Source organism: Bradyrhizobium sp. LM2.9 (genome assembly GCF_054056555.1).
In genome coordinates this window covers 5,973,962-6,200,034 of the sequence record NZ_JBSRYJ010000002.1, presented here as the reverse complement: position 1 = coordinate 6,200,034, position 226,073 = coordinate 5,973,962, and the positions used below count along the sequence as shown (strand labels likewise).

Annotated in this window: 196 protein-coding genes, 4 tRNA genes, 30 pseudogenes and 1 riboswitch (2 of these 231 running past the window's edge); of the genes and pseudogenes, 114 read left to right on the top strand and 116 right to left on the bottom strand. The window is 64.0% G+C overall.

Features of this window, described 5'->3' with window-relative positions:
* A pseudogene (gene leuB, locus ACVWW3_RS31930) lies at positions 1-183 on the bottom strand (3-isopropylmalate dehydrogenase) (it extends 932 nt beyond the left edge of the window).
* A gap of 156 nt (positions 184-339) precedes the next feature.
* On the opposite strand from leuB, the pseudogene ACVWW3_RS31925 reads away from it, so the two are divergent.
* Positions 340-1,579, top strand: a pseudogene (locus ACVWW3_RS31925) (YbfB/YjiJ family MFS transporter).
* A 10-nt stretch (positions 1,580-1,589) separates the two neighbouring features.
* Here ACVWW3_RS31925 and ACVWW3_RS31920 read toward each other — a convergent pair.
* The 4 genes from ACVWW3_RS31920 to ACVWW3_RS31905 form a co-directional block, all read right to left on the bottom strand.
* Entirely contained in the window at positions 1,590-2,372 is a 783-nt protein-coding gene (locus tag ACVWW3_RS31920) for a molybdopterin-dependent oxidoreductase (protein WP_247344544.1), read from the bottom strand.
* A 14-nt stretch (positions 2,373-2,386) separates the two neighbouring features.
* Positions 2,387-3,016 carry a cytochrome b/b6 domain-containing protein gene (locus tag ACVWW3_RS31915; protein ID WP_456652009.1) on the bottom strand — a complete coding sequence of 210 codons (630 nt, stop codon included), beginning with the start codon at positions 3,014-3,016 and terminating at the stop codon, positions 2,387-2,389.
* 183 nt (positions 3,017-3,199) lie between these two features.
* The gene (locus ACVWW3_RS31910; RefSeq protein WP_456652010.1) at positions 3,200-3,754 is read right to left on the bottom strand and encodes a fasciclin domain-containing protein; all 555 of its coding nucleotides are present in this window, start codon (positions 3,752-3,754) and stop codon (positions 3,200-3,202) included.
* A 312-nt stretch (positions 3,755-4,066) separates the two neighbouring features.
* Complete coding sequence (locus tag ACVWW3_RS31905; protein WP_247344554.1) at positions 4,067-4,828, bottom strand: SDR family oxidoreductase; 762 nt, start codon at positions 4,826-4,828, stop codon at positions 4,067-4,069.
* A 115-nt stretch (positions 4,829-4,943) separates the two neighbouring features.
* On the opposite strand from ACVWW3_RS31905, the pseudogene ACVWW3_RS31900 reads away from it, so the two are divergent.
* Positions 4,944-6,477: pseudogene (locus ACVWW3_RS31900) on the top strand (malonate--CoA ligase).
* 114 nt (positions 6,478-6,591) lie between these two features.
* Here ACVWW3_RS31900 and ACVWW3_RS31895 read toward each other — a convergent pair.
* On the bottom strand, positions 6,592-7,452 hold the full coding sequence (locus ACVWW3_RS31895; RefSeq protein ID WP_456652012.1) for a sulfite exporter TauE/SafE family protein: 861 nt from the start codon (positions 7,450-7,452) through the stop codon (positions 6,592-6,594).
* A 503-nt stretch (positions 7,453-7,955) separates the two neighbouring features.
* On the opposite strand from ACVWW3_RS31895, the gene sdhC reads away from it, so the two are divergent.
* The 10 genes from sdhC to ACVWW3_RS31845 all read left to right on the top strand — a co-directional run bounded on the left by sdhC (position 7,956) and on the right by ACVWW3_RS31845 (position 18,312).
* On the top strand, positions 7,956-8,354 hold the full coding sequence (gene sdhC / locus ACVWW3_RS31890) for a succinate dehydrogenase, cytochrome b556 subunit (protein WP_247344566.1): 399 nt from the start codon (positions 7,956-7,958) through the stop codon (positions 8,352-8,354).
* Positions 8,351-8,755 carry a succinate dehydrogenase, hydrophobic membrane anchor protein gene (gene sdhD / locus ACVWW3_RS31885; RefSeq protein ID WP_247344568.1) on the top strand — a complete coding sequence of 135 codons (405 nt, stop codon included), beginning with the start codon at positions 8,351-8,353 and terminating at the stop codon, positions 8,753-8,755. Before sdhC ends, sdhD begins: the two co-directional genes overlap by 4 nt.
* Before the next feature lie 3 nt (positions 8,756-8,758).
* Positions 8,759-10,594 carry a succinate dehydrogenase flavoprotein subunit gene (gene sdhA, locus ACVWW3_RS31880; RefSeq protein ID WP_247444126.1) on the top strand — a complete coding sequence of 612 codons (1,836 nt, stop codon included), beginning with the start codon at positions 8,759-8,761 and terminating at the stop codon, positions 10,592-10,594.
* 43 nt (positions 10,595-10,637) lie between these two features.
* Positions 10,638-11,420: a succinate dehydrogenase iron-sulfur subunit gene (locus ACVWW3_RS31875; RefSeq protein WP_247444127.1), complete on the top strand. Its 783-nt coding sequence runs from the start codon at positions 10,638-10,640 to the stop codon at positions 11,418-11,420.
* A 190-nt stretch (positions 11,421-11,610) separates the two neighbouring features.
* Positions 11,611-13,785 carry an ATP-binding protein gene (locus ACVWW3_RS31870; protein WP_456652013.1) on the top strand — a complete coding sequence of 725 codons (2,175 nt, stop codon included), beginning with the start codon at positions 11,611-11,613 and terminating at the stop codon, positions 13,783-13,785.
* Positions 13,786-13,955: 170 nt separating this feature from the next.
* Complete coding sequence (locus tag ACVWW3_RS31865) at positions 13,956-14,780, top strand: FkbM family methyltransferase (protein ID WP_456652014.1); 825 nt, start codon at positions 13,956-13,958, stop codon at positions 14,778-14,780.
* 21 nt (positions 14,781-14,801) lie between these two features.
* Complete coding sequence (locus ACVWW3_RS31860) at positions 14,802-15,188, top strand: VOC family protein (protein WP_247344580.1); 387 nt, start codon at positions 14,802-14,804, stop codon at positions 15,186-15,188.
* 71 nt (positions 15,189-15,259) lie between these two features.
* On the top strand, positions 15,260-15,757 hold the full coding sequence (locus ACVWW3_RS31855; protein ID WP_456652015.1) for a pyridoxamine 5'-phosphate oxidase family protein: 498 nt from the start codon (positions 15,260-15,262) through the stop codon (positions 15,755-15,757).
* Positions 15,757-15,999 (top strand): hypothetical protein, encoded by a 243-nt coding sequence (locus ACVWW3_RS31850; RefSeq protein ID WP_247344586.1) that lies wholly within the window; start codon positions 15,757-15,759, stop codon positions 15,997-15,999. Before ACVWW3_RS31855 ends, ACVWW3_RS31850 begins: the two co-directional genes overlap by 1 nt.
* Positions 16,000-16,185: 186 nt before the next feature.
* Positions 16,186-18,312, top strand: a complete 2,127-nt coding sequence (locus ACVWW3_RS31845) for an OmpA family protein (protein ID WP_456672257.1) — start codon at positions 16,186-16,188, stop codon at positions 18,310-18,312.
* 160 nt (positions 18,313-18,472) lie between these two features.
* Here ACVWW3_RS31845 and argG read toward each other — a convergent pair whose 3' ends face one another.
* The 6 genes from argG to ACVWW3_RS31815 all read right to left on the bottom strand — a co-directional run bounded on the left by argG (position 18,473) and on the right by ACVWW3_RS31815 (position 24,390).
* Positions 18,473-19,810: an argininosuccinate synthase gene (gene argG / locus ACVWW3_RS31840; RefSeq protein ID WP_456672256.1), complete on the bottom strand. Its 1,338-nt coding sequence runs from the start codon at positions 19,808-19,810 to the stop codon at positions 18,473-18,475.
* 93 nt (positions 19,811-19,903) lie between these two features.
* Positions 19,904-20,680 carry a phosphatase PAP2 family protein gene (locus tag ACVWW3_RS31835; RefSeq protein WP_456647564.1) on the bottom strand — a complete coding sequence of 259 codons (777 nt, stop codon included), beginning with the start codon at positions 20,678-20,680 and terminating at the stop codon, positions 19,904-19,906.
* Between the two features lie 58 nt (positions 20,681-20,738).
* Entirely contained in the window at positions 20,739-21,233 is a 495-nt protein-coding gene (locus ACVWW3_RS31830; protein ID WP_456647565.1) for a hypothetical protein, read from the bottom strand.
* A 159-nt stretch (positions 21,234-21,392) separates the two neighbouring features.
* Positions 21,393-22,586 (bottom strand): 23S rRNA (adenine(2503)-C(2))-methyltransferase RlmN, encoded by a 1,194-nt coding sequence (gene rlmN, locus ACVWW3_RS31825; RefSeq protein WP_456647566.1) that lies wholly within the window; start codon positions 22,584-22,586, stop codon positions 21,393-21,395.
* 184 nt (positions 22,587-22,770) lie between these two features.
* Positions 22,771-23,433: an invasion associated locus B family protein gene (locus ACVWW3_RS31820; protein WP_247444135.1), complete on the bottom strand. Its 663-nt coding sequence runs from the start codon at positions 23,431-23,433 to the stop codon at positions 22,771-22,773.
* A 117-nt stretch (positions 23,434-23,550) separates the two neighbouring features.
* Positions 23,551-24,390 carry an SDR family oxidoreductase gene (locus ACVWW3_RS31815; protein WP_247444137.1) on the bottom strand — a complete coding sequence of 280 codons (840 nt, stop codon included), beginning with the start codon at positions 24,388-24,390 and terminating at the stop codon, positions 23,551-23,553.
* A gap of 202 nt (positions 24,391-24,592) precedes the next feature.
* Here ACVWW3_RS31815 and ACVWW3_RS31810 point away from each other — a divergent pair, with 202 nt between their 5' ends.
* Positions 24,593-25,567 (top strand): NADPH:quinone oxidoreductase family protein, encoded by a 975-nt coding sequence (locus ACVWW3_RS31810; protein WP_456647567.1) that lies wholly within the window; start codon positions 24,593-24,595, stop codon positions 25,565-25,567.
* 46 nt (positions 25,568-25,613) lie between these two features.
* On the opposite strand, the gene ACVWW3_RS31805 is transcribed toward ACVWW3_RS31810, so the two are convergent.
* Positions 25,614-26,000 (bottom strand): YkvA family protein, encoded by a 387-nt coding sequence (locus ACVWW3_RS31805; RefSeq protein ID WP_456647568.1) that lies wholly within the window; start codon positions 25,998-26,000, stop codon positions 25,614-25,616.
* Positions 26,001-26,101: 101 nt separating this feature from the next.
* Complete coding sequence (locus ACVWW3_RS31800; RefSeq protein WP_456647569.1) at positions 26,102-26,404, bottom strand: 4a-hydroxytetrahydrobiopterin dehydratase; 303 nt, start codon at positions 26,402-26,404, stop codon at positions 26,102-26,104.
* 151 nt (positions 26,405-26,555) lie between these two features.
* On the opposite strand from ACVWW3_RS31800, the gene ACVWW3_RS31795 reads away from it, so the two are divergent.
* Entirely contained in the window at positions 26,556-28,001 is a 1,446-nt protein-coding gene (locus ACVWW3_RS31795) for a TAXI family TRAP transporter solute-binding subunit (protein ID WP_247444142.1), read from the top strand.
* Between the two features lie 89 nt (positions 28,002-28,090).
* Positions 28,091-29,633 (top strand): annotated as a pseudogene (locus ACVWW3_RS31790) (alkaline phosphatase D family protein).
* A 6-nt stretch (positions 29,634-29,639) separates the two neighbouring features.
* Here the strand turns inward: ACVWW3_RS31790 and ACVWW3_RS31785 are convergent.
* Complete coding sequence (locus ACVWW3_RS31785) at positions 29,640-30,038, bottom strand: response regulator (RefSeq protein ID WP_247444144.1); 399 nt, start codon at positions 30,036-30,038, stop codon at positions 29,640-29,642.
* Between the two features lie 161 nt (positions 30,039-30,199).
* On the opposite strand from ACVWW3_RS31785, the gene ACVWW3_RS31780 reads away from it, so the two are divergent.
* A complete protein-coding gene (locus tag ACVWW3_RS31780; RefSeq protein WP_247352415.1) occupies positions 30,200-30,985 on the top strand; it encodes a Crp/Fnr family transcriptional regulator in 786 nt (261 codons plus the stop codon).
* Between the two features lie 101 nt (positions 30,986-31,086).
* On the opposite strand, the gene ACVWW3_RS31775 is transcribed toward ACVWW3_RS31780, so the two are convergent.
* Positions 31,087-31,524 (bottom strand): SRPBCC family protein, encoded by a 438-nt coding sequence (locus ACVWW3_RS31775; protein WP_354048420.1) that lies wholly within the window; start codon positions 31,522-31,524, stop codon positions 31,087-31,089.
* Complete coding sequence (locus ACVWW3_RS31770) at positions 31,521-31,847, bottom strand: ArsR/SmtB family transcription factor (protein ID WP_354106559.1); 327 nt, start codon at positions 31,845-31,847, stop codon at positions 31,521-31,523. Before ACVWW3_RS31770 ends, ACVWW3_RS31775 begins: the two co-directional genes overlap by 4 nt.
* 498 nt (positions 31,848-32,345) lie before the next feature.
* Here ACVWW3_RS31770 and typA point away from each other — a divergent pair.
* Together typA and ACVWW3_RS31760 are read left to right on the top strand one after the other, a co-directional pair.
* Positions 32,346-34,173, top strand: a pseudogene (typA, locus tag ACVWW3_RS31765) (translational GTPase TypA).
* A gap of 127 nt (positions 34,174-34,300) precedes the next feature.
* On the top strand, positions 34,301-35,545 hold the full coding sequence (locus ACVWW3_RS31760) for a flavin monoamine oxidase family protein (protein ID WP_456649710.1): 1,245 nt from the start codon (positions 34,301-34,303) through the stop codon (positions 35,543-35,545).
* A 12-nt stretch (positions 35,546-35,557) separates the two neighbouring features.
* On the opposite strand, the gene ACVWW3_RS31755 is transcribed toward ACVWW3_RS31760, so the two are convergent.
* Entirely contained in the window at positions 35,558-35,965 is a 408-nt protein-coding gene (locus ACVWW3_RS31755; protein ID WP_247444148.1) for a thiol-disulfide oxidoreductase DCC family protein, read from the bottom strand.
* Between the two features lie 43 nt (positions 35,966-36,008).
* Positions 36,009-36,900 (bottom strand): annotated as a pseudogene (locus ACVWW3_RS31750) (alpha/beta hydrolase family protein).
* Between the two features lie 262 nt (positions 36,901-37,162).
* On the opposite strand from ACVWW3_RS31750, the pseudogene ACVWW3_RS31745 reads away from it, so the two are divergent.
* Both ACVWW3_RS31745 and ppa read left to right on the top strand, forming a co-directional pair.
* A pseudogene (locus ACVWW3_RS31745) lies at positions 37,163-37,673 on the top strand (N-acetyltransferase family protein).
* A gap of 177 nt (positions 37,674-37,850) precedes the next feature.
* A pseudogene (gene ppa, locus ACVWW3_RS31740) lies at positions 37,851-38,386 on the top strand (inorganic diphosphatase).
* Between the two features lie 52 nt (positions 38,387-38,438).
* Here the strand turns inward: ppa and ACVWW3_RS31735 are convergent.
* Genes ACVWW3_RS31735 through ACVWW3_RS31725 form a run of 3 tightly spaced genes read right to left on the bottom strand, consistent with a single transcriptional unit; the run spans position 38,439 to position 39,989 of the window.
* Positions 38,439-39,323 (bottom strand): bifunctional methylenetetrahydrofolate dehydrogenase/methenyltetrahydrofolate cyclohydrolase, encoded by an 885-nt coding sequence (locus ACVWW3_RS31735; RefSeq protein WP_456647571.1) that lies wholly within the window; start codon positions 39,321-39,323, stop codon positions 38,439-38,441.
* Between the two features lie 10 nt (positions 39,324-39,333).
* Positions 39,334-39,678 carry a DUF167 domain-containing protein gene (locus tag ACVWW3_RS31730; RefSeq protein ID WP_456647572.1) on the bottom strand — a complete coding sequence of 115 codons (345 nt, stop codon included), beginning with the start codon at positions 39,676-39,678 and terminating at the stop codon, positions 39,334-39,336.
* 20 nt (positions 39,679-39,698) lie between these two features.
* Positions 39,699-39,989, bottom strand: coding sequence for a YggT family protein (locus tag ACVWW3_RS31725; RefSeq protein ID WP_007598721.1), 291 nt, complete (start codon positions 39,987-39,989; stop codon positions 39,699-39,701).
* Positions 39,990-40,176: 187 nt separating this feature from the next.
* Here ACVWW3_RS31725 and ACVWW3_RS31720 point away from each other — a divergent pair.
* Positions 40,177-40,252: transfer RNA gene (locus ACVWW3_RS31720), tRNA-Ala, on the top strand.
* Positions 40,253-40,359: 107 nt separating this feature from the next.
* On the opposite strand, the pseudogene ACVWW3_RS31715 reads toward ACVWW3_RS31720, so the two are convergent.
* The 7 genes and pseudogenes from ACVWW3_RS31715 to ACVWW3_RS31685 form a co-directional block, all read right to left on the bottom strand.
* Positions 40,360-41,173 (bottom strand): annotated as a pseudogene (locus ACVWW3_RS31715) (enoyl-CoA hydratase).
* A gap of 109 nt (positions 41,174-41,282) precedes the next feature.
* Positions 41,283-42,077 carry a glutamine amidotransferase gene (locus ACVWW3_RS31710; RefSeq protein ID WP_456647573.1) on the bottom strand — a complete coding sequence of 265 codons (795 nt, stop codon included), beginning with the start codon at positions 42,075-42,077 and terminating at the stop codon, positions 41,283-41,285.
* Between the two features lie 126 nt (positions 42,078-42,203).
* Entirely contained in the window at positions 42,204-42,983 is a 780-nt protein-coding gene (locus ACVWW3_RS31705) for an SDR family NAD(P)-dependent oxidoreductase (RefSeq protein ID WP_456647574.1), read from the bottom strand.
* A 227-nt stretch (positions 42,984-43,210) separates the two neighbouring features.
* Complete coding sequence (locus tag ACVWW3_RS31700; protein WP_247352439.1) at positions 43,211-43,699, bottom strand: tellurite resistance TerB family protein; 489 nt, start codon at positions 43,697-43,699, stop codon at positions 43,211-43,213.
* 166 nt (positions 43,700-43,865) lie between these two features.
* Entirely contained in the window at positions 43,866-45,275 is a 1,410-nt protein-coding gene (locus tag ACVWW3_RS31695; protein WP_456647575.1) for a DUF5939 domain-containing protein, read from the bottom strand.
* 50 nt (positions 45,276-45,325) lie between these two features.
* A pseudogene (locus tag ACVWW3_RS31690) lies at positions 45,326-46,698 on the bottom strand (cytochrome P450).
* 34 nt (positions 46,699-46,732) lie between these two features.
* Positions 46,733-48,100, bottom strand: a complete 1,368-nt coding sequence (locus tag ACVWW3_RS31685) for a hydrolase (protein ID WP_456672255.1) — start codon at positions 48,098-48,100, stop codon at positions 46,733-46,735.
* Between the two features lie 137 nt (positions 48,101-48,237).
* Here ACVWW3_RS31685 and ACVWW3_RS31680 point away from each other — a divergent pair, with 137 nt between their 5' ends.
* A complete protein-coding gene (locus tag ACVWW3_RS31680; RefSeq protein ID WP_456647577.1) occupies positions 48,238-49,926 on the top strand; it encodes an MFS transporter in 1,689 nt (562 codons plus the stop codon).
* 25 nt (positions 49,927-49,951) lie between these two features.
* Here the strand turns inward: ACVWW3_RS31680 and ACVWW3_RS31675 are convergent, their stop codons facing one another.
* Entirely contained in the window at positions 49,952-50,167 is a 216-nt protein-coding gene (locus tag ACVWW3_RS31675; RefSeq protein WP_354106548.1) for a hypothetical protein, read from the bottom strand.
* A 181-nt stretch (positions 50,168-50,348) separates the two neighbouring features.
* Positions 50,349-50,660, bottom strand: coding sequence for a hypothetical protein (locus tag ACVWW3_RS31670; protein ID WP_456647578.1), 312 nt, complete (start codon positions 50,658-50,660; stop codon positions 50,349-50,351).
* Between the two features lie 252 nt (positions 50,661-50,912).
* Here ACVWW3_RS31670 and ACVWW3_RS31665 point away from each other — a divergent pair, with 252 nt between their 5' ends.
* Positions 50,913-51,956 (top strand): polysaccharide deacetylase family protein, encoded by a 1,044-nt coding sequence (locus ACVWW3_RS31665; protein WP_456647579.1) that lies wholly within the window; start codon positions 50,913-50,915, stop codon positions 51,954-51,956.
* Between the two features lie 77 nt (positions 51,957-52,033).
* Here ACVWW3_RS31665 and ACVWW3_RS31660 read toward each other — a convergent pair.
* Positions 52,034-52,409: pseudogene (locus tag ACVWW3_RS31660) on the bottom strand (hypothetical protein).
* Between the two features lie 75 nt (positions 52,410-52,484).
* Between ACVWW3_RS31660 and ACVWW3_RS31655 the strand changes: the two are divergent.
* Complete coding sequence (locus tag ACVWW3_RS31655; RefSeq protein ID WP_456649836.1) at positions 52,485-52,637, top strand: hypothetical protein; 153 nt, start codon at positions 52,485-52,487, stop codon at positions 52,635-52,637.
* Positions 52,638-52,693: 56 nt separating this feature from the next.
* Here the strand turns inward: ACVWW3_RS31655 and ACVWW3_RS31650 are convergent.
* The 4 genes from ACVWW3_RS31650 to ACVWW3_RS31635 form a co-directional block, all read right to left on the bottom strand.
* A tRNA-Thr gene (locus ACVWW3_RS31650) sits at positions 52,694-52,769 on the bottom strand.
* A gap of 99 nt (positions 52,770-52,868) precedes the next feature.
* The gene (locus tag ACVWW3_RS31645; protein ID WP_456647580.1) at positions 52,869-54,617 is read right to left on the bottom strand and encodes a heme biosynthesis HemY N-terminal domain-containing protein; all 1,749 of its coding nucleotides are present in this window, start codon (positions 54,615-54,617) and stop codon (positions 52,869-52,871) included.
* A 36-nt stretch (positions 54,618-54,653) separates the two neighbouring features.
* On the bottom strand, positions 54,654-55,922 hold the full coding sequence (locus ACVWW3_RS31640) for a COG4223 family protein (RefSeq protein WP_456647581.1): 1,269 nt from the start codon (positions 55,920-55,922) through the stop codon (positions 54,654-54,656).
* Positions 55,923-55,987: 65 nt separating this feature from the next.
* Positions 55,988-56,734 carry a uroporphyrinogen-III synthase gene (locus ACVWW3_RS31635; RefSeq protein WP_456647582.1) on the bottom strand — a complete coding sequence of 249 codons (747 nt, stop codon included), beginning with the start codon at positions 56,732-56,734 and terminating at the stop codon, positions 55,988-55,990.
* 158 nt (positions 56,735-56,892) lie between these two features.
* On the opposite strand from ACVWW3_RS31635, the gene tsaD reads away from it, so the two are divergent.
* The 3 genes from tsaD to ACVWW3_RS31620 all read left to right on the top strand — a co-directional run bounded on the left by tsaD (position 56,893) and on the right by ACVWW3_RS31620 (position 59,473).
* Positions 56,893-57,966, top strand: coding sequence for a tRNA (adenosine(37)-N6)-threonylcarbamoyltransferase complex transferase subunit TsaD (tsaD, locus tag ACVWW3_RS31630; RefSeq protein ID WP_456672254.1), 1,074 nt, complete (start codon positions 56,893-56,895; stop codon positions 57,964-57,966).
* Between the two features lie 3 nt (positions 57,967-57,969).
* The gene (locus ACVWW3_RS31625) at positions 57,970-58,950 is read left to right on the top strand and encodes an NAD(P)H-dependent glycerol-3-phosphate dehydrogenase (RefSeq protein ID WP_456647583.1); all 981 of its coding nucleotides are present in this window, start codon (positions 57,970-57,972) and stop codon (positions 58,948-58,950) included.
* 109 nt (positions 58,951-59,059) lie between these two features.
* The gene (locus tag ACVWW3_RS31620; protein WP_247444168.1) at positions 59,060-59,473 is read left to right on the top strand and encodes an EVE domain-containing protein; all 414 of its coding nucleotides are present in this window, start codon (positions 59,060-59,062) and stop codon (positions 59,471-59,473) included.
* A gap of 55 nt (positions 59,474-59,528) precedes the next feature.
* Here ACVWW3_RS31620 and ACVWW3_RS31615 read toward each other — a convergent pair whose 3' ends face one another.
* The gene (locus ACVWW3_RS31615; protein ID WP_456649711.1) at positions 59,529-60,623 is read right to left on the bottom strand and encodes an adenylate/guanylate cyclase domain-containing protein; all 1,095 of its coding nucleotides are present in this window, start codon (positions 60,621-60,623) and stop codon (positions 59,529-59,531) included.
* Between the two features lie 102 nt (positions 60,624-60,725).
* Here ACVWW3_RS31615 and ACVWW3_RS31610 point away from each other — a divergent pair, with 102 nt between their 5' ends.
* Positions 60,726-61,181 (top strand): SRPBCC family protein, encoded by a 456-nt coding sequence (locus tag ACVWW3_RS31610; RefSeq protein WP_456647584.1) that lies wholly within the window; start codon positions 60,726-60,728, stop codon positions 61,179-61,181.
* A gap of 13 nt (positions 61,182-61,194) precedes the next feature.
* Here ACVWW3_RS31610 and ACVWW3_RS31605 read toward each other — a convergent pair whose 3' ends face one another.
* Positions 61,195-62,364, bottom strand: a complete 1,170-nt coding sequence (locus tag ACVWW3_RS31605; RefSeq protein ID WP_456672253.1) for a DNA topoisomerase IB — start codon at positions 62,362-62,364, stop codon at positions 61,195-61,197.
* A 402-nt stretch (positions 62,365-62,766) separates the two neighbouring features.
* Between ACVWW3_RS31605 and acs the strand changes: the two genes are divergently transcribed.
* Both acs and ACVWW3_RS31595 read left to right on the top strand, forming a co-directional pair.
* Positions 62,767-64,713, top strand: a complete 1,947-nt coding sequence (acs, locus tag ACVWW3_RS31600) for an acetate--CoA ligase (protein WP_456647585.1) — start codon at positions 62,767-62,769, stop codon at positions 64,711-64,713.
* Positions 64,714-65,173: 460 nt separating this feature from the next.
* The gene (locus ACVWW3_RS31595; RefSeq protein ID WP_247352474.1) at positions 65,174-65,689 is read left to right on the top strand and encodes a L,D-transpeptidase; all 516 of its coding nucleotides are present in this window, start codon (positions 65,174-65,176) and stop codon (positions 65,687-65,689) included.
* 55 nt (positions 65,690-65,744) lie between these two features.
* Here ACVWW3_RS31595 and ACVWW3_RS31590 read toward each other — a convergent pair whose 3' ends face one another.
* Entirely contained in the window at positions 65,745-66,335 is a 591-nt protein-coding gene (locus ACVWW3_RS31590) for a thermonuclease family protein (protein WP_456647586.1), read from the bottom strand.
* A gap of 54 nt (positions 66,336-66,389) precedes the next feature.
* Positions 66,390-66,590 carry a DUF1674 domain-containing protein gene (locus tag ACVWW3_RS31585; RefSeq protein ID WP_456672252.1) on the bottom strand — a complete coding sequence of 67 codons (201 nt, stop codon included), beginning with the start codon at positions 66,588-66,590 and terminating at the stop codon, positions 66,390-66,392.
* 188 nt (positions 66,591-66,778) lie between these two features.
* Between ACVWW3_RS31585 and ACVWW3_RS31580 the strand changes: the two genes are divergently transcribed.
* The 3 genes from ACVWW3_RS31580 to purH all read left to right on the top strand — a co-directional run bounded on the left by ACVWW3_RS31580 (position 66,779) and on the right by purH (position 71,755).
* A complete protein-coding gene (locus ACVWW3_RS31580) occupies positions 66,779-68,125 on the top strand; it encodes an RsmB/NOP family class I SAM-dependent RNA methyltransferase (protein WP_456647587.1) in 1,347 nt (448 codons plus the stop codon).
* A gap of 155 nt (positions 68,126-68,280) precedes the next feature.
* On the top strand, positions 68,281-69,999 hold the full coding sequence (locus ACVWW3_RS31575) for a heparinase II/III family protein (protein WP_456647588.1): 1,719 nt from the start codon (positions 68,281-68,283) through the stop codon (positions 69,997-69,999).
* 59 nt (positions 70,000-70,058) lie between these two features.
* Positions 70,059-70,140: riboswitch (ZMP/ZTP riboswitch) on the top strand.
* A 22-nt stretch (positions 70,141-70,162) separates the two neighbouring features.
* Positions 70,163-71,755: a bifunctional phosphoribosylaminoimidazolecarboxamide formyltransferase/IMP cyclohydrolase gene (gene purH / locus ACVWW3_RS31570; protein WP_456647589.1), complete on the top strand. Its 1,593-nt coding sequence runs from the start codon at positions 70,163-70,165 to the stop codon at positions 71,753-71,755.
* 48 nt (positions 71,756-71,803) lie between these two features.
* Here the strand turns inward: purH and ACVWW3_RS31565 are convergent, their stop codons facing one another.
* Positions 71,804-73,186, bottom strand: coding sequence for an MFS transporter (locus ACVWW3_RS31565; RefSeq protein WP_456647590.1), 1,383 nt, complete (start codon positions 73,184-73,186; stop codon positions 71,804-71,806).
* A 100-nt stretch (positions 73,187-73,286) separates the two neighbouring features.
* On the opposite strand from ACVWW3_RS31565, the gene ggt reads away from it, so the two are divergent.
* The gene (gene ggt, locus ACVWW3_RS31560; RefSeq protein WP_456647591.1) at positions 73,287-75,038 is read left to right on the top strand and encodes a gamma-glutamyltransferase; all 1,752 of its coding nucleotides are present in this window, start codon (positions 73,287-73,289) and stop codon (positions 75,036-75,038) included.
* A 95-nt stretch (positions 75,039-75,133) separates the two neighbouring features.
* Positions 75,134-76,429 carry an MFS transporter gene (locus ACVWW3_RS31555; RefSeq protein ID WP_456647592.1) on the top strand — a complete coding sequence of 432 codons (1,296 nt, stop codon included), beginning with the start codon at positions 75,134-75,136 and terminating at the stop codon, positions 76,427-76,429.
* A 32-nt stretch (positions 76,430-76,461) separates the two neighbouring features.
* On the opposite strand, the gene ACVWW3_RS31550 is transcribed toward ACVWW3_RS31555, so the two are convergent.
* Complete coding sequence (locus tag ACVWW3_RS31550) at positions 76,462-77,127, bottom strand: glutathione S-transferase family protein (protein WP_456647593.1); 666 nt, start codon at positions 77,125-77,127, stop codon at positions 76,462-76,464.
* A 162-nt stretch (positions 77,128-77,289) separates the two neighbouring features.
* Here ACVWW3_RS31550 and ACVWW3_RS31545 point away from each other — a divergent pair, with 162 nt between their 5' ends.
* The 4 genes from ACVWW3_RS31545 to panE all read left to right on the top strand — a co-directional run bounded on the left by ACVWW3_RS31545 (position 77,290) and on the right by panE (position 81,064).
* Entirely contained in the window at positions 77,290-77,871 is a 582-nt protein-coding gene (locus tag ACVWW3_RS31545; RefSeq protein ID WP_247444182.1) for a DUF2239 family protein, read from the top strand.
* A 70-nt stretch (positions 77,872-77,941) separates the two neighbouring features.
* Positions 77,942-79,306, top strand: coding sequence for an MATE family efflux transporter (locus ACVWW3_RS31540; protein ID WP_456672251.1), 1,365 nt, complete (start codon positions 77,942-77,944; stop codon positions 79,304-79,306).
* 94 nt (positions 79,307-79,400) lie between these two features.
* Complete coding sequence (locus ACVWW3_RS31535) at positions 79,401-80,009, top strand: DsbA family protein (RefSeq protein ID WP_456647595.1); 609 nt, start codon at positions 79,401-79,403, stop codon at positions 80,007-80,009.
* 131 nt (positions 80,010-80,140) lie between these two features.
* Positions 80,141-81,064 (top strand): 2-dehydropantoate 2-reductase, encoded by a 924-nt coding sequence (panE, locus tag ACVWW3_RS31530; RefSeq protein ID WP_456649712.1) that lies wholly within the window; start codon positions 80,141-80,143, stop codon positions 81,062-81,064.
* A 12-nt stretch (positions 81,065-81,076) separates the two neighbouring features.
* Here the strand turns inward: panE and ACVWW3_RS31525 are convergent, their stop codons facing one another.
* From ACVWW3_RS31525 to ACVWW3_RS31515, 3 genes are all read right to left on the bottom strand, one after another.
* The gene (locus tag ACVWW3_RS31525; RefSeq protein WP_456647596.1) at positions 81,077-81,670 is read right to left on the bottom strand and encodes a c-type cytochrome; all 594 of its coding nucleotides are present in this window, start codon (positions 81,668-81,670) and stop codon (positions 81,077-81,079) included.
* A 199-nt stretch (positions 81,671-81,869) separates the two neighbouring features.
* On the bottom strand, positions 81,870-83,138 hold the full coding sequence (locus tag ACVWW3_RS31520) for a PQQ-dependent sugar dehydrogenase (protein WP_247352500.1): 1,269 nt from the start codon (positions 83,136-83,138) through the stop codon (positions 81,870-81,872).
* A 377-nt stretch (positions 83,139-83,515) separates the two neighbouring features.
* A complete protein-coding gene (locus ACVWW3_RS31515) occupies positions 83,516-84,502 on the bottom strand; it encodes an NAD-dependent epimerase/dehydratase family protein (RefSeq protein ID WP_456647597.1) in 987 nt (328 codons plus the stop codon).
* Positions 84,503-84,652: 150 nt separating this feature from the next.
* On the opposite strand from ACVWW3_RS31515, the gene ACVWW3_RS31510 reads away from it, so the two are divergent.
* A complete protein-coding gene (locus ACVWW3_RS31510) occupies positions 84,653-84,913 on the top strand; it encodes a hypothetical protein (protein WP_456649713.1) in 261 nt (86 codons plus the stop codon).
* Between the two features lie 318 nt (positions 84,914-85,231).
* Here the strand turns inward: ACVWW3_RS31510 and ACVWW3_RS31505 are convergent, their stop codons facing one another.
* Together ACVWW3_RS31505 and ACVWW3_RS31500 are read right to left on the bottom strand one after the other, a co-directional pair.
* The gene (locus ACVWW3_RS31505) at positions 85,232-85,690 is read right to left on the bottom strand and encodes a hypothetical protein (RefSeq protein ID WP_456647598.1); all 459 of its coding nucleotides are present in this window, start codon (positions 85,688-85,690) and stop codon (positions 85,232-85,234) included.
* Entirely contained in the window at positions 85,690-86,520 is an 831-nt protein-coding gene (locus ACVWW3_RS31500) for a hypothetical protein (protein ID WP_456647599.1), read from the bottom strand. The genes ACVWW3_RS31505 and ACVWW3_RS31500 overlap by 1 nt, the downstream gene beginning before the upstream one ends.
* A gap of 476 nt (positions 86,521-86,996) precedes the next feature.
* Between ACVWW3_RS31500 and ACVWW3_RS31495 the strand changes: the two genes are divergently transcribed.
* Entirely contained in the window at positions 86,997-88,223 is a 1,227-nt protein-coding gene (locus tag ACVWW3_RS31495) for a DUF3800 domain-containing protein (protein ID WP_456647600.1), read from the top strand.
* 168 nt (positions 88,224-88,391) lie between these two features.
* On the opposite strand, the gene ACVWW3_RS31490 is transcribed toward ACVWW3_RS31495, so the two are convergent.
* Positions 88,392-88,466: transfer RNA gene (locus tag ACVWW3_RS31490), tRNA-Gly, on the bottom strand.
* 273 nt (positions 88,467-88,739) lie between these two features.
* Here ACVWW3_RS31490 and trxA point away from each other — a divergent pair.
* Positions 88,740-89,663, top strand: a complete 924-nt coding sequence (trxA, locus tag ACVWW3_RS31485; protein ID WP_456647601.1) for a thioredoxin — start codon at positions 88,740-88,742, stop codon at positions 89,661-89,663.
* Positions 89,664-89,694: 31 nt separating this feature from the next.
* Positions 89,695-90,372, top strand: a complete 678-nt coding sequence (locus ACVWW3_RS31480; protein ID WP_247352505.1) for an LON peptidase substrate-binding domain-containing protein — start codon at positions 89,695-89,697, stop codon at positions 90,370-90,372.
* 12 nt (positions 90,373-90,384) lie between these two features.
* Here ACVWW3_RS31480 and ACVWW3_RS31475 read toward each other — a convergent pair whose 3' ends face one another.
* The 6 genes from ACVWW3_RS31475 to ACVWW3_RS31450 all read right to left on the bottom strand — a co-directional run bounded on the left by ACVWW3_RS31475 (position 90,385) and on the right by ACVWW3_RS31450 (position 96,212).
* On the bottom strand, positions 90,385-92,883 hold the full coding sequence (locus ACVWW3_RS31475; RefSeq protein WP_456647602.1) for an EAL domain-containing protein: 2,499 nt from the start codon (positions 92,881-92,883) through the stop codon (positions 90,385-90,387).
* 196 nt (positions 92,884-93,079) lie between these two features.
* Positions 93,080-93,673 (bottom strand): cytochrome b/b6 domain-containing protein, encoded by a 594-nt coding sequence (locus ACVWW3_RS31470; RefSeq protein ID WP_456647603.1) that lies wholly within the window; start codon positions 93,671-93,673, stop codon positions 93,080-93,082.
* 63 nt (positions 93,674-93,736) lie between these two features.
* On the bottom strand, positions 93,737-94,015 hold the full coding sequence (locus ACVWW3_RS31465) for a PepSY domain-containing protein (protein WP_247352511.1): 279 nt from the start codon (positions 94,013-94,015) through the stop codon (positions 93,737-93,739).
* Positions 94,016-94,191: 176 nt separating this feature from the next.
* On the bottom strand, positions 94,192-94,989 hold the full coding sequence (locus ACVWW3_RS31460; RefSeq protein ID WP_456647604.1) for an SDR family oxidoreductase: 798 nt from the start codon (positions 94,987-94,989) through the stop codon (positions 94,192-94,194).
* A gap of 25 nt (positions 94,990-95,014) precedes the next feature.
* Positions 95,015-95,818, bottom strand: coding sequence for a crotonase/enoyl-CoA hydratase family protein (locus tag ACVWW3_RS31455; protein ID WP_456647605.1), 804 nt, complete (start codon positions 95,816-95,818; stop codon positions 95,015-95,017).
* Positions 95,819-95,861: 43 nt separating this feature from the next.
* Complete coding sequence (locus tag ACVWW3_RS31450) at positions 95,862-96,212, bottom strand: hypothetical protein (RefSeq protein ID WP_247352517.1); 351 nt, start codon at positions 96,210-96,212, stop codon at positions 95,862-95,864.
* 109 nt (positions 96,213-96,321) lie between these two features.
* Here ACVWW3_RS31450 and ACVWW3_RS31445 point away from each other — a divergent pair, with 109 nt between their 5' ends.
* Positions 96,322-96,852 (top strand): TetR/AcrR family transcriptional regulator, encoded by a 531-nt coding sequence (locus ACVWW3_RS31445; RefSeq protein WP_456647606.1) that lies wholly within the window; start codon positions 96,322-96,324, stop codon positions 96,850-96,852.
* Positions 96,853-96,913: 61 nt separating this feature from the next.
* A complete protein-coding gene (locus tag ACVWW3_RS31440) occupies positions 96,914-97,111 on the top strand; it encodes a Trm112 family protein (RefSeq protein WP_027535355.1) in 198 nt (65 codons plus the stop codon).
* A 32-nt stretch (positions 97,112-97,143) separates the two neighbouring features.
* On the opposite strand, the gene ACVWW3_RS31435 is transcribed toward ACVWW3_RS31440, so the two are convergent.
* Positions 97,144-98,364: a ubiquinone biosynthesis hydroxylase gene (locus tag ACVWW3_RS31435; RefSeq protein WP_456647607.1), complete on the bottom strand. Its 1,221-nt coding sequence runs from the start codon at positions 98,362-98,364 to the stop codon at positions 97,144-97,146.
* A gap of 149 nt (positions 98,365-98,513) precedes the next feature.
* On the opposite strand from ACVWW3_RS31435, the gene tesB reads away from it, so the two are divergent.
* Positions 98,514-99,386, top strand: a complete 873-nt coding sequence (gene tesB, locus ACVWW3_RS31430) for an acyl-CoA thioesterase II (RefSeq protein WP_456647608.1) — start codon at positions 98,514-98,516, stop codon at positions 99,384-99,386.
* Between the two features lie 31 nt (positions 99,387-99,417).
* Here tesB and ACVWW3_RS31425 read toward each other — a convergent pair whose 3' ends face one another.
* Complete coding sequence (locus ACVWW3_RS31425) at positions 99,418-100,311, bottom strand: DUF4339 domain-containing protein (protein WP_456647609.1); 894 nt, start codon at positions 100,309-100,311, stop codon at positions 99,418-99,420.
* A 240-nt stretch (positions 100,312-100,551) separates the two neighbouring features.
* Between ACVWW3_RS31425 and ACVWW3_RS31420 the strand changes: the two genes are divergently transcribed.
* From ACVWW3_RS31420 to xth, 13 genes and pseudogenes are all read left to right on the top strand, one after another.
* Positions 100,552-100,890, top strand: coding sequence for a P-II family nitrogen regulator (locus tag ACVWW3_RS31420; protein ID WP_247352526.1), 339 nt, complete (start codon positions 100,552-100,554; stop codon positions 100,888-100,890).
* Positions 100,891-101,121: 231 nt separating this feature from the next.
* A pseudogene (locus tag ACVWW3_RS31415) lies at positions 101,122-102,424 on the top strand (ammonium transporter).
* Between the two features lie 43 nt (positions 102,425-102,467).
* Positions 102,468-102,782 carry an ArsR/SmtB family transcription factor gene (locus ACVWW3_RS31410; protein ID WP_211394987.1) on the top strand — a complete coding sequence of 105 codons (315 nt, stop codon included), beginning with the start codon at positions 102,468-102,470 and terminating at the stop codon, positions 102,780-102,782.
* Positions 102,779-103,135: an SRPBCC family protein gene (locus ACVWW3_RS31405; protein ID WP_456647610.1), complete on the top strand. Its 357-nt coding sequence runs from the start codon at positions 102,779-102,781 to the stop codon at positions 103,133-103,135. The genes ACVWW3_RS31410 and ACVWW3_RS31405 overlap by 4 nt, the downstream gene beginning before the upstream one ends.
* A 41-nt stretch (positions 103,136-103,176) precedes the next feature.
* A complete protein-coding gene (locus ACVWW3_RS31400; RefSeq protein ID WP_456647611.1) occupies positions 103,177-103,779 on the top strand; it encodes an ATP-dependent Clp protease proteolytic subunit in 603 nt (200 codons plus the stop codon).
* A gap of 432 nt (positions 103,780-104,211) precedes the next feature.
* Positions 104,212-104,550 (top strand): P-II family nitrogen regulator, encoded by a 339-nt coding sequence (locus tag ACVWW3_RS31395; protein ID WP_008142813.1) that lies wholly within the window; start codon positions 104,212-104,214, stop codon positions 104,548-104,550.
* Positions 104,551-104,587: 37 nt separating this feature from the next.
* Complete coding sequence (locus ACVWW3_RS31390; RefSeq protein WP_247352533.1) at positions 104,588-106,036, top strand: ammonium transporter; 1,449 nt, start codon at positions 104,588-104,590, stop codon at positions 106,034-106,036.
* A gap of 193 nt (positions 106,037-106,229) precedes the next feature.
* Positions 106,230-107,828, top strand: coding sequence for a caspase family protein (locus ACVWW3_RS31385; RefSeq protein ID WP_456647612.1), 1,599 nt, complete (start codon positions 106,230-106,232; stop codon positions 107,826-107,828).
* A gap of 118 nt (positions 107,829-107,946) precedes the next feature.
* Complete coding sequence (locus ACVWW3_RS31380) at positions 107,947-108,351, top strand: GFA family protein (RefSeq protein ID WP_456647613.1); 405 nt, start codon at positions 107,947-107,949, stop codon at positions 108,349-108,351.
* Positions 108,352-108,588: 237 nt separating this feature from the next.
* Entirely contained in the window at positions 108,589-109,803 is a 1,215-nt protein-coding gene (locus ACVWW3_RS31375) for an aminotransferase class I/II-fold pyridoxal phosphate-dependent enzyme (RefSeq protein WP_456672250.1), read from the top strand.
* Positions 109,804-109,812: 9 nt separating this feature from the next.
* Positions 109,813-112,290: a DNA translocase FtsK gene (locus tag ACVWW3_RS31370; protein WP_456672249.1), complete on the top strand. Its 2,478-nt coding sequence runs from the start codon at positions 109,813-109,815 to the stop codon at positions 112,288-112,290.
* A 152-nt stretch (positions 112,291-112,442) separates the two neighbouring features.
* Positions 112,443-113,198, top strand: a complete 756-nt coding sequence (locus ACVWW3_RS31365; RefSeq protein WP_247352892.1) for an outer membrane lipoprotein carrier protein LolA — start codon at positions 112,443-112,445, stop codon at positions 113,196-113,198.
* 131 nt (positions 113,199-113,329) lie between these two features.
* Positions 113,330-114,145: an exodeoxyribonuclease III gene (xth, locus tag ACVWW3_RS31360; RefSeq protein WP_456647615.1), complete on the top strand. Its 816-nt coding sequence runs from the start codon at positions 113,330-113,332 to the stop codon at positions 114,143-114,145.
* 54 nt (positions 114,146-114,199) lie between these two features.
* Here the strand turns inward: xth and ACVWW3_RS31355 are convergent, their stop codons facing one another.
* Positions 114,200-114,643, bottom strand: coding sequence for a cyclic nucleotide-binding domain-containing protein (locus ACVWW3_RS31355; protein WP_247447912.1), 444 nt, complete (start codon positions 114,641-114,643; stop codon positions 114,200-114,202).
* Positions 114,644-114,701: 58 nt separating this feature from the next.
* The gene (locus ACVWW3_RS31350; protein WP_007598630.1) at positions 114,702-115,388 is read right to left on the bottom strand and encodes a response regulator transcription factor; all 687 of its coding nucleotides are present in this window, start codon (positions 115,386-115,388) and stop codon (positions 114,702-114,704) included.
* 235 nt (positions 115,389-115,623) lie between these two features.
* Here ACVWW3_RS31350 and ACVWW3_RS31345 point away from each other — a divergent pair, with 235 nt between their 5' ends.
* Both ACVWW3_RS31345 and ACVWW3_RS31340 read left to right on the top strand, forming a co-directional pair.
* Positions 115,624-116,160, top strand: coding sequence for a L,D-transpeptidase family protein (locus ACVWW3_RS31345; protein WP_456649714.1), 537 nt, complete (start codon positions 115,624-115,626; stop codon positions 116,158-116,160).
* 6 nt (positions 116,161-116,166) lie between these two features.
* Positions 116,167-116,940 carry a 2-keto-4-pentenoate hydratase gene (locus ACVWW3_RS31340; protein WP_456647616.1) on the top strand — a complete coding sequence of 258 codons (774 nt, stop codon included), beginning with the start codon at positions 116,167-116,169 and terminating at the stop codon, positions 116,938-116,940.
* A 34-nt stretch (positions 116,941-116,974) separates the two neighbouring features.
* Here the strand turns inward: ACVWW3_RS31340 and ACVWW3_RS31335 are convergent.
* A pseudogene (locus tag ACVWW3_RS31335) lies at positions 116,975-117,666 on the bottom strand (YggS family pyridoxal phosphate-dependent enzyme).
* A 107-nt stretch (positions 117,667-117,773) separates the two neighbouring features.
* Between ACVWW3_RS31335 and ACVWW3_RS31330 the strand changes: the two are divergent.
* Positions 117,774-119,471 (top strand): sensor domain-containing diguanylate cyclase, encoded by a 1,698-nt coding sequence (locus ACVWW3_RS31330; RefSeq protein ID WP_456647618.1) that lies wholly within the window; start codon positions 117,774-117,776, stop codon positions 119,469-119,471.
* 3 nt (positions 119,472-119,474) lie between these two features.
* Here the strand turns inward: ACVWW3_RS31330 and ACVWW3_RS31325 are convergent.
* Positions 119,475-120,522 (bottom strand): annotated as a pseudogene (locus ACVWW3_RS31325) (diguanylate cyclase).
* A 192-nt stretch (positions 120,523-120,714) separates the two neighbouring features.
* On the opposite strand from ACVWW3_RS31325, the pseudogene leuS reads away from it, so the two are divergent.
* The 3 genes and pseudogenes from leuS to holA all read left to right on the top strand — a co-directional run bounded on the left by leuS (position 120,715) and on the right by holA (position 124,955).
* Positions 120,715-123,340: pseudogene (gene leuS / locus ACVWW3_RS31320) on the top strand (leucine--tRNA ligase).
* Positions 123,327-123,879: pseudogene (lptE, locus tag ACVWW3_RS31315) on the top strand (LPS assembly lipoprotein LptE). The pseudogenes leuS and lptE overlap by 14 nt, the downstream one beginning before the upstream one ends.
* 47 nt (positions 123,880-123,926) lie before the next feature.
* Positions 123,927-124,955: a DNA polymerase III subunit delta gene (gene holA, locus ACVWW3_RS31310; protein WP_456647621.1), complete on the top strand. Its 1,029-nt coding sequence runs from the start codon at positions 123,927-123,929 to the stop codon at positions 124,953-124,955.
* A gap of 272 nt (positions 124,956-125,227) precedes the next feature.
* On the opposite strand, the gene ACVWW3_RS31305 is transcribed toward holA, so the two are convergent.
* The 4 genes from ACVWW3_RS31305 to mnmG form a co-directional block, all read right to left on the bottom strand.
* Complete coding sequence (locus ACVWW3_RS31305) at positions 125,228-126,112, bottom strand: ParB/RepB/Spo0J family partition protein (protein WP_456647622.1); 885 nt, start codon at positions 126,110-126,112, stop codon at positions 125,228-125,230.
* A gap of 148 nt (positions 126,113-126,260) precedes the next feature.
* Positions 126,261-127,115 (bottom strand): ParA family protein, encoded by an 855-nt coding sequence (locus ACVWW3_RS31300; RefSeq protein WP_247448231.1) that lies wholly within the window; start codon positions 127,113-127,115, stop codon positions 126,261-126,263.
* 30 nt (positions 127,116-127,145) lie between these two features.
* Positions 127,146-127,829, bottom strand: a complete 684-nt coding sequence (gene rsmG / locus ACVWW3_RS31295) for a 16S rRNA (guanine(527)-N(7))-methyltransferase RsmG (protein ID WP_456649715.1) — start codon at positions 127,827-127,829, stop codon at positions 127,146-127,148.
* A 99-nt stretch (positions 127,830-127,928) separates the two neighbouring features.
* The gene (gene mnmG, locus ACVWW3_RS31290; RefSeq protein ID WP_456647623.1) at positions 127,929-129,809 is read right to left on the bottom strand and encodes a tRNA uridine-5-carboxymethylaminomethyl(34) synthesis enzyme MnmG; all 1,881 of its coding nucleotides are present in this window, start codon (positions 129,807-129,809) and stop codon (positions 127,929-127,931) included.
* A 65-nt stretch (positions 129,810-129,874) separates the two neighbouring features.
* On the opposite strand from mnmG, the gene ACVWW3_RS31285 reads away from it, so the two are divergent.
* Positions 129,875-130,048, top strand: coding sequence for a hypothetical protein (locus ACVWW3_RS31285; RefSeq protein WP_456647624.1), 174 nt, complete (start codon positions 129,875-129,877; stop codon positions 130,046-130,048).
* Between the two features lie 28 nt (positions 130,049-130,076).
* Here the strand turns inward: ACVWW3_RS31285 and mnmE are convergent, their stop codons facing one another.
* From mnmE to hemJ, 3 genes are all read right to left on the bottom strand, one after another.
* Complete coding sequence (gene mnmE / locus ACVWW3_RS31280) at positions 130,077-131,435, bottom strand: tRNA uridine-5-carboxymethylaminomethyl(34) synthesis GTPase MnmE (protein WP_456647625.1); 1,359 nt, start codon at positions 131,433-131,435, stop codon at positions 130,077-130,079.
* Positions 131,436-131,751: 316 nt separating this feature from the next.
* Positions 131,752-133,017, bottom strand: coding sequence for a transcription termination factor Rho (gene rho / locus ACVWW3_RS31275; protein ID WP_456647626.1), 1,266 nt, complete (start codon positions 133,015-133,017; stop codon positions 131,752-131,754).
* Positions 133,018-133,264: 247 nt separating this feature from the next.
* A complete protein-coding gene (hemJ, locus tag ACVWW3_RS31270) occupies positions 133,265-133,699 on the bottom strand; it encodes a protoporphyrinogen oxidase HemJ (protein ID WP_354106396.1) in 435 nt (144 codons plus the stop codon).
* Between the two features lie 456 nt (positions 133,700-134,155).
* On the opposite strand from hemJ, the gene ACVWW3_RS31265 reads away from it, so the two are divergent.
* The 4 genes from ACVWW3_RS31265 to dnaQ are packed head-to-tail and all read left to right on the top strand — an operon-like array spanning position 134,156 to position 136,985.
* Complete coding sequence (locus ACVWW3_RS31265; RefSeq protein WP_354106397.1) at positions 134,156-134,995, top strand: pyruvate, water dikinase regulatory protein; 840 nt, start codon at positions 134,156-134,158, stop codon at positions 134,993-134,995.
* 19 nt (positions 134,996-135,014) lie between these two features.
* Entirely contained in the window at positions 135,015-135,623 is a 609-nt protein-coding gene (locus tag ACVWW3_RS31260) for a Maf family protein (RefSeq protein WP_456647627.1), read from the top strand.
* A 23-nt stretch (positions 135,624-135,646) separates the two neighbouring features.
* Complete coding sequence (gene coaE, locus ACVWW3_RS31255; protein ID WP_247352576.1) at positions 135,647-136,240, top strand: dephospho-CoA kinase; 594 nt, start codon at positions 135,647-135,649, stop codon at positions 136,238-136,240.
* A gap of 28 nt (positions 136,241-136,268) precedes the next feature.
* Positions 136,269-136,985: a DNA polymerase III subunit epsilon gene (dnaQ, locus tag ACVWW3_RS31250; RefSeq protein ID WP_456647628.1), complete on the top strand. Its 717-nt coding sequence runs from the start codon at positions 136,269-136,271 to the stop codon at positions 136,983-136,985.
* Here dnaQ and secB read toward each other — a convergent pair.
* Positions 136,982-137,464 carry a protein-export chaperone SecB gene (secB, locus tag ACVWW3_RS31245; RefSeq protein WP_247352580.1) on the bottom strand — a complete coding sequence of 161 codons (483 nt, stop codon included), beginning with the start codon at positions 137,462-137,464 and terminating at the stop codon, positions 136,982-136,984. The two genes, dnaQ and secB, sit on opposite strands and share 4 nt — an antisense overlap.
* Before the next feature lie 419 nt (positions 137,465-137,883).
* On the opposite strand from secB, the gene ACVWW3_RS31240 reads away from it, so the two are divergent.
* The 3 genes from ACVWW3_RS31240 to ACVWW3_RS31230 are packed head-to-tail and all read left to right on the top strand — an operon-like array spanning position 137,884 to position 140,697.
* On the top strand, positions 137,884-138,579 hold the full coding sequence (locus ACVWW3_RS31240; protein WP_247352582.1) for a Tim44/TimA family putative adaptor protein: 696 nt from the start codon (positions 137,884-137,886) through the stop codon (positions 138,577-138,579).
* A complete protein-coding gene (mltA, locus tag ACVWW3_RS31235) occupies positions 138,557-140,110 on the top strand; it encodes a murein transglycosylase A (RefSeq protein ID WP_456647629.1) in 1,554 nt (517 codons plus the stop codon). Before ACVWW3_RS31240 ends, mltA begins: the two co-directional genes overlap by 23 nt.
* Positions 140,107-140,697 (top strand): Smr/MutS family protein, encoded by a 591-nt coding sequence (locus ACVWW3_RS31230; protein WP_456647630.1) that lies wholly within the window; start codon positions 140,107-140,109, stop codon positions 140,695-140,697. The genes mltA and ACVWW3_RS31230 overlap by 4 nt, the downstream gene beginning before the upstream one ends.
* Here ACVWW3_RS31230 and ACVWW3_RS31225 read toward each other — a convergent pair.
* From ACVWW3_RS31225 to hslV, 4 genes are all read right to left on the bottom strand, one after another.
* On the bottom strand, positions 140,694-141,818 hold the full coding sequence (locus ACVWW3_RS31225) for a hypothetical protein (protein WP_456647631.1): 1,125 nt from the start codon (positions 141,816-141,818) through the stop codon (positions 140,694-140,696). The two genes, ACVWW3_RS31230 and ACVWW3_RS31225, sit on opposite strands and share 4 nt — an antisense overlap.
* 29 nt (positions 141,819-141,847) lie before the next feature.
* On the bottom strand, positions 141,848-143,146 hold the full coding sequence (hslU, locus tag ACVWW3_RS31220; protein WP_456647632.1) for an ATP-dependent protease ATPase subunit HslU: 1,299 nt from the start codon (positions 143,144-143,146) through the stop codon (positions 141,848-141,850).
* Positions 143,147-143,197: 51 nt separating this feature from the next.
* Positions 143,198-143,815: a DUF2585 domain-containing protein gene (locus ACVWW3_RS31215; RefSeq protein WP_456647633.1), complete on the bottom strand. Its 618-nt coding sequence runs from the start codon at positions 143,813-143,815 to the stop codon at positions 143,198-143,200.
* Positions 143,816-143,924: 109 nt separating this feature from the next.
* Positions 143,925-144,485 (bottom strand): ATP-dependent protease subunit HslV, encoded by a 561-nt coding sequence (gene hslV / locus ACVWW3_RS31210; RefSeq protein ID WP_456647634.1) that lies wholly within the window; start codon positions 144,483-144,485, stop codon positions 143,925-143,927.
* 193 nt (positions 144,486-144,678) lie between these two features.
* Here hslV and hisB point away from each other — a divergent pair.
* The 7 genes and pseudogenes from hisB to coaA all read left to right on the top strand — a co-directional run bounded on the left by hisB (position 144,679) and on the right by coaA (position 149,445).
* Positions 144,679-145,274: pseudogene (gene hisB, locus ACVWW3_RS31205) on the top strand (imidazoleglycerol-phosphate dehydratase HisB).
* Between the two features lie 63 nt (positions 145,275-145,337).
* Positions 145,338-145,868 carry a DUF2628 domain-containing protein gene (locus ACVWW3_RS31200; protein ID WP_247448247.1) on the top strand — a complete coding sequence of 177 codons (531 nt, stop codon included), beginning with the start codon at positions 145,338-145,340 and terminating at the stop codon, positions 145,866-145,868.
* Positions 145,865-146,515: an imidazole glycerol phosphate synthase subunit HisH gene (hisH, locus tag ACVWW3_RS31195; protein WP_456647635.1), complete on the top strand. Its 651-nt coding sequence runs from the start codon at positions 145,865-145,867 to the stop codon at positions 146,513-146,515. The genes ACVWW3_RS31200 and hisH overlap by 4 nt, the downstream gene beginning before the upstream one ends.
* Entirely contained in the window at positions 146,503-147,249 is a 747-nt protein-coding gene (gene hisA / locus ACVWW3_RS31190; protein ID WP_456647636.1) for a 1-(5-phosphoribosyl)-5-[(5-phosphoribosylamino)methylideneamino]imidazole-4-carboxamide isomerase, read from the top strand. Before hisH ends, hisA begins: the two co-directional genes overlap by 13 nt.
* Before the next feature lie 10 nt (positions 147,250-147,259).
* Positions 147,260-148,036 (top strand): imidazole glycerol phosphate synthase subunit HisF, encoded by a 777-nt coding sequence (gene hisF / locus ACVWW3_RS31185; protein ID WP_247448248.1) that lies wholly within the window; start codon positions 147,260-147,262, stop codon positions 148,034-148,036.
* A 103-nt stretch (positions 148,037-148,139) separates the two neighbouring features.
* Complete coding sequence (locus ACVWW3_RS31180) at positions 148,140-148,466, top strand: phosphoribosyl-ATP diphosphatase (RefSeq protein ID WP_354106405.1); 327 nt, start codon at positions 148,140-148,142, stop codon at positions 148,464-148,466.
* A gap of 21 nt (positions 148,467-148,487) precedes the next feature.
* A pseudogene (gene coaA / locus ACVWW3_RS31175) lies at positions 148,488-149,445 on the top strand (type I pantothenate kinase).
* 403 nt (positions 149,446-149,848) lie between these two features.
* Here coaA and ACVWW3_RS31170 read toward each other — a convergent pair.
* From ACVWW3_RS31170 to ACVWW3_RS31155, 4 genes and pseudogenes are all read right to left on the bottom strand, one after another.
* Positions 149,849-150,571, bottom strand: coding sequence for a histidine phosphatase family protein (locus ACVWW3_RS31170; RefSeq protein ID WP_456672248.1), 723 nt, complete (start codon positions 150,569-150,571; stop codon positions 149,849-149,851).
* 103 nt (positions 150,572-150,674) lie between these two features.
* Positions 150,675-152,900 (bottom strand): ATP-binding protein, encoded by a 2,226-nt coding sequence (locus ACVWW3_RS31165; RefSeq protein WP_456647638.1) that lies wholly within the window; start codon positions 152,898-152,900, stop codon positions 150,675-150,677.
* A gap of 140 nt (positions 152,901-153,040) precedes the next feature.
* Positions 153,041-153,508, bottom strand: a complete 468-nt coding sequence (locus ACVWW3_RS31160) for a hypothetical protein (protein WP_456647639.1) — start codon at positions 153,506-153,508, stop codon at positions 153,041-153,043.
* 108 nt (positions 153,509-153,616) lie between these two features.
* A pseudogene (locus ACVWW3_RS31155) lies at positions 153,617-155,156 on the bottom strand (YifB family Mg chelatase-like AAA ATPase).
* 228 nt (positions 155,157-155,384) lie between these two features.
* Between ACVWW3_RS31155 and ACVWW3_RS31150 the strand changes: the two are divergent.
* From ACVWW3_RS31150 to ACVWW3_RS31140, 3 genes and pseudogenes are all read left to right on the top strand, one after another.
* Positions 155,385-155,630: a PilZ domain-containing protein gene (locus ACVWW3_RS31150; protein ID WP_247352615.1), complete on the top strand. Its 246-nt coding sequence runs from the start codon at positions 155,385-155,387 to the stop codon at positions 155,628-155,630.
* Positions 155,631-155,684: 54 nt separating this feature from the next.
* Positions 155,685-156,436 (top strand): annotated as a pseudogene (locus ACVWW3_RS31145) (IS5 family transposase).
* A 153-nt stretch (positions 156,437-156,589) separates the two neighbouring features.
* Positions 156,590-157,375 carry a tetratricopeptide repeat protein gene (locus ACVWW3_RS31140; RefSeq protein ID WP_456647640.1) on the top strand — a complete coding sequence of 262 codons (786 nt, stop codon included), beginning with the start codon at positions 156,590-156,592 and terminating at the stop codon, positions 157,373-157,375.
* Positions 157,376-157,450: 75 nt separating this feature from the next.
* Here the strand turns inward: ACVWW3_RS31140 and ACVWW3_RS31135 are convergent.
* From ACVWW3_RS31135 to rsmI, 7 genes and pseudogenes are all read right to left on the bottom strand, one after another.
* Positions 157,451-158,741 (bottom strand): annotated as a pseudogene (locus ACVWW3_RS31135) (AAA family ATPase).
* Entirely contained in the window at positions 158,738-159,472 is a 735-nt protein-coding gene (locus tag ACVWW3_RS31130) for a CpaD family pilus assembly protein (protein WP_456647642.1), read from the bottom strand. The pseudogene ACVWW3_RS31135 and the gene ACVWW3_RS31130 overlap by 4 nt, the downstream one beginning before the upstream one ends.
* Positions 159,473-159,528: 56 nt before the next feature.
* A complete protein-coding gene (locus ACVWW3_RS31125) occupies positions 159,529-161,046 on the bottom strand; it encodes a type II and III secretion system protein family protein (RefSeq protein ID WP_354048538.1) in 1,518 nt (505 codons plus the stop codon).
* A gap of 10 nt (positions 161,047-161,056) precedes the next feature.
* Positions 161,057-161,881: a Flp pilus assembly protein CpaB gene (cpaB, locus tag ACVWW3_RS31120; protein WP_354048493.1), complete on the bottom strand. Its 825-nt coding sequence runs from the start codon at positions 161,879-161,881 to the stop codon at positions 161,057-161,059.
* Between the two features lie 309 nt (positions 161,882-162,190).
* A complete protein-coding gene (gene gshB, locus ACVWW3_RS31115) occupies positions 162,191-163,135 on the bottom strand; it encodes a glutathione synthase (protein ID WP_354048494.1) in 945 nt (314 codons plus the stop codon).
* Positions 163,136-163,165: 30 nt separating this feature from the next.
* Positions 163,166-163,549 (bottom strand): annotated as a pseudogene (locus tag ACVWW3_RS31110) (YraN family protein); the annotation flags it as partial.
* On the bottom strand, positions 163,536-164,486 hold the full coding sequence (rsmI, locus tag ACVWW3_RS31105; RefSeq protein WP_456647643.1) for a 16S rRNA (cytidine(1402)-2'-O)-methyltransferase: 951 nt from the start codon (positions 164,484-164,486) through the stop codon (positions 163,536-163,538). The gene rsmI and the pseudogene ACVWW3_RS31110, both read right to left, overlap by 14 nt.
* Positions 164,487-164,824: 338 nt before the next feature.
* On the opposite strand from rsmI, the gene ACVWW3_RS31100 reads away from it, so the two are divergent.
* Positions 164,825-166,078: a penicillin-binding protein activator gene (locus ACVWW3_RS31100; RefSeq protein ID WP_456647644.1), complete on the top strand. Its 1,254-nt coding sequence runs from the start codon at positions 164,825-164,827 to the stop codon at positions 166,076-166,078.
* Between the two features lie 18 nt (positions 166,079-166,096).
* Here ACVWW3_RS31100 and hemW read toward each other — a convergent pair.
* The 3 genes and pseudogenes from hemW to rph form a co-directional block, all read right to left on the bottom strand.
* Positions 166,097-167,252 (bottom strand): annotated as a pseudogene (hemW, locus tag ACVWW3_RS31095) (radical SAM family heme chaperone HemW).
* Positions 167,239-167,874, bottom strand: a complete 636-nt coding sequence (gene rdgB / locus ACVWW3_RS31090; protein ID WP_456647646.1) for an RdgB/HAM1 family non-canonical purine NTP pyrophosphatase — start codon at positions 167,872-167,874, stop codon at positions 167,239-167,241. The pseudogene hemW and the gene rdgB overlap by 14 nt, the downstream one beginning before the upstream one ends.
* Before the next feature lie 11 nt (positions 167,875-167,885).
* Positions 167,886-168,599 carry a ribonuclease PH gene (gene rph / locus ACVWW3_RS31085; protein ID WP_354048504.1) on the bottom strand — a complete coding sequence of 238 codons (714 nt, stop codon included), beginning with the start codon at positions 168,597-168,599 and terminating at the stop codon, positions 167,886-167,888.
* 181 nt (positions 168,600-168,780) lie between these two features.
* Between rph and hrcA the strand changes: the two are divergent.
* Positions 168,781-169,870, top strand: a pseudogene (hrcA, locus tag ACVWW3_RS31080) (heat-inducible transcriptional repressor HrcA).
* 94 nt (positions 169,871-169,964) lie between these two features.
* A complete protein-coding gene (grpE, locus tag ACVWW3_RS31075) occupies positions 169,965-170,570 on the top strand; it encodes a nucleotide exchange factor GrpE (protein ID WP_247352638.1) in 606 nt (201 codons plus the stop codon).
* Between the two features lie 79 nt (positions 170,571-170,649).
* Here the strand turns inward: grpE and pncA are convergent, their stop codons facing one another.
* Together pncA and ACVWW3_RS31065 are read right to left on the bottom strand one after the other, a co-directional pair.
* Positions 170,650-171,372, bottom strand: coding sequence for a bifunctional nicotinamidase/pyrazinamidase (gene pncA, locus ACVWW3_RS31070; RefSeq protein WP_456647647.1), 723 nt, complete (start codon positions 171,370-171,372; stop codon positions 170,650-170,652).
* Between the two features lie 100 nt (positions 171,373-171,472).
* Positions 171,473-172,414 (bottom strand): hypothetical protein, encoded by a 942-nt coding sequence (locus ACVWW3_RS31065; protein ID WP_354048509.1) that lies wholly within the window; start codon positions 172,412-172,414, stop codon positions 171,473-171,475.
* Between the two features lie 394 nt (positions 172,415-172,808).
* Between ACVWW3_RS31065 and dnaK the strand changes: the two genes are divergently transcribed.
* The 8 genes from dnaK (at position 172,809) to ACVWW3_RS31025 (ending at position 180,376) form a co-directional block, all read left to right on the top strand.
* Entirely contained in the window at positions 172,809-174,710 is a 1,902-nt protein-coding gene (dnaK, locus tag ACVWW3_RS31060) for a molecular chaperone DnaK (protein WP_456647648.1), read from the top strand.
* 260 nt (positions 174,711-174,970) lie between these two features.
* A complete protein-coding gene (dnaJ, locus tag ACVWW3_RS31055) occupies positions 174,971-176,101 on the top strand; it encodes a molecular chaperone DnaJ (protein WP_456647649.1) in 1,131 nt (376 codons plus the stop codon).
* Between the two features lie 88 nt (positions 176,102-176,189).
* A complete protein-coding gene (locus tag ACVWW3_RS31050; protein ID WP_007598495.1) occupies positions 176,190-176,789 on the top strand; it encodes a class I SAM-dependent methyltransferase in 600 nt (199 codons plus the stop codon).
* 57 nt (positions 176,790-176,846) lie between these two features.
* On the top strand, positions 176,847-177,425 hold the full coding sequence (locus ACVWW3_RS31045) for an NADPH-dependent FMN reductase (protein ID WP_456647650.1): 579 nt from the start codon (positions 176,847-176,849) through the stop codon (positions 177,423-177,425).
* 6 nt (positions 177,426-177,431) lie between these two features.
* On the top strand, positions 177,432-178,145 hold the full coding sequence (pyrF, locus tag ACVWW3_RS31040) for an orotidine-5'-phosphate decarboxylase (protein WP_456647651.1): 714 nt from the start codon (positions 177,432-177,434) through the stop codon (positions 178,143-178,145).
* Positions 178,146-178,218: 73 nt separating this feature from the next.
* On the top strand, positions 178,219-178,530 hold the full coding sequence (locus ACVWW3_RS31035) for a DUF1330 domain-containing protein (protein ID WP_247352652.1): 312 nt from the start codon (positions 178,219-178,221) through the stop codon (positions 178,528-178,530).
* 319 nt (positions 178,531-178,849) lie between these two features.
* Entirely contained in the window at positions 178,850-179,665 is an 816-nt protein-coding gene (dapB, locus tag ACVWW3_RS31030; RefSeq protein WP_247352655.1) for a 4-hydroxy-tetrahydrodipicolinate reductase, read from the top strand.
* 87 nt (positions 179,666-179,752) lie between these two features.
* Positions 179,753-180,376, top strand: coding sequence for a 2,3-bisphosphoglycerate-dependent phosphoglycerate mutase (locus ACVWW3_RS31025; RefSeq protein WP_247448270.1), 624 nt, complete (start codon positions 179,753-179,755; stop codon positions 180,374-180,376).
* Between the two features lie 192 nt (positions 180,377-180,568).
* Here ACVWW3_RS31025 and ACVWW3_RS31020 read toward each other — a convergent pair whose 3' ends face one another.
* Both ACVWW3_RS31020 and ACVWW3_RS31015 read right to left on the bottom strand, forming a co-directional pair.
* The gene (locus ACVWW3_RS31020; RefSeq protein WP_247352659.1) at positions 180,569-181,465 is read right to left on the bottom strand and encodes a methylated-DNA--[protein]-cysteine S-methyltransferase; all 897 of its coding nucleotides are present in this window, start codon (positions 181,463-181,465) and stop codon (positions 180,569-180,571) included.
* Positions 181,466-181,521: 56 nt separating this feature from the next.
* The gene (locus ACVWW3_RS31015) at positions 181,522-182,055 is read right to left on the bottom strand and encodes a DUF2244 domain-containing protein (RefSeq protein ID WP_247352661.1); all 534 of its coding nucleotides are present in this window, start codon (positions 182,053-182,055) and stop codon (positions 181,522-181,524) included.
* 22 nt (positions 182,056-182,077) lie between these two features.
* Between ACVWW3_RS31015 and nth the strand changes: the two genes are divergently transcribed.
* Together nth and ACVWW3_RS31005 are read left to right on the top strand one after the other, a co-directional pair.
* Complete coding sequence (gene nth, locus ACVWW3_RS31010) at positions 182,078-182,830, top strand: endonuclease III (protein WP_456647652.1); 753 nt, start codon at positions 182,078-182,080, stop codon at positions 182,828-182,830.
* Between the two features lie 39 nt (positions 182,831-182,869).
* A pseudogene (locus ACVWW3_RS31005) lies at positions 182,870-183,211 on the top strand (HlyD family secretion protein); the annotation flags it as partial.
* Positions 183,212-183,520: 309 nt separating this feature from the next.
* On the opposite strand, the gene ACVWW3_RS31000 reads toward ACVWW3_RS31005, so the two are convergent.
* A complete protein-coding gene (locus tag ACVWW3_RS31000) occupies positions 183,521-184,261 on the bottom strand; it encodes a sulfate transporter family protein (protein ID WP_354106450.1) in 741 nt (246 codons plus the stop codon).
* A 277-nt stretch (positions 184,262-184,538) separates the two neighbouring features.
* Positions 184,539-184,859 carry a hypothetical protein gene (locus ACVWW3_RS30995; RefSeq protein WP_456647653.1) on the bottom strand — a complete coding sequence of 107 codons (321 nt, stop codon included), beginning with the start codon at positions 184,857-184,859 and terminating at the stop codon, positions 184,539-184,541.
* Between the two features lie 428 nt (positions 184,860-185,287).
* Between ACVWW3_RS30995 and ACVWW3_RS30990 the strand changes: the two genes are divergently transcribed.
* Entirely contained in the window at positions 185,288-186,931 is a 1,644-nt protein-coding gene (locus ACVWW3_RS30990; RefSeq protein WP_456647654.1) for a S53 family peptidase, read from the top strand.
* Between the two features lie 51 nt (positions 186,932-186,982).
* Here the strand turns inward: ACVWW3_RS30990 and ACVWW3_RS30985 are convergent, their stop codons facing one another.
* The 3 genes from ACVWW3_RS30985 to ACVWW3_RS30975 all read right to left on the bottom strand — a co-directional run bounded on the left by ACVWW3_RS30985 (position 186,983) and on the right by ACVWW3_RS30975 (position 190,532).
* The gene (locus ACVWW3_RS30985; RefSeq protein WP_456672247.1) at positions 186,983-187,447 is read right to left on the bottom strand and encodes a hypothetical protein; all 465 of its coding nucleotides are present in this window, start codon (positions 187,445-187,447) and stop codon (positions 186,983-186,985) included.
* 144 nt (positions 187,448-187,591) lie between these two features.
* Entirely contained in the window at positions 187,592-188,038 is a 447-nt protein-coding gene (gene nikR, locus ACVWW3_RS30980) for a nickel-responsive transcriptional regulator NikR (RefSeq protein WP_247352672.1), read from the bottom strand.
* Between the two features lie 52 nt (positions 188,039-188,090).
* Positions 188,091-190,532, bottom strand: a complete 2,442-nt coding sequence (locus tag ACVWW3_RS30975; protein ID WP_456647657.1) for a heavy metal translocating P-type ATPase — start codon at positions 190,530-190,532, stop codon at positions 188,091-188,093.
* Positions 190,533-190,582: 50 nt separating this feature from the next.
* Here ACVWW3_RS30975 and ACVWW3_RS30970 point away from each other — a divergent pair, with 50 nt between their 5' ends.
* Positions 190,583-190,858: a metal-sensitive transcriptional regulator gene (locus ACVWW3_RS30970; protein ID WP_007598521.1), complete on the top strand. Its 276-nt coding sequence runs from the start codon at positions 190,583-190,585 to the stop codon at positions 190,856-190,858.
* Between the two features lie 93 nt (positions 190,859-190,951).
* The gene (gene tnpC, locus ACVWW3_RS30965) at positions 190,952-192,406 is read left to right on the top strand and encodes an IS66 family transposase (protein WP_456647658.1); all 1,455 of its coding nucleotides are present in this window, start codon (positions 190,952-190,954) and stop codon (positions 192,404-192,406) included.
* 156 nt (positions 192,407-192,562) lie between these two features.
* On the opposite strand, the gene ACVWW3_RS30960 is transcribed toward tnpC, so the two are convergent.
* On the bottom strand, positions 192,563-193,537 hold the full coding sequence (locus ACVWW3_RS30960) for a YiiX/YebB-like N1pC/P60 family cysteine hydrolase (protein ID WP_456647659.1): 975 nt from the start codon (positions 193,535-193,537) through the stop codon (positions 192,563-192,565).
* A 192-nt stretch (positions 193,538-193,729) separates the two neighbouring features.
* Between ACVWW3_RS30960 and ACVWW3_RS30955 the strand changes: the two genes are divergently transcribed.
* Positions 193,730-195,127 carry a flavin monoamine oxidase family protein gene (locus tag ACVWW3_RS30955; RefSeq protein WP_456647660.1) on the top strand — a complete coding sequence of 466 codons (1,398 nt, stop codon included), beginning with the start codon at positions 193,730-193,732 and terminating at the stop codon, positions 195,125-195,127.
* Here ACVWW3_RS30955 and ACVWW3_RS30950 read toward each other — a convergent pair.
* The 4 genes and pseudogenes from ACVWW3_RS30950 to pheS all read right to left on the bottom strand — a co-directional run bounded on the left by ACVWW3_RS30950 (position 195,124) and on the right by pheS (position 199,990).
* A pseudogene (locus ACVWW3_RS30950) lies at positions 195,124-195,896 on the bottom strand (sulfite exporter TauE/SafE family protein). The gene ACVWW3_RS30955 and the pseudogene ACVWW3_RS30950 sit on opposite strands and share 4 nt — an antisense overlap.
* A 55-nt stretch (positions 195,897-195,951) precedes the next feature.
* Positions 195,952-198,360 carry a phenylalanine--tRNA ligase subunit beta gene (pheT, locus tag ACVWW3_RS30945; protein ID WP_456647661.1) on the bottom strand — a complete coding sequence of 803 codons (2,409 nt, stop codon included), beginning with the start codon at positions 198,358-198,360 and terminating at the stop codon, positions 195,952-195,954.
* Positions 198,357-198,827 carry an endonuclease domain-containing protein gene (locus tag ACVWW3_RS30940; protein WP_456647662.1) on the bottom strand — a complete coding sequence of 157 codons (471 nt, stop codon included), beginning with the start codon at positions 198,825-198,827 and terminating at the stop codon, positions 198,357-198,359. Before ACVWW3_RS30940 ends, pheT begins: the two co-directional genes overlap by 4 nt.
* A gap of 80 nt (positions 198,828-198,907) precedes the next feature.
* Positions 198,908-199,990 carry a phenylalanine--tRNA ligase subunit alpha gene (gene pheS / locus ACVWW3_RS30935; protein WP_456647663.1) on the bottom strand — a complete coding sequence of 361 codons (1,083 nt, stop codon included), beginning with the start codon at positions 199,988-199,990 and terminating at the stop codon, positions 198,908-198,910.
* 150 nt (positions 199,991-200,140) lie between these two features.
* On the opposite strand from pheS, the gene ACVWW3_RS30930 reads away from it, so the two are divergent.
* Positions 200,141-200,554: a hypothetical protein gene (locus ACVWW3_RS30930; protein ID WP_247443100.1), complete on the top strand. Its 414-nt coding sequence runs from the start codon at positions 200,141-200,143 to the stop codon at positions 200,552-200,554.
* 9 nt (positions 200,555-200,563) lie between these two features.
* On the opposite strand, the gene rplT is transcribed toward ACVWW3_RS30930, so the two are convergent.
* Both rplT and rpmI read right to left on the bottom strand, forming a co-directional pair.
* Positions 200,564-200,923: a 50S ribosomal protein L20 gene (rplT, locus tag ACVWW3_RS30925; protein WP_456647664.1), complete on the bottom strand. Its 360-nt coding sequence runs from the start codon at positions 200,921-200,923 to the stop codon at positions 200,564-200,566.
* 80 nt (positions 200,924-201,003) lie between these two features.
* Positions 201,004-201,205, bottom strand: a pseudogene (gene rpmI, locus ACVWW3_RS30920) (50S ribosomal protein L35).
* 275 nt (positions 201,206-201,480) lie between these two features.
* Here rpmI and ACVWW3_RS30915 point away from each other — a divergent pair.
* Positions 201,481-201,879 (top strand): hypothetical protein, encoded by a 399-nt coding sequence (locus ACVWW3_RS30915; RefSeq protein WP_456647665.1) that lies wholly within the window; start codon positions 201,481-201,483, stop codon positions 201,877-201,879.
* A gap of 122 nt (positions 201,880-202,001) precedes the next feature.
* On the opposite strand, the gene infC is transcribed toward ACVWW3_RS30915, so the two are convergent.
* Entirely contained in the window at positions 202,002-202,541 is a 540-nt protein-coding gene (gene infC, locus ACVWW3_RS30910) for a translation initiation factor IF-3 (RefSeq protein ID WP_085349942.1), read from the bottom strand.
* Positions 202,542-202,791: 250 nt separating this feature from the next.
* Here infC and ACVWW3_RS30905 point away from each other — a divergent pair, with 250 nt between their 5' ends.
* Both ACVWW3_RS30905 and ACVWW3_RS30900 read left to right on the top strand, forming a co-directional pair.
* Positions 202,792-203,616, top strand: a complete 825-nt coding sequence (locus ACVWW3_RS30905) for an alpha/beta hydrolase (protein WP_456647666.1) — start codon at positions 202,792-202,794, stop codon at positions 203,614-203,616.
* Positions 203,617-203,773: 157 nt separating this feature from the next.
* Entirely contained in the window at positions 203,774-204,241 is a 468-nt protein-coding gene (locus ACVWW3_RS30900) for a nuclear transport factor 2 family protein (protein WP_456647667.1), read from the top strand.
* 3 nt (positions 204,242-204,244) lie between these two features.
* Here the strand turns inward: ACVWW3_RS30900 and ACVWW3_RS30895 are convergent, their stop codons facing one another.
* From ACVWW3_RS30895 to ACVWW3_RS30885, 3 genes and pseudogenes are all read right to left on the bottom strand, one after another.
* Entirely contained in the window at positions 204,245-205,042 is a 798-nt protein-coding gene (locus ACVWW3_RS30895) for an acyl-CoA thioesterase domain-containing protein (RefSeq protein WP_456647668.1), read from the bottom strand.
* 156 nt (positions 205,043-205,198) lie between these two features.
* Positions 205,199-206,375: pseudogene (queG, locus tag ACVWW3_RS30890) on the bottom strand (tRNA epoxyqueuosine(34) reductase QueG).
* Positions 206,324-207,016, bottom strand: coding sequence for a glutathione S-transferase family protein (locus ACVWW3_RS30885; protein ID WP_354105924.1), 693 nt, complete (start codon positions 207,014-207,016; stop codon positions 206,324-206,326). The pseudogene queG and the gene ACVWW3_RS30885 overlap by 52 nt, the downstream one beginning before the upstream one ends.
* A 169-nt stretch (positions 207,017-207,185) precedes the next feature.
* On the opposite strand from ACVWW3_RS30885, the gene ACVWW3_RS30880 reads away from it, so the two are divergent.
* A complete protein-coding gene (locus ACVWW3_RS30880) occupies positions 207,186-207,992 on the top strand; it encodes an undecaprenyl-diphosphate phosphatase (RefSeq protein WP_247352703.1) in 807 nt (268 codons plus the stop codon).
* A 135-nt stretch (positions 207,993-208,127) separates the two neighbouring features.
* Here ACVWW3_RS30880 and ACVWW3_RS30875 read toward each other — a convergent pair.
* Positions 208,128-209,095, bottom strand: a pseudogene (locus tag ACVWW3_RS30875) (complex I NDUFA9 subunit family protein).
* A gap of 151 nt (positions 209,096-209,246) precedes the next feature.
* Here ACVWW3_RS30875 and ACVWW3_RS30870 point away from each other — a divergent pair.
* Positions 209,247-209,333 (top strand) — tRNA-Leu (locus tag ACVWW3_RS30870).
* Between the two features lie 1,212 nt (positions 209,334-210,545).
* On the opposite strand, the gene ACVWW3_RS30865 is transcribed toward ACVWW3_RS30870, so the two are convergent.
* A complete protein-coding gene (locus ACVWW3_RS30865; protein WP_456647672.1) occupies positions 210,546-211,727 on the bottom strand; it encodes a hypothetical protein in 1,182 nt (393 codons plus the stop codon).
* Positions 211,728-212,108: 381 nt separating this feature from the next.
* Positions 212,109-212,366: a type II toxin-antitoxin system ParD family antitoxin gene (locus ACVWW3_RS30860; RefSeq protein WP_456647673.1), complete on the bottom strand. Its 258-nt coding sequence runs from the start codon at positions 212,364-212,366 to the stop codon at positions 212,109-212,111.
* 239 nt (positions 212,367-212,605) lie between these two features.
* Here ACVWW3_RS30860 and ACVWW3_RS30855 point away from each other — a divergent pair, with 239 nt between their 5' ends.
* The 8 genes and pseudogenes from ACVWW3_RS30855 (at position 212,606) to ptsN (ending at position 220,808) form a co-directional block, all read left to right on the top strand.
* On the top strand, positions 212,606-214,096 hold the full coding sequence (locus tag ACVWW3_RS30855) for a hypothetical protein (protein ID WP_456647674.1): 1,491 nt from the start codon (positions 212,606-212,608) through the stop codon (positions 214,094-214,096).
* A gap of 193 nt (positions 214,097-214,289) precedes the next feature.
* Positions 214,290-214,904, top strand: coding sequence for a ribonuclease D (locus tag ACVWW3_RS30850; RefSeq protein ID WP_247352748.1), 615 nt, complete (start codon positions 214,290-214,292; stop codon positions 214,902-214,904).
* Between the two features lie 144 nt (positions 214,905-215,048).
* Positions 215,049-215,777, top strand: a complete 729-nt coding sequence (gene lptC / locus ACVWW3_RS30845) for an LPS export ABC transporter periplasmic protein LptC (RefSeq protein ID WP_456647675.1) — start codon at positions 215,049-215,051, stop codon at positions 215,775-215,777.
* Between the two features lie 5 nt (positions 215,778-215,782).
* Positions 215,783-216,494: pseudogene (locus ACVWW3_RS30840) on the top strand (LptA/OstA family protein).
* A gap of 234 nt (positions 216,495-216,728) precedes the next feature.
* Positions 216,729-217,739, top strand: coding sequence for an LPS export ABC transporter ATP-binding protein (lptB, locus tag ACVWW3_RS30835; RefSeq protein WP_456647677.1), 1,011 nt, complete (start codon positions 216,729-216,731; stop codon positions 217,737-217,739).
* 90 nt (positions 217,740-217,829) lie between these two features.
* Positions 217,830-219,443 carry an RNA polymerase factor sigma-54 gene (gene rpoN / locus ACVWW3_RS30830; RefSeq protein ID WP_456647678.1) on the top strand — a complete coding sequence of 538 codons (1,614 nt, stop codon included), beginning with the start codon at positions 217,830-217,832 and terminating at the stop codon, positions 219,441-219,443.
* A gap of 83 nt (positions 219,444-219,526) precedes the next feature.
* On the top strand, positions 219,527-220,126 hold the full coding sequence (gene hpf / locus ACVWW3_RS30825) for a ribosome hibernation-promoting factor, HPF/YfiA family (protein ID WP_247352758.1): 600 nt from the start codon (positions 219,527-219,529) through the stop codon (positions 220,124-220,126).
* Positions 220,127-220,346: 220 nt separating this feature from the next.
* Positions 220,347-220,808 (top strand): PTS IIA-like nitrogen regulatory protein PtsN, encoded by a 462-nt coding sequence (gene ptsN / locus ACVWW3_RS30820; protein ID WP_007598573.1) that lies wholly within the window; start codon positions 220,347-220,349, stop codon positions 220,806-220,808.
* 577 nt (positions 220,809-221,385) lie between these two features.
* On the opposite strand, the gene ACVWW3_RS30815 is transcribed toward ptsN, so the two are convergent.
* The 7 genes from ACVWW3_RS30815 to ugpA all read right to left on the bottom strand — a co-directional run.
* A complete protein-coding gene (locus ACVWW3_RS30815; protein ID WP_354048880.1) occupies positions 221,386-221,880 on the bottom strand; it encodes a type II toxin-antitoxin system VapC family toxin in 495 nt (164 codons plus the stop codon).
* The gene (locus tag ACVWW3_RS30810; protein ID WP_456647679.1) at positions 221,877-222,173 is read right to left on the bottom strand and encodes a type II toxin-antitoxin system Phd/YefM family antitoxin; all 297 of its coding nucleotides are present in this window, start codon (positions 222,171-222,173) and stop codon (positions 221,877-221,879) included. The genes ACVWW3_RS30815 and ACVWW3_RS30810 overlap by 4 nt, the downstream gene beginning before the upstream one ends.
* A 126-nt stretch (positions 222,174-222,299) precedes the next feature.
* Positions 222,300-222,572: a BQ00720 family protein gene (locus tag ACVWW3_RS30805; protein ID WP_007598581.1), complete on the bottom strand. Its 273-nt coding sequence runs from the start codon at positions 222,570-222,572 to the stop codon at positions 222,300-222,302.
* 51 nt (positions 222,573-222,623) lie between these two features.
* Entirely contained in the window at positions 222,624-223,049 is a 426-nt protein-coding gene (locus ACVWW3_RS30800; protein WP_456647680.1) for an Hsp20 family protein, read from the bottom strand.
* A gap of 305 nt (positions 223,050-223,354) precedes the next feature.
* Positions 223,355-224,434 carry a sn-glycerol-3-phosphate import ATP-binding protein UgpC gene (locus ACVWW3_RS30795; RefSeq protein WP_456647681.1) on the bottom strand — a complete coding sequence of 360 codons (1,080 nt, stop codon included), beginning with the start codon at positions 224,432-224,434 and terminating at the stop codon, positions 223,355-223,357.
* Between the two features lie 5 nt (positions 224,435-224,439).
* On the bottom strand, positions 224,440-225,288 hold the full coding sequence (ugpE, locus tag ACVWW3_RS30790; RefSeq protein WP_354048887.1) for a sn-glycerol-3-phosphate ABC transporter permease UgpE: 849 nt from the start codon (positions 225,286-225,288) through the stop codon (positions 224,440-224,442).
* A protein-coding gene (ugpA, locus tag ACVWW3_RS30785; RefSeq protein ID WP_247443150.1) for a sn-glycerol-3-phosphate ABC transporter permease UgpA crosses the window boundary here: on the bottom strand, positions 225,288-226,073 show its 3' portion. It continues 96 nt past the right edge of the window; the window shows 786 of its 882 coding nt (coding positions 97-882); its start codon lies off the right edge, out of view; it ends in the stop codon at positions 225,288-225,290. Before ugpA ends, ugpE begins: the two co-directional genes overlap by 1 nt.

Below are 226,073 nucleotides of genomic sequence, written 5' to 3'. Positions count from 1 at the left end.
CATGTCGCCTTCCGAGATCGACACCTTGTGCGCGTCATAGGCCGAACCGCCGACCAGGCCGGTGTCGGTCTCGAACTTGGCGATCCCGGCCGAATTGAGCCAGTCGACCAGCCGCTTCACCTCGCCCATCACTTCGGGGCCGATACCGTCGCCGGGGAGCAGCAGCAGCTTGTGGGTCGCCATGACGTTCTTCCTCCGTTTCGTCATGGCCCGGCACAAGGCCGGGCATGACGGCGCTCTTGAATTTCGGCCGGAGTGCTAGAGCGGCGTTGCGCGCTTGGCAAGACACCATTGCCGCCTCGCGGCTGTGCAAGGCAGGCAGGGCCTGCCACACTGCGCATGCCGGAGTACCCCTTGCCCGCCCAAGACTGTTTTGCTCAAGACCGCCGCCCTCCACCCGACGCCCATCCCGCGCGGCTGATCCTGACCCTGTCGCTGGCTGCGACGGTCGGGCTCGGCATCGGCCGCTTTGCCTATGCCCTGGTGCTGCCGGACATGCGGGAAGACCTCGGCTGGTCCTACTCGGCCGCCGGTTTCATGAACACCATCAACGCCGTCGGCTATCTCGCGGGCGCGCTTGTGGCGTCCCGGCTGATCCAGCGCGTCGGCTGGGCGGCCGCGATCCGCGGCGGAACCCTGGCCTGCGTCGCCGCGGACCGCCCTTGCGACTTGCGCGCTGACCGGGAATTTCGTTGCATTGAGCCTGGCGCGCCTCGTGCTCGGCTTCGGTGCCGCCGCCGGTTTCGTCGCCGGAGGCGCGCTGGCCGCTTCGATCGCGCAATCGCGCCCGCTGCGGGCCAATTTCCTCCTCAGCCTGTTCTATGCCGGGCCGGGCATCGGCATTCTCGCCTCGGGCCTGATCGCCCCGTTCACGCTGCAATATTTCGGGCCGGGCTCGTGGTGGATCGTGTGGTGGGCGCTGACGCTGCTGTCCGTCGTGATGACCGTGCCGCTGTTCCTGGTCCGCATCGAGAGCGGGGTGCGTTTCTCGCAAGGCGGTCACGCCGCCTTCGCGATTGTGCCCGTGCTGATCTATCTCGCCGGCTACTTCCTGTTCGGCGCGGGCTACATCGCCTACATGACCTTCATGATCGCCTATGTGCGCGACGGCGGCGGCGGCCCCGCGGCGCAGGCGGCGTTCTGGAGCCTGATCGGTCTCAGCGCCTTCGTCACGCCGTGGGCCTGGCGCGGCGTGCTCGCGCTCGATCGCGGCGGACTTGCCACCGCCATCATCCTCGGCACCAACGCGCTCGGCGCCGCCCTGCCGATGCTCGGGCATTCGCCGGCATGGCTCGCGGTCTCCGCCGTCGTGTTCGGCGTCGCCTTCTTCGCCGTGGTCGGCTCGACCACCGCCTTCGTGCGCTTCAACTACCCGCCCGAGGTGTGGCCGACCGCGATCGCGGCGATGACGATCTCGTTCGGCGTCGGCCAGACGCTCGGCCCGATCGTGGTCGGCGCGATCACGGATGCGCTGGGGAGCTTGAGTTACGCGCTGAATGTGTCGGCGGCGCTGCTGGCGTTGGGTGCGGTTGCGGCGCTGTGCCAGCGCAAGGTGGGGCCGAAGAGCTCGGTGCCGTAGGACAGCGTGACTAGCTCCCGCTGAACGAATTATACCCCTGGTCTTCCCAATAGCCGCCCTTGTAGTCGTTGGTGACTTCCATCGACACGACGTATTTCGGGTTCTTGAAGCCGAGCTTGGTCGGCACGCGGATCTTCATTGGAAACCCATAAGCGCGGGGCAAAATCTCGTTGGCGTATTTGAACGTCATCTGGCTCTGCGGATGCAGCGCGGTACGCATGTCGAGCGGAGAATTGTAGCCGTCCTTGTCGGCGCACTGGAACCAGACGTACTTTGCGCGCGTGTCGGCACCGATCAGCTTGAGGAAGTCGCGCAACGGCGTGCCGGTCCAGCTGCCGATCGCGCTCCAGCCCTCGACACAAATGTGACGGGTGATCTGCGTGACCTGCGGCAGCTTGTACAACTCCGGAAGCGTCCAGGACTTCTTGTTGTCGACGAGGCCGCGGACTTCGAGCTTCCAGTCGGCGCCGTCGACATCCGGCGCGTCGTCGAGATCGTAATAGGCGTTGAACGGAAACGGCTTGGTGATCGCGCTCTCGGGGAATGTCGGCGCCAGCGCGTCGGGATTGAAGATGAAATCCTGCACGGCGTCGTTGAATTTCGAAACCGTCTTGAGCATCTCCTCGGCGGAGGACGAGTCGATCACGTCGCAGCCGGTGAGCAGCGTCAGCGCCCCCAAGCTGGCGCCGCCCGCGATGAAGCGGCGACGGCTGACATCAGGCATCGTCTTGAGGGAGTCCTTGATCAGCAGCCGCTTGTCGACGCCGGGGATCAGGAATGAGCGTTTTGCCATGGTTCTTGCTCCGCTCAACGGCCGATGATCATCGCGCGCAGGCTCTTCGGCACCAACAGCGCGAGCACAACGTGAATGACGAGGAAGGCGCAGATCGCGGCCATGCAGAAGAAATGGATGTAGCGCGCGGTCGGATAGTCGCCGAACAGCATGACCAGCCAATGCAGTTGCACCGGCTTCCACATCGACAGACCCGACAGCACGATCAGCACGCCGACCACGATGATGCCGGCATAGAGCATGCGCTGGACGTAATTGTAGACGGTGAGATCGGCATGGCCGAGCTTGAAGGTCAGCGCCGCCCTGACATCATGAAGCACGCCGGACGGGGTGATCGGCAGCAGTTTCTTGCGGAAGCGGCCGGTGGCGAAACCGGTGACGAGATAGGCGAGGCCGTTGATCATCAACAGCCACATCGCCGCAAAATGCCAGAGCAGGCCGCCGGCGAGCCAGCCGCCGAGCGTGTAGTCGCGGGGAAAAGTGAAGCCGAACAGCGGCGAGGCGTTGTAGATCTGCCAACCCGACAGGATCATCAGAATCATGGCGAGGGCGTTGATCCAGTGCATGACCCGGACCCAGGCCGGCTGGATTACTTTGGCCGGGGCGGCGCTGACCTGCTCGTCGGTGACTGTGAGGCTCGACATGATGGTTCCGTCCTGAACATCGTCTGACAGCAATTATACGCCGATGCTTCCGCTTTCGTTACGCCCCGTCCGACATCGAATCGATACCGGCGAGCTATAGTGGTCACAATAAAGCGAGCCGGGTATCCCCGGCTCGCTTTTTCGTCGCATCCGGTTCGGGGGGGGAAGCCGGACCGCGCGGGGTTACGTCGCGGGCATCAGCACGGTATCGACCACATGGATCACGCCGTTGGACTGGTTGACGTTGCTGATCGTCACCATCGAGGTGCCGCCCTTGGCATCGACAATCCAGACCTTGCCGTCCTGCTTCTTCACCGTCAGTTCCTCGCCTTCGGCGGTCTTCATCTTCTTGCCGTCGGTGAGGTCGGAGGCCTCGAGCTTGCCGGGCACGACATGGTAGGTCAGGATCCTGGTCAGAGTCGGCTTGTTCTCAGGCTTGACCAGAGTGTCGACGGTGCCGGCCGGCAGCTTGCCGAAGGCGGCGTTGGTCGGCGCGAACACCGTGAACGGGCCCTTGCCTTCCAGCGTCGGCACCAGGCCGGCCGCCTTCACCGCCGCCACCAGCGTGGTGTGGTCCTTCGAGTTGACGGCGTTCTGGACGATGTTCTTGGACGGGAACATCGCGGCGCCGCCGACCATGACGGTCTTTTCCTCGGCGCGGGCGGGCGCGACGACGGTCGCGGTGATGGCCAGGGTGCTGAACGCGGCGGCAGCGAGATAGGCAATACGCTTCGACATGGAGAGTCTCCCGATTGGATGGTGACCGGCATTGGCCGGCGTTCGAGTTGGGCAACAATGGCGCTTGCGACAGTTTGACGTGAGGCAGTAGCGCCGTCGTTGGCTCAAACTACGGGAGGGTTTGCGATGGGGTTTCGAACAATAATTTATCGTGATGCGTGAAACTATGTGGGAGATGCTTCGTGGGGTGCATCAACCCGTCATTGCGAGGAGCAAAGCGACGAAGCAATCCAGACTGCTAGCGCGCACGCATTTCTGGATTGCTTCGCTTTGCCGCTTTGCTCGCAATGACGCGAGCGGCTCTACGTCCTGCTAATCCCTGTTGTGCGGCGTCTGGATAAACCCGCGATTATGCGTCGGGCTGATCAGCAGCTCGTTGATGCACACCCGCGCCGGCATGCTCGCGATGAACGCGATGGTGCGGCCCAGATCTTCGGATTGCAGCATCTTCGCCTGCTCGGCCTCGCTCGGCACCACCGGGCGCAGCTTCAGGATCGGGGTCGCCACCTCGCCCGGCATCAGGCAGCAGGCGCGCAGGCCGTTGACGCATTCGTCCATGTTGAAGGAATGGGTCAGCGCCAGCACGGCGTGTTTGGTGGTGGTGTAGGCCGGGCCCGGCATTTTCGAGACGTGGCGGCCGGCCCAGGACGAGACGTTGATGATGGCGCCGTCCTGCTGCTTGCGCATCGTCGGCAGCACCGCGCGCATGCAATAGAGCACGCCGTTGAGATTGACCTGGACCAGTTGGTCCCAGCCCTCCAGTTCCATGTCCTTCCAGCTCCGCTTGGGGACATTGATACCGGCATTGTTCACGAGCAGGTCGATCCGGCCGTGCTTCGCGACGATTTGATCGGCCGCCTTCTGGGCTTCGGAGGCGACCGACACGTCCAGAGCAATCGCCTCGGCCGCCCCGCCGTCCCCGGCGATCTTCGCAACCACGGTATCCAGGGCGTCCTTGCGGCGGCCCGAGACCACGACGATCCAGCCGTCGGCCGCGAGCGCCTCGGCACCGGCTTCCCCGATCCCGCTGCCCCCGCCCGTGACCCAGGCCACGCGTTTCCCGTTTTTGGTCATGCAAACTGTCTCCGTTGCTTCATTGGGGCGGTTTTTGCTAATCCAGCCCTCGGTTTTGACCGGCCTTGTCTGACGAGCCTTGTCGTACAAGTTCCTGCGGTCGAGGAAATCTTGCATGAACCCAGCTGCCAACGCCAACCTGTTTTCCCGCCTGTTCGACGGCCTGGACGATCCGAAGCGCCTTGCGATCGAGACGCATGACGGAGGGCGCATCAGCTATGGCGATCTGATCGCGCGGGCCGGTCAAATGGCGAATGTGCTGGTCGCGCGCGGCGTGAAGCCCGGCGATCGCGTTGCGGTGCAGGTCGAGAAATCCGTGGCCAACATCGTGCTGTACCTGGCCACGGTGCGGGCCGGCGCGGTCTATCTGCCGCTCAACTCCGCCTATACGCTGAACGAGCTCGACTACTTCATCGGCGATGCCGAGCCCTCGCTGGTGGTCTGCGATCCCTCCAAGGCGGAGGGCCTTGCCCCGATCGCCGCCAAGGTGAAGGCAAAAGTCGAGACGCTCGGGCCGAACGGCAAGGGCTCGCTGACAGAGGCCGCCGACAAGGCGAGCAGCGAATTCGCCACGGTGTCGCGTGCAAACGACGATCTCGCCGCGATCCTCTACACGTCGGGCACCACCGGCCGCTCCAAGGGCGCGATGCTGACCCACGACAATCTGGCATCGAACTCGCTCGCGCTCGTCGGCTACTGGGGCTTCACCGACAAGGACGTGCTGATCCACGCGCTGCCGATCTACCACACCCACGGCCTGTTCGTGGCCACCAACGTGACGCTGTTCGCGCGCGCGTCGATGATCTTCCTGCCAAAACTCGACCCGGGGATCTGATCATCAAGCTGATGGCGCGTGCCACGGTGCTGATGGGCGTGCCGACCTTCTATACCCGCCTGCTCCAGAACGCCGGGCTGTCGCGCGAAACCACACAACACATGCGGCTGTTCATCTCGGGCTCGGCGCCGTTGCTGGCCGAAACCCATCGCGAATGGTCGGCGCGCACGGGGCACGCGGTGCTCGAGCGCTACGGCATGACCGAGACCAACATGAATACGTCGAATCCCTATGACGGCGAGCGCGTGCCCGGCGCGGTCGGCTTTCCCCTCCCCGGCGTCTCCGTGCGCGTCACAGATCCCGAGACGGCCAAGGAACTGCCGCGTGAAGAAATCGGCATGATCGAGGTCAAGGGCCCGAACGTGTTCAAGGGCTATTGGCGCATGCCGGAGAAGACCAAGGCGGAATTCCGCGACGACGGCTTCTTCATCACCGGCGACCTCGGCAAGATCGACGCCAAGGGCTACGTCCACATCCTCGGCCGCGGCAAGGAGATCTCGTGATCTCCGGCGGCTTCAACGTCTACCCCAAGGAAATCGAGAGCGAGATCGACGCCATGCCCGGCGTGATCGAATCAGCCGTGATTGGCGTGCCCCATGCCGATTTCGGCGAGGGCGTCACGGCCGTGCTGGTCTGCAACAAGGGCGCCGATGTGAGCGAGGCGGCGGTGCTGAAGGCGCTCGACGGCCGGCTGGCAAAGTTCAAGATGCCCAAGCGCGTCTTTGTCGTCGACGAGCTGCCGCGCAACACCATGGGCAAGGTGCAGAAGAATATTTTGCGGGATACGTACAAGGATCTGTACGCGAAGAAGTGAGGGGGAGCTCTACTCTCTCGCCGTCATTGCGAGCGAAGCGAAGCAATCCAGACTGCCGCTGCAGAAAGATTCTGGATTGCTTCGCTGCGCTCGCAATGACGGAGTTTGTGGCGCCTACAGCCCACCCACAAGGCTCATCACAAACCGGCTGCCGACAATGAAGAGATAACACCCGAACGCCACCTCCAGCGTCCGCTTCGACATCGCATGCGCGGCACGCACGCCGAGCGGCGCGGTGACGAGGCTCATCGGCATCACCAGCACGGCGCCGATCAGGGAGACGTAGCCGAGCGCGAATGGGACTTGCAGGGCTGCAACGCCGGGATAGCTGGCCGCCGCCGGCCAGCCGGCGTAGATGTAGCCGAGCGCGCCGGGGATCGAGATCAGCACCGCGAGCGCCGACGATGTGGCCACTGCCTGATGGATCGGCCGGCCGTAGAACGTCATCAGCAGGTTCGAGAACAGGCCGCCGCCGATGCCCATCAACGTCGACAAAATGCCGACGCAGAAGCCGTAGATTCGCATCAGCGGACCCTTCGGCAAGTCATCTCCGAGCTTCCAGCTCTCGCGCGCGAAGATCAGCCGTACCGCGGCCGACCAGGCGACGGCGACGAACACGATCTTGAACAGCCGCTCGGGCGCGTAGCGCGCGACCACGCTGCCGGCGATGACGCCGATCACGATCGGTAGCCACCAGGCGCGAAGGATGGAGATGTCGACGGCGCCGCGCTGGTAGTGCGCCTGGAACGAACGGATCGAGGTCGGGATGATCACGGCCAGCGATGTGCCGATGCAGAGCGGCATACGCACTTCCAGCGGCACGCCGGCGATGCGGAAGCATTCATAAAACACCGGCACCAGAATCGCGCCGCCGCCGATGCCGAACACGCCGGCCAGAAATCCCGACAGCGCGCCCGTTGCGATCAGCAGCAGCGCGAGCTCGACGATCTCCTTGATATCAAGACCTGCAATCACCCTGACCTGCCCCCCGCGACTGGTCGCAACGTCTCCGGAGCATTCGCTCGGAAATGGCTGCGCGGAAAGCTGTAAGCGATCTGGTTCCCGCGGTCGACACATCGCACTTGCGGGCTGGGGTGGATTGCAGGGTGCGCATATCCGGGAAAGGGCCGCAGAAGCGGGAAGTGACGGGATGCAGACCGGGTCGGGGAGGTCGGCTGGCACACGCCATCGGAAGTTTGGACGGGATGGTCCGTTTAGAGGTGTTCCAACAGCGATTTCAATGACGATGGACGGGAGCACGAAGAAATGAATGAATATTTCCATGCTTGGTCCGTGGACCAGCGCTCTGGTATACCAGGCACCGGATTGGCCTTGTTTCATCAACGCCATAGCGCTGAACGCCGGTTCGATTGATGGCGAATTGGTGATTGCGCACGCCAAATCGACTCCGTAAATAGAGCCGACCTTCCGCGATCCCCGCGCGCCCATGCTGGGCCGCAATAAAGCAATCGAAGCCCATGACCGCACGGATCGAACGACCGCTTTCTCCCCACATGCAAGTCTACCGCTGGACGCTGACGATGGCCCTTTCCATCGTCCATCGCGCCACCGGCATCGCCCTTTACGCCGGGACGCTGCTACTGGTCTGGTGGCTGGTCGCCGCAGCCTCCGGCCACGCCGCCTACGCCACCGTCCAGGCGTTCACCGGCAGCATCATCGGCCGGCTGATCGTGTTCGGCTACACCTGGGCGTTGATGCACCATATGTTGAGCGGCCTCCGGCACCTGGTGTGGGATCTCGGTTACGGCTTCAAGGCCAATGAGCGCGAAGCGCTGACCTGGGGCGCGCTGATCGGCGGCATCGTGCTGACGGTGCTGATCTGGATCATCGCCTACGCGATCGGAGGTGTACGATGAGCGCAGCCGACACCCCGAAGCGCAGCATGCGCACCCCGCTCGGGCGCGTCCGCAATCTCGGCGCCGCACATTCCGGCACCTCCGATTTCTGGCGCCAGCGCATCACCGCCGTCGCGATGACCCTGCTGATGCTGCCGGTGATCGTCGTCGTCATGATGACACTCGGCAGCAACCAGGCCGGCGCCAAGGTGATCCTCGGCTCGCTGCCGATAGCGGTGATCATGCTGCTCTTCATCGTCGCCAGCGTCTGGCACATGAAGATCGGCATGCAGGTCGTGATCGAGGACTACATCCACAACGAGAAGCTGAAGCTCATCTCGGTCATGCTCAACAATTTCTTCTCGATCGCCGTGGCGCTCGCCTCGACCTACGCGATCGTGAAACTTTCCTCCGGAGTGTAACCCATGGCCACAGGAACGAATGGCAAGGGCAACGGCGCTCCCGCCACCAACGGAAAAGCCTATCCGATCGAAGACCACACCTATGACGTCGTCGTGGTCGGCGCCGGCGGCGCGGGCTTGCGCGCCGTGGTCGGCTGCGGCGAAGCCGGCCTCCGCACGGCCTGCATCACCAAAGTGTTTCCGACCCGCTCGCATACGGTCGCGGCGCAAGGCGGCATCTCGGCTTCGCTCGGCAACATGCACAAGGACGACTGGCGCTGGCACATGTACGACACCGTGAAGGGGTCGGACTGGCTGGGCGACCAGGACGCGATCGAATACATGGTGCGCAACGCGCCCGAGGCGGTCTACGAGCTCGAGCACTGGGGCGTGCCGTTCTCGCGCACCGAAGACGGCAAGATCTACCAGCGCCCGTTCGGCGGCATGACCTTGGACTACGGCAAAGGCCAGGCGCAGCGCACCTGCGCCGCCGCCGACCGCACCGGTCACGCCATGCTGCACACGATGTACGGCCAGTCGCTGCGTCACGCGGCCGAGTTCTTCATCGAGTTCTTCGCCATCGACCTGATCATGGACGACCAGGGCACCTGCCGCGGCGTCGTCGCGATCAAGCTCGAGGACGGCACGCTGCACCGCTTCCGGGCACAGACGGTGATTCTCGCGACCGGCGGCTATGGCCGCGCCTATGCCTCCTGCACCTCGGCGCACACCTGCACCGGCGACGGCGGCGGCATGGTGCTGCGCGCCGGCCTGCCGATGCAGGACATGGAATTCGTGCAGTTCCACCCGACCGGCATCTACGGCTCGGGCTGTCTCGTGACCGAAGGCGCGCGCGGCGAAGGCGGCTATCTCGTCAACTCCGAAGGCGAGCGTTTCATGGAGCGTTATGCGCCGTCGGCGAAGGACCTCGCCTCACGCGACGTCGTCTCGCGCGCGATGACCATCGAGATTCGCGAAGGCCGCGGCGTCGGCAAGAAGAAGGACCACATCTTTCTTCATCTCGACCACCTCGATCCCGCGGTGCTCGCCGAGCGCCTGCCGGGCATCTCCGAATCGGCAAAGATCTTCGCCAATGTCGACGTGACGCGCGAGCCGATCCCGATCGTGCCGACCGTGCACTACAACATGGGCGGCATCCCCACCAATTATCACGGCGAAGTGCTGACCAAGAAGGACGGCGACGACAACGCCATCATCCCCGGTCTGATGGCGATCGGCGAAGCGGCCTGCGTCTCCGTGCACGGCGCCAACCGCCTCGGCTCGAACTCACTGATCGACCTGGTCGTGTTTGGCCGCGCCGCCGCGCTGCGGCTGGCCGAAAAGCTCACGCCCAACGCCAAGCAGCCCGAACTGCCGGCGAATTCGGCCGATCTCGCGCTCGGTCGCCTCGACCATTACCGCTACGCCTCCGGTGGTACGCCGACCGCAAAACTGCGCGAAGGCATGCAGCATGTGATGCAGAACAATTGCGCAGTGTTCCGCACCGGCGACATCCTGAGCGAAGGTCAGAATCTGATCGAGAAGGTCCACAGCGGCATCACCGACATCGCCGTGTCCGACCGCTCGCTGGTGTGGAATTCCGACCTGATCGAGACGCTCGAATTCGACAATCTGATCTCGCAGGCGGTGGTGACGATGAACTCGGCCGCCAACCGCACCGAGAGCCGTGGCGCGCATGCTCGCGAGGACTTTTCCGACCGCGACGACAAGAACTGGATGAAGCACACGCTGGCCTGGCTGGAAGACTCCGGCAAGGTCAAGATCGAGTACCGCCCGGTTCACGACTACACCATGACCAACGACGTCCAGTACATCCCGCCCAAAGCTCGCGTTTACTAAGCGGCGCGCGTGTATTGATCGAACAGCGAAGGCCTTAATCGAAATGGTTGAATTCGCACTTCCGAAGAACTCGAAAATCACCGGCGGCAAGTCCTGGCCGAAGCCCGCGGGCGCGACCGAAACGCGCGAATTCCGCGTCTATCGCTGGAATCCGGACGACGGCAAAAATCCGAGCGTCGACACTTATTACGTCGACACCCATGATTGCGGTCCGATGGTGCTGGATGGCCTGATCTGGATCAAGAACCATATCGACCCGTCGCTGACCTTCCGCCGCTCCTGCCGCGAAGGCGTCTGCGGCTCCTGCGCGATGAACATCGACGGCCAGAACACGCTGGCCTGCACCCGCTCGATGCACGACGTGAAGGACGGCGCGGTGAAGATCAATCCGCTGCCGCACCAGCCGGTGGTGAAGGACCTGGTCCCCGACCTCACCAATTTCTACGCGCAATATGCGTCGATCGAGCCGTGGCTGAAGACGACCTCGCCGACGCCGCAGAAGGAATGGAAGCAAAGCCACGAGGACCGCGAGAAGCTCGACGGCCTCTACGAGTGCATCCTCTGCGCCTGCTGCTCGACCTCCTGCCCGAGCTATTGGTGGAACAGCGAGCGCTATCTCGGTCCCGCCGCGCTGCTCCAGGCCAACCGCTGGGTGTCCGATTCACGGGATGAGGCCACCGGCGAGCGCCTCGACGATCTCGAGGATCCGTTCCGCCTCTACCGCTGCCACACCATCATGAACTGCGCCAAGGCATGCCCGAAGGGCCTCAACCCGGCGGAAGCCATCGCCGAGCTCAAGCTCAAGCTGGTCGAGCGCCAGATCTAGGCGTCATTCATGCTGCGATGCCCGGCTGAAACGGCCGGGGCATTCTATGGCGGGCGCCTGTTGGAGTAGATTTCTCCTCCGCTCCCCGAGCGAGCGCACCGGCGGATTGCAACCTACGGTTACCGCCACAAGCCGCTTCCTTCCCGGCGTAAAATTCAAGTAAGCTCTCCGGTGTGGGACCGGAGCGACCGTGCAGGGCGCGCAACGCAATTCGCTGAGACTGTTGCAGTGGATGATGGGCGCATCCCTGGCGCTCCCGATTGCGTTGTTCGCGATCGCATCCTCGATCTCCTACACCTCGACACACGACATCGCCGACCGCGAGATCGAGCGCACCCTCGATGTCGCACATGAGCACGCACTCAAGGTGTTCGAGACGATCGACCGCAGCCTCGCCGAGCTCAACGAGGTGGTGCGCGGCCTGCCCGACGACGTCATCCGCTCGCGCGAACCGGCCCTGCACCGCCGCCTGAAGCAGCTGACCTTATCGCTGCCGCAGCTCAAATCGGCCTGGATCTTCGATGCGGACGGAAAGTCGCTGGTCAACAGCCTTGCCTCGCCGCCGCCGGAGCAGAGCTTTGCGGACCGCGACTATTTCTATGCCCATGTCGACCAGACCATCGGCACATTCATCGGCGCCTCGCTGACGCCGCGCGCGCCCTATCAGGGTGCTCGCTTCTTCGGGGTCAGCCGCCGCCGTGACTCCGACGACGGCAGTTTCATCGGCGTGATCCAGGCCTCCGTCCTGCCCGAATATTTCGAGAGCTTCTATGCCAGGATCGGCTCCGATCCCGGCAGCTTCTTCGCGATGGGACGCACCGACGGGGTGGTGCTGGCGCATCTTCCGCGGCTCGACCGCGACCTTCGGCTCGATCCCAACGGACCGGTCGGCCGGAACATCGCAGCTCAGCCCGAGCACGGCCTCATCACCGTCGCATGGGCTTCGGACGGAATCGAGCGCCGCATCGGTTACCGGCGCGTCGCCGAATATCCGATCTATGTCAGCGCGGGGCTCGAGACCTCGGCCATCCGCGCGCGCTGGTTCGCCACCATGGGCCAGCATCTGGTGTTCGGCGTTCCCGCCACCGCGCTGCTGTTCCTGCTGCTGGCGCTGGCGATCCGGCGCACCCAGCATCTCCAGGCCGAGGCCGCAGCGCGACGTGAAGCCGAGGAAGCACTCAAGCACAGCCAGCGCCTGGAGGCGCTCGGGCAGCTCACCGGGGGCGTCGCGCACGATTTCAACAACCTCCTGACCGTGATCCGCGCCTCCGTCGACCTGTTGAACCGGCCGCAACTGAGCGAGGAGCGGCGCCAGCGCTACATCACCGCCATCGCGGACGCGGTCGCACGCGCGGCCAAACTGACATCGCAGCTGCTCGCGTTTGCGCGGCGCCAGACCTTGAAGCCTGAGGTGTTCGACGTCGGCGCGCGGATGCAGTCGCTGCACGACATGCTCGCGACGCTGCTCGGACCCGCGATCGAAATCGCGATGCGGCTGCCGGCCGAGCCCTGCCTCGTCAATGCCGATGCAAGCCAGTTCGAGACGGCGTTGATCAACATGGCGACCAATGCGCGCGATGCCATGCACGGCAAGGGCAGGATCGTTTTCAACGTCGAGACCGTGACGACGATTGCGGAGACGCGGGCTCCCGTCTCGGGCGGCCATCACCGTACAGCCACCCATGATCTTCCGGGTCATCTGGGCTTCGTCAGCATTGCCGTCAGCGACACCGGCATCGGCATTCCGGCTGCGCGGCTCGAGCGCATCTTCGAGCCGTTCTTCACCACCAAGCAGGTCGGCCACGGCACCGGTCTCGGACTGTCGCAGGTGTTCGGCTTCGCCCGGCAGTCCGGCGGCGAGGTGACGGTCACCAGCGAGGTGGGCCAAGGCAGCACCTTCTCGCTCTATCTGCCGCGCGTGGCGCCGCACCTGCTGCCGCAGCGGCAGGCACCGAACACGGCCCCGGCAGTGGCCGGCAGCGCCATGTCGGTGCTGCTGGTCGAGGACAATATCGAGCTCGCCAATTTCGCCGCCGACGGCCTCACCGAACTCGGCTACAGCATCACGCTGGTCGACAATGCAACCGATGCACTCGCCGAGCTGGTCATGGACGCCGATCGCTTCGATGTCGTTTTCTCGGACATCGTGATGTCGGGCATGACCGGGCTCGATCTCGCGCAGGCGATCCGCGACCGCGGCATCGGCGTGCCGGTCGTGCTGACGACCGGCTACAGCGAGGCACTGTCCCAGGACGGCAATTTCGATTTCGAGCTCGTGCAAAAGCCCTACGCAATCGATCAGCTGTCGCGCATCCTGCATCGGGTCGCCCGGCTCCGCCGGGTGCGTGGCGGCGCTGCCGAATGATCCGGCACATGGAACCAGGACAAGATGATGAAGATGGTCAAGAAGGCGGCGTGAGGCGTAGCTCGGACGGTGCGCAGCGCAATCCGGGAAAGCCCGTACAGACGTCTTCCGCCGTTGGAGTCCCCGGCAAAACCGGCTATGCATGCGCCGCTTGCAACGAGGACTCCGACTTGACGACCGACAATGCCCCTTCGTCCGCGCCATTCGGCGCGTTTGCGCCGAATCCGGCGCAGGCCGCGATCATCGGCCTCGCACAACGCTCGGGGCTGAAGCGCGGCGCATTCCGGCCCTGGATGTCGCGGCTGGTCAATTTGCTGCGCGGTGGTCCGGTCGACGTGACGTATCAGGGCGCCTCGTTCCGGTTCCATCACCAGGGCAGCGCGACCGAGCGCGGTGCGCTGTTCAATCCCGGCTACAATCTCGACGAGCTCGACTTCCTGCGCCAGCACACCCCAGCGGGCGGCGTGTTCGTCGACGTCGGCGCCAATGTCGGCACTTTTGCGCTGGTGATGGCGCAGCAGGTCGGGCCATCAGGGAAAGTGGTCGCAATCGAACCGCATCCGATGACGTTTGGGCGGCTCTCATTCAACCAGGCCGCATCGAAAGCGACGCAGGTGCGCCTGGTGCAGGCTGCCGCAGGCGACAGCGACGGCGAGCTCATGATCGAGAGCGGCGGCGGCAATCTCGGCGCCACCCACGTCGTCACCGGCACCGCCAGCGCGGAGGCCATCAAGGTCCCGTCGCTGCGGCTGACGCGCATTCTCGACGAGGCAGACGTCACGAAGGTGGACGCGTTGAAGATCGACGTCGAAGGCTTCGAGGACCGCGTGCTGATCGGCTTCTTCCGCGACGCGCCGCAATCGCTATGGCCGCGCGCGGTGGTGATCGAGCATCTGTCACAAAAGGAATGGCAGCAGGACTGTATTGCCGACATGGTCGCGCGCGGCTTTGCCGTTGCGCGCAAGACGCGGAGCAATACGTTCCTGTCGCGCTGACGACAAACGACGGAGGTTGCGATGATCGACCATATGGGCTTTCCGGTCTCCGACTATGAGCGCGCCAAGGCGTTCTACGCCAAAGCGCTGGCGCCGCTCGGCTACAGCCTGATCATGGAGGTCACGCAGGAGCAGACCGGCCACGATCCGGCCGCCGGCTTCGGCGCCGACGGCAAGCCGGATTTCTGGATCGGCGGCGAGGGCGCGCTGAACAAGCCGGTGCATGTCGCGATCACGGCCAAGGACCGCTCCGCGGTGGACGCGTTCTACAAGGCGGCCTTGGCCGCCGGCGGCCGCGACAATGGACCACCCGGCATTCGGGCGCATTATCATCCGGACTATTACGGCGCGTTCGTGCTCGATCCCGACGGACACAACATCGAGGCGGTTTGCCACGCGCCGGAATAGATAAGTTCCGTCTTTCGGCCGGAACCTCGTTCCGCGCCCGCCGTTGTCGTCTCTTGCAACAGGAGCACGATATGGCCAACGACAATGCCCGCGACGTCGACCGCGATTTGAACCGCGCCTGGGATCTGATGAAGACGATCGGATTCGCGATGCTGGTGACGCGCGACGGCGACAAGCTCCGGGCGCGGCCGATGAGCGCCTATCTCGATCGCAACGCGAACACGATTTATTTCCTCAGCGACGCGCGGTGTCACAACGACGAGGAGATCGCGCGTCACCCGTCCATCAACCTGTCGTTCGCGGATGCCGGGAGCCAGAAGTACGTTTCACTGACAGGCACCGCAATCGTCTCCAACGACCGTGCGAAGATCAAGGAGCTGTTCTCGACGCCGGCCAAGGCGTGGTGGGACTCTGCCGAAGATCCGAACATCCGCGTGCTCAAGGTCACGCCTGATGATGCCGAGTTCTGGGACTCGCCCGGCACCGTGATCTCTTATGTGAAGATGGCGGCTGCGGCGGTGACAAACACGCGGCCCGATATCGGCGATAACCGCAAGGTCTCGATGTAATGCCGATCGAGCCGCCCGAGATTCCGCCGTCGACACCCGGCACGCCCGCCGAGCCGCCGCCGGGGATTCCGCCCGGTAATCCGCAGCCCGAAATCGCGCCGCCGGTGCGCGAGCCCGGCTCGCCAGCGCCGCCCGACGAATTGCCGGGCCGCATGCCTGAAGAGATTCCATCGCGCGGACCGAACGGCCCGCTCACACCGAATCCCGCGAAGGACGCAAGTCCGCCGCGGGATCGCGTTTGAGACCGAGCATCAGGTCTGAGGCAATTGCAACCTGCGTCTGAATGCGCAATGAACGTCACTATAGTGAGGTGATTTGCGTACAGAAATAAATCGGCCCACGACCGCTTTGTCCGCCACAATCCGGCCTAACGCGTAGCTGTTCATCCCAACACGTCGTCAAAGAACCTTCCGGGGAAGTTCACCATCATGACTAATCTTCGTTTCGTGCTGCTTGCCACCACGGCTCTGACCGCGATGCAATTGGCAAACTCGGCATCGCATGCGCAAAGCGCAGCGCCGCTCGTGGTCGCGCAGGCGCAGCCACAGGAAACCGGCCCTGACGGAAAACCGAAGCAGCCGCCGAAGGGACCACCAGCGGCCGCGCCGCCGGCGGCGCCCGCGCGCCCGGCCGCACCGCCGCCCGCAGCTGCACCGCCCCATCCGCCCGCGGCGCCTCCGCCGGCCGCCGCACCGCCGCGCCCAGCAGCGCCGCCACCGCCACCTGCGGCCCGTCCGACGCCCCCACCGCCGCCTGCCGCGCCGAAGCCGCCTTCGCCGCCGCCGGCTGCGGCTCCGCAACAGCATGCGCCGCCTCCAGCACCGCCCGCGGCGCGCCCGGCTCCCACGCCGCCGCCCGCCGCGGCTCCGCAGCAGCACGCGCCCACGCCACCGCCGCCTTCGGCTCGTCCGACGCCGCCTCCCGCAGCGGGCCCTTCGGGACGGCCCGCGCCTGCTCCCACGGCGACGCCTGCTCCGGCACCTGCCGCTCCCACAGCGCGCCCGGCGACGCCTAATGCCCCAACCGCCACGCCCGCTCCGACAGCAACCCCTGCGCCGACTGCAACCCCGGCTCCGCGCAGCACGCCGGGCACGCCGCCGACCGGCCGCCCCGGTGCACCGCCCCCTGGCGGACGTCCGGGCGCGCCTCCGGCCGCAGGGTCACCTGCTCCAGGCGCTACACCCGCACCGACCGCCACGCCGGCACCCGGTGGCGCTCCGACGCCGCCGCCGACCGGACGTCCGGGCTCGGCTCCCGCACCCGGCGCTACCCCGGCCCCGACAGCGACGCCCGCCCCAGGCGGCGCCGTAACGCCCCCACTCGGTCGTCAGGGTGGAACCCCTCCTGCTGGCGCGCCCGCTGCGGGAGCTCCGCCGACCCAGCCGCAGGCAGGTGTCCCACCCCGGCCGACGCCTCCCCCCGGGGCCGCAGCGCCGAGCACCGTCCCCGGCTCGGCGGCCGCAACCCCACCGCCCAACAGGGCGCAATACGCTCCGCCGACGGTTGCGCCGGCCTTCCGCGCCGCGCCCACGACGACCACACCCCTGCCTCCACCGCCGCGTCCGCCACAGCGTGATCTGACGCCGATCGCGATCGGTGCAGGTGTCGTCGCCGGTGCTGTGATCGGCGCCACCATCGCCGACTACCGCAACCAGCGACGCGAATCCGTCGAAGGCGGCCGCACCGTTTACACCGAGCCGGACCGCATCATCGTTCGAGATCCGGGTGGGCAGACATACGTCCGCGGCAACGATCTCTATCGCTTCCGCTATGGCGCCCGCGACATCCGCACCGACACTGTCGGCGGCGATAACCGCACCGTGGTGATCCGTCCCGACGGCAGCGAGATCATCACCGTGGTGGGTCAGGACGGTCGATTGCTGCGTCGAATCCGCAGGGACCCAGCCGGGCGCGAGATCATCATCATCGACAACAGCTATCGCGATCCGCGGTCGGTCGGCGGCTTCTACGTCGACGCGCCGCCTCCGGTGGTCAACATTCCCTACGATCGCTACATCGTCGACGCCGAGGAGGCGTCGCCGGACGTGATCTACCAGACCATGGTGGCACCGCCGGTGCAGCGGATCGATCGCCGCTACACGCTCGACGAGATCCGCTACAGCCCCAATGTTCGCATGCAAATGCCGAGCATCGACGTCAACACGATCAACTTCGAGACAGGATCGTGGACCATCCCACCGGACCAGGCGGAGAAGCTGCAAGCGATCGCCGACGGTCTCAACCGCGCTATCCAGGCCAACCCGCGCGTGGTCTTCCTGATCGAAGGTCACACCGACGCGGTCGGCAACGACGTCGACAATCTGTCATTGTCGGACCGCCGTGCGCAATCCGCGGCCGAATTGCTGACCCAGCAATTCAGTGTGCCGGCTGAGAACCTGACGTCGCAGGGCTACGGCGAGCAGTACCTGAAGGAGCAGACGCAAGAGCCGAGCGCGATCAACCGGCGCGTCACCGTCCGCAACATCACGCCATTGCTCAACGGCGGCCAGGCCTCACTGCCGCCGCCCCCGCCAGGCACTGCGCCGCCGCGCTGAGGCGACACACAAATGCAAAATGGACGGGAGCGATCCCGGCCATTTTTATTTTGTTATTGCGAGCGAAGCGACGAAGCAATCCAGACTATCGCTGCGGAAAGATCCTGGATTGCTTCGCTTCGCTCGCAATGACGAATGAGGCAACAGTCCCCTATTCCGGCTAACCCTTGTCGTTCTCCAGCCGGAAGATCTGCGAGCCTTCGCTGCCCGAGAGCAGACCAGTGTCGCTGTAAAGCTTCAGCTTGGCGCGGGTATCGTTGATGTCGAGGTTACGCATGGTGAGCTGACCGATGCGGTCGGCCGGTGTAAACGCCGCGTCCTCCACCTTCTCCATGCTGAGCCGCTCCGGCGCATAGGTGAGGTTGGGGCTCTCGGTATTGAGGATCGAGTAGTCGTTGCCGCGACGCAGCTCGAGCGCCACCTCGCCGGTGACGGCGCGCGCGACCCAGCGCTGCGCGGTCTCGCGCAGCATCAGGGCCTGCGAATCGAACCAGCGACCCTGATAGAGCAGGCGGCCGAGACGCATGCCGCTGATGCGATATTGTTCGATGGTGTCCTCGTTGTGGATACCGGTGACGAGGCGCTCATAGGCGATGTGCAGCAGCGCCATGCCCGGCGCTTCATAGATGCCGCGGCTCTTGGCTTCGATGATGCGGTTCTCGATCTGGTCGCTCATGCCGAGGCCGTGGCGGCCGCCGATCGCGTTGGCTTCGAGGAACAGCGCGACGGGATCGCTGAAGGTCTGGCCGTTCAGCGCAACCGGCTGACCTTCCTCGAAACGCACCACGACCTTCTCGGCCTTGACGCTGCAGTCGTCGCGCCAGAACGGCACGCCCATGATCGGGTTGACGATCTTGATGCCGCTGTCGAGGCTTTCGAGATCCTTGGCCTCATGCGTGGCGCCGAGCAGATTGCTGTCGGTCGAGTACGCCTTCTCGGCGCTCATCTTGTAGGCAAAGCCCTGCGCCGTCATGAAGGCCGACATCTCGGCGCGGCCGCCGAGCTCGTCGATGAACTGCTGGTCGAGCCAGGGCTTGTAGATGCGCAGGCCCGGATTGGTCAGAAGGCCGTAGCGGTAGAAGCGCTCGATGTCGTTGCCCTTGAAGGTCGAGCCGTCGCCCCAGATGTTGACGCCGTCTTCCTTCATCGCCGCGACCAGCATCGTGCCGGTGACGGCGCGGCCGAGCGGCGTGGTGTTGAAATAGGTGATGCCGCCGGTCGAGATGTGGAAGGCGCCGGACTGGATCGCGGCGATGCCTTCGTGGACGAGCTGCGTGCGGCAATCGACCAGCACCGCTTTCTCGGCGCCGAACTCCATCGCCTTGCGCGGAATCTCGTTGTAGTCGGCTTCATCCGGCTGGCCGAGATTGGCGGTATAGGCGTAGCAGCGCGCGCCCTTCTGCTTCATCCAGAGCAGCGCCGCGCTGGTGTCGAGGCCGCCCGAAAAAGCGATACCGACTTTCTCACCCTTGGGCAGGCTTTTCAGGATCGTGGTCATGGGGCTTCCAATCGGTCTCGAAGGGCTGATGTCGTTTCACGGGTTGACCGCGCGATTATCAAATTTCGCGGGTCTCGGCACCCATTTAATGGCTCAAACTGAGGGCTCGGCGCCCGTCTTGCGGCCGAACAGGCGCTGACGAAGCCTGTAGGCGGGCCAGTTCAGCCGGGTCAGGGTGGCATCGACCGCCGCGTCCGAGAACCGGGTCCGCGGCCAGCGGTAGATCAGCGCGAAGGCAAACCAGATCACGACGAAGGTCACGAGGCCGGCGATCGAGACATCGGTGAAGAAGTGGCCGCCGAAGGCCATCCGCAGCCCGCTGGTCACGAGGCCGAACACCACCGCTCCGGCATAAGCGAGCGGCCGCCACGCCGGCGGCGCCAGTGCTGCCGGCGCCAGCGTCCAGAACGCGGTCGCGCCCTCGCCCGAGAAGAACGAGCAGTTGCGCGCGCAGCCGCCGCGCGGATCCCACCACGGCACGAATTGCTGGTCGCCGGCAAACTGCGTCACCACCACCGGGCGCGGCCGACCCCAATAGGTCTTGAAGGTGAGATTGGTCAGGATGCCGGCCGACAGGATGATCGTGACCAGCAGGAAGACGATCGCGCGCCCCGATACCATCAGCGGGCGGTCGGGACGGACCATCTTGACCACAAGCGCGATCAACGGAGGCAGCACGAACGCCCAGGAGACCCACATCGCGGCATCGCGCGCGAAGCCGGCCCAGCCGTTCAGCTTGAGCGGAAACGTCTTGGTGTCAGGGTCGAAAAACAGCGCGGCGAGCTTGAGATCGAGCTCGGGATAGAGGCCGAAAACGACGCCGATCACGAGCCACAGCGCCAGGGCGATGAAGAGTCCGGTCCGGTTCATGGCGCGCGGTTTAGCGGAGTGGGGCGGGGATGGAAACCCCGGGGGGAAGCCAGGAAAGTCACCGCGAATCCGGCCTTGAATTCGCCGGCAGCGGCGGAGGCGGCGTGCGCGGGGGCGGCGGATTACGCCAGGCACCGGCGTTGCGGCCGGCGATCAGCCAATAGACGATTCCGGCGACAATACCGGCACCGGTCATGATCTCCAGATGCCGCCGCACCACGCCCTCGAACTGCAACGTATCGGGGTGAAAGGGGATCAGACCGAGATAGCAGGCGAGCCCGACGATGCCACCGCCGGCGGCGTAGGCAAGCGCGCTGCGGATGTAGAGCGCTTCGGTGATCGCGACGATCACCGCCGCCGGCACCAGCGCAAAGCCCGAGACGAAGATGAAGCCGAAGCCGAGCAGGATGTCGATCGCGCCCTGATCGACGGGGCCGGCGCCAAGATCGGCAAATTCCGGAAACAGCAGCGCGACGACGACGATCATCCCGCCGACGAAACAGGCGGCGAGGAAGCCGATGAAAATGACGATGAGGCGGCCGATCAGGGACATGACGCCAAATCCACCGTCATTGCGAGGAGCCCGCGACAAAATTGCGAAGCAATTTTGCGCTGGTGCGACGAAGCAATCCAGACTGCTTCCGCGGTGACATTCTGGATTGCTTCGCTTCGCTCGCAATGACGAGGAGGCGAGAGCGCGAGCATGATCAGGTCAATCCGTCATCGCCATGGCGCGCAGCGTCTGGCGTTCGCGCACCGAGAGCTTTTCAGTTTCCGACTTGAGCTGGCCGCAAGCGGCGAGAATATCGCGGCCGCGCGGAGTGCGCACCGGCGAGGAATAGCCGGCGTTGAAGATGTATTCGGAGAATTTTTCGATCTGGTCCCAATCCGAACATTCATAGGCCGTGCCGGGCCAGGGATTGAACGGGATCAGATTGATCTTGGCGTGAACGCCCTTGAGCAATTTCACCAGCAGCTTCGCATCGTCGAGCGAATCGTTGACGCCCTTGAGCATCACATATTCGAAGGTGATGCGGCGCGCGTTGGACGCGCCGGGATAATCGCGGCAGGCTTGCAGCAGCTCGGCGATCGGATATTTGCGATTGAGCGGCACGAGCTCGTTGCGCAGCTCGTCACGCACCGCATGCAGCGAGATCGCGAGCATCACGCCGATCTCGTCACCGGCACGCACGATGTTCGGCACCACGCCCGAGGTCGACAGCGTGATGCGGCGGCGGGAGATGCCGATGCCTTCATTGTCGCCGACGATGAGCAGCGCATCGCGCACCGCCTCGAAATTGTAGAGCGGCTCGCCCATGCCCATCATCACGATGTTGGTGACACGACGCGTGCCGTCCTCGCGATCGGCCCAGTCATTCAGACGATCCCGCGCGACCATCACCTGTCCCACGATCTCGCCGGCGGTGAGATTGCGCACCAGCCGCTGCGTGCCGGTGTGGCAGAAGGAACAATTCAGCGTGCAGCCGACCTGGGAGGACACACACAGCGTGCCGCGATCGGTCTCGGGGATGTAGACGCACTCGACTTCATGCGCCCGCTCGACATTGTCGCCGCTCGGCAGCCGAAGCAGCCATTTGCGGGTGCCGTCGTTGGAGACCTGCTCCGCCACGACTTCGGGCCGGTCGACGGTAAAGCGCGCAGCGAGATCGGTCCGAATGCCCTTCGAGATCGACGTCATATCGTCGAAGCTCCGGGCGCCGCGGAAATAGAGCCAATGCCACAGCTGCTGCACGCGCATCTTGCGCTGCGCGGGCGCGACGCCGATCTCGCCGAGGCAATCGGCGAGCTCGGCGCGCGACAGACCGACGAGCGAAGGCTTCGCCGGCGGCACATAGGTTTCGAGCGGAGTCTTCTCCACCAGTGTTGCGTTGTGCGGCTCGGTCATCGGTTGCCTGAGATTGCTGCTGTCTCGTCATGGCCGGGCTTGTCCCGGGCATCCACGTTCTTTATCCGCCCGTAGCCAGCGCGTGGATGGCCGGGACAAGCCCGGCCATGACGGCTGTACCTTGGGAATAGCCCCTATATAGCAACCGGAACTGCCGATTGCGACCGTGATACCGGCCGCAGCCTTAACGCCTGCAATCCTGCGAAATCCGGTCAAGCGCCTGCGCAAGGCCCTTCAGCGAGAAGGTGTCGGTTGTCTCGGTTCCCTTGGCTGAGACGCCCTTGACCACGAGATCGGCGGATTTGCGCATGGCCTCGACCATCCGCTCTTCCTCGGCCGCGTTCTTGATCCAGAGACCGTCGCCCTGCGAGTACATGGCGAAAGCGCCGCCGCCGACTTCGACCGAGGATTCGGAGCCCGGCTTCAGCGCGTAGCCGATCATGACCGAGACTTCGTTGTTGACCTTCTCCGCCGGGCGGGTGGAGACGAAGGCATAGGCTGGATCGCGCGGCCGATTCGGCGGGTTGGTCTTCGACGACGACGGCTTGGCCAGCGCGAAGCAGACCTTTTTGCCGTTGGGCGCGGCCGAATAGGCGCCCCAGGTGCCGAACTGGCCGATCAGGGTTGGCTCGGCGCCGCCCGCAACCGCCGCGGGAGCGGCCATCGGCTTGCTCTCGGGCTTTGCAGCCGTCTTTCCGGTCGTATGGGCCGCCGGCGCAGCCGATTTCGGCGCGGCCTCCTTCGGTGCAGTTTTGGGCGCCGGTTGCGCCGTCTGCGCCCGCGCGGAATTGGTGATTCCACCGGCTGCCACGCCAGTCATTAGAGCTAAAATCAGCACCCGCCACATGCTGGAGTGGTTCCCTCAATATTGTGACTGGAAGATGGCCCGGCCGCGCGTTGTCCCCGCGGCAGGGATAGCCGGAAAAGTCCAATTTGGGAAGGCAGTTAGGGAAGGTTGCGGTGACTAGGCCCTGGATCGCGCCGCACGCTGCTCTGTCCATTGCGCATCGGTCCAGCGCAACAAATCCTCGGCGCCGGAGCTGCGCAAATGCGCGCCACCGTCGATCACCACCATCTCGCCGTTGATGTAGCCGGCACGATCGGAGACCAGAAAGCTGGCGAGGTCGGCAAGCTCGCTGTGCTCGCCGGCGCGCCCCATCGGGTTGCGCGCGGCCCACCCTTCGTCGCGGCCCTCGGGACGAAGCTGCCCTGAGGCACCAGCGGTCGGGAACGGTCCCGGCGCGATCGCGACGGTGCGAATGCCCTTCGGGCCCCACTCGACCGCAAGACTCTTGGTCATCGCCAGCACCGCCGACTTCGCCATCGCCGACGGCACGGTGAAGGCGCGGCCGGTGATAGTCGAGGTCGAGAGGATCGAGAGCACGACGCCGCCATGCTTGCCCTCGATCCAGCGCTTGCCGGCGGCAAGCGTGCAATACATCGCGCCATGCAGCGTCGGCGCGAGGATCGCATCCGCTGCACGGAACGACAGATGCTCACTCTGCGCGATGAAGGTCGCAGCGGCATTGTTGACGAGAATATCGAGCGGCGCCTCGCGCCAGATGGCGTCCATCATGCTCTCGACGGCGGCGCCGTCGCGGATATCGCAGGCCACGATGGTGATCTTGCCGCCGGTCTCTTCGCGCATCTCGCTCGCCGTCGCTTCCAGCCGATCGAGCTTGCGACCGCAGATCACGAGCTCCGCACCGAGCGCAAGGAAGCGGCGCCCCATCGCCGCGCCGAGACCCGAGCCACCACCGGTGACGAGGATGCGCTTGTCCCTAAGCAGGCTCGTTTCAAACATCGTTTGAATCCTTGTTATTTCGTCGTTGCGAGCGAAGGCAAGCCATCCAGAAACCGTACCGCGGAAATAGCCTGGATTGCTCGCAATGACTGGAGGATAGGCCGGCGCGCAGTTTCTACAAAGAAACCGGATTGTCGCCCGTGCCTAAATCCGGCAGAAACGGGCAAACTATAATTCCACTCGAAACGCCCAAGGTGCCGCCATGAAAGCCATCCTCTGCTCGCAATATTGCCAGCCCGACGATCTCGTTCTGGCCGACGTGCCGGATCCGGTGGCAGGTCCCGGCGAAGCCGTGATCGCGATCAAGGCGGCGGCGCTGAACTTCTTCGACATCCTGATGATCCAGGGCAAGTACCAGATCAAGCCGCCGTTCCCGTTCTCGCCGGCCGCCGAAGTCGCGGGCGTGATCGAGAGCGTCGGTCCCGGCGTGACCGACGTGAAGGTCGGCGACCGCGTCGTGGCCTCCTGCGGCCACAACGGCGCGCGCGAAAAGATCGCGCTGCCGGCGGCATCGATCGTGAAGATTCCCGACAATCTCGACTATGACCGCGCGGCTGGCATCATCATCACCTACGGCACCGCGCTGCATGCGCTGGAAGATCGCGCGAGCCCGAAGCCGGGCGAGACGCTCGCGGTGCTGGGCGCCGCCGGGGGCACGGGCCTTGCCGCCTGCGAGCTCGGCAAGCTGATGGGCCTGAAGGTGATCGCCTGCGCCTCGTCGGACGAGAAGCTCGAATTCGCGAAAGCGCATGGCGCCGAGCTGACGCTGAACTACGGCAAGGAAGATTTGAAGGAGGGCCTGCGAAAACTCACCGGCGGCAAGGGCGTCGACATCATCTTCGATCCGGTTGGTGGCACCTATGCCGAACAGGCGCTGCGCTCGATCGCCTGGGAAGGCCGCTTCCTGGTGATCGGCTTCGCAGCCGGCGACATTCCGAAGATGCCACTGAACCTCGCACTGCTGAAGGGCTGCGACATCCGCGGTGTGTTCTGGGGCGCATGGACGCGCCTCAACCCGGAAAAGAACCGCGCCAATCTCGAGAAGCTCGTGAAGTGGACGGCGGAAGGAAAGATCTCCTCGCATGTCGACCGCGTCTTCCCGCTGGCACAGACCGCCGACGCGCTGAAGGTGCTCGCGGGACGTCAGGCCATGGGCAAGGTGATCTTGCATCCGTGAGAATGCGAGCGGCGGCAGCGCGAGGTCGTCGCTCGTGTGGCGAACGCTACGACACCGCTCCTAGACCGCCCTCCACCCCGCGCTTCAGTGCGGCGCGGGCGGCTTCGCGATGCTCGTTCGTGATGTGGCTGGCGACCATGCGGATCGCGGTGGCGAGCACGGCGGCGTCATCGGTGAAGCCGAGGATCGGCATCACGTCGGGAACGAAGTCGAACGGCAGGATGAAATAGGCGATCGCCCCGAGCAGCGACGCCTGGATATGGCGCGGCGTCTGCCGGTCGAAGGCGCAGTAATAGGCGGCGAGCAGATCCTCTGCGAAAGGCAGTTGCGCGGCGACACGCTTCAGCTTGCGCCAGAAACGGCGGCGCACGCTCTCGCGATCTTCCGCGAGCCGGTCGGCCGGCTCGAAACCAACGCTGTGCTCGGCAGCCATGGTCGACAAACTCCACTTCAGCCAAGGGCGGCGTCAGAGCGGCAGATCGCCGCATCGCGTGCTGATCACAAGATGGGGACGCGGCAGCGCCTCGCAAGATGTCAGCCTGGTGTCAGCCTGGCGATGGCGTTCATCGCCTTGGCAAGCTCGATGTCGAGCGCGGTGACGCCGCCGGCATCATGGGTCGCCAGCACCACCTCCACCGTCTTGTAGACGTTGCGCCATTCGGGGTGGTGGTCCATCTTTTCGGCGACCAGCGCGACGCGGGCCATAAAGCCGAACGCCTCGTTGAAATCCTTGAAGACAAAGGTCTTCCCGATCGCGTCGCGTCCTTGAACCACGGTCCAGCCAGGGAGTCCGCCCAGCGCCTGCCTGCGCGCCTCCGCCTCGAGCCGTTCTGCCATCGTCGCCTCCGTCCTTCAGGGGAACTTTACCCTAACACCGTGCTGGCGCCCCGGGTTCATACGGGATTTGTGCCGTCCGCTAACCATGACGGAGATGTAACCCGCCGGACAGGAAATTTGCTACACTTGCGGGTGTAAATCGCCGGCCAAGATGAAACTGAACCTCAAGCGACTGTTCGGGAGATCGATGACCGGGGGATTGGACCTGGCTGAAGCGCCCACCCCGCCTTCGCCGCGATCAGCGGCGCGGAAGACGGCGCTCGTATCTCTGGCACTCGTGCTTGCGATCGTGGGCGCGCTTGCCGGCGGCTATTATTTCGCGATGCGGCCGGTGACGCTGAAGATCGCGGTCGGTCCCGCCAACAGCGATGACCTCAAGGTCGTGCAGGCGCTGACGCAGGCCTTCACTCAGAACAAGAGTCAGGTGCGGCTTCGGCCGATCCAGACCGACGGCGCCACAGCCAGCGCCGAGGCGCTCGCGGAAAGCAAGGTTGATCTCGCCATCGTGCGCGGCGACGTCGACGTGCCGAAGAACGCGCAAGCGGTCGCGACCCTGCGCAAGAACGTCGTGGTGCTGTGGACCGTGCCCGGCAAGGGCAAGAAGAAGGGCGCGAAGATCACCAAGATCGCGCAGCTCGCCGGCCGTCGGGTCGGGGTGATCGGCCGCACCCAGGCTAACGTCAATCTGCTCAAGGTGATCCTCCAGCAATACGGCGTCGATCCTGCCAAGGTCGAGGTCATACAGTTCCCCGCCAACGAAGCCGCCGAGGCGATCAAGGCCCAGAAGGCCGATGCCTATCTCGCGGCCGGCCCTGTCAACAGCAAGATTACGTCGGACGCGATCGCCGCCACTGCCAGGGAAGGCGGCACGCCGGTCTTCCTCGCGATCGATTCCGCGGATGCGATCGCGCAGAACCATCCGGTTTATGAAGCCTCGGAGATTCCGGCCGGCACCTATGGCGGCTCACCCGTTCGCCCCGACGACGAGGTCAAGACGATCAGCTTTTCGCACCACATCGTGGCGCGCAAAGGCGTATCCGAAACCAACATCGCCGCGTTCACGCGCCAGCTTTTTGCCGTGCGCCAGCAACTGGTGACTGAATTCCCGCTGGCGGCGAAGATCGAAACGCCCGACACCGACAAGGATGCGGTGATCCCGGTGCATCCCGGCGCGGCCGCCTTCGTCGACGGCGAGGAAAAGACCTTCCTCGACAAATACAGCGATTACATCTGGTGGACCCTGATGGCGCTCTCGGCCATGGGCTCGATCGGCGCCTGGTTTGCGGGCTATTTGAAGAAGGACGAGCGCGACAACAACAACCATCAGCGTGAACGCCTGCTCGACATGATCGCGGCGGCACGCAAGAGCGAGACGACCGAAGACCTCGACCAGATGCAGACCGAGGCCGACGACATCCTGCGCAATACGCTGCGCTGCTTCGATCACGGCGCGGTCGAAGAAGCCGCGCTCACCGCCTTCAACATCGCGCTCGACCAGTTCCATGCGGCCGTCGCCGATCGTAAGGCTGTGCTGTTCAGCCTGCCGCAGAACCTGCAACGTGCGGGCGCGCAGTTCAGGGCCGCCGGCAGCGCGTAATCGCTGCGTCACATTGTCTCGATATAGCGTCGGACTTCACCGTAGCGGCCGCCTTGGGCGGTCGCGTCACGCGATATCGAGACCGTCCCATGAACATCAAATTTTCACGCCGCCGTTTCCTCACGACCAGTGCCGGCGCGCTTGGCGCGGTTGCAATGCCGCATCTTTCCCGCGCGGCCGACCGGCCGGCTGTGACCCATGGCGTGCAGTCTGGCGACGTCACCGTCGACGGTGGCGTGGTCTGGGCGCGCGCCGACCGTCCCTCGCAGATGCTGGTCGAGGTGGCGACGACGGAGTCGTTCAGGGATGCCCGCGCGCTGCCGCCGATCGCGGCGCTGCCCGAGAGCGACTTCACCGCAAAGATGCTGATCGAAAACCTGCCGGGCGGGCAGGACATCTTTTATCGCGTCCGCTTCCGCGACCTTTCGCACACCGCGGTGGAGAGCGAGCCGGTGACCGGCCGCTTCCGCACCGCGCCCGCCGACCGCCGCGACGTCAGCTTCGTCTGGGGCGGCGACGTCGCAGGACAAGGCTGGGGCATCAATCCCGACGACGGCGGCATGTTCACCTTCTCGGCGATGCGCAAGCACCGTCCGGATTTCTTTCTGCACTCCGGCGATACCATCTATGCCGACGGTCCTATCCAGTCCGACGGTAAAGCTCGCCGACGGCAAGATCTGGAAGAACGTTACGATCCCCGAGAAGGCCAAGGTCGCCGAGACGCTGGACGAGTACCGCGCCGCGCACAAATACAATTTCACCGACGACAACGTTCGCGCCTTCAACGCCGAAGTGCCGATCTTCGTGCAGTGGGACGACCATGAGGTGACCAACAATTGGTCGCTGTCGAAGGAGCTGCCAGCGACCTACAAGGAGCGCGACGTCACGCTGCTCGCGGCGCGCGCAGGCCGCGCCTTCCACGAGATGTATCCGATGCGCGAGAGCATCGTCGAGCCCGGCCGGGTCTATCGCCAGATCTCCTACGGCCCGCATCTCGAATTGTTTGTGCTCGACGAACGCGGCTATCGCGGCCCGAACGGCCCCAATCTCGAGACCGCTTACGGCCCGGCCAGCTACTTCCTCGGCCCGGACCAGATGGCCTGGCTCAAGCGCGGCCTCCTAAATTCGCGCGCGACCTGGAAGGTGATCGCCTCTGACATGCCGCTCAGCCTCGTCGTGTCAGACACGCCGAAGGGCGGCTCCGAGGCGTTTGCGCAGGGTGACGGCCCGGTGCGCGGCCGCGAATTCGAGATCGCCGACATCCTGCGCTTCATCAAGATGGCGCCGATCAAGAACACCGTGTGGCTGACCGCGGACGTGCACTACGCCGCCGCGCATTATTACGATCCGAACAAGGCGCAATTCCAGGAGTTCGATCCGTTCTGGGAATTCGTCTCGGGGCCGCTGCATGCGGGCACGTTCGGCCCGAACGAACTCGATAACACCTTTGGGCCGGAGGTGCGCTTCGTCAAGGCGCCGGGCAAGGACGACCAGAACCTGCCGCCGTCCGCCGGCATGCAATTCTTCGGTCACGTCAAGATCGAGGGCGGGTCCGGCCAGATGACGGTGACCTTGCGCGACCGCGCCGACGTCGCACTGTGGTCCACCACGCTTGATCCTAAGCCGGCTTGACCGGCTTCAGGCGCCACGCGACCGCAGCGCGATCTCCAGCGCCTCGCTCGAGCATGGCTTTTGCAGACGCGGCCGCTTGACGAAATCGGGCGCGATCCGTGCTTCGGCGTCGTAACCGGTGACAAAGACGAAGGGAATTTGCAGGGCCGCCAGCCGCTCGGCGACCGCAAAGCTCTTCTCGCGGCTCAGCTCGACGTCGAGCAGCGCAAAATCTGGAGCGCGCGCCGCGATCGCGGCCAGCGCCTGCGCCACCGATCCCACCGTGCGCACGCTCTTCACGCCAAATCCGAGCAGGCGATCCTCGAAGTCGATTGCGATGATCGGATCGTCCTCGACGATCAGCACATCGGCAGGACAATCTGAACCATCGGAAAGAGCGGGTGCCATCGCCACAACTTGGAGCATGAGGTTTCTCTGATCAGGACAGCCGCGTCACGACGCCTGCGCCCAGCGCGCCGGAGGGTTCCAGGAACGAAACCCACCACATCGCAGTTGTTAGGTCTGTCCACTTGTGCACACAGGACCTGGCCGGAACTCGCTAATGTGGAGGCGGATGGGAGTTTAAGATGGACGCGCGCACCAGCAACGCCACCGAGATCGACAGCCGGCCGACCAACAATCTGCTGCGGCGCTTGAGCCAGGCCGATTTCGCCCTGCTTGCACCACACGTCATGGTCGAAAACGCCACGGCGAATGAACTGCTCTACAACCCCGGCGACGACGTCCAAGTGGTCCATTTTCCATGCGGGCCGGCGCTTGCGACCTTTGTGGTTCCCAATGAGGACGGCCGCGATGTCGAGACCATTCTGGTCGGCCGCGAAGGCGCGGTCGGCGGCATCGTCAGCGAGGGCTATCTGCCGGCCTATACCCGGATCTGCGTGAAATTCGGCGGGCCGTTTGCGCGAATTCATGTCAGCAAGCTGGAGGCCGCCAAGCAGCGCTCGCCGTCGTTGCGCCATGTCTTCGCTCGCTACGCCGATTGCATGCTGGCGCAGATCTTCCAGTCCACCGCCTGCAACGCCATTCACTCGATCGAGCAGCGCACCGCCAAATGGATGCTGGCGGCGATGGAGCGGACCGGCGACGCGAGCAGCGTGCCGCTGACGCACGAACAACTCGCGACGCTGCTCGGCGTCGGCCGCAGCTACGCCAGCCGCGTGCTCCAGTCGTTCAAGGCGGAAGGCGTGCTCGACACACGGCGCGGATCGATCCTGGTCCGCAACCGCGAGGGCCTCCGCCTGCGCGCCTGCATGTGCAACGAGGCCGTGAAGATGCACTTCGAGGAGGTGCTGCGCGGGGTCTATCCGACCGAGGAGGGCGAACCTCAACTCGGCATGAGGTCCAAACGCTGATACGCACGCCGAAGCCTGGCTCAATAAGACCGCGAACCCATGCCAGAACTGTTGAGCGGAAAGAACTGAAATACGATCAGATAATACCCGCGAGCAGTTTGCTAAAAGTCGGATCCAACCTCTTCCATTTTGGCCAGCATGCCTGGCCAACCGCCGCCCATAGCGCGATAGCCGCCTTCGTCTTCCGGCCGGAAGCCAGATTGCTCCATCCGAACGGCTGTGCCGCCGCCGACTGCTGTCAATGTCCAGGTCACGATGGTTTTGAGGCCGCCTTTGGCCTGTTCGCCGGAGGCGTTCCAACTGTAGACCAGCCGCTCGTTCGGAACGATTTCCAGAACTTCGCAGTCCGTGACACCATTCCATCCGTACATGGGCTGAGCGCGAAAATTAAAATGGTGGCCGACGCGAAGCTCGAAGTCGTTCTTCATCAACCATCGGTCAATGAGAGCTGGCCGCGTCAGTACACGCCACACCTTGTCGGGTTGGTAAGGCAGCGTGCGCTCAACAATCAATGAGCGCAGGGCGACAGCTTCGGTCACTGATCCATCTCCCTCAGTAAATTTTCCATTTGATTGAAGCGCTCGCGCCAGAAACCTTCGTAGTGCCCAAGCCAATCCATAAGAGGCGCGAGACCATCGGGCTGGGCGCGATAGAACACCTGCCGACCATGACGCTCGTCAGTGACCAATCCGGCCGAGCGCAAGGCTTTGAGATGTTCCGATACCGAAGGCTGCGAGACGTGGGCGCCAGCGGTTAGGGCGCTCACGGTCAGGTCTCCCTCTCGCGAAAGCCGCTCGAACAGGCCCCGTCTGGTAGGATCGGACAAAACTCGAAAGAGCTCAGTCGCCTGTGTTTGGCTCATCATTATCCATAGGGCGCTGCCTATGGATTTGTCAAGCATACATCGGCGTATGCCTATGGATCGTGGTTCACGATGATTCCGGTCGCACCGCGCGGGCGGGCATCCCGGAACCCTGGACCTAACCGCCATCCGGTTGGCCCGAGTCGAGGTTCGCAATGTCGGAGAAGCTGCGGACTGGTCAAAGTCGCCTTTCACCAAGCAGCCGGTAACGTCCGGGCACGGCTGGCGATCGAAGAGTTCTCTCCCAGCCTGCCCCATAACCCCCGGGGATTCCCGGACAAAATTCAATCAACCAACAGCCAAAGAACACATTGTTTTTTGGCGGTTTCTGCATATATTGCGCCGCAACGCATAGGGTACCCGGTCGCAGAGACCGGGTTTCCTTTTTGGGCGGAAAGCGCCCCGTTTCCAGACTTTCAGCGTTGTTTCGAGAACAGGTCCCGGTCTGACCGGCGAGATCGCGCTTAACCCATTGTCCGACCGCAAAGAAGCTCACTCATGAACCTTCGCAACATCGCTATCATCGCCCACGTCGATCACGGCAAGACAACGCTCGTCGACCGTCTCCTCCAGCAGTCCGGTACCTACCGCGAGAACCAGAAGGTGACCGAGCGCGCCATGGACTCCAACGATCTGGAGCGCGAGCGCGGCATCACCATTCTGGCGAAGGCGGCCTCGGTGCAGTGGAAGGACACGCGCATCAACATCGTCGACACTCCCGGCCACGCCGATTTCGGCGGTGAGGTCGAGCGCATCCTCAACATGGTGGACGGCGCGCTGGTGCTGGTGGACGCCGCCGAAGGCCCGCTGCCGCAGACCAAGTTCGTGGTCTCCAAGGCGCTCAAGGTCGGTCTGAAGCCGATCGTCGTCATCAACAAGGTTGACCGTCCCGACGCGCGGGCGACCGAAGTCATCAACGAGGTGTTCGACCTGTTCGCGGCGCTCGACGCCAGCGAGGAACAGCTCGACTTCCCCATCCTCTACGGGTCGGCCAAGCAAGGCTGGATGGCCGAGAGTCCGGATGGGTCGCACGAAGCCGGCATGCAGCCGCTGTTCGACCTGATCGTGCGCCATGTCGCGCCGCCGACCGTCGAGGAAGGCCCGTTCCGCATGATCGGCACCATTCTCGAAGCCAACCCCTATCTCGGCCGCATCATCACCGGCCGCATCACCTCAGGCTCGATCAAGCCGAACCAGGCCGTGAAGGTGCTGGGCGCCGACGGCAAGATGATCGAGCAGGGCCGCATCACCAAGATCCTCGCCTTCCGCGGCATCGAGCGCACCCCGCTCGAAGAAGCCGATGGCAGGCGACATCGTCGCGATCGCCGGCCTGACCAAGGGCACTGTCGCCGACACCTTCTGCGATCCGTCGGTCGAGACCCCGCTCGTGGCGCAGCCGATCGACCCGCCGACCGTGTCGATGTCCTTCATCGTCAACAACTCGCCGCTCGCCGGCACCGAAGGCGACAAGGTGACCAGCCGCATGATCCGCGACCGCCTGCTGCGCGAGTCCGAAGGCAACGTCGCGCTGCGGGTCGTCGAAGCCTCCGACAAGGACGCGATGGAAGTCTCGGGCCGCGGCGAATTGCAGCTCGCGATCCTGATCGAGACCATGCGCCGCGAAGGCTTCGAGCTTTCGGTGTCGCGTCCGCGCGTCGTGCTGCAGAAGGACGAGGCCACCGGCGCCACCCTGGAGCCGATCGAGGAAGTCGTGATCGACGTCGACGAGGAGCATTCCGGCGTCGTCGTGCAGAAGATGAGCGAGCGCAAGTCCGAGCTGGTCGAGATGAAGCCGTCCGGCGGCAACCGCCTCCGGCTGGTGTTCTACGCGCCGACCCGCGGCCTGATCGGCTATCAGGGCGAACTGCTCACCGACACGCGCGGCACCGCGATCATGAACCGTCTGTTCCACGGCTACGCGCCCTACAAGGGCGAGATCCAGGGCCGCCGCAACGGCGTCCTGATCTCCAACGATCAGGGCGAAGCGGTGGCTTATGCCATGTTCAAGCTGGAAGATCGTGGTCCGATGATGATCGAGCCAGGCTGGAAGGTCTACAAGGGCATGATCGTCGGCGAGCATACCCGCGAGAACGACCTCGAGATCAACATTCTCAAGGGCAAGCAGCTCACCAACATCCGAACCACCTCGAAGGACGAAGCGGTGCGCCTGACGCCGCCGATCCGGATGACCCTGGAAAAGGCGCTGGCCTATATCGAGGACGACGAGCTGGTCGAGATCACGCCGAAGTCGATCCGTCTGCGCAAGCGGCACCTCGACGCCAACGAACGCAAGCGCGCGGAAAAGTCCAAGGAAGCGGTGGCGTAAGAGCCACTCAGACACACGACGAATGCATCAATGGCCGGGCTTGTCCCGGCCATTGACGTCTTCGATACTGGTGTCAATGACGTGGATGCCCGGGACGAGCCCGGGCATGACGATGAAATTGACCGCTATGTCCCTTCCCTCCTCAGTCGACGTCGCGATCATCGGCGCGGGCGCCGCCGGCCTCGGCGCGGCGCATGCGCTGGCAGGCTCAGGCCTTTCCGTGATCGTGCTGGAGGCGCGTAACAGGCTCGGCGGCCGCGCCTGGACCGTACAGGCCTCGCCCGAAGTCACCTTCGACGTCGGCTGCGGCTGGCTGCATTCGGCGGACAAGAACTCCTTCGTTCCGATCGCTCGGCAGCTCAATTTCGAACTCAATAACGACCTGCCGCCCTGGAGCGATCGCGCCTTTGGCGACGCGTTTCCGGAAATTCTGCGCCAGGATTTCGTGCGCGCGATCGATCAGTTCTACGATCGCGCCTCCGAGGCTGCGGAAGCAGGCGAGGATGCTCCCGCCTCCCGCTATCTCGAACCCGGCAACCGCTGGAATCCCATGATCGACGCGGTCTCGACCTATGTGAACGGGTGCGAGCTCGATCAGGTCTCGCTCCTGGACATGGAAGCCTATGAGGACACCTACTTCAATTGGCGCGTGCGGGCCGGATATGGGACCCTGATCGCGGCCTATGGCGCGCCTTGCCCGGTGGCGCTGAACTGCAACGTCACGCTGATCGATCATTCCGGCCAGCGCATCCGCATCGAAACTTCACAGGGCGCGCTGGCCACGGACAAGGTGATCGTCACCGTGCCGACCAACCTCATCGCCGACGAAGCAATCCGGTTCTCACCTGCCTTGCGCGCCAAGGTCGATGCCGCAGCCGGCCTGCCGCTCGGCGTCGACGACAAGGTGACGCTTGCGCTCGAGGACGCCGAAGCCTTCCCGAAAGAAGGTAATTTGCGCGGCGCCACCATGCGTACCGCCATGGGCACCTACCACATCCGCCCGTTCGGCCAGCCCTGCATCGAAGGCTTTTTCGGCGGCAGCTTTGCCCGCGAGCTGGAAGACGCCGGCGAAGGCGCTATCGCCGCGCAAAGCATCGACGAGATCGCGGGTTTTCTCGGCAACGACATCAGGCAAAAGCTGAAGCCGCTCTACGAGTCCCGCTGGGCCCACGATCCCTTCGCGAGAGGCTCATATTCGCACGCGCTGCCGGGCCACGCCGGCGACCGCGCCGTGCTGGCCGCGCCGGTAGACGGGCGGTTGTTCTTTGCGGGAGAAGCGACGTCGCCGAACTTCTTCACGACGGCGCACGGGGCGAGGGACTCAGGGGAGCGCGCGGCGCAGGAAGTGCTGGCGGCTTCAAACAAGCGGTAACAGCAAACTCCGTCATTCGATCACCCGTGCCCGTAAATCCGCGTCCGGCACAAAGCACGCGTCATACTTGCCGAAGATGCGATAGCGGTTGCGTGCGATGAGGCTGTACACAGCGTTTCGCAACGGCTTGGGCACGGCGAACAACGCGCGCGTCCAATTCCATCCCGGCAAGTTCGACAGCACCGTCAGCGCGGCGTCCGACTTCATGAAGACGTCGCCGCCATGGATAACAGCATTTGTATCCGGATCATCCGGATCGATGCCGAACGTGCGCGCGAGCCGGGCGCCATAGTCCGACTGGATCGGCGTGAAGCGAAACCGCTTCGCCGTGTCCCGCTGCGCGACGAACCGCACCCAGCGCGAACAGAAGATGCAGACGCCGTCGAACAGGATCACGTCGTCATCAGGCCATTTTGGCATCAGCGCTTATCCAGCGTCAGGAGCGCGACCAGGAAATACAGCGTCATGGCTTTTTGCCAGCCACCGGCTTCAGTGCGCGATCGAGTTCGGCACTCGCGGCTTTGACGCCGGCCTCGGTTTCGATCGTCCAGTGCCCCTCGCCGCTGGCGGCCGGCAGGGTGCGGAAATCGACCTTGCCGCCGCTGCCGCGAAATGCGTCGACCAACATTTTCGAGAATGCCGGTGCAAAATAGCTGTCATTGGTGGCAACGAGCCACGTGACGGGGATGCGCGCGGCCTTGCCGAATTCAGCCGCTGCCGCGAGAAGCGTCTGCGGCGCGCAGATCCGGTTCGGCTCGTCATTGGCATGGCCGCCGCGTCCCGGCGCAAAGGCGATGATGGCGGAGATCGCTTTCGGATCGGCATTCGCGAACGCCAACGCGCCCCAACCGCCGGCGGAATGGCCGATCACGATCGCGGCGTCCTCGCGGATAAAATCCTGCTTTCGCAAATCCTCCAGCGCGAGTGAGATTTCGTCGGCCGTTGCGCGGCCCGAGCGCGCATAGTCCGCCTCGTCACAGCCACCCTGGTCCTCGACATAGCGGCCGCCGGTCGCGCCATGGCCGAGCCTTTCCGGCACCAGCACGGCGAAGCCGCGCGCGATGAGGAATGCGGTGAGCGCGCGATATTCCGGCTGTGGCATTTGGCGCGCGCCGCAAGCCATTTTGCGTCGAGGCATGCGCGATCACCGCAAGCCGGAACGGGCCGGCACCTGGCGGGCGAAACAGCAGAGCATGCGCGGCGATGTCGGTATCCGGCGATGGCACGCGCCATTGCTGCCGGCGAAATGGATCACCCTCCGCTCCGGACGAGCCAAACGTGACCTGGGCGCACAGAGGCGGCGCAGTCAGCAGGGCCAGGAGAGGCAGAAGCACGAGGGTGTTGAGGAGCCGCATGAATTGCCGGAGGCGAGAACAGCGACCGTCACACTAATAGGAACGAATCAATATCGGCAGACTTTCTGCGTTGCCATTGCCGTTCATTCGTTGCCGCAAAGCAGTTTTGCACCGACGCACGGCACTCCGGTGCCATTCGAATCGGCGCCTTGTCTTTTTTCGGTACAACATGGTGAAAATACTGATGCAGAAAGTCCACAGGTTAACCCATAATTAACGATAGGTCTTGCCGTTGGCGCGGCGACTTGGTTTGATTGCGTCCATGAGCACAACCCTGATCGAGGTCCGGCCGGCCAAAGCCGCAGATGCAACCGCGGTGGCGTCCACCCATGACGAAGCCTGGCGCTCCGCCTATCAGGGCATCATTCCCGGCGCCGAGCTGGAAAAGCTGATCAACCGCCGCGGTCCGCAATGGTGGGACAGCGCGATCCGCAAGGGCAGCCGCGTCAGCGTGCTGGTGTTCGGCGACAAGATCGCGGGCTATGCCAATTACGGTCGCAACCGCGCCCGCAGCCTGCATTTCGACGGCGAGGTCTATGAGCTCTATCTGCGTCCCGAATTCCAAGGCCTGGGCTTCGGCCGCCGCCTGTTCACCGCGGCCCGCCGCGACCTGATGCAGAGCGGCCTGAAGAGCATGGTGGTGTGGGCACTCTCGGACAACGATCCGGCCACCGAGTTCTACCGTGCCTTGGGCGGCCGCATGGTGGCGCGCTCCTCGGAACGTTTCGGGCCGAAGTCGCTCGACAAGGTTTGCCTTCGCTTGGACCAATTGAGCTGCTGAAGTGCCGCCGGCAGCGCTTCCCTTCCGTCGATACCGCTGCCTCTTGAGCCGGTGATCGCTGGATTCATTATTTCATAAAAACGCGATGGATCAGCGGGGCAAGCCCGCGTATGACAGCGCCAAAATCGCTGCCGGGTGCGATTTAACCTCGGCAACAACGGAGCCTTGAATGCGTATCGATGCGGTCTCGATCGGGAAAAACGTACCACAGGACGTCAACGTCATCATCGAAGTCCCTGTGGGTGGTGAGCCGATCAAATACGAGATGGACAAGGAAGCCGGCACGCTGGTGGTCGACCGCTTCCTCTACACGCCGATGCGTTACCCCGGTAACTACGGCTTCATCCCGCACACGCTGTCCGATGACGGCGACCCCTGCGACGTCCTGATCATCAACACCCGCGCCATCATCCCCGGCGCGGTCATGAGCGTGCGCCCGGTCGGCGTGCTGTTCATGGAAGACGAAGCCGGGGCGGCGACGAGAAGATTTTGGCGGTGCCGTCCTCGAAGCTGACGCAGCGCTACGACAAGGTGAAGTCGTATTCCGACCTGCCGGACATTACGCTCCAGCAGATCCAGCACTTCTTCGAGCACTACAAGGATCTCGAACCCGGCAAGTGGGTGAAGATCCTGCGTTGGGGCGGCCCCGAGGATGCGCACAAGCTGATCCTCGAAGGCATTGATCGCGAGAAGAAGAAGGCCTGAGCTTTCGTGTCCCGGCGCAGTAGCGCATCGTTGCACGCGGCGCTGCGTCGAGTTACACCACCGGCTTCGGCAGACCCGCGATCGCGCAGGCGGCGCGCAGCGTATTCACCAGCAGGCACGCGACCGTCATCTGACCGACGCCGCCCGGCACCGGCGTAACGGCGCCAGCCACTGCGAGCGCTTCCTGGTAGGCAACATCGCCGACGAGACGCGTCTTGCCGTCGTCCTTCGGGATCCGGTTGATGCCGACGTCGATTACGGTCGCGCCCGGCTTCAGCCACTCGCCGCGCACCATCTCGGCCTTTCCGACCGCGGCGTAGACGAGGTCGGCGCGCTTCACGAGCCCGGGCAGGTCGCGCGAGCGCGAATGTGCGATGGTCACCGTGGCGTTCTCGTTCAGCAACAGCTGCACCAGTGGGCGGCCGACGAGGTTGGAGCGGCCGATGACGATGGCGTTCATGCCTTCGAGCGAGGCATGCACGCTCTTGGTCAAAATAATGCAGCCGAGTGGCGTGCAGGGCGACAGCGCCTCGAAACCGCCGGCGAGGCGGCCGGCATTGTTCGGATGCAGCCCATCGACATCCTTGGCGGGATCGATGGCATTGACGACGGTCTCGGTGTTGAGGCCCTTGGGCAGCGGCAGTTGCACCAGAATGCCGTGCACGGCGGGATCGCGGTTGAGTTTTGCGACCAGCGCCAGGAGATCTGCTTGCGAGACGTCGGCCGCCAGCTTGTGCTCGAACGACGCCATGCCGGCAGCCTGGGTCTGGGTGTGTTTCGAGCGGACATAGACCTCGCTCGCCGGATCGCTTCCGACCAGGACCACAGCAAGGCCCGGCACCAGATTGTGCTCGCGCTTGACGCGGGCGACCTCGTCCGCGACGCGCGCACGCAGTTCTGCGGCGATGACTTTTCCGTCGATGATCTTGGCGGTCATGCCTCTTTCCTCAGTCTGTCGATTTGGCTGATGCGAGCTGGCGCAGAGCTTCGCCGAGCCGCGCCGGATCGCCGTCGACCGCGATCTGCTTCAGCCGGGAGGTCGCTCCCGACAGGAGCTTTACGCTGGCCTTGGGCACGCCAAGCGATTTCGCCAGCAGCACCAGAACGGCCTTGTTAGCCTCGCCGCCATCTGCGATGGCGCGCACCCGCACCTTGAGCACGCTGCGGCCATCGGCCAGCTGCTCGATGCCGTCGATCTCGTCGCGGCCACCGCGCGGCGTCACCCGCAGCGCGATGCTGATTCCTGCGGCTCCGTAACGCCAAGGTTCCTTGACACCAAGGTTCTTTGGCAACCTGAGACGCTCCAGCCTGCTTAGATCACGTTCGGGTAGATGTAGTACAGGATCACCCGCTCGATGAACATGATGAGCAGGATCAGGATGATCGGCGAGATGTCGAGGCCGCCGAGGCTGGGCAGGAAATTGCGGATCGGCGCCAGGACCGGCTCCGTGATTCGATACAGGAACTCCGCCACGGCCGAAACGAATTGGTTGCGGGTGTTCACGACGTTGAAGGCGATCAGCCAGGACAGGATCGCGGACGCGATCAGCAGCCAGACGTAGAGGTCGAGCACGATGATGACGATGTCGAGAACGGCACGCATGGCTTTTGAAAACTCTGGCTTCTGTCGGGATTGACGCCTTTTGCTAGATATCGGTTCCCCCCGCCCCAAACAAGGGAAGTCGGTGCCGGGATGGCTAAAACCAGGTTACACGCGTCCTTGACTTGACCTTGGCGGGGACTTAAATGGCGCCCGGTTGTCGGCCGCATTGACCAGAGCGGCCAGCAAAGGGGCCATAGCTCAGCTGGGAGAGCGCGTCGTTCGCAATGACGAGGTCGGCGGTTCGATCCCGCCTGGCTCCACCAGCCTTCGCTCGCTTCGCGAGCTACCGCTAGGCAAGCCCTCGCGTAGCGAAGGCTGTCCCGCCATAGCCCGAAGGGCGGCGGCGGACCTCTCAAAAAAGATAATCCCCCTACTTCCCCGTAAACCTCGGCGGTCGCTTCTCCATAAAGCTCGCCACACCCTCCCTGAAATCGCTGCCGTTCAGCGCGACCATCATTTCCCGATTGGCCTCGATCGTCGCCTCCGCCAGCGTCTGGAACGGCACCTCGTAGAGCTGCCGCTTGATCACGGCCATCGCGCTCGGCGAGACGAAATCGGCGAGATCGCGTGCATAGGCATACGTCTCCTCGCGGAGTTTTTCCGGCGGGCAGAGCCGGTTCACCAAACCGATCCGCAATGCCTCGTCGCTGCCCACGCGCCTCGCCCGAGAGCAACATATCCATCGCGTTGGCATGACCGACGATGCGCGGCAGCATCCAGCTGATGCCATGCTCGGCAATCAGACCGCGCCGCGCGAAGGCGGTGGTGAACACGGTGTTGTCGGCGGCAAAGCGCAGGTCGCAATAGAGCGCGTGGACGAGGCCGATGCCGGCGGTCGCTCCGTTGAGCATGGCGATCACGGGCTTCCCGATCGACGGATAGAAGCCATAGCGCGTCTGCCAGTCGGGCCGCCGGTTCATGTCGAAGGGCGGCAGGTTCGACGCTCGCCTGACGTCATTGGGGTCAAGCCCCTTCAGCGCATCCATGTCGGCACCAGCGCAGAAGGCCCGGCCCGCGCCGGTGAGCACAATGACGCGGACATTTTCATCCGCGCTCGATGCTTCCATCGCATGGCGCACGTCGCGTTCCATGATGGGCGTCCACGCATTCATGCGGTCGGGGCGATTGAGCGTGATAGTCGCGACCTTGTCGCTGACCTCATAGAGAATGTGTTCATAGGCCATGGCGCTCTCCCTTTGTTTGCGGCGCAGTTTCACATGCGCTCGTTGGCGGCAAGCCTAGCATATAAAGGGATGAGACAAGGGCTTGCGCCAAGGACCTGAGAAGGCGCGATCACTCGGCGGCTTGCGCCAGCATCGGCCGGCGCGTCAGCCAGCCGTCGATGAAGTGATCGAGCCAGGCGCGTTCTGCGGCATCGTAGACGGCACGGTCCGCGAAATGGTGATGCCGCTGCCGCGCGCCGGGCGCGCTGAGGCCGTCATAGCCGCGCGTGGTCCAGCAATGCATCATCGCGTAGGTCACGTCAGGGTGAAACTGCACGCCGAACGCGTTGCCGACGCCAAACGCCTGCACCGGAAAATCATCGCCTTCCGCAAGCAATTCAGCGCCGACCGGCAACTCGAAGCCTTCGCGATGCCAATGATAGACCCGCGCCGGCCAATTCGGGCAGAGCCGGTGTCCCGCTTCTGTCGGGCGGATCGGGTAATAGCCGATCTGGGTCAGGGCATCCGCATGCGGCGCGACGCGGGCCCCTAACTGCTTCGCGAGCATTTGCGCGCCGAGGCAGATGCCAAGGAATGGCCGCTGTTCGCGGAGCGGAATTTCGATCCAGTCGATCTCGCGGCGAATGTAGTCGTCGGGATCATTGGCGCTCATCGGGCCGCCGAAGACCACGGCGCCGGCGTGCTGGTCGAGTGTCTCGGGCAGGGGATCGCCGAAGCGGGGACGACGGATGTCGAGGCGATGGCCGAGCGCGCGCAGCGCATTGCCGACGCGGCCCGGCGTCGAGGACTCTTGATGCAGGATCATCAGAACCGGCAACCGGGTTTCGGAGGCGGCGACGTTTGGCGTCCTTCTGGGGAAGGGCACCACTTCTGCGTCACCAAACCTGTTCGTCCGGAACGACATGGTCTCTGCGAGTGCTATCGGTTCAGACCGCCAGCATAACTAAGCGATCGTTAATTTCGTGTGAGTTTGCGCACACACGCCCGATATTGAAGCAAGCTCCGGGCCACGACGGACTCGGAGCTCCCTTTACTGCCTTTGCCTCTGGAACCGGCTGGTGGCGGACAGGATGAAGCCGCGCGGGAAGAAACGCAGCGCGAACGGCACAATCTTGATGCCCAGGCCGGGAAGCACTGCCCGTTTGTTGGCCATCAGGCCGCGATAGGCCTGCTGTGCAACGTCGGCGGCAGAAACATTGAGAAGGGCCGTGTCATGTCCCGACCCGACGCCGGCGCGCGCCTGGAATTCGGTGGGCACCGGCCCCGGGCAAAGTACGGTGACGCGAACGCCGTGCGGTGCAAGCTCCACCCGAAGGGCCTCGGTGAAGGAAATCACATAGGCCTTGGACGCGTAGTAGACGGCCATACCGGGGCCGGGCAGAAAACCGGCGACCGATCCGACATTGAGAAGACCACCCTTGTTCCTGATGAGCTGATCGGCAAAGCGCAGCGACAGATCCGTCAGCGCGCGGACATTGACATCCACGATGCCGAGCTGCTCGACGCGGTCGCGCTCGATTGCGTCACCGAATACGCCGAAGCCGGCATTGTTGACGAGATGATCGAGCTCGACGCCTTCGGCAGCGAGTGCGGCGGCGATCTTCTCGCCGGCATCCGCGTCCTCGAGATCGCAGACGATCACGATCGGCTTCTTGCCGCCCTTGGCCGCGAGCTCGTTCGCGAGTGCCTCCAGCCGGTCCGCCCGTCGCGCCGTCAGCGCAAGACGGTGTCCGTTCGCGGCGAACACACGCGCCAGCTCCGTGCCGATGCCCGCCGAGGCACCGGTGATCAACGTTACCCGCTCAGTCACGATCGAAGTCTCTTGAATTGAAGTTTTTTGGCCTGCAATGCTGGAACGAGAGCATAGGCCGTGCGCGACAGGCAAGCGGCACCCGCCGCATAGCCACTTGAGCGGGAAACGGGGAAGCAGGAAAACCATGGATTTACAGGGGAATCCGGAACCCAGGCAGCCCAGAGGCTACATTAAAGTTTCGTCATGTGGTCTGTACAACCGCCAATTCGCGGTGTTGGCACAGGTCACCCGCCGACCGCGTTGTCCTTGACCGGGCCGCCGGCGCGGTCTGCGACCGCGTGCTTCAGGTCGATCCGGTCGCGCTGGGAAATCCCGAGCAGGTCAGAGGCGCGCCAGACGACATTGTCCTCAAATTCAGTAACCTGGCCATCGGCATAGACCAGCTCCCACATCATCTGGACGATGCGCCTGCGGCCCTCTTCGTCGAGCGAGCGCATCATGACGCTGGTGAAGTGATAGAGGTCGACCGCCTCGCCCTCGACCTCCGTCGCATCCGCGATCAGACGATCGGCAGTGCCGCGATCGAGCCCGAAATGGCTTTCGATCAGGCTGTGCAACTTGCTCTGCTCGGCAGCCGTCGGCTGACCGTCGAGCGAGACCACATGAACCAGCAGCGCGGTCGCCGCCAGCCGGTAATCACCGTCACCGAATGCGCGGTCCTGGGCATGAGGAGCAACAATGTCGGCGATGAATTGGCGCAGGCCGTCGAGCATAAGGTCCTACCGAAATCGATGAAGCCGCGGGAGCGCGGCCGCTATCAGCCTTATATGAGTGGGAAACTCAACCGGCGCAACGTGCGTCAGTTACGCACGCTGATTACGTTTCGGCAATCTGTTCCACCTCCGTCATTGCAAGACTTTGGTGAGCGTGATCCGCCCCTCACGGTATCTCGTACACCACCATCTTGTCGGCGATGCCGCGCAGGGCCGCCTGTTTCTGGATCGGCTTGATCGCGCGCTGCTGGAGCAGCTCGGCAACCGCGGGCGCATCCAGCACGGGCCCCGTGATGTGAATCTCTTGTGCGGTCGACAGGCTCTGCACGCGGGCGGCGATGTTGACGGTCTGGCCGAAATAATCCTGCCGCTCGTTGAGCATCACCGCAAGGCATGGGCCTTCATGGATGCCGATCTTGACGATGAGGTCGCCGGTGCCGCGCTTCTTGTTGAGCTCGTCCATGGCTGCGCGCATCCGCAGGCCGGCGACGATCGCATGCTCGGGTCGGACGAAGGTCGCCATCACGGCGTCGCCGATGGTTTTCACCACCGCGCCTCTCTCCGAGGAGATGATCTCGAGCAGCGCATGGAAATGCGCGCGCACGAGATCGAAGGCGGCCAGATCGCCGACGCGCTCGTAGAGCGCGGTCGAGCCCTTCAAATCCGTGAACAGGAAGGTAAGCGAGGTGATCTGGAGCCGCTGGTCGAGACTGAGATTGTCCGCCTTGAACACATCGCGAAAGGTCTGGTTCGACAGCATCCGCTTGGCAGTCAGGAACGGCTTGCGCTTGCCGATGAGGTGATGGAGCGCCTCGGCCGCGATGAACACCGACGGCAGCACGCGCACGCCGGCCTGATTCTCCAGCGACAGCCGCAGCGGGCCCGGCCGCAGGGTCGTGGTTCCCGTCGGCGCCTGCACCTTGTTGTACATGATGGCGAACTGCTGACGGTCCTTGGTCGGCTCGCCCTGCACGTCGATGAAATGGGCTGCGTGCGTCACCGGCTCGAAGATGATGATGAAGTCGTTCGGCAGTTGCAGCGACATGGTCGCCTTCTCGCCGGACGAGAGCTCCATTGTATCCAAGGTCACCTCGTTGGCGAGCGTCGCGAACGATTCCTTGTTAAAGTCGACGCCCGAACTCCAGAACACCTGCTTGAAATACTCCCACACCGGAAGCGTATCAGGATCATGCGCCGCAATGCGCCGGACACGCGAGTTCACGGTGAAGGAGACCTCGACCTGATCGTCGACGGAGGTCTTGTAGCCGCAGGCGCAAAGCGCACAGTGATACTCATCCGGCTTGAGCGCCTTCAGGGTCGAATGCGCCCCCAGCACGCCGCCGCAGCCCGGGCACAGCACGTTCCAGCCGAGATCGAACAGGCCGAGCCGTGCCGAATGCAGGAACGCCGAGATCACGCGCTCTTCGTCGAGGCTGTGCTCCCTGGAGAAGTCGAGGACATTGACGCGGTTGAGCTCGTGATCCTCGCCGTCCTCGATGAGGCGCGTAATCGCGTCGACCACCTTCGCATCGGCGGTCTGCTTCAGAACGGAAAACTGGGCCTGGATATCGCTCATGGCGCAACTCTATCTGTGTTGGATCACTCCATCGGCGAGGCAAGCGCCTCTCACCGACGCGTAATGCGGAACAGGGGTGAACGGTCCGGCTGGGTCGTGACGACGCCGAGCGGGATCACGGGATTTGCGGTATCGGCAAGCTCGACACGGAACGCGCCGATCAGCCGGCCCAGCGCCAGCACGGATTCGGCTTGCGCGAACGGAGCGCCGATGCAGACGCGCGGCCCCGCGCCGAACGGCAAATAAGCGAAGCGGTCGGGCGCTTCTTTCGCCATGAAGCGCTTGGGAATGAACGCATTCGGCTGATCCCACAGCTTCTCGTGCCGGTGCAGCAGCCACGGCGCGATCATGATGATGTCGCCCTTGCCGATCTCGACGCCCGGCCGCGTTGTCGTTCTCGCGCGCAGCTCGGGCGATCAGGAAGGCCGGCGGGTAAAGCCGCATGGTCTCCTCGATCACCGCGCGGGTGAACTTCTGGCGATCGATGTCGGCCATGCTGTCGAGGTGCTCGCCACGGGTCTCGGAGGCGACCTCCTCCTGTGTGTCCGGATCGAGCGCGAGCAAATAGAGCGCCCAGAACAGTGCCGTCGCCGTGGTTTCGTGACCCGCGAGGATCATGGTCGCGACTTCGTCGACAAGTTGCTCGTCGGAAAAGCCCTTGCCGGTTTCAGGATCGCGCGCCTCGTCCATGAGGTCGAACAGGTCGCGCGGCGGCGCGCCGTCCTTCTTGCCCATCTCACGCCGCTCGGCGATCAGCATTGCGACGAACTCGGTCCAGCGCTTGCGGAAACGGGCGCGCGCAAAATCCATCGGGCTCGGCCAGGACAGCGGCAGCACCATGTCGAGCAAGTACGGCCGCCCGAGCCGTGCTCCGTACTCCATGACGAAGTTGCGCAAGGTCGGGCCGTGCCGGTCCATGCCGAACGAGAACATGGTGCGTCCGGCGATCTCCAGCGTCATGCGCTGCATGATCTCGCGCAGATCGACCGGCTCGCTCGTGCGTGCATCCAGCTTCACAATAGTCTCGTCGAGCACCGCCGTCATGGGCGGGACGAGGTTTGCCGTCGCGCGCGGCGTGAACGCCGGCGCGAGGGTGCGGCGCTGATGCGTCCACGCATGGCCCTCGGCAATCAGAAGACCTTCGCCGAGCACGGGACGCAGCATGCGGATGCCCGCCGGGGTGCGCGAATAATTCTCGTAATTGCTGAGCAGAACGTGCCGGATCGCATCCGGCTGGTTCAGGATAAAACTGTTGCGGAAGAAGAAGCGGCCCTGGATGACGTCTTCCTCATAAGCGCGCTGTCCCCAGGTCGCGATCATGTTCCGCTTGATCACCGCAAGCCGGCCGAGGAACGACATATCGTCCGGCGCACGCGGCGGGGGTCGGAGGGACGATGGGCCGACGCACGCTGGCGATATTCATGGCTCTCTCCCGCGGAGGTGACGCAGGCAAATAGCTAGTAAGTCAGCTCGGCAATCGCAATCCTGTTCTCGGAGGCAGGCCAGGCGCGTGCCACAATTCGTTCTTCGTTGAATTGAGCCACGATGTTACGCCCGACGTCGCCGGCCGGAAGGCGCAGTGTTGCTGTCGAATCCGTGGGCACACCCGATTTGATGTCGGCCGGGCCCTTGCCGTCGAGCAGCACCACGTCGCGCGGCAAGCCGAAGTAACCGCGCGGACGCGACAGGATGACGACAGCCGCGGCGTCCTTGTCCGCGGGCCCGAGCGGACGCGCGGCGCGCAGATGCACAATTTCTGACGAGCGGGGGAAGGGTGAGCGGTAGATGTGCGTTGTCGGCGCATCCGGCGATGTCAGGACGAACTCGAGCGACCAGGAAGGCTCGACCTGCGCCGCGCCCCAGCGGCCGTCGGCACCGGTCTTCGCGCTGTGCACGGCATTGCCCTTGCGCTCACCGGTTTCAGGATCGACGCGAAAGACATCGACGGTTCCGCCCGCCACCGGCCGATTGGTCGGCGCGCCGCCCGGCGTGCCCGTCACCAGTCCGCCCAGCTTCACGCTCTGCTCCGGCACGATCGCGATGCGCGCGGGCTCACGTCCCGCGATAAATTTGTAGATCTCGCGGAAGGCTCGAGGGTGAAACGCCACCTCGCGATGATCAAGCGCGCCGAGCACGAGATTGGTGGCCCCCTTCAACTCTGGACCTTCAACGGTGACGCCAGTTGGCGTGCCCGGCTTGCCGATGAAGCGGCCATCGGCCTGCGCGTATTTGTCCATGCCGTCGCTGCGCAATGTGAGAAAGGCAACACCCGGCGTCACCTCGCTCTCGCCATCGTTCAGGCCGCGCAGGAATGCGCCGCGGCCGTTGAACTCGCTGTTGAGCTGGTCGTCGGTCGCGAACACGCCGTGATTGGGCGTGCCGCACAGCACGGCATGGCTGACATCGCCGGCACCGCCGTTCTTGATCACGTTACGGATCGCATAGCCGCCGCGCGAGCTGCCGACCAGCGCCACGCGGGATGCGCCGGTCCGACGCTTCAATTCGGCGATGGCGGCGGCGAGTTCGCGGCGCTGGTCCTCGGTCGAGGAGCGGCCGGCTTGCTCGACCTTGTCGTCGCTTCGTGCATTGGGATCGGTGAAATTGATCGCCTGCATGCGGTCCCGCGCGATGCCGTTGGATTCCATCCGCCACATCGTGGTCATCCAGAGCGCGTCGTATTCGCCATTGCCATGGACGAACAGGATCGGCGGCACCTCGCTCGGCGCGGCGGGGGCGGTTTGGGCCAACGCGCCCGCCCGCAAGCTCGCAATTGCGAACGGCAGGCTGCCCGCACCTTGCAAGATCATCCGTCGCGACAGCTCCATGTGTTCCTCCCCGGCAAAACCATCTCTTTGCACCGCTTATACCGGCCTAACCACTGGACAGCGAAGGACTTTCGCGGGCATCACTGAACATACCGGAATCGCTGAAGCCACTTCTGCCAGACCTCCTGGAAGGGGATATGACCGAGCAGACGAACCGTCAGAGAATTCACGCCGACGGCATCACCGCGCCGCTGCGTTACACCGTGTTCCGGCGCATCTGGCTCGCCAGCCTGCTCTCCAATCTCGGCCTGCTGATCCAGGGCGTGGGCGCCGCCTGGGCAATGACGCAGATGGCGGCCTCGGCGGACAAGGTGGCGCTGGTGCAGACCGCGCTGATGCTGCCGATCATGCTGATCTCGATGCCGGCGGGCGCCATCGCCGACATGTATGACCGCCGTATCGTCACCCTGATCGCGCTCGTGATCGCGCTGACTGGCGCGACCGCGCTCACGATCCTGGCCGGGTTCAATCTCATCTCCCCGGAAACGCTGCTCGCTTTCTGCTTCGTGGTCGGCAGCGGCAACGCGCTGTTCGGTCCGGCCTGGCAGTCCTCGGTCAGCGAGCAGGTGCCGCCCGATGCACTACCTTCGGCCGTGGCGCTGAACGGCATCAGCTACAACATCGCGCGCAGCTTCGGCCCTGCGGTTGGCGGCGTCATCGTCGCCGCGCTCGGCTCGGTGGCGGCGTTTGCGTGTAACGCGATCCTCTATCTGCCGCTGCTGGTGGTGCTGCTGCTCTGGCGACGCAACAACGAGCCCTCGCGTCTTCCGCGGGAGAAGCTCAACCGCGCCATGGTGTCGGGCTTCCGCTACATCACCAATTCGCCGCCGATCAAGATCGTGCTGTTGCGCACGCTGGTGATGGGCCTGATTGGCGGCGCCATCATGGCGCTGATGCCGCTGGTCGCGCGCGACCTGCTGCACGGCGGCGCGCAGACCTACGGCATCATGCTGGGCGCCTTCGGCATGGGCGCAGTGATCGGAGCGCTCAACATCCACGAATTGCGCAAGCGCATGAGCGGCGAAGCCGCGATCCGCGCCTGCACCATCTCGATGGCGTTTGCGATGGCGGCGCTCGCGATCAGCACCGAGCCGGTGCTGACGGCGGCTGCGCTGGTGCTCGCAGGCGCAGTCTGGATGGCCGCCGTCGCGCTGTTCAATATCGGCGTGCAGCTCTCGGCGCCGCGCTGGGTCGCCGGCCGCTCGCTCGCGGCGTTCCAGGCCTCGATTTCCGGCGGCATCGCGATCGGTGCCTGGGGCTGGGGCCATCTCACCGACTATGCCGGTGTCGAGGTTGCGCTGCTGACGGCCGCCGGCCTGATGCTGATCTCGCCGGTGCTCGGGATCTGGCTCACGATGCCGCGCGTCGGTGCCCGCAACGAAGACGCCGATGTGCTGGCCGATCCGGAAGTCAAACTGTCGCTCACCGCGCGCAGCGGGCCGCTGGTGGTCGAGATCGAATACCGCGTCTCGCAAGAGAACGCGCGCGCTTTTCACAACGTGATGCAGGACGTGCAGCTCTCCAGGCAGCGCAACGGCGCCTATGGCTGGTCGATCGCGCGCGACATCGCCGATCCCGAATTGTGGACCGAGCGTTATCACTGTCCGACCTGGCTCGACTATCTGCGCCAGCGCAACCGCTCGACCCAGTCCGAACGCGCGCTGCATCAGGAGGCGATCGCCTTCCATATCGGGCCCGATCCGGTGCGGATCCGCCGCATGCTGGAGCGCCCGTTCGGCTCGGTGCGCTGGAAAGAAGACACGCCGGATCGCGCCGGCACAGAGGTGCTACCGGTGGTCGCGACCGCGGCGGGCAGCAGCACGTAGGTTTTTCGCAATCCGACTCCGCGTCCTACTGCCCGTGGTCCGTCAGCACCTTCTCGCAGCCTTTGCCGAGTCGGGTACGGTTCTGCTTCAAGCAAGCGAGCACGGCGCCATCGCCGTTGTTCATCACCGGACGGCAGAAGCGCGTGACGTCGCGTGCGCAGGCGTCGTGTCCGGGCTGCTGTTGCGCGGACGCGCCCGATGCGCACACAATCAAACAAACAATGAAAAGAAATCTGGTCATCGCGCAATGCCTCTTACCCGGAAGAACGTGCGGGCGAAGCTAGTGCGACGATCTCCTGGTCGCAACGGCTTTATTCGCAGACTGTATGCGCCGCCGCCTGGCTCCGGCTTGACGCCGGGGCACATCGCGAGGGGAGCTAACCGACGCAACGATCGTTATCGTTGCTGTTACTGACCGTCTCTTACTGACCGTCCTGGGCGTCAGCGACCTTGCGTGACGCGCCACCCTTGGCGAGATCCTTGTCCATCACCGCGCGGCAACCGACGCTCAGATCCGAACGATGCTTCATCATGCACGCCGTGATCTTCGGGATGTTGGGGATTTCCGACGAGCACAGGCGGAAGGCGTCTCCGGTGCACTGCTGCTGCGCTTCGGACGAGAAGGCGAAGCTCGAGCCGGTTGAGGCGATCGAGACGATTGCGGCAAAGCCCAGAGCCAGGCTGGTGTCGCGGATCTTGCTACTCAAGGACTTGGTGTTCAGCGAGTTGGTCATTTGAAGCTCCCACTGGCACCGCGGAAGCGGGCCCATTGTTGATGGGAACGACGATGCTCCAGCAAAACAGTTTCGACTGTGATGACGGTCACGGGCGGCCCCCGCTCTGTGACATCGGTCACTTTGGCGCACCCCGCTGAAATTCCTTCTGATCCGCTGTCGTGTTGGTGTCACGTTAACCGATCCTTCGCATTAATGGATCGGCGAGCGGGAAATTCCGCAGGTTTGGTTGCGTAATTGGAAAGAGTAGCGATGCGTAATGCGTTGGGCCTGATGCTGGCCAGTGTAGTTGCAGCGGTCGTGATTGCCGCCGGCGGTTGGTTTTATTATTCCTCGCGCGCCGATCAGGCCGCTCCCAAGACAATTGCAGCCCGTGCCGCCGATCAACTGCCGGCACCGGCAAAGCTCGCCGCCAGGGATGACGTCGAGACCACTGCTGCGATCGCCGGCAAGCCGGCGGTACCCGCTCCGGCGCCAGCCCCGGCCATGCCGGTGCAGCAGAAATCGACCTGCGCAAATCCGAATGCACTGGGCGTGTCCCGCGTGGTCGAGATCGACACCACCGGCGGTCCCGGCTTCGGCTTCGAAACCTTCAAGCAGTTCGACTTCCTCACCGACAAGGAGGTCGTGCTGACCTTCGACGACAGTCCCTGGCCGGTCAACACGCCCGCGGTGCTGAAGGCGCTTGCGGATGAATGCACCAAGGGCCTGTTCTTCTCGGTCGGCAAGCACGCGACCTACCATCCGGAAATCCTGCGCCAGGTGCTGGCCCAGGGCCACACGGTCGGCACACACACCTGGTCGCACCTCAATCTCAACAGCAAGAAGTTGACGGAGCAGCAGGCCAAGGACGAGATCGAGAAGGGGTTCAGCGCGGTGAAGCTCGCGCTCGGCACCAACCCTGCGCCGTTCTTCCGCTTCCCGCAGCTTCAGCATAATCCGGCAATGGTGAGCTATCTCGGCACCCGCAACGTCGCGATGTGGTCGACAGATCTCGATTCTTTTGACTTCAGGAAGGGCGCTACCCCCGAGAAGATCGTCGAGACGGTGATGACCAAGCTCGACAAGCTCGGCAAGGGCATCGTCCTGATGCACGACTTTCAGAAGCACACCGGCGAGGCACTGCCGACGCTGCTCGCACGGCTCAAGGCCGGCGGCTACAAAATCGTGCAGATCAAGGCGAAGACCACCTTCCAGACGCTGCCGGAGTACGACGAGGCGCTGCTGAAGGACCTGAAGGTACCGACCTCGAGCGCGCGTCCGATCGGAAACGTGGTGCAGACGGTTTCGCAGTAACGCGCCCGATCAGATCAAAAACTCTTGCGTCATGGCCGGGCTAGTCCCGGCCATATGCTTTTGGGACCAAAGACACCTTACCAATAGATGCCGTGGCGATGCAGCTCGCCGATGATGCGACCTTCGGTCCAGCTGCGGTTGTGCTTCGGCTTGTCCGCCTTCGCGGTGGACTTCGCGGCGGGGTTGGGCCGTAGCGGGCGCTGAGGTCGTCGTGGTCGGCGCGGTCGCAGCAGGGGCCGTGAGCGAAATCGCGGGCGGGCGATCGAGATATTTCGGAGCTTCGGCGGCTGGCGCTGCTTCGCTCACCTGCGTCGGCGCGCTCGTTGTCGCCGTGGTTTGCGGAGCCGAAGCCTGTTCGTTGGTCGAGGCCAGTGACAAGCCGCGCGGGCCGCCGGCCTGGGCAGATGCGGAGGCCAGCACCATGGCGGCGGCCACCAGAATGATCTTGCGCATATGAATTCTCCCCGTGTTTGGCGTGAGCCGGACACTACGGGAGCCGATCGCGAGGTTATGTGATCACGATCACTCATGCTGGCCGGCAAACTCGGCATCAAGGAGGTCGACGACGGCATTTGGCTCGTCAGCTTCATGCACTATGATTTGGGATATTTCGACCTGGAGCAGAAAACCCTGCAACCCCTCGACAACCCGTTCGGCACGAGGTTGTCACCCATGTCTTAGGTACAACCTGTTACCGATGTCTCCGGGCTGGACACGGGCTGGACAAACTGAGGCGCTGGTGCCGCAAGAGGGATTCGAACCCCCGACCCCGTCATTACGAATGACGTGCTCTACCAACTGAGCTATTGCGGCGAACCCTGCCGGAACACGGCAATGCCGGTCCCGATACGCGCGCTCGTGATATCGGGCATGGCCCGAATTGGCAAGGTGGAGCCGGCTTCGAAATGCCGCTCACCCGCCCCAGCGGGACCAGAATCCGCGCCAGCCGCCGGCCTGGACCTTGGCCGTGCCGATTTGTTCGGTAAATTCATCGCTCGGACCCTCGTCGTCGATCCCGGGATCATCCGGGGCGCGGATGATCGGGATGACGGCGGGAATAGGCGCTGGTGCCGGCTTGCCGAGGTCGGCGCGGGCCCGGAACACCGGCGTTGCTACCGCTGGCGATGATTCGGCGATCTCAGGGGCCGGCTTAACCGGCTCGGCGGACGTGGCGACCGGCTCCTCGTTGGCGGCCTCTGTGGCTTCGGGAGGCGAATTGTCCTGTGCGGCAGGCACCGGATCCGGCGCCGTTACCGGCGGTTCCGCCGGGCTTTCGCTCGGGGGCGCCGTCACCCGCTTCGGCGGCGGTGCCGCCAGCATGGCTTCCTCGAAGGCCGAGGATTCGATCGTGTCGCCCTTGCCGGAAGGAAGACTCGCGACCGGCGTCTGCCACTGGAACGCGTCAAGGCGGCCGGTGACCGGGGAAACCGGACGCCAGCGCTCGCTGACATAGCCGTCCGCGGTCCAGGCCGGATCGTGGCGGGCGCGCACCGCGCGCAAGGTCCAGGCGCGGGCCCGGCCGCCGTCACCGTGCTCGGTGCGCTCGATCTCGGCCATCAGCAGCGCCACGCGCTGGGTCGGATCGTTGACGTAAGGCGCCAGCACGTCGCGCGCACGGGCAAACTCGGACGCATCGATCGCGGCGCGCGCGATCGCGAGCTGGCCCTCGACATAACCAGCCTTGTCGGCAGGAATCTTGGCCGCAAGCGTCTCGACCCGCTGCAGGCGCTGCCGTGCGGAATCGCCGAGCTTCACATGCGCATAGGCATCCGCGAGGTCGGGATGCGGATTGGCCAGCCAGGCGGCTTCCACCAGCTTCATGGCGCGGCGCACTTGATGCGCCTCGCTCTCGAATTTTGCGGCAAGCACTGCGGCCGGGACCAGGGTCGGCGCGAGCTTGATCGCCTCCATCACGCTCTCGCGCGCGACGTCGCGGTCCATCGTTTCCAATTCCAGCGCGCGTGCGGCGAGCAGCACGCCGCGCTGGCGGCGATAGGACTGCTTGTCGATCAGGCCCGCGGACAGATTCGAATCGAGGATCGCGAGCGCGCCGCTCCAGTCACCGCGCGCGCAGCGGAAGCCGAGCACCGCATGCGAGGCCCAGGTCGAGGACGGCGACAGCTTGATCGCTTCCTCGGCGATCATCACCGCGCCGACCGCATCGTCGGCGCGCTGCGCCTCGATGAACAGGCCGCGCAAGCCGAGCAGGCGCGTGTCCTCGCGCTCGGCCATGGCACGGAAGACGCGCTGGGCTTCGTCGCGATTGCCTTCGAGCTGCGCGGATTGCGCATGCAAGAGAAGTGCGAGCGGGTCGTTCGCGGCCAGCCGCCGCGCCGTGTCGGCGTGGCGACGAGCAAGCGCGGTGTCGCCATGGCCGATCGCGAGCAGGCCGTGGGTGATGGCGTGACGGCCGCGGGCGTGACGCTTCTCGTGACGACGGCGGCGCAGACGCCCCGGCGCGCGCCAGATCATCGTCAGGAGACTCCAGACGAGCACGACTGCCGCGGCAAAGAGGCCGAGCAAGAACACGAACCTGGGCAACGTCGTTGTGGCGCGGAAAGCGCCTGCGGTCAGGACGAGATCGCCGGGCTGGTCGGCGACCCAGGCCGCGCCGGCCGCCGCCAGCGCGATCAGGACAAGGAAGAGGACGATGCGAAGCATGACGATCCCTATACGCGCCGATTATTGCGCGAACCTTTATTGACCAGGCTTGACGAGATCCGCCATGGCATCGTCGGCGAGTTTGCGGGACGCCGCGAGCGCGGCGTCGCGGGCATCGGCCTTGTCGAGCCAAGCCTGCGCCGGTGCGCGGTCGGCCTCCGGCAGCGTCTTCACCTCGCGCCGAGCTTCCACGAAATCGTTGCGAAGCGCTGCGGCCGTCACCCTCGAGACGATAGCGCCGCGATCGCTGCCGATTCCGTCGGTACGTTCGATGCGAACGAGTTTTGACGCCCCCGCCTGAAGGCGCTCGACGATGCCTGCGCTGCTGGCCGGGGTTTCCGGCGGCGGCGACAGTTTTGGCACGATGTTGAGGAGCTCGCGGCTCAGCGCGACCGGCGTCGGAATACCGGACGATGCAAAGGTGTCGAGCGGCTTCAGCATATCGGGCTTTGCCGCAAGCGACCGCGCCGCGGCGAGCTGCGATTCGTAAGCGTCGCCGTGGCGAACGGCGACGTCGAGCAGGGCCGCCGCGACCACATGGCGCAGCGGCTTGTCGTCCATCGTCCTCGCATCGGCAATCTTCTCGCCCTGCTGCGCGAGCTCGGCACGTTCGGTCTTGGTGGCACGCTCGAGCTGCGCGAGGCGGTCGTTGAGAGCGGCAAGATCGGGCGCGGCAGGTGGCGGCGCCGATTTCGCGTCGTTCAGGGCGCCCGCGGTCTTGTCGGACTGCGCGCGCAGATTGGCGATGTCGCTGCGCAGGCCGGTTGCGGATTTCTCCAGCGCATCGATCCGCGCCAGCATGGCCGGATCGGCGGCAGGCTTGCCCGCCTTGGCTTCGACCGCGGCAACGCGCCCGCTCAGCGCATCGACCGTTGCGCCTGTCACTTGCGGAGCGGCCGGCGGCGCCTGCACGGCAGGCCAGCCCAGCATCCAGCCGACGGCGATCACAATTGCGGCTGCGACCGCGCCGGAGAACGGAGCGATAATCCAAGGTGAAATCGATGGCGATACGGACGCGGACGCAACGGAAGACCGCTCCTCGGCAGGTTCGGGCTGCGGCTCGGCATTAGCTTCGTCGAACTTGGCCTCTTCGGGCTTGACCTCTTCAGACTTGGCCTGAGACCTGGCCTGAGACTTGGCCTGCTCCTGCGCGGCCTGTTCGGTCGCCGCAGCCTGCGGCTGGCCCGCCACCTCCTGCGGCTGGGTGGAGACTTCGGTTGCCTCGAGGTCGATGGTGGGCGGGGTGCGCTTGGCACGGCTGGACTCGGGAGCCAATCCTGCGTCTTCAGGCTTGTCGTCGGCCATCGTGACGGTTCCTCACACTTACATGCCCTAAACGAACCCGATTGCGTCGGATTCGGCCCGACCTCTTACGCCAAACGGGTGCGCAAAGCACGCTCCAAGGAGTCAAATAAGGCATTTTCGTCCGGCGTCGCGGCCACCAGAACCTGCGAGGCACCGGCCTCGCGCAGTATGCCTGCGACCGTCTCGGACAGGCAGCATTGCGGGATCGCCAGAGCCGAGATTTCGACACCTTCACCCCGCGCGGCCTCCAGGAAAGCCCGCGCGCTGCGCCGGGAGTAATGCAGCACCGCCTCGATCCCATGGGCGGCAAAGCCCTCACAGACATCGCGCGGCAACAGCTTGACCGGGACCATGCGATAGGTCGTCTGCGTGACGATGCTAAATCCTTCGGCGCCCAGCTCATCACTGAGGTCGCGCGACAGATCCGCGCCCGCGAGATAAAGCAGCGTGCTCTTTTTCTTCAGCCGCTTGTTGCGCGCGCTCTGCATCACCTTGTCGCGCAAGGCCGCGGCATCGCCGCCGGCGACCACCACCTCGGCAAAGCCGGCATCGCGCGCCGCGGCGGCGGTGTGCTCGCCGACCGCAAACAGCGGCAGCTCCAGGAGGCCAAGGTCCGGCAATTGCGGTGCGACGGCACGGATCGCATTGGCCGACGTGACGATGACGGCGCTGTAGCCCGTCTCACTCTCGTCATGAAAGGCGACCGGCTCGAACTTGAGCACCGGCGCAAGCAGCACCACATGACCCCGCGCGCGCAGATTTTCCGCTGTCGCCACATTGTCAGGATGCGGCCGTGTGACAAGAATGGACATCGCTTGGTTCCAGGCACGTGGCGGTGACGCATTCACGAGGAGAGCTGCGCGTGGCGATTGCGCAAGCCGACCCCGGAATGCTACCGGACGTACCAGAACTCTGCTTTGCGGATGAGCGCAAGGGGTGAGAAGGGCGCAGATTGGATACCAATTCGCCAATGCTGGTACTGGGCATAGAAACCACCTGCGACGAGACCGCCGCGGCCGTGATCGAGCGCACGCCTGACGGCAGCGGCAAGATCCTGTCCAATATCGTGCGGTCGCAGGTCGAGGAGCATGCCCGTTTCGGCGGCGTCGTGCCGGAGATCGCCGCACGCGCCCATGTCGACCTGCTCGACGGCATCATCGACCGCGCCATGCACGAGGCCAGCATCGACTTCGCCCAGCTCAACGGTGTCGCGGCCGCCGCGGGCCCTGGATTGATCGGCGGCGTTATCGTCGGTCTCACCACCGCGAAGGCGATCGCGATGGTGCACGACACGCCGCTGGTGGCGGTGAACCACCTCGAAGCGCATGCGCTGACGCCGCGCCTCACCGATGCACTCGAATTTCCCTATTGCCTGTTTCTCGCCTCGGGCGGCCATACCCAGATCGTTGCGGTCACCGGCGTTGGCGAGTATGTGCGGCTCGGCACCACCGTGGACGACGCGATCGGCGAGGCCTTCGACAAGGTCGCGAAGATGCTGGGCCTGCCCTATCCGGGCGGCCCGCAGGTCGAACGCGCGGCAACAGGCGGCGATCCGGGGCGATTTGCGTTTCCGCGGCCGATGCAGGGACGCCCCGACGCCAATTTCTCGTTGTCGGGATTGAAGACGGCGGTGCGGAACGAAGCGAGCCGGCTGACTGAGATCACGCCGCAGGACGTCAGCGATCTCTGCGCGAGTTTTCAGGCTGCCGTGCTCGACGCCACCGCGGACCGGTTGAGCGTCGGTCTCAAATTTTTCCGCGAGCAGTTCGGCGCGCCGCGTGCGCTGGTGGCGGCCGGGGGTGTCGCCGCCAACCAGGCGATCCGCGGCGCTCTCCATGACGTTGCGAGGAAAGCCGGAACGCAACTGATCATGCCACCGCCCGCACTCTGCACCGACAACGGCGCGATGATCGCCTGGGCCGGCGCCGAACGTCTCGCGCTCGGCATGACCGACACGATGGAAGCGCAGCCCCGCGCGCGCTGGTCGCTCGATGCGAACGCGACGGCACCGGCCGGGTACGGCAAAACGCGGGCGGGATACTAAGCAATGACAGCGTTCCGATCCGTCGCGGTGATCGGTGCAGGCGCCTGGGGCACGGCGCTCGCGACTGTGGCGGCGCGAGCCGGACGAAACGTGACGCTCTGGGCTCGCAACCCCGAGCATGCGACGCGAATCGCATCGACCCGCGACAATCCGCGGCTGCCCGGCGTGCCGATCGCGCGGGAGATCATCGTCACGAGCGATCTCACCATGGCGGCGCGCGCGGACATGCTGCTGATCGCAACGCCGGCGCAGCATCTGCGCGGCGCGGTCAACATGCTGGCGGCGCACCTCGCAAAGCCGGTGCCGATCGTCGCCTGCGCCAAGGGCATCGAGCACGGCACGCACAAATTCATGACCGACGTGATCGCGGAGGCCGCGCCTCATGCGCAGCCGGCGATCCTGTCGGGCCCAAGCTTTGCCGACGACGTCGCGCGTGGCCTGCCGACTGCGGTAACGCTGGCGGCGGTGGAAGAAGCGCTGGCCAGCAGCCTCGTGCAGGCGCTGGGCTCGGCAACCTTCCGGCCCTATCACACAACGGATGTCCGCGGCGTCGAGATCGGCGGCGCGGCCAAGAACGTGCTGGCGATTGCCGCCGGCATCGTGGTCGGCCGCAAGCTCGGCGCCTCCGCGCTCGCCGCACTGACCACGCGCGGCTTCAGCGAGCTGGCACGGCTCGGCCGCGCCTGTGGCGCGCGCACGGAAACGCTCTCCGGCCTCTCCGGTCTCGGCGACCTGCTCCTGAGCTGTTCGACCGCGCAATCGCGCAATTTCGCTCTCGGGATCGCGCTCGGTCGCGGAGAGGCGGCGCCGGCGGGCAAGCTTGCGGAAGGTGCATTCACTGCGCCGGTGCTGGTCGAGCTCGCGGCCGCGCGGCACGTCGACATGCCGGTCTCCCAGGCAGTGGCTGCCATCCTGGATGGCCGGTTGACGATTGACGCCGCGATCGAAGGGCTGCTGACAAGGCCGTTCAAGGCCGAGGAATGACGGCGGCCTCTACCGCGTCGCAGGTTGCACTTAACGACCTGTGCGCGCTGGTTTAGCCTAGCGGCGAACCGCAGGGATCCCGGTCCAACAACAATGAGGTGAGTTTGCGATGAACTACTGGCTGGTGAAATCCGAACCGTCGGTGTGGTCCTGGGACCAGCAGGTGGCGAAGGGCGCCAAGGGCGAAGCCTGGACCGGCGTGCGCAATTACACCGCGCGCATAAACCTCGTGAACATGAAGAAGGGCGACAAGGCGTTCTTCTATCATTCCAACGAGGGCAAGGAGATCGTCGGCATCGCGGAGATCATCAAGGAAGCCTATCCCGATCCGACCGACAAGACCGCAAAATTCGTCTGCGTCGACATCAAGGCCGACAAACCCTTGAAGACGCCGGTAACGATGGCCACGATCAAGGCCGAGAAGAAACTCGCCGACATGGCGCTGGTGAAGTATTCGCGCCTCTCGGTGCAGCCGGTGACGCCCGAGGAATGGAAGCTCGTCTGCAAGATGGGTGGGATGTAGTTGCTGCAATTGCAGGTGTGTAGTCCGATCCGGGATTCGCTTTGCTCCATCAGCGCTACGATATCCGAGCTTGCGTCTCCGGCAACGCAAACACCTCGCATGGCGCAGCGATGCCGCGTAGCGAATGCGGCCCGAGCGCGATCAGAGGCATGTCCGTCTCCGCGGCGAGCGCGCCGGACACCAGAACCGTCCTGCCGAGCGGCTTACACAATCCTTCGAGGCGGCTGGCGAGATTGACGGCGGGACCGATCGCCGTGAAATCGAGCCGGTTGGCGGCGCCGATATTGCGCCACAGCATCCCGCCGAGATGCAGCGCCGCGCCGAACGCGAGCGGCGGCAGACCTTGGGCACGGCGCTCCGCGTTGAGATACGCCATCCCGGCTTCGGCTGCGCTCGCGGCACGCAGAGCCGCATCGCACGCGTGGCGCGGAGACGCCTCGACCACCGGAAAGATCGCGAGCACACCGTCGCCGATGAATTTCAGCACCTCGCCGCCGAAGGCGTGAACCGCGCCGGCAATGCGATCGAACCAGGCATCGAGCGCCGCGATGACATCGGCAGGCGGCGTGGTTTCCGACAGGAGCGTGAAGTTGCGCAGATCGGCATAGAGCAGCGCGGCCTGTATGGTCTCGCCGAGATCGCGCCGCAGGGGTGACGCCAGTACCCGCTCCGCACTGCGCTTGCCGAGATAGGCATCCAACGTCGCGCGCAACGTTGCACGCACGGCAAGCACCGCAAGGGGCGTCGCAGCAAAGCGCGCAGCCTGGCGCAATTGCTCGATCTCGTCCGCGGTGAACGGACGCGGCCCGATCCAGCCGAGCAAAGGCCCATCGGGCGGTCCGACCGCGTCTTCGTGCACCTCACCGTCCGCGATGTCGCGCAGCCAGCGGCGGCCGGCATCGTTGGGCGTGTCGGGCGCGAGGCCGCCAGGTGCGAAGCCAAGCGCTTCGATCACCCGGCCGCTCTCCGCGCGCCACAACCAGGTCCGCTTCGCGATCAGCGGATGTGGCACCTCCAGCGTCAGGCTGCCCGCCGCGAGCGGCACGCCGTCGGCGACTAGATGTGCGCCGAGTTCCATGAGCAGGCGGTCGGCCCCGGCGCTATCGGCGGCGGCATCGACAAGCCAGGCGAGCGTCGGCGAGAGGTGCATGGTCCGATCATGACGAAGGCAGGCCGTCCTTTGTCACGGGCAATCCTTGACGGGCCGCGCGAGCGCCGCCATGTCCCAGTGTCAGCCCAGGGATGATAGCCGATGACCGAACCCTTCATAGTGCGACGCGAGACCCAGATCGCAGCCCCACGCGCCACCGTTTTCGCTTACCTGACCGACCCCGAGAAGATTTTGAGCTGGATGGGCTCCGACGCGACCACTGAGCCGCATCCCGGCGGGCTGTATCTGCTCAAAGGCATCGGCCCGCGCAGCGGCGTCGCCCGCGGCGCGTTCCGCGAAGTCGTGCCGGTGCATCGTCTCGCCTACACTTTTGGATGGGAGAGCGGCCAGGAAGTGCCGCCCGGCTCGAGCCTGATCGAGATCGACCTGATCGAACGCGACGGCGGCACGCTGCTGCGCATGACCCATAGCGGACTGCCGACCGAGGAACAGGCTGCCGCCCACGCGACGGGATGGACGCATTATCTGGAACGGCTCACGACCGCGGCCGCAGGCGGCGATCCCGGTCCCGACAGGGGTGTTTCCAATAAGGCGTAGCGACGGGAGAAGGTCAGACCGCCGCCGTCGCCACCACCTGCTGCAAAAGTTGCTCGCGCCTGGCCTGCGAGCGCTGGCCCTTCATGGTCGCGGCGAAGCGTTCGAGGATGCCGTCCTCGAACGCGGTGACGATGGTGTCGTGGACATAACTCTTGCGGCAGATCGCCGGCGTATTGGAGAGCTGGTCGGCGGCGGCGCGGATCGCTTCCAGCACCTGCTTCTTGCGGCCGTGCTGGCTGGTCGCCGGGGTGATCCGCGACAACGATTCCACGACGACGGCCGATGCCATCAGCGTGCGAAAATCCTTCAGCGAGATCTTGATGCCGGCGATCTCGCGCAGAAACGCGTTCACCTGCGTGGTGTTCACCGCACGCACGACGCCGTAGGCATCGCGATACTGGAACATGCGCTTGCCAGGAACGCCCTGCAAAATGCCGATGGCACGCACCAGCTTGGCCGCATCGCACTCTTTGCGCACCGCCTTGCCGCCCTTGGCCTTGAAGGTCAGCACCAAGCTGTCGTCTTCCAGCGAGACATTGGACTTCAGCAGCGTGGTGGCGCCACGGGTGCCGTTGAGGCGGGCATAGGATTCATTGCCGGGGCGGATCGCGGTGCGCGCAATCAGTTCGATCACGGCCGAGAGCGCGAACTCGCGCGTCGGCTCCTCGCCCGACAGGAACGCCGAAACCTTGCGCCGGATCTTTGGCAGCGCGCCGACGAGTTTCTCCAGCCGATGCGCCTTGCGTTGCTCGCGGACCTTCTCCCAATCGGCGTGATAGCGATATTGCAGCCGGCCCGCGGCATCGCGTCCCACCGCCTGGAGATGCGAGCTCGGATCGGCCGAGTAGCGCACCTCGCGATAGGCCGGCGGCACCGCCATGGAATGCAGCCGGCGGATGGTGCGGGCATCGCGGATATGCGCGCCATTGGGACGGACGAAGGAATAGCCCTTGCCGCGCTTGATGCGCCGGATCTTCAGCTCGTTCTGGTCGCCGAGCCGCAGGCCCAGTTCCTTGGCGAGCGCCTCGACCGTTGCAGCAGGCGCCGTGTCGAACGCTTTTTTCGGGCTAAGACGGGCGGAACCTGCCGGTTTCGGCCATTGTCCGAGTGCTTTGGCCAGCGCAACGGCTGCAGGATCGGCTGAAGCGGGCCGTATCGTCCCGAAATTCTGCTGATCCATCATAGTCTTAAGCCTTAGCCCTGTCTGTTATCGGTCAATGCCGCTGTTCTGATCTTTGTTCCAAGGGTCTCGTTGGACCCGGGTTAGCCACTTAGGGTGTTCCGAACGGCATTGCGAGTCCCGAATCAGTGAGGTGCGGTTTCTAAATACCTCTGGCGAATGCATGGGGCTCTGCGGCGGCCTGTTCCGAGGGTTTGGGCAAAGGCCCGAAAGCCGCCCCGGCCTGTTCCAGATCTGCGACAGTCCGGCCCGATGGCCTTGATCCTTCGCCTGGCCGGGCGCTCGCCGAAGGTCCAGCTTGTGCACCTTGTCGGGTCCGGTTAGCCCGACGCATAATCAGCTCAACGATCAAGCCGGCTCGCCAGTGGCCCGTGCTCGGCTTGCCGTATGTGGAGGGAGGGAAACATGTCCAAGAAGATCTACGACGTCCCCGCGGAATGGGCGAAGCGCGCCTGGATCGACCAGGCCAAGTACAAGGACATGTACGCCCGCTCGATCTCGGACCCGAACGCCTTCTGGGCCGAGCAGGCCAAGCGCGTCGACTGGATGCACGCGCCGACGAAGATCGAGAACGTCTCCTTCGCGCCCGGCAACATCTCGATCAAATGGTTCGAGGACGGCGTCCTCAACGTCGCCCATAACTGCATCGACCGGCATCTCCACACCCGCGCCAACCAGACCGCGATCATCTGGGAAGGCGACGATCCCTCGCAGTCCAAGCACATCACCTACAAGGAGCTGCACGACGAGGTCTGCCGGATGGCCAACATCCTGCGCACCCGCAACGTCATGAAGGGCGATCGCGTCACCATCTACCTGCCGATGATTCCGGAAGCGGCCTACGCGATGCTGGCCTGCGCGCGGATCGGCGCGGTTCACTCCGTGGTGTTCGCCGGCTTCTCGCCCGACAGCCTCGCCCAGCGCATCAACGACTGCCAGTCCAAGGTGATCATCACCGCGGACGAAGGCCTGCGCGGCGGCAAGAGGGTGCCGCTGAAGGCCAATGTGGACGCGGCGCTCGCCAAGGCAGACGGCGTCGACTGGGTCGTCGTGGTCAAGCGCACCGGCGGCAAGGTCGACATGAACCCGACGCGCGACCTCTGGTATCACGAGGCTGCCGCGATGGTGACGACGGAATGCCGGGTCGAGCACATGCACGCCGAAGATCCGCTGTTCATCCTCTACACCTCAGGCTCGACCGGCCAGCCGAAGGGCGTGCTGCACACCTCCGCCGGCTATCTCCTGTTCGCCGCGATGACGCATCAATACGTCTTCGATTATCACGACGGCGACATCTACTGGTGCACCGCCGACGTGGGCTGGGTCACCGGCCACAGCTACATTCTGTACGGACCGCTCGCCAACGGCGCGACCACGCTGATGTTCGAAGGCGTGCCGAATTACCCGGATAATTCGCGGTTCTGGAACGTCATCGACAAGCACAAGGTCAACATCTTCTACACCGCGCCGACCGCGATCCGCGCGCTGATGCAGTTCGGCGACGAGCCCGTGAAGAAGACCTCGCGCGCCAGCTTGCGCCTGCTGGGCTCGGTCGGTGAGCCAATCAATCCGGAAGCCTGGGAGTGGTATCACCGCGTCGTCGGTGACGACCGCTGCCCGATCGTCGACACCTGGTGGCAGACCGAGACCGGCGGCATTTTGATCACACCGCTGCCGGGCGCGACCAAGCTGAAGCCGGGCTCTGCGACGCAGCCGTTCTTCGGCGTGGTGCCTGAGATCGTCGACGCCGACGGCAAGGTGCTGGACGGCGAGACGTCAGGCAATCTGTGCCTGACGCGATCATGGCCGGGCCAGATGCGCACGGTCTATGGCGACCACGCCCGCTTCGAGCAGACCTATTTCTCGACCTACAAGGGCAAGTACTTCACCGGCGACGGCTGCCGACGCGATGCTGACGGTTATTACTGGATCACCGGCCGCGTCGATGACGTCATCAACGTCTCCGGCCATCGCATGGGCACGGCCGAAGTCGAGAGCGCGTTGGTCGCGCATGAGAAGGTGTCGGAGGCCGCCGTCGTCGGCTTCCCGCACGACATCAAGGGCCAGGGCATCTACGCCTATGTGACCCTGATGGCCGGCGTCGAGCCGACCGACGATTTGCGCAAGGAGCTTGTCACCTGGGTGCGCAAGGAGATCGGCCCGATCGCCTCGCCCGACCAGATCCAGTTCGCGCCCGGCCTACCCAAGACCCGCTCCGGCAAGATCATGCGCCGCATCCTGCGCAAGATCGCCGAGGACGAGCCCGGCAGCCTCGGCGACACCTCGACCTTGGCCGATCCCGCGGTGGTCGACGATCTCGTCAAGAACCGGCAGAACAAGAAGTCGGTCTGAGCCAGGGTCTCTCGTGCCCCGGACACAGCGCAGCCCTGGCGATGCGAAGCATCGTCCAGTCAGCGGTGCGCTGCAGAGCCGGGGTCCATGCAACAGCGGACTCTGTGGCTTTCTGGGTCCCGGCTCTGCGTCGCACCGCTTCGCGCTGCGCCGCGTCCGGGACACGAGACCGCATCTCCGCGTTAGCGCCCCCAAACAACAGCGGTTCACACGCTCACGCGTTCGTCGGGGCGCGTGCCCGCGCGCCCGCATCTTTCCGGCTGAGTGTTGTTTTCAAGTCATTTACTTTGTTTCGAACATTTCCTTTGTTCCCCCTGCTGGCTGGCCCTTGGCGGCCGTGCGTGGAAACCATCCGGTTAACAGGCGCGGTTAAGAATGCCCCCTAACGAGAACTTGGCGGGTCGGCGATTGCCGGTTGTGCGTCATTTTGGACGATTGGTTCGGGTCAAGGGGAAAATCGATGTCGATCAGGATTGCAGTGGCGCTGGCTGCCACCATCGGAGCGGTGGTCGTGATGTCGACCGCGGCGCAGGCCCGGCCGGAAATGGTGGGGACGCACCTGGCCGACTATTCGCCGGGCACCATCGTGGTCAAAACCAACGAGCGTCGGCTCTATCTCGTCCTCGATAACGGCCACGCCGTGCGCTATCCGGTGGGCGTCGGCAAGTCCGGCAAGCAGTGGGCCGGCACCACCCGCATCGACGGCAAGTACCGCAATCCGGCCTGGTCGCCGCCTGCCGAGGTGAAGCGCGACAAGCCGAGCATCCCTGACGTCATTCCGGGCGGCTCGCCGCGCAATCCGATGGGCGTCGCGGCGATGACGCTGTCCGGCGGGGAATACGCGATCCACGGCACCAACGTGCCGGGCTCGGTCGGCGGCTTCGTCTCCTATGGCTGCATCCGCATGCTCAACGACGACATCACCGATCTCTACAGCCGCGTCTCGGTCGGCACCACGGTGGTCGTGACACGCTGATCCCCGGGACGAGATCCCGACAACAAGAGCCGCGTCCGTTGACGCGGCTTTTTTGTTACCAAAAGCGCCAGCCGCGCGCGCACCAGCCGTCGCGATGGCCGCCATTGTAGCTCCGTGCGTAACCGCCGGCGAGCAACGCCGCCGAAACGTTGGTGGTTCGCCTGGTCGCGACGTCGGCGAGAACCCGACCATATTTGTCAGGGCCAAGGTTGGTGATCGTCACGCCGCCCTGGCCGAGCAGATCGCGCAATGCGCGGGCCGCGGCTTCGGCCTTGTCCAGTTCCCCCTGGCAGGATGCTTTCATCTCGGGTGCGTCGATGCCGCGCAAGCGAACGCGCACGACGAGATCGCGGCCGTCGCGCTGACGAAAACGCGCGAGAAAGGTGTCACCGTCAATGGTGCGAACGACGTCGACCGATTCGCGACGATCGGGATGGCCGCCCTGCTGGAGCACGATCTCGGCGTCCCGCGTGCCGCCGCCATCCGGGTGCGGGACCGTCCAGTTCGTCCCGTGCCTGAAGATGAGCACAGCCGCCAGCGCGACGCCGACCACGAACATCCACGGCAACAATCCGGAGAAACGACGGCCGAACGGCGAGCCGCGGAATGAGGGTCGATACTGATGGCTGGGATCGAAGCGCGGCATTCGCGCACGCTAGGGCTGAGTCGGCTGCACCGGCAAGTGTGCGTGAAACGCGCCTCAAAAGTCCGAGGCGATGCCTTTGCGTTCCCAATCACCGTACCGGGTGGGCTCGGGTCCCTTTGGCCCCTGCACCTCTTTCGGCGCAGCTTCGGCATGCGCCACCGCCGCAGCCTGCCGGCGCGCTTCGGCTTCGGCCAGCGCACGCTGGGCGGCCGGCGATAGCGGCTTGCGGTCGGAAGCGGGAGGCCGGTCACTCATCGTCGGATTTCTAGCGCAGGACGATCCGCGGCGCGACGCCCAATAACGCATTCCTGAAATTGCTCCGAAAGGGTCGAAAAACCCGGAAGCGATTCTTACATTTGGCATATTCGCGTGCCAGAGATCGCGTCCTCAAGGCATGCGCCCATTGCGGCGGAACTGCCGCTTGCTGAGAACCTTGCTTCCGCATGCCATCTCAACGTTTTGCCCCTCCATCCGAAGTGCCTGGTCTTGCCGCGCGGCGGATTGCTGCCGACATCGTCGACGGCGTGCTGCAGAAGCACCGCACACTTGACGAGCAGCTCGACGGCAGCGGCGCCCATCCCGGACTGAAGACGCTTCCCGACCGCGATCGCGCGCTGATGCGGCGCCTGGTCGCCACCGTGCTGCGCCGGCTCGGCACGCTCGGCCACGTGATGTCCCGCCTGCTCGACAAGGGCATCCCCTCCGATGCGCCGCGCGCGCAGAGCGCGCTGCTGATCGGCGCCGCCCAGATCCTCTGGATGGACGTGCCCGATCACGCCGCCGTCGATCTCTCCGTTCGCCTCGTGCAGTCCGACCGCCGGGCCGCCCGCTATGCCGGCCTCGTCAACGCCGTGCTGCGCCGTTGCGCCCGCGAGGGCAAGGCGCTGGTGGAAGAGGTTGCCGCGCAGTCGCTGGATTTGCCGCCTTGGATGCTCGCGCGCTGGAGCGCGCATTACGGCGAGACGGTCGCAAGGGACATGGCGCTCGCGCTCAGCCACGACCCTTCGCTGGATCTGACCGTGAAGTCGGACGCCGCGCAATGGGCGAGCCGGCTACATGGTGAGGTTCTGCCGACCGGATCGGTGCGTACGGTGCTGCACGGCGCGGTGACCATGCTTCCCGGCTTCGCCGAAGGACAATGGTGGGTGCAGGACGCCGCCGCCGCGCTGCCGGCCCGGCTGTTCGGCGACATTGCCGGCAAATCCATCGCCGATCTCTGCGCCGCTCCCGGCGGCAAGACCGCGCAGCTGGCGCAGGCCGGCGCGCATGTCACGGCCATCGACCGCTCGCCCGCCCGGGTGGCGCGGCTGCGCGAGAATCTGACGCGGTTGTCGCTCCAGGCCGAAACCGTCGTCGCTGACGCCGTGGAATGGGCCGGCCCAGCCGATGGCTTCGACGGCATCCTCATCGATGCGCCCTGCACCTCGACCGGCACGATCCGCCGCCACCCCGACGTATCCTGGCTCCGGCAGGAATCCGACATCGCCGCGATGACCACGCTCCAGCAGCGGCTGCTGCAAAAATCGGTCTCACTGCTCAAGCCCGGCGGAACGCTGGTCTACTGCACCTGCTCGCTGGAACCCGAAGAGGGCGAGCATGCGATCGCCACGCTACTGGCCGCAGAGCCTGCGATTCGCCGCGTCCCGGTCGATGCGTCCGAGGTGTCGGGGCTCGACGAGATCATCACCGCCGAGGGCGACTTGCGCACCCTGCCCAGCCATCTGCCGAACGCCGATCCCAAGCTCGGCGGGCTCGACGGATTTTTTGCGGCTCGGCTCGTTAAATCCTGATTTTGCAGTGGATTTTGCGACCACGGCGCTGATTCGCGTCGTTCAAGGTGGTGTCGGCCGCCGGATTTTGGGATTAAGAAGGATTCGTCGGAATCCTCTCCCCATCAAGGCAAGGTGTGTCGGTCGCTCAACGCAGACGTATCTCGACGCTGGTGATGAACCGCTTCGCGCGGAATGTGCTCGCGCGCGCGAGCGGTGGTTCCGTCGCCCTGTCGCGGGTCTGGCCCGGCCGCTCCGACCGGCTGATCATCGCGCCGCATGATCTGCGCACCGCGGATGCGACCCGCGCCGCCGAGATCTATGCCGGCCGCTTCGTCTTCGCCGGCAAGATCGTCAATTGCCACGGCCGCTCGATCTTCGATCTCGAGCCGCCGTCGGAGGATTGGGAGGTCGCGCTGCTCGGCTTCGGCTGGTTGCGCCATTTGCGCGCCGCCGACACCGCGTTGACACGCGCGAATGCGCGCGCGCTGATCGAGGACTGGATCGCCAACCCCGGCGGCAAGCGCCGTGCCGTCGCGCGACGCGCGGACGTGCTGGCGCGACGCGTGATCTCGCTGCTGTCGCAGGCGCCGCTGGTGCTCAACGACACCGACAACAAATTCTACCGCCGCTATTTGCGCGCGCTGGCGCGCGAGATCCGCTTCCTGCGCTACACCATGGTCAACATCCCCGACGGGGTGCCAAAACTCCAGGTGCTGATCGCGCTGTGCTATGCGGCGCTGTGCCTCGCCAACCAGGCAAGTCACATCCGCAGCGTCTCGAAGAAGCTCTCGGATGAATTGCAGCGGCAGATCCTGCCCGACGGCGGACATATCTCGCGCAACCCGGGCGCGCTGATCGAGCTCTTGATCGACCTGTTGCCGCTGCGGCAGACCTTTGCCGCACGCAACATCGCGCCGCCGCCGGCGCTGCTCAACGCGATCGACCGCATGATGCCGATGCTGCGCTTCTTCCGCCACGGCGACGGCAATTTCGCACTGTTCAACGGCATGAGCGCGACACCCTCGGACCTGCTCGCGACGCTGCTTGCCTATGACGACACCCACGGCGCGCCGATGGCGAACATGCCGCATACCGGTTTCCAGCGCCTCGATGCCGGCCAGACCACCGTGATCATCGACACCGGCCCGCCGCCGGCGGCCGGCGTCAGCCATGACGCCCATGCCGGCTGCCTGTCGTTCGAACTGTCCTCCGGCATCAGCCGCATCGTCACCAATTGCGGCATGCCGACCACGGGCCGCGACAATTGGCGGCCGTTCGCACGCGGCACGGCAGCGCATTCGACGCTGACCTATCACGACACCTCATCATGCCAGTTCGTGGAGATGTCGGCGATGAAGCGGCTCTTGCATGGCGCGCCCGTCACCCGCGGCCCCGTCGAGGTCGAGAGCTATCGCGAAATCGTGCAGAACGGCACGCTGCTGACGACGTCGCATGATGGCTATCTCGCCAAGTTCGGCGCGATCCACCGCCGCGTGCTGATGATCGCCAATGACGGCGCGCGCATCGACGGGGAGGACACGCTATCGCCGCCGCAGGGCGGACGCTTCAAGGGCGCGGATGCCGATTTCGCGCTGCGCTTCCATCTGCACGCGGCGGTGAAGGCGAGCCGGCTGTCCGATGCCCGCGGCGTCATGCTGGTGCTGCCGAACCGCGACGTCTGGACCTTCGAGGCATTGGACGACAAGGTCGATCTCGAGGACAGCGTGTTCCTGGCCGGCAATGACGGCCCGCGCCGCACCGCGCAGATCGTGATCCGCCAGGATGCGCGGCAGGCGCCCTCGATCCGCTGGAGTTTCGTGCGCTCCACCGCCTCGCCGGCGATCACGAATGCCCGCAGAAACGCGCGGCGGGAGCCGGAACTTCCGCTGTAAACGCCTGCGATCCGGCCCCATCTGATCGTTGTGAAAGCGACCGAAAACTGCTATCGAGCCCTCGCTCGCGCGACTGGCGACCTTGGATGGAGCACCATCGGGAAGCGTGGGACATAGCTGCCGCGCGCCTGGGCATTACTCCTTCAGACAGAGGATCTTGCTCATGACTGACCAGCCCCGCCGCGTCACCCGCGCCCTTCTTTCCGTTTCCGACAAGACCGGCCTGATCGACTTCGCAAAGGCGCTTGCCGCGCATGATGTCGAGCTGGTCTCGACCGGCGGCACCGCCAAGGCGATCGCCGCGGCCGGCCTCAAGGTGAAGGACGTCTCCGAGCTGACCGGCTTCCCCGAGATGATGGATGGCCGCGTCAAGACGCTGCATCCGAAGGTGCATGGCGGCCTGCTCGCGATCCGCGACAACAAGGACCACGCGGAAGCGATGAAGGCGCACGGCATCGCACCGATCGATCTCCTGGTCGTCAATCTCTATCCGTTCGAGGCGACCGTCGACAAAGGCGCGGGCTTTGAGGATTGCATCGAGAACATCGATATCGGCGGCCCCGCGATGATCCGCGCCGCCGCGAAGAACCATGACGACGTCGCCGTCGTGGTCGAGGCGGAGGACTACAAGGCCGTGCTCGACGAGCTCGCCGCCAACAAAGGCGCAACCACGCTGAAGCTACGCCGGCGTCTTGCTGCAAAGGCTTACGCGCGCACGGGCGCGTATGATGCCGCGATCTCGAATTGGTTCGCACGTCAGCTCGAAATCGACGCACCCGATTTCCGTGCCTTCGGCGGCAGACTGATCCAGTCGCTGCGCTATGGCGAGAACCCGCACCAGACCGCGGCGTTCTATGCGACGCCCGACAAGCGGCCGGGCGTCTCGACCGCGCGGCAGCTCCAGGGCAAGGAGCTCTCCTACAACAACATCAACGACACCGATGCGGCCTATGAATGCATCGGCGAGTTCGACGCCAGGCGCACCGCGGCGTGCGTCATCGTCAAGCATGCCAACCCCTGTGGCGTCGCTGAGGGCTCCGATCTCGTCAGTGCCTATCGCAAGGCGCTGGCTTGCGACTCCACCTCGGCCTTCGGCGGCATCATCGCGATGAACCGCGCACTCGACGCCGATACCGCGCGGGAGATCACAAAGATCTTCACCGAGGTGATCATCGCGCCTGACGCCAGCGAAGAGGCGATCGCCATTATCGGCGCGCGCAAGAACCTTCGCCTTCTGCTCGCCGGCAGCCTGCCCGATCCGCGCGCGCCCGGCCTCACCGCCAAGACGGTGGCAGGCGGCCTTCTCGTGCAGAGCCGCGACAATGCGGTGGTCGACGACATGATTTTCAAGGTCGTGACCAAGCGTGCGCCTGATGATGCGGAGATGCGCGACCTGAAGTTCGCGTTCCGGGTGGCGAAGCACGTCAAGTCCAACACCATCATCTACGCCAAGGATCTCGCCACCGTCGGCATCGGCGCCGGCCAGATGAGCCGCGTGGATTCAGCGCGGATCGCGGCGCGCAAGGCCCAGGATGCGGCGAGCGAGCTGAAGCTCGCCGAGCCGCTCACCAAGGGCTCGGTGGTGGCGTCGGATGCGTTCTTCCCGTTCGCCGACGGCATGCTCGCCTGCATCGAGGCCGGCGCCACCGCCGTGGTGCAGCCCGGCGGCTCCATGCGCGACGACGAAGTGATCAAGGCCGCCGACGAGCACGGGATCGCCATGGTGTTCACGGGGACACGGCACTTCAGGCACTGATTGATTGGCGGTAGCCCGGATGGAGCGAAGCGAATCCGGGCTACGAAACTACTCTCGCACCCGCATCAACAGTCCCAGCCCCGCGACGAAGAACACCACCAGCACAGCCATGCCGGCCTTCTGGCTCGCCGTCACCGCGGTGATCACGCCGATCAGGAGCGGGCCGATGAAGGACGTCACTTTCCCCGTCAGTGCGAACAGACCGAAATACTGCGCGATGCGGTCCTTCGGCGCGAGGCGGATCAGGAGCGTGCGTGAGGCGGCTTGCAGCGGACCACCGGCTGCACCGATCAGGCAGCCCAGCACCAGATAAGCGCGTTCGGCCGCCGCGGCGAACAATGCACCGCCAGGCGCGGGCGGTGCGACCTTGATGAAGAAGATCGAATCCTTGTCGACCAGCAGGATCGCCGCCACCGCCAGCAGCAGGACCAGCATGCTGCCGGCGATCACGCGCTTCGGCCCGATACTATCGTCCAGCCTGCCGCCAAGCCATGCGCCAAACGCGCCAGCGATCGCGAGCATGATGCCGAAGGTGCCGATCTGGATCGTGTGCCAGCCGAACGTGCCCGCGGCATAAATGCCGCCGAAGGCAAACAGCGACACCAGACCGTCGGTGTAGATCATGTTGGCGAGCAGAAACGCCGCGAGCGATTTCCGCTGCGGCAGTCCCTTGATCGATTGCTTCAGCTCCGACAGGCCTTCGTGCAGCGCCTCGCGCACCGGGCGCTTCGCCGGATAGTCCGGCGTAAACAGGAACATCGGCGTCACGAAAATGATGAACCAAAGTCCGGTCAACGGTCCGGCGGCGCGGTCGCCCTGATGGCTGGCGGGATCGAGCCCGAACAAAGGCGTGAGCCCGAGCAGCGTGCGGCCGGTCTCGGGATTGGCGGCGAGCAAACCGAGCACGATGATCAGGCTGACGATGCCGCCGATATAACCTGTCGCCCAGCCGGTGCCGGAGAGCCGGCCGAGCCGCTCCGGCGGCACCAGGGTTGGCATCATCGCGTTGTTGAAGAGGGTGGCGAATTCCGCGCCGACGCTGGCGAGCGCGACCGCGGTGAGCAGCGGCGGAATGATGGAGGGATCGCCGGGCTTTCCGATCCACAGCGTGCAGGATGCCAGCACCAGCACCGCGCCGAAGCCAGCGATCCATGGCTTCCTGCGGCCCGAAGCATCGGCAATGGCGCCTAGCAGCGGCGACATCAGCGCAATCGCGAGGCCCGCGGCAGCCATCGCAAAGCCCCACAGCGATTGGCCGGTAGCGGGATTCGGCGCAATGGCGGTGGCAAAATAGGGTGCGAACACGAAGGTCGTGATCAGCGTGAAATAAGGCTGCGCGGCCCAATCGAAGAAGATCCAGCTGACGACGGCGGCGCGCGGCGGAAAGGTCCGCTCCGCCTTGACGCGCGCATCCGAGGTAATCGTCGTCATCGTCCAGACCTCATCACGAACAGTTTTGCTTCTCTTGGGTCAAACCGTATAGCATTGCGGCGGCGCGTGTGAACTGGCCGAAGGCCGCTGCGGAAATTTGATGATGTCGTCTTTTTCGACACGGCGAGCATTTTTCGCCTTCGTTGCCACTCTGGCGTTCAGCCTTCCAACCGCGACCGCGCAGGATGCGCGGCGAGCTTATGTGCCGCCCGCGCTCGACACGGTGCACGCCGTTCCCGCCGAGCATGGGATGGTGGTGGCGCAGGAGAAAATCTCGGCGCAGGTCGGCGCGGACATCCTGCGGCGCGGCGGCAATGCCGTCGATGCCGCGGTCGCGACCGGCTTTGCCATGGCGGTGACCTATCCGCGCGCCGGCAATATCGGCGGCGGCGGCTTCATGGTGATTCATTCCGCCGAGCGCAACGAAGACATCACCATCGACTATCGAGAGACTGCGCCGGCTGCGACCACGCCGCAGATCTTCCTCGGCGCCGACGGCAAGCCCGATGCGGCGAAGTCGCGGGATTCCGCGCTCGGCGTCGGCGTGCCCGGCACCGTCGCGGGACTTGCGCTGGCCCTGGAAAAATATGGCTCGGGCCAGTTCACGCTGGCGCAATTGCTCGAGCCCGCGATCGCGATCGCCCGCGACGGCTTCGTCGTCAGCGACGACATTGCCGACACACTGCCGGGCTGGCACCGGCGCCTGGCGCGCTGGCCCACGTCAGCCAAAATCTTCTCGCGACCTGATGGCACGCCACTCGGCGAAGGCGACAGGCTGGTGCAGAGCGATCTCGCCGAAACCCTGTCGGCCGTCGCCGCACAGGGTGCGCGCGGTTTCTATGAGGGTCCGGTCGCGGAAAAGCTCGCCAAGGCCGTGAGCGACGCCGGCGGCATCATGACGCCGGCCGATTTGAAATCCTATCAGGCGGTGATCCGCGCACCGGTGCGCGGCACCTATCGCGGCTATGACATCGTGTCGATGCCGTTGCCGTCGTCCGGCGGCGTGGTGCTGGTGGAGACGCTCAACATCCTCGAAGGCTTCCAGCTCGCCGATTTGAAGCAAGGATCTCCGGCCTCGCTGCATCTGCTGATCGAGGCCATGAAGCGCGCTTATGCGGACCGTGCGCGCTATCTCGGCGATCCCGCCTTCGTCAACGCACCGATCGGGACGCTCATCGCCAAGGACTACGCCGCCAAGCTGCGGGCAACCATCTCCGCCGATCGCGCCACGCCGTCGAAGCAGCTCGTTTCCACCGCCACCTCGCCGCACGAGGGCAGCAACACCACGCATTTTTCCGTCGTCGACGGCAGCGGCAACGCCGTCAGCAACACCTATACACTGAACTTCAGCTACGGTCTTGGCCTCGTCGCCGATGGCACCGGCGTGCTGCTCAACAACGAGCTCGACGATTTCACCGCAGCTGTCGGCGCTTCCAATGCCTACGGCCTCGTCGGCTTCGAGCCCAATTTGCCCGGGCCCGGCAAGCGGCCGCTGTCCTCGATGTCGCCGACTATCGTGCTGAAGGACGGCAAGCCGGTGCTGGTGACGGGCTCGCCCGGTGGCAGCCGCATCATCTCGACCGTGCTCCAGGTGATCGTCAACGTCCTCGACTACAAGATGGACGTTGCGGCCGCCGTGGCCGCGCCGCGGCTGCATCACCAATGGCTGCCCGACGAGGTGCGGATCGAGAGCGGCTTTCCCGACAATGTCCTGCTCGAGCTGAAGGCGATGGACCACCTCATCGTCGAGCCGATGGGGCAGACATCGGCGAACTCGATCGCGGTGACCGCCAACGGGCCGCTTGGCGCACCCGATCCACGCACGCGAGGCGCGGAAGCCGCGGGGCAGTAGCTCTGTCCCGCATAGCGCGAAGGCCTGCTCGTGCTTGCGCAAGCCACCGCGCGTGCTACCACCGCCCGCATAAGGGAATTGCCGGGGAGACGCTCATGACCACGACCGATCCGACCGAGCGCATCGAACGCGCCGAGATCGAAGACACCAGCCTTCTTGCCTTCTATCGCGACATGAACGCACCGGAGCGCCGGACATTCTGGGCTTGCGCGGCAGGCTGGGCGCTGGACGGCATGGACTTCATGATCTACCCGCTGGTGATCGGCACCATCATCGCGCTGTGGAAGGTCGATGCGGGATCGGCCGGCCTCGCCGGCACCGTGACGCTGCTGGCGTCCGCCATCGGCGGCTGGCTCGGCGGTTATCTCTCCGACCATATCGGCCGGGTGAGGACGCTCCAGATCACTATCATCTGGTTCTCGGTGTTCTCGCTGGTCTGCGCGGTCGTGCAGAATTTCGAACAGCTCCTGATCGCGCGCGCGGTGCTGGGCCTCGGCTTCGGCGGCGAGTGGGCGGCGGGCGCCGTGCTGATGGGTGAAGCGATCCGGCCGCAATATCGCGGGCGCGCGGTCGGCTCGGTGCAATCGGGCTGGGCGGTCGGCTGGGGCCTCGCGGTGCTGTCGCAGGCGATCCTGTTCTCGGCTTTGCCGCCGGAGACGGCATGGCGCTGGATGTTCGTGATCGGCGCGCTGCCGGCGCTGCTGGTGTTCTACATCCGCCGCTCCGTCACCGAGCCCGAGGTCGCGGCCGAAGCCCGCGCCAAACAGGCCGCGAGTGGCAATCGTCCGGCGCTCTGGGAAATCTTCTCCGGCCCGATCCTGAAAACCACGATCCTGGCGTCGCTGATGGCGACGGGCTGCCAGGGCGGCTATTACGCCGTTACGTTCTGGGTGCCGCAATTCCTGACCAAGGAGCGGCACCTCTCGATCGTCGGCTCGACCGGCTACCTATCGACGCTGATCGTCGGATCCTTCATCGGCTATCTCGTTGGCGCCTGGCTCGCCGACCGGATCGGACGGCGCAATCTGTTCCTGATCTTCTCGATCGGCGCGATGGCTGTGGTGCTGCTCTATACGCAGCTGCCGCTGACCAATGAAATCCTGTGGGTGCTCGGCTTCCCGCTCGGCTTCTTCGCCTCGGGCTATTTCTCGGGGATCGGCGCGTTCCTGACCGAACTTTATCCAACGCGGCTGCGCGGCTCGGGCCAGGGTTTTTGCTACAATTTCGGCCGCGGCATCGGCGCGCTGTTTCCGTTCCTCGTCGGCTCGCTCTCGGCGACGACGTCACTCGCGAACGCGATCGCGATGTTTGCAGTGGTGGCCTACGCGCTGTTCTTCATCGCCGCCTTCGCGCTGCCGGAGACCCGCGGGCGGATATTGCACGCGGACTAACAGGCACCGTCGTCCGGGGGCGGTGAGGCAACTTACCGCCCCACCTGATACGGCCCGCCCTTCTCAAGCGCACGGTTGTACGCCGGCCGCGCGTGAATGCGCTCCAGAAACGCCATCGCCTTGGGATGGCCGAGCTCGAGCCCGCCACGCGCCTGGGCTGCCTCGAGCGGAAAGCTCATCTGGATGTCGGCCGCGGTGAACTCGCTGCCGGCGAACCACTCGCTCTTGCCGAGTTCGCCTTCCCAGTAATCCATGTGCTGCTTGAGCTGCGGATTGACGAGCGCCGTGAGCGCCTGGTTCGAGACCTTGCGCACCAGGGGGCGCAGCAACGCCGGCGCGCGCTTCGGCATCAGCGTGAACAACAGCTTGAGCAGCAGCGGTTGCATCGCCGAGCCTTCCGCATAATGCAGCCAATACGTGAAGCGCAGCCGCTCGGGCGTGTTCAGCGACGGGACCAGCCGGCCGTTGCCGTAGGTGGCGATGAGATATTCGATGATCGCGCCTGATTCGGCGACGGTGTTGCCGTTGTCGGTGATGACGGGCGACTTGCCGAGCGGATGGATGGCGCGCAGCTCCTTCGGCGCGCGCATGTCGGGCTGGCGCTGATAGCGCACGATCTCGTAAGGCACGCCCAACTCCTCGAGCAGCCACAGCACCCGCTGCGAACGGGAATTGTTGAGGTGGTGAACGGTCAGCATCGCGTGGTCCCCGGGCTAGGCGTGGTCGGTCGGCCGCGTACGTGCCAGCCCGGGAACGCAATGTCGAGCCATCCCGTCGGATATTTTCACCCGGGTATATTGACGCCGAAAATTTACCCGGATATTAAACGGTCCAACGTCGTCAATTTGGCAGTGATTTCGATGCAGAGGACTTTCACCGCATTCCAAGGCCCGCGCCGACTGGCGTCGGGACCGGCAGGAGAGGTCGCGCTGGTCGTCAAGCGGATCGCCCCATTGCCGGACGAGCCAATCATCATCTTCGAGGACGACACGGGCCGATCAATCGACTTCGATCTGCGCGGCGGGGATCGCGAGGTGTTGGCGCGGCTGACAAAGCTGGTCCCGCCTCCAGTTGAGGAGACGATACCGTCGAGCGAACCGCGTGGCCGCGGCCGGCCGAAGCTCGGCGTGGTCGCGCGGGAGATCACGTTGCTGCCGCGGCACTGGGAGTGGCTCAACGCGCAAGCCGGCGGCGCCTCGGTCGCGCTGCGAAAGCTCGTCGACGAAGCGCGCCGCGCGAGCGGCGACAAGGACCGCGAGCGTCAGGCGCGCGATGCGGCCTATCACTTCATGTCGACCATGGCCGGCAATCTGCCGCAGTTCGAGGAAGCTTCGCGCGCGCTGTTCGCGGATGACCGGCGGCGCTTCACCGGACTGATCGCAGATTGGCCCACTGACATCCGCGATCACATCGTCAAGCTCGCCTATAGCGACCGCGCCTAGGCGCGCCTTTACTCACAAACCCATCGATGGTCGAGCCGCGCATTGCGCGGCAACGGCTTCGCATGCCCTGATGAAAGACACATCCATGTCCGCCTCCAAGCCGCTCTGGACGACGTTCCTCCGCTTCCTCGCACCGTTGATGCTGAGCAATGCGCTGCAATCGCTGTTCGGCACCGTCAGCAACGTCTATCTCGGCCAGATGATCGGCGTTGACGCGCTCGCGTCGGTGTCGGTGTTCTTCCCGGTAATATTCTTCCTGTTCGGTTTCGTCATGGGGCTGAGCACCGGCGCCACGGTCCTGATCGGCCAGGCCCATGGCGCGAGCGAGCAGGGTCGGATCAAGATTGTCGTGGGCACCACGCTCGCGGTCGGCCTGTTGCTGTCGATTTCGATTGCGCTGATCGGCGGGATCTTCAGCCGGCAATTGATGATGACGCTTGCGACCCCCGCGGACATTCTCGACCAGGCCAGCGCGTATGCCCGTGTCATGCTGTTCACCATGCCGCTCGGCTTCGTCTTCCTGCTGATGACAGCGATGATCCGCGGCGTCGGCGATGCGCTGACGCCGCTGCTGGCGCTGGCGTTGTCGACCGCGATCGGCTTGATCCTGACGCCGATGCTGATCCACGGATCGCTCGGATTGCCGGCGGTCGGAATCACCAGCCCGGCCTGGGCGGCGGCGATCGCCAACGCGCTGACGCTGATCGCGCTGGCCGCCTATTTGCTGCGGAGGAAACATGCATTGGCACCGGACGCTGCACTGCTGCGTCATCTCCGGCTCAATCGTGTGGTGCTGGGACAAATCCTCGGCATCGGACTGCCGAGCGCGATCGGCATGGTGGTGATGGCGATCGCCGAGCTGGTGCTGCTCGGCCTCGTCAACACCTATGGGTCCGACGCCACCGCCGCCTATGGCGCGGTCAACCAGGTGATGGGCTATACGCAGTTCACGGCGATATCGATTTCGATCGCGGTCTCGATCCTCGGCGCGCAGGCGGTTGGCCGCGGCGACAGAACGCGGCTCGATGGCATCGTACGCACCGGCCTCATGTTCAACATCGTCCTGACGGGCGGGCTGGTGGCGCTGATCTATCTCGCGCCGCGCGCTGTGCTCGGTGTCTTCATCACTGACGACATCGTGCTCGATCTCGCGAAGAGCTTGCTCCAGATTGCGTTGTGGAGCTCGGTGCCGTTTGGCCTTGCGACGGTGTTTTCAGGCGCGATGCGCGCTGCCGGCGTGGCGCTGACGCCGATGCTGCTCTCGATCGTCGCCATCGTCGCAATCGAGCTGCCATCTGCGGTGATCCTGAGCCGCACGATCGGCCTACAGGGTGTGTGGGCCGCCTATCCGATCGTGTTTTGCGCCATGTTCCTTTTGCAGATGGGCTATTACCTTCTGGTGTGGCGCAAGCGAACGATCCGGCGTCTGATCTGACGACATCATCAAGAGATTACGACCGTCATTAAACGGTGGACCCGTGGCGCGCGCTGCGCCACAATGTGAAAAACCGACGTCAGGGAGAACGATTTTGACCCGCACAGCCCCGCAATTCCTGTTCGATTTCGGCAGTCCGAACGCCTATCTCAGTCATCTCGCGATTCCGGCGATCGAGCAGCGCATCGGTGTCAAGTTCGAGTACGTGCCGATCCTGCTCGGTGGCATCTTCAAGTCGACCAATAACAAGTCGCCGGCCGAGACGCTCGCCGGCATCAAGAACAAGCGCGAATTCCACACGGTCGAGACCGAGCGCTTCGTCAAGCGCTTCCAGGTTCAACCCTATGTCATGAATCCCTTCTTCCCCGTCAACACGTTGAACCTGATGCGCGCAGCGATCGCGGCGCAGCTCGAAGGCGTGTTCGAGACCTATGTCGAGGCCGCCTTCCATCACATGTGGCGCCAGCCGAAGAAAATGGACGATCCTGAAATCGCGGCGAAGGCGCTGGCGTCTTCCGGTCTCGACGCCCAAAAGCTGTTCGCCCGCGCGCAAGAGCCCGAAATGAAGGGCAGGCTGATCAAGAACACCGAGGAGGCCGTCGCGCGCGGCGCGTTCGGCTCGCCGACCTTCTTCGTCGGCGACGAGATGTTCTTCGGCAAGGAGCAGCTGCGCGAGGTCGAGGAGATGGTGTCGGGAAAGTAGCCCGCTCATTCTCCAGCGACAGAATGTGATCGCGGCAGCATTCTGGATTGCTTCGCTTCGCTCGCAATGACGACTATAAATGGATCGCCAACAACAGTAAGAACAACCGCAAGAGCAACAAGGACAATCCCATGCGTATCCTCGTGGTCGGTGCCGGCGCCATCGGCGGCTATTTTGGTGGCAGGCTGTTGCAGGCCGGCCGCGACGTCACCTTCCTGGTCCGGCCGCGGCGCGCCAGCGAGCTCGCGAGCGCCGGCCTCGTCATCAAGAGCCCGAATGGCGACATCACGCTGAAGGATCCGCCGCGGGTCGAGGCCGACAAGCTCAACGATAAGTTCGACGTGGTGCTGTTGAGCTGCAAGGCGTTCGATCTCGACGACGCCATCAAGTCGTTCGCGGCGGCGGTCGGGCCCGACACGGCGATCATTCCGATGCTCAACGGCATGAAGCATCTCGATATCCTCGACGGCAAGTTCGGCAAAGAGCGCGTGCTCGGCGGCCTCTGCGCCATCGCCGCGACGCTCAACGAGAAGCGCGAGGTGGTGCAGCTCCAGCCGATGCAGTCGATCAATTACGGCGAGCGCGACGGAAAGCCGTCGGATCGCGTCAAGGCGATCGACGAGGCCTTCAAGGGCGGCATCAATGGTGCCACGGCCAGCCAGAACATCATGCAGGACATGTGGGAGAAGTGGGTGTTCCTCTCCTCGCTGGCGGCGTCCACCAGCCTGATGCGCACCTCCGTCGGCAACATTCTCGCCGCCCCCGGCGGCAGGGACTTTTTGCTCGGCATGCTGGACGAGACCAGCGCGATCGCCACCGCCTCAGGCTACACGCCGGGCGGTCCGTTCTTCGAGCGCGTGAAGGGTAACCTCACCACCGAGGGTTCGCCGATGACGGCGTCGATGTTCCGGGACGTCAAGGCCGGCCTGCCGGTCGAGGCCGATCACGTCATCGGCGACCTCATCGCGCGCGCCGATGCCGCCAAGGTGCCGGTGCCGAAGCTGCGCATCGCGTACACGCATTTGAAGGCGTATGAGAAGCAGCGGGCGGGCTGACCGCACCTTCCGCTACTTGAAATACGCGAGATAGTGCGAGACGGCCGTGATCTCCTCGTCGCTCATGTGATAGGCGACATCGGCCATCGCGGCACCGCCGCCGCCGACGCGCTGGTTGGTCTTGTAGTCGCGCAGCGCCTTGACCAGATATTCCTCGCGCTGACCCGCGAGTCGCGCGACGGCCTTGGTGCCGGCAAAGCTATCCGTGTGGCATGAGGCGCAGCGGCGGCCGACGGCAACTTGCGCGCCCTTTTTCGACAGGTCCGGGTCTTTGTCTTCCTCGCCCTTTGGCGGCGTCATTTGCGAGAAATAAGCACCGAAATTGCGGACGTCCTCGTTGGTGATTTCCTCCGCGATGGGCTGCATCTGGTCGTTCTTGCGCGAACCAGCGCGGAAGAACACGAGCTGCCATTGCAGAAATTGATCGGGCTGGCCGGCGAGCGAGGGGATATTCTCGGTCTGCGAGATGCCGTTCTCGCCGTGACAGCCGGAGCAGACGGCGGCCTTCTCCTTGATCGCGGCGTTGTCGGCGGCCTGGGCCGGGACGAATGCGAGCGCTGTGAGCGCGAGCGCGTTGATAGCGAGCGAGATGACCTGCCGGCGCATGATTGAAAATTCCGCTTTGACGAGTTCGTCATTCCCGGAGCGCGCCTGAGGACGAACCCGGACTCGATAACCCTCGTTCGTGGTTTTGGGTTCCAGACTTGTACGCAAGCGGCGCGCAGATTCGGAACCACAGCGTGCGAAATTGAAAACGAGAAAGGCTGCGGTGCCCCTCGGCCCCGCAGCCTCGCGTCCTTGTACGCTACTTCTTGCTGTAGCTGATGCGGTAGATCGCGCCGGCCCAATCGTCGGCGACGAGGATCGAGCCGTCCTTGGCGAGGATGATGTCGTCGGGACGGCCGAGATAGCCCTGGTCGCCCTCGATCCAGCCGGAAGCAAACACCTCCTGCTTGGCATTCTTGCCGTCGGGTCCGACGATCACGCGCATGATGCGGCCGCCCTGGTACTTGTGACGATTCCAGGAGCCGTGCTCGGCGATCAGGATGTTGTTCTTGTACTCAGGCGGAAATTGATCGCCTGTATAGAACTTCATGCCGAGCGGAGCGACGTGAGCGCCGAGGTTCAGCACCGGCGGCGTGAACTCGGAGCATTTGTGGCCCATCGCGAACTTCGGATCGGGCAGGTCACCCTGATGGCAATAGGGATAGCCAAAGTGCTCGCCCATCTTCGAGATCATGTTCAGCTTGTCGCTGGGTAGATCATCGCTGACCCAGTCACGCGCGTTCTCGGTGAACCAGTACTTGCCGGTACGCGGATCGACGTCGCCGCCGACCGAGTTGCGGACGCCGAGCGCATAGACTTCGGCATTGCCGGTCTTGGGATCGACGCGGCGGATTTGCGCGACGCTGGTTGGGGGCACGCCGATGTTGAAGGGCGGTCCGAACGGAATGTAGAACCAGCCTTCCTTGTCGACCGCGATGTATTTCCAGCCGTGCGCGGCATAGGACGGCATATCGTCATAGACGACCTTGCCCTCGCCGAGATTATCCATCTTGGCTTCGGCATCGTCGTAGCGGATCAGCTTGTCGACCGCGATGACGTAAAGCGCGCCGTCCTTGAAGGCCAGACCGGTGGGCATGTTCAGCCCCTTCAGGATGGTCTTGACCTCCTTCTTGCCGTTGTTGTCCTTGATGGCATAGACGTTGCCGAGGCCGAACGAGCCGACGAACAGCGTGCCCTTGTCACCCCAGGCCATCTGCCGCGCGGCCAGCACACCGGACGCGTAGACCTCCATCTTGAAGCCCGCCGGCAGCTTGACCTTCTTGACGATATTGGCGAGTTCGGCCTCCGACGCGCCGGTCGGCGGACCCGACGGCGGCGCCAGGCCCTTCTGCGCCTCGGTCTCGTCGCCGAGGAACCAGTCATCCGGCGGATGGGTCCAGAACTCCTTGGTGCCGGATTCGTATTTCTTCAGCGGCTTGTTCTTGTCCTGCGCGTAGCCAGCGCTGGTCCCCGCAAGAAGGGCCACGGCCGCAAGCGCCAACACGGATCGATGGAACATCGATGTCATCGCGTCACTCCCTAAGGCAGCCGTCAGGGCTGCACGTTATTTTATTATGGCTAGTCGAGAGGCGAAGTTTTGAGTCTGTCGAGAGGACAGACGCAAAAAGGTTAGCACATCTGCGAGCAGTGAGAAGCGCGCCGCATGCGCCGCAATTGCCCTCGATAAAAATTGAGACGGATGTTCTCGGCCCGAGCACGACAGCGGCAACGGTCTCGCTGCAACGCGGAATCGAGGCAGCGCATGGCCAATTTGCAGGCAGCACGACGGTCGGGAACAAAAAACGCGAAAACAACCCCATGCACAGTAGAACGGCGGAGGCCATTTTGCTCCCGGTGACTCCGGACAGGCATTTGATGCATCGGGCAAATTGGCAAAAGCGGCGACTACGGGGCGGCGGGGTAGGGACCATCGCCGAAAATCGTCTCGTGATAGCCTTTCGACCCCACATCGCGCGCCAGCGTGCTGCGAAAATCGCGGCCATCGCGAAGGCAGTTCAGGACATGGGCGAAGTCGAATTCGGGCCGCCAGCCCAGCTCGCGCCGCGCACGGTCGTTGACATAGACCCGGTCGATCGCGGGGAACAGCCGCCAGCCGCGCGCCGCATAGAGCTCCGCACAATCCGGATAGAGCTCGCGCACGACAGTGGCCGCATCGCGCGCAAGTGCTGCCAGATGGCGCTGCTCGAACGGGCTGGTGGCCGACACGATGTAGCGGGCAAACCCGATCTTCGGCGCCCGCTCGGCGGCGAGCAGATGGGCGTTCACCGCGTCCGCGATATCCAGCCGGCGATAGAGCAGCTCGTTGGCCTGCGCGTTCTCCGGCGCGTAAGCTGATCGCATTGCAGGATCGTCATCGTCTTCGGGGAAGAAGCGCGAGGTTCTCAAGATCAGGACCGGCAGGCCGCGCTCGCGACAGAACAGCTCGCAGAGAGTTTCGGCCATCAGCTTGGTCGTGCCGTAGATGTTCTTGGGCACCGCCGGCAGGTCCTCGGTGACCCACACCGCGGCTTGGCCGGCGTCGGGCCGAAGCTGCGAGCCGAACGCGCTGGTTGTGCTGGTGAAGACGAAGCTGCGCACGCCAGCGGACACCGCCGCTTCGAGCAGATTGAGCGTGCCGGTGACGTTGGTGTCGATGAAATCCTGCTTGGAGTGCGTCGCCACATGCGGCTTGTGCAGCGTCGCTGTGTGGATCACGGCGGTAACGCCGGCCATCTGGCCTCGCACGAAATCAGAATCGACGATCGAGCCGACGGCATCGGTGAAGGGCGATGCCTTCAAATCGATCCCAAGCACAGTTGAACCGCGTCCGCGGAGCGTGCGGAGAAGGGCCTCGCCGAGATGGCCCGCGCTGCCGGTGACCAGAATTGTCATGTGAGACCGATTGAACCCACCCCCAAGATTCGCCGCAATCTACCGCTGCAGCAGAACAAATAGCAAACAAATTGATCGTGACGGTTGTCGGAGGGAGTGTAGATGCTCCATTCAATCCTATATTGACCGGGCATCCAGATAGTGACGCAGATGAAGAGCCCTATTCTAGTCCTGGCGACTGTAAATGCGCCGTATAGCCAAAAGCTAGACGCGCAGGAGCTTGTCCGGTATCTGCTGGATCCCTCTTCGGCGAAGACAGCCTGCGGTCCGATGTCGTCGTTTTTTGGCGATGTTGAACCTGAATCGCAAATTGCGTTCGCTGAGATGTATGGCATCAGCCACGATCAATTGGTTGCCGCAGCGAAGGCCTTTGCCGAGTTTTCGGGGCAATCCTTCCCACTCGCGGCCTGACAAATGAGCGCTCAATCGGATTGGGCGCTACTTTTTCGCATTGCCTGTGCGATGATCCGGCAAGTAAACGCCGAGCAGAAAACCATTTATCATTGCGAGACCGATCGCTCCCCATGACACCGGCTAGACATTTGAAGCGTCGCGCAAGCAGCAAATGCGGCGGCGGGACAAGGCCCTCCGTCAAACACCGCATCATAACGGCCTTTTGACGCCATCTCGCGCGCCAGCGCGATGGGAATCGCGGAGGGTCGCTTGATTTCAGGCCAGGTTGAGGTCGAGGCCAAGCAACGAACTTAGGCGGCACTAACCGCGAATTCATCAAGCTGCCGGTGGCTCGAGGTCCGGTTCGATCGAGAAGACCAGCTGCGTGAGGGTTATCAAAATCAAGACGTGCCAAAGCAGAATGAGCAGTCCACCCATATTGGCTAAGGCTTGTGCGACTGCGCCTCCACACAGCACCGGCTTTACCGCGACCAACGCAACGGCAACTGCGAATAGCGAAATCAACCAGTACGCGTTCTTGCGCAGATTTGTACGAGACTTGGCCAAGAATCGTCGCTTGTAACGTTCTTCGATTTTGTTGAATTCTAGGTGCACGCTTGCGATCGACGCCAGCGTTATGGCCAGAATGACGCCCAACAATGCAAGCAACTCATGATTCACAAAATTCTTCAAAAACGGGTTTTCGTCGCTAATCCACTCCGGACGCGCCGCAGAAATAGCGACTGACATAGCTGCAAAGATTGCTAGCAAGCTGTATCCAAGCGTCTTGGTCATTAGAATATCCTATCAAGCAGAGTGAGTATCTGTCGAAGGAATTCGCTTTGGTTTTTACTATGTGGCTCTACCGGCAGGTTGACATGCTTGTCGTGCTTCTCCGAGCTATAAGTCGAACCATCCTCAGACGTGGCCGACAAAGTACCTGCCCCTCGTTCGGTATAGTCGACAATCTGCGTCAGACGCTCAGTCGTGTTGAGAATGGTGTCACTCTCGAGGGTCGTCTTAACTCTCGACACGTTTTCCTTGTCACGTAGTGAACGCATCTCATTCTGGAAGTCATTCACATCATCGAACATATTTGGCGCAGCAACGTCGAGCGTGATGCTTCGAATCCGATTTTTATGAGCTTGGGCGAAATTCCAAAACGACCCCTCCTCCACGATCGGGTAGACCTCGCCATGGTAGGGCGCTTCCGTCGCCGCATTCATCGACTTCAAGAGCGATTTCCAGATGGCAATGGGCATACCTACGGCAGTATTGTGCTCCATTGCGATCTTTTGACCGTCGTCGTGGGGCGAGACATCGATCATCGCGAAAGCAGCTTGCCAGGAGCCGTGTTCGGTGGGCTCTAACCCTTCGCTAGGCGGCGTTCGCTCGCGCAACATTTTCTCACGAGCAATCCAACCGAACACAACATTCGGATAGTTCGGAGAAGCGTTGGCCTCAGGGACGAACACAAAATCGTTGTTCGAGTGCACAAACCTTTGCTCTTCCCCGAGAAACTTCCGAAGCCATTCTTCTCGTGAGAGTGGGCTGCCATCAGGTCTTGTCTCAGCAAAAAGGTTGGCAACCGCCTTCAATGATAGCCGGAGAAAATAGATTTCCATCGCTTCTGCCCCCAAATGCATATGAGCAGAAATTTCTTGTCCGTCTAGTGGGGATTGAGACGCAAGGTCAAAACAACCAGCGAATTAGTCTAGGAACAGCTTTTGGCCCAGCCTACGATACACCGCACAACAAGCTTTTCGGACGACTAGCCGAGCTAGGAATCAGCACAATGGTCGTCGACGAGCCTTACCTACAGGTCGCCTCGAATTAAGCCGGAAGCATAGGTCGGGAGACATGGCATTCCGGCTTGAGGCTGTCATTCAAGCCTTCAGGGCCTCTGCCTTCCAGTCAGAAAACTCCGATGATTGGGTGCGTGCGGCACGCATAGCCGCACAGTTCGACTAGGTTTTCATGAACACGCGCCCTTTAGATGGGCTTTGGGCCGCGCAATACGTACTTGTCAAATTTTGCGCATTTACACCCTAACGGTAAAGTCGCACAATTTCAGATAGAAATCACACGGTGGCGACACTTCATGGGCCAGTCAAAAATTCCATTGTACGCGTATGTCGACGAAACCGGTAACACAGGCCACAATCTCTTCGACGAAGCACAGCCGGACTTCTTCACAGCGGCACTGATAACGAAAGGCAACTTCGACGACGGACATAGCGAAGCTGCTCTGAAGCTCACTGCCTCGCTGGGCGTTGACAGTTTACACGGCAAAGAACTTGGAGTTGGACGGATCGAAAAGATCGCTGATGAATTTCTTGCTCTGCTTAAGAAGGCTCAAGCTCATTTCTTCATCTCCCGTGTAGAAAAGAAGTATCTTCTTGTAACCAAGCTGTACGATTCGCTTTTCGACTCTGGAGAGAATGCAGGCGTAGCTTGGCACCATTACAACTTGCGCCCACTTCGTCTGCTGCTCGCTTTCAAGCTAGCATTGACCATAGATGAAGAAACGGCACGGCTATTTTGGCAATGCATACTCGAACCTAATGAAGCTAAGGCCTACGAGGTTTTGCCGGGGATTTGTGCTCGGCTGCACGGAAATCTTCTAGAGGTTCCTGATCAGAAATCCCGCGAAGTTCTCGGGGAGGGATTAGAGTGGGCGCGCCTTCACCCGAAGGCGATCCAAATTCACACCGACAGAAAGTTGTCGCGGCAAGCGCACTTCCCGAATCTCGTGGCCTTCGCCAATCTGCTAGATGGCCTCGACCATTTCTCGAAGCTCTACAAAAAGCGCGTTGCACGGATCACGCACGACCAGCAGACCGAATTCGCGAAATCATTGGCGGCATTCCATGAGCTTTTCACAACCGCTGCGCCCGATCAGATACGTTGGGCCGGAGAGACTTTCAGCTTGCAGAAGGTGGTCGGCAGCGAGTTTGAGGTTAAGGCCGACGACAAAAGTGCAGGCATTCAAGTGACTGATGTTGTCTTGTGGCTGTACAGCCAATTTCGAAAGCAGCGAGAGCTTCCCGCCAAGTGCACGGCAATCGTTCGTTACGCGATCGTGCACGGCTGGGAGAGCGATTTTTCCTTCAGCGGCGTAGACCGTGTTATGCAGGAAAGGTACGGTAAGGTATTCAACACGCCTCTTACGCCCGAGCAGGAGGCGCAGGCTCGCGAGCTAATCGCGAAAGCCGAAGAGAACCGCTTAAGCGCGATGGCTCAGTACGATAAGGATGGGCTGCCACCGTTTATGAGAGATGCGGTTGCCGTCGAAGCAATACCGGCGCAAGCAATCGAGGCAAAGTAGGCAGTCTTCGATTTGCGCTGCAGCGGGCAGACGACTTACCGGTCCTTGTCAAAGCGCGATGCCAACGCTCTGCCAACGATTAGAACCGACATTACAGACCCAATACAGCCGCCACCGGCGTGGGAAACCACGACCCCGTCCGGCTCGGCTGGATGCTTTGGGAAAAATTGGAGCGGGCGAAGGGGCTCGAACCCTCGACCCCGACCTTGGCAAGGTCGTGCTCTACCACTGAGCTACACCCGCATCCTGTGTCGGCCGCGTGACGCGCCCGGCAACGGCTGTCGTATGCCAAAACCGGACGCCGAATGCAACAGCTACGCGCGGCATAGATTCGCATTGGACGGCCCATATGGACCCAAACCCGGCCAAATCGGCCAAAAACGCCCCGCAACCGCCGAATCGTCGCGCACGGATTGAAATTCGGCCGCCCCGGCCCAATTTTAGGGCGGACAGCGAAGCATATGAATTGGCGGCGTGCTAAAGACCCGCCATTCCAGATACAGACGAGGGGATCCCGTGACGATCATCGAACAGGGTAACGGAGCGGCGGGCCCGGCTGCGACCGATCTGATCAAGGACACGACCACCCAGACCTTCGTGAAGGACGTCATCGAGGAATCGAAGCACCAGCCGGTGCTGATCGACTTCTGGGCGGAATGGTGCGGCCCCTGCAAGCAGCTTACGCCCTTGCTGGAAAAGGCCGTCAAGGCCGCCAAGGGCAAGGTCAAGCTGGTCAAGATGAACATCGACCAGCACCCGGCGATCCCGGGCCAGATGGGCATCCAGTCGATTCCGGCGGTGATCGCCTTCGTCAACGGCCAGCCGGCCGACGGCTTCATGGGCGCGGTGCCGGAGAGCCAGCTCAACGCCTTCATCGAGAAGCTGACCAAGGGCGTGACCGCCCCGGGTGAGCCGAATGTCGCGGAAATCCTCCAAGAGGCCGAGGCCGTGCTCGCCGAGGGCGATGCCGCTGCGGCCGCCCAGATCTACGCGGAAGTGCTGGAGCACGAATCGACCAACATCGCGGCCCTTGCCGGACTTGCGAAATGCTACGCCACCTCCGGCGCGATGGAGCAGGCCAAGCAGACGCTGGCCATGGTGCCGGAATCCAAGCGCAACGACCCCGCGGTGAAAGCCGTGCAGACCGCGATCGATCTCGCCGAGCAGGCGCAATCGCTCGGGCCGGTCGCCGAGCTGGAACAGAAAGTCGCCGCAAACCCGCTCGATCATCAGGCTCGATTTGACCTCGCGACCGCGCTCAACGCGCAAGGCAACCGCGCCGCCGCCACCGAGCAACTACTCGCGATCATCAAGCGCGACCGCAAATGGAACGACGACGGCGCCCGCAAGCAGCTGGTGCAGTTCTTCGAGGCCTGGGGCGGCACGGATGATGCAACCGTCGAGGGACGCAAGCGCTTGTCGATCATCCTGTTTTCCTAAGACGAGCAGGCAAGGCCAGGGGACCGGGCAGATGCCGATCAATATCGAATATCGCGGGCCCGCCGACCTTCCGGAGATCCTTCCGGTGTTTCCGCTGCCGGGCGCGCTGCTGCTGCCGCGCGGGCAGATGCCGCTCAACATCTTCGAACCGCGCTACCTCGCGATGATCGACGACGCCTTCCGCGACGGCCATCGCCTGATCGGGATGATCCAGCCCGACATCGCGCACTCGCGGAAGAACTCCGACAGGCCGGCGCTGTTCAGCGTCGGCTGTGTCGGCCGCATCACCCAGCTCGCCGAATCCGGCGACGGCCGCTACATTCTCGAGCTGACCGGCGTCTCGCGCTTCAGGGTGCTCGAGGAGCTCGAAGTGCTTACCGCCTACCGGCAGTGCAAGGTCGACTTCTTCGCCTTCGTCGACGATTTCACGCCGCGCATGGGCGAGGACGAGGTCGATCGCGAGGCGCTGCTGACGGTGCTGGCGGACTTTTTGAAGGCCAACAACCTCAAGGTCGATTGGGAGGGCGTCGAGACCGCTCCCAATGAGGCGCTCGTCAACGCACTGGCGATGATGTCGCCCTATGGCGTGGCCGAGAAGCAAGCGATGCTGGAAGCGCCTGACTTGAAGACCCGCGCCGAAATCCTGATCGCCGTCACCGAGATGGATCTCGCCAAGAAGCGCACCAGCGGCGATCCGCCGTTGCAGTGAGGGCCTGGACGCTCAGGCAGCGCGGACGGCCGCTCCGGCACCTCGCAGCATTCTGGCGATGTCGGATGCAGGCATCGGCCGACTGAAATAGTAGCCTTGCGTCTCGACGCACCCCTCCTCACGGAGGATATCCAGCTGCTCCTTCGTTTCGACGCCCTCGGCGGTCGTCACCTTACCGAGGCTGATTGCGAAACGAACCACTGCTCGCGCGAGATGGTGCGCCTCTGCCCTCGCGCTGGATAGTTCGTTGACGAAACTGCGGTCGATCTTGATCTTGTCGAACGGGAATCTTTGCAGAAAGCTCAGTGATGAATAGCCGGTGCCGAAATCGTCCAGGGCGATCCGCACGCCGAGTTCGCGCAATTGGCCGAGCACTGCAAAAACAGCTTCGCTGTCATGCATGATCGCCGTCTCGGTGACCTCGAGCTCGAGTCGGTGCGACGCGACTCCCGAACTCGCCAGCGCGCCGATAACGACCGGAACAAGCTCCTTGCTCCTGAATTGAGCGGGAGACAGATTGATCCCGATCCTGACATGCGCAGGCCATTTGGCCGCTTCCGCACAGGCGGTTCTCAGGACCCATTCTCCCAGCGGCACGATCAAGCCGGTCTCCTCCGCAAGCGGGATGAATTCGTTCGGCATGACCAGACCGTGCTGTGGGTGATGCCAGCGTAGCAAGGCCTCGAAGCCGCTGATTTTGCCGGTCGCGGAGCTGACGAACGGCTGGTAGTGGAGCTCGAATTGATGGCCGGCAATCGCAGCCCGCATGTCGCGCTCCAGGTTGCGTCGCGCATGCATGAGCTCGTCGAGTTCCGGCTCGAAGAAGCGGAATGCACCACGTCCGCCACTCTTGGCGGAGTAGAGAGCAAGATCCGCACTCTTCATGATCACGTCGGAATCGTTGCCATCACGCGGCGCGATGGCAATGCCGATGCTGGTGCCCACCGTGACCCGGTGATCGCCGAGATCGAACGGTTCGCAAAGCGCTTTTCTGATGTTCTCGGCGAGGGCGGCGGCTTCCACGGCTGGGCTGGTCACGTAGTCGATCACCGCGAACTCGTCGCCGCCCAGTCGAGCGATCAACGCAGTTTCCGTGGTGCGTTCGCGCAGACGCGCAGCAACGGCGCGCAGCAGGGAATCGCCCGTCGGATGTCCAAGGGTGTCGTTGACTTCCTTGAAGCGATCGAGGTCAAGTATGAGCACGGCTAGATCGACGCCGCCGTTGCGCGTAACCGCAATGGCATGCTCCATCCGCTCTCTGAGCAGCACGCGATTTGGCAGATCGGTCAGCGCATCGTGTTGCGCCATATGAGTGATCTTCGCCTCGGACCGGCGTTGCTCGGTGACGTCGAGATGCGTAGCCACCCATCCGCCACCGGCCATTGGCTGTCGCGTCACGCAGATCAGCCGACCATCCGCAAACTCATCGATTCTGCTCGAGACAGCATCGAAAGGCAACGCGGCCAGCTTCGAGATGAATTGCTCGGCAGCGTCCTCGCTGGGGTCGCCCTTGAGGATTCCATTCACGATGCGATGCCTGATGATGTCGGTGTGCGATGTTCCCGCCCTCAGTAGCTCCGGCGGCAGCCGATAGAGCAGGGCATAACGCTCGTTGCAGACGACAAGCCGCTTCTCCGCATCGAACATGCAAAGGCCCTCGACCATGTTGTTGATGGCCGTGTCCAGCCTGATTTTCTGGTCCTGGATTTGCTTTTGCGAATCTTCTACCTGATGCCTGGCGAGCGAAAGCTCACTGATGATTTCCTCGAATCTGCTGGTTCTGGTCGCAAGGCGGCGATCCGCCAGCACGCCGATAAAGCTCATCCCGAGTACTGACAGAGCCACACCCGCAATTGCCACGGCGAGGAAGCCGGGAGAAAGCGACAAGGTATCGCTTGCCAGCGTCGGGTCTGGGATGATCTGCACGGCCCCCATAGCCGTGAAATGATGCGACACGATGGCGAGAGTCAGCAGCAGCGCCGCGACGAAGGTCCCCCACTTGTTCTTGCGGCCCAGCGCAACCGCAAGGGCGGCGTAGCCCAGGACCATGCCGAGGGCGATGGAGACGAGCACCAGCTCCGGCGACCAGCTCACGCGACCAGGCACTTCGAGGGCCCACATGCCGAGATAGTGCATGCTCGCAATACCGGCGCCGATAATTCCGCCGCCGGCAGCCGCGCGCCACGGGCCGGAATTGCTGACGGCAACGCCAAAACCGCATGACGTCAGGATCATCGCCGCGGCGAGCGACAGAGCTGTCAGAGCGATGCCGTAACCGGTTGAGACTCCGGGCTCGTAGGCGAGCATTGCAACAAAATGCGTTGCCCAGATTCCATAACCGATGGCGGCGCCGGCGATCGCAATCCACATCAGCCGGGTCCAAGCTCGCGACGCGATCGCCCGATGAAAAATGCTGACGGCTACAATACTTGCGGCGAAGCAAACCAGACCGGCGAGCATGACAAGGCGCCAATCATGCTCTGCCGTGAGGCAGGTAAAAACGCGGAACATCGAAATCGCCTCCGTCGTCCGATATCGCCGATGGTGGATGGGCTAAACGTTCTTCGCGTTAATTTGGTGCAACTCCTGATTGCATGCTTAGCGGCAGGTTAACGCTATCTATGCAATTCGATTTGCCGAGCATTTGCGCGGAGGATGTAGCGCCATCAGACCGCGAACAACCTGTGCCGAGATCCGCAACGGACATTTAGAGGTGACCGCGAATGCGCTTGCGTCCGGTGATCATCGCGCGGATCAGGTTCTCGCGCTGAAGAAAGCCCATCAGCAGCACGCCCAAGACGTGCAGCACGACCAGGACGATGACCGCGTCCGATGAATAATGATGGGTGTCCTCGACCCACCAGACGCCGAAGAAGGTCACGGTCACCGACATCGCGCCTGATATCGTCGAGACCGCGAGTGAGGCCAGCAGCGCCACCAGCATCAACGTGCCGGCGGGATTGAGCCCGATATAGCGGCCGGTGACGCCGCGGCGCAGATTCCAGAGATAGCGCGGCGCGGCCCGAAGCCGGACGCCGACCATGCGGAAGCGCGAATAGCGGCTTCCCCAAAAACCCCAGACCAGACGGAAGGCGAGAAGCCCGAGCACCGCATAGCCGACGATGCGGTGAAGTCCGTCATAGACGGTGGGCGTGAACCAGGCGGCCAGAACGCAAGCCGCGAGCGCCCAGTGCCAGAGGCGCAGCGGGAGATCCCAGATCGTGACTGTCCGCGAAGCGGTTCGATCCGCGGGGCTCCGGTTGGACACCCCGCGCGCTTCCGGTACCGGTTCTTCAATCAAGCGAGGGCCACCCTCAGGCGTGACTTTGCGCAGACCATTTGCGCGCAGACTATCTCGCGCGGTCTACTTCGCAATCGTGTGCTTGAGGCTGAGATCTTCGGGGCTGTAGAACAGTTCGTAAAGCTTGCCTTCCTTGACGCCGTAGACCTCGTAGCAGGAGCCTTCGATCTTGGAGCGTCGCACCTCGTAGCCCAGCGCCTTGGCCTTGGCTTCGGCTTCGCTCGCCGGCTTCCACGACGCCTTGTCGAGCTTGGTGCAGTCCTTGAAACCGTCAGCCATGGCCGCCGATCCCGCGCCAATCCCGATCGTCAATGCAATGGCAACAACACGAATGACCTTCACGAACGTCTCCTCCTCTGTCGTGGGCGCTGCGCCTGGGGCGAAGCGGGACCGAAGGAAGCAAAGCACATGATGAAGTCAATCCGGTTCAGCGCCGGCAGGCTTTAGAGTTATTCTAACGATCCGAAAAAGATCAGTTCTCTCCGTATGCAGCACGCATTTGCCGGACTACTGCGGCCTTACGTCTCACGGTTTGCGCGCAGCCAATCCGACCACGAGAGACGTCCACGCACGCCGCGGCTGACGACAATACCCATGCCCCGGGCCTTCGCATCCGAAAGGCCGATCGGCAGGATCCTTCGATGCAATTTCCTCGCATCCTGATATTGGCGGGCGAAGGTAACGAGATCGAGCGCTTCGGGGCCGCCGATCTCCGTGCGCTCGCCGCGCAGCCCGTCGAACGCGCAAGTCACGACATGAGCGGCCACATCGGAAGCGTCGACGGGATCGAACGTCGTGGTCGGCACCGGCCAGAGCGGAAGCCAGGCGAGGCCCGAGAGGAACTTGTCGAGCAGATAGTAGAACGGCATTGCGCGAACCACGGACCAGGACAGGGCCGACGCACGCACCAGCCGCTCGCCGGCCAGCTTGACCCGCGCATACGGCAGGGTCGCCTCTTCGAGGCCGACGATCGAGACGTGAAGGAAGTGCCGCACCGACGCCTCCCGGCATAGCGACAGCAACCGCTCCGTTCCCTCGACATCCACGGCGGAGGGCGATCTGAAGAAGTCCACGGGCCGCACACCGCCGCGCCGCGCGATCGGCGAGCAGGTCGCCGCGTTGATGACCGTATCGACACCATGCAGCGCTTCGCGCAGCCCAACGCCGGTGGCGAGATCGCCGGTTGCCCATTCGACGTCCGGTCGCACGGCAGGCGATCGCGCGAAAACCCGGATCCGATGTCCGTCCCGAATGAGGCGATCGACGATATCCCGGCCAAGATGGCCGGTTACGCCGGTGACGAGTGTCAGGGCCATGCTTCAAAGTTCGTTCGTGTTGCGCTCATGGGTGACACCATCGCGGCGTGCGGTTTTCGAGATTGCTTCTGACCGCCTCGACGTGATTGGCGGAACCGAGCAGTGCCGCCTGCTCGGCCGTTTCGGCAGCGAGACCCGTGGCCACGTCGCAGGTCGCGGCCAGATTGAGCAGCCGCTTGGCGGCGCGCACCGCATCCGGGCTCCGGCCCGCAATCTCGTGCGCGATTGCCAGCGCAGCCCTCACGGGATCGTCGGCGAGCTTCGTGGCAAAGCCATAGGCAAGCGCATCCTGCGCCGAGAACACCCGGCCGGTGTAGGTCAATTCGCGCACGACATCCTCGCGCGCGAGGCGGCGCATGAGTTGCGTGCCACCCATATCCGGCACCAACCCCCATTTGGCCTCGATGATTGCGAGCTTCGTGTCAGGCGCGAGATAGCGGAGGTCGGCGCCGAGCGCGAGCTGGAAGCCGCCGCCGAAGGCGACGCCGTGGACTGCGGCCAGCACAGGCACGGGCAGCTCGCGCCAGAGCCACACGAGGTGCTGGGCATAGTTCGCCAGACCGTGGGTTCGGCGCGTCAGATCGACCGAGGGGATCAACGACTCGCCGGTCGTCGTGGCCAGAAGCCGGTCCAGATCGAGCCCCGCGCAGAAGGCGCGGCCTTCGCCGGAGAGGACGACAGCGTGAACGTCGCTGCGTTTTGCAAGTTTGCTACCTGCCTCGATGATCGCCTCGAACATCGCCGGATCGAGCGCGTTCATCTTGTCCGGACGATTCAGCCGGACATGAACCACACCGTCGTCAATGGTCAGGCGAACACGATTTTCCATGGCGCCGCTCTCCGCTGTAACGCGTGACTTCTCGTTTTGGTACTCAGTAGCCGGCAACCGCGATGACGACGACGGTGCTGAGCGCCATCCAGCCGAAATGCCGGCCGCGCGTGGCCCATGCGTTGGCGAAGGCAGAGAAGCCGAACACACCGGCCATGGTGACGACGATCCAGTGGCGCGCCGGCTCCGATTCCATCCAGGGCGCCGCGATCAGGAGCACACCGCCGCCGATCCAGGCGACGGTCGAGGCCTGCCAGACCAGGCGGATCAGGGTCCGGAGCCGTTCCGGCTCGATGCGGGCGCGGGCAAAGACCCTGGCCTCGCCGAGGATGCCATGGATGAGCGCGACGACAATGGTCAGGACGCCGGCGCACTGGAGCAAGAGGTCACGCATGGTCAGGGGCTCCCTAAGGCTTCATCCATACAGCTATGTATGGATAGATAAGTGCTGGCCTGCTGCCTGTCAATACACTAGTGTATGGTCGAACTCCGGGGAACCCGACATGACCGAACAGCTCTCTGCCGACGACTGGATCAAGGAGGGACTGAAGGCGCTGGCTAAAAGCGGCTTCACGGCCCTGAAGGCAGATCCGCTTGCCAAGGCCATGGGCGTCTCGCGCGGCAGCTTCTACTGGCATTTCGCCGATCTCGGCGCGTTCCACGCCACTGTCCTGAAGCGCTGGCGCGAGATCGCGGCCGAGCAGATCATCGCCGATGTCGAAGCCGCCAGTGACGAGCCGCTGAAAGCGCTGCTGCGCAGGACGTTTGGCGCGCGGCTCGACCTCGAGCGCGCGGTGCGGAACTGGGCGGCCTTCGATGCGGCGGCACAATCGGCGGTGCGCGCAATCGACCGGCGCAGACTGGACTATATCGAGACGCTGCTCTCGAAGCGGGGGCTTGCGCCCGCGACAGCGCAGGCGCGGGCGCAGGTTCTGTACTGGACCTTTCTCGGTTTTGCCTTGTCGGGCACGCCGATGCCGGCGGCACGACGCCAGGGCCTGCTCGACGAGATCCTGCGGATGGTATCGGCCTAGCGGACCGTAATGGGCGGCCGCGGTTTTCTGTGCTAGAGGCAACCGATCGTCGGAGACAAAAATGAACGCGCCCACCGAACGCCCCGAACCCAGCGTCGATCCCAAATTGCTGGAGATTCTGGTCTGCCCGCTGACCAAGGGCCCGCTGGAGTTCGATTCTGCAAAGCAGGAGCTGATCTCGCGCAGCGCCAAGCTCGCTTATCCAATCCGCGACGGCATCCCGATCATGCTGCCGGAAGAGGCGCGGAAGATCGATTGAGGGTTTTGTAGCCGGATGGAGCTACGAAAATCCTACAACGCCTCGCCCTTCAACAACCGCGGTATCTCACCGGTCAAACCCGCGGCCTGGCGGATGAAGAGGTTCTTCAGCGGCGGGGCGCGGTCGACGAGGCCGAGGCCGATGTCGCGCACCGTGCGCAGCAGCGTCGACTGGTTGGAGAACAGGAAGTTCAGCGAGTTGGTGGCAACGCCCATCGCCATGGTGTCGAAGCGCCGCCAGCGCTGGTAACGTTCGAGCACGTCGGCGCCGCCGATATCCATGCCGAGCCGCGCGGCATCGACCACGACCTCGGCCAGCGCAGCGACGTCCTTCAGCCCCATGTTGAGACCCTGGCCCGCGATCGGGTGGATGACGTGCGCGGAATCTCCGACCAGCGCGAGACGCTGGGCGATGAAGGAGCGCGCGACGAAATAGGACAGCGGGAACGCACGCGGCTTGTCGAGCGCCTTCACCTCACCGAGCTGCAGGCCGAAGCGTCGCTCGAGCTCGCCGTGAAATTCCTCGTCGCTCAAGGCAATGATGCGCGCGGCTTCGCTGCGGCGCTCGGTCCACACCAGCGAGGAGCGCTTGCCGGAAAGCGGCAGAATCGCGAACGGACCCGCGGGCAGAAAGTGCTCTTCGGCGCGGCCCTCGTGATCGCGCTCATGCCCGACGGTGACGACGATGCCGGACTGGTCATATTCCCAGCCATGGGTGGCGATGCCGGCGCGCTCGCGCAGTTTCGACTTCGCACCGTCGGCCGCAACCAGGAGGCTCGCCGCAATGACACTGCCGTCACCGAGCGTCACGTCGATGCCCTCGGAACGCGCGTCGTAAGACGACACGGTGGTCGCGCGGAGATCGATGCCCTCGGCCTCGGCGCGCACCACCAGCGCATCGATCAGGCGGCGGTTCTCGACCATATGCGCGAACGGCTCGCCCGGCGCGACGTCGCCGGCAAAGTTGAGGAACGCCGGACGGGTGGCGTCTTCCAGTTTTGAATCGGTAACGACCATGTCGAGGATCGGCTGCGCCTCGCCCCTGACGTCGTCCCAGGCGCCGATCGTCTCGAACAGGCGGCGGCAGGCCGCCACGATCGCGGTCGCGCGCGGGTCTCGGCTCGGACGTGTGGAGAGCGCGGGGTCGGCGACGATGACGGGGATCTCGGGGCCGAGCCCCTGGCGCAGCGCCAGGGCCAGCGCAAGGCCCGCAAACGCGCCGCCACCGATGACAATGCTACCCTGTCCTGACATACCCAATTCCCGGCCAAATCCTGGTCTTGCTAGCAGACTTGAGGTGGGCGAAACAGTGCGGTGAAACAAGGGCGGAACGGCCCGAGCTGTCATTCCGGGGCGCGCACAAGCACCAACTCGGAATGACGAGGCATTTTGAAAGCACCACCATGTCCAAAAGCCTGATCGACCTCATTTCGATCCTCGACCTCGAACAGCTCGAGGTGAACTTGTTCCGCGGCAACAGCCCCAAGACCAGCTGGCAGCGGGTGTTCGGCGGCCAGGTGATCGGACAGGCGATGGTCGCGGCCTGCCGGACCGTGGAGGGCCGGCTGCCGCATTCGCTGCACTGCTATTTCATCCTGCCGGGCGATCCGCAGATCCCGATCATCTACCAGGTCGAGCGCCTGCGCGACGGCAAGAGCTACTCGACGCGCCGCGTCACCGCGATCCAGCACGGCAACGCGATCTTCTCGGTCATGGTGTCGTTCCATGCCGAGGAGGAGAGCGCCTTCGATCACCAGGACAAGATGCCCGATGTGCCGCCACCGGAAAAGCTGACCGCGGAGGAGGTGGCGAAGCAGCCGATGTTCAAGGAGATGCCGGAGTTCATCCGCCGCTACTATGAATCCGACCGTCCGATCGAGCTGCGCCCGGTCGAGCTCGGCCGCTATTTCGGACAGAAGATCGAGGACGGCCGCATCCATGTCTGGATCAAGACCGCAGCGACGCTGCCGGACGATCCGGCGCTGCACATGTGCGCGCTGGCCTATGCGTCGGACTTTTCGCTGCTCGACGCGATCATGGCACGCTACGGCCGTACCCTGTTCGACAAGCGCATGATGCCCGCGAGCCTCGACCACGCGATGTGGTTTCACCGTCCGTTCCGCGCGGACGAATGGCTGCTCTACGCACAGGACTCGCCGAACGCGCGAGGCGGCCGCGGCTTGACCCGCGGCTCGATCTTCAAGGCCGATGGCACGCTGGTCGCCTCCGTCGCGCAGGAAGGCTCCGTGCGCGAACGGAAAACCCCAGAGGCATAAGCGCGATTGATCGCGCCTATGGCTCTCGACGTCATGCCCGGAGCGATCCTCGCGGAGCCAGGACAGTCTCCGAGGCGAACCAGTTCATGATCCAGCGATACACCCAGGGGATCGGGATGATGAAGCCGCACAGGAATGCGGCCACGATGCCCCGCCAGAGAATCCCGAGACCGCTGCCGTTGAAGACGATCTCGCGCCGCGTGCCTTCGATGCTGCGGCAGAACCAGCGCATCTGAGCCGCGGCGACCCAGGCCCAGCCGATGATGGTGATGATGGAGATTGCAAACAGCAGGCTCCAGCCGACATAGGCCCAGACCGTGCCGGTGAAGCTCAGGCCGAGCGGCTGCCCGTTGGAGGCGAGGTTCGCGACCATCCATTTGATCAGGAGCCAGTAGAGAACGATCTGGGCGATGAATATCAAATTGCTCAGCAACGGGACGCCGATGTAGCCGATCACGATCGCCAGAACGATGAATCCGAAATACCAGGGCACCAGCGCCATCGCATTGCCGGTGAAGCTGAGATTGGGCCGTCCGGGGACCTGCACGCAGGACACGATCCATTTTGTGTACCAGACGAACACCCACGGCACCGGGATGATGAAGCACATGCCGATCAGCATCACGATGCTGCGCCAGGTGAAGTCGAGGATGCCGAAATCGACCGTCAGCGATCCGCCGCCGCCACCGCCAGCATAACCGCCGGAGCCCATCATCGGCGGTCCACCGGCCGGCATCATCGGGGGCGCACCGCCGCCGCCGCCGATCAGGCCGGGGATTTCGGCGGCCTTCTGCCAGCCGGCCATGCCCTCCGACCACACCAGCGTATCCGGGCGCACGATTCCTTGCGCGGCCAGGTCGCGGAATTGCCCTTCCGGATAGGGCCCCTGCTGCTTGCCCTCGGATGCGTAGAACCAATTCGCCATGATGCGTCCCCCCTCAAACATACTTATGTACCGGCCGGGACGCTTGGGTTCACCGCATCCATGCCAAAAACGCATTGTGGAGGATGAACGGCTGCCCTGTACAGAGGCGGCCGTTCACATGGCTCCACGTTTTTCCGCTTCAATCTGCAAGTTTTTTATGCCATTTGCCCGGAAAGATGCCAGATTGACGCAGCGCCGGGGACATACGGCGCGGCGCATCCCCGGGGAATAGGCCTGACCATGAAACTCGTCGTCGCGATCATCAAACCCTTCAAGCTCGATGAGGTCCGTCAGGCCCTGACGGCGATCGGCGTCCACGGCATGACCGTGACCGAGGTGAAGGGCTATGGCCGTCAGAAGGGCCACACCGAAATCTATCGCGGCGCCGAATATGTCGTGAACTTCCTGCCCAAGCTCCGGATCGAGATCGCGGTGGCCTCCGATATCGCCGAGAAGGCCGTCGCCGTGATCACCGCGACGGCGCGCACCGGCCAGATCGGCGACGGCAAGATCTTCGTCACGCCGATCGATCACGCGATCCGCATCCGCACCGGCGAAACCGACACCGACGCGCTCTGAAGACCCTCAGGGTGAGGAGCGCGGAACGCGTTTCCGGACGATGCTTTGCATCGCCGGGCGAACCATGAAGGCCCGGCACTCGCCCGCGGCCGTCCTTCGAGACGCCCGCTTGTCGCGGGCTCCTCAGGATGAGGGTGGAGTGCGGTGAGACAGGGACTAACTCTTATCTAGATCGCACCGGGCAACGACGCCACAGCGTGCGACGCAATCACTATGCTGGGGGAAATCGACATGGCGGGATTGTTGCGCCGCGCGGCTGCTATGGCCGCGCCGATCGGGTTTGTGTCGATCATGGCTTCGCCGGCGCGCGCCGCAGGCTCCGAGATCAACACCGCCGACACCGCCTGGATGATCGTCGCCACCGCGCTGGTGCTGATGATGACGATCCCGGGGCTCGCGCTGTTCTATTCCGGCATGGTGCGCAAGAAGAACGTGCTCGCCACCATGGCGCAAAGCCTCGCCGCGGTGACGATCATCTCCATTCTCTGGGTCGCGTTCGGCTATTCGCTGTGCTTCGTCGGCGACGGCCCGTGGATCGGCACGCTCGACCGCTGGTTCCTCGCCGGCATGACCATGGACAGCGTCAACCCGGCGGCGAAGACGATCCCGGAAGCGCTGTTCATGCTGTACCAGATGACGTTTGCGATCATCACGGTGGCGCTGGTCGCGGGCGCGGTCGCCGACCGGATGCGGTTCTCCGCCTATCTGCTGTTCTCCGTCGCCTGGTTCATCTTCGTCTACATTCCGCTGGCGCATTGGGTGTGGGGCGGCGGCTTCCTCGCCGGCATGGGCGTGCTGGATTTCGCCGGCGGCCTCGTGGTGCATCTGTCGGCCGGCACCGCTGGCCTCGTCGCCGCGAAGGTGATGGGACGCCGTCATGGCTACGGCACTGAAAATCTTTCGCCGTTCGATCTGTCGCTTGCGGTGATGGGCACCGGCCTGTTGTGGGTCGGCTGGTTCGGCTTCAACGGCGGCTCGGCAGGCGCGGCCAATTCGCGCGCGGTGCTGGCGATCATCGCGACCCATCTCGCAGCCTGCTCCGGCGCGCTGACCTGGGCCGCGATCGAATGGTCGACGCGGCGCAAGCCTTCCGTGCTCGGCATGATCTCAGGCGCGGTGGCCGGCCTCGGCACCATCACGCCGGCCTCGGGATTCGTGGCGCCCTGGCACGGTATCGTCATCGGCGTGATCGCAGGCCTCGTCTGCTACTGGGCCTGCACCTGGCTGAAGCACCGCTTCGACTATGACGATATCGCTCGACGTGTTCGGCGTCCACGGCATCGGCGGGATGACCGGCACCCTGCTGGCCGGCGTGTTCGCAACCAGCGCGATCGGCGGCACCGCCGGCCTGCTTGAAGGCCATCCGCAACAGCTGCTGATCCAGCTCGGTGGGGTCGCCGTCACCTTCGTCTGGTCGGCGGGTGTGAGCTTTGTCCTGCTCAAGCTGGTCAGCCTGTTCGTGCCCTTGCGCGTATCCCGCGAGCACGAGCTCGAAGGACTGGACATTTCGCAGCACGGCGAGGCGCTGCAGTAATCGGGGGCTTGCGCAACACATAAGCGTATGCTTATGTGTTGCCATGATCGAAGCCGATATCTTCAAGGCGCTGGCCGACCCGACCCGCCGCAAGGTCTTTGAGAAGCTTGCCGGCGGAAGCCTGAATGCGAGCGCTTTGCGCGATGGATTGGAGATCAGCCAACCGGCGATGTCACAGCATCTTGCGGTGCTGCGCGGGGCAGGCTTGGTGCGCGAACAGCGCCAGGGCCGCTTTGTGAATTACGAAGTCGATCCCGAAGGAATCGTCGCTATCGGGGCCTGGCTTGCGCGCTACCGCGCCTATTGGCCGAAACGCATGGATGCCCTCGCCGATCTCTTGAAGGATATGGATCAATGAGTGACGCCGTGAAGCCTGATCCCTCCGACGCAGCGCTCGTGCTCGAATATGAATTCGATGCGCCGCCGGCCAAGGTTTGGCGCGCGGTGACCATTCCGGCTTTGCGCGAGCGCTGGCTGCCGGATTGCGATCTTGCGGGCACCGAGCCTGAATCATCGATCCCGGGCCAGGAGGTGCGCTACCGGCTTCGCGATTCCGAACCGCCGTTTCGCGAAAGCCACGTCATCTTCCGGATCGAACCGAACGAGGACGGCGGCACCCGCTTCCGCATCATCCAGCAAGCCTGCGATATCCGTATGAAGCTGCCGCAGCCGGCCAACAGCAATAGCTGCCTGATGCGCGCGGCCGCCTAACACCAACACCCCTTCATCACCTGCAGAAATGGAGGTCGCCGATGCGCGACATGCTTCAGCTCGTCCCTATGGTCGTCGAACAATCCGCCCGCGGCGAGCGATCCTTCGACATCTATTCGCGGCTCCTGCGCGAGCGCATCATCTTCCTCAACGGCGAGGTCAATGACGCGATGTCCGGACTGGTCTGCGCGCAGCTCTTGTTTCTGGAGGCGGAGAATCCGAACAGGCCGATCAATCTCTACATCAATTCCTATGGCGGCGTGGTCACCAGCGGCCTCGCGATGTACGACACCATGCAGTTCATCAAGGCGCCGGTCCACACGCTGTGCATGGGCACCGCGCGCTCCATGGGCTCGTTCCTGCTGATGGCTGGCGAACCCGGTCACCGCGCCGCGCTGCCCAATGCGAGCCTTCACGTGCATCAGCCGCTCGGCGGCTTTCAGGGCCAGGCGTCCGACATCCTGATCCATGCCAACGAAATGCAGGAAACCAAGCGGCGCATCATCCGGCTCTATGCGCAGCATTGCGGGCGCCCTGAGCAGGACGTGGAACGAACCTTGGACCGCGACCACTTCATGACCGCACAGCAAGGGGTCGACTGGGGACTGATCGATAGGGTTTTTGCAGAGCGCGACGCTGCCTGATGGTCTCTGCCGGCTACCGTCCGGCAAGCCTCGACCCGCCCAAGCTGGTTGGCCGGTTGCGTTTCCCGTGAGCACAAGTGCGAGGGGCCCGATATTTCGCAGCACGAGAAGCCCTGCAACAGGCGCCCGCCTTACTAAATTACCTTTCTGCTGCCCGACGCGTGAGCACCATTGTGTCGGCAGCCTGTCGTGCCTTTATTTTAATCAGGCATGATCAGGTATTGAGCGCGACGTAATAGCGCACTGCAGCGCGATACGCGCCAAACGCGAAAACACCCGTTTTCATAGTCCGTTAGCCAACGCGCCCGATCTGGCACGGCATTTGATTCTATGGGTCCTGGCTGTGCCCGCGTAGTGAACTTTCTCCCTCGTGGCGAACCAGTCGAGAAACGCCCGGCCATGTCCGGACCGGGCCAAGCGGGGATAGGACCCATGAAAATTGTTATGGCGATTATCAAGCCATTCAAGCTGGAAGAAGTCCGTGACGCCCTGACCGCCATCGGCGTTCACGGTCTCACGGTGACGGAAGTCAAGGGGTATGGCCGCCAGAAGGGCCATACGGAAATCTATCGCGGCGCCGAATATGCCGTGAGCTTCCTGCCCAAGATCAAGATCGAGGTCGCTGTCGCCTCCGACCAGGTCGACAAGACCATCGATGCCATCACGTCCGCCGCGAAAACCGGACAGATCGGCGACGGCAAGATCTTCGTCATCAATCTCGACCATGCGGTTCGGATCCGCACCGGCGAGGCCGATGCAGCGGCCCTCTGATTTCGCGCTCAACCTTTACCAATCAGGAGTGAATACAATGACGTTTAAGCGTCCCTACGGCGCGGGATTGGCGGCTCTCGCAGTCGGCATGTTCGCTGCGACCGCAGCCTATGCCGAGCCAACGGTCAACAAGGGAGACAACGCCTGGATGCTGACATCGACAGTGCTCGTGCTGTTGATGACGATCCCCGGCCTCGCGCTGTTCTACGGCGGCCTCGTCCGCTCCAAGAACATGCTCTCCGTCCTGATGCAGGTGTTCTACACCGTCTGCGTCGTCACCGTGATCTGGGCTGTGTACGGCTACAGCCTCACCTTCACCGGCGGCTCCGACTTCATCGGCGGCTTCTCCAAGGCCTTCATGATGGGCGTCACCACCGATTCGAAGGCTGCGACCTTCTCGGTCGACGCCAACATCTCGGAGCTCATCTATATGTGCTTCCAGATGACCTTCGCGGCGATCACGCCCGCCCTGATCGTCGGCGCCTTCGCCGAGCGCATGAGGTTCGCTGCAATCGCGCTCTTCATCCCGCTCTGGGTGACGCTGATCTACTTCCCGATCGCACACATGGTCTGGTACTGGCCCGGCCCGGACATGATCCAGGACGCAGCCAAGGCGCTCGCTGCTGCCACTGACGCGGCGGCCAAGACCGCGGCGCAGGCCAAGCTCGACGAGATCAACGCCGACGCCGGCTGGATCTTCAAGGCGGGCGCGATCGACTTCGCAGGCGGCACCGTGGTGCACATCAACGCCGGCATCGCAGGGCTCGTCGGCGCTCTGCTGATCGGCAAGCGCGTCGGTTACGGCAAGGAGCTGATGGCCCCGCACTCGCTGACCATGTCGATGATCGGCGCCTCGCTGCTCTGGGTCGGCTGGTTCGGCTTCAACGCCGGCTCCAACCTCGAAGCCAACGGCGGCGCAGCCCTCGCCATGACCAACTCCTTCGTCGCTACTGCAGCCGCCGCGCTGTCGTGGATGTTCGCGGAGTGGATCATCAAGGGTCACCCGTCGGTGCTCGGCGTCATCTCCGGCGCTGTCGCGGGTCTCGTGGCCGTCACGCCTGCCGCCGGCTTCTCCGGCGTGATGGGTGCGATCGTCCTCGGCCTCGTGGTCGGCGTGGTCTGCCTGTTCTTCTGCACCGTCGTAAAGAACGCGCTCGGCTACGATGACTCGCTCGACGTGTTCGGCGTGCACTGCGTCGGCGGCATCGTCGGCGCCCTCGGCACCGGCATCCTGGTCAATCCTGCTCTCGGCGGCGCCGGGATCATGGACTACACCGCGATCCCGCCGAAGGTGGCCGACTACGACTTCGCAGTGCAGATGATCGCCCAGCTCAAGGCCGTCGGCACCACGCTGGTGTGGTCGGGCATCGGTTCGGCGATCCTCTACAAGGTCGTCGATGTGATCGTTGGCCTGCGCGCCAATGTCGAGAGCGAGCGGGAAGGCCTCGACATCACCGAGCACACCGAGCGCGCTTACAACATGTAAGTCTCCTCCCGGGCGCGGCCTCCTCGGGGGCCGCGCCCACAACTACGGTTCGGGGCACATACCCGGCAATGTCCCGACCGTTGAGGGGCTCCAGCGCAAGTTGGAGCCCCTTTCTTTTTGTCCTCGCGGAGGCCCGCACAAATTGCTTTGTATCGGCGTTGAGGAATATCATGGGCGGATTGGGGCTTATCTCATGCGCCTGTTCATTCGCCTTGCATTGTGTTCATGGCTGCTCGTCCTGTCCGTTTTGGAAGCCCAGGCCGATAAGCGGGTCGCGCTGGTGATCGGAAACAGCGCCTACAGGAACGTTCCCGCGCTGCCCAATCCGATCAATGATGCCGCCGACGTTGGAGCGGCCCTGAAGCGATCGGGATTCGATCCTCTCATCGCGACCGATCTCGATCAGGCCGCTATGCAGGAGACCGTTCTTCGCTTCGCGCGCGAGGCCCGCGGCGCCGACGTGGCCCTGTTCTATTACAGCGGGCACGCCCTTCAGTTCGCCGGCGTCAACTATCTGGTGCCTGTCGATGCCGTCGTTCGCGACGAGGTCGATCTGCGCCGCCTGGTGCGTGCAGACGAGATCCTGGCGGATCTGCAGCAGGCCAAGAACCTGCGCATCCTCGTGCTCGACGCCTGCCGCGACAATCCATTTGCCGACGAGTTGCGGCGAAACGTCGGACAGGGCCGCGGCGTCACCGTCTCACGCGGCCTCGCCAAGATGGAAAGTCCCGAGGGCACCATCATTTCCTATGCAACACAGGCCGGCCGGACCGCCGACGACGGCAGCGGCCGCAACAGCCCGTATACCAGCGCGTTCCTGGAGCACATCGGCGACAAGGGCAACGTCAACACGGTATTTCAGACGATCAGCGCCGGCGTCTACCAGCGCTCCAAAGGCTCGCAAGTGCCGGAGCTGTCGCTGTCGTTCTTCGGCGAGTTCTACCTGAACGGCAAGCCCGAGACGGCGGCGTTGTCGCCTGCGACGCCCCAGGTCGATCCCTGCGCGGAGGCCGGAGACCATTGGCGCAGCGCGGAAGCGCTGGGAACGCTCGCGGCATTCAAGGATCACCTCGTACGATTCCCGGCCTGCGCCTTCGCAGATCTGGCGAAATCACGCATTGAGACCTTGGCGAAACCAGCGGACGCCGCCAAGCGCGTAACCGCGTTCGATGGAACCTGGATCGCGAAGGAGACTTGCGACAACAAGCCTCCATTTCCCGAGGCCTATTTCCAGTATGCGCTGCGCGTCAAGGATGGCGTGCTGCACACTCTCTCCGGGGAAGAGGGCAAGCCCGGTGCGACAATCTATGACGGGAAGATCGAAGCGGACGGCAGCGCGACGGTCACCGTCAGCGGGCTGATTGGCGAGAATGATCCGCTGCGCCGCACCGCCGGCGCGCCCTATCAGTACAAGCTCGCACTCGAGCTGAAAGGAACCACCGGCGCCGGCGTCCGCACCGAGACCAGCCGACCGTGTCGGATGGAACTCTCCAAGCTGACGACACAGAGCCCCGCTGCAAGTCCGGGCCAACCTGATTCGAAGCGGGCGCCCAAGCGCGAGGACAAGACGGCCGTGCTGCCGCCAGATCAGGCCGGAGCAGGGCAACCGCGGCAGACCGGAAGTGGCATGAGCTGTTCGTTCATGCGAAGCAGGTGCGCCACGGCATGCGTCAGTATGGGCGGCCGCGCGGATTGCGCTTCAACCGCTTGTCCACGGCTGGAAGCCGAGTGCATGAGCAGCGGGTGCTGGCGCGGCCGGGGATTCAACGGCTGCGGACTTGCCAAGAGATAGTGCACGAACCGGCTGCAGGCGGTCTGTCTTGGTCCGTCCAGGCGAAAGAAAAAGATTGCCATTCCAGGCAGCCGGCGCAGAAATATCAACCACAAGAAACAACAATCGGGAGGTCGTCATGCGTTTGGAAGGCAGATGCTATTGCGGCGAAGTGCGCTATGTCGCCGAGGGCGACCCGATGATGCAGGCCCAGTGTCATTGCCGCGAGTGCCAGTACATCTCGGGCGGCGCGCCCAACACCTTCATCGCGATGCCGGCGGCCGGCTTCAGCTACATCGCCGGGCAGCCCAAGCAGTTCACGCGCAAGGACCTCGAGCGCGCCGTCACGCGCGAATTCTGCGCCGAATGCGGCACGCATCTGGTGACGAAAGTGCCGGGACTGCCGGCGACGATCGTGAAGGTCGGTACGCTGGACGAGCCAAAACAGTTCCATCCGCAGATGGCGATCTACATCTGCGACAAGCAGGAGTTTCACGCGATCCCCGCGGGCATGGCGACATTCGAGAAGCTGCCGGGTCATTAGGCGCCGCCGGGGTCGCTGAGAGGTCCGGCGCATCGGTTGCTTGGGTTGCTTGCCGCGGTCCGCGCCTGCGAGGCCATTGCATATCCCGTTATTATCCGGCCGCATTATTCCTGCTCTGGACGGGGGCGGCGACCGATGGTTAATCGCCTCTTAACCTCGCCCTATCTATGGTGAACTGAACCGCTTCCCGCCGGCGTATCCATGCGACCGGCAGTTCCAAGAGTGCTGGCGCCCAGAATGGCTATGACCGCTTCATCCCGCGCGCCGCAGGCCGGTGGAAGCTCAGATACCGAACGCTCGCCCTTCGTTCGGCTGAACGAGCTGCTGGCGCCGCATCAACCCGGCAAGCCCTTGATTTCGCTTGCGGTCGGCGAACCGCAGCATCCGGTGCCGGACTTCGTCGGCCCGGTGCTGGCCAAGCACATCGCCGATTTCGGCCGTTACCCCGCGAACAAGGGCACCGACCCGTTCCGCAAGGCGGCGGGCGCCTGGCTGTCGTCGCGCTTCAAGCTGCCGCGGCCGCTCGACCCCGAGAGCGAGATTCTCGTCCTCAATGGCAGCCGCGAGGGGCTGTTCCTCGCCGCGATCGCGGCCGCGCGCTATGTCGGCCCGCGTCCCGGCAAACCCGCCATCCTGATGCCGAACCCGTTCTATCCGGTCTATGGCGCGGGCGCCGGCGCCGCCGCTTGCGAGCCAATCTTTCTGCCGACCACGGTCGAGAACGGTTTTCTGCCCGATCTCGACGCGATCGACGAGGCGACGCTGGCGCGCACGGTGGCGTTCTATCTGGCGTCACCCGCCAATCCGCAGGGCTCGGTCGCGTCGCGCGATTATTTCACGCGCCTGAAGAGCCTCGCCGATCGCTACGGCTTCGTGATCCTCAGCGACGAGTGCTATTCGGAAATCTACACCCGCGAGGCGCCGGGCAGTGCGCTGGAATGCGCCGGCCCCGACTTCACCCGCGTGGTCGCGTTCCAGTCGCTGTCGAAGCGCTCCAACCTGCCGGGCATGCGCGTCGGTTTTGCCGCCGGCGACAAAAAGTTCATCGGCATGTTCCTCGAGCTGCGCAACATTGCGGCACCGCAGGTGCCGGTTCCGCTCCAGCATGTCGCGACAGTTGCTTACAGCGACGAGGCGCATGTCGAGGAGAATCGCAGGCTTTACCGGATCAAGTTCGATCTCGCCGACCAGATCATCGGCAATCGTTACGATTATCGCAGGCCCGATGCCGGCTTCTGCGTCTGGCTCAACACGTCCGAAATCGGCGACGACGTGTCTGTGTGTCTAAAACTCTTCACGGAAGCAGGCGTGCGCGTGGTGCCCGGCAGCTATCTGGCGCGGCTCCAGCCCGACGGCTTCAATCCCGGTGCAGGCTACATTCGCCTTGCGCTGGTGCAGGATGGCGAGACCACGGCGCAGGCTCTGCACCGTCTGGTCGAGACTCTGGGTTAGGCGGAGCCCATGAGCATGTCGGCAATCGAACGTGTCATTCCCTTGGTCGGCCATCTGCCGCCGTCGATCCGCGAGGGGCTGGCGCGGCGTGTGCGCGAGCTCAGCGGTCTCGGCCTGATCACCTTGTCGGGCGTCGCCTCGGCGGCGCTGATGACCTGGTCGGTGCAGGATCCGAGCCTCAGCCACGCGACCTCGCGGCCGATCCGCAACATTCTCGGCTATGCCGGCGCGATCGGCGCCGACCTTGCGATGCAGATCCTCGGGCTCGGCGCGATCATGCTGGTCCTGACCGTCGCGGTCTGGGGCTGGCGCATGCTGACCCATCGTCCGTTCGACCCCCGCGAGGCGCTGCGGCTCGGCTCCTGGATTCTCTGCACGGTGATCGCGGCAGGCTTCGTCAGCTGCTGGCCGCATGGCGGCGCCTGGCCGCTGCCGACCGGCCTCGGCGGCGTGGTCGGCGATGCCCTGGTGCGCGCGCCCGCGGTGATTTTCGGACCGCCGGGCACGATCTATCGCATGGTGCTGGGCACGATCCTGTTCGCCGCGATGGCGGCGACCTTCCTGATCGCCTGCGGCCTCGGCGCGCGCGAGCATGACGACGAGCTCGCGGAGATCGAGGATGACGACAAGCCGCTCGACCAGGACGAGGACAGCGATCGCGGTTCGGTGTCGCTGGGCTGGCTGTTCCACGCACTGATGAGCACGAAGGCACGGCTGATTTGGCTGCTCGGCGCCGCCTACCGCTCGCTGGTCTCGAGCGGACCGAAGACCAAGGCCGTTGCGTTCAGCCGCCATGAGCCGAATCTCGGTGGCGGCCGCGCCGCACCGTCGATCTCGCCGCAGTCCGAAGACGAGCACCACGACGACGATCACGAAGAAGAGGACGAGGAGGAAGAAGAGGAGGAGCCGGCCGCGCGCGCCCCGCGCAAAAAGGCTGCGCCGAAGGCCGCTTCCAGGAAATCCTCCGACAAGTTCGAGCTTCCGTCCGTGTCCGTACTGGCCGCCCCCAAGGCCGGCGATCGCCAGCCTCTCAGCAAGGCCGAGCTGGAAGCCAATTCGCGCGCACTCGAAGGCGTGCTGCAGGATTTCGGCGTGCGCGGCGACATCGCGAAAGCCAATCCGGGTCCCGTCGTCACGCTGTACGAACTGGAGCCGGCGCCGGGCATCAAGTCGTCGCGCGTGATCGGCTTGGCCGACGACATCGCCCGTTCGATGAGTGCGCTGTCGGCGCGTGTCGCCGTCGTGCCGGGCCGCAATGCCATCGGTATCGAGCTGCCGAACGCGCATCGCGAAAAAGTCTATTTGCGCGAGCTGCTGGTGGCCAAGGAAACCATCGACACGGTCGCGAAGCTGCCGCTCTGCCTCGGCAAGACCATTGGCGGCGACCCCGTCATCATCGACCTCGCACGCACGCCGCACATGCTGATCGCCGGCACCACCGGCTCGGGCAAGTCGGTCGCCATCAACACCATGATCCTCAGCCTGGTCTATCGGCTGCGCCCGGACCAGTGCCGACTGATCATGGTCGATCCGAAGATGCTCGAACTCTCCGTCTATGACGGCATTCCACACCTGCTCACGCCGGTCGTGACCGACCCGAAGAAGGCGGTGGTCGCGCTGAAATGGGCCGTGCGCGAGATGGAAGAGCGCTACAAGAACATGGCCAAGCTCGGTGTGCGCAACATCGACGGCTACAACACGCGCCTGCTCGAATTGAAGGCCAAGGGCGAAGAGCCCACCCGCACGGTGCACACCGGCTTCGACAAGGAGACCGGCAAGGCGATCTACGAGGAAGAGAAACTCTCGCTCGACCCGTTGCCCTACATCGTCATCATCGTCGACGAAATGGCCGATCTGATGATGGTTGCCGGCAAGGACATCGAAGGCGCGGTGCAGCGCCTCGCGCAGATGGCGCGCGCCGCCGGCCTGCACGTGATCCTCGCGACGCAGCGGCCGTCGGTCGACGTCATCACCGGCACCATCAAGGCGAACTTCCCGACCCGCATCGCCTTCCAGGTGACGTCCAAGATCGACAGCCGCACCATTTTGGGCGAGATGGGCGCCGAGCAGCTGCTCGGCCAGGGCGACATGCTCTACATGGCCGGCGGCGGTCGCATCAGCCGCGTGCACGGACCTTTCGCGTCGGACGAGGAAGTCGAGAAGGTGGTGCGCCACCTCAAGACGCAGGGCCAGCCGGAATATCTCGAAGCCGTTACCGCCGAAGAGCCCACCGAGGACGAGGATGGCGCGGTGTTCGACGCCTCCGGCATGGGTGCGGACGGCGGCGGCGATCTGTTCTCGCAGGCCGTTGCCATCGTCAAACGCGACCGCAAGGCCTCGACCAGCTACATCCAGCGCCGCCTGCAAATCGGCTATAACCGGGCCGCATCGCTGATGGAGCGCATGGAACTGGAAGGCATCGTCGGACCCGCCAACCACGCCGGCAAGCGCGAGATTCTGGTCGAGGAAGAAGACAGCCATATGTGAGGCGAGCCGCCTCAGACGACCATTTCACGCAAAAACGTTATCTGCTTTTGGCCGAAATCACGCTAAAAGGGCGCCCAGCCACACAGGACGACGCGTTGATCAGACATCCGGACATTCGATTCGCTGCCATCGTCGCTGCGCGAAGCGCGCGCATGGCCGGCGTGCTTCTCGTCACCGCCGCGATGGTGACCGCGACGTCGTTCGCGCAGACCGTTCCCGTGCCGAAGCCCGCGCCGAAGGGCCGCGATGGCGGTGCCACTGCCGGGGGCCCGTCGATCACCGGCGCGACTCAGACACCGCCGAATCCGGTGATTCCGGATCCGCGCCGCAACGTGCCGAGCAGCATCTTCCAGACCTTCGATGCCAATCAGAAGGCCCAGGCCGCCAAGGTCAGCGCCTACCTGTCGTCGTTGTCGACGCTGGTTGGGAATTTCGTTCAGGTCGGTCCCGACGGCAGCAAGACGCAAGGCGACTTCTACATCCAGAAGCCGGGCAAGGTGCGCTTCGAATATGACGCGCCGAGCCCGATCGACATCGTCGCCGACGGATCGTCGCTGGTGGTGCGCGACCGCAAGCTCGCGACGCAGGACGTCTATCCGCTGTCGCAGACGCCGCTGCGATTCCTGCTGTCCGACCGCATCGATCTGATGAAGGACACCAACGTCGTCAACGTCTCGGCCGACGACGTCTTCGTCAGCGTCACCATCGAGGAGAAGCAGGCGCTGGTCGGCACCAGCCGCCTGATGCTGATGTTCGGCGCCAAGGACGGCCAGCTCAAGCAATGGACCGTCACCGACCCGCAGGGCTACGACACCACGATCGCGGTCTACAATCTCGACACGAGCAAGAAGCTCGATCCCGGCATGTTCAAGATCGATTTTACCAATTACGGCCCCGCGCCGGGCTGAGACCTACTCGCTGCTCCGACGATCGTTATGCCCGGGCTTGTCCCGGGCATCCACGTTCTGGACCTACAAAAAGGCGTGGATGGCCGGGTCAAGCCCGGTCAGGGACGTATGGAGTTTGTTAGATCAATCTCATGCGTTTTTCCCTGACAACCTGGAACATCAATTCGGTGCGGCTGCGCATCGATCTGGTCGCGAAATTTCTCAAGAGCGCGCGACCGGACGTGCTGTGTCTCCAGGAAACCAAGTGCATCGATGACGCTTTTCCGTTGAAGCGCTTCAAGCGGCTCGGCTATGAGCACGTCGCGCTGAACGGGCAGAAGGGCTATCACGGCGTCGCCATCGTCTCGAGGATTCCGTTCGAGTCGAAGGACATCCGCACCTTCTGCGACAAGGTGGATTCACGCCACATCTCGGTGTCGTTCGGAGAGAAGGCCGGGATCGCAAAGCCCCTGGTGGTGCATAATTTCTACGTGCCCGCCGGCGGTGACATTCCCGATCCCGCGCTGAACGAGAAATTCGACCACAAGCTCCGCTTCCTCGACGAGATGAAGGCGTGCGAGCCGCTGCACCCGCGCGGCGAGGATCGCCACATCCTGGTCGGCGATCTCAACGTCGCGCCGCATGAGAACGACGTCTGGTCGCACAAGCAGCTTCTGAAAGTGGTCTCGCATACGCCTGTCGAAACCGAGAAGCTGCAAGCCGCGCTAGCCGCCGGCGAGTGGGTCGACGTCGCGCGCGAGCGCATTCCGATGTCGGAGAAGGTCTATACGTGGTGGAGCTACCGCTCCGCGGACTGGACCGTCGGCGACCGTGGCCGCAGGCTCGACCACATCTGGGTCTCGCGCGCGCTGAAGGATACGGTCAGCGATTTCAAGATTCTTCGCGATGCGCGGAGCTGGGAGCGGCCGTCGGACCATGTGCCGGTCACGGTGACGCTGGAGGTGTGATCTTGCAGCCCTGATGGAGCGCAGCGAAATCCGGGCTACGGATGCTTCTCAGGACTACGACGTCAGCTTCGCGCCCGCCATCAGGATATCGCTGGCGATCTGGCTGGAGCGAACCGCGAATTCGTCGCGAAGGCGGACGGCGGCGGCAGGGTCGCTTTCGAGCACGCGCTGAAACAGGCTGCGCGCGACGCGGATGACGGTGGCGTGCTCCAGTGCGATCGCGCTCGACGGCCGCTTCATCGGTACCACCAGCGCCAGCTCTCCGATCAGAGCACCGGGACCTGCGATCATTTCAGCGCCGGCACCGTCGTCGACCCGGAAGGCGCCGCGCTGGACCACGAAGCCGGCATCGGCATCGTCGCCGAGATTGAACAGGACGTCGCCGCGGACGAAGTCACGCTGCTCGGAGCCGATCGCCAGCATGCGCAACGAAGCGTCTCCCAACAGGCGCAGTGTCGGGACACGCTCGAGAAGCGCTACATCGTCGTCGATTGACATTCAGGTCCGAGGCTCAAAGGCACGCGATCTAAAACGATTCGCACGCCCCTGAAGCGTATCACGGCACCAGCTTGTAGCCACCGGCTTCCGTGACCAGGATCTCGGGGTTGGCGGCGTCCTTCTCGATCTTCTGGCGAAGGCGGTAGATGTGGGTTTCCAGCGTGTGGGTGGTGACGCCGGAATTGTAGCCCCAGACCTCCTGGAGCAGGGTCTCGCGCGAGACCGGCATCTGGCCGGCCCGGTAGAGGAAGCGGAGGATGGCGGTTTCCTTCTCCGTCAGCCGGACCTTGCGCGCATTGGCGGCGGTCAGCATCTTGGAGCCGGGCCGGAAAGAATAGGGGCCGACCGAGAACACCGCGTCCTCGCTGGCTTCGTGCTGGCGGAGCTGGGCGCGGATACGAGCCAACAGAACCGCGAAGCGGAAGGGTTTTGCGACATAGTCGTTGGCGCCGGATTCCAGCCCCAAAATCGTGTCGGAATCGGTGTCATGCCCGGTGAGCATGATGATCGGAGCCTTGAACCCGCCCTTGCGTAAGGAACGGACCACTTCACGGCCATCGGTGTCGGGCAAGCCAACATCCATCAGGACGAGATCGGGAGCATTGGCCTTCGCGGCGCTCGCGCCCTTGGCGCCGGTATCGACGGCGGAGGCTTCAAATTCCTCGTGCAGCGATAATTGCTCCACCAACGTATCGCGCAGATCGGTATCGTCATCCACGATCAGGATCTTGCGGGCATTGGCCATAGGGGGTCATCCTTTTGGGGTCCGGCGCGGCGCGCATCCATGCTGCACCCAGCCGAGAGGGAAGTTTAGGGGTCGCTGTTATTATTGTTGTTCGTGTTGAAGTAGTGGGCTGTTACCGATTCACAAGCCAGAACCACTCTAACCCAGAATAGCAGGGCGCTTCGATGAATGTCCTGTAATGAATTCGACATTGCACGTTCACATGAAAAACAAAGCTGCTTCAGCTAGTTACACCATGAACCGAGGCGCCGGACCATTGTCCGCGATCCGCATTAAGCCTGCGGCGGGGAATCCATGCCGGGGCTGGCTGACCGCGGGGGCGCTGACGATTCCGGTTGCGCTCGGGCGGGGCGGCATTCTGGCCAACAAGCGCGAGGGCGATGGCGGCACCCCGAGGGGCAGCTTCCGTCCCAGTCGCTTGTGGTGGCGGGGCGACCGGCACAGCCGCCCGCAGACTTTCTTGCCGGCGAGGAGCATCGGCGACACGGACGCCTGGTGCGAGGATCCCGGGGACCGTCATTACAATCAGGGAATCCGGCTCGGCGAGGGGCAGGGCGGTGACCGGCTCAAGCGGACCGACCATCTCTATGACTTCATCATCGAAATCGACCACAACACGAGGCCGCGCATCGCCGGCCGCGGCAGCGCGGTGTTCTTGCATCTGGCCCGCGACAATTTCGGCCCGACCGCAGGCTGCGTCGCGATGACCAAAGCGGCGATGCGACAATTGCTGCGGCGGCTGGGACCAAAAACAAAAATCATCATCGGGTGAGGATACATGCTCGACAGGGATCAGATCGCCGCCGCATCGCGCGTCCTCGTTCAACATTGGCGCGACGGCACCAAGCTTGACGCGCTGGAGCCACGGTTGCGGCCACAGAGCCGCGCTGAGGGCTACGCCGTGCAGGCTGCGCTCAGCGGGACATTGTTCGGCTGGAAGATCGCAGCAACGAGCGAGTCCGGACAAAAGCACATCAATGTCGCGGGACCGCTGGCCGGCCGCATCATGAGCGACACCGTGATCGCCGATGACGGCACGGCTGCGATGAAGGGCAACGCGATGCGCGTCGGCGAGCCTGAGTTCGCTTTCCGCATGGGACGCGATCTGCCGCCGCGCGCGGCGGCGTACACCGTCGACGAGGTGCTGGCCGCCGTGGACGGCTTGCATCCTGCAATCGAGATTCCCGATTCGCGCTTTGCCGATTTCGCAGGCGCCGGCGAGGCGCAGCTCATCGCCGACAATGCCTGCGCGCATCTGTTCGTGCTGGGTGCGGCGACCACTTCGAACTGGCGCGCCATGGATCTCGTCGAGGAGCGGCCGCAGATCACGCTACGCGGCGAGCGCTATCTCGGCCACGGCAAGAACGTGCTCGGCGATCCCCGAATCGCCCTGGTCTGGCTGGCCAACGAGCTGCGTGGCCTCGGCCTCACCTTGCGGGCAGGGGAGGTGGTGACCACGGGCACGTGCCATCCGCCGCTGCCGATCCAGGCCGGCGATCATTTTGCGGTGGATTTTGGGGTGCTGGGGAAGGTGTCGGTGGGGTTCGCATAGGCGCTACGCGCTCCGCCGTCGTCGCGGCTATAATTCAGCGGTGCCCGAAGATCGCGCTTCCCACACGCACATGCGTGGCGCCGAGCATGATGGCGGTCGCAAAATCCGCGCTCATGCCCATCGAGAGCTTGTTCAATCCATTGCGCGCGGCGATCTTGGCGGTCAGCGCGAAATGCGCCGCCGGCGGCTCGTCCACCGGCTTGGGATGCACATCAACCCGGAGATCCTCAGCCCGTAGGTGTCGCGGCAGCTCGCGATGAAGGCGTCGGCCTCCCCGGGGGCAATGCCGGCCTTCTGCGGCTCCTCGCCGATATTGATCTGGACGAACAGCTCCGGGTGCTTGTCCTGAGATTCGATTTCCTTGGCTAACGCTTGGCAAATGCTCGGACGGTCGACCGAATGGATGGCATCGAACAGCGCCACGGCCTCTTTCGCCTTGTTGGATTGCAGCGGCCCGATCAGATGCAACGCAATATCGGAGTAAACAGAAATTAACGCGGGCCACTTGCCCTTGGCCTCCTGCACGCGATTCTCACCGAATACGCGCTGTCCGGCATCGATGACCGGGGTAATTGCATCTGCTGCGAAAGTTTTCGAGACCGCGATCAGCGTCACGGAGGCACGTTCGCGCCGCGCATCCGCGCAGGCGCGCGCGATTTCGGCTTCGACCGCGGCGAGCGCGTTTGGTGAATCGCCGGTTACCGGCGCGGCGTTGGCTTCAGTCATGATGTCGCATGGGTTCTGGTTGTTGCGGAGCTAGTTCTAATTTTACCGAGTTCAAGAAAGAGTTTTTGAACCCTTCGCTTTACCTTGGCCGCGGGTGGGCAGCGAAGATGGCAAACGTCAGTTTCAACCGCAAACGAGCGAAACTCAAGCAGGTTCTCGGAATCCGGGCGCGGCTTGCGTTGCTCGCGGTAATTCTGGTGGCGCCCTTGATGTTCGAGCGCATCCGTTCGCTCGAAAACACGCGCACGAAGCAGATCGCGCAGGCCGCAGCTGAATTCACCAGCGTCGCAAGGCACAGCGCCGACGCCCAGCGCGAGGTGATCTCGTCAGTCGAGACCATCCTGAAATCTGAAGCCTTCATCCGCGCCTCCGCCGGCGGCATCAGCAAGAGCTGTGACGTGCTGCGCGCGAGCCTGCCGTCGAATCTTCCCTGGATCCGTACGCTTCTGATCGCCGGCCAGGACGGGCGCATTCAGTGCGCCACCAACAACATGTATGTCGGCCTCGATCTCAGTGACCGGCCGTACTTCCAGCAGGCACAGGAAACCGGCCGCTTCGTGCTGAGCGACTTCATCCTGTCGCGGCCGGTGCTGGCGCCGACCGTGATGGCGGTTTACCCGGTGTCCGCCTTCAGCGGCGTAGCCGATGCCGTCGTGCTTGCCACCGTCAACCTCGACTGGATGTCGAAGGTCATGAGCAATCTGGGGGGCCGCGCCGGCATCACCGCCGTCCTGGTCGACAGCGCCGGCACCGTGCTGGCGGCACCGGCCGACCAGCACAGCGCGGTCGGTCGTCCGCTCGACAACATGCCGCTGATGTCCGCGATCGCCGACAAGGCGCTGCGGTCGGACCAGGACGAGGGCGCATTGTCTTTCCTCGCCGCCGACGGCTCCCGCCGCGCGGTCAGTTATATCCGCATCGCCGGCACCAATGCCCGCCTGATCGCCAGCATCGACGAGGACAAGGTGTCTGCGGCCGTGAGCCGCGACATCCGCACCGCTTATCTCCAGCTCGCTTTCGTCGTCGTGTTCGTCCTGCTCGGCGCGCTGATCGCCGCCGAAAAGCTGGTGATCAAGCCGATCGAGATGCTGGCCGATATGGCCAAGCGCCTTGGCGAGGGCGATCTGTCGGCGCGCGCTGCGCGCAATCGTCTGCCGGCCGAGTTCGTGCCGCTGGCCCGCGCGCTCAACGCGATGGCCGCGCAGCTGAGCCAGCGCGAACGCGAGCTGATGGCGAGCAACGACCGGCTCACGGTGATGGCCTCGATCGACATGTTGTCGGGGCTCGCCAACCGCCGCGGCTTCCAGAGCCGGCTCGACTTCGAATGGATGCGCGCGCAGCAATATGGCAGCGAGCTCGCGCTTTTGATGATCGACGTCGACCATTTCAAACTGTTCAACGACACCTATGGTCATCTCGAAGGCGATTCTTGCCTGACCAGGCTCGGCGAGTCGCTGTCCGGCATCGCCGCCGACACGATGGGCTTCGCGGCCCGCTATGGCGGCGAGGAATTCTGCCTGTTGCTGCCGAACACCGACGCGGCGCGCGCCGTCGAAATCGGCGAGCAGGCCCGCGCGGCCGTATTGAAGCTGTGCCTGCCGCACATCACTTCCGCCCATATGATCGTCACCGTCTCGATCGGTGTTGCCGCGGCCAAGCCAAACGAGAGTCTGCGCCCCGGCGATTTGATCGAAGCCGCCGACGCCGCGCTCTACGCCGCCAAACACCGCGGCCGCAACAACGTCGTCGAGCACGGCATCACGGTGATCGACAACGGCGCTGCGGAAATGATGATGGCCGGTTGAGGGCTAACCCGCGGCCGCGGCGCGATCGAGCTCGATCTCCGTCACCACACGATTGCGGCCGCCGTTCTTGGCGCGATAGAGCGCGCGGTCGCAGCGCTCGATGAGGTCGGCGGTCGCCTCGCCGATCCGATACTGCGCCACGCCGATCGAAACCGTGATGTCAGGCAGGACCTCGCCGGTCGAGCGACGGGTGATCCTGGATTCCGCGATTGCTCGCCTGATTCGCTCGGCGACCTCGGCGCAGGCGGCCAGATCGGCATCCGGCAGCACCGCGATCAGCTCCTCGCCGCCGTAGCGCGCCGATAGATCCTGCTCGCGGACCTTTTCGCGCAACACCTTTGCCATCAGGCGCAGCACCTGGTCGCCGACGCCGTGGCCGAAACTGTCGTTGAAGGTCTTGAAGTGGTCGATGTCGAGCATCAGCACGCTGAGCGGCTCACCCCAGTCCGCAGTCGCCTGCGCCTTGCGCAGGAATTCATCGAGCGCCCGCCGGTTGGCAAGGCCAGTGAGCGTATCGGTCCGGGCACGCTCCTCGGATTTGGAGAGAGAGTCGCGGATCACGTCGAGCTCGCGGGTCTTTTCCGCAAAGCCCGCCTCGAGCCGAGTCGCGCGGGTGGCCGCGCGGCCCAACTCGTTCATGAGCTGGGCAACCAGTGCTTTGGGGTCGACACCCGGCGTTGCCCTGGTCGGCGACCTCGTTGATCGCTTGCATCTGGGAGTGATTGTCGGCAATCGCAGTCGCGAGAAAATCCTTCGCCGCACCCATCAGGCTATGCAGCCGCTCGGACGTGTCGACAACGACGGCGCTCACCCGGGGCGCGACGTAGGTCTCGAACAGATCCTGATTGGTCCTGACGTCGAAGGGCCGATTGTGATCAATCAGGAGATCGATCGCGTTGCGCAGATCGTCATGGGTTCCCGCGAAATATTGGAACCAGACGGCGAAATTGGTCGGCGTTGCGGGGATCCGCTGTTCGGCCATGCTCCGCATCGCCCGTCCGGCAATGGACGCGGCATAGTCGTAATCGGGATCGTCGAAGCTGGCGTCCATCACAAGTCTTGAGAGTTCTGGTCGGCCGCAAACTCGCATCGACCCCTTAATCACACCCCAACGCGGCCTCAGTAGTTATGCGGTGCAGCGCCGAAGGTTCCCAAATTGCGGCAACCCATTGACCCCTTGAGGACTTCTATGGCCTAGTCCGCCGTCTTTAGACGGCCGAACCCACGAAAACCCAACGATTCCATGACCTCCGAACGCTATAACGCCCGCGACTCCGAACCGCGCTGGCAAGCCGCCTGGGACCAGCAGGCGATCTTCGTCTCCAAGAACGACGATGCGCGGCCGAAATACTATGTGCTGGAGATGTTCCCCTACCCGTCGGGGCGCATCCATATCGGCCATGTCCGCAATTACACCCTCGGCGACGTGCTGGCCCGCTTCATGCGCGCCAAGGGTTTCAACGTGCTGCATCCGATGGGCTGGGACGCCTTCGGCCTGCCGGCCGAGAACGCCGCCATCGAGCGCAAGGTCGCGCCGAAGGCCTGGACTTACGACAACATCGCCGCGATGAAGAAGCAGCTCCGCTCGATCGGGCTGTCGCTGGACTGGAGCCGCGAGATCGCGACCTGCGATCCCAGCTACTACAAGCACCAGCAGAAGATGTTTCTGGACCTTCCTGCGCGAAGGCCTCGCCGAGCGCGAAAAGCGCAAGGTGAACTGGGACCCCGTCGACATGACCGTGCTCGCCAACGAGCAGGTGATCGACGGCAAAGGCTGGCGTTCGGGTGCCGTTGTCGAACAACGGGAAATGAGCCAGTGGGTCTTCAAGATCACGAAGTACTCGCAGGAGCTGCTGTCGGCACTGGATACGCTGGACCGCTGGCCCGACAAGGTGCGGCTGATGCAGCGCAACTGGATCGGCCGGTCGGAAGGCCTGTTGATCCGCTTCGCGCTCGATGCGGCGACGACGCCGGCCGGCGAGAGCGAGCTGAAGATTTTCACGACGCGCCCGGACACGTTGTTCGGCGCAAAATTCATGGCGATCTCGGCCGATCATCCGCTGGCGCAGGCCGCCGCGGCGAAGAATCCGAAACTTGCCGAGTTCATTGCCGAGATCAAGAAGATCGGCACCGCGCAGGAAGTCATCGACACCGCTGAGAAGCAGGGCTTTGACACCGGCATCCGTGCGGTCCACCCGTTCGATCCCTCCTGGAAGCTGCCGGTCTATGTCGCCAACTTCGTGCTGATGGAATACGGCACCGGCGCCATCTTCGGCTGCCCCGCGCATGACCAGCGCGATCTCGACTTCGTCAACAAGTACAGTCTCGGCAACATTCCGGTGGTGTGCCCCGAGGACCAGGATCCGAAATCGTTCGTCATCACCGACACCGCCTATGATGGTGACGGCCGCATGATCAATTCGCGCTTCCTCGACGGCATGACCATCGATCAGGCCAAGGACGACGTGGCGAAGCGTCTCGAAACCGAGCTGCGCGGCAACGCGCCGGTCGGCGAGCGCCAAGTGAACTTCCGCCTGCGTGACTGGGGCATTTCGCGCCAGCGCTACTGGGGCTGCCCGATTCCGATCATCCACTGCCCCAAATGCGATGTGGTGCCGGTGCCGGACGCCGACCTGCCCGTCATACTGCCTGATGATGCGACCTTCGACAAACCCGGCAACGCGCTCGATCATCATCCGACCTGGAAGCACGTGACCTGCCCGCAATGCGGCGGCAAGGCGCAACGCGAAACCGACACCATGGACACTTTCGTGGATTCGTCCTGGTACTTTGCGCGCTTCACCGATCCCTGGAACGAGAACGCGCCGACGACGCCAGAGGTCGCCAACCGGATGCTGCCGGTCGACCAATATATCGGCGGCGTCGAGCACGCGATCCTGCATCTGCTCTACAGCCGCTTCTTCACGCGTGCGATGAAGGCGACCGGGCACATTGCGCTGGACGAGCCGTTCGCCGGCATGTTCACGCAGGGCATGGTGGTGCACGAGACCTATCAGAAGGCCGACGGCACCTATGTGCAACCGGTCGAGGTCAAGGTCGAGACCGGCGCCAACGGCCGCCGCGCGACGCTGCTGACGTCAGGCGAAGACATCCAGATCGGCCCGATCGAGAAGATGTCGAAGTCGAAGAAGAACACGGTCGACCCCGACGACATCATCGAGAGCTACGGCGCCGACGTCGCCCGCTGGTTCATGCTGTCGGACTCCCCGCCCGACCGCGACGTGATCTGGAGCGACGAGCGCGTCCAGGGCGCCTCGCGCTTCCTGCAGCGGCTGTGGCGGCTGGTGAACGACTCCATGGAACTGGGCAAGACCGCGCCGGCGGCTCGCCCGGCCAGCTTCGGCCCGGACGCCACCGCCTTGCGCAAGGCCGCCCATGGCGCGCTGGACAAGGTCACCACCGGAATCGAGCGGCTGCACTTCAACGTCTGCCTCGCCCATATCCGCGAATTCGCCAATACGTTTTCGGAAGTATTGCAGCGCCCCGGCCAGCCCACCCCCGACCTCGTCTGGGCGATCCGGGAGGCCAGCCAGATCCTGGTCCAGCTGTTCTCCCCGATGATGCCGCACCTGGCCGAGGAGTGTTGGCAGATTCTGGGCCACAGCGGGCTGGTTTCCGAGGCCAATTGGCCCCAAATCGAACGCGATTTGCTGATTGAAGACAGCGTGACCCTGGTGGTCCAGGTCAACGGCAAGAAGCGGGGCGAGGTCACAGTTGCAACAGCGGCCGAGAATCCGGAAATCGAGGCTGCCGTTTTGGCCCTCGATGCGGTAAAACTGGCTCTGGACGGCAAGCCCGTCCGCAAGGTGATTATCGTCCCCAAGAGGATCGTGAATGTTGTCGGCTAGGATCCGCATCGCAGCCCGCTTGCTGGCGGTTGCCGCCCTGGCGGCCCTGACGGCCGGCTGCTTCCAGCCGATGTACGCCGAGCGCACCGACGGCACCCCCGGCCTGCGCGAGAAGCTGATGGGGGTCGATCTGCCCCCGATCGCCAAAGCGAATGCCTCCCGCGAGGCCCGCGTCGGCGTCGAGGTCCGCAACGCGCTGGCCTTTAAGCTCTATGGCACCGCCACCGGCATGCCGCCGACCCACCGCCTTGAGATCCGCTTCTCAAGCAGCAAGTCGTCGCTGATCGTCGATGCCAATACCGGGCCTGCCGAGCAGCGAAAACTACGGCCTCGACGCCCAGTACAATTTGATCGAGGTCGTCAGCGGGAAGTCGGTGATGACCGGCACCACGTTCTCGCGCGTGTCCTACGACATGCCCGGCTCCTATCAGCGCTTCAGCCGCAACCGCGCGGTACGTGATGCCGAGGATCGCGCCGCCAACGAGATCGCCGAGAACATCACGACGCGCCTCGCCTCGTTCTTCACCGCGGGCACTTAATTCATCCCGTCATTCCGGGGCACCCGGAACGACGAACCTCAGGCAACATGGTCGCGCTGCGCGGAAAAGAGATCGACGCCTTTCTCGCCCGCCCCGATGCGGGCCGTCCGATCATCCTGCTCTATGGTCCCGATGCCGGCCTCGTGCGCGAACGCGCCGATGCGCTGATCGCCTCGGCTGTCGACGATCCCAACGATCCCTTCTCGCTGGTCAAGCTCGATGGCGACGAGCTCTCCGCCGAGCCGTCGCGGCTCGTGGACGAAGCGATGACGGTGCCGCTGTTCGGCGGCCGCCGCGCCATCCGCATCCGCGCCGGCTCGCGAAGCTTTGCCAGCGGCATCGATACGCTGGCGGAGATGGGCGTGAAGGATTGCCGCATCGTGATCGAGGCCGGCGAGCTGCGCCCGGAATCGCCACTGCGCAAGGCCTGCGAGCGTGCCAAGACGGCCGTCGCGATGGCCTGCTATCCCGACACCGAGCGCGACCTAGCCAAGTTGATGGAAGACGAGCTCCGCATCGCCAATCTGCGCATCGCGCAGGACGCCCGCGCGGCGCTGATGTCGTTCCTCGGCGGCGACCGCCAGGCCTCGCGCAACGAGCTGCGCAAGCTCACGCTCTATGCCCATGGCAAGGGCGAGATCACGCTGGACGACGTGATGGCCGTCGTCGCCGATGCGTCGGAGCTGAAACTCGATCCGATCGTCGACGGCGCCTTCGCCGGCCGGCCCGAGATCGTCGAGAACGAGTTCGCCAAAGCCATGATCGCCGGCACCTATCCCGGCGTGATCATCTCTGCGGCGCTGCGTCAGGCGGCGTGGCTGCACAAATCGGCGCTCGCAATCGCCGACGGCACGCCCGCTTCCGCGGTGCTCGACAGCGGCTATCCGCGCCTGCATTTTTCACGAAAGCCCGCGGTCGAAACCGCGCTGCGCAATTTCAGCGTGGCGCGGCTCGCCGCCATCATCGAGCAGCTCGCGACCGCTGCGCTCGACACCCGCAAGCAATCCACCCTCGCCGCCGCCATCGCCCAGCGCACGCTGATGTCGATCGCCGCGAACGCGAAGCGGCGGGGCTGAACTTCCGTTCTCTCCGCGCGTCATTGCGAGAGTGTCTCTCTCTCCCCTCGTCATTGCGAGGAGCGCAAGCGACGAAGCAATCCAGAGTCTCTCCGCAGAAAGATTCTGGATTGCTTTGCTGCGCTCGCAATGACGTGTGGATGGGCGTTAATTCCTCATCCTGAGGAGCGCGCTCTTGCGCGCGTCTCGAAGGATGAAGGCCCGGGCCCTTGCCCTTCGAGACGCTGCTTCGCAGCTCCTCAGGGTGAGGGTAAGAGAGTACGAATGACGGCCTACAGCGCGCCCTTCGCCAGCCGCCGCATTACCTCGTCGAGCTGGTCGAGATTGCGATAATTGATCTGGACCGAGCCGCCGGGGTCGCGGTGGCTCACCGTGACCTTGAGGCCGAGCGCGTCGCTGACGCGCTTCTCCAGGTCGACCGTGTCGGGGTCCTTTTCCTTCGCCCCCGTGCGCGCCTTCTGCGGCTTGCGTTCCGGCACGCCCTCTTCATGCGCCAGCGCTTCGGTCTGGCGGACGTTGAGGCCCTCTTCGACGATGCGCTTGGCAGCCGCGAGCGGATCGGGCACGCCGATCAGCGCACGGGCGTGACCTGCGGTCAGCTCGCCGCTCGTGATCAAGGCTTGCACCTGGTCGGGCAGCTTCGTCAGCCGCATCATGTTGGCGATGTGGCTGCGGCTCTTGCCGACGACTTTGGCGATGTCGTCCTGGCTGCGTTTGAACTCGTTGGCGAGCGCGTGATACCCGAGCGCTTCTTCCATCGGGTTGAGGTCTTCGCGCTGCACGTTCTCGACGATCGCGAACTCCAGCGCATCGCTGTCGCTGATGTCGACGGGGACGATCGGCACTTCGTGCAGGCCGGCCATCTGCGAGGCACGCCAACGCCGTTCGCCCGCGATGATCTCGAAGCGGTCCTGCCCGCCCTTCACCGGACGCACCACGATCGGCTGGATCACGCCATGCTGCTTGATGGAGTCAGAGAGCTCCTTGAGCTCGGCCTCCGAAAAAGCGCGGCGCGGGTTGCGCGGATTGGGTTTGATGAATTCGATCGGCACCTTGCGCTGCGCGCGCGGGCGGTCGACATGCTGAGCCTCGCCGCCGACGTCCCCGATCAGACTCGCAAGACCCCGGCCCAATCGCGAACGCGCTTCGTCGGCCATCGTCAGCTCCCTTGGATTCACTTGAGCGCACTCCAGAACTGAATTCTCGAAACTTGTAGGATGGGTAGAGCGAAGCGAAACCCATCGCTGTTGGCGCGTTCGATGATGGGTTTCGCTGCGCTCTACCCATCCTACGAATTAGCGCACCTCAATGCGTCGTCCGCAGCTCGCGCTCGCGCTGGATCACTTCGGTGGCGAGCCGCAAGTAAGCTTCGCTGCCGACGCATTTGAGATCGTAGACCAGCACCGGCTTGCCATAGGACGGCGCCTCCGAGATGCGCACGTTGCGCGGGATCATGGTCTTGTAGACCTTTTCGCCCATGAACTGCCGGACGTCGGCAACGACCTGGTTCGAGAGGTTGTTGCGCGAGTCGAACATGGTCAGCACGATGCCGTGGATCGACAGGTTCGGATTGAGCGTCGAGCGCACCTGCTCCACCGTCTGCAGCAATTGCGACAGACCTTCGAGCGCGAAGAACTCGCACTGCAGCGGCACCAGGATCGCGTCGGAAGCCGCCATCGCGTTCACGGTGATCAAGTTGAGCGAGGGTGGACAGTCGATCAGCACGTAGGTGTAATCGGCGTCGGGCGAGACGTTGTTGTTGAGCGTGCTGATCGCGTCACGCAGCTTGTAGGCACGACCGGGCGTGGTGCCGAGCTCGAGCTCGAGGCCGGAGAGATCCATGGTCGAGGGCGCGATATGCAGCCGCGGCACGGCAGTCGACACCACCGCTTCTCGCAGGCTCGCCTCGCCCACCAGAACGTCATAGGTCGAGCAGGAGCGGTTGCGGCGATCGATGCCGAGGCCGGTCGAGGCGTTGCCCTGCGGATCGAGATCGACGATCAGGACGCGTTCGCCAATCGCCGCGAGCGCCGTGCCGAGATTGATCGCCGTGGTTGTCTTTCCCACGCCGCCCTTCTGATTCGCCAGCGCCAGGATGCGCGGATGGCCCTGGGGGACGGCGGCGGTCTGTTCCTGCTGCGGTTCGTCAATCACGCTCATCGCAAATTCCCCACTCGACCCCTGAACGCCTCACCTGCGCCGTTCGGCGGAAGCCAGCTCGACGATCCAACCGTCACCTGTCCGGCTTTGGTGGAGCTGCGGCTGAATATTCCAATATTTAGTGGCTTTGGTCAATTCAGACTCTACATCTTGACCCTTGAGAAACAACGCTTTTGCGCCCTGGCGCATCAGCGGCTCCGCAAAGCCGATGAGCTGGTGTAGCGGAGCCAGCGCACGCGCGGTGACGCAATCGACCGGGCCGGTGATTCTATCCACATTATCCCCGATCTCGGCGAGATGTACGACTCCCGGAGATGTCGTGACGCGAATAGCTTCGCGCAGGAAGGCCGCCTTCTTGGCGGTTCGCTCGACCAGATGGACGCTCGCCTCGGCGGTCCCCGCCATGGCGCAGGCGAGGACGACCCCAGGAAAACCGCCGCCGCTGCCGAGGTCGGCCCAGCGTTTGGCCGACGGCGCGAGCGCCACGAGCTGAAGCGAGTCGGCGATGTGCCGGGTCCAGAGATGCGGCAAGGTCGAGGGCGCGACGAGGTTGGTCTTGGCTTGCCATTCCCGGAGCAGTGCGATGTAGCGATCGAGCCGGGCTTCCGTTTCATGTGAAACGGGCGCGAGCTTGAGCGCCGCGATCTTGTCGGCAGCGACGATGGAGTCCAGCGACTGATCGTTGGCGCTGGCCTTGTCGAGCTTCGGCGTGATCGGCGCCGGTTCGGAGCGAAGACCAGTGCCCTCGCCCGCCGAGGGTTTTCCTGATGACGATCTACCGCCGCCCGGCCCGCGTTGTTTCACGTGAAACGCCTATGCGATTGCTTTGGAAGCCTTCCGCGCCTCACGGCGAAGATAGGCGGCGAGGATGCCGAGCGCCGCCGGAGTCATGCCGTCGATCCGGCCGGCCTGGCCGACGGTGAACGGCCGCGCCTTCTCCAGCTTGGCCCGGACCTCATTGGAAAGACCGGGGACCTGCTGGTAATCGACGTCCGACAGCACCATCCCCTCATCCCGCCTGAAGGCTTCGACGTCCGCGCTCTGGCGCTCCAGATAGACATCGTACTTGGCATCGATCTCGAGATGGGTCGCAATGACGGGATCAATGGCAGAGAGCGGCGGCCAGATCGCGCGGACCTGGCTCCAGCCGATGTCGGCATACGCCATCAGCTCGAAGGCCGATCGACGCTGGCCATCCCGGTTCAGGGACAGCCCGTGCTTGATGGCTTCGTTTGGGGTGATCGTCAGTGACTTCGATAGCACTCGTGCCGCATTCAGAGCGTCCATCTTGGCCCGATGATGCAGCGTCCGGGCACTGCCAACGCATCCCAAGGCGATGCCCTTCTCGGTCAAACGCTGATCGGCATTGTCGGCGCGCAGCGTCAGCCGGTACTCGGCCCTTGAGGTGAACATCCGATAGGGCTCGCTGATGCCGCGGGTGACGAGGTCGTCGATCATCACACCGAGATAGCCATCGGCACGATCGAACACCGTCAGTTCGGCGCCGCTGGCGGCCAGCGCCGCATTCAGCCCAGCCACGATGCCCTGGCCGGCGGCTTCCTCGTAGCCGGTCGTGCCGTTGATCTGCCCGGCCAGGAATAGACCGCGAAGTCGCTTGGTCTGGAGGGTCGGATCCAGCTCCCGGGGATCGACGTGGTCGTATTCGATGGCATAGCCCGGCCGGACCATCTTCACCCGCTCCAGGCCGGGAATGGTTGCGAGGATGGCGAGCTGGACCTCCCCCGGCAGCGAAGTCGAGATGCCGTTGGGATAGACAGTGCTGTCGTCGAGCCCTTCAGGCTCCAGGAATATCTGGTGACCGTCGCGATCGCCGAAGCGAACGATCTTGTCCTCGATCGAGGGGCAATAGCGCGGTCCGGAGCTCTTGATCTGGCCGGAGTACATCGGGGAGCGATGGACATTGGCCCGGATCACCTCGTGGGTCGCGGGTGTGGTCCGGGTGATCCCGCACTGGATCTGCGGCGTCGTGATCCGCTCGGTCATCACCGAAAACGGCTCCGGAGGCTCGTCGCCCGGCTGCATCTCGACGGCAGACCAGTCGATCGTCGTGCCATCCAGACGCGGCGGAGTCCCCGTCTTGAGCCGTCCAAGGGTGAACCCGGCTCGCTCGAAGGAGGTCGAAAGGCCCATCGCAGGAGCCTCGCCAACCCGGCCGGCCGGCCAGTTCTTCTCACCGAGATGGATCAGGCCGCGGAGGAAGGTGCCGGTGGTGACCACCACGGCCCCTGCCCGAAGTTCGCGCCCATCCGCTAGACGCAAGCCGGTCACGCGGCCCTCGATCACGATCAGCTCGTCCGCCTCGCCCTCGACAACGGAAAGACCCTCGGTCTCCCGGATCGCCGTCTGCATCGCGGCGGCATAGAGCTTTCGGTCGGCCTGCGCGCGCGGTCCACGGACAGCCGGCCCCTTGCGACGGTTGAGAACACGGAACTGGATTCCGCCGGCATCGCCGACCCGACCCATCAGACCATCGAGTGCATCGACCTCACGAACCAGATGACCCTTGCCGAGACCGCCGATGGCGGGATTGCAGGACATCGCACCGACCGTGGAGAATCGATGCGTCACCAGAGCGGTCGCTGCGCCCATGCGGGCAGAAGCAGCCGCGGCCTCACAGCCGGCATGACCGCCGCCAATCACGATGACGTCGAAGCTCTCTCGCTCTGTTCGCATAGGCGGACTTTTAGCTCAGTGGCGCACAAGCCGGAAGTGCAAACTGGTTGAGGCGGTGGTTTCACGTGAAACAGGATCCCGTCTCGGCAAAGCACTTTCGTAAAAACAACCCCATGCACCGTAGCCATGACCTTGTATTACCTGCTGGTTTCGGTGCAATAAAAAAGGAACTATTTCATGTGAAACAACAAAGGAACCGCGCCGGCATGTTTCACGTGAAACAGCAAGAAGTGGAATAAGAGCTAGTCCTACAATGAAGAACTAGCGCTACTTTCCGATACAGAACTTCTGGAAAATCGCCCCGAGGACATCCTCGACGTCCACCCGACCCAACAGCCGGCCCAAGGCATAGGCGGCAGCACGCAGTTCTTCGGCGGCAAGCTCCTCGCCCTCTTCTATAAGCTCCAGACTCCGGCGCAAGCTGTCCGATGCCCGACCTAACAGATCCCGCTGGCGGGCCCGGGTCACTAAGACGCCCTCGGTCGTTCCGAAGAAGTCCGCGGCGAATTTCACGAGGGCATCGACCAGCTCGGGAATGCCGTCGCCTCGGCTCGCTGAGATTCCGAACTCGCCGCGCGGCCTGGCGTCCTTGACCCCGCTGAGATCGATCTTGTTGCGCACGATCCAGACCGAGCCGCTGGAGGGACTGCTCCCGCTGCCGGACTTCCCCAGCGACCCCATCGCGTCCGGATCGACAGCGCTGCCACCCTCCACCAGCCACAACACGAGGTCGGCGTCTTCGGCCCGCGCTTGCGCCCGGCGGACACCCTCCTGCTCGACCGGATCATCGGTCTCGCGAATGCCGGCGGTGTCGATCACCGTGACGGGATAGCCGTCGAGATCGAGCTGCACTTCAATCACATCACGTGTCGTGCCGGCATGCGGCGAGACGATCGCGACGTCGCGGCGCGCGAGCTGGTTGATGAGTGTCGACTTGCCGACATTCGGCTCGCCCGCAATCGCAACCACCAGACCGTCGCGCAGACGTTCAGCTTGTCCCTGTGCCGCAAGGACTTCTGCGACTTCGCCGTGCAGGGCCCTGATCGCCTTGACCGCAGGCGCCCTCAACTCGGCGGGCACATCGCCCTCGTCGGAGAAATCGATGCCGGCCTCGATCAAGGCCGAGGCCTCGATGATGCGCTCACGCCAGTCGCGCGCGCGATTGCCGAGCAGGCCCCGCAGCTGCCGTAGCGCCTGGCGGCGCTGGCGGTCGGTGTCGGCATGAATGAGATCGTCGAGGCCCTCCGCCTCGGTCAGATCGAGCTTGCCGTTCTCGAACGCGCGCCGCGTGAACTCGCCGGGCTCTGAGGCGCGCATGTTCGGAATTACGGAAATAGCGGCGAGGAGTGCGGCCAGCACCGCGCGGCCGCCATGGACGTGAAATTCGGCGACGTCCTCGCCGGTCGCGCTGGCCGGCCCCGAAAACCACAGCACCACCGCGTCGTCGATCGGCTGGCCCGCGCCGTCACGAAGCAACCGGCGGCTGGCCTGCCGCGGCTTTGTCAGTTTACCTGCCAACGTTGTCAGCGCCAGGCTGGCGCCGGGCCCGGAGACGCGCACCACCGCGAGCGCGCTCGGCGGGCGGCCGGACGACAATGCAAAGATGGTCTGGTCTCGCGGATGCATGGCCTATTTGTCCGGCTGATGGGGAAAAGGCAAACGTCAGTTTCGGGCGACGCATCGGGTGGTTTTGCTGCACCAATTCCCGCAGCAAAATCCATATTGCGATGCAATATGTCCGGGACGAGGTTTGCTGTAAAATTGCTCGCCGCCGATTAAAGTGGCATTCCAGAATTCTATGATTACTAAAATAATATCAAAGACTTATGATAAAATCGGGTTAAGCCGAAAATGCCCAACCATGCTGCACCTTCGCTGCAACAAAGCCGCACAAAAGAAAAGGGCGCCCGGAGGCGCCCTCTGATTCCACGCTGCACCTGGCTCAGGTGTTCATCGAGTCGAAGAACTCGGAATTGCTCTTGGTCGAGCGCAGCTTGTCGAGCAGGAAGTCGATGCCGTCCATCGTACCCATCGGGTTCAGGATGCGCCGGAGCACGTACATCTTCTTCAGGACCAGTGGATCGGTGATCAACTCTTCCTTGCGGGTGCCGGAGCGGGAAATGTCGATCGCCGGGAAGGTCCGCTTGTCCGAGACCTTGCGGTCGAGGATCAGTTCCGAGTTACCGGTGCCCTTGAACTCTTCGAAGATGACTTCGTCCATGCGGCTGCCGGTATCGACCAGCGCGGTCGCGATGATCGTCAGCGAGCCGCCCTCCTCGATGTTGCGGGCGGCACCGAAGAAGCGCTTGGGGCGTTGCAGCGCGTTGGCGTCGACACCGCCGGTCAGCACCTTGCCGGATGACGGCACCACGGTGTTGTAGGCGCGCCCGAGGCGCGTGATCGAATCGAGCAGGATCACGACATCGCGGCCATGCTCGACCAGGCGCTTGGCCTTCTCGATCACCATCTCGGCGACCTGGACGTGGCGCACCGCCGGCTCGTCGAAGGTCGAGGAGACGACCTCGCCCTTCACCGAGCGCTGCATGTCCGTGACTTCTTCCGGACGTTCGTCGATCAAGAGCACGATCAGATAGCACTCAGGATGATTATGCGCGATCGAATGCGCGATGTTCTGCATCAGCACGGTTTTACCGGTGCGCGGCGGCGCGACGATCAGCGCGCGCTGGCCCTTGCCGATCGGCGCGACGATGTCGATCACCCTTGCAGATAGGTCTTTCCGCGTCGGATCCTCGATTTCCATGCGGAAACGCTGATTCGGAAACAGCGGCGTGAGGTTGTCGAAATTGACCTTGTGCTTGGCCTTTTCCGGGTCCTCGAAATTGAGCGTGTTGACCTTCAGCAGCGCAAAGTAGCGCTCGCCCTCTTTCGGGCTGCGGATGTGCCCTTCGATGGTGTCGCCGGTGCGCAGGCCAAAACGGCGGATCTGCGAGGGCGAAACGTAGATGTCGTCCGGGCCCGGTAGATAATTCGCATCGGGCGAGCGCAGGAAGCCGAAGCCGTCGGAGAGAACCTCGACGACGCCTTCGCCGACGATGTCGGTCTCCGCGATCGCAAGCTGCTTGAGGATGGCAAACAGCAGCTCCTGCTTGCGCATGGTGCTGGCATTCTCGACCCCGTTCTCTTCCGCAAACGAGACAAGCTCGGCCGGCGTCTTCGACTTGAGGTCCTGGAGTTTAATTTCCCGCATTGGGGTGGTCCTGTGGGGTAACCTGGGGAGGGGGTGCGAGGAGGCTCTGAAATGCGGACGCGAGAATGTAAGGTCCGCAGGTCTGGCAAGGAGAGCGCCGGTGAGGCTTCAAACCTGATGGGGTGTCCGGCTTTTGGAAAGCTCAGACACGACCACATCCGCCTGCGTTGGGTGGGATATCACTAATATAGAAAATCGGCTCACACTCCGCAAGCCGAAGCACTGAGCGATCGTTCGCGATCCTTGCCTAGAACGGCTTCACGATCACCATGATGACGATCAAAATCATCAAGGCGGTTGGTACCTCATTGATAATTCGGTAGAATTTCTGGCTTCGTGGGCGCCGGTCCGCGGCGAAATCCTTCAACCATCGCGAAAAAAAGCCGTGGACCGCGGACATCGCCAGGACCAGCGCCAGTTTTACGTGCAGCCAGCCGAAGGTGAACCAATGGCCGGCCCAGGCGAGATAGAGCCCGGCGAGCCAGGTGACGATCATGGCGGGATTGATGATCGCCTTGAACAGGCGCCGTTCCATGATCTTGAACGTTTCCGACTGCTTCGAGCCGACCTCGGCTTCGCAATGATAAACGAACAGCCTTGGCAGGTAGAGCATGCCCGCCATCCACGAGATGACGGCGATCACATGCAGTGCCTTGATCCAGAGATAGACGTCTTCGAACATTTTTCTGCGTCCGGATTTCTGCCGAGGCAAGGGAACTGGGGATAGTAAGAACCCGTTAAGGTCTTGCCTGCACACTTATCCGTCCGTAGCGCCCTTCTCCAATAAGAATCTTAGATTCTTAAGGTTTGAGTCTATGTGACGGTGAATTGGACTCACACAATTCAGTCCGCCCGTTGCCACGCGCTTATTCACATCCATCAACATATACCCGATCGCTCTGGTCGCTTTCGATAAGTCGACCAGCTTCAAAGGCTTGCGCGTTTCTGTCGGCAGCTTATCAAGGGGGTTATCGGCGTAATCCCGTTTCCCTTTCGGCAGGGCGTCGAACTTGTTCTCAGGGGCAGTGGTGTGAAGAAAGTTGGCGGTTATCCCGCCCCTGCTGTCGCACATCCGTTTCCGAGCGGTTAAGCTCCACAGAAATCCACAAACCACACCGCCTTCATACAAAGAGCTTTTGTGCCGACCTCGAACAATTATTTCCATCTGCACCTCGTCTCCGACTCCACCGGTGAGACGCTGATCACGGTCGCACGCGCCGTTGCCGCCCAGTACGCCAACGTTACCCCGGTCGAGCATGTCTATCCGCTGGTGCGCAGCCAGAAACAGCTCGATCGTGTACTCGACGAGATCGAGGAAGCGCCGGGAATCGTGCTGTTCACGCTGCTCGAGAAGGACCTGGTTTCCAGGCTCGAGGACAAGTGCAAGGGGATCAATGTTCCGAGCCTGTCGATCATCGGCCCGGTGATGCAATTGTTCGAGGCGTATCTCGGAGCTGCCACGACCGGCCGGGTCGGCGCCCAGCACGTGCTCAATGCCGAATACTTCAAGCGCATTGACGCGCTGAACTACACCATGATCCATGATGACGGTCAGCATGTCGAAGGGCTCGACGATGCGGACGTGGTGCTTGTCGGTGTCTCCCGCACCTCCAAGACTCCGACGTCGATCTACCTTGCCAATCGCGGCATCCGCACTGCCAACGTGCCGCTGGTTCCGGGCATTCCGGTTCCCTTGCAATTGGAAACGTTAACGCGACCGCTGGTCGTGAGCTTGCATGCGACGCCGGAACGCTTGATTCAGGTGCGCCAGAACCGCCTGCTTTCGATGGGCGCCGATTCCAGCAGCGACACCTATATCGACAGGCAGTCAGTCGCGGAGGAGGTCGCATTCGCCCGCAAGCTGAGCGCCAAGCACGATTGGCCGCTGCTCGACGTCACGCGGCGCTCGATTGAGGAAACTGCCGCGGCGATCATGAAGCTCTATAGCGATCGCCAGCGTAACCGGCCTTCTCAATAGTCTTGGGATTAATCTTGCGATGGGTCTGTGGCTCGGCAAATCTTCGTTGATCCTGGCCTCGCAGAGCAGCGCGCGAAAGATGCTGCTGGCCAATGCCGGGCTCGAGTTCAAGGCCATCACGGCTGATATCGACGAGCGCGGTATCCAGGCTGCCTCGGGGCTTTCGAGTCCGGGCGAGATCGCCCTGCTGCTGGCGCGCGAAAAGGCCACGGCAGTCTCGGCCAATCATGCAGGAAGCATCGTCATCGGTGCGGATCAAACGCTGGCCCTTGGCGATCGCCTGTTCAACAAGCCTGCGGGCCGCTCCCAGGCGCTGGCGCAATTGCGCGATCTCTCCGGCAAGTGCCACGAGTTGAATTCCGCCGTGGCGATAGCACGCGATGGCGAGATCATCTTCGAGGACGTCTCGGTCGCCCGCCTGTCCATGCGGCAAATGACCAAGGCTGAGCTTTCGGCCTATCTCGACGTCGCCGGCGATGCAGTCGCCACCAGCGTCGGCGGCTACCAGCTCGAAAGCCTGGGTATCCATTTGTTCGAGCGTATCGAGGGCGACCACTTCACCATTCTCGGCCTGCCGCTGCTGCCGCTGCTTGCGTTCCTGCGGCGCGAGCGGCTAGTTGCGATGTGAATGGCAGATATGGCTGGGCACTGATGCGAATCCTGGGACTGACCGGCTCGATCGGGATGGGCAAATCCACCACCGCGAAATTATTCGAGGAGGCCGGCGTCCCTGTCTACGATGCCGATGCGGCCGTGCATCAGCTCTATGAGGGCGAAGCTGCGCCCGCGATCGAGGCCGCCTTCCCCGGCACCACCGCGAACGGCAAGGTCGATCGGCCGAAACTGTCGGCGCGTGTGGTGCACGATCCCGCCGCCATCAAGCAGCTCGAGAAGATCGTCCATCCGATGCTCGGCGCTTCCCGAAACAAATTCTTCGCCGACGCCGCTGACGCGCCGGTCGTGGTGCTGGACATTCCGCTGCTGTTCGAGACGGGCGGCGAGACGCGGGTCGATGCCGTGGTCGTCGTGACGACGTCTCCGGAACTCCAGCGCGAGCGGGTACTGGCGCGCGGCACGATGGACGAGGCCAAGCTCGACGCCATTATCGCCAAGCAGACGCCCGACGCGGAAAAGCGCAAGCGTGCCGATTTCGTGGTGGATACCTCACACGGACTCGAACCGGTGCGCGCCCAAATCGCGCACATCCTCGCCGAGGTCGTTAAGATGCCGCAGCGGCGAGCCTGATTCGCCGCCTTACACGGCTTCCTGAATCATGCGCGAAATCGTTCTCGACACCGAAACCACCGGCCTCGATCCGCTGCGTGGAGATCGCCTGGTCGAAATCGGCTGCGTCGAGATGTTCAATCGCATGCCGACGGGGCAGAGTTTCCACGTCTACATCAATCCCGAAAGGGACATGCCGGCGGAAGCCTTTGCCGTGCACGGGCTGTCGGCCGAGTTTCTGACGACGAAGCAGCTGTTTCACGAGGTCGTCGACGAGTTTCTGGAGTTCATCGGCGACGCGCCGCTGGTGATCCACAACGCCTCGTTCGACATCAGTTTCATCAACGCCGAGTTGGACCGGATCAAGCGCGCGGCGATCCCGCGTGAGCGGCTGGTCGATACGCTGCTGCTGGCGCGGCGCAAGCATCCCGGCGTGTCGAACCGGCTCGACGATCTCTGCTCGCGCTATGCGATCGACAATTCACGCCGAACCAAGCACGGCGCGTTGCTCGACGCCGAGTTGCTTGCGGAAGTTTATGTCGATCTGGTCGGGGCCCGGCAATCGCAGCTGCTCCTGGCTTCGGAAGCCGAGGAGATGCGCGTCAATGGGGCTGCCGATGCGCCGCGGCGGCAGCGGCCGGTGCCGCTCACGCCGCGGATTTCAGACGCCGAGCGCGAGGCCCACCGGGCCTTCATCGCGACCCTCGGCGACAAGGCGATCTGGAACGAGTTCTTGCCCGCTCCAGCCGCCGCTTCGGCCGGTTAGGCCTGACCGGCCGGCGGAGCGGCCATTTGCCGCTCCATGTTCTGACGATAGAGACCGACGAAGTCGACCGGATCCAGCATCAGGGGCGGGAACCCGCCGTCGCGCACGGCGGTCGCGATGATCTCACGGGCGAACGGGAACAGCAGGCGCGGGCATTCGATCATGACCAGCGGATGCAGATTGTCCTTCGGCACATTGGAGATCCGGAACACGCCGGCATAGGCGAGTTCGAACGAAAACATGATCTTGCCGGCGGTCTCGGCCTTGCCCTCGACCGACAGGGTCACCTCGAACTCCTGTTCGCTGAGGTTGTTGGCGCTGACATTGATCTGGATGTTGATCTGGGGCGGCTGGCTCTGCTGCTGGAGCGAGCTGGGCGCGTTCGGATTTTCGAACGAGAGATCCTTGGTATATTGCGCCAGCACGTTGAGCTGGGGAGCCTGGGCCGCTTCGGGAGGGGTGCCGTTACCGTTGGTCATAAGAGTGTCTCCTTACCCGATTGGGCTGAATTTCGCGGCGGTTGGCTAACATAGGGCTACCTCGTTCCACAAGGACGAACGGTCCCGGATGGGGAATTCAGGCCGCGCCGACAGCGGTGTCGTTCACCCCCGCCGATCCAGCCAAGTCGCGCCTTAAACGATTGAAGATGCGCGATTTCCGGGCAGGATCGGGTTTCCCCTTAAGCATAAAACGCGCTACACTCGGTGCTGTGCCAAAAGGCGCCATTGGCCGGGCCAGGTTTCGTGCCTACATCCCACGGACCTGACGCGCGGACCTAAAATGGTGACGTAGACTTGCCGTTTCCGTGTGGAACGGTCTACTGGCCGGATCGATTTTCCCGGCAACGACCCCTTCGGGACGGCTCCTTATCTACAGAAGACTAGAAAGCGAATACGACGTGGACATCTACACCATCATCTTCCTGGCGCTGGCGGTCTTCATCTTTCTGAGGCTGCGCAGTGTGCTGGGGCAGCGCACGGGCAACGAACGGCCGCCGTTCGACCGTAACGCGCTCCAGGGTGCCCAGGACAAGAACGTCGTGACCATGCCGGGCAAGGTCATCGACCAGGCCCCGTTGGCGCCGACGGCCGAGCCGGCCCCGCCCTCAGACCGCTGGAAGGGCCTGACCGAGCCGGGCACCGTGCTGGCGCAGGGCCTGGACGGCATCGTCGAAAAGGATTCCACCTTCGATCCACGCCATTTCATCTCCGGCGCCCGTGGCGCCTATGAGATGATCGTGCTGGCCTTTGCCAATGGCGACCGCCGCGCGCTGCGCGACCTGTTATCGTCGGAGGTCTATGACAGCTTCGATGCCGCCATCAAGGAGCGCGAGAAGAACGAGCAGAAGACCGAGACGCGCTTCGTCTCGATCGACAAGGCCGAGCTCGTCGGCGCCGAGCTGCGCGACCGTACCGCCCAGCTCACGATCCGCTTCGTCTCGCAGATGATCTCGGCGACCCGGGACAAGGCCGGCAACATCGTCGACGGCAGCGCCGATACCGTCGCCGACATCACCGACATCTGGACTTTCGCCCGCGACATCACCTCTCGCGATCCGAACTGGAAGCTGGTTGGCACCGGAAGCGCGAATTAAGGCTTTCCTGAAGACCAGCGCGACGGCGCTTTGCGCAGCTGTCGTCGCGCTATCGTCGTTTTCGCTCGGCGCCGAGGCGGCGCGGCGCCACTATCGCAGCCATCACCATCATCTCCCGGAATTGCCCGCCGCGCCGCCGCGGGCCTTGCCGTATCCGCAGCTTCCCCTGCCATTCGAAATCCCTGGCGCGCAATATCTGCCGCTGGCCTGGGCCGACGTAAAGGGCTGGAGCGACGACGCTCATCTCGCCGCCTATAAGACGTTTCGCGCGAGCTGCCGTCCGATCAGCGCGCAGACCGGCGCTCCCGAACCGAAGGCTTTGGGGGCCTCGCTGAGCGAACCCTGTCGGGCAGCGAAATCACTTGAGCTTGCTGACGACGCGAAAGCCAAAACCTTCTTCGAGGAGAATTTCGCGCCGTTGCGCATCTCCCGCCTCGGGGAGCCCGATGGTTTCGTCACCGGCTATTACGAGCCGGTGCTGGAGGGATCGCGCACGCAGACCGATGTCTACAACGTCCCGGTCTATCGCCGACCCTCGAACCTGTTCGTGCGCGGCTACAAGCAGGATTCGGTCAGCCTGCCCAACAAGGGCCCGGTGTATCGGAAGATCGGCCGCCGCAAGCTCGTGCCGTATTACGACCGCGCCGAGATCGAGGACGGCAAGATCGCAGGCCGCGGACTCGAGATTGCATGGCTGAAGGACCCGACCGATCTGCTGTTCGCCCAGATCCAGGGCTCGGCGCGGATCAAGTTCGACGACGGCGGCACGGTCCGGCTCAACTACGACGCCTATAACGGCTATCCCTATACGGCGGTCGGTCGCATCCTGATCGAGCGCGGCATCATTCCGAAGGAAGAGATGTCGATGCAGAAGATCAGGGAGTGGATGGCGCAGACCCCGGACGGCGCCAAGGAGCTGCGGCGCCAGAACCGTTCCTACATCTTCTTCCGCGAGGTCAATCTGTCCGACAAGGACGAGGCGGTCGGCGCGCAAGGTATTCCGCTGACGGCCGGCCGCTCGATCGCGGTCGACAAATCGCTGCACGTCTACGGTACCCCGTTCTTCATCGAGGGTGAGCTGCCGATCGATTCCGAACGCGCGAAGACGCCGTTCCATCGCTTGATGATCGCGCAGGACACCGGCTCGGCCATCATCGGACCCGCGCGTGCCGATCTCTATTTCGGCGCAGGCCAGGAGGCCGGCCGGGTCTCCGGGCGGCTGCGCCATGCCATGCATTTCGTGATGCTGGTGCCGAAGAGCCTCGATCCCACAGTGCGCGGCGCGCGGCTGCCGGTGCCGGACCCACGGCCCTCGGAGAAGATCGCAAAGCTGTTTCCGCAAACCGAGCCTGCGAAGGATTCGACCAAGGATCCGACCAAGGCGCCGGCTCCGGCCGCAGCCGTGACACAAGGCAAAGGTGAGACGGTCGCCGTCGCCAATCCGGTCCCGCTGCCGGCGCCGCGCCCGGTGATAGAGCCCGTTCGCGAGCCGCGGCGGCCGGTGAAAAATCGTTCCCATCGGCAACAATGAAGCGATCGTCCCGTCCGCCCGTGCCGGAGCCTCGTCCCTCGCCGCGCCGTCGCGCGCTGAGTGAGGAAGAACGCGAGCTGTGGGATACGATCGCAAAGCAGGTCAAGCCGCTGAGGAAGCATCGCGCGGCGAAGGCGCAAGCTGCGCCGCGCACGGAGCCTTCACCCGCCGCGCCTGCCGCGCGGCCTGCGCCATCGCCGCGTCCGATCGCTGCCGTCCCGGCGCCGCGCGTCGCAAAACCGGCCATTCCGCCGCTGGCGCCGCTTGGGAAGCGTGAGCGAACGAAACTCTCGCGCGGGCGCAGCGAGATCGAGGCCCGCCTCGATCTGCACGGCATGACCCAGCTGCGCGCCCATCGCGCGCTGACCGGATTCCTGCACCGCGCCCACCATGACGGCCTGACCTTCGTGCTCGTCATCACCGGCAAGGGGCGAAGCGGCGGCGAAAGCGGCGTGCTGCGCCGCCAGGTGCCGGAATGGCTGAGCCTGCCGGAATTCCGGGCTTTTGTGGTCGGCTTTGAGGAAGCCGGTATCGGCCATGGCGGCGAGGGCGCGCTCTACGTGCGGATTCGCCGGGCGAGATTTTAGAATGGCCGCACGATCCCGACGCGGGGGATCAGCGTGATGATCAGGCCGAAAATATTGGTCTTTTGATCTTCTGACGGAATCGGCGGCGTCTCGCGCGCGGCGGGCAGCATCTTCACCGCGTGCAGGATCAGGAACATGCAGACCCCCCAGTTCGAGATCCAGCGCGAATAGTCGAACACCATCGCGAACATCACGAGATAGGCGAGGCTGACGCCGGCGAGCGCAGCGACCACGAGACGGCGGTGCGTGTCTTTTGCAAGTGCAGCGATCAGGTTCGCAAAATAGCGCCACAGCGGCGTATGCAGCCAGATCAGCAGCGCGAATACGGGCACGCCCAGGATGTTGTGGGGCAGGCGGCCCCAGGTGTCGGAAATCTCCTGCGCCAGCGGCTGGTACCAGATGTAGGCGAATTGCAGCAGCTCGGTCCGCGACGGATCGGCCATCCGGGTTTTCAGATACGCCACGAAATCCGCTTCCGGGATCGGCATCGTTCCCAAAAACTGCGCGGCCAAGAACAGCGCGGAGACGACAAGCAGCGCAATGATGCCGAACGCGACGTTGGTGCGATCGCAGCCGTGCGTCAGATAGTGCCTGATCACCACGATGGTGATGATGGTCGGCACATACATCAAGAGATGGATGTGGTGGACCAGCACAAGGATGATCGAGAACAGCGCGGCCAAAGCCACGAACAGCAGTGAGCCCGCCGGCACCAGCAGCAGGATGATCGCCAGCGCGCAGCCATAGATGTCGAAGTGGCCAAGCGTGTGCATGAAGTTCTTGAGGAAGAACGGCGAGCCCGCGATGAAGACGAACAGCGGCAGCGTCTTTGCGGTGAAGCCGAACGTCTTCTGAAACAGTCTTGCATAAAGGGCGAGCGTCACCAGCCACGTCACGCCGCCAAGCGCGAAGACCAGCCATATCGGCACCTTGTCCGTGAACAGCGCGACGACCGCCCCGATCAGCGCGCGCTTGACGAAGCCGAAATGGTAATCGACCAGAAGGTGGATGTAGGGGACGTAAGGCGGCAGCTGGATCTTGTGAACGAAGACGCCGACGACGACCGCAGCGTTGATCGCGAGCAGAAGGCGCCAGGGGTTTTGCATGATGCGTGCGGTCACGCGGTAACTGATAGCGCGACCGCCCGAAATTACAAAATGAACCGGCTCAGATCCGCGTTCTTGGCGAGGTCGCCGACGTGCTTCTGCACGAAATCCGCGTCGATCTTGACGGTCTCGCCGTTGCGGTCGGGAGCGGTGAAGGAGATCTCGTCCAGCACCCGCTCCATGACGGTCTGGAGCCGCCGCGCGCCGATGTTCTCGACGGTGGAATTCACCGCCACCGCGACGTCCGCGAGCGCGTCGATGGCGTCGTCGGTGATGTCGAGCGTGACGCCCTCGGTCTGCATCAGCGCGACATATTGCTTGATCAGCGAAGCCTCGGGCTCGGTCAGGATGCGGCGCATGTCGTCGCGGGTCAGTGCCTGCAGCTCGACGCGGATCGGCAGGCGGCCCTGCAGTTCCGGCAGGAGGTCGGACGGTTTTGCGACGTGGAAGGCGCCGGAGGCGATGAACAGGATGTGGTCGGTCTTCACCGCGCCGTGCTTGGTCGAAACGGTCGTGCCCTCGATCAAAGGCAACAGATCGCGCTGCACGCCCTCGCGCGACACGTCGCCGCCAGCGCGGCCTTCGCGTGCGCAGATCTTGTCGATCTCGTCGAGAAACACGATGCCGTTATTCTCGACCGCGCTGATCGCCTCCTGCGTCAACTGATCGCTGTCTAGCAGCTTGTCGGACTCCTCGTTGACGAGGATCTCGTGCGAGCTCCCCACCGTCAGCCGCCGCGTCTTGCTGCGTCCCCCGAGCTTGCCGAAAATGTCGCCGATCGAAACCGCGCCCATTTGGGCGCCGGGCATGCCCGGGATCTCGAACATCGGAAAGCCGCCGCCTTGCGTCTCGATCTCGATTTCCTTGTCGTTGAGCTCGCCTGCCCGCAGCTTTTTGCGGAAAGAGTCCCGCGTTGCCGCGCTGGCATTGGCGCCGACCAGCGCGTCGAGCACGCGCTCCTCGGCGGCAAGTTGCGCGCGTGCCTGCACGTCTTTGCGCTTGCGCTCACGGACCTGGGCAATCGCGACCTCGACGAGGTCGCGCACGATCTGCTCGACGTCGCGGCCGACATAGCCGACCTCGGTGAATTTCGTCGCCTCGACCTTCAGGAACGGCGCGTTCGCCAGCTTGGCGAGCCGCCGCGCGATCTCGGTCTTGCCGACACCGGTCGGGCCGATCATCAAGATGTTTTTCGGCAGTACCTCTTCGCGCAAGGAGCCTTCCAGTTGCTGCCGCCGCCAGCGGTTACGCAGCGCGATCGAGACGGCTCGCTTGGCATCGGCCTGGCCGACGATGAAACGGTCGAGTTCAGAAACGATTTCACGGGGAGAAAAGTCTGTCATGGGACCTTAGCTAGGGTCAGATGCGGGGCGGGACAAGCCGCTTTTTCGTCGTCAGATGATCGGCGGACCCGATTGCCATTGTTTCACGGCCTCGATCGGATGGATCAGCATCAGGATATTGAGCGTCAGATTGTCGCGAATATGCAGCGCGAGCATGATTTCGAAGGCGACTCCTAGCAGGACGGTCACTGGGACAGGCAGCAGGCGCGCGGCGAGGAAGCCCAGCATCATGGACAGCGTGTCCGAGATCGAATTGACGATGCTGTCGCCGAAATAATCCAGCGAGATCGTGCCAGCGCGGTAGCGCTCGATGATGAACGGCGAATTCTCGACGATTTCCCAGGTACCTTCGATCAGCATCGCGATGATCAGCCGGGCGGGCCATGAGAGTCCCGGCGACGGCAGGCGCACGAACAGCAGCCAGGTCAATCCGTAGAACAGGAAGCCGTGCAGGACATGCGAGAAGGTGTACCAGTCGGCGATGTGCTGCGAATTCTCCGAGCTGTTCACCACGCCATGCCATAGCTTGACATAGCCGCAGGTGCAGATCGGCACCCGCCCCATCGCAAACAGGATCGAGGCCTGCAGCGCCAGCAATAGCAGCGCGATGCCGACCCAGTAGGTCGGCGGGATCGCCGTCTTGGCTTTCTCGGAAATCGCGAGCGTCATGAATTGCGCATCATCAGCAACGGAGGATCATCGGAAGTAAGGCATTGCTTCGCTTCACCGCTTCGCTCGCAATGACACGGAGCTTAGTTTTGACGTCGAAACCTGGACCCTAGCCGGCCGACAGGGCTTCGATGGTGACGTTGCGGTTGGTGTAGACGCAGATGTCGGCGGCGATGTCGAGGGAACGGCGGACGATGGTCTCGGCGTCCTTGTCGGTGTCGAGCAGGGCTCGGGCCGCCGCCAGCGCGTAATTGCCGCCGGAGCCGATCGCCATCACGCCGGCCTCCGGCTCCAGCACATCGCCGGTGCCGGTCAGGACCAAAGAGACGTCCTTGTCGGCCACGATCATCATGGCCTCCAGCCGCCGCAAATAACGGTCGGTACGCCAGTCCTTGGCGAGTTCGACGGCGGCCCGGGTCAATTGCCCGGGATATTGCTCGAGTTTGGCTTCCAGGCGCTCAAAGAGCGTGAAGGCGTCGGCGGTGGCGCCGGCAAAGCCGCCGATGACGTCGCCCTTGCCGATCTTTCGGACCTTTTTGGCATTGGACTTGATCACGGTCTGGCCGATCGAGACCTGGCCATCGCCACCGACCACCACCGTGCCGCCCTTGCGGACGGTCAAAATCGTGGTGCCGTGCCAGCCCGGCGAGCTGTTTGGGGAGTCCTGCATGAATGAACCTCGTTGTCCGGGCTGATTTAGGCGGTCAGGAGCCGCGGCACAACGGGCCGCTCCGGGCCCGATTTCGCTCACCATAGGCAGAAGTAGCAGCCCGGCCAGCCGTTCCCGCAGTAGCGAAGGTGTCATTTGGCTGTTAAAAGACCCGGCGTTTTCGGCTCAAAACCAGAATGGAAACCGATTTTCCATGCGCACCGCGACGATCAAGCGCAAGACCAAGGAAACCGACATCGAGGTATCAGTGAACCTCGATGGCACCGGCGTATCCAATATCGCGACCGGCATCGGCTTTTTCGACCATATGCTCGATCTCCTCGCCCGCCATTCCCGCATCGACCTCACGGTCAAGGCGGTGGGCGATCTGCACATTGATTATCACCATACCACCGAAGACACCGGCATCGCGCTCGGCCAGGCCATCAAGCAGGCGCTCGGCAACATGGCGGGCATCACCCGCTATGCCGGCGTGCATATGCCCATGGACGAGACGCTGTCGCGCGTGGTCATCGACATCTCGGGCCGCCCGGTCCTGGTGTTCAAGGTCGACTTTCCCCGCGACAAGATCGGCGAGTTCGACACCGAGCTGGTGCGCGAGTGGTTCCAGGCCTTCGCCATGAACGCCGGCGTGACTCTCCACGTCGAGACCCCCTATATGGCGATAACAGCCACCATATCGCCGAATCCTGCTTCAAGGGTCTGGCGCGCGCGCTGCGGACGGCGGTTGCGATCGACCCGAAGACGGTGGGCGAAATCCCGTCCACCAAGGGCTCGCTCGGCGGCTGACATCTCGGGCCGGCGGCACGCGCCGCTTGCGGTATCACTGAAATTAGAGAACGGGGCATCACCATGCCTGTCTACACAGTTCATGCTCCCTCTCCTGCCGGAGCCGATCTGCGCGCGACCGACAAGTTCGTCTTCGTACGCGACGGCTTCCATTTCTGGGCGATGATTTTCGGCCCGCTCTGGCTGCTGTGGAATCGGCTGTGGCTGGCGCTGATCGGCTGGGTGATCTTCGTTGCCGCGTTCAACGCCGGGCTGTCCAGCCTCGGAATCGGACGCAGCTCGATCTTCTTCGCCGACATCATCGTCGCGCTGCTGATGGGTTTCGAGGCCTCCAGCCTGCGCCGCTGGACGCTGTCGCGCGGTAAATGGCGGCAGCTCGACGTGGTGATTTCCGACGACGAGGACACCGCCGAGCGCCGCTTCTTCGAGCGCTGGAGCCAGAAGCAGCGCGGCATCGTCAACGATCAATGGGCCGTCGATCGCGGTGGCCCGCCGCCGACCCGCAACGTGCCGGGGCAGCAATTCTCAAGCCCGCCGCCGATGCCGGCGGGCGGCATCATTGGTTTGTTTCCGGAACCGGGAGGGTCAAGATGAGTGTCGCCATCATCGATTACGGTTCCGGCAATTTGCATTCCGCCGCCAAGGCGTTCGAGCGCGCTGCGCGCAGCATGGAGAACCCGCAAAAGGTCTTCGTCACCAGCGATCCGGACCAGGCCTACAGCGCCGATCGTCTGGTGCTGCCGGGCGTCGGCGCCTTCGCCGATTGCCGGCGCGGGCTCGATGCGGTCAACGGCATGGTCGAGGCGATCACCGAGGCAGTGCGTGTCAAGGCGCGGCCGATGCTCGGCATCTGCGTCGGCATGCAGCTGTTCGCCACCCGCGGCAAGGAACATGTCATCACGCCAGGGCTGAACTGGGTCGGCGGCGACGTCGAGAAGATCACGCCGCGCGACGAAAGCCTGAAGATCCCGCACATGGGCTGGAACACGCTCAATGTGCTGCGCGAGCATCCGGTGCTGAACAAGCTGCCGCTCGGGCCCAAAGGCCAGCACGCCTATTTCGTGCACTCCTATCACCTCAATGCCGCCAACGAGGCGGACGTGCTCGCGCGCGCCGATTACGGCGGGCCTGTCACCGCGATCGTCGCAAAGGATACGGCCATCGGCACCCAGTTTCACCCCGAGAAGAGCCAGCGCTTTGGTCTGGCCCTGATCTCGAACTTCTTGCGATGGAAACCGTGATTCTCTTCCCCGCGATCGACCTCAAGAACGGCCAATGCGTGCGCCTCGAGCAAGGCGACATGGCGCGTGCGACCGTATTCAACCTCAATCCCGCCGCGCAGGCCGAGAGCTTTGTTGCGCAAGGCTTTGAGTATCTCCACGTTGTCGATCTCGACGGTGCGTTTGCCGGCAAGCCGGTGAATGCCGAGGCGGTCGAGGCGATGCTGAAGACGATCAGGATTCCGGTGCAGCTCGGTGGCGGCATTCGCGATCTCGCGACTGTCGAAGCCTGGCTCGAAAAGGGCATCACCCGGGTCATCATCGGCACCGCCGCGGTGCGCGATCCTGAATTGGTGAAGGCTGCCGCAAAAAAATTCCCCGGCCGCGTCGCGGTCGGCCTCGATGCACGTGACGGCAAGGTCGCGGTCGAAGGCTGGGCCGAGACCTCGCAGGTGACGGTGCTGGAGATCGCGCAGCGTTTCGAGGATGCCGGCGTCGCCGCGATCATCTTCACCGACATCGCGCGCGACGGCCTGCTCAAGGGCCTGAATCTCGATGCCACCATTGCGCTCGCAGATGCGATCTCCATCCCCGTGATCGCCTCCGGCGGCTTCGCCTCGATCGAGGACGTCAAGGCGATGCTGACGCCGCGCGCGAAAAAGCTCGCCGGTGCGATTGCCGGCCGCGCGCTTTACGATGGCCGCCTCGAACCGGCAGCCGCCCTCACATTGATCCGCGACGCGCGCGCCGCCTAGGAGCTGACACATGTTCAAGGTGCGCGTGATCCCCTGCCTCGACGTCAAGGACGGCCGCGTCGTCAAGGGCGTCAACTTCGTTGACCTGCGCGATGCCGGCGACCCCGTCGAAGCGGCGATCGCCTATGACGCCGCCGGCGCCGACGAGCTCACTTTTCTCGACATCACCGCGACCCATGAGAACCGCGGCATCATGCTGGACGTGGTCCGGCGCACCGCTGAAGCCTGTTTCATGCCCGTGACCGTCGGCGGCGGCGTGCGTGAGGTCAACGATATCAAGACGCTTCTGCGTGCCGGCGCCGACAAGGTCTCGATCAACAGCGCCGCGGTGTCGCGGCGTGAGTTCGTCAAGGAAGCCGCCGAGAAATTCGGCGGGCAGTGCGTGGTGGTCGCGATCGACGCCAAGCGGGTCAAGCGCGCCGGTGGCGGAGAGCGCTGGGAGATCTTCACCCATGGCGGCCGCAACTCGACCGGCATCGACGCCATCGAATATGCCCAGGAGGTGGTCTCGCTCGGCGCTGGTGAAATCCTGCTCACCTCGATGGACCGCGACGGCACAAGGCAGGGTTTCGACATCCCGCTGACCCGCGCGATTGCCGACAGCATTCCCGTTCCCGTGATCGCCTCGGGCGGTGTCGGCAATCTCGACCACCTCGTCGACGGTATTCGCAACGGCCACGCCACCGCCGTGCTGGCTGCCTCGATCTTCCACTTCGGGGAATTCACCATCCGCGAAGCCAAGGAGCACATGGCCCGGCGCGGGCTGGCCATGCGCCTCGATGCCTGACGACTCCCGTCCATAAAAATGCTACACGATTGGCGGGACCGGCTTGTCCCGTCAGATAACCGGCCAGGGCAATCGGCCAAGGCGCGTTTTCCGAGTATTTTGTATGCCGCGTTTCACGATCCACGATCTGGCCGAGACCATCGACGCCCGCGCGGCAGCGGATGGCGAGACGTCCTATACCCGCAAGCTTCTCGACAAGGGCGCCGAACATTGCGCCAAGAAGTTCGGTGAGGAAGCAGTCGAAACCGTAATCGCAGCAGTCGAAAACGATCGCGCGCATCTGATCGCGGAAGGCGCCGATCTGCTCTACCATTTCCTTGTGCTGCTCAAGGTCCGCGGCGTAAAGCTGGAAGAGGTCGAAGCCGCATTGGACAAGCGGACTTCGATGTCAGGGTTGGAAGAGAAGGCGTCGCGCAAGGGCGGCAACTAGCCGAGGTGGAAAGATCGCGTCATGGATATCCGCGCACCCGAGCAGCAGTATAATCCGTACCGCGTCTATACGCGCGAGCAATGGGCGCGGCTGCGCGACGACACGCCGATGACCCTGGAGCCGGGCGAGTTCGATCGCCTGCGCTCGCTGCACGACCGGCTCGATTTCCAGGAAGTCGAGGACATCTACCTGCCACTGTCGCGCCTGCTGTCGATCTATGTCGATGCCATGCAGCGGCTCTATTACGCGGAGCGCCAGTTCCTCAACATCCGCGACCGCAAGGTGCCCTACATCATCGGCGTCGCCGGTTCGGTGGCGGTTGGAAAATCCACCACGGCCCGCGTGCTTCAGGCGCTGCTGGCGCGCTGGTCGCCGCGTCCCAAGGTCGAGCTGATCACCACCGACGGATTTCTGTATCCCAACGCCGTGCTGGAGCGGCAGGGCATCATGCAGAAGAAGGGTTTTCCGGAGAGCTACGACCTGCCGCTGCTGCTCAGCTTTCTCTCCGACATCAAGGCCGGCCGCCGCCATGTGCGCGCGCCGGTCTATTCGCATTTGACTTACGACATCGTGCCGAACGAGTGGGCCGAGATCGACCAGCCCGACATCCTGATCGTCGAGGGCGTCAACGTGCTGCAAACAGGCAAGCTGCCGCGCGACGGCAAAGCCGTGCACCGTGGTCTCCGACTTCTTCGATTTCTCGGTCTATATCGATGCCGACGAGGCGGCGTTGCGGCAGTGGTACATCCGGCGCTTCCTGTCGCTGCGCGACACCGCGTTCACCAATCCGAAATCCTACTTCAACCGCTACGCGCTGTTGTCGGACGAGGAAGCCACCGCCACCGCGATCGCGATCTGGGAGCGTACCAACCTCGCCAATCTCGAGGACAATATCCTGCCGACCCGCCCCCGCGCGACGCTGATCCTGAAGAAGGGCGCCGACCACACGGTGGCGAGCGTGGCGCTCAGACGGCTGTAGCTTCGTCCTGCAGCGCGATCAATCATGGCGTTGGAAGTCGGAATGAAGCGTCCAAGATATCTCCCGACCGCCGCATTTCTGGCAACGGCTCATCTCTTGTTGGCGTTGAGCACTCTTCTCATCAGTCATTCCCTGGCGATGGGACGCTTCGACTCGGCTGGCAATATCAGCCAAGCCGAAAGTCTGGCCAGGGCACTGACAGACACGCTCTTTTGGCCCGTCTCTCACGTCCAGACCAAGGGATTATCGGCCGCGCTACAATGGGGAGCTGTTCTTGGAAACAGCATCCTTTGGGGATCTGTCCTTGCGGTGCCCGTGTGGCGATTGGGACGATCGCTGAGCGGTCAAGGTGCCGGCCTCCAACGACGCGTTTGAGTGGCCTGGGAAACATCGCGGGCAGCGTCTAATCACAGAATCTCGAGGATAATGCCTCGCCCGGCCGCCCACATGGTGCTCCGGCCGGTATGTCGCTCTTGCTCCAGCCGTCACTTGCCTGCCTTCGCGCTCCAATCGGCAGGCTTGATGCGCCCCACGAAAGCCGCCGCACCGGTGGTACTTGCCCGGTAGGCGAAGGCTTCGCCTTCCTGCACGTCGCCGGCGTCCTTGCCGAAGGCATCGGCGATGTTGGTCTTGTGCGTAACGAGGAACGTGTTGGTGCCGGCCTGCGGAGCCGCATCGACGAGCTGGCGTACGGCGCCCCCCCCCCCTGTCCGGCCTTTGCATTTGCACCGGTCGGGTTTGCCATTCCCGATGCGCTGGCGTTGCTGCTGTCCGTCAATGCTTCGACCGGCTTGACCTCGCGGCCGGAGATCAGCTTGCCCGCCTCGATCGCGCGGTTCAGCCTACTGGTGTAGACATCGCCGATCGGGATCGCGAGTTCCCTGATCGACGTCCCGATCTGGCGCGCCATGTCCCGGCCCTTTCCACTGAGCTGACGCTGGGCGCTCATGTCGTCGAATTTGAAAGGGTAGACATCCTTTTGGCTGTCGTCGGTGGCGGTGTGCCGAAACACCAGCACGTAGCCGCCTTGCTTGAGCGAGGCGATCAAGTCCGGCGTGTCGGCCGCGTTGGCTTGGGTGGAACCACAGAGAAGGGATATGACGGCGAGGCGGCAAAGCACGTTCATGCGCGACATCCTCCGTTGCAAATGCCCCGGAGAATGGTGACGCGCGACGCGGTCGATTTCAATTATCGATTGCCGGCCGATCAGGTTCCCATGAAATTCCAGGTCAGATCGCCAGATGCCGCGCCGCCGCCAGCCCCGCCAGCGCCTCTTCCAGCTTCTCGCGATCGAGCGGCTTGATCAGAAACCCGTTCATGCCCGCCTCGAAACAGGCGTAGCGATCTTCCACCAGCGTGTTGGCGGTGAGTGCGAGGATCGGCGTGTGGTGGCCGCCTTTGGCCGCCTCATGCGCACGGATGCGCTTGGTCGTTTCGATGCCGTCGAGCTGCGGCATCTGGATGTCCATCAGCACGAGATCATAGGGCGTACCGGCCGATGACGCGCCGAGCCAGGATTCCAGCGCGGCCTCGCCATGGACGGCGATGACGACGCGGTGGCCGAGTTTCGTCAGCAGCGAGCGCATCAACAGCGCGTTGATCTCGTTGTCCTCGGCGACGAGAATCGACAGGCCTTTCGCCGGTACCGCGCCGGTGGATTGGGCCGGTGGCTCCGGCGCGAGATCGGGCGAGGCGACCTCCGGGGTCAGCGCGAGGCGTGCAGCGAGTGAGGCCGCGCGAAGCGGCTTGACCAGGAAGCCGGTGAAGGCCGGCGAAACTTTCTCGTGGCGCGAGCCCGATGTCAGCAGTACGAGGCGTTGCATCGCATGCCTGCGTGCGGCTTCGCCGAGGCGGTCAGTGATGGCGGCGCCAAGCGCACGATCGATCAGCACCGAATGCCATGAGCGTTCCGGCAGCAGCGCGTCCGCCACCGCCGCGTCGGTCACCATACAGGTCTGGCCACCCCAGCGCTCCAGCCGCCGCGCGATCAGCGAGGCCTCGATACCGTCGGCGATCAGCAGGATCGACTTGCCGGCAAGATCAGGGCTCAAGAACGCCTTCGGTTCTGCGCCGGCGTGTGATGGCGCGAGCGGAATCGCGACCTCGAAGGTCGAGCCCTTGCCCGGCTCGCTCGTGAGCGTGATGCGGCCGCCCATGCGCTTGACGATGCGCTCGCTGATGGCGAGGCCGAGGCCGGTGCCGCCATAGGTGCGCGCGATGCGCTCGTCGGCTTGCTCGAATTCGCGGAAGATGCGCTGTTGTGCCTCCGGTGCGATGCCGACGCCGGTGTCGCGCACCAGGAAGCTGATCTCGTTCGGCCAGATGCCGGGCTCGACGATCAGCGCAACGCCACCACTCGCAGTGAACTTGATGGCATTGCCGGCAAGGTTGAGCAGAACCTGGCGCAGCCGCGCGGCGTCGCCGACCAGTTCGAGCGGCAGGCGCTCGTCGACATAGGCGGCGATCTCGAGGCTCTTTGCCTGCGCGCGCGGCGCGAGCAGCTCGGTGATGTCCTCGATCAGGGCCGACAGCGCGAAGGGACGCTGCTCGAGATCGAGCTTGCCGGCTTCGATCTTGGAATAGTCGAGCAACTCCTCGATCAGCGCCATCAGCGCTTCGCCGGAGGTCTTCACGGCCTTGGCGTAGGTCGTCTGCTCCGGCGTCAGCGTGGTGTCGAGCAGCAGGCCGCCCATGCCGATGATGCCGTTGAGCGGCGTGCGGATCTCGTGCGAGGCCATGGCGAGGAAGCGCGATTTGGCGCGGTTGGCGGCGTCGGCCTGGTCGCGGGCGTCGGACAGCGCACGCTCCGTCTCGGTGCGGTCGGTGACATCGCGTCCGACACTCTGCAATTCGGCGGGCTGGCCGGCGTCGAGGCGGACATAGCCTTCGCGCCAGGCAATCCAGCGCGCGCCGAGGGGGGTTGCGATCTTCTGGTCGTGAATGCGCGTGCCGTTGCTCTCGCGGGCGCTGTCACCCTGCTCCAGCACGTCGAAATCAAAGCGCGTGCCGACCAGCGCGCCGCGCGCCTGCACCGCGAGCGCGCAATAGGCTTCATTGGCGAAGGTGATGCGGCCGCTTGTGTCGCGCAGCACGATCAGATCGCCCTGCTGTTCGAACAGGCTGCGGGCGCGTTCTTCCGCTTCCTTCAGCTCCCAATTGCGGTCGATCAGCGCTTCGTTGTGGGCGGCCAGCGCACGCATCCGCTTGTTGACGAAGCGCAGGCGCATGCTGAGCGTGGCAAGGCCGAGGCAGGAGAGCGCGAACAGGAAGCTGGCGCCGATCGCAAACGCGTTGGGATCGTAGCCGGAATTCTCCGACCGGCTGCCGGAGACAAAGCCATAGGCGCCACCGAAGGTCGCCGAGAAGATCATGAAGGAGCGGATCGCGAAGGCGATTTTGGGGTACTGCCGCCTGAAGCGGCGCATGCGCACCTTGATCCGGAACGTCCGACCCATCGCCACCGACCTGACTGTTTTCTTAAAACCCTGTGCTCGCTGTAAACGACGATGTCCCGCCGACCTTGCGAACAGTTTGAGGTCTTGCGGCCGCCTCCAAACAGGGTTGACGAAGCGTTAACGGCTCAGAGCGAGGCGGCTCAAAGCGAAGCGGCCTGGAGATGGCGGTGGCCGCTGCGGGCGCCGACGATCAGCGCCGCCGCCTCGCGCTGCGAGAACGTCTTCGAGCGCACATAGACGCTATAATCCGCCGGCCCCTCGGTGGAGAGATAGATCACCTGGCCGCCATCGACGGGCTGCGCCGCAATCGAGATCAGGCGGGTCGAAGGATTGGCCTGGCAGGTCTCCGATTCCGAACCGAGGCCGTCGTCGACGACGGCGAAGTCTGCCGCATCCGCATCCTCGGTGATCTGAACCCGCACCGTGGCCAGGGCGGGATCATCGGTGAAGGCGACGTGCAAGCCGGCGGTCCAGAACAGCGACGTTAGCTCGACCGAGGTTTCGCCCAAGGCGATGCAGGGATGCGAGACCGATCCGATCTCGCTGCGGGCAAACACCGCAGCCGCGAGCAGGGGAACGACCGAGGCCAGGATCTTGAAACGCAACATGACACGCTACTCGCCGGGCCCTGGGAAACTCGTGGCGGGAACTGATGGGCCTTATGGTTTGCAGAGCGTAAAGGAAACTCGTTACCGCCGGGTTGATGCGCGTTCACATCACGCCATCTGGCGCACATCCTCCGCGAGTGCGCGGTAGGACAGCGCCTCGGCGAGGTGCAGCCGGCCGATCTTGTCGGCGCCGTCGAGGTCGGCGAGCGTGCGCGCCACCCGCAGCACGCGGTGATAGCCGCGCGCCGACAGCCGCATGGTCTCGGCGGCGTCACGCAGCAGTTTTTGGCCTTGCGCATCCGGCTTGGCGATCTCCTCCAGCACCGAGGCCGGCGCTTCGGCATTGGTGCGGACCTTCGGCAGCCCCGCGTCCGCGTAGCGCGCGAGCTGGATGTCGCGCGCCGCCGCCACGCGCGCGGCGACCTCGGCCGAACCCTCCGCGGGCGGCGGCAGGATCAAATCGGCCGCGGTCACTGCGGGAACCTCGATGCGCAGGTCGATCCGGTCCATCAGCGGTCCCGAGATGCGGGCCTGGTAGTCGCCCGTGCAGCGATCGATGCGGCCGCGCTTGCAGGCATAGCCGGGCTCGAACGCATTGCCGCAGCGGCAGGGATTCATCGCCGCGATCAGCATGAAGCGCGCAGGGTAGGTGACGCGGTGATTGGCGCGCGACACCGAGACCTCGCCGTTCTCCAGCGGCTGCCGCAGCGAATCCAGCACGCGCGGATCGAATTCGGGCAGCTCGTCGAGGAACAGCACGCCCTGATGCGCGAGCGAGATCTCGCCGGGCCTTGCGCGCATGCCGCCACCGGTGAGCGCGGCCATGCTGGCGGAATGATGCGGCGAGCGGAACGGCCGCCGCGCCGTCAGCGCGCCGCCCTCGATCTCGCCGGCGACGGAGGCGATCATCGAGACCTCCAGCAGTTCGCCGGGTGAGAGCGGTGGCAGGATCGAGGGCAGGCGCGCCGCGAGCATCGATTTGCCGGCGCCAGGGGCGCCGATCATGAGCAGATGATGCCCGCCGGCGGCCGCGATCTCCAGCGCCCGCTTGGCGCTCTCCTGGCCCTTGATGTCGCGCAGGTCGAGCAGCGAGGCGGCGGCTTCGTGCACCTTCGGCACCGGCCGCGACAGCACCTGCGTCCCCTTTGAAGTGGTTGGCGATCTGAATGAGTGAACTTGCGGCGATGATCTGGATGTCCGGGCTCGCCCACGCCGCTTCGGAGCCGCAAGCCGCCGGACAGATCAGTCCCTCCTCGCGCACATTGGCGCCGATCGCGGCGGGAAGAACACCGGCCACCGGCGCGATCGATCCGTCGAGGCCGAGCTCGCCCAGAACGGTGAAGCCGGTCAGCGCATCCGGGGGAATCGCGCCGATCGCTCCCATCAGCCCGAGCGCGATCGGCAGGTCGTAATGGCTGCCCTCCTTGGGCAGATCGGCGGGCGCGAGATTGACGGTGATCCGCCGCGCCGGCAGCGCCAGGCCCGAGGCGATCAGCGCCGAGCGGACCCGCTCGCGGGCCTCCGACACCGCCTTGTCCGGGAGACCTACGATCGCGAAGGCCGGCAGACCCGGCGCGACCTGCACCTGCACGTCGACCGCGCGGGCCTCGATCCCCTCAAAGGCGACGGTAGAAACCCGCTGAACCATGCTCGAACCAGCCTGCCCTCTTGCACAATTAGGGGTAGCAGAGCGGGGCGGTTCTTGCAAGAACAATACGGGAACATGTTGAGGGGAGCTCGAAGGCCCTAACCAATTGTAAACACGACCAGGACACTACGCCTCGAATGCGCACGGCTGTCCTCAGCACATTCCAACGAATGTCCGCTACTCCTAAGGCTGCGGGATGGGCCGTGGTCTAACGGGTGAACAATTCAAATGCTTGCAAATCGCCGGAGAAGCGAACGTCGGGGCTGCACTCGGCTCGCCAAGATTCACTTTGGCTCGGGCTCGCTGCCGAGGGATTGCACGATCACGGATATTTCGGATGGCGGCGTGAAAGTGGTGGCCGAGTTTCTGGAAGTGCCGCCGCAATTCACCATCATCTTCGCGCCCGACTATTCCCGTCAGTGCCGCCTGCGCTGGCGCATCGGCTGCGAGTTCGGCGCTGAATTCACGGACTAGGGTCTGTTGGGATTCAGGATTCTCATCGGGGCTTGGTTGTGATTCAAGCTTGGGATGGACCGATTCGTTTTGACTGACGCCCAATGGGCGAAGATGGAGCCGCATTGTCTTGGCAAGCCGGGAGATCCGGGCCGCAGCGGCAAGGACAACCGACTGTTTGTCGAGGCCGTTCTGTGGATCGCCCGAACCGGCAGTCCCTGGCGGGATCTGCCGGCGATGTTCGGCCACTGGAATAGCACATTCACGCGCTTTCGCGACTGGGTGAAGGCGGATGTCTGGAAGCGGCTGTTCGAGGCCATCTCCGACGATCCCGACATGGAATACGCCATGGTCGACGCCACCATCGTCAAGGTCCACCGCCACGGTCAGGGCGCAAAAGGGGGACGCAAAGCCAGGCGATCGGCCGCTCGAAAGGCGGCATGACCACCAAAATTCTGGCGCTCACCGATGCGCTCGGCAATCTCGTGCGCTTCGTGCTCCTGCCGGGACAGCGTTTCGATACGGTGGGCGTGCCGCCGCTCATCGAGGGATTGGCCTTCAACGCGCTGATCGCTGATAAGGCCTTCGATAGCAACGCCATCATCGCCGAACTCGAAGCGCGTGGCGCCAAAGTCGTCATCTCCCAGCATCCGCGCCGTGCACAGCCTCTCGCCATCGACAAGGAGATGTACAAATGGCGGCATCTCATCGAGAACTTCTTCGGCAAGCTCAAGGAATTCAAGCGCATCGCAATGCGCGCCGACAAGACCGACCAGAGCTTCACTTCAATGATCTATCTGGCCGCGGCCGCGATAAACTCCAGATGAATCCCAACAGACCCTAGGCGAGCATGATCCGGAAAAGTGTGAAGCGGTTTTCCGAAAAGATCATGCTCAAACAATAGACAGAAGCGCGCTTCCTTAACGGGACTTTAGCGTTAATCGGTAAGCATCTCTGATCAGTCGCCGAGTGATCAGAGTATGTCCAAGCGTTTGTCCATTGCCTCTCCTCCAGCGAGATTTCTGTTTTCCGCGCTTCTGATCCTGGCCCTCGGCGGCTGTCAGACCACAGGCATCGAGGACATCACCGGCGCCCTCGGCGGAAAGTCGGAAACGGCCGGCAGGCTCGACGCCAAGCCGGACGTGAAGCCGGACATGGACGCGCTGCGTGAGCGCTATCGCGCCAAGCCTGGCGATCCCAACGTCGCACTCGAATACGGCAAGGCGCTGCGCCAGACCGGCCAGCGCGCGCAGGCGCTTGCGGTGCTGGAGCAGGCCGTGCTCGCGCATTCCACCAACAAGGCGGTGCTCGCCGGCTATGGCCGCGCGCTCGCCGACAGCGGCAATTTCCAGCAGGCGTTCGACGTCCTCGGTCGCGCGCATTCGCCTGAAGATCCAGACTGGCGCATCCTGTCGGCGCAGGGCGCCGCGCTCGATCAGCTCGGCCGCAGCGAGGAGGCGCAGCAATATTACGCCACCGCCTTGAAGATCGTGCCCGAAGAGCCGTCGGTGCTGTCCAATCTCGGACTGTCCTACATGCTCCAGAACAACCTTGCGCGGGCCGAGGAAACGCTGCGCCGCGCGAATTCGCGCAACCCCGCCGATTCCCGCGTGCGCGCCAACCTCGCGCTGGTGTTGGGGCTGGAAGGAAAGCAGGCCGAAGCCGAAACCATCGTGAAGGCCGATCTGCCGCCGGATCAGGCGGCGGAAAAGGTCACGGCGCTGCGGCAGTTGCTGGCGAAGAAGCAGCAGCGGGCGGACAAGTAAGCCGCCGACTGCCTGGTCTTGACGCGTTTGCTTGACGCGAACCGGTATCCACTTCGCGCGAAAGCGCGCTTGCGCTTACGACGCCTTGCGATGCGGGGCCGACCCGCGCCCCGACCTGCCCTTCAGCTTCTTCAGGAGCGGTCCGAGCAGCGAGCGCTTCGGCTTCTTCACCTCGCCGCGCCCGGCGAGGCGGTTCGCCATGTTCTGGAACAGCTCGGTGGTGCGATGGCTTTTGGAGACCTCCGCAATCATCTGGCCGTTGTTGGCCGCGGTGGAGAACAGCTTCGAATCGAACGGGATCACCGCGATCGGCTGGCTCTCCATGGTTTTGGCGAATGCCTTGATCTCGATCTCCGCCCGCTTCGGCATGCCGACCTGGTTGATGCAGTAGAGCGGCGGCCGGTCGTTCGGCCGCGCCGCCTTCAACACGTTCAGCATGTTCTTGGTGTTGCGCAGGTTCGCAAGATCGGGCTCGGCCACGATCACGATGTCGTCCGCGTTGACCAGCGCGCGCCGCGTCCAGCCCGACCATTGATGGGGAACGTCGAGCACGATGCACGGCGTGGTCATGCGCAGCGTGTCGAACACCGCGTCGAAGGCCTCCGCGCCGAAATCGTAGACGCGGTCGAGCGTTACGGGCGCGGCGAGCAGGCTGAGCCGCTCGGTGCATTTGGCGAGCAGGCGCTCCATCAGCGCCGTGTCCGGCCGGTCCTGCGACAGCACCGCATTGGCGATGCCCTGCATCGGGTCCTGGTTGTAGTCGAGACCCGCGGTGCCCGAAGGCAAGGTCGAGATCGATCACGACGGAGTCGAGCGCGAGGTCGCGGGCGATGGTCCAGGCCACATTGTGCGCGACGGTGGAGGCGCCGACGCCACCCTTGGCGCCGACCACCGCGATGACGCGGCCGGTGATGATGGTTTCGGACGCCGAGAACAGGCTGCAGATCGAGCGGACGACGTCGAGCGTTTCGACCGGTCCCACCACATAGTCGTTGACGCCGCGGCGCACCAGCTCGCGATAGGGCGCGGTGTCGTTGGGATTGCCGATCACGACCACACGGGTGCCGGGATCGCAGACGCCGGCGAGGTCGTCGAGCCCTTCGAGGATGTCACGCGTGCCGTCGGATTCGATCACGATGACGTTCGGCGTCGGCATCGTTTCATAGACTTCGATGGCCGCGGCGAGGCCACCGTCCTTGGCGGTGAGATGTGCCTTGGCAAGACGGCGATCCTGCCCGGCCGCGGTCATCGCGGCGAGCGTCTGCGCGGTCTCGCAAAAGGCCTGCACGGAGATGCGAGGAACCGGCGCAATGTGTTCCTCGGGATGCTGCGGATCGTCCGCTTCTTCGTCGTGGACGCTTGTCATCTGCCTGTGTCGCTGAGTTTGGCCTTGTCGGCCTCTGGATTGGCGGTCGCGATCGGCGTGCCCTTGCGATAGCGCTCGAAGGCGATGTCGCGCCGTGCGGTATAGACCGGCGTCTCGGACCGCGGCTGCTCGAGGTCGGCCGGATTGTCGATCATCGCCGCGAGATTGCGCTGGGTGGCGCAGCCCAGATTGAAGTAGGGCCGGTTCTCGTTGTAGCCGGGATCGAGAATGTTGGGGCCAACGTCTTCGGGCCACAGCCCGCAGGGGCCGGCGACCGCGGCGATCCGCGAATAGCTCAGGCGGATGGTGGGCAGCAGTCCGGGATCCTCGGGCCGATAAGGATGCTGGACGATCGCACGGGAGGGTACGCCGCCGGATGCGAGCACGGAACGAATTTCGTGATAGGTCGCCGCCGCCGCGCGCGAATTCGCGGCGTCGACGGGGACGTCGACGACAACCGAGCCCGTGCCTTCGCGGCCCCAGTCACTGGCAACACCAGCGACGTCCGAGCGCTGTGCGGCCGAGAGACCGCCGCGAGCCTTGCCGACGAAGATCACGATCGACTTCTTGGCTTCCTGCACCACGATCGGGTGACGCTGGCGATAGTCGGTCGGCACCGTCTGGGTGACGGTCTCGCCGGTGGTGTTGCAGGCGCCCAGCATGACGGAGAGTCCCGTCAGTGCCAGCGCGACGCTCAACTTGCGACGTCGATCGGCCATGGTTTTCGTCATCGCTTCATCCCCTCTTGCCCGTCCCTCGCCCCGTTCCCCAAGCCGTCCGTTCGTCATCAGTCGATGATGAAACCGAAATCGTCGGGCGTGCCCGCGATCGGATCGACGCGGCGCGCGATGCCATAGAGGCGGTTCATGCGGCCGAGCAGCGCCGTCTGGGCGTCAGACGCCGGCGCGAAGCCGTCGTCGGGCCGCGACAATTCCTTCTGGGCCACCGCGCGCACCACATAGGGCGTCACGATCACCATCAGCTCGGTCTCGTTGTTGACGAAGTCCTGGCTGCGGAACAGCGCGCCGAGGATCGGCACCTGGTCGACGCCGGGCAGGCCGTTGATCGCCTGTTTGGTCTGCTGCTGGATCAGGCCGGCCATCGCCATCGAGCCGCCCGAGGGAATTTCCAGCGTCGTTTCGGCGCGTCGGGTCTGGATCGAGGGGATGGTGATCGAGTTGGTCGAGGACGAGGACAGCGCCTGGGTGACCGTGATGGCGCTCTGGCTCGACAGCTCGGACACCTCAGTCATCACGCGCAGGCTGATTCGGCCCTCGCTGAGCACGACCGGGGTGAAGTTCAGGGAGATGCCGAACTTCTTGTAGGTGATCTGGGTGGTACAGACGTGGGTGACCGGATCGCAGGCATAGCCTGACGGAATCGGGAATTCGCCGCCGGCGATGAAGGTGGCGGATTCGCCGGAGATCGCGGTCAGGCTCGGTTCGGCGAGCGTGCGCATGACACCGGCGCTTTCCATCGCGCGCATCGTGGCGCTGACGGTCGCGACGCCCTTGGTGAGGCCGGCAACGCCTAATCCGTTGTTGCTGACGATCGGTCCGCCGCTGACCGAGAACGGGTTGGAATTGTTGAAGTTGACGACCGCGGTGCCGGCGTTCAGGCTGGCGCTGAGATCGACGCCCAGCTGCTTGACGATATCGCGGCGCACTTCGCCGACGACGACCTTGAGCATCACCTGGTCGCGGCCGCGCACGACGATGTTGTTGACGACCTTCTCAGAGTTGCCGACCAGCTTCGCGGCGACGTCGCCGGCCTGCTGGGCCTCGACCGGGCTCGACACCGAGCCGGTCAGCATCACGCTGTCGCCGACGCCTTCGATCTGCACGCCCGGCAGCGACTGACGCAGCGCCGCACGCATGCCGTTGAGGTCGCGCTTCACCGCGATGTCATAGGCGGCGACCTGCTGGCCGTCGGCGCCGAAGAACACGACGTTGGTCTGGCCGACCTGTGCGCCGATGATATAGGCGCGTTGGGCCGAGCGGATCACCGCATTGGCGATCTTGGGATCGGCCACCAGCACGTCCTTGACCTCGCGCGGCAGGTCGATGACGGCGGATTTGCCGACGCCGAGCGACAGGAAGCGCGTCCTCGCCGGCGCGATCGTCGCGACCGATGCCACATCGAGATCCGGTGCCTGCATCGGCGCCTGGTCGCCGACCGGCGCATCTGCGGCGCTGACGATATCGGGGGCTGCGAAGAGCCCCAGGATCAGCATCGTCCCCGTCCAGAACGAGCGCGCGCGATTCCCCCGAATGCGCATGCCGGTCCGATCATCCCCGTAGTTCATCATGTCCCCATCACTTCTGTGACGTCAGTTGCCGCGCCTGCACGCCGTAGCGAATGACGTTGATCCCGCCGGGACGCTTGATCGCCTGGTCCTCGGGCGTGCCGTCGACCGAGTTGGCATCGACGATGCTGCGCAGCGCGAGCGACAGCGTGCCGCTCTGACGCGCGGCCGATAGCGTGGCGACCTGGTCGGGCCTGAGCTCGAGCGTGACGGTCTTGCCGACGACGGCGTTCTGGCCGTCCTTTTCCTTCGGCGCCTGGTCGATCGCGAGCACGCGGATATTGGTCAGGATGACCTCGGACAGGACGAGGTCGTTACCGCCGGTCGGGCCGTTGCTGTTGTTCGCGCCGTCGGGATTCTTCAGGCGGCGGGTCAGCACGACGTCGACGCGGTCATTCGGCAGGATGAAGCCGCCGGCGCCGGTCTCGGCTGAGAGTTCGGTGGAGACGGCGCGCATGCCCGACGGCAGGATCGCGGCCATGAAGCCGGAGCCTTCGGCCTTGACCAGCTTCTGCTCGCGGATCGGCTCGCCTTGCATCAACGGCACGCGCGCGATCGAACCTGCGATCTGGGTCTGCGCCTCGGGCCTGTTGTCGCGCCGGATGAAGGCGCTGCTCGCGGTCGCCGCCGGCCAGACCTGCCATTGCAGGTCATCGGGCTTCACGGCCTGGCCGAGTTGGATGTCGTTCTTGGCGACCAGGACCTCGACCGTCGGCAGCTTCTCGGCGACGGGGAGAGCGGGCGCGGGCCTGTTCTCATAGCCGCTCGCCAGATACGCAGCGACGCCGCCGGCGCCCAGCGCGATGACGAGAACGACAATGCGTGCGGTGTTCATACGCCTCTACTCTTACGCGGGGCACTCGAACCGCACCTGGCGGGTTCCCCGACGTCGATGAGTAGGCAGTAAAAGTATAAGGGGTGTTGCGAGGCCGAATGTGAGCGCGGGCGGCGCTGCGGTCTTTCGGCAGATGGTGAACGTCGCGTTAGCCGGTCGGCCACTAGCTCCGTAGTTTCACGCAGCGGCCCACGCGTTCGAATGATGCGCGCGGCGTCATGGTGAATGGGTGGTTAGTGGTGTGCGCGCGGAGCAGCGTGCGCGGTGCGTAGCCCGGATTTTTCTTCACTCCAGGCTACGCACCCGTGCCTACTTCGCCCGCTTCTGCTCGATGACGTCCCAGAGTTTTGCCGCAACGTCGGGGCCGCCGAGATTTGCAATCGCGCGAATGCCGGTTGGCGAGGTCACGTTGATCTCGGTGAGGTTGCCGTTGATGACGTCGATGCCGACGAACAACAGCCCGCGCTCGCGCAGCGCCGGCCCGACGGTGGCGCAGATCTCGCGCTCGCGCGGCGTGAGCTCGGTCTCCTGCGCTGCGCCTCCGCGCACCATGTTCGAGCGGAGGTCGTCTGCGGCCGGGACGCGGTTCACCGCGCCGGCGAACTCGCCGTTGATCAGGATGATGCGCTTGTCGCCGTGCTTCACCTCGGGGATGAACTGCTGGATCACCCAGGGCTCCCTGAAGGTCACCGAGAACATGTCGAACAGCGACCCGAAATTCATGTCCTGGGGCATCACGCGGAATACCGCCGCGCCGCCGTGGCCGTGCAGCGGCTTCATGACGACGGCGCCGTTCTTGTCGCGAAAAGCGTTGATCTCGTCCAGGTCGCGCGAGATCAGCGTCGGCGGCATCAGCTGCGGAAAGTTCATCACGAGCAGCTTTTCCGGCGCATTGCGCACCGAGGCGGGATCGTTGACGACGAGTGTCTTCGGATGGATGCGTTCGAGAAGGTGGGTTGAGGTGATGTAGGCGAGGTCGAACGGCGGGTCCTGGCGCAGCAGCACCACGTCGAAGCCGTTGAGCGCCTCGCGCCGGGGCTCGCCCAGGGTGAAGTGATTGCCGGGCTCGTCGCGCACGGTGAGCAGCTGGACGGGAGCGACGATCTCCTCGCCGACCATCGAGAGCTTGTCGGGCGTGTAATAGGACAGGCCGTGGCCGCGCTTCTGCGCCTCCAGCAGCAGCGCAAAGGTGGAATCGCCCTTGATGTTGATGCGGGCGATGGGATCCATCTGGACGGCGACGTTCAGTTTCATGGTCTGCCTTTCAGGTCCCGAGGCGTCGAATGCCGCCAACACATGGCGTGGAAGTGACCGCGGCGCAATCAGCATGGCATCGAATCGCATTTCAAATTCCGCATGCTCGGGATGCGCGACAAGCCAGCCTTGCGCGGCATTGATGATGCGCTGCTGCTGGCGCGGCGTCACGGCGAAGGCGGCGTCGTCCAGCGTCGCGCGCGCCTTGACCTCGACGAAGGCGATCAAATCGCGGCGGCGCGCCACGATATCGATCTCGCCATGCGGTGTGCGGTAGCGTTTGGCGAGGATGCGGTAGCCCTTGGCCATCAGATAGGCTGCGGCGCGGCTTTCCGCGGAGATGCCGGTGCGGAACGCGGCGACGCGCTCGGGCGAGGCGACCTTCGGTTCCGCCGGGACCTCATTCTTCGCCATCGCTGCCCCGCAGGTCTTTGGCAAGCGCGAGCGCGCGGGCATAAACCTCGCGGCGCGGCCGGCCCGAGAGCGCGACCGCGTGCGCCACCGCGTCCTTGACGCTGTGCGCGGCAAGCTGCTCGCGCAGGACGTCGTCGAGCGCATCCGATGTCAGCATCTCGGCATCCGGCGCAGGCGGAGCGATCACCAGGACGAATTCGCCGCGCGTCTCCAGCGTGTCGGCGTCGCGCGCCAGCTCCTGCAGCGTCGCGCGCGAAATCTCCTCGTGCAGTTTGGTCAGCTCGCGGCAGATCGCGGCTTCGCGGGTCCCCATGATCTCGGCGAGCTCCGCGAGCGTGTCCTGCACGCGGTTGCCGGAGTCGAACATCACCAGCGTCGCATCGATGCGCGCGAGTTCGGCCAGGCGCGATCGTCGCGCGGCCGATTTCGACGGCAAGAAACCCTCGAAGAAGAAGCGGTCGGTCGGCAGCGCGGCGACCGACAACGCCGCCAGCACCGAGGACGGACCGGGCAGCGCGTAGACTGCGTGGCCGGCGGCGCAGACCTCGCGCACCAGCTTGAAGCCGGGATCCGAGATCAGCGGCGTGCCGGCGTCCGACACCAGCGCGATCGAGCCGCCCTGCCTCAGCGCCTCCAGGATTTTTGGACGGGCCGCTTCGGCGTTGTGCTCGTGATATTGCTTGAGCTGCGCCGCAATGGCGTAGCGCTCCGTCAGACGCCGCGTGATGCGGGTGTCCTCGCAGGCGATGACATCGACCCCGGCGAGGGTCTGCAGCGCCCGGAGCGTGATGTCGCCGAGATTGCCGATGGGGGTCGCGACCAAATGCAGACCCGGCGCGGCCTTCGGCGCCGCAAGACGATGGGCGTCGATGGAGAAACCGCGCGAGGCGGGATCCGCAGTCTCAGGTGTATTTATCGGGGATGGCTTTGCGCGCATAATGAATCGAACTTAGGCATGATCCCCGGGGCTGGGAACCGGTCCTCGGAAAAAGATCGCTTGGGTGAGGGGCGAGGAAGGACGGGAATGTGATCCATCCGGCATCACATTCCAGAGGGAATGAAGCGTCAGCGCCATATTCATGGCGGAAACGCCGCCTTGATGCTGGATGGCGGCGGTGGACAGCTAGCCAGGACTTTAAGGTTGAGCCGCGTTAAGCGGTCATTATCCTTTTGTTTGAGTTAACTATTTGCCGACAATATGCCTGAATCCAGGGCTTGTGTCGTGGAAACAATGTCGTGACCGGCTGGCGACGGTCGGTCAGAAGAGAAGCTGCTATGACGGGCCCGCGTGATCCCAGATCTTCCTTTTCGGAGGAGTCTCCCGTTCGGGGGCCCCTGATATCAGGGGCGACCCGGCGGAGCGCGCTCGGCCTGTTGCTCGGCACGCCGCTGCTGTCGGCCTGCGCCGGCGTCCAGCAGAGCCTGAGCCAGTTCTCCAGTCCGTTCAGCAGTTCCTCCCCGCCTCCTGCCCAGCCGGCAGGCCCGCCGCAACAGGCAACGACCGCCGGCACCGGCGGGGTGAAGGTCGCCGTGATCCTGCCGCTCTCGGCGGCCGGCAATGCGGGTCTTGCCGCGCAGTCGATGCGCAACGCCGCCGAGATGGCGCTGGCCGAGTTCCAGAATCCCAACATCCAGCTCCTGATCAAGGACGACAATGGCAGCCCGCAGGGCGCGCAGGCGAGCGCGCAGCAGGCGGTCGACGAAGGCGCCGAGATCATCCTGGGTCCGCTGTTCGCGCAGTCGGTGCCTGCGGTGGCCCAGATCGCGCGCACGCGCGGCATCTCGGTGATTGCGTTCTCGACCGACTCCAGCATCGCCGGCCGCGGCGTTTATCTGCTCAGTTTCCTGCCGGAATCCGACGTCAACCGCATCGTCGAATATTCTGCCGGCATCGGAAAGCGCGCCGTCGCCGTACTCGTGCCAGACAATGCCTATGGCAATGTGGTCGAGGCCGCGGTGAAGGCGGCAGTGCCGCGCCGCGGCGGGCGCATCGTCGCGTTCGAGAAATACGGCGCCGATCGCGCGACGCCGGCCCGGACCGTGGCGCAGCAGCTCGGCAGCGCCGATGCGTTGTTCATCGCCGATGACGGCGACGCCGTGGTCGCAGTCGCCGATGCGATGACCGCGGCGGGTGCAAATTTGCGCAATATCCAGCTGCTCGGCACCGGCCTGTGGGACGGTCCGCGCGTCTATGCCAGCCCAAGCTTGCAAGGCGGCCTCTACGCCGCGCCGGACCCGGCCGGCTTCCGCGCCTTCTCCGGCCGCTATCGCACCAAATACGGCGCCGAGCCGGTGCGTACCGCAACGCTCGCCTATGACGCGGTCGCCCTCGTCGCCGCGCTGGCGCGCACACAAGGCACGACGCGCTTCTCGTCGGACGTGCTCACCAATCCCTCCGGCTTTGCCGGCATCGACGGCCTGTTCCGCTTCCGCGCCGATGGGACGAACGAGCGCGGGCTTGCGGTGATGAAGGTGACGACCGGCGGCGGCGTGGCCGTCGCGGGCTCGCCGAAGAGTTTTGGGGCGTAGTTGCTTTCGTAGAACTCGTTACGCCGCCAGATCCGCAACCACCGCGTCCAGCACCGGGAATCCGCTGCTGGTGACGCGCAGACGCCCCGTTGCATCCACCGTGATCGCGCCTTCTTCGCGCAGCAGCGTGATGCGCTTGGGATCGAGCGAGCGGCCGGAGAGAGCCCTGTAGCGCTCGGGGTCGATGCCTTCTGCAAGGCGCAATCCCATCAGCAGGAATTCGTCGGAGCGCTCTTCGCTGTTGAGGAGATCGTCGGTGACAATGCCGTCGCCGTTGGTCTCGACCCGCATCAGCCAGGCTTCGGGGCGCTTCTCGGTGGCGGTGGCGTGCCTGATACCGTCGATGTCGAGCCGGCCATGGGCGCCGGGGCCGACGCCGGCATATTCCTCGCCGCGCCAGTAGACCAGATTGTGCCGGCACTCGGCGCCCGGCCGCGCATGATTTGAGATCTCGTAGGCGGGCAGGCCGAGCTTGTCGCAGGTCTCCTGGGTGACGTCGTAAAGCGCGCGTGCGACCGCTTCATCCGGCGTCTTCAGCTTGCCGGCCTGATGCAGGCCAAAGAACGGCGTGCCTTCTTCGATCGTCAATTGATAGAGCGACAGGTGCTCGGCCGCTTCATCGATCGCGAGACGCAGTTCGTCGGCCCACATCGCCGGCGTCTGGTCGGGACGGGCGTAGATCAGGTCGAACGAATAACGATTGAACGAGCGGCGCGCGATGGCGACGGCATCGAGTGCCTCGCGCGCGCTGTGCATGCGGCCCAGTGCTTTCAGTGAGGCATCGTCGAGCGCCTGCACGCCGAGCGAGACGCGGTTGACGCCGGCGGCGCGATAACCGGCAAAGCGCGTGGCTTCGACGCTGGTCGGGTTTGCCTCCAGCGTGACTTCGACGTCTTTCGCCACAGCCCAGTGCTTGCCGATGGCGTCGAGCACAGCGCCGACAGTCGCAGGCTGCATCAGCGATGGCGTGCCACCGCCGAGAAAGATCGAGGTGACCTCGCGACCGGGCGAACGTTGCGCGGTCGTTTCGATCTCGCGCGCGAATGCTGCCGCAAAACGCGCTTCGTCGATCGCAAACGTGGCGGACATGGCTGTTGAAGTCGCAATAGGGGCACTTCGACAGGCAGAACGGCCAGTGCACGTAGACGCCGAAGGCTTCCTTAGCGCGGTTCAAGGCAGATCTCCGCCAGTTTCACGAAGGCGCGGGCACGATGCGACAGACCAAGACCGAGCGGCGGCAGGCCGTGCTTCTCGATGCTCTCCATCTCGCCGAAAGTGCGGCTGTGGCCGTCGGGCAAAAACATCGGGTCGTAGCCGAAGCCGGCGGTGCCGCGCGGCGGCCACACCAGCGTGCCGTCGACGCGCGCCTCGACCTCTTCGAGATGATCGTCAGGCCATGCGACGCAGAGCGCGGAAACGAAGTGCGCCTTGCGCTTGTCGGGCGTGGTCGCGCCGCGCTCCTGCAACAGCCGTTCGATCTGCGCCATCGCCGCGGCAAAATCCTTGCTCGGACCGGCCCAGCGCGCTGAGTAGATGCCCGGCGCGCCATCGAGCGCGTCGACCACGATGCCGGAATCATCGGCGAAAGACGGAAGCTTCGTCGCTTGGGCTGCCGCGATCGCCTTGATCGCGGCATTGCTGCGGAAATCGTTGCCGGTTTCTTCCGGCTCGGGGAGGCCGAGCTCGCCGGCCGACACCGCCTCGATGCCGTAAGGCGCGAGCAGCTCCTTCATCTCGGCGAGCTTGCCGGGATTGTGGGTCGCGATGACGAGCTTTCCGGTGATTCGGCGATGCATCGGCCTATTGACTACGCTACCGCCAGTTTCTGCAAGTCCACGAGACGCGCGACGCCCTTGCGCGCCAGCGCCATCAGCGCCAGCAACTCGGCTTCCGTGAACGGCTCGCGTTCCGCAGTGCCCTGGACTTCGATGATGCGGCCATCGCCCGTCATGACGAAATTGGCGTCGGTGTCGGCTTCCGAATCCTCAGCATAGTCGAGGTCGAGCACGGGCGTGCCTTTGTAGATGCCGCAGGAGATCGCGGCGACGTTGTCGCGCAACACGTTGGCCTTGACCATGTTGCGCGCCTTCATCCAGTTGACGCAATCGGCGAGCGCGACCCAGGCACCGGTGATCGAGGCGGTGCGGGTGCCGCCATCGGCCTGGAGCACGTCGCAATCGACCGTGATCTGGCGCTCACCCATCGCTTCGAGATTGATGATGGTGCGAAGCGAACGGCCGATCAGGCGCTGAATTTCGACGGTGCGGCCGCTCTGCTTTCCAGCCGAGGCCTCGCGGCGGGTGCGTTCCGAGGTCGCGCGCGGCAGCATGCCGTATTCGGCGGTGACCCAGCCGCGGCCCTGGCCCTTCAGCCATGGCGGCAGGCGGTCTTCCAGTGTGGCGGTGACCAGCACGTGGGTGTCGCCGAATTTCACCAGGCAGGAGCCTTCCGCATATTTGACCACGCCGCGCTCCAGCGTCACGGGGCGCAATTCGTCGGGCGCACGGCGGCTTGGCCGCATGGGAAATCCTCCAAAACTCTCGGAAAAGGGCTGTTCGCGGTGCTTGTAGGTGGGGTGAGGGTGGGCGGCAAGGGGGAAGATCGAGACCTTATTCACCCCCGATTTTCGATCCGCGAACGCCACGCTTGTCAGAAGCGCCCGGGATAGACAAATTACGTGCATCCGAGAGGAGTTACCGTCTGTGGCCCATCACGATCCGATCCATCTGATCGCGCCGCGCGCGGGTCTCGCCCAGCTCAACGAGCGTTCCCGCGACATCTTTCGTCAAATTGTCGAAAGCTATCTCGCGACCGGGGAGCCCGTGGGCTCGCGCAATATTTCGCGCCTGATCGCCATGCCGCTGTCGCCGGCCTCGGTCCGCAACGTCATGGCCGATCTGGAACAGCTCGGCCTGATCTATGCCCCGCATACCTCCGCCGGCCGGCTGCCGACGGAACTCGGCCTGCGCTTCTTCGTCGATGCCCTGATGCAGGTCGGCGACCTCACCGAGGCCGAGCGGCAGGCGATCCAGAGCCAGCTCACCTCCGTCGGGCAGGCGCAATCAGTCGAGGCCGCGCTGGAGGAGGCGCTGACGCGGCTCTCCGGCCTCACGCGCGCCGCCGCGGTAGTGCTGACGCCAAAATCCAATGCGCGGCTCAAACACATCGAATTCGTCCGCCTGGAACCGGAGAAGGCGCTGGTGATCCTGGTCGGCGAGGATGGCCAGGTTGAAAACCGCGTGCTGGTGCTGCCGCTCGGGGTTCCCTCCTCGGCACTCACCGAGGCCGGCAATTTCCTCAACGCGCGGATCCGCGGCCGGACCCTGGCCGAGGCGCGGCTCGAGCTCGAGACCGCACTTGGAGAGGCCCGCGCCGAGCTCGATCAGCTCACGCAAAAGGTGATTTCCGCCGGTATCGCCAGCTGGTCCGGTGGCGAGAGCGAGGACCGCCAGCTCATCGTCCGCGGCCACGCCAATTTGCTCGAAGATTTGCATGCGCTTGAGGATCTGGAGCGCGTTCGGCTGCTGTTCGACGATCTCGAAACCAAGCGCGGCGTGATCGACCTGCTCGGCCGGGCCCGAGACCGCGGAAGGCGTGCGGATCTTCATCGGCAGTGAGAACAAGCTGTTCTCGCTGTCGGGCTCTTCCACCATCATCTCGCCCTATCGGGATGCCGCCGGCCATATTGTCGGCGTTCTGGGCGTAATCGGGCCGACACGGCTGAATTATGCCCGTGTGATCCCGACCGTGGACTACGCCGCCCGCATCGTCAGTCGCCTCCTGGGGGGCTGACCGGCGCCTGGGCCGATCACGGGCGCTTGATTTTCGCCGCCCGAAGCACGATATCCGGGCGAGAAAATCCCTGAGACGTTTGAGAAGAGAGCCGATGACCGATCGAGACCGGCAACCCGAAGACGCGGCCGCTGCGACGCCCGAGCCCGTGGTGTCAAAACCCTACATCATGCCGGATGATCCCGAGCCCGGCTCGGTCGAGCTTTTGCAGAAGGAAGCCGCCGAGGCGCGCGACCGCATGCTGCGGACGCTGGCCGAGATGGAAAATTTGCGCAAGCGCACCGCCAAGGAGGTCGCTGACTCCAAGCTCTACGGCGTCACCGGCTTTGCCCGTGACGTGCTCGATATCGCCGACAACCTCCAGCGCGCGCTCGATGCCGTTCCGGCCGATGCCCGTGCGGCGGCCGATCCCGGCCTGGCTTCGCTGATCGAGGGCGTCGAGCTGACCGAGCGCTCGCTGCTCAACGCGCTGGAAAAACACGGCGTGAAGAAGTTCGACCCCTCGGGGCAGAAGTTCGACCCGAACTTCCAGCAGGCGATGTTTGAGGTTCCCGATGCGTCGGTGCCCGCGGGCACCGTCGTGCAGGTGATGCAGGCCGGCTATACCATCGGCGAGCGCGTGCTGCGCCCCGCTTTGGTCGGTGTCGCCAAGGGCGGCGCGAAGGCCGCGCCCGCCGCCAATAGCAACGAGCCGGTTTAGCTCTCAATCCCCATGTTGAGGAGACGCGCGCGGAGAAGCGCGCTCCTCGGGATGAGGGTCTTGCAGCTCTTGGCGTCGCCTACGCGCTCGCCGCGATATCCGCAGACTGAATCCGCTTCACGCCGGCCTTGGCCATGTCGGCCCAGGCTTTTGCCAGCGAACCCTGATTGTCGATGCCGCGGCAGGCGTCTTCCACCACATAGACCTCGAAGCCCGCCTTGCGGGCGTCGAGCGCGGTCCAGGCGACGCAGAAATCCGTCGCCAGCCCCGCGACGAAGACGCGCTTAATCTTGCGCGCCTTCAGATAGCCGGCAAGGCCGGTCGAGGTCTTGCCGTCGGCTTCGAGGAAGGCCGAATAGCTGTCGACGTCCTTGTGAAAACCCTTGCGGATGATGAGTTCGGCGTGCGGGATCGCAAGGTCCTTCGACAGCGCGGCGCCGTCGGTGCCCTGCACGCAATGGTCCGGCCACAGCACCTGCTTGCCGTAGGGAAGATCGACAGTCTCGAACGGCTTCTTGCCGGAGTGTGCCGACGCAAACGAAACATGGCCTTGCGTGTGCCAGTCCTGTGTCATCACCACGTTCGAAAACGCTTTGGCCATCTTGTTGATGACCGGCACCACCTGCTCGCCTTCCTTTACGGCGAGGCTGCCGCCGGGCAGGAAGCAGTTCTGCACGTCGATCACGAGCAGCGCGGATGCATCGTCCGGCTTGATCGATGCCGCTGCTAAGAGCGCGCTTGGCACGAGGGTCGCGAGCGCCGTCGTTGCAAGCGCCGTCAAGATGTTTCGCCGATCCAGCATGGTCCGCCTCCCTCCAGATTGAACGGAGGAGAGCCTAGTTCCGCTCGTGTACGAACAGAAGCCCGAAAATGCAGCCGGATGTGGTCAGCGCATGGGCCTTTCAGCCCTTCGGCTGGATGCCGTCGCGTACCGCGCGGAAGCGGGTGAAGGCGGCCGGCCACTGGTCGCGCGGGGCGCTGGCGATGATGCGCAGCGAAGCGCCACCGCTGCTGAAGCGGATCCACTGCACCACGGTCACCGCCGTCTTGTCCTTGCCGCTGATACCGTCGATCCGGGTCTCGAAACCCTGCTGGCCGTTGATGCGAAGCGGCTCGGACATGGTGACGCGCGACTCGCGCACGCCAGGAATCTGCAGCGCCGCCTCCTGGGCGAAGCGGGCGCGGTCGTCGGCCTGCTGCGGGGTGGCGCCGATCACGCCGAGGATCATGAACGGCTTCGATTCATAGCCTGTGCTCTCGTCGCCGTCGGCCAGGATGATGCTCGAGCCCGGCGCCAGCGTGCGGACGTCCTTGAATTCGGCGAGATCGGTGATCTTGAACGGCATCAGCGCGAGCTGCTCGTCGGCCGAGACCTGCTTGCGGGTGGCGACGCTCGCAAACATCTGCCGCACCGCCTCGTCGGTGTAGATCTTGATCGCATTCTCCGGAATCTGCACCGCGACATAGCCGGAGAAGCCGGCGCCCGGCACGATCATCGAATAGCGCCTCACGGGGGTTTCGCCGGCCTTGCCGCTCTCGGTGGTGAAATAGGCCAGGCCCGCAGGCGTCTCGATCTTGTCCTGCTTGACGCCGTTGGTTCCGGCCGGATTGGAATTGAAGGCGCTCACGACCTCGCCATAAGCCGCCGGCGGCAGCTCGGTGATCAGCACCTTGACGTTGCCGTCCTCGCTCTGGAAGCCCGGAAACGTCTTGGCCGTGCTGAGGCCGACCAACGGCACCATGCCGAGGCGCAAGCCAGGCGGGAAAACGGCGTCGGCAGCCAGAGCCGGAAGTGCGGAGGCGACGAGGAGGGCGAGCGCAGCGAGGGGGCGGGTCAGCTTCATGGGCACTCTGATTGGTTCACATTGAGGCCGTTCGATGGTCGGCCACCGGGCCGCTTTGTCGCGCGGCGCAGCCTCGATGGCGGCTCTCCGGCGCCCGCCTTTTAGCGGGTTTGCCTCGCCGGTAACAGGGCACGCGGATCATGGTGGCGGGGGCTGGCTGATATCTGAACCTGTTAATAATTCCTCACCCGCAAGGGCGGTTCAGCCCGGATATGATGCTCCCAAACCCGATGTTTTCACGGCCGAAACTTGCGTTCTCTCCTTGCGGGCCCCTCCCCCCCTCCTATATGAGCGTCAACCATCGCAATATCGCGAATGTTTGATCTTAGGGGGTTTCGGTTCGGGTGCCTTCTGGGCCCAGCCAGCCTGCCGCAAAAACAAGGATATCAGGACCATGGGAAAGGTCATCGGGATCGACCTCGGTACCACGAATTCGTGCGTCGCCGTAATGGATGGCAAGAACGCCAAAGTCATCGAGAATTCCGAAGGCATGCGCACGACGCCTTCGATCGTCGCCGTGACCGACGACGGTGAGCGCCTCGTCGGCCAGCCTGCCAAGCGCCAGGCCGTCACCAATCCCGAGCGCACCTTCTTCGCAGTGAAGCGCCTGATCGGCCGCCGCTACGACGACCCGATGGTCGAGAAGGACAAGAAGCTCGTTCCGTACAAGATCGTGAAGGCTTCCAACGGCGACGCCTGGGTCGAGGCCGACGGCCAGACCTACTCGCCCTCGCAGGTCTCTGCCTTCATCTTGCAGAAGATGAAGGAGACCGCGGAAGCTCATCTCGGCCAGAAGGTCGATCAGGCCGTCATCACCGTTCCCGCCTACTTCAACGACGCCCAGCGCCAAGCGACCAAGGACGCCGGCAAGATCGCGGGCCTTGAAGTGCTGCGCATCATCAACGAGCCGACCGCGGCTGCGCTCGCTTATGGTCTGGACAAGACCAAGGCCGGTACGATCGCCGTGTACGACCTCGGCGGCGGCACGTTCGACGTCTCGATTCTCGAAATCGGCGACGGCGTGTTCGAGGTGAAGTCGACCAACGGCGACACCTTCCTCGGCGGCGAAGACTTCGACATGCGCCTGGTCGGCTATCTCGCTGACGAGTTCCAGAAGGAGCAGGGCATCAACCTGCGCAACGACAAGCTCGCGTTGCAGCGCCTGAAGGAAGCCGCTGAAAAGGCCAAGATCGAGCTGTCGTCGACGACGCAGACCGAGATCAACCTGCCCTTCATCACCGCGGACCAGACCGGCCCGAAGCATCTGACGATGAGGCTCACCCGCGCCAAGTTCGAAGCGCTGGTTGACGACCTCGTCCAGAAGACGGTCGAGCCCTGCCGCAAGGCGCTGAAAGATGCCGGCCTCACCGCCGCCGAGATCGGCGAAGTGGTGCTGGTCGGTGGCATGTCGCGCATGCCGAAGGTCCAGGAAGTCGTGAAGCAGCTGTTCGGCAAGGAGCCGCACAAGGGCGTCAACCCGGACGAAGTCGTGGCGATCGGCGCCGCGATCCAGGCCGGCGTGCTTCAGGGCGACGTCAAGGACGTGCTGCTGCTCGACGTGACCCCGCTGTCGCTGGGCATCGAGACGCTGGGCGGCGTGTTCACCCGCATCATCGACCGCAACACCACGATCCCGACCAAGAAGAGCCAGGTGTTCTCGACCGCCGAGGACAGCCAGAACGCGGTTACGATCCGCGTCTTCCAGGGCGAGCGTGAAATGGCGGCCGACAACAAGATGCTCGGCCAGTTCGACCTGATGGGCATTCCGCCGGCCCCGCGCGGCATGCCGCAGATCGAAGTGACCTTCGACATCGACGCCAACGGCATCGTCAACGTGTCGGCCAAGGACAAGGCGACTTCCAAGGAGCAGCAGATTCGCATCCAGGCTTCCGGCGGTCTGTCGGAAGCCGACATCGAGAAGATGGTCAAGGACGCCGAGGCCAATGCCGAGGCCGACAAGAAGCGCCGCGAGGCCGTCATGGCCAAGAACGATGCGGACGGACTGGTGCATTCGACCGAGAAGGCGCTGGCCGAGCACGGTTCGAAGATCGCAGAGACCGATCGCCGTTCCATCGAGGATGCCGTCAGCGACCTCAAGGAAGCGCTGAAGGGCGACGATGCCGAAGCGATCAAGGCCAAGACCCAAACGCTGGCCCAGGCTTCGATGAAGCTCGGCGAGGCCATTTACACGCAGCAGGCCGAGGCCGACGCCAAGAAGGATGCGGCCAAGGACGACGTCGTCGACGCGGAATTCACCGAAGTCGACGACGACAAGAACAACAAGAAGTCCGCCTGAACCCCGCGAGGGTGATGATGCGGACGACTTGGACCCCACACGCGCCAACGGCCTCCTCCCTCGCGGGGGAGGCCAGCGTGCCGTGCCGGGCGGGCCAAGACTCTGTTAAAATCGGCCCCGTCACGATCGATCAATTCCCAGCCGCTATGCTGAATGCCGCCATGCTGCCCTCTGCCGTAAGGCGGAGGAGCGCTTATATCGTCGCGTGGCGACGTCGTTTCGCTCCGATTTGAATCGCGATTGGATAGACCGAGCTCATCATGTCCACGTCCACCAAGCGCTGCTACTACGAAACCCTCGAAGTCGAACGCGGTGCCGACGATTCCGTCCTGAAATCGTCGTTCCGCAAGCTGGCGATGAAGTTTCACCCCGACCGCAATCCCGGGGACAACACCAGCGAAGTCAAGTTCAAGGAGATCAACGAGGCCTACGAGGTCCTGAAAGATAAGGACAAGCGCGCAGCCTATGACCGTTACGGTCATGCCGCCTTCGAACAGGGCGGCGGCGCCGGTTTCGGCGCGGGATTCGCCTCCTCCTTCTCCGACATTTTCGAAGATTTGTTCGGCATGGCCGGACAGCGCGGCGGTGGCCGCGGCGGCCGCGAGCGCGGCGCCGACCTGCGCTACAACATGGAAATCACGCTCGAGGAAGCTTTTGGCGGCAAGACCGCGCAGATCGAGATCCCGGTCTCGGTCACCTGCGAGGCCTGTTCGGGCATCGGCGCCAAGGCCGGCACCAAGCCGAAGACCTGCTCGACCTGCGGCGGCGCCGGACGCGTACGGCAGTCGCAGGGCTTCTTCACGCTGGAGCGGACCTGTCCGGGGTGCCAGGGCCGCGGCCAGATGATCGAGGACGCCTGCCCGTCCTGCTCGGGTCAGGGGCGCGTCACCCGCGAGCGGAATCTGTCGGTCAACATTCCTCCGGGCGTCGAGGACGGCACCAGGATCAGGCTCGCCGGCGAGGGCGAGGCCGGGGTCCGCGGCGGCCCGCCCGGCGACCTCTACATCTTCCTGTCGCTGTCCCAGCACCAGTTCTTCCAGCGCGACGGCGCCGATCTGCATTGTCGTGTGCCGATCTCGATGGTGACGGCCGCGCTTGGCGGCGAATTCGAGGTGCCGACCATCGAGAAAGGCAAGACCAAGGTGAAGGTCCCCGCCGGCACCCAGTCCAGCCGCCGATTCCGCATTGCATCAAAAGGCATGCCGGTGCTGCGCTCGCGCCAGATGGGCGACATGTATGTTCAGGTCGTGGTCGAGACTCCGCAAAATCTCACCAAGAAGCAGCAGGAATTGCTGGCCGAATTCGAAAAGCTTTCCTCCGGCAACACCCAGCCGGAATCCGAGGGCTTCTTCACCAAGGTCAAGGACTTCTTCGGTAATCGGGCGAATTGACCCGGCTTGACCGTACCGCCTTCGGCCTATACCTCTTTGTGACCATTTTCTGACACGCCGCGGTCACGCGGTCCCGTCCGGTCCCGACATGCCATTGCCATCGTCCGCGCGTGCGTTGAAGAAGCCCCGTCTCGATGACGAGGTGCGTTTTCTCCGGTCATGGATTGAAAAGCCCCTCCACATGGGCGCGGTGATGCCGTCGGGCAAGCTGCTGGCCCGGACCATGGCTCATTACGTCGATGTCAATTCGGACGCGCCGGTGGTCGAGCTCGGACCCGGCACGGGTGCCATCACCTCGGCCTTGGTCGAGCGCGGCGTCGATCAAAAGCGTCTCGTTCTGGTCGAATACAATCCCGGATTCTGCGCCCTGCTGCGCGACCGCTATCCGCAGGCCAAGGTGGTGCAGGGCGACGCCTATCGCCTGCGTGACACGCTCTGGAACGTCTTGAGTGCGCCGGCCTCCGCGGTGGTGTCTGGCCTGCCGCTGGTCACAAAACCGATGCTGACGCGGCTGCGGCTTATCCGCGATGCCTTCACGGCGCTGGCGCCCGGTGCGCCCTTCGTGCAGTTCACCTATGCGGTGGTGCCGCCGATTCCGAAATCGCTGCCCGGCGTGTCCACAGAGGCCTCGGAGCGGATCTGGATGAACCTTCCGCCGGCCCGCGTCTGGGTGTATCGCAAGGACTAATTCCGCCGGCATTCCTCTTTGCGCGGCGGGCTCGTTTCGCCGAACGCATGGAAGCGGATGTCCGCACCCAAAATCCTGATCATTCCCGGCTCGCTGCGCACCGGCTCGCACAATGCGAAGCTGGCGGCGGTCGCCGCCTATGAATTCGTCCAGGCCGGTGTCGAGATCACCCGCATCTCGCTCGCCGATTTTCCGTTGCCGATCTATGACGGCGATCTTCAGGCCAAGTCCGGTTTGCCCAGGCACGCGATCAATCTCAAGCGCATGATCGGCGCGCATCATGGCGTGCTGATCGTCTCGCCCGAATACAATGCCTCGGTGCCGCCGCTGCTGAAGAACGCGATCGACTGGGTCAGCCGCGTGCATGAATTGCACGAGGCGCGCGGCGACGTGTTCCGCAATCGCGCCTTCGCGCTCGCCGGTGCCTCGCAGAGCCGGCTCGGTGCCGCCCGCGCGCTGCAGGCGTTGCGGCTGATCCTGACCTCCTGCCATGCCAATGTGATTGCCAGCCAGCTCACGCTCGCCTTTGCCGATCAGGCCTATGACGATATGGACAGGCTGAAGCACGAGGGCGATATCGCCGCGTTGAAGGAACTGGTGCGGCAGTTGATCGATTTTTCCCAACGCATGATGTGAGGTGACATGACGCCAGCCGAGATCGCCCCGAAAGACCGCCTGATCGTCGCGCTTGATCTGCCCAGCGTTGATGCCGCGGAAGCGATGATCAACCGGCTCGGCGACAGCGTCACCTTCTACAAGATCGGTTATCGGCTCGCTTATGCCGGCGGCTTGCCGCTGGTCGGCAAGCTCGCCGACAAGGGCAAGAAGGTCTTTCTCGATCTCAAGCTGCACGACATCGGCAACACCGTGACGCAGGGCGTCGAAAGCATCACCAGGCTGGGGGCGACCTTCCTCACAGTGCACGCCTATCCGCAGACGATGAAGGGTGCCGTCGAAGGCCGCGGCAGCTCCGACCTGAAGATCCTCGCCGTCACGGTGCTGACCTCCTACAACGAGGACGATCTGCATGCGGCAGGCTTCCGGCTCGGTGTCTCCGAGTTGGTCGAAGCGCGTGCGCATCAGGCGCAGGTGCTCGGCGTCGACGGGCTGGTGTCGTCGCCCGAGGAAGTTGGTAGCCTGCGCAAGATCGTCGGCCACCAGATGAGGCTCGTCACCCCCGGCATCCGTCCGGCGGGCGCGGCGGCCGGCGACCAGAAGCGCATCATGACGCCGGGACGCGCGATAGCGGCCGGTGCGGACTATCTCGTCGTCGGACGGCCGGTGGTGGAAGCCACCGATCCCAAGGCGGTTGCAGAAACCATCCAGGATGAGATCGCGCAGGCGCTCGGAGCATGATCCGAAAAAGTGTGCAGCGGTTTTCCGATCAGATCATGCTCAAATAGAGACTATCAACAAAGGGAGAAGAACAATGGCAAAGGGCTACTGGATCGGACGCGTCGATGTGAGCAATGACGAGGGCTACAAGCCCTATGCCGTCGCCAACGGTCCGATCTTCAAGAAATGGGGTGGCCGCTTCGCCGTCCGCGGCGGCAAGTTCACCACCGTCGAAGGCGCCAGCCGCACCCGCAACGTCGTGATTGAATTCCCGGACTACGAGACCGCGATCGCCTGTTACAACTCGCCGGAATACCAGGCCAACATCAAGGTGCGCCAGCCGCACTCCATCGCCGACCTCATCATCATCGAGGGCCATGACGGCCCGCAGCCGTCAGACGGTTGAGCGTGATCCCGTCTCGCCCTCCCTTCCGGGAAGGGCTATCGCATATGGCGTCCTGGCGCGGTCTGCGTGCGCGCTTCGTCCTTCGAGACGACCGCTTTGCGGTCTCCTCAGGATGAGGCTAAGCAGCACCGGCCCCCGTGGAATTTGTTGCCACGTATTCCGACCTCATCCTGAGGGCCCGCCGTAGGCGGGCGTCTCGAAGGATGGCCGCAAGCAACTTGCCCTCCAGGGGAAGGTAGGGGCGCGCCTGCGCCCGTGATCTCCCCTTGGTTGCCGGAACTGCATCCCGCCGCTACAACGGCCGTGAGAGGATCACACCATGTCCGACATGCGCTTGATTGTTGCTGGAGCCGGCGGCCGGATGGGCCGGGCGCTGACGCGGGCGATTGCAGAAAGCAAAGGCGCGGTGCTGGCCGGAGCGCTGGAGGCGCCGGGCTCGGAGCTGCTCGGCAAGGATGCCGGCGTGCTCGCAGGCCTGCCCGCCAACGGCATCAAACTCTCCGGCGACCTCTGGGCGTTGTCGAAGGACGCCGACGGCATTCTGGATTTCACCGTGCCCGCGGCGACCCTCGCCAATGTCGCAATCGCCGCCGAGCGCGGCCTCGTCCACGTCGTCGGCACGACGGGTCTTTCCGGCTCCGACAATGCCGTGATCCAGAGCGTCACCAACCGCGCCGTCGTGGTGCAGTCCGGCAATATGAGCCTGGGCGTCAATCTGCTCGCCGCCGTGGTCAAGCGCGTCGCCAAGGCGCTCGACGAGAACTTCGATATCGAGATCGTCGAAACCCACCACCGCATGAAGATCGATGCGCCCTCGGGCACGGCGCTGATGCTGGGCCAGGCCGCTGCAGCCGGCCGCGGCGTCGCGCTCGACGAGCATGCAGACCGGGGCCGCGACGGCATCACCGGTGCGCGCCGGCCCGGCGACATCGGTTTTGCGTCGTTGCGCGGCGGCACCGCAGCCGGCGATCACAGCGTGAGCTTCCTCGGCCCGTTCGAACGTCTGACGCTGTCGCATCACGCCGAGGATCGCATGCTGTTCGCCCACGGCGCGCTGAAGGCGGCGCTCTGGGCACACGGCAAGAAGCCGGGGCACTACTCCATGGCCGACGTGCTCGGCCTGTCTGACATCTGAACGAACGAGAGCATGATCCGGAAAAGTGCGGAGCGGTTTTTCCGATAAGATCATGCTCAAAACAATAACCGGAACGGAAAGCAGTCAATGAGCGAACGTCTTCTCGTGCTGGTGCGGCACGGCCAGAGCGAATGGAATCTGAAGAACCTGTTCACGGGCTGGAAGGATCCCGACCTCAGCGAACTCGGCGTGAAGGAGGCAACCGAAGCCGGCCGCAAGCTGAAGGCGCAGGGCCTCGTGTTCGATGTCGCCTACACCTCGGTGTTGACGCGCGCACAGCACACGCTCGATCTCATTCTCGGCGAGCTCGACCAGAAGGGCCTGCCGACGGCGAAGGACCTCGCGCTGAACGAGCGCGACTATGGCGATCTCTCCGGCCTCAACAAGGACGACGCGCGCAAGAAGTGGGGCGAGGACCAGGTGCTGATCTGGCGCCGCTCCTACGACGTGCCGCCGCCCGGTGGCGAAAGCCTGAAGGACACCCTCGCGCGTGCGCTGCCCTACTATGTGCAGGAGATTCTGCCCGGTGTGCTCAACGGCAAGCGCACTTTGGTTGCCGCTCACGGCAATTCGCTGCGCGCGCTCATCATGGTGTTGGAAAAGCTTTCGCCCGAAGGCATTTTGAAGCGGGAGCTCGCGACGGGTGTGCCGATTATCTATCGGCTCAATGCAGATTCGACCGTGGCGTCCAAGCTGGATCTGGCGGGGTGAGCCAGATTGCGTGAGGTGGGACGAGGTCGGCACCGCACAATCGGTGTCGTCCTGGCGAAAGCCAGGACCCATAGCCACCGGCCGTCATAGTTGCAAAGATTCGTGGTTAGCATTTCGCGCTACAACACCTCCCTGGGGTAATGGGTCCTGGCTTTCGTCAGGACGACGATGTGGAGGCAGTTTGCAAATGATCTACTGCATCCCCAACTGCCCGGCTTCCCAGCCTAGCATCGCCTGCTTGCGGGTGATGCCCCAGTGGTAGCCGGTGAGCGTGCCGCTCTTGCCGAGTGCGCGGTGGCAGGGCACGACAAAGGAGACGGGGTTCTTGCCGACCGCAGCGCCAACGGCGCGTGAGGCCTTCGGGCTGTTGATGTTGCAGGCGATGTCCGAATAAGACACCGCGCGGCCCATCGGGATTTTCAGCAGCGTCTCCCACACCCGTACCTCGAAATCGGTGCCGATCATCACCACGCGCAGCGGCTGGTCCGGCCGCCACAGTTTTGTGTCGAAGATGCGCTGCGCCAGCGGCGCGGTGCCTTCGTGATCCTCGACATAGGTCGCGTTCCGCCAGCGCCGGGTCATATCGGCGAGCGCGACCTTCTCTTCGCCGTGATCGGCGAAGGCGAGGCCGGACAGGCCGCGGTCGGTCGCGATCACGATCGCGGTGCCGAACGGCGAGTGATGGAAACCGTAGCGCAAGATGAGCCCCGCGCCGCCGTTCTTCCATTCGCCCGGCGACATCGCCTCATGGGTGACGAAGAGATCGTGCAGCCGGCCCGGACCCGACAGACCCGAATCGAGCGCCGCGTCGAGGATGCTCGCGGAATCGCGCAGCAGGCCCTTGGCGTGATCGAGGGTGAGCGCCTGCATAAAAGCCTTCGGCGTGATCGAGGCCCAGCGGCGGAACAAATGGTGCAGCTCGTCCGGCGTGACGCCGGCCGCATCCGCCATCGCCTCGATGGTCGGCTGTGCGCGCCAGTTTTCGGAGATGAAGGCGATCGCCCGGCGCACGGAATCATAGTCGCGCATCGCGGCGTTCTGGGAGCCCGGCCCGGCCAGGCGTTGGTCATGTATCGCGAGCGTCATCATGACCACAAATGTAGGAGCGCGCGGGGTGCGAAACCACCCGATTTCCGATCCGCAAATCAGGTGACCGGATTGTAGGTCGGGCCGCGCTTGGCGGCATTTAATGCCTCAACCAAGCCTTTGTAAAAGCTTGCCTTCTCGTCCGGCCCCAGGAATCGGGCGATCTGGATCTGGTGGCCTCGCGAGATCAGATAGAGATGCTCGATGCCAAAATCCTCGTCGATTTCCATGTCGAGCCGGACCCAGAGCGGATTGAACGTCCACTCGAGGACCTGGCCGCGTTGGCTGACGCGCCGCACGCGCAATTCAGATGGCGTGACCACGATCTCCTCGCTGGCCCGCGCCGCGCGGAAATTGGCCTTGAAGGCCCACCAGATCACCAGCACGTCCAGGCCGAAGAAGCCAAACACCGGCCACGCGCCCATCATCAGGAAGGCGAGGCCGGTGACGAAGCTGACAGCGCTCAGAAACAGCATCACGGCAAGGAAGCCGGTGCGGTTCAGCGAGCGGTGTGGCGTCAGCCGCGCGGAAAAGATCTGAGGCTCGGCCTCGCTTTCAGATCGTTCGCGCTCAATTTCGTTGCCTGTGCTCATCGTCCCTCAGTATATCCCGATCATGGCGAAAATCACCCGCAAGCCGGCCCCGCGCAAAGCGCCCGTGCCGAAGAAAAAGGCGAAAGCGGTCGTCGCGAAGCCAAAGGCCCCCGCAAAAAAGTCGCTCAAGGCGACAAAACCCTGGACGCCGGCTGAGGTCCACGAGGTTTTCAGCCGTTTCCGCAAAGCCAACCCGGAGCCGAAAGGCGAGCTCGAGCACGTCAATCCGTTCACGCTGCTGGTCGCAGTGGTGCTGTCGGCGCAGGCAACCGATGCCGGCGTCAACAAGGCAACGCGTGCATTGTTCGAGATCGCCGACACGCCGCAGAAGATGCTCGATCTCGGCGAAGAACGCCTGCGCGAGTACATCAAGACTATCGGCCTCTACCGCACCAAGGCCAGGAACGTCATCGCGCTGTCGGCAAAGGTGCTCAGCGAGTTCGGCGGCGAGGTGCCGTGCACGCGGGCCGAGATCGAGTCGCTGCCGGGAGCCGGGCGGAAAACTGCCAACGTCGTGCTCAACATGGCCTTCGGCGAGCACACCATGGCGGTCGATACGCATGTCTTCCGCGTCGGTAATCGGACGGAACTTGCGCCCGGCAAGACGCCGCTGGAGGTTGAGCTTGGTCTCGAAAAGCTGATCCCGGCCGAATTCATGCTCCACGCCCATCATTGGCTGATCCTGCACGGTCGCTATACTTGCCTCGCGCGCAAGCCGCGCTGCGAGGTGTGCCTGATCAACGATCTCTGCCGATGGCCGGAAAAGACGGTCTGAGCGAGAATTACGCGGTCATAAGGCGGTTGGGGTGAAGTCGTGAGTCAGCAAGGCCAGATCGCACCGTCATCGCCTGCCGCCGCGGCACCGACCCCACCACCCAAGCCCACGCAACCACCGGCGAGCTCGCTGTGGAGCCGGCTCGCGATCCCGATGTTCGCGGTGATCGTCGCACTCGGCTTCGTCGCGCTGGCAACGCAGCGCTTCGACGAATGGGTCGGCAACGCAGTGGTCCAGACCACCAACGACGCCTATGTGCGCGCCGAGCTGACGCGGCTTGCGAGCCGCGTCTCCGGCGAAGTGCTGACGGTCGGGGTCACCGACTTCCAGCGCGTCAAGGCCGGCGATCTCCTGATCCAGATCGATCCTGCCGACTATGAACTTTGGTGGAATTACCGGTTGCGTTGTCCGGCGGCAGCAGCGCGACCTGCGCGCCGGTCGCCGGCGCAATGCGCTCGAAGGTGGCGCGGCTCGGATCGGAATTGGACAGCAGCGTGATGATTAGCGGCAGCGTTTGCCGCCTATACCCAGCGCATGCGGCTTGGCGGTGCCGAGATCGGCGTGGCGCTGATGGGGACGTGGCTGCGCGTCCGCGAGCAAATCCATTCCTTCTCTCCTCTGGGGGATTATCCCATTGCGGAGACACCCTCTCCCCGACCCTCTCCCGCAAGCGGGAGAGGGAGCGTCTCGTCACCGCATCTGCCGCGCCGGCTCGATCAGCTCGGGCCGCGGGCCTGATAGCCGCTTGTGCATGTGGACCATGAAGGCCATGCCGAAGATCGGCGTCGCCAGATTGACGATCGGGATCGAGACGAAGGCCGCGATGAACAGGCCTGCGGTGAAGATGGTGGCGGCGTTGTCGCGCCGCATCGCCTTGGCTTCCTCCGGCGAGCGGAAGCGCATCGCGGCGAGCTCGAAATATTCGCGGCCGAGCAGCCAGGCGGCGGCGAGGAAGAAGACCAGGAAACCGGCGCCGGCGAAAAGCACCAGCGGCAACGCGATCAGATAGACAAGGATCGTCAGCAGTGCGGTCTTGACGCCCTCGTAGATCGCCTGGCTGAACGGCAGCGCCGAACCCGGCCGCTCGGCCGGATAGTGCTCGCGCTCGATGATGTCGGCGACGTCGTCGACGAACAGGCTCGCCACCAGCGAGGTGATCGCGGGCATCAGGAATAGGCCGCCGAACACAACGCCGAGGCCGGCAGCGATCGAGACGATCCAGGACAGTACCTCGAGCGATGAGTGCCAGCCCGGACCGAGCAGGCCTTCCAGCCAGACCTCGCCATAGGTCGCAAACCAGCTCAGCAGCCGCTGCAAGCCGATCGCGAGTACGATGATCAGCACCAGCGCGACGCCGATCGACCGCCACAGGATCGAGCGCATCGCCGGCGACATCATTTGCGACAGCGCCTTTACGGCGGCATCTAGCATGGGAGTACCTCTCGCGAAACCACCCGCGAGAGGTAGACACAGGAGGCTCGTTCGGCAAGGGAGGCCGACTGACTCTGACCGCGTCATAGGAACCCTCGCCCTCATCCTGAGGAGCTTGCGTAGCAAGCGTCTCGAAGGATAGAGGCCCGAAGCTAGCGGCGGGGCCTTCATGGTTCGGGACGCGCTTCGCGCTCCTCACCATGAGGGGCTTCTACGACGTAATCCGACTGCAGCGGCTTAAGGCTCCGCCGCGATACTGGCCCAGCAGGTGATCCCGCTACAGACCGTGCTCCATCGACCAAAACCCTTGTAGATCTGGGCGGCGACCTGCTCCTGCTGCTTCAAGGTGCCTCGGCCTTGATCTGCGGGTCGGAGACGTCGCCGATCCCCTGGAGATGGAAGTGGTCGTCCGAGGTGTCGAAGCCGAAGAAGTCGTCACGGCGGACCTGCTGGAAAAGTGCTCCTGCGCGAAGGGCTGCTTCTTGAACTTCGACAGGCAGTCGAAACGCACGATCGGTGAGACGACGACGTCGCCGACCTCGAATTCCTTGCCGATGCCGCCGGCCGTGCCTGTCGTGATGACGAGCGTCGGCTGCACTTCGGTGATGATCTGGCGCCAGACGTCGATGTTCGTTCGCTGTCTTCTTCACCGCGGCATCCGCCACGCGTTTGACCGTGAAGGTCTCGCGCGGCGGCGGCGTCGTGATCGGATCGAAACCAAGATTTCGCTCAACCCATTTACGGTCAGCCAGCATCGCATTGTCTCCGCCAATCGATTTTTGACAAACGTCTTCTGTTGCCGGCCCGGTGACCCGGTTCCTGCAATCTTAAATCGTAATCCTTAGCGTCGAAGGGTCGTGACCGCTGACCGATTCAGCGCCGATGGGAGGCTGTCGAGGTTCTGCCCTGCCAAACAAGAGGCCTTTTGAAAAAAATATCGCTCAATACCTGAACCAATCCGACCTTGAGATTACACTTATAGTTGAGGTGCGACAATCCGCCTTCCAATCACAAACGGAGGAAGTCATGGCAAGCCTGACCAAGCGTGTCGCGTTGGAGAACAGCGCACGGAAGTTGCCGAAGGGCGCCAAGCACGTCGGTGCGGCCGATCCCAAGCAGGAAATCGAGGTCAGCGTCCGCCTGCGTGCCAGGCGCTCGGACGACGAGCAGGTGATGGCGTTGGGTGCGCAACCGCCGCGCGAGCGAAAATATCTCTCGCGTGCCGAGTTCGGTGCAGAGATGGGAGCCGACCCCGCCGATGTCGCCAAGATCGACGATTTCGCGCACCATCACGATCTCAACGTCAAGAGCGTGCATCTGGCGTCTCGTACGGTAAAGCTGACCGGCACGGTGAAGGCGATGAGCGCGGCCTTCGGCGTCAAGCTCAACAAAGTGAAGCACGACGGCGCGACCTATCGCATGCGCAAGGGCAACGTGCAGATCCCGGCCGAGCTTGAGGGGATCGTGGTCGGCGTGCACGGGCTCGACAACCGGCCGGTGGCGCAGCCGCATTTCCGGCGCAAGTTGCCGAACAAGGGCGCGAGCGCGAGGGCGGCACAGGGCGGCAGTTTCTCGGTGGAGCAGATCGCCCAGCTCTACAATTTCCCCGGCGGCGAGACCGGCGCCGATCAGTGCATCGCCATCATCGAGCTCAACGACATCGATCAGAAGGGTCATCCCACGGGGGCCGGCTACAAGTCCTCCGACCTGCGCGCCTTCTTCAAGAAGGCGGGCATCCCGATGCCGAAGATCGCGCCCGTGAGCGTCGACGGCGGCGCCAACAAGCCCGGCCATTCCGAGGCCGACGGCGAGGTCGTGCTCGACATCGAGGTCGCCGGCGCGATCGCGCCGGGCGCCAAGATCGTGGTCTATTTCGCCCCCAACACCACCAACGGCTTCATCGATGCGGTGAAGGCCGCTGTTCATGACACTGCGCGAAAGCCCTCGGTGATCTCGATCAGCTGGGGCGGACCGGAAGACCAGGAGGGCTCGCAGCAATTCGTCGACGGCCTCAACGAGGCGATCCGCGATGCCGCGGCGATGGGCGTCACCGTCTGCGTCGCCTCCGGCGACAACGGCTCGGCCGACATGGGCCAGGATTGGGACGGCAAGCCCCACGCAGACTTCCCGGCCTCGAGTCCCTTCGCGCTCGCCTGCGGCGGCACCAATCTCAAGGCGCCGAACGGCCACATCAACGAGGTGGTCTGGAATGGCGGGCCGCGGGGCGGCGCGGGCGGTGGCGGCGTCAGCGTCATGTTCGCGCAGCCGAAATATCAGGCCCACGCGCACGTGCCGAAATCGCCGGCGCATCGGAGCGGACGCGGCGTCCCTGACGTCGCTGGCGATGCCGATCCCGCGACCGGCTATCAGATCTTCCTCAACGGCGTCGGCACCACGATCGGCGGCACCAGCGCGGTGGCGCCGCTGATGGCCGGATTGATCGCCCGCATCAACGAGGCGACGATGAAGAAATTCGGCAAGACCGTCGGCTTTATCAATCCGCTGATTTACGCCTCGCACGCGCAAGGCGTGTTCCGCGACATCACGGCCGGCAACAACGACATCACCGGCGACCTGCACGGCATGTACAAGGCCGGCCCCGGCTGGGATCCCTGTTGCGGTCTCGGCGTCCCCGACGGTGCGGCGTTGCAGAATTTGCTGGCGGTGTGAACTCTTCTCTCCCTCTCCCCGTTCTTGCGGACCGGTCTTGCGGGGAGAGGCTCACACCGCATCAAGCGGCTTGCCGCGCACGTTCGGGCCGAACAGCGTCATGGCGATCACCACGATCAGCATCGCCGCGGTGATCAGGCCGAACACGCCGGTGACGCCGGCTTCCTTCAGCATGTAGGCGACGATGAAGCCGGAGAACGTCGCGCTCAGCCGGCTCAATCGAATAGACGAGGCCGGAGGCACGCGCCCGGACCCGGGTCGGGAACACCTCGTCTGATAGGCGTGGTAGGCGTAGGACATCGTCGTGTTGCAGGCTGTCAGCAGCACGCCGCAGATGATCAGCAGCGAAGGCTCGGTCAGCGGGGCGAACGCCATGCCGAAGATGATGATGGCGGCGCACGCCCCCGCGATGATCCATCGCCGTTCGAACCTGTCGGCGAAGCTCGAAGCCAGCAGCGGCGCGATCGGATTGGCGAAGCCGTAGAAGCCGAAGGCCTGGCAGAGGTTGAACACCATGAAGAGTGTCCCGGACGCGGCGCGGCATGAAATGACGCGACGCAGAGCCGGGACCCAGGAGCTTGCGCTAGCGGTGAGATGGGCTCCGGCTCAGCAGCGCATCACTCTGTGCTGCGCTGCGTCCGGGGCACGAGAGGATAGCTCCTACTCATGCCGGTGTCCGTGCTTGCGCGCTTTCGCCTGCTTGCCTTCACCCGTCGGGATCATCACCACGCGGCCGTAGCGGACGCCGCGTTCGGCGATGATGTGGTCGGCGAAATGTCGGACCTCGCCGGCATCGCCGCGAAGCGCCGTCATCTCCATGCAATTGTTGTCGTCGAGATGGACATGCAGCGTCGCCAGCGCGAGGTCGTGATGGCCGTGGAATTCCTGCACCAGGCGTTTTGAGAGATCGCGGGCGGCGTGGTCGTAGACATAGACGAGGCCTGCGACGCAGGGGCCGGTCTGTGCGGTGTTTTCGCTGCTTTGTTGCAGGCCGGCGCGGGCGAGATCGCGAATCATCTCGGACCGGTTCTGATAGCCGCGCGCTTCCGCCGCCGCGTCGATCTCCGCCAGCAGATCGTCCTCGATCGTGATCGTAATTCGCTGCATGAAAATGCCCCCTCGCGCCGCTCGATGCCGTTTTACACGGATTTGGCGAGGCTCACAGCTGCGTTGCCCTCAGCCGCAACGCATTTCCAACGACGCTCACCGAGGACAGCGCCATCGCGGCCGCGGCGATGATCGGCGACAGCAACACGCCGAACGCCGGATAGAGGATGCCGGCCGCGATCGGAATGCCCGCGGCGTTGTAGATGAACGCAAAGAACAGGTTTTGCCGGATGTTGCTCATGGTCGCCTGCGACAACTTTCGTGCACGGACGATGCCGGTGAGATCGCCTTTGAGCAGGGTGACGCCAGCGCTCTCCATGGCCACGTCAGTGCCGGTGCCCATGGCAATGCCGACTTCGGCGGCGGCCAACGCCGGCGCGTCGTTGACGCCGTCACCGGCCATCGCGACGCGGTGGCCGGCCTTTTGCAACTTTGTCACCACCGCGCTCTTCTGATCCGGCAGCACCTCGGCCTCGACCTCGGCAATGCCGAGCCGGCGTGCCACCGCTTCCGCCGTTGTGCGGTTGTCGCCGGTCAGCATGATGACCTTGATGCCTTCGGCCGCCAATGCCTTCAGCGCCTCCGGGGTGGTAGCCTTGACCGGATCGGCGATCGCGAACAGGCCGGCAAGCCGCCCATCGACGGCCATGTTGATCACGGTTGCTCCGTCGCCGCGCAGCCGTTCGGCCTCGGTATCAAGCGCTTTGGTGTCGATGCCGATCGACGTCAGATATTTGGCATTGCCGAGCACGATGGTCTTGCCGTCGACCTTGCCGGTCGCGCCCTTGCCCGTCGGCGAATCGAATTGCTCGACCTGGCCCAGTGCGAGCTGCTTGTCCTTCGCCGCGCGCATGATCGCGTCGGCCAAGGGATGCTCGCTGGCGCGCTCGACGCTGGCCGCAAGGCGCAGGATGTCATCTTCCGCAAAACCGGCGGCCGCCACGATCGCGACCAGCTTCGGCTTGCCCTCGGTCAGCGTGCCGGTCTTGTCGACCACCAATGTGTCGATCTTCTCCATCCGCTCCAGCGCCTCGGCGTTCTTGATCAGCACGCCCGCTTGCGCACCGCGTCCGACGCCGACCATGATCGACATCGGGGTCGCGAGCCCGAGCGCGCAGGGGCAGGCGATGATCAGCACGCTGACGGCGGCAACGAGCCCGAAGGCAAGCCGCGGCTCCGGCCCGAACCAGGCCCAGGCAGCGAAGGCTGCGAGCGCGACGGCGATCACCGTTGGCACGAACCAGCCCGCGACCTGGTCGGCCAGCCGCTGGATCGGCGCGCGCGAGCGTTGTGCGTCGGCAACCATCTGCACGATCTGCGACAGCAGCGTCTCGCGCCCGACCTTTTCGGCGCGCATGATGAAGCTGCCCGACTGGTTCAACGTACCGGCGATGACTTTTGCGCCGCTCTCCTTGGTGACCGGCATGGATTCCCCCGTCACGAGCGACTCGTCGAGCGAAGAGCGGCCCTCGAGGATGGTGCCGTCGACGGGCACCTTCTCGCCGGGACGAACGCGGAGACGATCGCCGGCATGGAGCGTATCGATCTCGACCTCGTGTTCGCCGCCGTCGGGATCGACGCGGCGCGCGGTCTTCGGGGCGAGCTGCAACAGCGCCTTGATCGCGCCTGACGTCGCGTCGCGGGCGCGCAGCTCCAGCACCTGGCCGAGCAGCACCAGCACGGTGATCACAGCAGCCGCTTCGAAATAGACGGCGACCGCGCCGCCATGGCCGCGGAAGGTCGCGGGGAAGATCTGCGGCGCGATGGTGCCGATCAGGCTGTAGACATAGGCGACGCCCGTGCCCATCGCGATCAGCGTGAACATGTTGAGGTTGCGCGTTAGCAGCGACTGCCAGCCGCGCAGGAAGAACGGCCAGCCCGCCCACAGCACGACGGGCGTGGCGAAAACGAGCTGGATCCAGTTCGACAGCGTCGGATCGATCCAGTTATGCGGGCCCGCGAGATGGCCGCCCATCTCCAGCACCACCGCCGGCAGCGCCAGCGCACCGCCGATCCAGAACCGCCGCGTCATGTCGCCGAGCTCGGGGTTGGGACCGCTGTCGAGGCTCGCGATCTCCGGCTCCAGCGCCATGCCGCAGATCGGGCAGCTCCCCGGTCCGACCTGGCGTACGTCCGGATGCATCGGGCAGGTGTAGATCGTGCCCGCGGGCATCTCGGGCTCGGGTGTCTTCTGCTCTTCGTTCCTCTTGGCAAGATATTTTGCGGGATCGGCGGCGAATTTGGTGCGGCAGCCGGCCGAGCAGAAATGGAAAGTCTCGCCGTGATGGGCGAACCGGTGCTTTGAGGTCGCGGGATCGACCGTCATGCCGCAGACGGGATCGTGGACTCTTGTCGCGGCGGCGCCGTGGTCGTGGGCGTGATCGCCGCAGCAGGAGGAAGCGGCGGGCTTGGCGGCCGGTGCCGCTTTGCTGGAACAGCTGCATCCGGAATGTGTTTCCGGCTTGTGGTGGTGTCCGTGTTCGGCGTCGTTCATTGCCATGCTCCGGCCTTGCAACTTATACCCTGGGGGGGTATATAGCCACCATGCGCAAGGACATCAAGGCATCCGTCGGAAAACGTCTCGGCCGGATCGAGGGTCAGGTTCGCGGCCTCTCGAAAATGGTCGAGGAGGACCGCTACTGCATCGACATCGTCACGCAGATCTCAGCGGTGCGAGCCGCGCTGCGCCGGGTCGAGGAAGAGGTTTTGAAGGACCACGTCGCCCATTGCGTCGAGCATGCGATCGCGAGCGGCGACAAGGCCGACCAGCGCGAGAAGATCGCGGAGCTGATGGCGGTGATCGGGCGGGCGGAGCGCTAGGTTTCCACCGTCATTGCGAGCGCAGCGGTAACTGCCCAGGTGGCCGTTTGTATTCTCTTGACTGACCACATGTGTTTGTGAGTCAGGGTATGGGTGACGCCGCCAAATTCCTCATTGTCTGTGGACGCCCTGCTGGCCCTGATTGGGGAGTTGCAGGAGCGCAACCTGATGTTGGAGCAGCAGAACGCATTGCTGACGGTGCGTGTGGCCGATCTGGAGCGTCGGCTTGGTCTGGACAGCTCCAATAGCAGCAAGCCGCCTTCGAGCGATGGACCGGGCCAGGCTTCTCGCCGGACACAGAGCCTGCGTGAGCGAGGGTTGAAGAAGCCCGGCGGCCAGCCCGGCCATGCAGGCAAACACTTGAAGCGGTCCGAACGGGTCGATCATACGATCATGCATCGCCCTGTCAGATGCGGGCGCTGCCGAATGGCGCTGGAGGGTGAACAGCTGGAACTTGTCGGCAGCCGTCAGGTGTTCGATCTGCCGGCGCCGGCGCCGCTGCTCGTCACGGAGCATCAGCTCTATCGTTGCAAATGCAGCGGCTGTGGCGCGGTCACGACAGGATCGTTTCCACCCGAGGTAAGGGCGCCGGCGCAATATGGCGTCCGGTTGGCCGCTGTGGTGACCTATCTGTCGGCGGGACAGTTTCTGCCTGAAGATCGGCTCGGGCAAATCCTCTCCGATCTGTTTGGCGTGACCATCTCGGCCGGCACGATCGGACAAATGATCGCCCGGGCTGCCAGCCGGACGCAGGATTTCGCTGCGGCAGTCTGCGAGCAAATCCGCCGGGCACCGGTCAAGCATTTGGATGAGACCGGGTTCTGGGTGGGCGCCACGCCGCAATGGCTGCATGTCGCGGGCACCGCCGGGATCAATGGGCTGGTGCATTATCGCGTCTCACCCAGGCGCGGCGAGGTGCTGACGCAAGCGGCGCATATCGTTGTGCACGACCATTGGACATCCTATTTTCAGATGTCCGGTGTCACGCATGCGCTGTGCAATGCGCATCACCTGCGCGAGTTGACGGCGCTGGTGGACATCGATGGCGAGGCCTGGGCCCGGCGCATGCGCGGGTTGCTCCGCTGCCTGTGCCACGAGGTCAATCTGGCGTCAGAGCATCCAACCGATCAGACAGGCGCGCTGCGTCCCAACAGAATCCGCGCCGCCGAGCGACTTTATGACCGCATTATCCGCGCCGGTATCGCCTGGCACGAGGCGCTACCCGCGCTGCCTCGCGACATCAAGCGCGGGCGGATCAGACGGCGCACGGGCCATAATCTCCTGTTGCGCCTCAAGTTACATAAAGAGGCGGTGCTGCTGTTTCTGCACAACTCGGCGGTGCCGTTTACCAACAACGAGGCCGAGCGCGATGCTCGGATGATGAAATTGCGGCAGAAGATCTCTGCCGGCTTCCGCACCTCACAAGGCGCAGACAATTTCGCCACGCTTCGCACCCTGATCGGTACCGCTCGAAAGCGCGGATGGAACATGCTCGAAACATTGTCCCGATGCCCCACACAACTCATCCACAAACTCAGCGTCGCCTAACCGAGCAAACGGACCTGGGCAGTTACGCGAAGCGAAGCAATCCAGAATCCCACCGCGGTGACAGTCTGGATTGCTTCGCTTCGCCGCTTCGCTCGCAATGACGGCGTTGAGGGAGGCGAGCACCACCCCAATCGCCGGGCACGACGGCGGACGTTTCTACGCCGCCATCTCCTGCGCCCGTCCCCGTGCGCGGTACCTTGCGAGCTCGTTCAGCAGCACAAAATGATCGGAGAAGGCGACGCTCATCTCCGCAACCGCCTCAGGCATCACTTGCTCAGCCGGAATTTGATTCGGCGCCTCTTTGTCAATCGCTTCAGGAACGAGCGGCGGCGCACTGAGCGTTTCTGGAAAGACACTGAAGGTGCCGGCTACCTCCTCGAGCGGCTTCTGCTTGTCGGCCCAGTGCAGGGCGGTGTAGTCGAAACCGTGCACGATGGTGGGTTTGACGACTTCGAAATAGGGCGAGATGTCGAAGTCGCGGGGCATGTAGAGCGAGGAATCGCGAATATGCAGGATCTCGCGGCGGGCAGCGCGGCTGCCGGCCTTGGTGATCTTGGGCAGGATCGGATAGCGCACGGCGTCGAAGGCCTGCGCGATCAGCGCCGAGCAGATGATCTTGGTGGGATCGCCCGAGCCGATCGAGATCATGCGGCGCCGCCAGCGCTGCGGGATCGGCAGCGGAAACAGAAAGCGCATCAGGTCGACGATGTTCTTGGTGTCGTAGCCGAAGCCGATGCGGTTGATCGCATAGCGGCAGACCGTGGTGCGGTCCTCATAGGACAGCCCGACCGGGCGGCAGACCCGGGTGTGATAGGGGAAATATTTCGAAAGCGGCGCGGAGGTGACGCCCTCGCCGATATTGGCCTCGATCAGCACGTGGGGCTCGCCGTCGGGTTCCTCGGCGCCCTCGATCGGGCCGACATAGAGTGCGGCATGCGACCAGGTCGACTGCGTCAGATATTTGATGATGCCGGAAATGCGGTTGTTGCCCTCGACCAGCAGCACGTCGCCGGGCTCGATGACGCCGCGCAGATGCTCCGGGTCGCTCGGCGTGAACGGCTCATAGCCCGGCACCTCCTTCGAGAGGTACGCGGCAATAAGCTTGCCGGCTGAGTCTAGGACCGTCCCCATGTCGAACTCTCCCCACGGCCTTTTCCGGCCGCCTTTTTCTCTTCTCTATCATGGTCGAAACGTCTTGCAATTCGGTTCATAGCTCTGTGAGGTCAAGCACGATTGATTCACCATGATAGTTGCCGTGCAACATCGGATGCGGCAAGGTTCGCTAGCTGTTCCCGTTTGCCGCAAGTCTCCGGAAACCATGACATGACAATCACGCGCCGCAGCTTCCTATCGGCGTCGGCGGGCCTTGCCGCGATGCCGGTCCTGCGCGCAACCGCGGCGACCCTGCCGCGCGAGGCTGACATTGTCGTGATCGGCGCGGGCGCGGCCGGAATTGCCGCAGCGCGGCGCATCATGGCGGCCAATCGCAAGGTCGTGGTGGTGGAAGCTGCAGGCAAGATCGGCGGGCGCTGCATCACCGACACGACGACCTTCGACACGCCGTTCGATCGCGGCGCGCGCTGGATGCACAATCCCGACACCAATCCGATGATCCGGCTGGCGCGCAGTGCAGGGCTCGACGTGCTGCCGGCGCCATCGGGCCAGAAGATGCGCATCGGCCGCCGCAATGCGCGCGCCGGCGAGACCGAGGAATTCCTGGCGGCGCTGGTGCGCGCCAACCGCGCCATCGACGAGGCCGGGCGCGGCAAGCTCGATACGGCTTGCGCATCGGCGCTGCCGAAGGATCTCGGCGACTGGGCCGGCGCGGCCGAGTTCATGCTGGGCGCGAGCTTCGCCGGCAAGGACCTGAGGGAGCTTTCGGCGATCGACAAGGCGCGCGCGCAGGATCGCAACGCCGCGATCGCCTGCCGCCAGGGCCTGGGAACTCTGATCGCCAGGCTCGGTGAGCAGGCGCCGGTCGCGCTGTCGACGCCGGCGAGCCGCATCGTCTGGAGCAATCGCGACGTCAGTGTGGAGACGCAGGCCGGCAGGATTGCCGCACGCGCCGCCATCATCACGGTCTCGACCAATGTGCTGACCTCGGGTGCGATCAAGTTTGGGCCTGACATTCCCAAGCGCACGCTCGACGCCGCCTCGAAGCTCACTCTCGGAAGCTACGATCATATCGTGCTGCAACTGCCGGGTAACCCGTTGGGCCTGTCGCGCGACGACATCCTGATCGAACAGAGCAACTCGACGCGCACGGCGCTGATGTTCGCCAATATCGGCGGCTCCTCGCTGTGCTCGATCGATGTCGGCGGCTCGTTCGGCCGCGATCTCTCCGAGCAGGGCGAGAAGGCGATGACGGCCTTCGCCAGGGAATGGATCACAAAACTGTTCGGCAGCGAAGTCGCGGCCGCCGTGCAGAAAGCCAGCGCGACGCGCTGGAACGCCTCGCCTTTCGTGATGGGTGCGATGTCGGCGGCCTCGCCCGGCGGTCAGCTCTCGCGAAAGATTTTGGCCGAGCCGATCGGCAACCTGTTCCTCGCCGGCGAAGCCACGCACGAGTCCCTCTGGGGCACCGTCGACGGCGCCTGGGAAAGCGGCGAGCGCGCCGCGGACGCGGCACTACGCAAGATCGGTGCGCTGAAGGATGAGCCGAGCGATGTCCCGACGCAGTCGACGAAGAGGCGGCGTGCGCCGCGACGGCAGGGCAACTAGCGCAGTATGCCGTCTAACACGGGCAGCCCGGCGATCACCGCTATCGCGATCAGCCCGTAGCAAATCGCGCGGAACATTTTCTCGCTGGCGCGACCGAACAGCGAGGCGCCGAAGGCGACGCCGATCGCATAGACCGGGCCGACGATCAGCGAGAGCACGAGCGATTCGCGCGAGATCAGTCCTGTGGTCGCATAGCTGACCATCGAGAAAAAATCCGACGCGCCAAAAAACAGCAAGATGTTGGCGCGCGCGACGATCGATGCGACCGGGCGGCCGAGCCAGTAGCCGACGATCGGCGGGCCGCCGGTCTGTGCGAGGCCGCTGCAGAACCCGGAGAGGCTGCCGATGCCGACCGAGAGCCAGGCGTGGTCCTTGCCGCGATAGCGCCAGCCCGACAGCAGCAGAAGCAACAGCGCGGCGACGAAGCAGGAGATGATCCAGCGCGTCGTGACGGGCTCGAGCACGCTGAGGAAATAGGTGCCGACGGGTACGCCGACCAGCGCGCCGAGCACGATCACCGAGCGGTGGCCTTGCGATCCGCCTTGCGCCAGGCGTCAGGCAGCAGCGGCGCGGCCGCGATGAAATCGATCACGAGGAGCAGCGCGGCAACGAGCCGCGGCGTCGCGATGCTGCTCGCCAGCGGCATGAAGATCAGCGCCGAGCCGAAGCCGGAGAAGCCGCGCGCGGTGCCCGAAACGAAAGCGACGGCGCAGAGCGCCATCGCAATGGTGAGGCTGACGTCCTTCGGGAGAAAGTCAGTGAGACTCATGCTCTTCGCTGCTGGAGCATGACGTTGTCCGAATACCGCTTCACACTTTCCGGCGTCATGCTCGCAAAGTGCCGCCGGTCTTCTTCGTCACCTCCGCCACGATTTTCGCGGCGACGGCCTCGATCTCCTGGTCGGTCAGCGTCTTCTCGCGTGGCTGGATCGTCACCGCGATCGCGATCGACTTCTTGCCGTCGTCGATGCCCTTGCCTTCGTAGACGTCGAACACGTTCACGCCGGTGATCAGCTTCTTGTCGATGCTCTGGGCCGCGCGCACGATGTCGCCGCCCTTTACGGTGCGGTCGATGATGAAGGCAAAATCGCGCGTAACAGGCTGGAAGGCCGACAGCTCGATGGCGGGCTTGGCGCGGGTCGGCTTCTTCTTCGCCTCGGGGACGCGGTCGAGGATCACCTCGAACACCATCAGCGGGCCGCCGGCACCGAGCGCCTCGAGCGCGCGCGGATGCATCTCGCCGAAATAACCCAGCACGTTCTGCGGCCCGATCTGGATCGTGCCGGAGCGCCCGGGATGCAGCCAGGACGGGCCGCCCGCGACGATTTGAAGTGCCTGCATCGGCGCGCCGGCAGCAGCCAGCACCGCAAGCGCATCGGCCTTGGCGTCGAACAATTCAGCCTGCGCCGAACCCGACCAATGCCGTCCCAGGCCTTGCGACGACGCAAAGCCGCGGCGGACACCGCTTGCCGCCGTGAATTGATCCTGCGGGCGATCGCCCTTGAACACCTGCCCGACCTCGAACAGCGCGACATCGCCAAAGCCGCGATCGGCATTGGCCTGCGCCGCCGCGATCAGGCCCGCCAACAGCGTCGGGCGCATGTCGGAGAGGTCCGCCGCGATCGGGTTGGCGACTTCGAGTTCGCGCTGGCCGCCGCCGAACAGTTTTGCCGCAGACTTGGTGATGAAGGACCAGGTCACCGCTTCGATGATGCCGCGGCTCGCCAGCGCGCGCCGCGCGCGGCGGGTGCGGAGCTGGAGCGTGGTCAGCACGGACTTGCGTGCGTCCTCGCCGCGCTCGAACGGCGTCATCGGCACCTTGTCGACGCCGAAGATGCGGACGACTTCCTCGACGATGTCGGCCTTGCCGTGCACGTCGGAGCGCCACGACGGCACCGCGACCTTCACGACGGGGCCCGGGCCCGCCATCATGAAGCCGAGATGGGTCAGGATGCGCTTCATCTCCGGCATGGGCACCTCGATGCCCGAGAGCCGCTTCACCTCGGTGACCGGAAAATCGATCACGCGGTCATCGCCGAAGGTCTTGCCGACCACGACGTTCTCCGACGGCGTGCCGCCGCACATCTCCATCACCAGCCTGGTCGCGAGCTCCAGCCCGGGGACCATGAAGGCCGGGTCGACACCGCGCTCGAAGCGGTAGCGCGCATCCGAATTGATGCCGAGCTTGCGGCCGGTCTGGGCGATGTTGATCTCGTTCCACAGCGCCGATTCGATCAGCACGTCGGTGGTGGTCTCGTCGCAGCCCGAGGCCTCGCCGCCCATGATGCCGGCGAGCGATTCGACGCCGTGCTCGTCCGCGATCACGCAAATCGCGGGATCGAGATTGTAGCTGCGGCCGTCGAGCGCGAGCAGCGTCTCGCCGTCACGGGCGCGGCGCACCACGAGATTGCCCTTCACTTTCCTCGCGTCGAACACGTGCAGCGGCCGTGCGCGGTCGTAAGTCATGAAGTTGGTGATATCGACCAGCGCGTTGATCGGACGCAGGCCAATCGCGGTCAGCTGCTTCTGCAGCCATTCCGGCGACGGGCCGTTCTTGACGCCGCGCACGAGACGAAGCGCAAAGCCCGGGCACAGTGCGGCGTCTTCGACCGTGACCGTCACCGGACACGGGAATTCGCCCTTGATCGGCTTGATGGTGGGGTCTTTGAACTTGCCCATGTCTGCGGCGGCAAGATCGCGCGCGATGCCGTGCACGCCGGTGCAGTCCTGCCGGTTCGGCGTCAGATTGATCTCGACCACGGGATCGCCGAGGCCGGCCCATGCGGCGTAAGCAGCGCCGATCGGCGCATCGGCCGGCAGTTCCATGATGCCGTCATGGTCGTTGGAGATCTGCAGCTCGGCCGCCGAGCACAGCATGCCGCGGCTTTCGACACCGCGGATGGTGCCGACGCCGAGCGTGATGTCCTTGCCGGGAATGTAGGTCCCGGGCGGCGAGAACACACTGACGAGACCCGTCCGCGCATTCGGCGCGCCGCACACGACCTGCACGGGCGCGCCACCGTCACCGGTCTCGACCATGCAGACGCGCAGCCGATCCGCATTCGGATGCTGCTCGGCGGATATCACCTTGGCGATGGTGAAAGGCTTCAGCGCCTTCGCCTTGTCCTCGATGTTCTCGACCTCGAGCCCGATCATGGTGAGCTTCTCGGCGAGCTTTTCCAGCGGCTCGTCGGTGTCGAGATGATCCTTCAGCCAGGAGAGGGTGAATTTCATGGCTGTGTGCCTCGGCTTTTGTCGGTGTTCACTGAGTTGCTTTGGTCGGTGTCAATGTTCCCTCCCCCCTTGTGGGGGAGGGTCAGGGAGGGGGGTAAGCCGCGGGCTCCGGCAGAAGCTGCCTGGCGAATTACCTGTACGACTCCCTCCAAATTCGTCATCACCTGTTCATTGGTGAAGCGCAGAACCTGAAATCCTTCGGCAGCGAAGAACGCGTCGCGACGATGATCTGCCTTTTGACGTTCCTCGAAATTGTGAGATTCCCCATCGAGCTCGATGATGATTTTCGAGGAGAAACAAACGAAATCGGCGATGTAGTTCCCGATCGGAGTCTGACGTCGGATGCCGACACCATCCATACGGTTGGCCTTCAAGTAACGCCACAGCAGTGTTTCGGCGCGCGTCATCGCTCGGCGAAGTTGCTTCGCCCGGCTGCGCTGACGCTCGCTTACAACTGCGTGCGGCATCCGCGGCTACCCCCCTCCCTGCCCCTCCCCCACAAGGGGGGAGGGAACGGAGAGAGTCTTGGTGTGTCCGAGCACGAACATCACGAGCTCAGCCCTCCCGCGAGGGTCGGCACTTCCAGTGGCTTGAAGCCGTAATGGGACAGCCAGCGGACGTCGTTGTCGAACAGCTGGCGCAGATCGGCGATGCCGTATTTCAGCATGGCGATGCGGTCGATGCCCATGCCCCAGGCGAAGCCCTGGTACTCGTCGGGATCGATGCCGCAGGCGCGCAGCACGTTCGGATGCACCATGCCGCAGCCGAGAATCTCCAGCCAGTCTTCGCCCTCGCCGAAGCGGATCTCGCCCTTGTCGCGGCGGCACTGGATGTCGACTTCCAGCGACGGCTCGGTGAACGGGAAGAACGAGGGCCGGAAGCGCATGTTGATGTGATCGACCTCGAAGAACGCCTTGCAGAACTCGTGCAGGATCCATTTGAGGTGGCCGAGATGCGAGTGCTTGTCGATGACAAGGCCTTCGACCTGGTGGAATTGCGGCGTGTGGGTCGCATCCGAATCGATGCGATAGGTGCGGCCCGGGCAGATCACGCGGATCGGCGGCTTCTCACTCAGCATGGTGCGCACCTGCACCGGCGAGGTGTGTGTGCGCAACAGCATGCGCGAGCCATCCTCCTTCGGATGGAAGAAGAACGTGTCGTGCATCTCGCGCGCGGGATGGCCTTCGGGAAAATTCAGCTTGGTGAAGTTGTAGTCGTCGGTCTCGATATCAGGACCTTCGGCGACCGAGAATCCCATGTCGGCGAAGATCGTGGTCAGCTCGTCCCAGACCTGGCTCAGCGGATGAATGCGGCCGGCTTCAGTCGGTGCATCGCGCAGCGGCAGGGTGACGTCGATGGTTTCCGAAGCGAGCCGCGCGTCGAGCGCCGCCGATTTCAAAACGTCGCGCCGCGCGGCGAGGGCCTCGGTGACCTTGTCCTTGGCCTGGTTGATCGCGGCGCCTTGCGTCTTGCGCTCGTCCGGCGACATTTTTCCGAGCGTGGCAAGAAGCGCCGAGATCGAACCTTTCTTGCCGAGGGCTGCGACGCGCACCGCCTCGAGGGCGGCCTCGTCTCCGGCGTCGGCGATCTGGTCGAGGATGGATGTTTCGAGCGTTGCGAGGTCGGACACGGTCAAATCCCTGCTGCCAAATTCGGCTGGGTTGTCGCCGCCCGAAGGCCGTAACGTCAAGCGAAAAGCCGGTCATTTCGGGCTGACGAACGGCTGGGTTGAACCTCGCGCGGGGGCTTGGCACCAAGGGGATACGAGGAGGCTTTCGCGATGCTCTCAAGATCCGGTCTGGCTGTTCTGGCCGTCGCGCTCTCTGTTGCCGGCACCCCGGCGCGCGCCATGGTCTGCATGGAGAAATCCATGACGCTGGACGAGGTCGTCGACACCATCGGTGCCCAGAAGGGCTGCAAAAGCGCGATGAAGGTGTTTCAGGATTGCCAGTTGACAGCGAGCGGCGATGTCCAGCTCGGTGCCGCCGTCGAGAAGAAATGCGAGGCGGATTTCATGCCCGGCCTCAACATGGTGCGGAAACAGGCCTACCAACGCGAGATGGGTGTTTGCGACCGAAAGTACCGGAATAAATCCGGCACCATGTATCTGTCGTTTACGGCATTCTGCCGGGCGGAGGTCGCCCAGCGTTACTCGCAACGCGCGCTGAAGGCTGCGGGCTCGAAAGCCCGCTAGCGCGGCCTCTTAGGCCGCGAGCGCAGCTTTGGCCTTCTCGGCGATCGCCTGGAACGACGCGGGCTCGTTGATCGCGAGATCCGACAGCACCTTGCGGTCCACCGTGATCCCGGACTTGGCCATGCCGTCGATGAACCGGCTGTAGGTCAGGCCGAACGGACGCACAGCAGCGTTGATGCGCTGGATCCAGAGCGCACGGAACGTCCGCTTCTTGCGCTTGCGGTCACGGAAGGCGTACTGCAGGGCCTTGTCGACGGCCGGCTTGGCAGTGCGGATGGTGTTCTTGCGGCGGCCGCGGAAACCCTTGGCGGCCTTGTAGACTTTCTTATGCTTGGCGTGGGCGGTCACACCGCGTTTGACGCGAGCCATGACAAAAATCCTTCAGAGATGACTTGATGTTCGGATCGCCGCGAAAGTTGCGGCGCTGGTGGCAATGATCGTGGACGCGATCAGGCGTTCGGCAAGAAGTACTTCTTGACGTTGTCGCCATCGGTCTTGAACAGCACGCTGGTGCCGCGAAGCTGACGGATCTGCTTCTTCGTCCGCTTGATCATGCCGTGACGTTTGCCGCGATGGGCGAACATCACTTTTGCCGGTGGCAGTCACCTTGAAGCGCTTTTTGGCGCCCGATTTGGTCTTCAGCTTGGGCATTTTGCTCTCCTATGGCCACAACAGAATGCCGCCCGTGAAGGCGGCTGGCCGTCTAAAATGCTCGTTAGAGCGTTGATTGTGCTCAGGTTTTTTGCGAACTAGCGCGAAACCCGCACGGACACCGCCGCGGCAGCCCTTAATCAGCCGGGCGATGAAGGCTGGGCTTATGACAGAGGACGGGCGAATTGGCAACGATGAACCGCTGGAATCTAGCCGGCGACTGTCCGGAATTGCTATCTTCATGTCCCAGCCGTGTCGCCCGGAGCAGGACCCAAATGGCCCATCTTTCCCAATCGCTTTCGTTTTTGACCGAGTTCGCCCGTCCGCGCCGCCTGGCGCTGTTGGCCGTGCTCGCCACGGCTGCGCTTCCCTCGACCGCCGACGCGCGCGGCTATGACGGCGTCTGGAACGTCACTTTCGCCACCACCCGCGGCAATTGCAGCTCTGGCTACAGCGTCCCCTTCACCGTCGCCGGCAGCCGGGTGTCGTCCGCCGGCGGTGGCCGGGTCTCCGGCAGGGTCAATCGCAGCGGTGCCGTCGCGGTCGAGGTCTCCGTCGGGGCGTCCCATGCCAGCGGCGGCGGCCGGCTCGCGAGGTGGGCCGGAACCGGCTCCTGGCACGGCATCATTTCCGGCGACCGCTGCAGCGGCATCTGGCAGGCGACAAGGACGTAACTGTCGCCCAAGAAGACGGTGCGCTCCCTCTCCCGCTCGCGGGGGAGGCAAGAAAACAAAACGGCCCGCCGGAAATCCGGACGGGCCGTTGAATTCGCTAATTCAAAGTATCGGTGTCAGCGTCAGCGCGGCGCCAGCACCATGACGACCTGACGGCCCTCGAACCGCGCGTCCTGCTCCACCTTGGCGAGCTCGGCGACGTCGGTCTTGATCTTGTCGAGCAGCTTGGTGCCGATCTCCTGGTGCGCCATTTCGCGGCCGCGATAGCGCAGAGTGATCTTGACCTTGTCGCCCTCTTCGAAGAACCGCTGCATCGCGCGCATCTTAACTTCGTAATCGTGGTCGTCGATCATCGGGCGGAGCTTGATCTCCTTGATCTCGACGATCTTCTGCCGCTTGCGGGCTTCGGCAGCTTTTTTCTGCGCGGAATACTTATACTTCCCGTAGTCCATGATCTTGCAGACGGGAGGGCTGACGTTCGGCGAGATCTCGACCAGATCCATGCCGGCCTCCTGGGCCAGGCGGATAGCCGCGACGGTCTCGATGGTGCCCTTGTTGTCACCGGTCTGATCGATCAGCTGGATCTGCGCATTGCGAATATCGTCATTGATGCGCGGCCCGTCTTTGGCGGCAGTGGGTGGGGCTTTATTGGGACGGCGAATGGGTGGTTCTCCAAAGTTATGAAAAGAGGCGGCTATTTTGCAGGAAGATACGGTTGCCGGCAAGCAATTCGCTCGTGCGGCGGTCGAAAAAGCCTCAACTGCGAGGCATTTTGGCCACGCCGGGGCACGAAGACCGACATAGACACCTTGCTTCTGTTCCGCAAGCGTCCCAAAGGGCCAATGCCGATGTCCGGCTGCGCTGCGGAACAGGTCCGGACAACTCAAACCGCGCAGTCAGAGTAAACGTTCCATGAATCACGCAATTCCCGATGCCATGCTCGACTTCATCGATGTGGGCGAGGGCCCGTCCGCACGCCGGATCGCGGTGCGCAGTCGGCGCGGGCAAGGACCTGAGCAAGGACCTGAACAAGGACCGGGACTGGTTTGGCTCGGCGGGTTCAAGTCGGACATGCAGGGCAGCAAGGCCGTGGCGCTGGACGAATGGGCCAGGGATCGCGGCCGTGCCGTGGTCCGGTTCGACTATTCCGGCCACGGCGAATCCGGCGGCGACTTCGCCGATGGAACCATCGGGAGCTGGCTCGAGGATAGCGTGGCGGTGTTCGAACGGTTCTGCGACGGCCCGCAAGTCCTGATCGGCTCGTCCATGGGCGGCTGGATGGCGCTGCTGCTCGCGCGCGAAATCAAGAAGCGTCAAGAGAAACAGCACGCCAAGGCGTCGCTGGCGGGCCTGGTGCTGATCGCGCCGGCGCCCGACTTCACCGAGGAGCTGATGTGGAAGAACTTTCCGGCCGCGGTGAAGAAAGAAATCGAGACCAAGGGTGTCTGGCTGCGGCCGTCGGACTATGGCGATGGCTCGCCCTATCCGATCACGCGGAAACTGATCGAGGAGGGGCGCAACCACCTCGTGCTCGGCAGCGCCATCGATCTCGGCTGTCCTGTCCGCATCCTGCAAGGCGCGCAGGATCCTGATGTACCCTGGCAGCACGCGTTCGCGCTGACACATCGCCTGCCGGCCGACGACGTCGTGCTGACCATGATCCAGGACGGCGATCACCGTCTCTCCCGCCCGCAAGACATCGCGCGCATTCTTGCCGCGGTGGCCGAGATCGGGTGAAGGTATAGTGCTCAGTGTCATCGTCCGCCTTGTGCGCAATTGCGCACTGGGGCGGACGATCCAGTATTCCAGAGACTGTAGTGATTGAACCGAGAAGTTGCGGCGTACTGGATGCCCGCCTTCGCGGGGCATGACGAAGAGAGTGGGAGACAAGCCAATGACCACGACCGCCATGCTGCGCGCCTTCTGCGACGCCGTCGAACAACGCATCGGGAAAGCCTTCGCCGACCTGTTCACCGGGGACGGCGTCTATCACGACGTGTTCTACGGCGCCTTTACCGGCTGCGAGAACATCGCCGCGATGATCGACGACTGGTTTTATCGCACGGCCACCGATTTCCGCTGGGACATGCACGATCCCGTGTCCGACGGCACCACGCTCTATGCGCGCTACACGTTCAGCTACCGCTCGACCCTGCCCGAGGCGAATGGCGCGCGGGCGATGTTCGAGGGCGTCGCGATCATGACGCTACGCGACGGCAAGATCGTCAGCTATCACGAGGTCGCCAACACCGCGCCGGCGTTTGTCGATCTGAAGTTTGCGCCCGAGCGCATCGCCAAGATCGTCGCCAGGCAGGGCGCTGAGCTCAAGGCGCGGCCGGAGATGAAGCGGCATTTGTCGTGACGGTTACGGCGGCGGTGGCTTCGCAATCGGCTTGCGCTGCGCCAGCGCTGCGACCGTGGCGGTGCCGATCGGGCCCGCTTCGTCATAGAGCCAGCATTCGCCGATTGCCACGCCGTCGGTGGCCTGGTGGTTGACCACGTCGAAGCCGATCCAGTTCGTCACCGGCAAGCGGTGCAGATAGATCGTGACATCGCTGTTGATGTAGCGGAGCCCCTTGTCGCCGGCGTTCGCGAACGGGCTGGCGAAATCGGCGCCGGTGGCGACGTGGACGAACGGCGTCATCGGCACGCCCGCCACCAGTTCGCGCACCTCGCTCATCCAGAGTTTTCGTGGCCCGAGCGAGCCCATATGGCCGACGATCGGCCGCGTCGCCCATTTGCCGTTCATGCCGAGCCTGGGATCGGTGGGCTTGGGAATGTCGGCGGGCTTCGGCACGTCCCAGTTCGGCGGCGACCAGACATTGCCTTCCGGATTCTGCGTTCGCCGCAACAGCTGACACGAAGCGCGCGCCATGCCGACACCGCCGGACAAGAATTCCGCTTCCACGACGCGGATGCGCATTCCGTCGCGCACGAGACGCGTCGTCACCTCGATCGGCTTGTCGATGGTCGGCAGCCGAAACATGTCGACGGTCAGCCGCGCCGGCACGAATTCAGGGCCGGAATGCCGCTCCTCGATGGCGAAGCCGAGCAGGCCGATGATGACGCGTCCGTGCAGCGATTTCGGATCCCACGGACCATTGGCGACTTCCGTCGGATGGAATGTGTCGCCGTCGCGAGTGAAGAAAGGCATGCTTGTCATGGCGCGCGAGATTGAAGGAACGCGCGGGGAAATCAAGGTCCCCAATCCTCATGGTGAGGAGGCGCGAAGCGCCGTCTCGAACCATGAAGGCCCGGCTCTTTCAGCTCGGCCTCTATCCTTCGAGACGCGCGAAGAGCGCGCTCCTCTGGATGAGGATCAGGAAGCGGCCCGCCACTCCTCGCGTACGCTGTCATCGCGCTCGCCCGCGATTGCAGCTGCCCTCATTGCAGCGAACCCTGCATCTGACAACAACTGCCCCAGCGCCCACACCGCAGCCCCCCGCACCAGCGGGCTCGCATCATCCAGCAATCGCCGCGCCTCGTCCGCCAGTGCCGGATCGCCGGAGTTGCCGATCGCGATCAGCACGTTCCGCAAAAAACGATCGCGGCCGATGCGCTTGACCGGCGACTTCGTGAACAGCGCGCGAAACGAAGCGTCGTCGAGCCGGGCGAGTTCGGCGAGACCTGGCGCGCGCAATTCGTCACGCGCCGCGAGCTTGGCCTCGCGACCCTCCCGCGCGAACTTGTTCCAGGGGCACGCCGCGAGGCAATCGTCGCAGCCATAGATGCGGTTGCCGATCGCCTTGCGAAACTCGCGCGGGGATCGGTCCCTTGTTCTCGATGGTGAGGTACGAGATGCAGCGCCGCGCATCGAGCTTGTAGGGCGCGGGGAAGGCCGCGGTCGGGCAGATGTCGAGACACGCCTGGCACGAGCCGCAATGATCGATCTCGGCGTCGTCGCGCGGCAGCTCCAGCGTGGTGTAGATCGCGCCGAGAAACAGCCACGAGCCGAATTCGCGCGAGACCAGATTGGTGTGCTTGCCCTGCCAGCCGAGATGCGCAGCTTGCGCCAGCGGCTTCTCCATCACGGCGGCCGTGTCGACGAACACTTTCACGTCGGACGGTGCGGTCGCAACCAGCCATCGCGCCAGCGCCTTCAGGCGCTTCTTGATGAGGTCGTGATAGTCGTCGCCCTGCGCATAGACCGAGATCGCCGCGCGCGTGCGTTGTTCGAGGATCGCGAGCGGATCCTGGTCAGGGCCGTAATTGACGCCGAGCATGATGACGCTGCGCACGTCCTGCCACAGCCCGCGCGGATCGACCCGGCGCTCCGGTTGCGCGGCGAGCCAGTCCATGTCGCCATGGCCGCCGGATGCGATGAATTCCAGAAAATGTTTTCCGGCGCTTTCGATCGTGCCGGGCTCTGTGACGCCGATGCAGTCGAATCCGAGCGCGCGTGCCTCGTTTGCAAGCGCCGTCTTCAGTTCGGTCGGACCGGAGTTCAGAAGTCGAGGTCCACGTAGGTCCGCGACGCCGGTACGCCCGCCAGCCATTCGCTCAGCAGCGGACGGAACGACGGGCGGGATTTCACCCGCGCGTACCACGCCTTTGCTGCGTCGTCCTCGCTCCATGGCACGTCGCCCAGATAGTCGATCGCCGAGAGGTGCGCCGCGGCGGCGAGATCCGCGTAACTGAGCCGGTCGCCGGCGAGGAAATTACGCGTCTGCGCCAGCCAGCCGATATAGGCCAGATGATAGCGCACATTTGCCTTCGCGGCGCGCATCACGTCGGCCGAAGGCGGGCCGCCGCCATTGTCCTCGCTCATGAAGCGCTTGTAGATGCGCTCGGTGACGAGCGGGTGGGAGACCTCCTCGAAGAATTTTTCGTTGAACCAGGCCATCAGCCGGCGCACCTCGACGCGCTCGCCGATCGTGTCCGGCATCAGGCGCTTGAGCCCCATCTCGGCGCCATAGGCCTCGTCGACATATTCCGCGACGATCGCCGCGCCCGGGATGGGCGGCTGCTCGTCGTCCACCAGGACGGGCGTCGTGCCCGCCGCATTGAGCAGCAGAAATGCCTCGCGCCGCTCCCAGCTGCGCTCTTCAACCAGCTTCAGCTCAAGCCCGTATTCCCCCGCGATCAGGCGGATGAAGCGCGAATGCGGACAGAACGGATGATGAAACAGCGTGAACATGAAGCCTTTGACTATTTGATGGTGCTTAAGAATCCATCAATGTTTGTGCGGCGCCACACTAGTCATTCAAAACCGCGAAGCAAGGGCGTGACGCCGCATTTTGCGATTGCAGCAATGGGGCGGATGGGCGAGAAGAGCCCCGCTTTTCCAGCGGAAATGGACCGTAAATATGTCAGACGCAATACGGGCAGTGATCCTCGGCATCATCGAGGGTGTGACCGAGTTCCTTCCCGTGTCCTCGACCGGTCACCTGCTGCTTGCGGAGCGCTTCTTCCATCTCGGCGAGGGCGCGTTCTGGGATTCGTTTACGGTTCTGATCCAGCTCGGCGCGATCCTCGCGATCGTCGTGCTGTACTTCAAGAAATTGTGGGACGTCGCGATCGGCATGTTCACGGGCGACGCCTATGCGCGCCGCTTCGTGATCGGCGTGCTGGTGGCGTTCCTGCCCGCTGTCGTCGTCGGTCTCGTCGCCGGCAAATACATCAAGAGCATGCTGTTCAATCCGTGGGTGGTGTGCTTCTCGCTGATCGTCGGCGGCGCCATCCTGCTCTGGGTCGACAAGCTCGATCTCAAGGCGCGCGAGCATGACGCCACCCGGTTTCCGCTGCTGATGTATCTCTATATCGGCATCGCGCAGTGCATCGCGATGATCCCGGGCGTGTCGCGCTCCGGCGCCAGCATCGTCGCGGCAATGTTTTTGGGGGCCGACAAGCGTGCCGCGGCGGAGTTTTCGTTCTTCCTCGCCATCCCCACCATGATCGGCGCGTTCGCCTACGATTTCTACAAGAACCGCTCCGAGATGACGATGGACCACATGGGCATCGTCGCGATCGGCTTCGTGGTGTCGTTCGTCACCGCGATCATCGTGGTGAAGACGTTCCTGGAATACGTCACCCGCCACGGTTTCGTGGTGTTCGCCTGGTGGCGCGTGATCGTCGGCACGCTCGGCCTGATCGCGCTGGCCATGGGGCGGTAAGCCCGAACTTCAAACAACTGCAGCCTGGACGTTGAATCTCGTCGTGCCCGGCCTTGTGCCGGGCATCCACGTTCTTGGCGACCATCAAGGAAAGACGTGGATGGCCGGGACAAGCGCGGCCATGACGGCGGATGGTTACGCGCTCTTGCGCTGGAATTGCCCGGCGGCGCGGAAACGCCAGAGATATTGCGGGGCGATCGCCTCGAGCGAGTCGGCGGTGATACCAAGGCCTTCCAGCGTCAGGCCGGCGGCCTTCGCCGCATCCGACACGACATTGTCGCGCGCGAGCAGCGTGACCTGGTCCGGCGTCAGCTTCAACGCGCCGGGCGCGAATTGCAGGAAATTGGCCTGGAAGCGGGCCAGCCCGAACGGCAGCGGCACCAGCATCGGCTTGCGATCGGCGATCTTGAGGATGGCCTCGATGATCTCGCGCATGGTCAGCACGTCCGGCCCGCCGAGTTCGTAGGTCGCGCCCGCCTTGGCCTTGCCGTCGACGGCATCCGCGATCCCTGTGGCGACGTCGCCGACATAGACCGGCTGCATCCGGGTACTCCCGCCGATCAGCGGCAGCACCGGCGACATCCGGGCCAGTGCCGCGAAGCGGTTGGTGAACTGGTCCTCGGGGCCGAACATCACGGAGGGACGGAAGATATCGTCGCCGACGGCACCGCGGCCAAGACCGCGGCTTCGCCGGCCGCCTTGGCCTGGGCGTAGCGCGAGGGCGATTCAGCGTCGGCGCCGATCGCCGAGACATGGATCAGGCGTGCCCCCGCGGCCGCGGCCGCCTTGGCGACGGTCTCGGCGCCCTTGGCCTGGACGGCATCAAAACTCTGCGCGCCGCCTTCGGCGAGGATGCCGACCAGATTGATCACGATATGCGAATCACGCAGCGCCGCCTCGACCGAGGCCGGATAGCGCAAGTTGGCCTGCACGGTGTGAACCTGCCCGACTTTACCGGAGGGCTGGAGGTACCCGGCCAGCTCCGGCCGCCGCACCGCGACCCGGATCCGGTAGTCGCGCCGGCACAGCGCGCGGACGACATTCCGGCCCAAAAACCCCGATCCGCCGAAAACCGTGACGAGAGTTTCCAGATTCGATGCCATGGAGGTCCATTCCTGCAGGAAGAGTGCGTGTTATCAGGCTTGTATCGGGCCGGTTTGCGATGCGCAATCCGCATCCGGAAGCGGGGTTCAAGCATGAATTGACAACCGCGTCACCGAACCGTAGTAACCGCCTCCGTGCCCTAAACGGCATGCCCAGGTGGTGGAATTGGTAGACGCGCTGGCTTCAGGTGCCAGTGGCTTAACGGCCGTGAAGGTTCGAGTCCTTTCCTGGGCACCACCCTTTCCCTAAGCGATCGAAATTGCTTGCCCGACGTTGGTCGAGGGACGGTCGCGAACTACTCCTCGGGAAACAGCAACGACTCATAGTCTCGCGCGCCGTGGAGGATATGAATGACCTCTCCTGTGTCGTCACCCTACGCGATCAAAAATCAGAAATTGACCGAACGGACGCCTGCGCACGCCAAATTGCTCGAAGTGCGGCACCAACGGATAGGCGCGTGGGGCGTCCAACAAGGACTCACATTTTCTCGTAGCATGCGAACGAGCTTGAGGGCGCTCGGAGGACTTTGCTCCGGCATTAGGTAGCAAACTCACCTTGCCACGGCTGGCGGCAATCCTGCCCGTAAGCCTAGAATCTCCCCACATTTAACGGGGAATTAGCCATGAGCGAGATTGTTTTAGGCGGGCTGGTAAAACGTCGGGCCGAACTGGCCCGGGATATCGAGCGGACCCATGAGGCCCTTCGGAAAAATGGTTCTAGACCTCGAAAGCCTAGACGCCACCATTGTCCAGTTTGACCCCGATTTTAAGGTTGAGACCATCAAGCCGAAGGCGTTCCGGCCGCCGAAGGATTGGAGCAACCGAGGCCAAATGTCTCGCATCTGCCTGAGCATCCTTCGGCAGGCCTCAGAGCCGCTTACCAGCCGGGATATCGCGTTAGAGCAACGGGCATTGGACAAGAGCGATCAGCGGCTCTTTTACGTCGCCATATTCAGGCAATGACCCCGGAGCAATGTCGAGCCGCGCGAGCATGGCTAAACTGGCCTCAAGACGCGCTTGCAAAAGCCGCGAACGTCGGCGTTTCGACGGGTTCGGGACTTCGAAGCCGGGCGGCGGGAGCCGACCCGGAATAATCTAACGGCAATGCGAGTTGCCTTGGAGGAAAACGGCGTTTCATTCTTTGAGGATTGGAAGGAAAGCGGCATCAAAGTGCCGCGCTCGACAGAAACGAGTGATTCTGATAAGAAGTGACGGTGGACCGGTTGGGGATTGGACCCAAGCTCGCACGGTTGGAAATCCAGCAAGCGGCACTAGCCCCTGCCCGTCCTAGAGACTATCGATCACGCTGGAACGTGACCGATAGCCCCTAAGGTGAGTGTGAGGGCCTATCTTCTCATGTACCACCTGCCTTTCGACCCCGGCTCAACGGGGTGCCACACTTGGTTGATGAGACCACCGGAGCCGAAAGGCTCCGGATTTCGTTTGAGAGTCACTGCAAGTATTCCTTGGATGCCCTCGCAATTGATTCCTCGACCCGACCCGTAACGATCGGTTCGGCGCGGTTGTCCATGTTCCGAACCTCCTTCGGAACGCCAGCTGCATCGGCGACCTTGCGCCACCAGCGCCGGAATTCGTTGTGCTTCCACGGCTTGCCGGTCCATTCGCAAATCACCATGGCTCCCGTCCGAGAGCTAGAATTGAGAAGCTCTAGCTCCTCTTTGACCATCGGCAGCGTCTTGATCTCCACGGAGTGCTTGTCGCCTTCCGGCTGGCGCCAATCGATGGGCCATTGCATAAACCCATCTTGGATTGCGGACCAACGCAGGCCGCGAACCCATTTCTCATTGTTCCAAATCAATTCGTCAGCCTGAGCGTCGGCTGATTCATCGACCGGAACCCACTCGCCAATGACTTCAACTTGCTTAAGCTTGAGATCGAATTGGAGCGCTTGGGCAAGCGCGAGCGAAGATCGGCCCATTTCGTGAGCCTTGACGCGGATTGCGATTGCTTGCTCAGACGTGAGGCGTTCAGTCCGCTTTGGGGGAAGTTCGAAAGTCATTTTGCTCAAGAGGATGCTTAGCTTCGCGCAAGCGTCATCATTGAGTGCGGTCATCCCGAAGCTGGCCAACAGCCGGACCTTCGCGACGTAGCTGTGAGCCGTAGAAACCTTGCCGCCCTCCTTCCAGCCTTCGTAGAGGCTCTGGATCCGACTTGACGAGCTGAGATCAGCAATGCGCTCATGCCCAATTTGCAGCATGAGTTTATTGATCGTCACGTCATAATCCTTCCGGACTTTCCAGTGCAATTTGAAGTAGGGCGAGCCAGCTTCGATCCGGTAGCGCCTTACCAAACCTGAAAACGTGCCGTCGAATGTTTCGTAGCGCCAAACCGGCACCGACGCCTGCTTGGGGGGGGCGACCTCCGCGACAGGGGACGTCGGGTCGGGGTTCGCGGGCTGATCCTGGATCGGCGGATGGGTGACTACCGGAGGAGGCTTTGCCACGGTGGCGGCTGGCGCCGGGCCGATTAAATTCTCATCCGAGTTTTCGGCACGAATACGTTTGTATTCGGCTATGTCTCGCGCCAACTTGGCAGCGGCTTGCAAGTGGAACGCATGCTTGCGCTCCATCATGGCAAGGATCGGATCGTCCAGATCGGTCTCGTCGGTCATTTGCCCGTGGCAAAACAAAGGGTTGACGGGAATCCCAGACCGATGTAAAAGGAGGCTGTTCCACGGCCGCGCCTTTTAGTCGGTGCTGGGACTCCCGCCCTCGTCTCGACGCTGGCGGAATTACCAACATCTACGAAGCTCGGTTTGAAGGAGTCGCATCGCAAGTGCGGCTCCTTTTCATTTTGGAACATACCATGGGATTCGTAGTTGCGCAAGCGGCTGAACAGCGCCGATATCGATGTCGCCTCCGACTGTCATTTAAACAGCGCTGATATCTCGCTTTTAGCAGTAGGTGAGTTTGCTACCTAATGCCGCTTTGCTCCGCGACATAGGCCACGATCTGTTCGAGATCGGCCTCTGTCTCAGCGGCGACGGTGAGGATCACTTGCGGTCCGCTTGCGCCGCCAATTTGGCTTCGAGCCGATCGAACACGTCAGAACCCGGCTTGGTCCGGCCGGCATCGGCATCCATGAGTCCGCGTGCAATCGAGGCGTCCAGGGCGGCCAGCCTCGTCTCTCTTTCCTGTACGAGGCGTACTCCCTCGCGCAGCACCTCGCTCTTGGAATGGTATCGTCCGGACGACACGGGCTCGTTCACCACGCTCTCGAGCGTCTCTCCCAAATCAGCGCTCACAGCCATGCCAGATCTCTCCGTTTCGCCGCCAATAACTTATTGGCGGAAAGTATTTTTCAAGCAAAACAGCTGGTTGGAGACCTCGGAAACCTGCCGCCGCACCAAATTTCGTTCCCCAATACCCCGATTGCGCCATCCGAATTTACTCCACTTTAGACAACTTGGCCTAAGTCAGCGGTCAGGCTCGCAACCGGCGGTCGGCGAGCACGCAGAGCCGTCGGGCTCGCTTTGTCGTGAGGGAAGCGGTGGATCAGCACCAGGTCTGGCGCGCGTCGGCATTCGACAAGGTTGCGAACACGATCAGCCCGTTTCTTCTGAGATCGGGAATCTATCTGTTCCTGATCTCGTTCATTTGCCTGTTCTACGTCTTGAACGCGCCGCTTCTGCTCGGTCACTACGATCTGGGCTGGCATCTGGCGGCCGGAGATCTCATCCGAGACAGCAACGCTATCCCGCCCCAGGACTCCTGGTCGTTCACCCACGGCGACAAGCCATGGTTCAATCTGTCCTGGCTCTGGGACGCGCTTGCCAGTGCGACGCTTCAATATGCGGGGTTTGGCGGCCTCGTCGTGCTGACGGTGGCCTGTGGCGCGGCGATCGTCGGCACCCTGACTGCGATCTCTCTTGGCTACGGCGCATCGGCGATCGCGGTTTGCGTCTCGGTCTTCTTTGCCTGCCTGCTCTATCCCGCCTACGAAGCTTCGCCGAACATGTATCTCGCGGTCTCGCCGAATACATGCACGATGTTGTTCTGCGTCGTCTTCTACCGCGAGTGCCTGAGACGAACGCGATGGTTCGTGCTTCCCGTGTTGATGGCGCTCTGGGCCAATCTGCACGGCGGCTTTCTGCTCGGCTTCTTCGTGATCGGCGTTTTCTTCGGCGCCGCCTTGCTCAGAGCGGCCTGGGCCGAGCTCAGGATCCTTGCGCTCACTGGAATCGGGTGTCTTGCCGCGACATTCGTCAACCCGCTCGGCTGGAATATCTACGCCGGTGCCGCCGCGACGATGGGGCACTTCGTCCAGGGCAATATCGGCGAATGGCTGTCCTACTATCACAACATGGAAGTGCCCGGCAGCATTCCCGGCATCCTGTACATGCTGGCCTTCGTCGCGCTCGAGCTGCGCTACAGAAACTCCAGGCCGATCCCGCTCGAACCGAGATTGATGTCCTGGCTGTTCCTGATTCTGGGGCTGTATCAGTTCAGGTACATCGCCTTCTTCTTCATCTTCTCGACCGCGCCGATGGCGCTTCACCTCAGCCGCTTGCTGCCGGAACGTCTCACGGGTCTCGATGCGCGTGGACCGTTGCTGGCTGCCGGCATCGTCGGTCTGTGCACCCTGCCGATGGTCTACTTACGCGTTGCGCCGGCGCTCGCACTTCCGCAGATGCTGTCGACCGAAGATGCCGGCTATCTGCAAAAGCATCTCGCAGGTCAGCGGGTGCTGAACAATTGGAACGTCGGCGGTTACCTGATTTTCGCGACGCACGGAACTGTCCCCCTGTTCGTCGATGGCCGCGCCGCAACGGCCTATCCGGATGATCTGCTGCGCGACTATTTCAAGCTGGTGAGCTGGGAGGTCAACGAAGCTGCGTGGGACATGGTGCTCGACAAATACCGGATCGACGCCGTGCTATGGGTCAAGGCGCACGACCAGCTGCGGCACTTTCTCGTGGAGCGCCGAGGCTGGCGCGAGCAATACACCGGCGCCTACGAGACCGTTTACGTCCGGCCTTGATCCGGTTTTGCCGGCGCTGCCAAAAGACAATGACAAACGATAATGACGAGTAGCGCCGCAGCTCTGTATGACCAGCCGCGCCTGCTGCTTGCGCCGACGGCTGCCAGCGGATACATCGCGGCCGGCCCTCGCCAGCGTCTGTCCCGGGTATTAGCCTGCCAAGCGCACCGATTCGATTGAGGTTTGAAACGCCATGACCGTACGCCTGCACCGCGGAGACCTGCCCGATCTGTCCCGCTACACCGGAGCGGTGGCGATCGACACCGAGACCATGGGCTTGAACCCGCACCGCGACCGGCTCTGCGTGGTGCAGCTCTCGCCCGGCGACGGCAGCGCAGACGTGGTGCAGATCCCCAAGGGGCATACCGACGCGCCGAACCTGAAGGCCCTGCTGGCCAATCCCGCGATCACGAAGATCTTCCACTTTGCGCGGTTCGACGTCGCGGTGCTCTACCAGACGTTTGGCGTCATGACCGGGCCGATCTACTGCACCAAGATCGCCTCCCGCCTGATCCGCACCTATACCGACCGCCATGGCCTCAAAGACCTCGTGCGCGAGGTGCTCAATGTCGATCTCTCCAAGCAGCAGCAATCGAGCGATTGGGGTTCCGACAGCCTGACCGAGCCGCAGCTCGCCTACGCCGCCTCCGACGTGCTGCATCTGCACGGCTTGCGCGAGCGGCTCGATGCCATGCTGGCGCGGGAAGGCCGCACCGCGCTGGCAAAAGCCTGTTTCGACTTCCTGCCGACCCGCGCCCTGCTCGACCTCCAGGGCTGGGCCGAAGAGGACATCTTTGCGCACTCCTAGAGCTTCGCGTGGCGGCTCGCTTGGGCGGTCGCCCCGTTTCGGTCACTTTCCTGACGGCCTGTCGCCGGCTGCATATTTTGGCGTTGCCGGCTACAATGGGGCGCCCGTCAACCGGACAAGGCGAGCGACACCTCAGGAGCCCAGGTGAATTTGGCCCATAATCCCACCTATGACGCCGCGCTTGCGGCGAAGTTCGCCGGCGCGGCTCGCCACAGCCGCCTGGTGCGGATTCTGCGCATCGCGGTGCCGACGACGGTGGCCGTGGCCATGGCTGTGATCGTGGCCGTGTCAACCTTCCTCAATCCCTTCAAGATCCCGGTGAAGCTCGACTCCGGAAACCTCGTGGTGACAGGCACCAAGATCACGATGGAATCGCCGCATATGTCCGGCTTCACCCCGGACCAGCGGCCCTACGAGCTCTGGGCCAAGACCGCGACACAGGACATCACCGATCCCGACCATGTCGATCTCCATGATTTGCGCGCGAAAGTGTTGATGGAAGACCAATCGACCCTTTTCCTCGATGCCCGCACCGGACGGTTCGACAACAAGCAGCAGCAGCTCGACCTGCACAAGGACATCTTCCTGCGCACCTCGACCGGCTACGAGGCGCGGCTGAACTCGGCCTTTGTCGATATGGGCAAGGGCACGGTCTCGTCGGATGAGCATGTCGACGTCAAGCTGACCAACGGCACGCTGACCGCCGATCGGCTGCGGATCACGGAAGGCGGCGATGTCATCCGCTTCGATGGCAATGTGGTGATGCATCTCGACAAGCTGGACGATCCTGCCGCCGCTCAGCCTGTGCCATCCGAGCCTGCGCCGCCGGTGAAGACACGCACGCCCCAGAACAAGTCTGCCAATTCAAAGTGATTTTCATGATCAGGTTTTTTCCGCGCAACAAAGACAAGCGGCGCGTCATCACTGGTGCGGCCGCGCTCGCCGTCGGCGTCGCACTGCTCGCAACGGGTGCGGCAATCGCGCAGAGCACGATGCAAGGCGTGCCCAACGCGATGCAGGGCTTCTCGCAGAACCGCGATCAACCGATCCAGATCGAAGCGGCCTCGCTCGAGATGCGCGACAAGAAGAAGGAGGCGACCTTCTCCGGCAATGTGAAGGTCATCCAGGGCGACACCACCATGACCTCGAAGACGCTGGTGGTGTTTTACGATTCGGGCGGCGACAAGCCGGCCACACCGCAGCCTGCGGCGAAGGCGACAAAGGGCGCTCCGATGCAGTCGGGCGACGCCGGGACCGGGCGGCAGCTCCTCGATCAAGCGGCTGGAGGCGCGCGGCAATGTCGTCGTCACCCAGAAGGACCAGGTGGTGACAGGCGAGACCGCCGTGTTCGACACCAGGACCAATCAGATCACCATGCTCGGCGGCGTCGTCTTGACGCAGTGCAAGAACGTGCTGCGCGGCGACCGGCTGGCGGTCGACATGACCACCGGCGTGTCGCGTGTGGAATCCGACACCGGCCGGGTGCAGGCGCTGCTGCCACAAGGCGGCGGCAATGATTGCGGATCCGGAGGATCGGGCAAGCCCGGCGCGGGGCCTTTGCAACTGCCTGGCGCCAGTAAACCAAAGTAAATTTGAAGAATGATTTCAAGCGTTTGGGCCGAGCACTGCTGATCCGAGGTTGAAGCTTGTCCGGCGAGACTGTATCTGGTGCGAAGGGCTTTCGAAGCGGGTTCGCCGCTTATCGGGGGTGTTTCACTGGGCACGGGACACCCTTAACTCATGCTGTGTCGGCGAATCGCAAAGCCGGCGCGGCAGATCGCGCGAGTTCCGCGCAGGATCGTCGCGAAAGGCTAGAAGGCGGGGATGGTCGATCTCTTCAGCATGTTCCGTCGGCGCCCCGCCAAGCGCGGCCGGCCAGGATTTGCGCGCCAGGACATCACCGCGCTCGGTGACAGTATCGGCGGTCTCGTGGCCAGCCCGGTACGGGATGCGCCGCCGATTGCGCGTGACCAGCCGATGCATGCGCCCGACCAGTTCCAGGCTGACTTCCAGGCCACCTATCAAGCCGAGCCGCGCGCGCAGGCGGTTCATCCCGTCAGGGCCGCCGCCGCCAGGCCCAATGGTTCCGGCGGGCCTCAGCTGTTGAAGCGGCCGGGCTTCCTGGCTGTGCATAGCGTGGAAAAGAGTTTTGGCAGCCGCCAGGTCGTGCGCGGCGTCAGCATCTATGTGCGCCGCGGCGAAGCGGTCGGCCTGCTCGGTCCGAACGGCGCCGGCAAGACCACCGTGTTCTACATGATCACCGGCCTGATCAAGGCCGACCGCGGCGCGATCGAGCTCGACGGCCACGACGTCACCAAGCTGCCGATGTATCAGCGTGCGCGACTGGGCATCGGCTATCTGCCGCAGGAAGCCTCGATCTTTCGCGGCCTCACCGTCGAGCAGAACATCCGCGCCGTGCTTGAAGTGGTCGAGCCCTCGCGCAAGAAGCGCGAGCAGCAGCTCGACTCGCTGCTCGACGAATTCAACATCACGCGCCTGCGTAAATCGCCGTCGATCGCGCTGTCCGGCGGTGAGCGGCGCCGCGTCGAGATCGCGCGAGCGCTGGCGACGCGTCCGAACTACATGCTGCTCGACGAGCCCTTTGCCGGCATCGATCCGATCGCGGTCGGCGACATCCAGGACCTCGTCCGCCATCTCACCAACCGCGGCATCGGCGTGCTGATCACCGACCACAATGTGCGCGAGACGCTCGGCCTCACCGATCGCGCCTACATCGTCTATGCCGGTGAAATCCTGACCGAGGGGAGCCCGGATGAGATCGTCGCCGATCCGGACGTACGCCGTCTTTACCTTGGCGAGGAGTTCCGCCTCTAGCCCGATTTTCCATTTCGTCAAGACGTGTACATCGGGCTCGGACTAGGATAAGCAAAAATCGGACCAACTTTTGGGATCGGTTCTTGCTTCATGGCGCTTACGCAGAGATTAGAGTTCCGGCAATCGCAGTCGCTGGTCATGACGCCGCAGTTGATGCAGGCGATCAAGCTGCTGCAATTGTCCAATCTCGATCTCACGACGTTCGTGGAAGAGGAACTCGAGCGTAATCCGCTGCTGGAGCGGGCCAATGACGAGCCCCCGGCGGGCGAAGCCCCGGCCGAGACCGGCCAGTTCAACGATAGCGACGGCGGCCACAATGACGAGCCGGGCGGCGGTCCGGGCGAGGCCTTCGAACCCGGCCAGGAAGAATGGATGAGCAAGGATCTCGGCACCCGCGCCGAGATCGAGCAGACCATGGACACCGGCCTCGACAACGTCTTCTCCGAGGAACCGGCCGAGGCTGCCGCACGCAACGCCCAGGATGCGGCGCCGACCACCTATACCGAATGGGGCGGCGGTGCCTCCGGTGACGAGGCCTACAATCTCGAAGCCTTCGTCGCCGCGGAGACCACGCTCGGCGACCACCTCGCCGAGCAGCTATCGGTTGCTTTCACCGGGGCCGCGCAGCGCATGATCGGCCAGTACCTGATCGACCTCGTCGACGAGGCCGGCTATCTGCCGCCGGATCTCGGCCAGGCCGCCGAGGGGCTTGGCGCATCGCAACAAGACGTCGAGAACGTTCTTGCCGTGCTGCAAAAATTCGATCCGCCCGGCGTCTGCGCGCGCAATTTGAGTGAATGCCTGGCGATCCAGCTCCGCGAGCTCGACCGCTACGATCCCGCGATGCAGGCCCTGGTCGAGCATCTCGATCTCCTCGCCAAGCGCGACGTCGGAGCCTTGCGCAAGCTCTGCGGCGTCGACGATGAGGACATCGCCGACATGATCGGCGAGATTCGCCGGCTCAATCCCAAGCCCGGCATGAAGTTCGGCTCGGCCCGGCTCCAGACCATGGTGCCTGACGTCTATGTCCGCCCCGGTCCCGACGGCGGCTGGCACGTTGAGCTCAACAGCGACACCTTGCCGCGCGTGCTGGTCAACCAGACCTACTATTCGCAGCTCTCCAAGAAGATCGGCAAGGACGGCGACAAGTCCTATTTCACCGACGCGCTCCAGAATGCGACCTGGCTGGTGCGCGCGCTCGACCAGCGCGCCCGCACCATCCTGAAGGTCGCGACCGAGATCGTGCGCCAGCAGGACGGCTTCTTCACCCATGGCGTGGCGCACCTGCGGCCGCTGAATCTGAAGGCCGTCGCCGACGCCATCCAGATGCATGAATCGACGGTGTCGCGCGTCACCGCCAACAAATACATGGCGACCAATCGCGGCACGTTCGAGCTGAAATATTTCTTCACGGCTTCGATCGCTTCGGCTGACGGCGGCGAGGCGCATTCGGCGGAAGCCGTGCGTCACCACATCAAGCAGCTGATCGATTCGGAGGCGCCGTCCGCGATCCTGTCCGACGATACTATCGTGGAACGCTTGCGCGGCTCGGGCATTGATATTGCCCGCCGCACGGTCGCGAAGTACCGCGAAGCCATGCGCATTCCTTCCTCGGTGCAACGCCGCCGCGACAAGCAGAGCGCTCTTGGTAACGTCCTCTCCACCGCAATGTCCGATCGCTCCCGCAGCACCGTTCCGGCCTGATTGCGCTGGCGCGAAATCGCGCTACTCTCATCCCCCCTTCGCGGCCGATCCAAGCTAGGCAGTCAAACCAAGCGAGGTATCACATGACTCTTCGGATTTCGGGAAAGAGCGTCAGCGTCGGCGAGGCCCTGCGCGGCCGCGTCACCGACCGGACTGAAGAGGTCCTGCGTAAATATTTCGACGGCAACTATTCCGGGCACATCACGCTCAGCAAGGACGGCTTCGGCTTCCGCACCGACTGCGCGCTGCACCTCGATTCCGGAATTACGCTGGAGGCCGATTCGAACGCGCCCGATGCCTATGCCAGTGCCGACCTGGCGCTCCTGATGATCGAGAAGCGCCTCAAGCGCTACAAGAGCCGGCTCAAGGACCGCTCGGCCCGCAAGGCCCATGTCGCCTCCGCCGCTCTCGCCGCCATGGATGCCACGAGCTACGTGCTGGAAGCGCCGGGCGAGGGTGAGGACGAAGACGAGGTCACCGGCTACAGCCCCGTGATCATCGCCGAAGCCACCACCTCCCTGAAGCAGCTTTCGGTGAGCGAGGCCGTCATGGAGCTCGACCTCAGCGGTGCGCCCTGCCTGGTTTTCCAGCACGGCTCCAGCGGCCGGGTGAATATCATTTACCGCCGGGCCGACGGCAATGTGGGCTGGATCGACCCGCCGGGGGCCAAATCAGGTGGTTAGGGCCGGAACCGGGGCCCGTACCATCCGCAGCCTTAACAATGACGGGGGCAAAGCCGCACGCAGCAGTTGGCACCGGGATTGCGTTGGAGTAGAAGCGCCCCACATCAGGACCGGGCTAAGTTCCCCTCCTGCATCACCTTCTTGACGCCGGCCCGGCGTGGTTTCTCACCAAGCTGGCCAATTCGGAACCTGACGGTTTAATTCACCTCGGAAACCTTCCATGCCGATTACCGATCTGGTCGCGCCCGAGGCGATTCTCCCGGCATTGAAGGTCAACAGCAAGAAGCAAGCGCTCCAGGAACTCGCCGCCAGGGCGGCCGAGCTGACCGGGCAGAACGAGCGCTCCGTGTTCGAGGTGCTGCTGCAACGCGAGAAGCTCGGCACCACGGCGGTTGGCTACGGCGTCGCCATTCCCCACGGCAAGCTGCCCAAGCTGGAAAAGATCTTCGGCCTGTTCGCTCGCCTCGATCGCCCGATCGATTTCGAATCGATGGACGGCCAGCCGGTCGATCTCGTCTTCCTGCTGCTCGCCCCCGAAGGCGCCGGCGCCGACCATCTGAAGGCGCTCGCCCGCATTGCCCGCCTGCTGCGCGACCAGGACATCGCCAAAAAGCTCCGCGCTTCGCGCGACGCCCAGGCGATCTATTCCGTGCTGGCACTGCCGCCCGCGACTGCGGCTTAACAGGTTAGAGCCAATCGTTCATATATCGAGACTTCGCTCGCTCCTTTGCTCGACCAGATTTGCCGACGCTTTCTAAGGGAGAGCTTTCAGGTACTGCGACGGGGGCGTGCCTCCGTAAACTTCGCGAGGGGGCTGGCCCTTGATTACATTTCCCGTACTCGCCGGCATGTTTGGATGGTTGGCCAGCGTAGTTTGGCAATTGCGGCTTGCGAGTACCAAGGGAAAAGTTTGGAGCCGTAACGGCTATGTAACCCGTACAAGTAACGAGACAGTTTTCGGCGCCTGCGTGTGTTTCTACTGGGTCGCACTTGGGTGGGGAGCCGTGATGCTATTTTGCATGGTGATATCGATTATCAGGCAAATCTAGAACTGAGCATGACCCGGATTTGAGCATCCCGGCGTCGCCTTCCGGCTGATAGCACGCAGTATGCGGAAGCAAAGCGGGCACGCTTTCGTGCGAAGGCATGCCCCGCTTGAGATCCTAATCGTGCGACGTGCGTGCGCTCAGTGCACGCTCACCGCTTGCAGCTCCTTGCTCCAAGCGTTGGCGACTGCGGCGTAAGTCAACTTCCTTCCGCTATAGGGTAGAGATTGCTTCGAGCGTCACTGGCGGCCGCATCAGCGTCTCGTTGCCGTGGCGATAGAACTTCTGCGTCCAGGGGTTAAACACCGGCACGCGTGCTTCGATGAATTCGTCGATGTCCCGTGTGACTACGGCGAGATCTTGCAGGGCTGCGATGGCTGCAATGAACAGATCCGGTTGGCCGAATGTGTGGCCGCGCTTGCGACCCTCAACGATCATCGCCTTCCACCGCACGATCGCGTCTTCGGTGATGGCAAGGATCCGTCTCGCAAACAATGGTCGCACTGTGTTTTCCAACCACGATCGAAGATCGGCGCGCCTGGTAGCATCGGACAATTGTTCGATGCCGTAGACGATCTCCGCGATCGTTACGTCGCTAACGTAGAGTTCCTCTCCACTTTGGCTCGCGACGAAATCCATGACGTCAGGATTGGGCTGGGGCCTACGTAGTTCCGACACGACGTTGGTATCGAGCAGCCAGCCCCTCAAAGCTCGACATCCCGAACGCTGGACTTGACCGTCAGGCGCTCGAATTCCACGTCGGCTAGCGGGGACTTCGCAAAGGCCGTCACAATATCGCGGCCGCTCACGGGTCGCTGAAGGCGATCGAATTCCTCTGCGGCAACGATAACCGCCGCATCTTTGCCGTGCAGTGTAACCCGTTGTGGTCCTGTGCGCTGCGCCTCCCTGACAATCTGACTCAGGTGAGTTTTTGCATCTTGAAGGCTCCATCGGCGCGATCTGGAGCCATTCTTGAAAGAGGGACGCTTTGCGGTGGTCATGCTCATCGCCTCTAGTCTAAACAACCAGAATTTAGCATATCCGAATTTGACCGCCAAAGCAAAACGGGCATGCCTTCGCTTGAAGGCATGCCCGCTTGAAACTCTATTCGTGCGACGCGCGCGTGCTCAGTGCACGCTCACCGCTTGCAGTTCGTTGCTCCAGGCGTTCGCGATCGCGGCTTCGCGGCTGTCGGTCAGCATGATCGGCGTGCCGTCGGCGGCGTGGAGCGCGAAGAGCTTGAGGCCCGGCGCGATCTTCGGCGCTTCGGGAAACAGGCCCGGCACATCCTCCGAGCGGATCTGCTTCACATAGGCGATATGGCCTTCGCCGAGGGTTGCCAGCGTCTCGGGAGAGACATTCTTGGCTTCGTATTCGAACGCAACATGACCTTCACTCATGGTCTCGACTCCTCTCTCGAAACTAAGCGGTCGAGTCCGCTACTCGTTCCATTATTCGTGCTCATTGATAGCGATTGTCTTAACGATCCTCTCCGGTTCAGGCCGGGCAAGTTCGACCGACAACAGCCCGTTTTTCAGATCCGCACCCAGCACCAGCATCCCCTCCGCCAGCACGAAGGTGCGCTGGAAATGGCGCGCGGCGATGCCGCGATGGATGTATTGCCGGGACTTGTCGTCCTGCTGCCGCCCGCGAATGACGAGCTGGTTTTCCTCAATGGTTACATCGAGTTGGTCGCGGGTGAATCCGGCGACCGCCAGCGTGATTCGCAAACGCTCGGGCTGGCCGTCCGACCGGTCACACCTCTCGATATTGTAGGGAGGATAGCCGTCGGCGCCTTTGACGACGCGATCAAGCACGCGCTCGATCTCGTCGAAGCCCAGAAGGAACGGACTGGAAAGCGTGGGAACACGAGACATAGTTTACAAAGTCCTCTCGAAGCGACTTTGGTGCATCAGGGCCCGTCAAGGCACCCCTTGAGCAGCAATATGGTCATATCCCCGTGTCGGTTCAAGGACGTAGCTGGAATGGCCGGAGGCCAGGAGCTTCCGCTCGCCTGCGTTCCGGCCATCCACGATCTTGCCCGCGCCACTGAGACCGTGGATGCCCGCGACAAGGCCGGCACGACGAATTTGCGGGCCGATTTATCTCAACGAAAACAGACCCCCGGCTACTGTGCATGGGGTTGTTTTCGCGTTTTTAATCGACGGACCGGCGGAACCGGTTAGGCTTCGATCCGGGACCGCCCGTCGCCGCTGAAAAGATGCAGCTTCGCCCGCATTGCTGCGACGCGGATCCTCTCACCGATCGGCGGTGCCTCGGAGCCGGGAATGCGGACGATGACCTCGCCGGGCGGCAGCTCGCCGGGGGTGGCTGCTACGCGCTGCTCGTCCTGCTCCCGCGTGCCGTAGACAAAGGTTTCCGCGCCGACGCGCTCGATCGCTTCCACGGTGAGCGGCAGCGCGATGCCGCCGGCCGGGGTCTGGTCGGTGATGACAAAATCTTCCGGACGGATGCCGAGGATGCCGGCCTCGGTGCTGCCGAGCTGCGATTTGATCTCCTCGGCGCGAATCGACATCAGATTCATCGGCGGTGCCCCGATGAAGGAGGCGACGAAGGTCGTCGCCGGCTTCTCGTAGATCGCCAGGGGATTGCCGACCTGCTCGACCTGGCCGCCGTTCATCACCACGAGGACGTCGGCGAGCGTCATCGCCTCCAGCTGATCGTGGGTGACGTAGATCGACGTGGTGTTGAGCCGGCGCTGCAATTTGCGGATCTCGACGCGCATCGCGATGCGCAGCTTTGCATCGAGGTTCGACAGCGGCTCGTCAAACAAGAACACCTTCGGCTGGCGCACGATGGCGCGGCCCATGGCGACGCGCTGGCGCTGACCACCGGAGAGCTGGCGCGGCTTGCGCTCCAGCATCGGCGACAGTTCGAGCACGCGCGCGGCTTCCTCGACGCGGGTCTTGACCTCGGCCTCCTTCATGCCGCGGTTGCGCAGGCCGTAAGCCATGTTGTTGAAGACGCTCATATGCGGATAGAGCGCGTAGTTCTGGAACACCATCGCGATGTCGCGATCGGCGGGCTCGACCTGGTTGACGATTCGGCCGCCGATGTCGATCTCGCCGCCGGTGACGGTTTCGAGGCCCGCGACCATGCGCAGCAATGTCGACTTGCCGCAGCCGGAGGGACCGACCAGCACGCAGAACTGTCCGTCGCCGACATCGACGTTGACGCCCTTGATGGCCTCGATGCCGCCGGGATAGGTCTTGCGGACGTTGCGCAGGGTAACGTTAGCCATGGGATTTACTTTTCCGTCTCCACGAGTCCGCGCACGAACAATTTCTGCATGGCGACGACGACGAACACCGGCGGCAGCATCGCCAGCACGGCTGTCGCCATCACGATCGGCCATTCGGTCAGCGCGTCGGTGGTGGTGATCATCTTGCGGATGCCGACCTGGATGGTCTGCATGTCGTCGCGCGTGGTGATCAGCAGCGGCCAGAGATACTGATTCCAGCCGAGGATGAAGAGGATCACGAACAGCGCCGCCATGTTGGTGCGCGACAGGGGCAGCAGCGTATCCCAGAAGAAGCGCAGGGGACCGGCGCCGTCGATGCGCGACGCCTCCAGCAGCTCGTCCGGCACGGTCATGAAGAACTGGCGAAACAGCAGCGTCGCGGTGGCTGAGGCGATCAGCGGCAGCGCCAGGCCGGCATAGCTGTCGAGCATGTGGAGGTCCGCGACGATCTTGTAGGTCGGATAGATCCGCACCTCGACCGGCAGCATCAGGGTGATGAAGATGATCCAGAAGATCGGCATCCGGAACGGAAAGCGGAAATACACGATCGCATAGGCCGAGATGATCGAGATCGCGATCTTGCCGACCGCGATCAGCAGCGCCATCACCAGCGAGTTCAGCATCATGTTGCCGACGGGCTCGCGGGTCGAGCCGCTCGTGCCGACAAAGATGGTCTGGTAGTAGACCTCGAAGAAATGGCCGCCCGGCAGCAGCGACATCTGCCCGTTCGCGATCAGCGCGTTGTCCTGGGTCGAGGCGACGAACGCGATGTAGACCGGGAAGGCGACGATCGCGATCCCGATCCACAAAATGGCGTGAGCGACGTAGCGCCGAAAGCCCTCTTCCTCGACCATCAGTAGGTCACCTTGCGTTCGACGAAGCGAAACTGGATTCCGGTCAGCACGATCACCATGACCATCAGGATCACCGATTGCGCCGCGGAGCTGCCGAGATTGCCGCCGAGCAGGCCGTCGGAATAGACCTTGTAGACCAGCGTCACCGTCGACGTTCCCGGACCGCCGCGGGTCATGGTGTCGATGATGCCGAACGTGTCGAAGAAGGCGTAGACGATGTTGACGACCAGCAGGAAGAAGATCGTGGGCGACAACAGCGGGAAGGTCACGGTCCAGAAGCGCCGCATCGGACGCGCGCCGTCGATCGCGGCTGCCTCGAACACGCTCTTCGGAATCGCTTGCAGGCCGGCGAGAAAGAACAGGAAATTATATGAGATCTGCTTCCACGCGGCGGCAAGGATGATCAGCGCCGCGGCCTGGTCGCCGTCGAGCAGCGGATTCCAGTCGATGCCGGCTTCGCGCAGATAGCGCGAGAGCACGCCGAGCGAGGGATGCAGCATGAAGATCCAGAGCACGCCGACGACGGGCGGCGCGACGGCGTAGGGCCAGATCAGCAGCGTGCGATACAGCGAGCCGCCGCGCATCGGCTTGTCCGCCATGACCGCCAGCAGCAGGGCCACGGAGAGCGAAGAGACCGCGATCGCGAACGAGAAGAAGAAGGTCCGGACGATCGCCTCGAAATAGGCGGCGTCACTGAAGAGATCGAGATAATTGTCGAACCAGACGAAGCTGGTCGAGAGACCGAAGGCGTCCTGGAGCAGGAAGGACTGAATGACAGCCTGCGC

Bases quoted from the DNA above. Each gene is read 5' to 3' on its own strand.
- nth (WP_456647652.1), top strand. From the start codon at position 182,078: ATGGCGAAAATCACCCGCAAGCCGGCCCCGCGCAAAGCGCCCGTGCCG.
- ACVWW3_RS31540 (WP_456672251.1), top strand. From the start codon at position 77,942: ATGAAAGACACATCCATGTCCGCCTCCAAGCCGCTCTGGACGACGTTC.
- ACVWW3_RS31815 (WP_247444137.1), bottom strand. From the start codon at position 24,390: ATGTTTGAAACGAGCCTGCTTAGGGACAAGCGCATCCTCGTCACCGGT.
- dnaJ (WP_456647649.1), top strand. From the start codon at position 174,971: ATGTCCACGTCCACCAAGCGCTGCTACTACGAAACCCTCGAAGTCGAA.
- ACVWW3_RS31355 (WP_247447912.1), bottom strand. From the start codon at position 114,643: ATGTCAATCGACGACGATGTAGCGCTTCTCGAGCGTGTCCCGACACTG.
- ACVWW3_RS31180 (WP_354106405.1), top strand. From the start codon at position 148,140: ATGCCGCGTTTCACGATCCACGATCTGGCCGAGACCATCGACGCCCGC.
- holA (WP_456647621.1), top strand. From the start codon at position 123,927: ATGGTCGCGCTGCGCGGAAAAGAGATCGACGCCTTTCTCGCCCGCCCC.
- ACVWW3_RS31420 (WP_247352526.1), top strand. From the start codon at position 100,552: ATGAAACTCGTCGTCGCGATCATCAAACCCTTCAAGCTCGATGAGGTC.
- ACVWW3_RS31920 (WP_247344544.1), bottom strand. From the start codon at position 2,372: ATGGCAAAACGCTCATTCCTGATCCCCGGCGTCGACAAGCGGCTGCTG.
- ACVWW3_RS31260 (WP_456647627.1), top strand. From the start codon at position 135,015: ATGGGTCTGTGGCTCGGCAAATCTTCGTTGATCCTGGCCTCGCAGAGC.
- ACVWW3_RS30865 (WP_456647672.1), bottom strand. From the start codon at position 211,727: ATGACCGACGAGACCGATCTGGACGATCCGATCCTTGCCATGATGGAG.
- ACVWW3_RS31710 (WP_456647573.1), bottom strand. From the start codon at position 42,077: ATGTCGTTCCGGACGAACAGGTTTGGTGACGCAGAAGTGGTGCCCTTC.
- ACVWW3_RS31395 (WP_008142813.1), top strand. From the start codon at position 104,212: ATGAAAATTGTTATGGCGATTATCAAGCCATTCAAGCTGGAAGAAGTC.
- secB (WP_247352580.1), bottom strand. From the start codon at position 137,464: ATGACCAACGGTAACGGCACCCCTCCCGAAGCGGCCCAGGCTCCCCAG.
- ACVWW3_RS30805 (WP_007598581.1), bottom strand. From the start codon at position 222,572: ATGAGTGAAGGTCATGTTGCGTTCGAATACGAAGCCAAGAATGTCTCT.
- pncA (WP_456647647.1), bottom strand. From the start codon at position 171,372: ATGCTGGATCGGCGAAACATCTTGACGGCGCTTGCAACGACGGCGCTC.
- pyrF (WP_456647651.1), top strand. From the start codon at position 177,432: ATGACGCCAGCCGAGATCGCCCCGAAAGACCGCCTGATCGTCGCGCTT.
- rpoN (WP_456647678.1), top strand. From the start codon at position 217,830: ATGGCGCTTACGCAGAGATTAGAGTTCCGGCAATCGCAGTCGCTGGTC.
- ACVWW3_RS31455 (WP_456647605.1), bottom strand. From the start codon at position 95,818: ATGGAAAATCGTGTTCGCCTGACCATTGACGACGGTGTGGTTCATGTC.
- ACVWW3_RS31830 (WP_456647565.1), bottom strand. From the start codon at position 21,233: ATGTCCCTGATCGGCCGCCTCATCGTCATTTTCATCGGCTTCCTCGCC.
- ACVWW3_RS31370 (WP_456672249.1), top strand. From the start codon at position 109,813: ATGAGCATGTCGGCAATCGAACGTGTCATTCCCTTGGTCGGCCATCTG.
- rph (WP_354048504.1), bottom strand. From the start codon at position 168,599: ATGCGGCCAAGCCGCCGTGCGCCCGACGAATTGCGCCCCGTGACGCTG.
- ACVWW3_RS31500 (WP_456647599.1), bottom strand. From the start codon at position 86,520: ATGGAAATCTATTTTCTCCGGCTATCATTGAAGGCGGTTGCCAACCTT.
- ACVWW3_RS31445 (WP_456647606.1), top strand. From the start codon at position 96,322: ATGACCGAACAGCTCTCTGCCGACGACTGGATCAAGGAGGGACTGAAG.
- sdhC (WP_247344566.1), top strand. From the start codon at position 7,956: ATGACCGCACGGATCGAACGACCGCTTTCTCCCCACATGCAAGTCTAC.
- ACVWW3_RS31850 (WP_247344586.1), top strand. From the start codon at position 15,757: ATGCCGATCGAGCCGCCCGAGATTCCGCCGTCGACACCCGGCACGCCC.
- ACVWW3_RS31580 (WP_456647587.1), top strand. From the start codon at position 66,779: ATGCCATCTCAACGTTTTGCCCCTCCATCCGAAGTGCCTGGTCTTGCC.
- rdgB (WP_456647646.1), bottom strand. From the start codon at position 167,874: ATGCATCGCCGAATCACCGGAAAGCTCGTCATCGCGACCCACAATCCC.
- ACVWW3_RS31015 (WP_247352661.1), bottom strand. From the start codon at position 182,055: ATGAGCACAGGCAACGAAATTGAGCGCGAACGATCTGAAAGCGAGGCC.
- ACVWW3_RS31440 (WP_027535355.1), top strand. From the start codon at position 96,914: ATGAACGCGCCCACCGAACGCCCCGAACCCAGCGTCGATCCCAAATTG.
- ACVWW3_RS31620 (WP_247444168.1), top strand. From the start codon at position 59,060: ATGAACTACTGGCTGGTGAAATCCGAACCGTCGGTGTGGTCCTGGGAC.
- ACVWW3_RS31230 (WP_456647630.1), top strand. From the start codon at position 140,107: ATGAAGCGATCGTCCCGTCCGCCCGTGCCGGAGCCTCGTCCCTCGCCG.
- ACVWW3_RS31810 (WP_456647567.1), top strand. From the start codon at position 24,593: ATGAAAGCCATCCTCTGCTCGCAATATTGCCAGCCCGACGATCTCGTT.
- ACVWW3_RS30985 (WP_456672247.1), bottom strand. From the start codon at position 187,447: ATGGTGTTCAACCTCTGCCAGGCCTTCGGCTTCTACGGCTTCGCCAAT.
- ACVWW3_RS31585 (WP_456672252.1), bottom strand. From the start codon at position 66,590: ATGAGTGACCGGCCTCCCGCTTCCGACCGCAAGCCGCTATCGCCGGCC.
- ACVWW3_RS30800 (WP_456647680.1), bottom strand. From the start codon at position 223,049: ATGTCTCGTGTTCCCACGCTTTCCAGTCCGTTCCTTCTGGGCTTCGAC.
- ACVWW3_RS31100 (WP_456647644.1), top strand. From the start codon at position 164,825: ATGACGGGCCCGCGTGATCCCAGATCTTCCTTTTCGGAGGAGTCTCCC.
- ACVWW3_RS31410 (WP_211394987.1), top strand. From the start codon at position 102,468: ATGATCGAAGCCGATATCTTCAAGGCGCTGGCCGACCCGACCCGCCGC.
- ptsN (WP_007598573.1), top strand. From the start codon at position 220,347: ATGCCGATTACCGATCTGGTCGCGCCCGAGGCGATTCTCCCGGCATTG.
- ACVWW3_RS31365 (WP_247352892.1), top strand. From the start codon at position 112,443: ATGGCCGGCGTGCTTCTCGTCACCGCCGCGATGGTGACCGCGACGTCG.
- dapB (WP_247352655.1), top strand. From the start codon at position 178,850: ATGTCCGACATGCGCTTGATTGTTGCTGGAGCCGGCGGCCGGATGGGC.
- ACVWW3_RS30930 (WP_247443100.1), top strand. From the start codon at position 200,141: ATGCTCTCAAGATCCGGTCTGGCTGTTCTGGCCGTCGCGCTCTCTGTT.
- hemJ (WP_354106396.1), bottom strand. From the start codon at position 133,699: ATGTTCGAAGACGTCTATCTCTGGATCAAGGCACTGCATGTGATCGCC.
- ACVWW3_RS31565 (WP_456647590.1), bottom strand. From the start codon at position 73,186: ATGACGACGATTACCTCGGATGCGCGCGTCAAGGCGGAGCGGACCTTT.
- ACVWW3_RS31695 (WP_456647575.1), bottom strand. From the start codon at position 45,275: ATGAGCGATATCCAGGCCCAGTTTTCCGTTCTGAAGCAGACCGCCGAT.
- rplT (WP_456647664.1), bottom strand. From the start codon at position 200,923: ATGGCTCGCGTCAAACGCGGTGTGACCGCCCACGCCAAGCATAAGAAA.
- ACVWW3_RS31050 (WP_007598495.1), top strand. From the start codon at position 176,190: ATGCCATTGCCATCGTCCGCGCGTGCGTTGAAGAAGCCCCGTCTCGAT.
- ACVWW3_RS31405 (WP_456647610.1), top strand. From the start codon at position 102,779: ATGAGTGACGCCGTGAAGCCTGATCCCTCCGACGCAGCGCTCGTGCTC.
- ACVWW3_RS31795 (WP_247444142.1), top strand. From the start codon at position 26,556: ATGAAACTGAACCTCAAGCGACTGTTCGGGAGATCGATGACCGGGGGA.
- ACVWW3_RS30810 (WP_456647679.1), bottom strand. From the start codon at position 222,173: ATGACCACCGCAAAGCGTCCCTCTTTCAAGAATGGCTCCAGATCGCGC.
- purH (WP_456647589.1), top strand. From the start codon at position 70,163: ATGACTGACCAGCCCCGCCGCGTCACCCGCGCCCTTCTTTCCGTTTCC.
- ACVWW3_RS30940 (WP_456647662.1), bottom strand. From the start codon at position 198,827: ATGCCGCACGCAGTTGTAAGCGAGCGTCAGCGCAGCCGGGCGAAGCAA.
- ACVWW3_RS31300 (WP_247448231.1), bottom strand. From the start codon at position 127,115: ATGAGCGTGATTGACGAACCGCAGCAGGAACAGACCGCCGCCGTCCCC.
- ACVWW3_RS31615 (WP_456649711.1), bottom strand. From the start codon at position 60,623: ATGCACCTCTCGCCGACGCTCGCCTGGCTTGTCGATGCCGCCGCCGAT.
- ACVWW3_RS31820 (WP_247444135.1), bottom strand. From the start codon at position 23,433: ATGTGGCGGGTGCTGATTTTAGCTCTAATGACTGGCGTGGCAGCCGGT.
- ACVWW3_RS31575 (WP_456647588.1), top strand. From the start codon at position 68,281: ATGAACCGCTTCGCGCGGAATGTGCTCGCGCGCGCGAGCGGTGGTTCC.
- acs (WP_456647585.1), top strand. From the start codon at position 62,767: ATGTCCAAGAAGATCTACGACGTCCCCGCGGAATGGGCGAAGCGCGCC.
- rlmN (WP_456647566.1), bottom strand. From the start codon at position 22,586: ATGACCGAGCCGCACAACGCAACACTGGTGGAGAAGACTCCGCTCGAA.
- ACVWW3_RS31035 (WP_247352652.1), top strand. From the start codon at position 178,219: ATGGCAAAGGGCTACTGGATCGGACGCGTCGATGTGAGCAATGACGAG.
- ACVWW3_RS31635 (WP_456647582.1), bottom strand. From the start codon at position 56,734: ATGTCCATTCTTGTCACACGGCCGCATCCTGACAATGTGGCGACAGCG.
- hpf (WP_247352758.1), top strand. From the start codon at position 219,527: ATGACTCTTCGGATTTCGGGAAAGAGCGTCAGCGTCGGCGAGGCCCTG.
- ACVWW3_RS31805 (WP_456647568.1), bottom strand. From the start codon at position 26,000: ATGGCTGCCGAGCACAGCGTTGGTTTCGAGCCGGCCGACCGGCTCGCG.
- hisH (WP_456647635.1), top strand. From the start codon at position 145,865: ATGAGTGTCGCCATCATCGATTACGGTTCCGGCAATTTGCATTCCGCC.
- lptB (WP_456647677.1), top strand. From the start codon at position 216,729: ATGGTCGATCTCTTCAGCATGTTCCGTCGGCGCCCCGCCAAGCGCGGC.
- ACVWW3_RS31595 (WP_247352474.1), top strand. From the start codon at position 65,174: ATGTCGATCAGGATTGCAGTGGCGCTGGCTGCCACCATCGGAGCGGTG.
- ACVWW3_RS31390 (WP_247352533.1), top strand. From the start codon at position 104,588: ATGACGTTTAAGCGTCCCTACGGCGCGGGATTGGCGGCTCTCGCAGTC.
- ACVWW3_RS31545 (WP_247444182.1), top strand. From the start codon at position 77,290: ATGCAGAGGACTTTCACCGCATTCCAAGGCCCGCGCCGACTGGCGTCG.
- ACVWW3_RS30850 (WP_247352748.1), top strand. From the start codon at position 214,290: ATGACCGTACGCCTGCACCGCGGAGACCTGCCCGATCTGTCCCGCTAC.
- ACVWW3_RS31860 (WP_247344580.1), top strand. From the start codon at position 14,802: ATGATCGACCATATGGGCTTTCCGGTCTCCGACTATGAGCGCGCCAAG.
- ACVWW3_RS31330 (WP_456647618.1), top strand. From the start codon at position 117,774: ATGGCAAACGTCAGTTTCAACCGCAAACGAGCGAAACTCAAGCAGGTT.
- mnmG (WP_456647623.1), bottom strand. From the start codon at position 129,809: ATGCGAACAGAGCGAGAGAGCTTCGACGTCATCGTGATTGGCGGCGGT.
- dnaK (WP_456647648.1), top strand. From the start codon at position 172,809: ATGGGAAAGGTCATCGGGATCGACCTCGGTACCACGAATTCGTGCGTC.
- ACVWW3_RS31845 (WP_456672257.1), top strand. From the start codon at position 16,186: ATGACTAATCTTCGTTTCGTGCTGCTTGCCACCACGGCTCTGACCGCG.
- gshB (WP_354048494.1), bottom strand. From the start codon at position 163,135: ATGAAACTGAACGTCGCCGTCCAGATGGATCCCATCGCCCGCATCAAC.
- ACVWW3_RS31150 (WP_247352615.1), top strand. From the start codon at position 155,385: ATGCTTGCAAATCGCCGGAGAAGCGAACGTCGGGGCTGCACTCGGCTC.
- ACVWW3_RS31725 (WP_007598721.1), bottom strand. From the start codon at position 39,989: ATGCGTGCCGTTCTCGACATCGTCATCATCGTGCTCGACCTCTACGTC.
- ACVWW3_RS31875 (WP_247444127.1), top strand. From the start codon at position 10,638: ATGGTTGAATTCGCACTTCCGAAGAACTCGAAAATCACCGGCGGCAAG.
- ACVWW3_RS31785 (WP_247444144.1), bottom strand. From the start codon at position 30,038: ATGCTCCAAGTTGTGGCGATGGCACCCGCTCTTTCCGATGGTTCAGAT.
- ACVWW3_RS30955 (WP_456647660.1), top strand. From the start codon at position 193,730: ATGACAATCACGCGCCGCAGCTTCCTATCGGCGTCGGCGGGCCTTGCC.
- ACVWW3_RS31550 (WP_456647593.1), bottom strand. From the start codon at position 77,127: ATGCTGACCGTTCACCACCTCAACAATTCCCGTTCGCAGCGGGTGCTG.
- ACVWW3_RS31905 (WP_247344554.1), bottom strand. From the start codon at position 4,828: ATGACCAAAAACGGGAAACGCGTGGCCTGGGTCACGGGCGGGGGCAGC.
- ACVWW3_RS30900 (WP_456647667.1), top strand. From the start codon at position 203,774: ATGACCACGACCGCCATGCTGCGCGCCTTCTGCGACGCCGTCGAACAA.
- ACVWW3_RS31425 (WP_456647609.1), bottom strand. From the start codon at position 100,311: ATGGCGAATTGGTTCTACGCATCCGAGGGCAAGCAGCAGGGGCCCTAT.
- argG (WP_456672256.1), bottom strand. From the start codon at position 19,810: ATGACCACGATCCTGAAAAGCCTGCCCAAGGGTGAGAAAGTCGGTATC.
- ACVWW3_RS31510 (WP_456649713.1), top strand. From the start codon at position 84,653: ATGAAGAGCCCTATTCTAGTCCTGGCGACTGTAAATGCGCCGTATAGC.
- ACVWW3_RS31000 (WP_354106450.1), bottom strand. From the start codon at position 184,261: ATGCTAGATGCCGCCGTAAAGGCGCTGTCGCAAATGATGTCGCCGGCG.
- ACVWW3_RS31400 (WP_456647611.1), top strand. From the start codon at position 103,177: ATGCGCGACATGCTTCAGCTCGTCCCTATGGTCGTCGAACAATCCGCC.
- ACVWW3_RS31800 (WP_456647569.1), bottom strand. From the start codon at position 26,404: ATGGCAGAACGGCTCGAGGCGGAGGCGCGCAGGCAGGCGCTGGGCGGA.
- ACVWW3_RS31520 (WP_247352500.1), bottom strand. From the start codon at position 83,138: ATGACATCGATGTTCCATCGATCCGTGTTGGCGCTTGCGGCCGTGGCC.
- ACVWW3_RS31680 (WP_456647577.1), top strand. From the start codon at position 48,238: ATGACCGAGCAGACGAACCGTCAGAGAATTCACGCCGACGGCATCACC.
- ACVWW3_RS31855 (WP_456652015.1), top strand. From the start codon at position 15,260: ATGGCCAACGACAATGCCCGCGACGTCGACCGCGATTTGAACCGCGCC.
- ACVWW3_RS30960 (WP_456647659.1), bottom strand. From the start codon at position 193,537: ATGGGGACGGTCCTAGACTCAGCCGGCAAGCTTATTGCCGCGTACCTC.
- ACVWW3_RS31910 (WP_456652010.1), bottom strand. From the start codon at position 3,754: ATGTCGAAGCGTATTGCCTATCTCGCTGCCGCCGCGTTCAGCACCCTG.
- ACVWW3_RS31525 (WP_456647596.1), bottom strand. From the start codon at position 81,670: ATGCGCCGGCAGGTCATCTCGCTCGCTATCAACGCGCTCGCGCTCACA.
- xth (WP_456647615.1), top strand. From the start codon at position 113,330: ATGCGTTTTTCCCTGACAACCTGGAACATCAATTCGGTGCGGCTGCGC.
- ACVWW3_RS31640 (WP_456647581.1), bottom strand. From the start codon at position 55,922: ATGGCCGACGACAAGCCTGAAGACGCAGGATTGGCTCCCGAGTCCAGC.
- ACVWW3_RS30990 (WP_456647654.1), top strand. From the start codon at position 185,288: ATGGCAAGCCTGACCAAGCGTGTCGCGTTGGAGAACAGCGCACGGAAG.
- ACVWW3_RS31380 (WP_456647613.1), top strand. From the start codon at position 107,947: ATGCGTTTGGAAGGCAGATGCTATTGCGGCGAAGTGCGCTATGTCGCC.
- ACVWW3_RS31475 (WP_456647602.1), bottom strand. From the start codon at position 92,883: ATGTTCCGCGTTTTTACCTGCCTCACGGCAGAGCATGATTGGCGCCTT.
- ACVWW3_RS30895 (WP_456647668.1), bottom strand. From the start codon at position 205,042: ATGACAAGCATGCCTTTCTTCACTCGCGACGGCGACACATTCCATCCG.
- cpaB (WP_354048493.1), bottom strand. From the start codon at position 161,881: ATGAACACCGCACGCATTGTCGTTCTCGTCATCGCGCTGGGCGCCGGC.
- tesB (WP_456647608.1), top strand. From the start codon at position 98,514: ATGTCCAAAAGCCTGATCGACCTCATTTCGATCCTCGACCTCGAACAG.
- ACVWW3_RS30915 (WP_456647665.1), top strand. From the start codon at position 201,481: ATGGCCCATCTTTCCCAATCGCTTTCGTTTTTGACCGAGTTCGCCCGT.
- ACVWW3_RS31435 (WP_456647607.1), bottom strand. From the start codon at position 98,364: ATGTCAGGACAGGGTAGCATTGTCATCGGTGGCGGCGCGTTTGCGGGC.
- ACVWW3_RS31665 (WP_456647579.1), top strand. From the start codon at position 50,913: ATGCGTAATGCGTTGGGCCTGATGCTGGCCAGTGTAGTTGCAGCGGTC.
- pheT (WP_456647661.1), bottom strand. From the start codon at position 198,360: ATGAAATTCACCCTCTCCTGGCTGAAGGATCATCTCGACACCGACGAG.
- ACVWW3_RS31345 (WP_456649714.1), top strand. From the start codon at position 115,624: ATGAACCGAGGCGCCGGACCATTGTCCGCGATCCGCATTAAGCCTGCG.
- ACVWW3_RS31755 (WP_247444148.1), bottom strand. From the start codon at position 35,965: ATGCCAAAATGGCCTGATGACGACGTGATCCTGTTCGACGGCGTCTGC.
- mnmE (WP_456647625.1), bottom strand. From the start codon at position 131,435: ATGCATCCGCGAGACCAGACCATCTTTGCATTGTCGTCCGGCCGCCCG.
- ACVWW3_RS31655 (WP_456649836.1), top strand. From the start codon at position 52,485: ATGCTGGCCGGCAAACTCGGCATCAAGGAGGTCGACGACGGCATTTGG.
- ACVWW3_RS30905 (WP_456647666.1), top strand. From the start codon at position 202,792: ATGAATCACGCAATTCCCGATGCCATGCTCGACTTCATCGATGTGGGC.
- ACVWW3_RS31450 (WP_247352517.1), bottom strand. From the start codon at position 96,212: ATGCGTGACCTCTTGCTCCAGTGCGCCGGCGTCCTGACCATTGTCGTC.
- ACVWW3_RS31610 (WP_456647584.1), top strand. From the start codon at position 60,726: ATGACCGAACCCTTCATAGTGCGACGCGAGACCCAGATCGCAGCCCCA.
- ACVWW3_RS30975 (WP_456647657.1), bottom strand. From the start codon at position 190,532: ATGAACGACGCCGAACACGGACACCACCACAAGCCGGAAACACATTCC.
- ACVWW3_RS31915 (WP_456652009.1), bottom strand. From the start codon at position 3,016: ATGTCGAGCCTCACAGTCACCGACGAGCAGGTCAGCGCCGCCCCGGCC.
- ACVWW3_RS31770 (WP_354106559.1), bottom strand. From the start codon at position 31,847: ATGAGCCAAACACAGGCGACTGAGCTCTTTCGAGTTTTGTCCGATCCT.
- hisF (WP_247448248.1), top strand. From the start codon at position 147,260: ATGTTCAAGGTGCGCGTGATCCCCTGCCTCGACGTCAAGGACGGCCGC.
- panE (WP_456649712.1), top strand. From the start codon at position 80,141: ATGCGTATCCTCGTGGTCGGTGCCGGCGCCATCGGCGGCTATTTTGGT.
- ACVWW3_RS31165 (WP_456647638.1), bottom strand. From the start codon at position 152,900: ATGGGTCGGACGTTCCGGATCAAGGTGCGCATGCGCCGCTTCAGGCGG.
- nikR (WP_247352672.1), bottom strand. From the start codon at position 188,038: ATGCAGCGAATTACGATCACGATCGAGGACGATCTGCTGGCGGAGATC.
- dnaQ (WP_456647628.1), top strand. From the start codon at position 136,269: ATGCGCGAAATCGTTCTCGACACCGAAACCACCGGCCTCGATCCGCTG.
- ACVWW3_RS31200 (WP_247448247.1), top strand. From the start codon at position 145,338: ATGCCTGTCTACACAGTTCATGCTCCCTCTCCTGCCGGAGCCGATCTG.
- ACVWW3_RS31685 (WP_456672255.1), bottom strand. From the start codon at position 48,100: ATGGAGCTGTCGCGACGGATGATCTTGCAAGGTGCGGGCAGCCTGCCG.
- ACVWW3_RS31645 (WP_456647580.1), bottom strand. From the start codon at position 54,617: ATGCTTCGCATCGTCCTCTTCCTTGTCCTGATCGCGCTGGCGGCGGCC.
- ACVWW3_RS31020 (WP_247352659.1), bottom strand. From the start codon at position 181,465: ATGATGACGCTCGCGATACATGACCAACGCCTGGCCGGGCCGGGCTCC.
- ACVWW3_RS31670 (WP_456647578.1), bottom strand. From the start codon at position 50,660: ATGACCAACTCGCTGAACACCAAGTCCTTGAGTAGCAAGATCCGCGAC.
- ACVWW3_RS30795 (WP_456647681.1), bottom strand. From the start codon at position 224,434: ATGGCTAACGTTACCCTGCGCAACGTCCGCAAGACCTATCCCGGCGGC.
- hisA (WP_456647636.1), top strand. From the start codon at position 146,503: ATGGAAACCGTGATTCTCTTCCCCGCGATCGACCTCAAGAACGGCCAA.
- ACVWW3_RS31590 (WP_456647586.1), bottom strand. From the start codon at position 66,335: ATGCCGCGCTTCGATCCCAGCCATCAGTATCGACCCTCATTCCGCGGC.
- ACVWW3_RS31505 (WP_456647598.1), bottom strand. From the start codon at position 85,690: ATGACCAAGACGCTTGGATACAGCTTGCTAGCAATCTTTGCAGCTATG.
- ACVWW3_RS31675 (WP_354106548.1), bottom strand. From the start codon at position 50,167: ATGACCAGATTTCTTTTCATTGTTTGTTTGATTGTGTGCGCATCGGGC.
- ACVWW3_RS30885 (WP_354105924.1), bottom strand. From the start codon at position 207,016: ATGTTCACGCTGTTTCATCATCCGTTCTGTCCGCATTCGCGCTTCATC.
- ACVWW3_RS31780 (WP_247352415.1), top strand. From the start codon at position 30,200: ATGGACGCGCGCACCAGCAACGCCACCGAGATCGACAGCCGGCCGACC.
- ACVWW3_RS31760 (WP_456649710.1), top strand. From the start codon at position 34,301: ATGTCCCTTCCCTCCTCAGTCGACGTCGCGATCATCGGCGCGGGCGCC.
- ACVWW3_RS31125 (WP_354048538.1), bottom strand. From the start codon at position 161,046: ATGAACTACGGGGATGATCGGACCGGCATGCGCATTCGGGGGAATCGC.
- ACVWW3_RS31495 (WP_456647600.1), top strand. From the start codon at position 86,997: ATGGGCCAGTCAAAAATTCCATTGTACGCGTATGTCGACGAAACCGGT.
- ACVWW3_RS31170 (WP_456672248.1), bottom strand. From the start codon at position 150,571: ATGAACGTGCTTTGCCGCCTCGCCGTCATATCCCTTCTCTGTGGTTCC.
- ACVWW3_RS31340 (WP_456647616.1), top strand. From the start codon at position 116,167: ATGCTCGACAGGGATCAGATCGCCGCCGCATCGCGCGTCCTCGTTCAA.
- ACVWW3_RS31835 (WP_456647564.1), bottom strand. From the start codon at position 20,680: ATGAACCGGACCGGACTCTTCATCGCCCTGGCGCTGTGGCTCGTGATC.
- ACVWW3_RS31515 (WP_456647597.1), bottom strand. From the start codon at position 84,502: ATGACAATTCTGGTCACCGGCAGCGCGGGCCATCTCGGCGAGGCCCTT.
- tsaD (WP_456672254.1), top strand. From the start codon at position 56,893: ATGCTGGTACTGGGCATAGAAACCACCTGCGACGAGACCGCCGCGGCC.
- ACVWW3_RS31025 (WP_247448270.1), top strand. From the start codon at position 179,753: ATGAGCGAACGTCTTCTCGTGCTGGTGCGGCACGGCCAGAGCGAATGG.
- ACVWW3_RS31375 (WP_456672250.1), top strand. From the start codon at position 108,589: ATGGCTATGACCGCTTCATCCCGCGCGCCGCAGGCCGGTGGAAGCTCA.
- ACVWW3_RS31605 (WP_456672253.1), bottom strand. From the start codon at position 62,364: ATGATGGATCAGCAGAATTTCGGGACGATACGGCCCGCTTCAGCCGAT.
- ACVWW3_RS31215 (WP_456647633.1), bottom strand. From the start codon at position 143,815: ATGACGCTCGCGATTTCCGAGAAAGCCAAGACGGCGATCCCGCCGACC.
- hslV (WP_456647634.1), bottom strand. From the start codon at position 144,485: ATGCAGGACTCCCCAAACAGCTCGCCGGGCTGGCACGGCACCACGATT.
- ACVWW3_RS31305 (WP_456647622.1), bottom strand. From the start codon at position 126,112: ATGGCCGACGAAGCGCGTTCGCGATTGGGCCGGGGTCTTGCGAGTCTG.
- ACVWW3_RS30970 (WP_007598521.1), top strand. From the start codon at position 190,583: ATGCGCAAGGACATCAAGGCATCCGTCGGAAAACGTCTCGGCCGGATC.
- ACVWW3_RS31350 (WP_007598630.1), bottom strand. From the start codon at position 115,388: ATGGCCAATGCCCGCAAGATCCTGATCGTGGATGACGATACCGATCTG.
- ACVWW3_RS31065 (WP_354048509.1), bottom strand. From the start codon at position 172,414: ATGAAGCTGACCCGCCCCCTCGCTGCGCTCGCCCTCCTCGTCGCCTCC.
- ACVWW3_RS31700 (WP_247352439.1), bottom strand. From the start codon at position 43,699: ATGCTCGACGGCCTGCGCCAATTCATCGCCGACATTGTTGCTCCTCAT.
- ACVWW3_RS30880 (WP_247352703.1), top strand. From the start codon at position 207,186: ATGTCAGACGCAATACGGGCAGTGATCCTCGGCATCATCGAGGGTGTG.
- ACVWW3_RS31625 (WP_456647583.1), top strand. From the start codon at position 57,970: ATGACAGCGTTCCGATCCGTCGCGGTGATCGGTGCAGGCGCCTGGGGC.
- ACVWW3_RS31460 (WP_456647604.1), bottom strand. From the start codon at position 94,989: ATGGCCCTGACACTCGTCACCGGCGTAACCGGCCATCTTGGCCGGGAT.
- ACVWW3_RS31735 (WP_456647571.1), bottom strand. From the start codon at position 39,323: ATGACCGCCAAGATCATCGACGGAAAAGTCATCGCCGCAGAACTGCGT.
- ACVWW3_RS31045 (WP_456647650.1), top strand. From the start codon at position 176,847: ATGTCCGCACCCAAAATCCTGATCATTCCCGGCTCGCTGCGCACCGGC.
- sdhA (WP_247444126.1), top strand. From the start codon at position 8,759: ATGGCCACAGGAACGAATGGCAAGGGCAACGGCGCTCCCGCCACCAAC.
- ggt (WP_456647591.1), top strand. From the start codon at position 73,287: ATGATGTCGTCTTTTTCGACACGGCGAGCATTTTTCGCCTTCGTTGCC.
- sdhD (WP_247344568.1), top strand. From the start codon at position 8,351: ATGAGCGCAGCCGACACCCCGAAGCGCAGCATGCGCACCCCGCTCGGG.
- ACVWW3_RS31160 (WP_456647639.1), bottom strand. From the start codon at position 153,508: ATGTTGCGTTTCAAGATCCTGGCCTCGGTCGTTCCCCTGCTCGCGGCT.
- rsmI (WP_456647643.1), bottom strand. From the start codon at position 164,486: ATGCGCGCAAAGCCATCCCCGATAAATACACCTGAGACTGCGGATCCC.
- ACVWW3_RS31555 (WP_456647592.1), top strand. From the start codon at position 75,134: ATGACCACGACCGATCCGACCGAGCGCATCGAACGCGCCGAGATCGAA.
- ACVWW3_RS31385 (WP_456647612.1), top strand. From the start codon at position 106,230: ATGCGCCTGTTCATTCGCCTTGCATTGTGTTCATGGCTGCTCGTCCTG.
- rho (WP_456647626.1), bottom strand. From the start codon at position 133,017: ATGCGGGAAATTAAACTCCAGGACCTCAAGTCGAAGACGCCGGCCGAG.
- hslU (WP_456647632.1), bottom strand. From the start codon at position 143,146: ATGACAGACTTTTCTCCCCGTGAAATCGTTTCTGAACTCGACCGTTTC.
- ACVWW3_RS31480 (WP_247352505.1), top strand. From the start codon at position 89,695: ATGCCGATCAATATCGAATATCGCGGGCCCGCCGACCTTCCGGAGATC.
- ugpE (WP_354048887.1), bottom strand. From the start codon at position 225,288: ATGGTCGAGGAAGAGGGCTTTCGGCGCTACGTCGCTCACGCCATTTTG.
- grpE (WP_247352638.1), top strand. From the start codon at position 169,965: ATGACCGATCGAGACCGGCAACCCGAAGACGCGGCCGCTGCGACGCCC.
- ACVWW3_RS31130 (WP_456647642.1), bottom strand. From the start codon at position 159,472: ATGACGAAAACCATGGCCGATCGACGTCGCAAGTTGAGCGTCGCGCTG.
- ACVWW3_RS31140 (WP_456647640.1), top strand. From the start codon at position 156,590: ATGTCCAAGCGTTTGTCCATTGCCTCTCCTCCAGCGAGATTTCTGTTT.
- ACVWW3_RS30860 (WP_456647673.1), bottom strand. From the start codon at position 212,366: ATGGCTGTGAGCGCTGATTTGGGAGAGACGCTCGAGAGCGTGGTGAAC.
- coaE (WP_247352576.1), top strand. From the start codon at position 135,647: ATGCGAATCCTGGGACTGACCGGCTCGATCGGGATGGGCAAATCCACC.